Genomic DNA, 230,686 nt, shown 5'->3' on the forward strand with positions numbered 1-230,686 from the left:
TTGAACGTGTCCAGCAACAGCGAACGCTCCGCCGGCGGCAACAGCTCCAGCGTCTCTACCGGCCGCGCGGGGTCGCACGCCATCTCCAGCAGCAGGCGTTCCAGGCCGCCGAGCCAGCGCTCGATGCTGGAACGCCGATACAGGTCGGCGTCGTAGCTCAGGCCGCCGGCGTAGCCGTCGGCGGTCTCGCTCAGATTCAACACCAGGTCGTGACTGGCGGTGTGCTGCTGCAGCGGGAATTCCTCGATGCGCAACTCGCCCAGGCGCAACGCCGTCGATGGCGTGTTGTTCAGCGACACCAGGGTCTGGAACAAGGGGCCGTGGCCGAGCGCGCGCTGCGGCCGCACCGCATCGACGATGCGGTCGAACGGCACCTCCTGGCGCTCGAAGCAGGCCAGCAGTTCCTGGTGCACGGCGCGAACCAGGGCCTCGGCGGTCATGCCTTCGTCCAATCGCGTCCGCACCGGCAAGGTATCGACGAAGAAGCCGATCAGTTGCTCCAGCTCGGTGCGCGGCCGGTGCGCGACCGGCATGCCGACGACCAGGTCGCGTTGGCCGCTCATCCGCGCCAGCATCAGGTTCCAGGCCGCCAGGATCGCCGCGAAAGGCGTCGTGCCGCAGCGCGCGGCCAACCCGCGCACCGCCGCGCTCACCGCCTGCGGCCAGCGCACCTCGACCCGCGCGCCGCGATGCCGCGCCACCGCCGGCCGGGCGAAGTCGCCGGCCAGGGTCGACAGCAGCGGCGCGCCGTCCAGCGCCTGCTTCCATGCCGACAACGCGGTCTCGAAGGCCGCTCCCTGTTGCCGGCCGCGCTCCCAGGCGGCGAAATCCGGGTATTGCAGCGCCAGCGGCGGCAACGGATCCGGACGCCCCTCCAACTGCGCCGCGTACAAGGCCGCGACTTCGCGCACCAGGATGCCGACCGACCAGCCATCGCTGACGATGTGATGCTGGGTCAGCACCAGCACATGGTCTTCCTCGCCCAACCGGATCAGGCGCGCGCGCACCGGCGGCTCGCGCTGCAGATCGAACGGCAGGCCCGCTTCTTCGCCGCACAGGGCCTGCAGCCGCGATTCGCGCTCGGCGTCCGCGGCGTCCGCCAGGTCGGACCGGGCCAGCGCGAAATCGGCCGGGGCGGCGATCGTCAGCTCCGGCTCGCCGTCGCGGTCGCGGATGCGGCTGCGCAGGATCTCGTGCCGTGCCATCACTCCGCTCAGCGCCGCCTGCAGGGCCTCGCTGCGCAGCGGCCCGAGCAGACGCAGCGCGGCGCAGATCCGGTAGGCATCGCCGGCACCGCCGTCGAGACGGTGCAGGAACCACAGCCGGCGCTGGCCCCAGGACAACGGCAGCGCGCCGTCGCGATCGATCCGCACGATGGCGGCATCGCCCGCTTGCGTCGGCGCTTCGCCGGCGCGCAGGCGCTTGAGCGCGACCGCGCGGCGCAAGGCTTGCAGCCGCTCTTCGGCCTCGTTCGCGGGCAGGCGATCCGCGCCCTGCCCCTGCTGTCCCTTGCCGCTTGCGTCGCTTCGATTCTGCGTCATCGCCTCGATTCCATTACGTCGTCGGTTCCACGTCCATTGCCTGCACCGCCACAGCCGCCGGCGCCTACTCGTCCAGCAGCGCCAGCAGTTCGTCTTCGCTGAGCTCGTCCAGTCCCGCGCTGGCCTGCGCTACCGCCTGGGCGTCGAACCCGGCCAATCCTTTCTCGGTCGCCGCGGCCGCCATCGCCGCCAAGGTGGGATGGGCGAAGATGTCGCGTATCGCCAAGCCGATCCCGAGCCGCTCGCGCACCCGCTGCGCCAGTTGCAGCGCCGACAGCGAGTGTCCGCCGAGCAGGAAGAAGTCGTCGCCGCGACAGACCTCGGCGACGCCGAGCAGTTCGCGCCAAAGCCCGGCGAGGTCGCGCTCGGTCCGGTCGGCCGGCGGCTCGCGGCGCCCGTCGCCGGCGATCCGTCCCGGCGCCGGCAGCGCGGCCGAGTCCAGCTTGCCGTTGGCGGTGGTCGGAATCCGGCCGAGGAACACGTAATGCGCCGGACGCAGGTAGTCGGGCAAGGTCGCGACCTGGTCGCGCAGGGCGCGTTCGAGCACGCCGCGGCCGCTCCAGACCATAGCCTCCTGCGTGCCCGCATCCGCCGCGACCGTCGCCGGCTCGGGCGATGGGGAGCGACGCGTCGCATAAACGTTGTGCAGGGCGGTGCCGGCCAGCGCCGCCTCCTGCTCGCTGGCGACCGCGAAGCCATGCCTCTCCAGCAGGCCGCGTACCCGCGCCAAACGTCCGTCCAGGTCGTGCACCTCCACCACCACCTGACGCAGACGCGGCCAATGCGCATCGTCGATGCCGAGCAATACTTCCAGCTCGGCGCCCTCCACATCCACCTTGAGCAGGTCGATGCGGTCCAGCGCGTGCTCGGCGACGATCTGCGACACGGTCCGCAACGGCCGCCGCACCCGTTCCTCGCGCATGCGCTCGTCCAGCAGCTCGCGCAGCCCCTCGCCGGCCGGCGCTGCGGCCGAAGACGAACTCAGATAAGACTCGACCACGCCGCGCGAGGCGGCGGCATCCAGCACGCTGCTGGAAACGATGCTGTTGTGCGGATAGAACACGAACTCGGCCTCGCCGGGCGCGGCCGCCAGACCGCAATCGTAGACCGTGGCGTCCAGACCGCGCAGTTCGGCGTTCAGGCGCGCGATGCGATGGACTTGCGGGATCGGCTCGAACGCGAAGATCCGCGCGTCGCGGCAGCGTTCGCCGACGTAGAGCGCGAACATGCCGATGTTGGCGCCGACGTCGAACACGCAACAGCCGTCGTCGAGGCGGATGCCGTGGCGACGGTAGGCGTCGCCGGCGAAGATCTCCTCGTGCAGGAACCGGGTCTCGCTGGTGTTGAGGTGGAACACCTCGCCGAGGCCGTCGAGTTCCAGCGTATCGGCGCCCGCTTCCGCCGCCAACGCCGCCAGCGCGCGCGGCACCGCGGCGCGGCGCGCCGACGGCACCGCGTAGGCCAGCAGCCGGCGATCGCCGTCGCCGTCGCCGAAGTCGCGCGCGATTACCCGCACGTCGTCCAGTCCCGGGTGCGCGGCCAGGCAGGCCTCGATTTCGCCCGGCTCGACCCGATAGCCGCGGATCTTCAGCTGGAAGTCGCTGCGCCCCAGGTATTCGAGCGCGCCGTCCTCGCGCCAGCGGCCGAGGTCGCCGGTGCGGTACATCCGCCCTGAGGGCGCGTAGGGATCGGGCAGGAACCGCTGCCCGGTCAGTTCCGGACGATTCCAGTAGCCGCGGCCGACCTGCACGCCGCCGATGTACAGCTCGCCTATCGCGCCCAGGGGCACCGGCCGCTGCGCCGGATCGAGCACGTACATGCGGGTGTTGGCGATGGGCCGGCCGATCGGCACCGTCTCGGGCGCGGCCTCCTCGCAGGCCCACCAGGTCACATCCACCGCCGCTTCGGTCGGTCCGTACAGATTGTGCAGGCGCACCGTCGGCGACCATTGCCGGAAGCGCGCCTGCAAGCGCGGCGGCAAGGCCTCGCCGCTGCACAGCACATGCCGCAATCCCAGGCACTGCGCGGCTTCGGCGCCGTCCAGGAAGGCCTGCAGCATCGACGGCACGAAATGCACCATGGTCACTCCGCGCTCCTGGATCGTGCGCGACAGATAGCCCGGGTCCGCCTGCCCGCCCGGTCGCGCCAGCACCAGGCGCGCGCCGCTCAGCAGAGGCAGGAACAGCTCCCAGACCGACACGTCGAAACCGAACGAGGTCTTCTGCAGCACCACGTCGCGCGCATCCACGCCGAACCGGTCGCGCGCCCACAGCAGGCGATTGACCACCCCATCGTGCTGATTCATCGCCCCCTTCGGCCGGCCGGTCGATCCCGAGGTGTAGATCAGATAGGCCAGGCTCGACTCGCTGAGCTCCGGCACCGGCGCGGCTGCGCTCGGGTAACCGGACCATTCCTCCGCCGCGTCCAGGCGCCAGACCCGGTCGCAAGCCGAGGCCAGTCCGGGCAGGGTCCGCAGCAGCTCGGACTGGACCAGCAGCACGCAGGCGCCGGAATCCTCGAGCATGAAAGCCAAGCGCTCGTGCGGATAATCGGGATCCAACGGCACGTAGGCGGCGCCGGACTTGAGGACGCCGAGCAGTCCCACCGGCAACTGCAGCGAACGCCGGGTGCAGATCGCCACCCGCGCCTCGGGACCGACCCCGCACGCGCGCAGCCGGCTGGCGACCCGGTTGGCCGCCGCGTCCAGTTCGGCGTAGCTCAGCGCCGCGCCTTCGTACTCGACTGCGATCGCATCCGGGGTACGCGCGGCCTGGGCCTCGAACAAGCCGTGCACGGTCGTGCCGCGCGGATAGGCGACCGCAGTGTCGTTGAACTGCTCCAGCATCAGCCGGCGCTGCGGCTCGGGCAGCACCTCCAGTTCGCAGACGCCGGTCGCGGCGTCGCGCTCCAGCGCCTCGGCCAGGCCGGCCAGCGCGCGCTCGAGCAAGCCGATGCAGCGCATCGGATCGATCGATCGCGCGCAATGCACGACCAGGGTATAGCCCTCGCCCTCGTCGTTGACCGACATCGACAGCGGGTAGTTGGTGCGTTCTTCCATGAACAACACCCGGATGCGGTCCCAATCGGCGCCGCCGGGGCCCGGTTCGGCCAGCGCGACGCTGTGGCGGTAATTGAGCAGCGTGGTGAACAACGGCTGCGGCGCCGGCACCGCGCTGCAGCGTTGCGCCAGCGCCAGCGGCGCGTGCTCGTGCTGCAGCAGCGCCGCCAGTTGCGCGGCGGCCGCCTCCACCGCGGTCGCGGCGCTGCGCCGGTCGACCTGCAAGCGGAACGGCAGGGTGTTGATGAACACCCCCATCATCCGTTCGGCGTCGTCGCCGCCCATCCGCCCGGACAGCACGGTGCCGAACACCACGTCGTCGCGCCCGCTACAGCGCGCCACGACCTGCGCCCAGGCGACATGGAACAGGGCCGCCGGCGCGACCCCAAGCGCCCGCGCGCAGGCGCGGATCGCCGCCGCGAGCGGCGCGGGCAAGGCGCGCCGCGCTTCGTGCACGCCGGCTGCGCCGCCATGCAAGGCGTCGACTCCGAACGCGACGGTCGGCGCGTCGACGTCGCCGAGCAACCCGCTGAAATACGCCTCGTGCGCCTGAGCCGGCTGCGCCGCGATCGCGGCCAGGTGGCGGCCGAACGGCACCGGCGTCGGCAACTGTTCCGCGCGGCCGTCGAGCAGTACCGCGACCTCGCTCAGGATCAGCTCCAGGGTGACGTGGTCGCTGATCAGGTGGTGATTGACCAGGGCCAGGCGCCACTGCGCGCCGTCGGCATCGGCGGCGGCGTGCAGCGCGATCAGCGGCGCCCGGTCCAGGGCGATGCGGGTCGTGGCCGGATCGGCGATCCGCGACAGCCAGGCGGTCGGGTCCGCGCCCGCCGGCACCGCCGCCTCCTGCAACGGCAGCTCGACCCGGCGGTGTACGACCTGCACCGGCCGCGCCAGTCCCTGCCAGTGCACCGAGCTGCGCAGGATGTCGTGGCGCGCCACCACCGTGCGCAGCGCCTCGACGAAGCGATCCAGCCCGCTGCGGTCGGCGAAACCGAGCACGAAGGTGGACAGGTAGGGGTCCCCCGTCTCTTCGGCCAGGTGATGGAACAAGATGCCTTCCTGCAGCGGCGCCAGCGGATAAACGTCCTGCACGTTGGCCGCGCCGCCGGGGATGCGCGCGGCCAGGAGGTCCAGCTCGGCCTGCGACAGGCCCGCCAGCGGCACCAGGTCCGGCCGCAATGCGGTGGCATGCTCCGGCACCCCGGCGGCGACCGGCGCGGCCGGGCGGACGCCGCCGGCGTCGAGCTGGGCGCAGAACGCGCGCAGCACCGGTGCGGCGAACAGCATGCGCACGTCGACCGTATCGCCGTGCTCGCGCAACCGGGCCACGATGCGGATCGCCAGCATCGAATGTCCGCCCAGTTCGAAGAAGCCGTCGTCGCGCCCCACCTGCTCCAGCCCCAGCAACTCGCGCCACAGCGCCGCGACCCGGCGTTCGGTCGGGGTCGACGGCGGCAGGAAATCGCGCGCGGCCATCGCCCCGCGCTCCGGCGCCGGCAGCGCGTTGCGGTCCAGCTTGCCGTTCGGCGTCAACGGCAGCGCGGCGAGCCGGACGATCGCGGCGGGCACCATGTATTCGGGCAGGACCGCGGCCAAGGCGGCGCGCAACCGCGCCGGCGCCGGATCGGCGCCGTCGTGCGCGACCACGTACGCCGCCAGCCTGGGATCGCCCGGCTCGTCCTCGCGCGCGACCACCACCGCCTCGCGCACGCCCGGCTCGGCCAGCAACTGCGCCTCGATCTCGCCCAGCTCGATGCGGAAACCGCGGATCTTGACCTGCTGGTCGTTGCGGCCGAGATATTCGACGCTGCCGTCGTCCAGCCAACGGCACAGGTCGCCGGTGCGGTAGACGCGTCCGCCGGCCGGGTCCAGCGGATCGGGCAGGAAACGTTCGTCGGTCAGTTCGGGCCGGTTGAGGTAGCCGCGCGCGACCTGCACCCCGCCGATCAGCAGTTCGCCCGGCGCGCCCACCGGCAGCGGCCGCATCGCCTCGTCGACGATGTAGAAACGGGTGTTGGCGATCGGCCAGCCGATCGGCGCGCGCCCGCCCGGATCGCCGGGCCGGCACGGCGCATAGCAGACGTTGACCGAGGTTTCGGTCGGGCCGTAGTGGTTGAACAGCTCGGTGCCCGGCAACGCCCGGAAGAAGCGCTGCGCGAGCTCGTAGGGCAGCGCTTCGCCGCCGGAGAACACCTGGCGCAGGCAAGTGCACTGGCCGAAGCGCGGATGATCGAGCATGGCCCGCAGCAGGGTCGGCACCAGCTTGAGCCGGGTCGCTCCGCCGCGCAGGATCAGGTCGATCAGATACTCGGCGTCGAAATGGCGTCCCGGCGCGGCGATCAGCAGGCGAGCGCCGCAGATCAGCGCGCTGAAGAAATCCCAGATCGAGGCGTCGAAGCTGAAGGGCGTCTTCTGGATCAGGATGTCGCGGCCGTCCATCGGGTACTGCGCGCGCAGCCAGCACATGTGGTTGGCGATGCCGCGGTGCTGCACCATCACGCCTTTCGGCCGTCCGCTCGAGCCGGAGGTATAGATCACATAGGCCAGGTGCTCGGGGCTCGGCTCCGCCGGCGCCTCGTCCGGCGTCGGCGCCGTCGCCGGATACGCTTCGACCTCGTCCCAGCCGGCATCCAGAGCCAGATCCCGGCGGGTTTCGTCCGCCGGCCACATCGACCGCAGCCGCGCCTGGGTCAGCAGGATCGGCGGGCGGGCGTCGTCGAGCATGTAGCGCAGGCGCTCGATCGGGTAGGACGGATCCAGCGGCAGGAACGCGGCGCCGGCCTTGAGCGTGCCGAGCTGGGCCACGACCATCTCCAGCGAACGCTCCATGCCGATCGCGACCAGCACGTCCGGTCCGCAACCGCGCGCGCGCAGATAGCGCGCCAGGCGGTTGGCGCGTGCGTCCAGTTCGGCATAGGTCAGTTGCGCGTCTTCGAACTCGACCGCCACCGCATCCGGCGTCCGCCGCACCTGCGCCTCGATCAGCCGGTGGATCAGCATCGGTTCGGCGAACACGGTGTCGGTGTCGTTGAACCGCTGCAGCAGGCGGGTGCGTTCGCTCTGCCCGAGCACGTCCAACGCGTCCACGGCGGTGGACGGCGCGGCCTGGGTCAACGATTCGAGGAGGCTGAGCAAATGGCCGGCCCAGCGCTGCGCGGTGGCCGCGTCGAACAGGTCCGTCGCATACTCCAGCCGGCCCTGGATCCGTTCGCCGTCGTCGCTCAACGCCAGGGTCAAGTCGAAGTGGGTCGTCGCCTGCTCCAGGCGCAACGGCTCCACCCGCAGTCCGGCCAGGTCCAGGGCCCCGGCCGGCGTGTTGTCGTAATTCAGCATCGCCTGGAACAGCGGCGCGTGCGCCAGGCTGCGCGCCGGGCGCACGGCGTCGACCACCCGCTCGAACGGCACGTCCTGCGCCGAGTAGGCGAACGCCAGGGTCTCGCGGGTGCGCTGCATCAGCGCCGCCACATCGGGCGCGTCGCGCAGGTCCACGCGCAGCGCCAGGGTGTTGACGAAAAAGCCGATCAAGCCCTCCACGCCGGCCTGGCCGCGATTGGCCGCCGAGGCGCCGATCAGCAGGTCGCGCTGGCCGCTCAGCCGCGACAACAGCACCGCCCACGCCGCCAGCAGCACGTTGAAAGCAGTGGCGTCCCAGCGCAGCGCGAACTCGCGCACCCGTGCGGTCAGCGCGGCGGGCAGCGCCAGTTCGATCGCGGCGCCGGCGAAGCTCTGCTGCGGCGGTCGCGGCCGGTCGCTGGGCAGGGCCAGCAACCCGGGCGCATCGCCGATGCGCGCGCGCCACGCGTCCAGACGCGCCTGCGCCGCATCGCCTTCGACCCGCTCGCGCTGCCATGCGGCGTAGTCGCCGTACTGCACCGGCAGCGGCGGCAGCGGATCGGACCGGCCTTGCGCGTAGGCCGCGTACAACGCGCCCAACTCGCGCACCAGCACGCCCAGCGACCAGCCGTCGGAGACGATGTGGTGCTGGACCAGGATCGCCACATGCTCGCACTCGCCCAGCCGCAGCAGCCTGCAGCGCACCAGCGGCGGACGCGCGAGATCGAAGGCGGTGGCGCATTCTTGCGCGACGATGGCCTGGATCCGCGCCAGCTGGGCCTCGGCCGACAGGTCGCTGAGGTCGTCCTCGCGGATCGGCATGCCGATGTCGGCGGCGGCCGGCTCCGCGCGGCCGGCGCCATCGCGTTCGACGAAGGCGCAGCGCAGCGCTTCGTGGCGGGCGACGATGCGGTCCAGCGCGGCGCGCAAGGCCGCCCGATCCAGGCGACCGCCCAGACGCAAGGCCGCCGGCAGCAGGTAGGCGGTGGCGCTGGCCGGCTCCAGCCGATCCAGGAACCACAGCCTCTGCTGCGAGAACGACAGCGGCAGGCCGCCGTCGCGGTCGACGATCGCGATCGGCGGCGCGGCCGGAGCGGCTTCGCGCATGCGCTGGTCCAGCTTCCGCTGCAGGATCTTGCGCTTGAGTTGTTCCAGGCTGGCGTGGTCGTCGGTCATGGGGCTTGGCGATATCGGATGGGGCGTCGCGTGGTGCGGTGCGCGGCCGGCTCAGGCGCCGGCCGCGTCGAACAGAGAAGTCGACAGGTAGCGTTCGCCGGTGTCGGGCAAGATGGTCAGCACGGCGCTGCCGGCCGGCATCTGCCGGGCGATGGCGCTCGCCGCGGCGAACGCAGCGCCCGAAGAAATGCCGCAGCACAAGCCCTCCCGGCGCGCCAGTTCGCGCGCAGCCTGGCGCGCTTCGGCTTCGTCCACCGCCACGGTGCGGTCGGCCACCTGCGGGGTCAGCACCGCGGGCATGAAGTTGGGCGACCAGCCGGCGATCTCGTGCGCCGCCCACGGCTGGCCGGCGAGCACCCGGGCGCGCGCCGGCTCGGCCGCCGCCACGCGCACATCGCTGCGCGCCGCCTTCAGCGCCGCCCCCACCCCGCTCAAGGTGCCGCCGCTGCCCCAGCCGGACACGAACCAGTCCAGCCGCCGCCCGGCGAAGGCGTCGAGGATCTCGCGCGCGGTGCTGTCGCGATGGCAGGCCGGGTTGGCCGGGTTGGCGTACTGATCGGCGAAGTACGCGCCGTTGCGTTCGGCGTATTCGCGCGCCGCACGGCTGCGGCCGAGCGCGCCCTCGGCCGCCGGGGTCAGCACCACCTCCGCGCCGTAGGCGCGCATCAGGCGCCGACGCTCGACCGAGTAGTTGTCGCTGATGAAGGCGACGAAGCGGTAGCCGCGCACCGCGCAGGCCATCGCCAGCGCGACGCCGGCGTTGCCGGAGGTAGCCTCGACCACGGTCTGGCCGGGGCGCAGCGCGCCGCGCCCGATCGCGTCGTCGAGGATCGAGGCGGCGATGCGGTCCTTGATCGAGCCGCTGGGATTGCGCGCTTCCACCTTGACGTAGATGTCCACCCCCGCCGGCGCCAGCCGGTTGATCTTGACGATCGGGGTGCGCCCGACGGTATCCAGGATCGAGTCGTATAACAAAGCGGTCTCCTTCATGCGTCCATGCCGATCGGGCTCAGCGCTTGGCGTGCGCGCGGCGTTCGATCCCAATCAGGTAGTCGACCGTGGCCAGCAGGGCTTCGGCCGGCGCGCCCTGCTTCGGCGCCACCCGGTACTTGCCGGCGACGAGGACCGTCGGCGTGCTCTCCACGCCTGCGGCGATCGCGTAGGACCGCGCCCAGCGCAGGCGCTCGGCGGTCTTGTCGCTCCGGTAAGCCCGGTCGAATCGCGCCCGGTCCACGCCGAGCCGCGCATAGGCCTCGCCGACCTGCTCGGGACTGTCGCCGGTCAGGGTCTGCTCGACGTGAACGGCGCGATAGATGCCCGCATGGGTCTTGTCGGCGACGCCCAATTCCGTGGCCGCGTAGTACGCCTTGGCCGCCGCGTCGAATGCGCCGCCGAAGGCCGCGGGCACGTACTGGAAGCGCACATCGCGCGGCAGCTTGGCGCGCCAGGCGCTCATCGCCGGGTCGAACTTCGCGCAGGCGCCGCAGGCGTAGCTGAATACCTGCACCACTTCGATGCCGGCCCCTTGCGCAGCGCGCACCGGCTTGGGCAACACCTGGTAGTCGACCCCGGCGACCGGCGCCGCCTGGCGCGCCGGTACGGCGGCCGAAAACGCCAGCAGGGCGAAAGCCGCGATTCCCGCCAGCCCGCCCAGCAGGCGCCGTCGCCCAGCCGCTGCGGCGGTCTGCGCCGGATCGTGGCCTGCGCCATCGGCAGCGCCATCGATGGCGCGGATCTCGCTGTTGACTGCGTGCTTCATGTTGTCGTCCTCGATAGGAAGTGGCGTCGGTACGCGTGTTCTTCGGTCGGCAAGCGTTCGGATCAGGTCACCCCGTCCTCCTCGTCCAGCAAGGCCAGCAGTTCCTCGCGCGACAATCCGTCCAGCTGCTCGGCCAGGGCCTGCGCATCGCTGCCCAGATAGGTCTGGAACTGCGCTTCGACCACCGCCGCGGCCATCGCGCCGAGCGCCGGGTTGCGGATCAGCAGGTCGATGCTCAACTCGACCGCGAAGGTCTCGCGCATCCGCGACGACAACTGCACCAGCAGCAGCGAATGCCCACCGAGGGCGAAGAAATGGTCGTGGCGGCCGATCCGCTCCACCCCCAGCAACTGCGTCCACAGCTGCGCCAGCGCCTGCTCCACCTCGCCCTGCGGCGCTTCGTAGGCCTGGCGCGCATGCGCCTCGCCTTCCGGCGCCGGCAGCGCCGCACGGTCCAGCTTGCCGTTCGGAGTCAGCGGCCAGCGCTCCATGTGCACATAGGCCGACGGCAGCATGTACTCCGGCAGCCGCGACTGCAGTTGGCTGCGCAGCGACGCCGCCTCCACCGCCTCGCCCAGCCAGTACGCCACCAGGCGGCGTTCGCCGCCGGCGTCGCCGTGCGCCGCCACCACCGCCTCGCGCACCCCGGCGCAGGCTTGCAGCGCCGATTCGATCTCGCCCAGCTCGATCCGGTAGCCGCGCACTTTCACCTGGAAATCGCTGCGGCCCAGGAATTCCAGCGTTCCGTCCGCCCAGTAGCGCGCACGGTCGCCGGTGCGGTACATCCGCTCACCGGCCACGAACGGGTCGGCGACGAAACGCTCCGCGGTCAGCTCCGGCCGGTTCCAGTAACCCGCGGCCAGGCACGCGCCGGCGATGTACAGATCGCCCGGCACCCCCACCGGGCTCGGCTCGCCGCGACCGTCGAGCACGTAGTAGCGCGCGTTCCAGATCGGACGCCCGTACGGAATGCTCTTCCAACCCGGATCCACCTGCCCCACCCGGTGATAGTTCGACCACACCGTCGCCTCGGTCGCGCCGCCCAGCGCCACCACTTCGCAGCGCGGGAACGCCCGCCGCAACGCGTCGGGCAGGTCCAGGCCGATCCAGTCGCCGCTGAAGAACGCCAGGCGCAGGTCCGACGATACCTCGCCCTGCAGCGAACCCAGCAGCCCGGCGAACACCGCCGGCGCCGAGTCCCAGAAGGTGATCCCGCTGCGCAGCAGCTCCACCAGCCGCGCCGGGTCGCGCACCTCCTCCGAGCGCGCCACCTGCACGCTGCCTCCGCTCCACAGCATTCCGAACAGGTCGTACACCGACAGGTCGAAGCTCAGCGAGGTGGTGAACAGCACCCGGTCCGACGGGCCCATGCCGAAGCTGGCTTCCACCCACGCGAACAGGTTCGCCGCCGCCGCGTGCCGGACCATCACCCCCTTCGGCCGGCCGGTCGAGCCGGAGGTGTAGATCACGTAGGCCAAGGCCTGCGGATCGGTGCCGATCCCGCTCGCCGACGGATTCGTCTGCGCCTGGCCGTCCCAGCGCTCGGCCTCGTCCACGCACAGCACCGGCACCGCCGACACGCCTTCGTGCCGGGCCAGCGAACGCTGCGACAGCACCCGCGCCGGCGTGCAGTCCTGCAGGGTCTCGCGCAGCCGCTGCGGCGGGTGCGCCGGGTCCAGCGGCACGTAGGCCGCGCCCGCCTTGACCACCGCCAGCACCGCCGCCAGCATCCACGGCCCGCGTTCGAGCAGGATCCCGACCCGGTCGCCGGCGCGCACGCCTTCGGCCAACAGGCCGTGGGCGATCCGGTTCGCGTGCCGGTTGAGCGTCTGGTAGCTCCAGCGCTCCTCGCCGCACAGCACTGCCGGTGCCTGCGGTTGCAACCGCACCTGGCGTTCGAAACCGGCGTGCATCACCTCCTGCGGGTAGTCGCGGGCGGTCGCGTTCCAGTCCAGGGTCAGGCGAGCGCGTTCGGCGGCCGACAGCACCGTCGTGTCCTGCCACGGCGCCTCGGCGTCGGCGGCGATCGCTTCGAGCACGCGCAGGTAGGCATCGGCCATGCGCATCAGCTGGGCGCGGCCGAAACGGCTGCGATCGGCATCGAAGGCCAGGGCCAGACGGTCGCCCGCGCCGGAGAAGGTCGTGGTCAGGCCGAAGCCGGTGGACTCGATCGTATCGACCTCGCCCGCCTCCATCCGCGCCAAGCCCCCGCGCACCGCGTCGTGGATGCCCTGATGGGCGTGGAAGTGCACGTAGTTGAACACCGCGTCCAGGCGGGCGCGATGGCCGTGCTCGGAAACGATGCGGAAATACGGATAACGGCGGTGCTCGGCCAACCGGTTCTCCTCGTCGAACACCGCCAGGATCCGCTGCTTCCAGCTGCCCGGCGCGGCCGTCGCGCGCAGCGGCAAGGTGTTGAGGAACAGGCCGAGACTGCGCTCGCCGCCGGCGGTTTCGGGGCGGGTATTGCAAACCACCCCGGTCATCGGCCTCTGCGTGCCGGCGAACACGCCGATCACCTGCAGGTGCGCGGCCAGCAGCACCGAGCGCAGCGGCACGCCGAGCCCCGCCGCGAGCGCCGCCAGGCGCGCCGCCACCGGCGCCGGCACTTCGACGGTGGGATTGCGCACGTCGCCTTGCGGCCATTCCCCTGGCAGATCGGCCAGGACGGTCGGCTCGGCGTCGGCCAGATAACCCGACCAGAATTCGGCGTGGCGGACGTCGCCGAGCGCCTGGCGTTCGAGCCAGACGCCGGCCTTCGCCGGCACCATCGGCGCCGGCGGCGCCGGCACGTCGATGCCGAGCGCGCGGAAATACTCGCCGAACAGCTCGGTCTGCATCAGCGCCACGCTCCAACCGTCGAGGATCGCGTGATGGAAGGCGATCGTCAGCTGGATCCGGTTCGCCGCGCACCAGTCGACGAAGAACGCCAGCAGCGGCGCCTGCCCCAGGGGCCAGGGCTGTGCGCGCCGCTCGGCGAGGAACTCGAGCACCGCCGCGCGCTGCTGCTGCGCGTCCAGGCTGCGCAGGTCGCGGCATCGCAGGCCGATCCGCGCCGCCGAATGCACGCACTGCCTGACCGTGCCGTCGCCGCGCAGCTCGAAACCGCTGCGCAGGACCGGGTGCCGCGACGCGATCGTGTCGAGCGCGGTCCGCATCGCCGCCTCGTCCCAGCGCGGCAGGTCGATGCGGTAGGAGAACACGTCGTGGTACACGCCGCGTGCGCCGCCGTACTCGCCATGGAAGATCATCCCCTGCTGCAGCAAGGTGGCGTCCCAGGCATCCTCCACGCCCTCCGGCAAGTCCTCCGCGGACTCGGCGCTCAACCAGCGCCCGTCCGGCTCGTCCGACCCGGCGGCGCCGGCGCTCGCCGGCGCGGCGGCGATCGCCTGCGCGAGCGCGTCGACGGTCGGGTGCCGGAACAGGTCGGCTACGGCGAAGTTCAGGCCGCGGCGCCGGCCTTCGGCCACCACCGCGATGCTGCGGATCGAGTCGCCGCCGAGCTCGAAGAAGTTGTCGTCGACGCCGATGCCTTCGACCGGTACCCGCAAGGCCTCGGCCCAGACCTCGGCCAGCACCTGGCGCAAGGCGTCGGCCGGCGCGCGATAGGGCCGGTGAACGGCGGCGTCGGCATCGGGCGCCGGCAGCGCGGCACGGTCGAGCTTGCCGCTCGGCGTCAGCGGCCAGCGCTCGACCCGCACGAACGCGGCCGGCACCAGGTAGGACGGCAGCGCCGCCGCCAGCGCGGCGCGCAGCGACTGTGGCGTGGTTCCGGCCTGGGCGGCCTCGTAGTAAGCCACCAACCGGCGCTCTCCCGTCGCGTCCTCGCGCGCTTCGACCACGGCGCCGCGGACTTCGTCGATGCCGCGCAGCGCGGCCTCGACCTCGCCCAATTCGATGCGGTGGCCGCGGATCTTCACCTGGAAGTCGTTGCGGCCCAGATAGTCCAGGCCGCCGTCGGCGCGCCTGCGGGCCAGATCGCCGGTGCGATACAGACGATCGCCAGCGACGAAGGGATTGGCGAAGAAGCGCTGCGCGGTGAGTTCGGGCCGATGCAGGTAGCCGCGCGCCACGCCGGCGCCACCGACATGCAGTTCGCCCGGCACGCCGACCGGCGCCGGTTCGCCGGCGGCGTCGAGCACGTACAGACTCAGGTGCGGCAGGGCCTCGCCGATCGGACTGCCGTGGCCGCGCTCGATGGCCTCGCGCTGCAGGCGCAGATAGCTCGCGTGCACGGTGATCTCGGTGATGCCGTACATATTGACCAGCGCCACCCGTTCCGGCGGATGGCCTTCAATCCAGGACCGCAGCATGCGCGGATCCAGCGCTTCGCCGCCGAACACGACAGCGCGCAGCGCCGGCAGCGGCGCGGCAGCGGCGCCGGCGGCGATCAGTTGCCGGAACGCGCTCGGGGTCTGGCTGAGCATGCTGACCCGCTCGCGCGCCAGCAGGGCCAGGAAGTCCTCCGGCGAACGCGTGCACTCCCAGGGCACGACGACCGCGCAACCGCCGTACAGCAACGCGCCCCATACCTCCCACACCGAGAAATCGAAGGCGAAGGAGTGGAACACGCTCCAGACGTCGCCGGGGCCGAAGTCGAACGCGGCCTGCGTCGCGGCGAACAGAGCCGCGACCTGGCGATGTTCGACCATCACGCCCTTGGGCCGGCCGGTCGAGCCGGAGGTGTAGATCACGTAGGCGAGATGCTCAGGCCGCAACGCGACGTCGGGCGCATGCGTCTGCGGACTATCGGCGGTGGCTTCGACTTCCAGCACCCGGTAACCGTCGATGCCCAGCCTGGCCGCCGCGCCGCCGGCGCTGACCACCGCGACCGGCGCGGCGTCGTCGAGCATCTGCAGCACCCGTTCGCGCGGGTAGCCCGGGTCCAGCGGCACGTAGGCGCCGCCGGCTTTCAGGATCCCGAGCAGGCCGACGATCAGTTCCACGCCGCGGTCGGCGCACAAGCCGACGCAGGCGTCCGGCACCACGCCCAAACCGATCAGCGCATGCGCGACCCGGTTCGATGCCGCTTCCAGTTGCGCATAGCTCAGCTGCGCCTCGCCGCTGCGCAGCGCGACCGCCTCCGGCGTGCGCGCGACCTGCGCTTCGAACAGCTCCACCAGGGTCCGATCCGACGCCTCCGCCGATGCGCCGGCGCTGGCCTGCAGCAGTTGCCTGCGCTCTTGTTCGTCCAGCAACGGCAGCGAGGCCACCGCCGCCTCCGGCGAATCCGCCATCGCCCCCAGCAGGCGTTCCAGCCAGTGCGACCAGCGCGCCACCGTCGACGCGTCGAACAGGTCGCTGGCGTACTCGATCGCGCCGCTCAGTTCCGCTCCTTCCTCGCGCAGAGTCAGGCTAAGGTCGAACTGGGTCGCGCCGTGCGCCACCGCATAGCCCTCCACTTCCAGGCCCGGCAGCGCCAAGCTCCGCTGCGGCGTGTTGTCCAGGCTCAGCAAGGTCTGGAACACCGGGCTGTGGCTCAGGCTGCGCTGCGGATGCAACGCCTCCACCACCCGCTCGAACGGCACCTCCTGCCGACCCTGGCCCTCCAGCACCCTCGCCCTGGCCTGGGCCAGCAACGCCGCCGTCGTGGCGCCCTCTTCCACCCGCATCCGCAGCGCCAGGGTGTTGACGAAGAAACCGATCAGCCCTTCCAGCTCCACCCGCGGCCGGTTCGCCGCCGGCGAACCGATCACCACGTCGTCCTGTCCGCTCAGCCGCGACAACAGCGCGCTCCAGCCGGCCAGCAGCACCGTGTACAGGGTCGTGCCCTGCGCCTGCGCCAGCTCGCGCAAGCGCCGGGTCAGCGGCGCATCCAGACGCACCGCCAGGCGCCCGCCGCGGTAGCTCTGCACCGGCGGGCGCGGCCGGTCGCTCGGCAGCGCCAGCAACTCGGGCGCACCGCGCAATTGCGCGCACCAGGCCTCCACCTGGTCGGCCTGGTCCGCCTGCGACAGCCGCGCGCGTTGCCAGGCCGCATAGTCGGCGTACTGCAACGGCAACGGCGGCAGCGGATCGGGCCGACCTTGCGCGTAGGCCGCGTACAGCGCGCCCAACTCGCGCACCAGCACGCCCTGCGACCAGCCGTCGGAGACGATGTGGTGCTGGACCAGCACCAGCACGTGCTCATCGGCCTGTAGGCGCAGCAGCCGCGCGCGCACCGGCGGTTGCGCCGCCAGGTCGAACGGCGCCGCGGCCCAGCCGCTGCAAGCCTGCTGCAGCGCCGCCTCGCGCTCCTCTGCCGGCAGCGCTTCCAGATCCTCGCGTTGCAGCGTCCAGCCAGCCTCGTCCCGCACCACCTGCACCGGACCGTCCACGCCGTGCTCGAACACCGTGCGCAGCGATTCGTGCCGCTCGGCGATCCGCTGCAAGGCCCGCGCCAGGGCCGACTCGTCCAGCGCACCGCGCAGGCGCACGCCGGCGGCGATGTGGTAGGCCGCACCGGCCGCCGCGTCCAGTCGGTCCAGGAACCACAGCCGCTGCTGCGACCACGACAGCGGCAGCGGCCGGCGGCGGTCGGCGGCGGGCAACGCGTCCGCTCCCGAGCCCTGCATCGCGCTCAGAACCGCCCGCGCCATGCCCGCCAAGGTCGGCGCGGCCAACAGCGCCTGCAGCGCAGGTTCGACGCCGAAGTCGCGCTGTACCCGCGCGATCAGCTGCAGCGCCATCAGCGAATGGCCGCCGAGGGCGAAGAAATCGGCATCGTCGCCGACCTCGCGCCCGAACAGCGCTTGCCAGACGACCCGCATGCGCGCGACGACGACTTCGAACTCGCTGCCTGCCGACTGCGCGGGCACGGCGTCGACGACGCAGGGCTCGGCAACGGTCCGGGCAGCCCCCGGGGTCAGCAGCATTTGCCGGCCGCCGAATCCCAGCGCCGCATCGAAGGCGTCGGCGATCGCGCGCGCATCCGGCCTGGCTTGGGTCTGCTGCGCGGCCATGCCGATGCCCGGCCACGGCCCCCAATTGATCGAGACGATGCGCCGCCCGGGGCGCGAACGCTTCTGCGCGTACGCGTCCAGATAGGCCGCGGCCGCGCAATAGCCGACCTGTCCGGGCGCCGGACGCAAGGCATTGATCGAAGAGCACAACACGATGCGCGCTGGCGCGGCGCCGAGCGCCTCGTCCAGGGCGCGCAAGCCCGCCGTCTTGGGGCTCAGCACCGGCGCCAGGCGCATGCGGTCGGTCTGGCGGATCAGGCCCTCGCCGGCCGCCCCGGCGGCATGCAAGGCCAACTCGACGGCGCCGTGCGCGGCGACCGCCTCGGCGACGGCGGCGCGCAGGGCGTCCGCATCGGCGATGTCGGCGCCGATCAGGCGCACCGACGCGCCGCATTCGCGCAAACCGGCCAACCGTTCGGCAATATCCTCGCGCGGTTGCTCCCGCGCCGACCGCGCCACCAAAGTCAGGCGCGGGTTCGCCACCCGTGCGGCCAGGTATTCGGCGAACGCCAGACCGATGCCGCCGTTGCCGCCTAGTATCAGGTAGTGGCCGCCGTCGCGCAGCGAGGCCTGATCCATCGCGCCGGCCTGATCCACATCGTCCAACTCCGGCACCCAGGCGTAGGCGCCGCGCAAGGCGACGACCGCCGGCCCCGAGTCCGCGCCGGTCAGCGCGCTGGCCAGCAGCGCCGGATCGGCCGGCGCGCGCGGGTCCTGCGCGCCGCCTTCGGCATCGAGCCAGCGACAGGCGATGCGCGAATGCTCCAACGGGGCGACCCGGCATACGCCGGCGACCAGGGCCTGGACCGGATCGTCGTGCTCGCGCCCGTCGACCGATTGCGCCGCCACGGTCAGCACGTCGATGGCGACATGCCGGGCGGGGCCGGTCTCCAACGCACGCAACAACGCGATCGGCAGATCCAGGCATAGCCGCTGCGCGTCTTCGCCGTCGCCATCGCGCGCCGACATCGGCCAGGCATAAACGATCCGCGACGGCACATCGCCGGCCTGCGCGAGTTCGGCGATCAACTCGGCCAGCGCCTGCGGCTGCGCCGGATCGAGCGCGAACCCGTCCGCCCGCGCCGTCGGCTGCGCGATGCCGGCGACCGCCGAGACCACGCGTACCGGCCAACCGCGCGCGCGCACCTCGGCCAGCGTCGCCGTATCCGCGCCGCCGGGATCGGCGAACCACAGCAGTTCCTGCCTCGGCGCGGCCGGCCATTCGCGAGGCGGCCGCGGCAGCCGGCGCCAACCGGGAACCCGGGCCTTCGCCGCCGCGGTTTCGATCGGCGCGAGCGCGTCGGCCGCGCGGGGCGAAGCGGCCGCCGCCTGCGGCGCGACCTCGATCCAGTGCCGCTCCTCGGCGAAGGGATGGCCGGGCGCCGGCGCGCGCTGTCGCGGCGCCTCGGGCACTGCGCGGCGCCAGTCGATGCGATGGCCGCGCGCCCACAACGCGGCCAGGGTCGCGCGCAGCGGCGCCAGCGGGTCGCCGTCGCCGGGCGCGGCCAGGGTGCGAAAACTCTGCAGTGCGACCCCGGCGGCCTGGGCGAACGCGCCCAGCGCCGCGCCGGGGCCGACTTCGACCGTCACCAGTTCGCCCAGCGTGGCCAGGGTGCGCAGGCCCGCATCGAAGCGCACGGCCTGGCGCATGTGCGCGACCCAGTAATCGACGCTGGTCGCCTGCTCGGCGCCGATCCAGCCGCCGTCGAGATTGGAAATGTAAGGACGCTGCGGCGCCGACAACGGCGTGTTCGCGACGCCCTCGGCGAAGCGCTGCAGGATCGGTTCGAGCATGGCGCTGTGGAACGCGTGCGACACCGGCAGGCGGCGACAGGCGATGCCGGCTGCCTCCAGCGCGGCCGCCTGCGCCGCCACCGCTTCGGGCGGACCGGCCAAAGTGCATTGCCGCGCGCCGTTGACGGCGGCGATCTCGACCTGCGGCAGCAAGCGCTCGCGCAGGCCGGCCTCGTCCGCCATCGCCGCGAGCATGGCCCCGGCCGGCAACTGCGCGACCAGCCGGCCGCGCAGCGCCACCAGGCGCAACGCGTCGTCGCGCGCGATCACTCCGGCCAGGCAGGCCGCGACGTACTCGCCCAGGCTGTGGCCGAGCATCGCCCGCGGGCGCAGGCCGAACGACTCCAGCAAACGCGCCAGCGCGTAGCCGGCTACGAACAGCGCCGGCTGAGCCAGTTCGGTGGCGTCCAGTCGCGCGGCCTGCGCCGGCTCCAGCAACAACGGACGCAGGTCGAAGCCGAGCTGCGGCTCGAGCGTGCGCGCGCAGGCGTCCACGTCTTCGCGGAAACCCGGGTAGGCCGCGTACAGCGCCGCCGCCATCGCCGGCGCCTGGCTGCCCTGACCGGGAAACAGGAACGCCAGCGCCGGCGCGTTCTCGGCATCGTGGACCGCGGCGCCGTCCAGTTGCGCGCTAGCGCCGAGGGCATCGACGGCGGCCAGCGCGCTGCGGTAGCGGAACGCCTTGCGGCCGGCGCGGGTGGTGTGGGCGATCGCGGCATAGGCCGCGCCGGCATCGGCCAGGCGGCGGCGCATCGCCTGGCTCAGCGACGCGAGCGCGGTCGGCGTGCGCGCGGACAGCAGCAGCGGCTGCGCCCATTGCGGCGCGACGGCCGGCGCCGGCGCCGGCGGCGACTCCAGCACCACGTGGGCGTTGGTGCCGCCGATGCCGAACGAACTGACCCCGGCCCGGCGCACGCCCTGGCGCAGCGGCCAGGGCTCGCGCGCCAGCGGAAAACGGAACGGGCTGCCGGCCGCGTCGATGTGCGGATTGAGTCGGCGCAGATGCGGATTCGGCGGCAGTTCGCCGCGCGACACCGCCAGCGCCGCCTTGACCAGGCCGGCGATGCCGGCCGCTGCGTCGAGATGGCCGATATTCGCCTTCAACGCGCCTAACGCGCAGTAAGCGGCGTCCGCATCGCCGAACGCCGACCTCAGCGCAGCGAACTCGATCGGATCGCCGAGCGCGGTGCCGGTGCCGTGGGCCTCGACGTAGCCGATCGTCTCCGCCTCGACGCCGGCCACCGCCAGGGCCTCGCGCACCACCGCGGCCTGCCCTTCCACGCTGGGCGCGGTGAACCCGGTCTTGTCGTGGCCGTCGTTGTTGACCGCGCTGCCGATGATCACGGCGTGGACGCAGTCGCCGTCGGCCAGCGCCTGCGCCAGCGGCTTCAACACCACCGCGGCGACGCCGTCGCCGGACACGGTGCCGCTGGCGTCGGCGTCGAACGGCCGGCAACGACCGTCCGCCGACAGGATGCCGCCATCGACATGGCGATAGCCGCGCGGCTCCAGGCTCCGCACCGACACGCCGCCGGCCAGGGCCATGTCGCATTCGCCCGCCAACAAAGCCTGGCAGGCCAGGTGCACGGCGACCAGCGAACTCGAACACGCGGTCTGCACCGTCACCGCCGGCCCCTGCAGCCCGAGCTTGTAGGCGGTGCGCGTCGCCAGGTAGTCCTTCTCGTTGCCGATCGCCAACGCCATCGGCCCGACGGCCTCCATCAGTTCCGGCTGCCGCGACAGTCGCTCGAGGAAATAGGCGTTCGACGAAGCGCTGGCGTAGACGCCCACCGTGCCCGCCGGCGCCGCGCAGCCCGGGGCGTAACCGGCGTGCTCCAGCGCGGCCCAGGCGGTCTGCAGGAACAGGCGCTGCTGCGGGTCGGTGCTGCGCGCCTCGAGCGCGGTCATGGCGAAAAAGCCGGCGTCGAAAGCTTCGATTCCGTCCAGCGCCGCGCCGCGGCGGACGTAGCGCGGGTCGTCCAGGTCCGATGTCGGCACCCCGGCTTCGCGCAGGCTGGCCTCGTCGAAATCGCGCACCGACTCGATCCCGCCGATCAGGTTCGCCCAGAACGCCTCCAGATCGGCGGCGCCGGGAAACCGGCCGGCCATGCCGACGATGGCGATCGCCGCCTCGTGGGCGTCGGACGCCGGAGACGGTTTGCGGTTGCCTTGCTGTTCGCTCATTGCATAGTCCTTGCGATGCGCCGGGTCGCGGCGCGCTCAGCCCGCGGCCGCGTCGGCGGCGACCTGGCCGTATTCCAGCCGGACCACCCGATCGGCCACGCCGAAGTAGCGGTCGTCGTGAGTGATCACCACCAACGTCTTGCCGGCGGCCTTCAGTTCGGGCAGCAGCTCCTGGTAGAAGCAGCGGCGGAACTCCACGTCCTGGTCCGCAGCCCACTCGTCGAACAGATAGACGTCGCTGTCTTCCACATACCCCTGGGTCAGGGCCAGGCGCTTGCGTTGCCCCTGCGACAGCTCCAGCGTGCTCAGCCGGCCGCCGCTGGCGCTGACTTTGCGGTCCAGCCCCAGCTTGCGCAGCAAGGCGTCGACCTGCGCCTGCGGCGGGCTGTGGCCGCGGCGGTCGAGCAGATCGTCGAACAGCCAGTAGTCGGCGAACACCGCGGTGAACAACTGGCGGAAATCGCCGAGTTCCTCGCTCGCCAGCGCGCGCCCGTCCACCCGCACCTCGCCGCCGCTCGGCGCCAGCATGCCGGTCAGCAGCAGGGACAGCGTCGACTTGCCGCTGCCGTTGCCGCCGGTCACGAACACCATTTCGCCGCGCTGCAGCTCCAGATCCATCGGCCCGAAGCGGAATTCGCCGGCGTCGCCCGGATAGCGGTACTCGACCTGGCGGAACGAAATGCGCGACCAGCCGTCGAAGCGCGCGGGATCGACCGCCGCGATCGCGGTCGCGCCGGAGAACGTCGGGCCGAGCGCGCGCAGATGGCGGACGCTGGCCATCCCCGCCACCAGTTGGCGGATCGCGGCGATGAGGCCGCTGACCGGACCGATCAGGAACAGCGAGGCGATCACGAACCTGGCCACCAGCGCCGCGTCCTGGCCCAGGTGGGCGCGGCCGATATACGCCACCGACAGGATCGCCGCGTAGACGATCGCCATGTTCCACACTTCGGTGTAGCCCAGCCAGCGGTTCGCCGCGCGCAGCGAGGCCTCGTTGTCGCGGATCGCCCGCCCCAGCACACGATCGGAAAAGTGCGCGGCGCGCGCGGCGTTCATGGTCAGCTCTTTCTTCGCTTCGGCGATCGCGCGGAAGTGGCGGAACAACTGGTCTTCTTCGTCGCGGATGCGGGCGAAGAAATCCTCGGTGCGGCGCAGGATCGCCAGGGCGCAAGCGATGCTGGCCAGGACGAATCCCGCCAGCACCAGCAGCAAGGGCCAGGACAGCCAGGCCAGATAGGACAGGCAGAACACCGCCACCAGGGCGTTGAAGAACGCCTGCGGCAGCACCAGCAGCATCTGCGCGATGCGGGTCACGTCGACCACCAGCGCACCGGCGATGCGTTCGCGATTGCTCATCAGGCGCGCGTAGTCCAGCGCCATGAACCGCGCGCACAGCTGCGAACGCAACTCGGAGATGACCGCGGCGCCGAAGTGGGCCTGGAAAGTCTGCGCCGCCCCCGACAGGGCGAGCATCGCGACCAGCGCGGCCGCGGCCGGCCACAACGCGGCCTGCACCGTGCCGGCGACAGCGCCGCCGGCGATCGCACCGATCTGGGTGATCAGCGCGATCGAAGCCAGCGCGCTGCCGGCGGCCAACGCGCTGGCGGTGGCCAGCGCAACCCGGTGACGGCGGACGGTTTCGCCGATCACGGCGTCGCCCGGCCTGCCGCCGCGGTCAGGCCGATGCGCGCCACGGCGACGCTGGCATCGGAGTAAGGATGGGTCTGCCGCATCAATCCCGCCGGGCGCGGCGGCAAGGCCAGCCCAGCCGGCAGGCGGTGATCGATCGTCACCGCCAGCAGCGCCTGCGGCAGCGGGCCCGGGCCCAGGTCGAGCGCGATCTCGAGCTCGCCGGCCGGCACGGCGAAACCGCGGATGCGCGCCGGCCACTGCTCGAAGCCCTCGGCCGCCGGAGCCTGGATCGAGCGGCCCTGCACGCTTGCGCTGCGCACATCGGCGCCCTTGGGCAGATACAGGTCGAGCACGTCGTGGCCCTGGTCCAGGCTCAGCGCCAGGCGCATCCGGCGCAGTTCGCCCGCACGCTCGACGCCGAGCACGCGGATCCGCGCGGGCGCGGCGGTCGCCGCGGCGCGATCGCCGAGCGGCCGGCAACGGGTTTCGCGCCAGACCTCCGGCGCATACAGGTTTTGCGGCAGGGCACGCGCCGCATCGCCCAGCAGGCCGCGCTTCCAGGCATCGTCGTTGGCGTCAATGGTCGCCAGGCAACGCAGGCCCTGCACCCGATCGTCGAGCGCGAACACGCTGCTCGGCTGCGGATGACGGCCATCGAAGGGATGGACGAACACCAGCGCGACCGTCGCCGCCAGGCCGGCCAGGGTCAGCGCCGCGCCTGCGCGTGCCGCACCGGCGCCTATCCAGGCCGGCAGGCACAGCACGCACAGCAACAGCACCGGCACGACGCCGATCACCGGCACGCCGACGCCCAGGGCCTGGTCCAGGCCCAGCGCCAGTTGCCCCAGGACGACCCCGCCGACCAGCAGCGCCGGCACCATCGGCGGCCACGAGGACCCAGCCGACCCCGGCGACGCGCGCAGCACCGCGAAAACACGCCCGATGGCGACGGCGAGCAGCGGCCAGACCAGGATATTGGCCGCGCCGGGCAGGGCCAGCACCAACAGCCAGGCCAGCGCGAGCAGCAAGACCTCGCCGCCGCGCGCCAGCGCCGCCTCGCTCAACGGCTTGAACAACAGCGCGCCGGCCAGCGCGGCCGCGATCAGGCCGGGCACGAACACCGATCCCGCCCGCAGCATCGGCAGGCCCGCCAGCAAGGCCAGCGCCAAGGCCCACCACCAGCGCAGACCGCCGCGCGCGGCGCCGAGCATCGCCACCAGCACGCCGACCGCCAGCACGGCCCAGGCCAGGAACCATTCGCCCTGCAGCGCGGCGACCGCGCGCTGCATCGCCCCCGGCCAGAAGTCCTGGCGCAGACCGGCCGATACCGCCAGCACCACCGACGCCGCCGTGGCGACCGCCGCCAGCACGGCCAGGGCAGCGCGCGCCGCGGCCAGGACGCCGACCGCTTCGCTACGGCCGCGCCATGCGGCGAAGCCGAACAGCAGCGTGGCCAGGACCAGCGCCGCCGGATCCAACCAGCGCGGATACTGCAGGAACAGCTTGCCGGTGAAGTTGGTGTACGCCGGCTCGGCGCCCGCGGCAGGCGCCAGCGAAGCGGCCGACAACGCCGCGCGCATCGACGCCAGCGCCTGGTCGCCCATGTGCTGCAGCGTCGCCGGCGCCAGGTTGGCAGGCGTGTCGGTCGGCGAATGGTAGTCGGAATAGCCGCCGATGAAGGCGAAGTTCAGTCCCGGCAGGCCGCGCTCCAGCGCCACGCTGAAGTCGGTATGGTTGGGCATCCGCTTGTAGATTTCTTCGGTGTACGAGCCCGCCACCGGCGCGGCGCCGTGCAGCGCGCGCAGCAACGGCGCGCTGCCGGGACCGGACTGGAACATCAGCACCGGCCCGCTGCTGCCGCGCGCTTCGAAGTTCAGCACCGTACCGACCCGCGTCGCCAGCGGATGACGGTCGAAGAAGGCGCGCGCGCCGTACATGCCCATTTCCTCGCCGTCGCTGAGCAGGACGATGAGATCGCGCTTGCGCGCGCCGGGCTGCGACGCCGCCGCGACGCGCGCGGCCTCGAGAACGGTGGCAACGCCGGCGCCGGCATCCGCCGCGCCCGGCGCCCATGGGATGGAGTCGTAATGCGACATCAACAGCAGCCCGTTGCCCGGCTTTCCCACTTGGGCGGCGTCCTGCGCCGGCAGGACGCCGACGATGTTCTCGACCCAGGCGTAGCCGCCCTGGCCGGGCGAAAGTTCGCGCTGCACCTGCACCTGCAGGCCGCTGGCGCGCAACTGCGCCAGCAGGTAGTCGCGCACTCGCGCATTGGCCTGCGATCCGGTGGGATGCGGCGTCTGCGCGACCTGGCGCACGTGCGCCATCGCCCGCTCGACCGAGAACGCGCGCGCATCGCCTTCGCCCGAGCGCAGCGGCGGCGGCGACGACAGCGACCAGACCGCAGCGATCACCGCCGCGATCGCCGCCAGCCCGACCACCGTGCGCCACAGCCCCTTCGGCTGCGCCTGCGGCTTGCCGTCGCCGCCCGCTACTGCTTGGTTCTCGTCCATCCGCCCCTCTCCAGTGGATTGCCGCAGCGACCGCAGGCGGTCGCCGGTGCGTAGTCAGTCTTCCAGTTCGATTTCGTGCTCGGCCGCCGCATCCTCGGCCGCCGCGCGTCGGCCGCGGCGGCGGCGCAAGGCATCGCGCCGCTGTTCGCCGCGCCGGTCGCTGTCGGCCAGCCGCCCCGCATCGCGTTCGCCGTCGCGGACGAACGCCGCCAGTTGGGCGACGCTGGTATGGGTGAACAACTCCACCATGCTCAGGCGACGCTGCAGGCGGCGTTCGATCATGGCCTGCAGCCGCACCAGCAGCAGCGAGTGCCCGCCGAGGGCGAAGAAATGGTCGTGGCGGCCGATCCGCTCCACCCCCAGCAGCTGCGTCCACAGCTGCGCCAGCGCCTGCTCCACTTCGCCCTGCGGCGCTTCGTAGGCCTGGCGCGCATGCGCCTCGCCTTCCGGCGCCGGCAGCGCCGCACGGTCCAGCTTGCCGTTCGGAGTCAGCGGCCAGCGCTCCATGTGCACATAGGCCGACGGCAGCATGTACTCCGGCAGCCGCGACTGCAGTTGGCTGCGCAGCGACGCCGCGTCCGCCGCCTCGCCCAGCCAGTACGCCACCAGGCGGCGTTCGCCGCCGGCGTCGCCGTGCGCCGCCACCACCGCCTCGCGCACCCCAACGCAGGCCTGCAGCGCCGATTCGATCTCGCCCAGCTCGATCCGGTAGCCGCGCAGCTTCACCTGGAAATCGTTGCGCCCCAGGTAATCCAGGCCGCCGTCGCGGCGGCGCCGGACCAGGTCGCCGGTACGGTAGATCCGGCCGCCGTCGGCGAACGGATCCTCGATGAAGCGTTCGGCCGTCAGTCCGGGGCGATGCAGATAGCCGCGCGCCACGCCGGCGCCGCCCAGCCACAACTCGCCGACCACGCCCGGCGGCACCAATTCGCCGCGCTCGTCCACCACATAGGCGCGGGTGTTCGCCACCGGCACGCCGATCCCGGAGACGAACCCGGCGTCGCGCGGCATCGACACCCAGGTCGAGTAGGTCGTGGTCTCGGTCGGGCCGTACAGGTTCGCCACCCAGGCCGCCTGGGTCTGCGCGAACGCCTGCTCGACCAGCTCGCGCTTGAGCGGTTCGCCGGCCAGGTTGATTCCGCGCACGCTGGCCGGCAAGCCGCCGGCGTCCAACACCGCCTTGAGCACCGACGGCACCGTGTTGACCAGGGTCGCGCCCTCCAGCTCGGCACCGGCGCGCAGCAGGTCCTGCACCAGCACCACGCTGCCGCCTTGAGTGAGCGGCACGAACAACTCGAACACCGCCAGGTCGAAATTGACCGAGGTCGAGCACACGGTCCGCGCCAGGTCCTGAGGTTGGAACGCGCCCTGCGCCCAAGCCAGCAGGTTGGCGGTATTGCGGTGCTCGATCGCCACGCCCTTGGGCCGGCCGGTCGAACCGGAGGTGTAGATCACATAGGCCAGGTGCTCAGGCCGCAGCGCGACTTCGGGCGCATGCGTCTGCGGACTATCGACGGTGGCTTCGACTTCCAGCACCCGGTAACCGTCGATGCCCAGTCTGGCCGCCGCGCCGCCGGCGCTGACCACCGCGACCGGCGCGGCGTCGTCGAGCATCTGCAGCACCCGTTCGCGCGGGTAGCCCGGGTCCAGCGGCACGTAGGCGCCGCCGGCTTTCAGGATCCCGAGCAGGCCGACGATCAGTTCCACGCCGCGGTCGGCGCACAAGCCGACGCAGGCGTCCGGCGCCACGCCCAAGCCGATCAGCGCATGCGCGACCCGGTTCGATGCCGCCTCCAACTGCGCATAGCTCAGCTGCGCCTCGCCGCTGCGCAGCGCGACCGCCTCCGGCGTGCGCGCGACCTGCGCTTCGAACAGCTCCACCAGGGTCCGATCCGACGCCTCCACCGACACGCCGGCGCTGGCCTGCAGCAGCTGCCTGCGCTCTTGTTCGTCCAGCAACGGCAACGAGGCCACCGCCGCCTCCGGCGAATCCGCCATCGCTTCCAGCAGGCGTTCCAGCCAGCGCGACCAGCGCGCCACCGTCGACGCGTCGAACAGGTCGCTGGCGTACTCGATCGCGCCGCTCAGGCCGTCCTCGGTTTCGCTGAGCGACAACGAGATATCGAACTGGGTGGTCGCATGCGGAATCGACAAGGCCTCGACCCGCAGGCCGGCCAGCGTCGCCGCAGGCCCGCCCGCGGCGTTGTCCAGCACCAGCAGGCTCTGGAAGATCGGCGCATGGCCCAGGGTGCGCGAGGGCTGCACGGCGTCGACCACGCGGTCGAACGGCAGGTCCTGATGCTCGTAGGCGGCCAGGGTGGTCTCGCGGACCGACGCCAGCAACGCCGCCACGCTGGCCGAGTCCTCGACCCGCGTCCGCAACGCCAAGGTGTTGACGAAGAAGCCGATCAGGCCTTCCAGTTCCACTCGCGGCCGGTTCGCCATCGGCGAACCCACCACCACCTCGCCCTGCCCGCTCAGCCGCGACAGCAACGCGCTCCAACCCGCCAGCAGCACCATGTACAGGGTCGCGCCGTTGGCCTGCGCCAACTCGCGCAGGCGTTGAGTCAGCCCCGCGTCCAGACGCAACGCGTGCATCCGCCCCGCATAGCTCTGCACCGGCGGCCGCAGCCGGTCGCTCGGCAAGGCCAGCAGCTCCGGGGCGCCGCGCAACTGCTCGCGCCAATAATCCGACTGCGTTTCCCAGCGCGCTCCGCTCAACCAGCCGCGCTGCCACAGCGCATAGTCCGCATACTGCACCGGCAACGGCGGCAGCGGATCGTCCAGACCCTGCGCATAGGCGCCGTACAGCGCGCGCAATTCCTCCACCAGTACGCCCAGCGACCAGCCGTCGGAGACGATGTGGTGCTGGGTCACCAGCAGCGCGTGCTCATCCGTGGCCAGCTTCAACAATCGGCCGCGGATCAGCGGGCCGCGCGCCAGGTCGAAGCGCGCCTGCGCTTCCTCGTGCAGCTGCACCTGCAGCGCCGCATCACGCGCGGCCGGCGCCAGCATCGACAGGTCCACGCGCCGCAGCGCGAAGCCCGCGGCCGGCTCGATCCTCTGCTCCGGTTCGCCGTCCACGTCCTCGAAACGGGTACGCAGGGCTTCGTGGCGTTCCACGATCCGCGCCAGGGCGCGTTCCAGCGCGGCCTCGTCCAAGGCGCCGTGCAGGCGCAGGCCCGCGGCGACGTGGTAGGCCGCACCGGCCGCCGCATCCAGGCGATCCAGGAACCACAGCCGCTGCTGCGACCACGACAGCGGCAGCCGCTGTCCGCGCGGCACCGGCACGATCGCCGGCAATCCGGCGCTGCCGGCCGCCTGCACGCGTCGCGCCTGGCCGGCCAGGGTCGGTTCGGCGAACACCTCGCGCAACGGCAATTCCACCCCCAGGCGTTCCTGCACCCGCGCCTGCAGCCGCACCGCCAGCAGCGAATGCCCGCCGAGGGCGAAGAAATGGTCGTGGCGGCCGATCCGCTCCACCCCCAGCAGCTGCGTCCACAACTGCGCCAGCGCCTGCTCCACTTCGCCCTGCGGCGCTTCGTAGGCCTGGCGCGCATGCGCCTCGCCTTCCGGCGCCGGCAGCGTCGCACGGTCCAGCTTGCCGTTCGGGGTCAGCGGCCAGCGCTCCATGTGCACATAGGCCGACGGCAGCATGTACTCCGGCAGCCGCGACTGCAGTTGGCTGCGCAGCGACGCCGCCTCCACCGCCTCGCCCAGCCAGTACGCCACCAGGCGGCGTTCGCCTCCAACTTCGCCGTGCGCCGCCACCACCGCCTCGCGCACCCCGGCGCAGGCCTGCAGCGCCGATTCGATTTCGCCCAGCTCGATCCGGTAGCCGCGCACTTTCACCTGGAAATCGCTGCGGCCCAGGAATTCCAGCGTTCCGTCCGCCCAGTAGCGCGCACGGTCGCCGGTACGGTACATCCGCTCACCGGCCACGAACGGGTCGGCGACGAAACGCTCCGCGGTCAGCTCCGGCCGGTTCCAGTAACCCGCGGCCAGGCACGCGCCGGCGATGTACAGATCGCCCGGCACCCCCACCGGGCTCGGCTCGCCGCGACCGTCGAGCACGTAGTAGCGCGCGTTCCAGATCGGACGCCCGTACGGAATGCTCTTCCAACCCGGATCCACCTGCCCCACCCGGTGATAGTTCGACCACACCGTCGCCTCGGTCGCGCCGCCCAGCGCCACCACTTCGCAGCGCGGGAACGCCCGCCGCAACGCGTCGGGCAGGTCCAGGCCGATCCAGTCGCCGCTGAAGAACGCCAGGCGCAGGTCCGACGATACCTCGCCCTGCAGCGAACCCAGCAGCCCGGCGAACACCGCCGGCGCCGAGTCCCAGAAGGTGATCCCGCTGCGCAGCAGCTCCACCAGCCGCGCCGGGTCGCGCACCTCCTCCGAGCGCGCCACCTGCACGCTGCCTCCGCTCCACAGCATTCCGAACAGGTCGTACACCGACAGGTCGAAGCTCAGCGAGGTGGTGAACAGCACCCGGTCCGACGGGCCCATGCCGAAGCTGGCTTCCACCCACGCGAACAGGTTCGCCGCCGCCGCGTGCCGGACCATCACCCCCTTCGGCCGGCCGGTCGAGCCGGAGGTGTAGATCACGTAGGCCAAGGCCTGCGGATCGGTGCCGATCCCGCTCGCCGACGGATTCGTCTGCGCCTGGCCGTCCCAGCGCTCGGCCTCGTCCACGCACAGCACCGGCACCGCCGACACGCCTTCGTGCCGGGCCAGCGAACGCTGCGACAGCACCCGCGCCGGCGTGCAGTCCTGCAGGGTCTCGCGCAAGCGCTGCGGCGGATGCGCCGGGTCCAGCGGCACGTAGGCCGCGCCCGCCTTGACCACCGCCAGCACCGCCGCCAGCATCCACGGCCCGCGTTCGAGCAGGATCCCGACCCGGTCGCCGGCGCGCACGCCTTCGGCCAACAGGCCGTGGGCGATCCGGTTCGCGTGCCGGTTGAGCGTCTGGTAGCTCCAGCGCTCCTCGCCGCACAGCACTGCCGGTGCCTGCGGTTGCAACCGCACCTGGCGTTCGAAACCGGCGTGCATCACCTCCTGCGGGTAGTCGCGGGCAGTCGCGTTCCAGTCCAGGGTCAGGCGAGCGCGTTCGGCGGCCGACACGCAGGGCAGAGCGGACGGCATAGCGACCGGTCCGCCGCGAACTTCGTCCTCCAGCGCTCCGATCAAGCTCCGCAAGGCATGCTCGACCCGGTCCAGCGCCGCATCCGGCTCGATGCCCTTGGCGCAGTGCGCCTTCAACGCGAATCCCGCGCCGTAGTCGTCGACCGACAACGCCAGCGGATAGTGGGTGTGCTCGTCGCTCGCCAACAGGCGCATGCCGAAGGCTTGATCCGCCGCGCCGGTCCCGCCCGCGTCTTCGATGCCCGCCAGCAAGCCCGCGCTGTGACGGTAGTTGATCAGGGCCGCGAACGGCGCCAGACCCGCGCCCAGGCCGGAACAACGCTGGGCGAGCGAGAGCGAGGCGTGCTCGTGTTCGAGCAAGGCGCCCATCTGCGCGTGCACGGCGCGCAAAGCGGCGCGCGACGACTCCGCGTCCAGATCGACCCGCATCGGCAAGGTATTGATGAACACGCCCGGCGTGGCGGCCAAGGCCGGATTCTGCAGGCGCCCGCTCAGCACCGTGCCGAACACCACGTCGCTGCGTCCGCTGCTGGCGCCCAGCGCCAGGGCCCAGGCCAGGTGGAACACCGCCGCGGCGCTGACGCCGGCTTCGCGCGCGCATTCGCGCAGGCGCAGCGCCAGCTCGGCCTCGACCCGGCGCACCGCGTTGCTCGCGCCGGTGACGCCGTCGGCCACCGTCGCCACGCCGAACGGCGCGGTGATCTCGTCGACCGTGGCCAACAGACGGGAAAAATATTCCGCGTGAGCCGCATCCGGCGTCGCGGCCACCGACTCGATGAACTCGCGGTAAGGCGCCGCCTCGTGATTCGCGTCGGGCTCGCCGCGCACGCGCGCGGCGACCTGGGCCAGGATCAGCTCGAGGCTGACGTGATCGCTGACGATATGGTGATTGAGCAACGCCAGCAGCCAGGCGCCGGATCCCTCGTCGTACGCACTCCACGCGCGCAGCAGCGGCGGCCGGGTCAGGTCCAGGCGCAGCCGCGCCGGATCGCTGGCCTCCAGCAGCGCCTGCGTCGCCGTCGCGCCCGGCGCCGGCGCCACCGGTTCGACCCGCAACCGGGCGCTGCGATGCACCAGTTGCAGCGGCTCTTCCAGCCCTTGCCAATGCACCGAAGTGCGCAGGATGCCGTGACGGTCGATCATCGCCTGCAGTCCGTCGGCGAAGGCCTGCAGATCTTCGCGCCGGTCGAACTGGAGCAGGGTCCGGATCAGATAGGCGTCCGGGCCTTCGTCGCGCAAGTGATGGAACAGCATGCCCTGCTGCAAGGGCGACAACGGGTAAGCGTCCTCCAGATCGTCGATACGCCCGCGCGCCGCGGCCAGAGCCGCGCCTACCCCGGCCAGCTCCAGTTGCGGCAGGCGCGCCGGACCGGCCGGCGCCGACGGCGGCTCCGCATCGGCCGCAAGGGCGGCCAGATCGCACAGCACCGGCGCGGAAAACACGCTGCGCACGTCCAGGCGCAGGCCACGGCGGGCGAGCCGCTCGATCAGCGCCACCACCATCAGCGAATGACCGCCGAGGTGGAAGAAATGATCGTGACGGCCGACCCGGGGCAGATCGAACAGCTGCGCCCATGTCTCGGCGATCAACGCTTCGGTCCGGCCCTGCGGCGGCTGGTAGGCGAGCGCGCCGACCGCGTCGCGATCCGGAGCCGGCAGGCGTTCGCTGTCGAGCTTGCCGTTGCGGGTCAGCGGCAGCGCCGCCATCGGCACGAACGCGGACGGAATCATGTAATCGGCCAGCGTCGCCGACAGCGCGGCGCGCAGCCCTGCCACGTCCAGCTGCGCCCCGCGCGCCGGCACCAGGTAGGCGACCAGGCGCAGGTCGCCGCTAAGGTCGGCGCGCGCCGTCACCGCCGCTTCTTCGATCGCCGGCAGGCGCAGCAGGGCCGCTTCGATCTCGCCCGGCTCGATCCGGAAACCGCGCAACTGGACCTGCTGGTCGATCCGGCCCAGGTGCTGGATGTCGCCGTTCTCGAGCAAACGGCCGAGGTCGCCGGAGCGGTACAGGACCCCGCCCGGCTGGAACGGATCGGCGACGAAGCGCTCGGCGGTCAAGGCCTCGCGGTTGAGGTAGCCGCGGGCGAGGCCCAGCCCGCCGACGTAGATCTCCCCGACCGCGCCGTACGGCAGCAGTTGCCGGTCCGGGCCCAGGATGTAGACCGAGGTGGTCGGAATCGGTCGGCCGACGTTGTTGTCGGCGCTGGCCAGCTCGGCCGCGCCCAAGCGCTTGAAGGTCACGTGCACGCAGGTTTCGGTGATGCCGTACATGTTCACCAGCGCCACCTGCGGATGGCGCTGCTGGAACGGCGCCAGCTTGGCGGGGTTGAGCGATTCGCCGCCGAACACCACATAGCGCAGGGCCGACAGATCGGCCGCCTCCGGCAGCATTCGCGCCAGCGCCTGGAACGCCGACGGGGTCTGGCTCAGTACGCTGACCCGCTGCTGCGCCAGCCAATCGGCGAATCCGCGCGGATCGAGCCGCAGCGCCGCCGGCACGATCGCGGCGCTGGCGCCGTGGACCCAGGCCCCGAACAGTTCCCAGACCGAGAAGTCGAACGCGAACGAGTGGAACACCGACCAGACATCGTCGCCGTCGAAGTCGAACGGCAGGGCCTCGTTGACCAGCAGGCGGACCACGTTGCGGTGGCTGATCGGAACGCCCTTGGGCTGTCCGGTCGAACCGGAGGTGTAGATCACGTAAGCGTCGGCATCGGCTTGCACGTCGATGCCGATCGCCGCGTCCGACAGCCGCGCCGCGGCCGGGTCGTCGCTGCTCAGCGCCTGGCAGCCTGCAGGCAGGGGCGGCAGCGCCGCACCGCCGGCGACTGCCGCCAGCCGCACGCCGGCATCGGCCAGGGCGAAGGCGATGCGTTCGCCGGGCGCGTCGGGATCCAGCGGCACGTAGGCGCAGCCGGCCTTGAGGATGGCCAGGATCGCCACCCCCGCTTCGACCGAGCGGGCGGCAAGCAGACCGATCCGGTCGCCAGGCGCCGCGCCGCGCGCCAGCAGCAACCGCGCCAGGCGGTTGGAGCGCGCGTCCAGCGTCGCGTAGTCCAGGCTCGCGTCCTGGTCGAGGATGGCGATCCGCTGCGGCGCCCGTTCGGCTTGCAGGCCGATCAGGCCGTGCAGGGTCTGCGCGCGCGGATAGTCGGCCTGCGCGCCGTGCGCCAGTTTGCGCTGGCGATCGATCTCGGTCGCGGACAGCAAGGGCAGCCGATCGACGGTTTGCGCGCCGTCGCCGGCGGCCGCAGCAAGCAGCGCGGCGTAGTGGCCGGCGATCTGCCCGGCCAGCCACGGGTCGAAGAAGTCGGCGTTGTAGACCAGGTGGCAGGCGTAGCCGTCGTCGTCCTCGGCGACCAGCAGGTGCAGGTCGTTCTTGCCGTAGCCCAGATTGGTCTCGACGATGCGCCAGCCCAAGTCCGCGCTCTGGCGCAGGCTCGCCGCGGGCTCGAACTGGAACAGCAGGTCGAACAGCGCGGTCCGGCTCATGTCCTTTTCCGGCGCCAGCCACTGCACCAGCCGATCGAACGGAACCTGCGCATGCGCCGCGGCCTCCGCGCGCAGGCGCGCGCTGTCGGCGAGCAGCGCGTCGAGCCGGGTGTCGGCGCCGATGCGCTGGCGGATCGTCTGCAGATTGGCGAACGCGCCGACGACGCCGGTCGTGGAGGCGGCGGCGCTGGTGCCGAACACGATGTCCTCGTGCCCGGCGTAGCGGCGGATCAGGGCCGCGAAAGCCGCGCCGGCAACGGCCGCTTGATCGGCGCCGATGCGCGCGGCGGTCGCCCGCACCGACGCCGCGACCGCGGCGTCGATGCGGAACGCCAGCCGCGCGGCGGTGTAGGTGTGGATGGTCGGTCGGGCGCGATTGAGCGGCAGTTCGACCGCCTGCAGCGGCGCTCGCAGCTGGCGGCGCCAGTACAGCGCATCGGGCTGGAACGTCAGTCGCGCGTCCTGGCCGCGGTGCAGCCGCGACAGGTACTCGCCGGGTTCGGTCGCGGCGGGCTCGACGCCGTCGTAGGCCTGCGCGATCGCCTCGGCGATCTGCGCCAGTGCGGCGCGGTCGGCGACGATATGGTGCACGGCGAGCGCGAGCAGCCCGCTGTCCGCTGCGCTGCGGTACAGGCGCGCACGCAACAGCGCGCCCTCGGCCAAGGGCATGGGCTCGGCGATCCAGGCCAGCGCCGCCGGCACCGGATCGGCTTCGGCTTCGAGCTCGGACCAGGGAACCTCGGCTTCATCGGCGAAACGCTGCCCCAGACGTCCCTCGCCGGCGACGATGCGCGTGCGCAGCGCCGGCTGCGCGGCGACGACCCGGGTCAGCGCGGCGCGCAGGCGGTCGGCGTCGACCGCGCCGCTCAGGCGCATCAGCAAGGGCAGGTTGTGGTAGGTCGGGCTGGACGGGTACAGGCTGCCGGCTTCGAAGGTCTCGATGAACCACAGTCGCTCCTGGTGCGGCGACAAGGCGAAGCAGTCGCCGTCCGCGGCAGCGACGCTAGTGGTGGCGGCGGCGACGCCGGCCAGCGGCGCCGCCACGATCGCCGTCGCGGGCGCCTGGGTCATGGTCCGCAGCAGGGCCTCGAAATGGTTTGCGCAGCGTTCGATGCTGGCGCGGTCGAACAGGTCGGCCGCGTATTCGTAGCGCAGCTCGATCCGGCCCCGTTCCTCGCTGAGGTACAGGGTCAGGTCGCACTTGGCGCCGATCTGCAGCGGCTCCAGCGCGGTCGCCTCGATGCCCGGCAAGTCCAGTTCGCTGCGCGGCATGTTCTGGCACAGCAGCATGGTCTGGAACAGCGGCGCGTGGCTGGCCCGGCCGTGTTCGGGCCGCACCGCTTCGACGATCCGCTCGAACGGCAGGTCCTGGTGCCGGTAGGCGTCCAGCGCCACCGCCTTGGCCTGCCGCGCCAAGCCTTCGAACGTCTCCGCCGCGTCCAGGCGCAGCCGCAGCGGCAGACTGTTGATGAAGAAGCCGATCAGCGGCTCCAGTTCGGCGCGGACCCGGTTGGCCACCGGCGCGCCGACGACGATGTCGTCCTGGCCGCTCAGCCGCGCCATCAGCGCGGTCCATGCGGTCAACGCGGTCATGAACAGCGTCATGCCGCGGCCCGCGCCGAACGCACGCAGGGCGTCGCACAACGGCGCATCCAGATGGCGGATCAGCTCGCCGCCGCGGGTGCTCGGCGCAGCCGGCCGCGGGAAGTCGGTCGGCAACTCGAGCCGGTCGGGCGCGCCGCGCAGATGCGCGCGCCAGAACGCCAGGTGCTGGTCCAGCAACGGCGCCGGCAGGCTTTCGCGCTGCCAGGCCGCGTAATCGGCGTACTGCACCGCCAACGGCGGCAACGGATCGGCCCGGCCGGCGGCGAAGGCGGCGTACAGCGCCGACACTTCCTGGGCCAGGATCGCGACCGACCAGCCGTCCGAAGCGATGTGATGCTGCAGCACCAGCAGGGCGTGGCAGCGCGGACCGATCCGCGCCAACAGGCCGCGGATCGGCGTATCCAAGGCCAGGTCGAAGCCTGCCTGCAGTTGCTCCAGGCAGGCTGCGCGCGCCGCGGCCCAGGCCGCGTCTTCGGCCAGGTGCGACAGGTCGATCTGTTCCAGGGCGAAGCCCGATTCGGCCGGCAACACCTCTTGGCGCGCGGTTCCGTCCAGCTCGGGAAAACGGGTGCGCAAGGTTTCGTGCCGGGCCACCACGGCATCCAGGGCGCGGCGCAGCGCGGCCGCGTCCAGCTCGCCCTCGAGCCGGAACCAACCGGGCATGCGATATGCCGCTGCGCCTTCTGGGTCCATCCGGTCGAGGAACCACAAGCGCTGCTGGGCCCACGACAGCGGCAAGTCGCGATCGCGCGCGGTCGCCGCCACCGGCGGCAGTCGCCCGGCCCGGGCGCGGCCGGCCTGCGCGGCCATCGCCTCCAGGGTGGGATGCTCGAACACCTCGCGCAGCGGCAACTGCACGCCCAGGGCTTCCTCGATGCGCGCCACCAGCCGCACCGCCATCAACGAATGCCCGCCGAGCTCGAAGAAATGGTCGTGTCGGCCGACCCGCTCGATCCCGAGCAGGTCGCGCCATAGCCCGGCCAACGCGGCTTCGGCGCCGTCGGCGGGCGCGACGAATGCGCGCCGCGCCAGCGCGCCTTCGTCCGGCGGCGGCAGCGCCGCGCGGTCGAGCTTGCCGCCCGCGGTCAGCGGCCAGCGCGCCATCGGCACGAACGCCGAAGGCAGCATGTAATCGGGCAGTTCGCGCGCCAATGCGGCGCGCAGGCGCATCGGCAGATCGGCGCAAGCGGCGGCCAACAACGGCCAACTGTGCAACGACGACGGCGGCGGCGCGCTCGGAAACGACGCGCCGGTCAGCGCCTGCAGCTGCGCTTCGGCGCCGATCGCCGCATCGTAGCGTCCGTCGCCGCCGCTGTCGGCCCAGCTCAGGCGTAAGGACAAGCCGCGCCGCGCGCACATCGCCGCCAGTTCGGCCGGGGTGACGCCCAGGCTGGGCCCGTCGGTTTCGGCCTGCGGCCGGTACGGCAGGGACTTGGGCGCTACGCAACGCTGTTCCAGCATGCGCGCGAACGGCGCCACCCAGGGATGGGCGATGCCGCGCAGGCCGACGATCGAGGAGGGATCGGCCGCGGCCGCGTCGAGCGCGGCCTCGAGTGCGGCGGCGTCGCGCCAGTCGCGCCAGTCGGGACGCGGCACCGGCGCCGGTTCGGCCGTCTCGCCGCGAGTGCGCACGACGACGTCGTAGCGGAACGCCGTCATCTCGGTATGCAGTTCGCCGAGCTTGGGCAGAATGCGGATGTCGCAGATCTGCGGATAGCGATCGCGCAGGGCCAGGAACCAGCTCGGGTCGACCAGCAGCTCGCGGTCGGCCAACGCGCGCCGCCGGGCCTGTTCGAGCAATTGCGCGTCGCCGGCGCCGGCCGTGGCCTGGTGCAAGGCCACCGACAGATGGAAGGCTTCGCCCAGCCCCCAGTGACGGATGTCGCCGACGAACAGGCAGCCGCCCGGCTCCAGCCGCGCGAGCATCGCGGCGAGGGTGCGTTCCAGGTAGTCGGCATCGGGGAAATACTGCGCGACCGAATTGAGGATGGCGGTGTCGAACCGTCCCTCGACCGCGGCCAGGTCGTGCGCCGGCGCTGCGGCCACCTGGGCGACCGCGGCGATCGCCGGATCGCGGGCGATGCGCCGCGCCAGCTTGGCTACGGTGCGCGCCGACAGATCGGTGCCGACGTAGCGACGGCTGCCCGCGGCCAGGTTCTGCAGCAACAGGCCGGTACCGCAGCCGACTTCCAGCACCTTGCGCGGACTCAGCGAGCGGATCCGGTCCAAGGTCGCGTCGAGCCATTCGCGCATGCTCTCGGCCGGGATCGCCTCGCGGGTGTAGCTGCTGTTCCAGCCGATCGTGTCGAAGCGATCCGAACCGTCGCCGCCGTCCTCGTCGGCCTGCTCGTCGAACACGCCCGACCACTGCTCCACCTGCGCGTCCGCCGCGGAAGCGTCCGCGGCCGCCGGATCGGGGACGATGTAAGCGGCGATGCGCGGTTCGCCGTCGCGATCGCGGACCAGGGTCACCAATGCGTCGCGCACGCCCTCGCTCGCGCGCAGGCGGGCCTGGATCTCGCCGAGCTCGATCCGGTAGCCGCGGATCTTGACCTGATCGTCGTTGCGGCCGAGGTATTCCAGGGTGCCGTCGGCGTGGCGGCGCACCAGGTCGCCGCTGCGGTACAGGCGGCCGTCGCCGAACGGATTGTCGATGAAGCGTTCGGCGTTCAGCTCGGGCCGGCGCAGATAGCCGCGCGCCACGCCGTGGCCGCCCAGCCACAGTTCGCCGACCACGCCCGGCGCGGCCAGGCGGCCGTCGGCTTCGACCACATAGGCCTGCACGCCCGGCAGCGGTTCGCCCAGGTGCGGGCCGCGCTCGGCGCCGACCCGCGCCAGCGTGCTGTTGACCGTGCACTCGCTCGGACCGTAGGCGTTGTAGCAGGCCACCGGCGCGGCGGCCGCGCGCTTCCAGGCCGCGGCCGGAAAGGCTTCGCCGCCGACCAGGATCGCGCGCAGCTGCGGCAGCGGCGTTTCGAACAGGCCGCCTTGAATCAGCAGGTCCAACTGCGCCGGAGTGCAGTCGAACACCGCCACAGCTTCGGCCTGGAGGAATTGCAGCATGCGCCCGGCGTCGGCGCGCACCGCCGCCGGCACCACGCACAGGGCGTGGCCCGAGGCCAGCTGCACCAGCGCCTGCAGCGAGGCGTCGAAGGACACGCTGGCATTGAGCGCCACCCGCAGTGCGCAGGGCAGCGCGTCGAACACGCGCTCGCGCATGCCTTGCCACAGGTGCAGCAGTTGCCGGTGCTCGACCATCACGCCCTTGGGGCGGCCGGTCGAGCCGGAGGTGTAGATCACATAGGCCAGGTGCTCGGGCCGCAGCGCGACTTCGGGCGCGTGCGTCTGCTCGCTGTCGGCGGTGGCTTCGACTTCGAGCACCCGGTAACCGTCGATGCCCAGCCTGGCGGCCGAGCCTCCGGCGCTGACCACCGCCACCGGCGTGGCGTCGTCGAGCATGTGCAGCACGCGTTCGCGCGGGTAGCCCGGGTCCAGCGGCACGTAGGCGCCGCCGGCCTTGAGGATGCCGAGCAGGCCGACGATCAGTTCCAGGCCGCGTTCGGCGCACAAGCCGACGCAGGCGTCCGGCACCACGCCCAAGCCGATCAGCGCATGCGCGACCCGGTTCGACGCCGCTTCCAGTTGCGCATAGCTCAGCTGCGCCTCGCCGCTGCGCAGCGCGATCGCCTCCGGCGTGCGCGCCGCCTGCGCCTGGAACCGTTCGACCCAGGTCCGATCCGCCGGCGCCGCCGATGCGCCGGCGCTGCGGTGCAGCAGTTGCGTACGCTCCTGCGCGTCCAGCAGCTCCAACGACGCCACCGGCGCCTGCGGCGTCTGCGCCATGCCCTGCAGCAGGCGTTCCAGCCAGCAAGCCCAACGCGCCACGGTCGAGGCATCGAACAGGTCGCTGGCGTACTCGATCGTGCCGCTGAGCCCGTCGCCGGTTTCGCTGAGCGACAGCGACAGGTCGAACTGGGTGGTGGTGTGCGGCATCGCGATCTGCTCCACGCCCAGCCCGCGCAGCGACGGATCGCCTCCGCGCGGCGCGTTCTGCAGCACGAACATCGCCTGCACCAACGGGTTGTGGCCCAGATTGCGCTGCGGCGCCACCGATTCGACCACCTGCGCGAATGGCACGTCCTGGTGCACGAAGGCGTCCAACGCGACCCGCTTCACCGAATCCAGCCATTGCGTCGTGCTGGCTTCGCGCGGCAGTTCCAGCCGCAATGCCAGGGTGTTGACGAAGAAGCCGATCAAGCCCTCCAGCCGGTTGTCGCGACGGTTGGCGACCGCCGTCCCCACCACCACCTCGCCCTGCCCGCTCAGCCGCGACAGCAACGCGCTCCAGCCCGCCAACAACACCATGTACAGGGTCGCGCCGTGGGCCTGCGCCAACTCGCGCAGGCGTTGAGTCAGCCCCGCATCCAGACGCAGCGCGTGCATCCGCCCCGCATAGCTCTGCACCGGCGGCCGCGGCCGATCGCTCGGCAAGGCCAGCAGCTCCGGGGCGCCGCGCAACTGCTCGCGCCAATAATCCGACTGCGTTTCCCAGCGCGCTCCGCTCAACCAGCCGCGCTGCCACAACGCATAGTCCGCATACTGCACCGGCAACGGCGGCAGCGGATCGTCCAGGCCCTGCGCATAGGCGCCGTACAGCGCGCGCAATTCCTCCACCAGTACGCCCAGCGACCAGCCGTCGGAGACGATGTGGTGCTGGGTCACCAGCAGCGCGTTCTCATCCGCGGCCAGCTTCAGCAACCGGCCGCGGATCAGCGGGCCGCGCGCCAGGTCGAAGCGCGCCTGCGCTTCCTCGTGCAGCTGCGCCTGCAGCGCCGCATCGCGCGCGGCCGGCGCCAGCATCGACAGGTCCACGCGCCGCAGCGCGAAGCCCGCGGCCGGCTCGATCCTCTGCTCCGGTTCGCCGTCCACATCCTCGAAACGGGTACGCAGGGCTTCGTGGCGTTCCACGATCCGCGCCAGGGCGCGTTCCAGCGCGGCCTCGTCCAAGGCGCCGTGCAGGCGCAGGCCCGCGGCGACGTGGTAGGCCGCGCCGGCCGCCGCATCCAGGCGATCCAGGAACCACAGCCGCTGCTGCGACCACGACAGCGGCAGCCGCTGCCCGCGCAGTGCCGGCACGATCGCCGGCAATCCGGCGCTGCCGGCCGCCTGCACGCGTCGCGCCTGGCCGGCCAGGGTCGGCTCGGCGAACACCTCGCGCAACGGCAGTTCCACCCCCAGGCGTTCCTGCACCCGCGCCTGCAGCCGCACCGCTAGCAGCGAATGCCCGCCGAGGGCGAAGAAATGGTCGTGGCGGCCGATCCGCTCCACCCCCAGCAACTGCGTCCACAACTGCGCCAGCGCCTGCTCCACTTCGCCCTGCGGCGCTTCGTAGGCCTGGCGCGCATGCGCCTCGCCTTCCGGCGCCGGCAGCGCCGCACGGTCCAGCTTGCCGTTCGGAGTCAGCGGCCAGCGCTCCATGTGCACATAGGTCGACGGCAGCATGTACTCCGGCAGCCGCGACTGCAGTTGGCTGCGCAGCGACGCCGCCTCCACCGCCTCGCCCAGCCAGTACGCCACCAGGCGGCGTTCGCCGCCGGCGTCGCCGTGCGCCACCACTACCGCCTCGCGCACCCCCGCACAGGCCTGCAGCGCCGATTCGATCTCGCCCAGCTCGATCCGGTAGCCGCGCAGCTTCACCTGGAAATCGTTGCGCCCCAGGTAATCCAGGCCGCCGTCGCGGCGGCGCCGGACCAGGTCGCCGGTACGGTAGATCCGGCCGCCCTCGGCGAACGGATCGTCGATGAAGCGTTCGGCCGTCAGTTCGGGGCGATGCAGATAGCCGCGCGCTACGCCGGCGCCGCCCAGCCACAACTCGCCGACCACGCCCGGCGGCACCAATTCGCCGCGCTCGTCCACCACATAGGCGCGGGTGTTCGCCACCGGCACGCCGATCCCGGAGACGAACCCGGCGTCGCGCGGCATCGACACCCAGGTCGAGTAGGTCGTGGTCTCGGTCGGGCCGTACAGGTTCGCCACCCAGGCCGTCTGGGTCTGCGCGAACGCCTGCTCGACCAGCTCGCGCTTGAGCGGTTCGCCGGCCAGGTTGATTCCGCGCACGCTGGCCGGCAAGCCGCCGGCGTCCAACACCGCCTTGAGCACCGACGGCACCGTGTTGACCAGGGTCGCGCCCTCCAGCTCGGCACCGGCGCGCAGCAGGTCCTGCACCAGCACCACGCTGCCGCCCTGAGTGAGCGGCACGAACAACTCGAACACCGCCAGGTCGAAATTGACCGAGGTCGAGCACACGGTCCGCGCCAGGTCCTGAGGTTGGAACGCGCCCTGCGCCCAAGCCAGCAGGTTGGCGGTATTGCGGTGCTCGATCGCCACGCCCTTGGGCCGGCCGGTCGAACCGGAGGTGTAGATCACGTAGGCCAGGTGCTCAGGCCGCAACGCGACTTCGGGCGCATGCGTCTGCGGACTATCGGCGGTGGCTTCGACTTCCAGCACCCGATAGCCGTCGATGCCCAGCCTGGCCGCCGCGCCGCCGGCGCTGACCACCGCGACCGGCGCGGCGTCGTCGAGCATCTGCAGCACCCGTTCGCGCGGGTAGCCCGGGTCCAGCGGCACGTAGGCGCCGCCGGCTTTCAGGATCCCGAGCAGGCCGACGATCAGTTCCACGCCGCGGTCGGCGCACAAGCCGACGCAGGCGTCCGGCACCACGCCCAAACCGATCAGCGCATGCGCGACCCGGTTCGATGCCGCTTCCAGTTGCGCATAGCTCAGCTGCGCCTCGCCGCTGCGCAGCGCGACCGCCTCCGGCGTGCGCGCGACCTGCGCTTCGAACAGCTCCACCAGGGTCCGATCCGACGCCTCCGCCGATGCGCCGGCGCTGGCCTGCAGCAGTTGCCTGCGCTCTTGTTCGTCCAGCAACGGCAGCGAGGCCACCGCCGCCTCCGGCGAATCCGCCATCGCCCCCAGCAGGCGTTCCAGCCAGTGCGACCAGCGCGCCACCGTCGACGCGTCGAACAGGTCGCTGGCGTACTCGATCGCGCCGCTCAGTTCCGCTCCTTCCTCGCGCAGAGTCAGGCTAAGGTCGAACTGGGTCGCGCCGTGCGCCACCGCATAGCCCTCCACTTCCAGGCCCGGCAGCGCCAAGCTCCGCTGCGGCGTGTTGTCCAGGCTCAGCAAGGTCTGGAACACCGGGCTGTGGCTCAGGCTGCGCTGCGGATGCAACGCCTCCACCACCCGCTCGAACGGCACCTCCTGCCGACCCTGGCCCTCCAGCACCCTCGCCCTGGCCTGGGCCAGCAACGCCGCCGTCGTGGCGCCCTCTTCCACCCGCATCCGCAGCGCCAGGGTGTTGACGAAGAAACCGATCAGCCCTTCCAGCTCCACCCGCGGCCGGTTCGCCGCCGGCGAACCGATCACCACGTCGTCCTGTCCGCTCAGCCGCGACAACAGCGCGCTCCAGCCGGCCAGCAGCACCGTGTACAGGGTCGTGCCCTGCGCCTGCGCCAGCTCGCGCAAGCGCCGGGTCAGCGGCGCATCCAGACGCACCGCCAGGCGCCCGCCGCGGTAGCTCTGCACCGGCGGGCGCGGCCGGTCGCTCGGCAGCGCCAGCAACTCGGGCGCACCGCGCAATTGCGCGCACCAGGCCTCCACCTGGTCGGCCTGGTCCGCCTGCGACAGCCGCGCGCGTTGCCAGGCCGCATAGTCGGCGTACTGCAACGGCAACGGCGGCAGCGGATCGGGCCGACCTTGCGCGTAGGCCGCGTACAGCGCGCCCAACTCGCGCACCAGCACGCCCTGCGACCAGCCGTCGGAGACGATGTGGTGCTGGACCAGCACCAGCACGTGCTCATCGGCCTGTAGGCGCAGCAGCCGCGCGCGCACCGGCGGTTGCGCCGCCAGGTCGAACGGCGCCGCGGCCCAGCCGCTGCAAGCCTGCTGCAGCGCCGCCTCGCGCTCCTCTGCCGGCAGCGCTTCCAGATCCTCGCGTTGCAGCGTCCAGCCGGCCTCGTCCCGCACCACCTGCACCGGACCGTCCGCGCCGTGCTCGAACACCGTGCGCAGCGATTCGTGCCGCTCGCCGATCCGCTGCAAGGCCCGCGCCAGGGCCGACTCGTCCAGCGCACCGCGCAGGCGCACGCCGGCGGCGATGTGGTAGGCCGCACCGGCCGCCGCGTCCAGTCGGTCCAGGAACCACAGCCGCTGCTGCGACCACGACAGCGGCAGCGGCCGGCGGCGGTCGGCGGCGGGCAAGATCTCGACATCGCTGCGCCGCGCCGAGCGCAGGCTGTGGGCCAGGCCGGCGAGCGTCGGCGACGCGAACAGGTCCGCCGGCGCCAACTCCACCGCGAAGCTTTCGCGCAGGCGCGCGATCAGCATGCTGGCCCGCAACGAATCCAGGCCCAATGCGAACAGATCCTGGTGCGGGTCCTGCGGCACCGCGCCGATCGCCTCGCCGACGATCCGCGCCAACCGCTCGGCGACGCCATCGTCCGGCTGCGGCGGTGCCGCCGCGTCGGCGCCGGCTTGCTCGACCGACCATTGCCACAACGCGGCGAACTCGCCGGCGCGCAAAAGCTCGCGGCAACGGCCGCGCTGCACCTTGCCGCTGGAAGTGCGCGGCAGATGCCCGGCGCGCACCAGCACGATGGCGGAGACCTCATAGATATCGTGGGTTTCGGCCAGCGCAGCACGGATCCTGGCCGCCAGCCCGGCGGTGTCCGACGGCGCCGCGCCGGATACTTCCTGGACGACGGCCAAGGCGCCGGAATCCTCGTCGTCGAGCGCGAACACCGCGCAGCCGTCGGCGCTGAAGGCCGGATCCGCCGTGGCCACGGTTTGCTCGATGTCCTGCGGATACAGGTTGCGTCCGCCCAGGATCAGCAGTTCTTTCGAACGGCCGGCGATATAGAGCTCGCCGGCGTGCAGGAAACCCAGATCGCCGGTGCGCAGCCAGGTCTCGCCGTCGCGTTCGACCAGGCTCTCTCGCGTGCGTTCCGGCTGCCGCCAATAACCGGTCGTCACCGAAGCGCCGCTGACCAGGATTTCGCCGATCGCTCCGTGCTGGGCCGGGCCGTCGCCGACCGGATCGGCGATCGACACGCGTACGCCGGCCGGGGCGCCGACGCTGGCCAGTTCGATGCCGTCGTGGCCCGTCGCGGCGACCGCCCATCCCTGCGCCAACGCGGCGCGGTCCAGCAGCATCGTACGCAGCGGTTCGCCGGCGCCGCGCACATGCGCGGCGACCAGCAAGGTGGCTTCGGCCAGACCGTAGGCCGGTGTCAGCGCACCTGCCGCGAACCCGCGGTCGGCATAGGCCTGGGCGAAGCGGCGCAAGGTGTCCGGGCGGATCCGCTCGGCGCCGTTCACCGCTACCCGCACGCTGTCCAGCGCCAGCCCCCGCAACTGCGGATCGTCCGCGCGTTCGGCCAGCAAGGCGTAGGCGAAATTCGGCGCCACCGTCAGGGTCGCGCGATAGCGCGACAGCGCCTGCAGCCAACGCTGCGGCCGGCGCATGAACGCCGCCGGCGAGAACTGCACGCAACTGGCGCCGGCGAACAGCGGATAGGCGATCGCGCCGACCAGGCCCATGTCGTGGAACGGCGGCAACCACGACACCACGACGTCGTCCTGGCCCATGCCGTACCGGGCCACGGCAGCGGCGCAGTTGGCGACCAGATTGCCGTGGGTGACGATCACGCCCTTGGGGGCGGAAGTCGAGCCAGAGGTGTACTGCAGCACCGCAGGCGTGGAATCCGCCACCGCGCGCGCTTCGCGCCCGGTCCGGTCGGCGCTTGCTGGCGCTTGCTGGCGCGGATCGAACCAGGTCGCGCCCGCGGCGATCGCGCCGAACTCGCGCGTGCAGCGTTCGCGCACCCCGTCCAGGGCGATGCAGACCGCCGGACGGCAATCCTCGAAGATCGCGCGCAAGCGTGGCAGGGCGCGCCGGCTACCCGGCGGATACGCCGGCACCGCTATCAACCCGGCGCGCAGACAGGCCAGGAAAGCGACGATGTAGTCCAGCGACGGCGGCAACAGCAGCAGCACGCGCTCGCCGCTCGCGGCCAGGTCTTCCAGCGCGTCCGCCATGCGCGCGACTTCGCGCTCCAGGCCGGCGTAGTCCAAAGCGGCACCGTCGCCCTCGCCGTCCTCCAGGAAGCGGAACGCGACGCGCCCGCGCTGTTGCGTATCCCCGGCGCGGCGGGACAGCACCTGCGCGAGCGAAAAACACGTCGAAGACACGACCACGGCTGACTCCATTCTGGACCACGGGCAAAGAAAACCGGTATTCCTCGCGCTGCCGCATCCGCACGGCAGCGATATCCTGTACTAGGCTTGCGGCACGACGGCGTGGCTGCGAAGGCGCCGGTTGATCCAGAAATAAGCCGAAGGGCTGCGCCGGATCGCGTCCTCTAGGATGCGATTGACCCGCGCCGCGTCGGCGGCCGCGTCTTCGCCGAAGCCTTCCAGCGGCGGCGACAGCGCGATGCGGCTGCCGCCGCGCTCGCGGTGGTGGGTGAAGGCGACCACCGCCGCCCCGCTCAGCTTGACCAGGCGAGTGGCGGACGACAGCGTATGCAGCAGCATGCCGAAGAAAGGCGCCGGCACCTGGTTACGGTCGCGATACTCCTGGTCCGGCGCGAACCACAGCACCGCGCCCTCGCGCAGCATGGACAGCACGCCGCGCACGTCGCTGCGCTCGATCATGGTGATCTGCCGCCGGCCGCGCGACTTGCGCGACACCGCGTCGACCAGCGGATTCGGACGGCGCAGGTACATCGCGCACAGCGGAATGCGTTCGTTCAACAGCAACACCGCGTTTTCCATGTCGCTGAAGTGGAAGCCCAACAGCAGCACGCCGCGGCCCCGCGACGCCAGCTCCTGCAGATGCTCGAGCCCCTCGACCACGCAGGGCTGCGAGGACGCGTCGCCGAACCACCAACGCCCCTTCTCCAGATAGCCCAGCACCGCCTGGGCCAGGCTGCTGCGGCCGATGCCGGCCCGTTCGCGTTCGCTCAGTTCGGGAAAACACAGCGCCAGGTTGTCGAGCACGATCCGGCGCGAATCGGCCGAGCCCCACCAGTAGACCGCGCCGGCAACGTTGGAGATCGGCGCCAGCAGCCGCAACGGCAGCACGCTCGCCAAACGCAGAATCGACAGTTCCAGACCCGCCGCAATCCATTGTCGAACTGTCATTCCCGACATCAACCAGACTCCATGTTCGCTGGGAAAACCCCGCCCGGCGCGCCCCCGACGCGCCACGGCGGTTCGATGCATGCAAGCGGCGCAGCGACCGGCCCGATCATCCGCTGGGATGCGGGGACAGGTACGCGCTTTGCGGGCGCCGCCGCAGCGCGGGCCGAACTTCGCCGCGTGCGGCTGGGTCGAAACCGGCCGCCGGGCGGCGGTCGCGGCGATTTCGATCGACCGTCTGCGTGAGCGACGGCCGCTGGCTCGCCAGACCTAGTATCGACGGTTCGTCGTCTACTGCAATCCATTGCCGAACTGTCATTTCTGACACTACGCCGACTCCCTGCCTACCGAAACGACGACACTCGACGCGTCCCCAACGCCCCGAGGTACTCCATGCACGCAAGCGGCGCGCCGATCGCCCCATTCATCCGGCGCACGATCCGGCCAAGTCCGTTCTTGCTGATGCCACCGCAGTATATTGAAGCCGTCATCGCGCACAACCTGTCGGACGAACGCGCGCATACGACGGCGATTCCAAATTCGCAGTAGCAACCTGACATGGACTCGTCGTAAGGTTATGCGCCGCATTGCCCGGAATTTTTCCGCAATGCAACAGGACCCCGTCGCTGCAAGGATTCGTGGCATGACCCGTCTTTCCTCCGCTTCCGTCCCGGACCGGGCGTCGCCGCCGACCTCGTTCGTCGAGGCATTGCAGGCGCAGGCGGCGCGCACGCCGGAGGCGGTCGCGCTGCGCAGCGGCGAGGCGCAGCTGAGCTATGCGCAACTGGAAGCGGCGTCGAACCGGGTCGCGCATGCGCTGATCGGCTTGGGCGTCGCGCCGGACGCCTGCGTCGGCTTGTGCGCCGAACGCGGCCTGGAACTGATCGTCGGCCTGCTCGGCATCCTCAAGGCCGGCGGCGCCTACGTGCCGCTGGACCCGGGCTACCCGCGCGAACGCGTGCTGCACATGCTCGACGACGCCACGCCGGTGGCGGTGGTCAGCGCCGGAGGCTCGGCCGCCAGGCTGGGCATCGACGGTTACCGGGTGCTCGAAGTCGAAGCCACCGCCGACAGCGAGCAGACGCACGCGCCCGAAGTCGCGCTGCGGCCCGAGCACCTGGCCTATGTGATCTACACCTCCGGCTCGACCGGCCGCCCCAAGGGCGTGATGGTCGAGCACCGGCAACTGCTGCACCTGTGGCAAGGCATGCGCGAGCGCGTGTTCGACGCGCTGCCCTGCGCACTGCGGGTGGCGCTCAATGCCAGCGTGTCCTTCGACGCCTCGCTGCAGGCGCTGGTGCAGCTGGCCTCGGGCCACGCCCTGTGCGTGGTGCCGGCGGCGGTGCGCGCCGACGCCGGGCGCATGCTGCAATTCCTCCAGGCCGAAGCTGTGGCGGTGTTCGACTGCACTCCGGCGCAGTTGGACCTGCTGATTCAAGGCGGCCTGTTCGAAACGCCGCTGCCGCAGCTGCGCGCGATCCTGGTCGGCGGCGAAGCCTTTCCGGCCGCGGCCTGGAAGCGCGCGGCCGCCGCGCCGGTGGCCTGCTACAACGCCTACGGTCCGAGCGAGTGCACGGTCAACAGCACGCTGGCGCGGGTCGGCGCCGAGCGCGGCCCGCACCTGGGCGAACCGCTGCCGGGCGTGCAGGCCTATGTGGTCGAAGCCGACGGCCGCCTGGCCGCGCCGGGCGTGGTCGGCGAACTGTGGCTGGGCGGCCACGGCGTGGCGCGCGGCTATCTGCGCCGGCCCGAGCTGAACGCCGAACGCTTCATCGACAATCCGTTCGGCGACGGCCGCCTGTACCGCAGCGGCGACCTGGTGCGCCGTCACGCCGACGGCACCCTGGAATACCTCGGCCGCAACGACGATCAGGTCAAGATCCGCGGCTACCGGATCGAGCCGGGCGAAATCGCCGCGGTCCTCGCCGAGCATCCGCAGGTGCGCGATGCGGCGGTCGTGCCGCTGCGCTCGGAAGACGGCGATGTCCGCCTTGCGGCCTATCTGATTCCGGCCCAGGCGACGCCGGCGCCGAGCGAGCTGCGCGCCTTCCTCGCCCAACGCCTGCCGGAGTACATGCTGCCCTATGCCTATGCGGCGGTGGCGTCGTTCCCGATCGGCGCCAACGGCAAGCTCGACCGCGGCGCGCTGCGTCCGCCGGCTTCGGCCGACATCGCCGGCCGACCGTTCCTGCCGGCGCAGGGCGAAATCGAATCCGCGGTGGCGCTGTTGTGGACGCAGTTGCTGCGCGTCGACCGGGTCGGCCGCGACGACAACTTCTTCGAACTCGGCGGGCATTCGCTGCACGCGATGCAGCTGATCGAACGCATGCGCCGGATCGGCCTGGAAGCGGACATGCACAGCCTGTTCGTGCAGTCGACCCTGGCCGACTTCGCCGCCAGCGTCCGCCGCAGCGCGCGTCCGCAAGCGCAATCCAGCGACGCCGCCGAGGCGGGGCCGGGATGGATCGACTCGCCGGCTTCGCAAAAACAATGCTGCGACTGGGTTTTCAACCAGGTCACCCTCGCCCAGGGTCGCCCCTCGCTGTGCGTGCAACAACGGGTCGACGTCGACGCGGTCGATCCCGAGTTGCTGCGCCAGGCTTTCGAGGCCGCCGTCGCTCGCCATGAGGCCTTGCGCACCACCCTGCACGTGGTCGACGACCGCCTGGTCCAGCGCGTCCACGATGCCTGCGCGTTGGACCCGATCGTGCCGGCGGACCTGCGCGGCGAAGCCGATACGCCGGCCGCGCTGGATGCGCTGGCCGCGCGGGTGCGCGCGCGCACCTTCGATTTCGCCCGGCTGCCGTTGTTCACCGTCGATCTGGCGCGTCTGCCCGGGCGCGACACGGTGATCTTCACCTTCGACCACGTGTGCATGGACCAGGCTTTCCTCGGCCGTTTCGTCGCCGAAGTCGCCGACGACTACGCCGCCCGCGCGCAAGGCCGGCGGCTCGAGATCCCCGCGCCGACCGGCAGCTACCGGCAGTACGCGCAATGGGAGCGCACCGAGATGGCCGGCGAGAGCGGCCGCCGCCATATCGGCTATTGGACCGACCTGATCCGCCGCATCGGCGCCGAGCGCTACACCGACCGATTCGCCGACTATCCGCAGCCTTGGTTCGCGTCCCACCGGCAGTACATCGCGCACGCCCTGTCGGGCCTGCCGGCGGGCATGGACCCGCATCTGGCCGCCCACGCCCATCGCTACGTCGGCAACCTGTTCCACGAACCGGTACCGATGGCCCGCTTCAGCACCTATGTCGGGCCGGAGATCTTCCACGCCCTGGCGGCGCGGGCGATGCGGGCCAAGCTGCCGCTCAGCGCGCTGGCCATCGCCGCGGCCAACGTATTGCTCCAGCGTCTGACCGGGCTGGACGCGACCCTGGTGTCGGTGCTCACCGAAACCCGGCCGTTCGGCGCCTGGCAGGATTCGGGCGGCAGCTTCGTCAACGACGCCCTGTACGCGCTCGAGTACGACGCCGGCACCGGCGTCGACGAGGCCATCGCCCAGATCGCGGCGCAGATGCCGGCGGCGAGCGAGCATAAGGTCTGCCTGCTGCCGGCCGCGCTCAGCGCCGCGGACGTCTCGCTGGAAGCGCTCGGCACCCTGTGCCTGAACTACATCAGCGCCGAAAGCGACAAGCCGCTGCCGCCGTTCGCGCCCCGCCACCAGGACGGCGGGTTCGCTTCGATGGAGTTCAACCTGACCGTGGTCCAGCATCTGGACGGACTCTATATCGACTGCGAGTACCGCAAGGCGCGGTTCTCGCCGCGCACCATCGAACACACCGTGGCCGGCGGATTCGTCGACGTGCTGCGCGCCTTCGCCGACAGCGGCAATACCCCGATAGCGCAGATCGCGCTGGCGTTTCCGCCGCCGGCGCCGGCGCGCGCGCTCCAGGCCGAGCCTGCCGCGCTGAGCCCGGTCGGAGCCTGACCGCGATGGATGCCTTGCCGCGGCCGGATCGGCGTGCGTTGAACGTGCTGATGCTGGGCTGGGAACTGCCGCCGGCGATCACCGGCGGCCTGGGCGTGGCCTGCGAAGGCCTGTTGCGCGGCATCGGCGCGCTCGGCGGCATCGGGGTCGATTTCCTGCTGCCCGCGGCACCGGGCCTGGGCAGGGATTATCCGGCGGCGGTGCGGATCGTCGAACTGGACGGATGCGAAGAGCCGAGCGCCCCCGCCCGCTCCCAGGGCGCCTATATCGCCTATCGCGAGAAAGCCAGCCGCTACGCCGCCGCCGCCCTGCGCGCCCTGCCCGGCCTGAACGACTTCGACCTGATCCATGCCCACGACTGGCTCAGCTTCGAGGCCGCTCTGGCGATCAAGCGGGCCAGCGGCAAACCGCTGATCGTGCACGTGCATTCGACCGAGCACGATCGCGCCGGCGACTTGTGCGTCAATCCGGCCATCGCCGAACTCGAACGCCTCGGCCTGCACGCAGCCGATCGCATCGTCGCGGTCAGCCGCTACACCGCTCAGGGCCTGGCGCGCCACTACGGCCAGTCCGCCGATCGGATCGAGGTGGTTTACAACGCCGGCCGCCCGCGTCCGGCCGATTTCCCGCCTGCGCCGCTGCCCGCACCCGCGCCCGCGCCCGCGGACGGCTGCATCAGCTTCATCGGCCGGATCACCGAACAGAAAGGGCCGGAAGCCTTCGTCGAAGCCGCCGCGCGGATCCGCGAACGCGTCGCCGACGCGCGCTTCGTGATGGCCGGCGACGGCAACCTGCTGCCGCTGATGCGCTCGCTGGTGCGCGCGCTGGGCCTGGCCGATGCGTTCTCGTTTCCGGGCTTCGTCGGCCGCGAAGACGTGGCCCGCCTGCTCGCGCGCAGCCGGGTGCTGATCATGCCCTCGCTGTCGGAGCCGTTCGGATTGGTCGCCCTGGAGGCGATCGAGGCCGGCGTGCCGGTGGTGCTGTCGCGGCACTGCGGCCTGGTCGAACGGGTGCCGAGCGCGATCTGCGTCGACCCGGACGATATCCACGCGATGGCGGACGCGGCCATCGGCCTGCTCGCCGATCCGGCGCAAGCGCGCGCGCGCGCCGTGGCGGCCGCGGGCGAAGCGGCGGAACTGGACTGGATCCGTTCCGCGTCCGCGTTGCGGCGCGTCTACGAGCGCGCGCTGGGCGCGACGAAGACCGAGCGCGCAGCCGCCGAGGTTTGCTGAGGCCGGCGCAGCCTTAGCGCAAGAACACCGCCACCGAGGGCCCCTGGCCCGAGGCGAACAGCAGGGTTTCGCCGTCGCCGCCCGCCTGCGCCGCACTGCCGTCGCGAGCCACGCAAAAGCAGGCCGTGCGCGGCTGCGTGCCGTCGTCCAGTCGGCGCAGGATGCGCAGACGATCCCGATCGCCCGCGAACTCCAGCGTCGCGCCATCCCAGTCCGCCAACAGCCGATGGCGCTTCACCACCGCCAGCAACTCGGCGAACACCGGCCCGGGCCCGTCGGGATCGCGGCACAGGGGGCCGGCCATCGCCTTGCGCGCATGCTGCTCGGAGTAGTCGAAATAACGATCCAGATCGGCCGGCGCCGCGCGTCGGTCGTCGTAGCCGCAGTAGACGCTGGGACCGTTGGCGCTCATCGCCAGGGCCAGCGCCAGCCCGGCCACCACGATGTCGCGCGTGTGCGCGCTGCCGTTGTAGATCGGCCGGAAACTGGGATCGTGGTCGATCACGATCGGCACCAGGCAGCAGGCCGGCACCTGCCATCGGTCGCGCTGCTCGGCGATCGCCGGCAGCGACTGCGACCAGTCGCCGTCGGCGAGCAGCGCCTGTTGCAGCGCCTGCGCCAGCGGGAAGTCGTACAAATACAGCCCTTGAACCGAAGGCCCGACCGCGGACAGGGCGAAGCGCAGCTCGCGGTAGTGCAGGCTCCAATACTCCAGCACCGCAAAGAACGGCCCGGCGCCGGCGTCGCGCGCCGCCTCGCGCAGCGCGTCCAGGGATGCGCGCAGCGGCCCCAGGCCCAGATGCTTGGCCATGTCGATCCGGAACGCGGACACCCCGGCTGCGCGGATCTGCCAACGCGCGCGCGCCAGGACCTGCGCGCGCACTTCCGGATCGAACAGATTGGGTCGCGGCAATTGGTAGTACTCGCCCAAATGCGTGCGCGTCGCCGCCTCGACGTACTGCGCCAGCGCCAGGCCATCGGGCGACGGGATCGCGTCGCAGCTCTCCAGTCCGCTCAAAAACACGCCCGGTCCGTCCAGCGGCGCCGGCGCGTCGGCCAGGGCCAGGGCCAGCGGCGTGCATCGCGAGCCCGCGGCCGCCAGGCGCGGCAATTGCGGCGGGTAGCCCAGCGTACCGAGCACCGAGTCCTGGATCAGGGCGATGCCGCCCGCGGCGGCGGCGCGACTGAGGGCGATGTAGTCGTCGACCGCGCCCAGGGCCGGGTCGACCCCGCATTCGCCGCTGCTCCAGTAACCGTGATTGTTGAGATAGGGCTGCAGTGCTCCGTCGTCGCCTTCGACGTAGTACAGATCGGCGCTCTGGCGATCGACCACGCCCAACAGCAGCGCGTCGTAGCCGGCGGCCGCGACCTGCTGCAACTGCCCGGTCAACGCGTCGAGTACCGAGCGCGAGTCCGCCGGGCGCTGCAGGCGCGGCAGCACGTGCAGGGCCGCGCCCAGCAGCGGGTGGCTCGCCCGGCCCAGATCCGGCAGCGGCCGGCCGCGACGGATCCGTTCGCCGTCCTCCGGCTCGAATTCGAAAGCCTGGGCGCAGGCCTGGGCGACGCGTTCGCGGTCCTCGCACGCAGCGGCGAACCACGACGGCCGGACGCCGTCGCGCTGCGGCCGCGCGGCCTGCTGCTGCGCCCGGCGCCAGGCGTAGAACGCGTCGAGTTCGCCCGGCTCCAGCGCATGTGGGGCGAGCGGCGCGCCCAGTTCCTGCAGCGCCCGCTCGATCCTGACCGGTCCGCGGTGGACGACGATGCAGGCCTCCTGCGAATGCACTGCGAACGCCCCCTGCGCCAACGCCGGCGATTCCTGCGCCAGCGGCCAGGGCGCCAACCGCACCAGGGTCTTCATCAGCCCCTCCTCGGCCTCGCGCGCGACGCGATGGGCGATCAGGACCGGCCGGCCGCGCGGGTCCGTCCGCAGCACGCAATCGGCGTATAGCTCATCGCCGCTGTCCAGCAGGAACAGCAGATGGCGCAGGAACAGCCGCAGCCGGCGCGCGGAGGGCTCGGACGCCTCGTCCAGGGTCTGCCGCAGCGCTTCCAGCAGGTCCGGCAAGCTGCAGTCGCCGGCGCTGGCCAGCGCGGCGATGCGCGAGCGCAAGCCGGCCGGCGCCGCATCGGCGGTTCGCAAGGACGGCTCGCTCATCGCTCGGCCGCAGCTGCGGCAGGCTTCGGGTCGAACCGGATCCAATCCATCTGCCGACCGCGGCCTTCCGAGCACAGCAGCCAGCGATCGCTATCGCTGAACTCGCGCAATTCGACCAACCGCGACAGGTCCCGCGCAGCCGTGGTCATCTCGCTGACGGCGTGGGTCGCGGCCGCGTTGCGCCGCAGAGTCTGCATGCGCTGCGCGCCGTCCTGGAAGAACCAGTCGTGCAGCTCGACGAAAATCACCGCCTTGGCGAAAGCCTGGAACGCCGCCTGGTCGAGCAGTTCGAATTCCGCGCCCTCGATGTCGACGAACAGCACGCAGTCGTCGACCACCTCCGCGGGAAGCTCGAGGTAGAAACCGGGTTCGGCCTTGGCGCGGATCTCGACCCGATCGCGCACCCCGTTCAGGCGCGCGGTGTCGCCGATGATCCGGCGCCCCTTCTCGCCCATTTCGTAGCAATACGAGCGTTGGCACAGCCCTGCGACCAGCGCGCCGACCCCGTAATAGCCGTCGCCCGCACCGAGGTTGACGAAGGCCCGGCGCGCGCCGGCCCGGGCCAGCGACTCCAGCACTTCCTGCTCGTACAGGCCGAGCAGCATCGGCGCCCGGTCGGCGACGCTCCAGGCCGTATCCGGCCCCAGCCGCAGGCCGCGGAACGGCCCGTAACGGACCGTGGCGGCGAGTTCGCGGTCGAGCTGTCGCGCCAATTCGATCCGCCGCCGTTCGACGTAGGCGGCCGTGTCGGCGCGCCATCCCGGCAACAACGCATACAGCATTCTGTTGAGCATTCCCTTCCCTTTGGCTGGACGCCCTGCATCGAACCCTACCTGCGCCGCGCGCGTCACGCCGCGACGGCGGCGTCGCTGCGCAAATGGGCGAGGAAGGCGCGCAGCGCGGGCTGCGCCTGCGCCGGCACCAGGGCGGCGAACTCCGCCACCCGCACCGTCTCGCCGCCTTGCACGCGCGCCAGCAACGCCGACGCCTGCTGCGCATGCGCCTGGAACGCGAACACCCGGCCGTGCGCGCAGGCCAGCAGCTTGTCGCCGATCGCGGTCCAGTCCAGCGCCCGGTGCGGTGCGCCGACGAGGCCGTCTTCATCGTCGCAGACCGGCTCGCCGGCCGGGTCCGGCAGCGGACCGAAACCCGCCGAAGTCCTGATGCCCAGTGCGTGCGCGGCGAACGCCAGCTCGGCGGCATGCGGCGCCTCCATCGCTTCGCGCAGTTCGTCCCACATGTGTCGCAAACGCTCTGGCGAGGCGGTGCCGGCGCCGGCCGCCGACGCGGCGGACAAGCCATCCAGGTCCAGCGCGTCCAGCGCGCGGTGATCCGAATTGGCCGCAGGCGCGGGCGGCAAGGCCACCGCCTTCCTGAGAATCTCGACCGTATCGCCCTTGTGGTAGATGCCGATGCTCAGCGACGCGCAAAACTGCCCGCTGTCGTTGACCGCCACGTGCCATTCGCCGGCCGGCCAGTACAGCAGGTCGTGCGGTCCGACCTCCAGGATCGTCGCCTCGGCCAGCAGCGCCGCCAATGGCTCGCCCGCGTGCGCCGGCGAGCCGGCACGGACCAGCTCGGCGCGATGCTCGAAATGCGCGCGCGGCCAGAACGCCATCTGCTTGCTGCCGATGCCGGTAGCCATCAGCACATGGCAATCGTCCATGTGGATGCCGAACGGCGTGCTGCTGTAAGTGCCGGCGTAGATGCACGAGTGGATCCCGCGGGCCGGATAGCCCACCCGGTCGAACAGGCCATGCAGGGCCGGGGTGAGCTTGCGCCTGATCGACGGCAGGGCGACGTCGACCTTGTCCAGGATGACCGAGAACTCCGCGCCGGGAAAAGCGCGCCCGACCTGCGCCTGGTACTGCTCGAAGCTGCGCACGTCCGGCGCGGGGAAGAACGCCATCAGTTCGTGGATGGCCGGCGAACGCCCGGCGAGATTGGCGCGGCCGAAAGGCTCCTTGCGCCCCTCGGCCATGGCCTGGGCGGTGGTCGACAAGGCCTGGATGAACTCGGCGGGAGTGAACAGGGGCGCGGCCAATGCGTTCTTGAGCAACCGCGGCGGCCCGCCCCACGCGGCCGCGATCTGCTCGGCCAGCGATCGTTCGTCGTCGAGAGGCATCGTATCAACGTCCGTTTGATAGAGAACGCTTAATCTAGCGGGATCTTCTCCAAGTCACCACTGCGCCCGCCGCCTCCGCTGCGTTGCGGACGCGGCCTCGGCGGCTGCAACGATCCCTCGCGGCGTCCGCCTGCGGACAACGTGGCGACGCGACCACAACCAGACCGGCTACGCGAGATTTTCCGCGCGTCCGTCCTGCTCCACTGCGCGCCCGGCCGCCGGCTCGTCGGTCGGCGACGCCTCGGCCACGCATCGGCCAGCGCGCAACGCGCGTCTGCCTCGTCCCGGCGGCGGGGTTGCGCGCCGCTATCACGATGGCAAGCGGACGATCCCGATCCCCGAAGGACGCCTGTCGTCGGCCGCGTCCCGACCTCAACCCGATCCGACTGATCGATCCGATCGGGCCGCTTCCACGGTTGCGGCGCATCCGGGTCGCACGCTCCGAACTCAGGGTTCGTCTCGCAAAAAAACGAGACGAACGGCACGCCGTCGCATCCGCCAGCGGCGCGGTCCAAACGCGAATCAAACACGCAAGATCCGGCCACGCCGCGAGGTAGAACCCGCCACATTCCTGCCGTTACCCTGGCGTCCGGCGCTACGTCCCCCACGCGCCCGCAAGCGATGGAACGGACTGCCATTGCCCGGTCGAAGCGATGGCGTAAGCGCGTCAGGGGTAGAACATGGAGTTGTTCCGACGTACCGGCTTGGCCGGCCTGGTGGCCGCGTTTTCCTTTCTGGCCGGTCTGGCGACCCCGTATCCGACGGCTTATGCCGGGGCCTCCGTTCACGATATCGCTACGGCGGCGCCGCAAACCGGCGACCCGCCCGCGACCATGGGCGAGCGTCGGCTCGACGGCGCCGCCCAGCACCTGGAACGCCTGACCCGCGAATTGCGCGGTCGCAGCGAAGCCGGCGGCGCCGCATCCGCCGGCAGTTCCCTGGCCTTGGCGCAGCGGCTGCGCCCGCACCTCAACGGCCTGCGCAGCCTGGATACCGTGCTGGGGCAAAGCGCGCAGGAAGAGCGCGCCGGCCTGCAACGCTTGCGCGTTCCGGCGCAGTTGCGCCAACGCTTCGAATCCGACCAGTCGCGCATCCGCCAGGACGCCGCGCCGTTGCGCGCCGCCCTCGCCCGGGTCGAGCAGGCCGTGGCGGCCCATAGCGAAGGCGAAGCCGACGCCGCACTGGACGCCCTGGCCGCATTGCTGGCCAAGACCGACGTCACCCAGCGCCTGCGGTTCGATCCGGCGACCTTGCGGGCGCAGCGCATCGAACGCGAGACCCGGCAGCCGGCCGCTACCGCCGCGCAACTGCAGGCCTTCCTGGCCGCTCCGGCCCGATCGGGTTCCGCGTCCGCCAAGACGGCCGCGGCCTTGGCCGGCACCAACCTCGCCGTCGCGGCCGCGCCGGAGCTCAGCGAGAACGAAGAGACCCAGATCACCCCGCGCATCCGCAGCCTGGCCGATCAACTGGGCCGCAACCCGGTCGCGATCTTCAACTGGGTGCGCAACAACATCGATTACGTGCCCACCCACGGCGCCATCCAGGGCGCCGACCTGACCCTGGTCAACCGCCGCGGCAACGCCGGCGATACCAGTTCGCTGCTGGTCGCCTTGCTGCGCGCTTCCGACATTCCGGCGCGTTTCGTCTACGGCACGGTCAACGTGCCGATCGAGCAGGCGGTGAACTGGCTCAAGGCCGACGACGCCGACGGCGCGATCGGGATGCTGCAGTTCGGCGGCATTCCCTCGACCCTGCTGACCAGCAACGGCCGCGCCGTGGCGGTTCGGATCCAGCACCTGTGGGTCGAGGCGCATGTCGACTTCACGCCCTCGCGCGGCGCGATCAATCGCGAACCCGACGCGTGGGTTCCGATGGACGCGAGCTTCAAGCAATACACCCGCACGCCGACCATCGACGTGCTCGGCATCGGCGGCTGGAACCCGACCAACGCGGCCGAGGCCATGTTGCGCGACGCGCAGATCGGCAGCGACGGTTCGATCACCAAGCTCAACACCTATGCCTACCAGGGCCAGGTCGACAGCGCGATCGGCCAGGTCATGCAGGCCCCCGGCCAGGGCGAGATCCGCGATCCGCAGGTGTGGATGGGCGGGTACGCGATCCTCGCCAGCCAGTTACCGGTGCTCTCCGGCACCCTGCCGTTCGCGGTCAGCGCCGCGACCTCGCGCTTCGCCGCGATGCCGGACAGCCTGAAGTACTACCTCGACATCCAGCTGTTCGCCAACCAGCGCGACATCGCCTACGAGAATCCGGAATTGAGCCTGCGGGTGGCGACCGTGCGCCTGGGCGGGCGCTCGGTGTTCGTCGACTACGCGCCGGCCACCGCCGAGGACGCGTTCGCGCTGAAGTCCTACGAAACCAGCAATGCCGCCTCGCTGCCGCTGGGTTCGTTCCGGGTGATTCCGCGGCTGAAGCTCGGCGAGGAAGTGCTGGCCGAAGGCAACGTGGTCGCGATGGGCACCCAGCAGTTCTGGGTGGCCGGGGTGGTCGACCTGCAACGGCACATGTCCGGAACCTTCGAGCCGTACCAGTTCGCGGCCGGCTCGCACATCAGTTTCACTTCCGACCTGGGCAGCGTCAGCGAGGAACTGCTCGGCGCCCATTTCAACGGCCTGCCCGACTCGTCGCGGCGGCCGATCGCCGAGGCGCTGCACCTGGCCGGCGTGCAGTACTGGTACCTCAACGACAGCCGCGCCTCGCTGTACGCGCGCGGCTGGGGCGGCCGCTTCCTGCGCATGCCCTCGGTCGGCGTGTTCGCCGCGCCGCTGCAGGTGCGCTACTTCTTCGGCATCCCGCGCAGCGGCTCGTACGCGGGCTTCGCCACCGACATCAAGGGCGATCGCGTCGCCCTGTACCACCGCGACCCGGCCAAGGCGGTGAAGATGGCCTACCAGGTCGGCAGCAACGGTTCGCTGTCGGAAAGCACCACCTGGGACCTGCTGCTCAACAACCGCGCCGGCAATTCGTTGTCGGCCTCCAGCATCATCGCCTGGGCCAATCGCGTCGGCGTGCCGATCTACACCGTCACCGCCGACAACGTCGAGCAGATCCTGCCCAAGCTGCAGACCACCGCCGACGTCAAGGACGAGATCCGCAACGCCGCCCTGGCCGGCCTGCAGGTCGTGGTGCCGCAGAAGGAATTCGCCCAAGGGCGGATCCAGGCCGCCGGCTACGTGATGATCGACTCCGATCGCGGCGACGGCATCTACCGCGTCGACGGCGGCCTCAACGGCGCGCTCAACGTCGGCTGCATCGCCAAGGCGGTGTTGTTGAAGGCGATCTGCGAAAGCAAGTTCGCCCGGCTGATGGCCGCCCGGCTGGCGCAACTGGCGGCGCGTTTCGCGGTGCGCATCGGCCTGGCCGCGGTGATGGCCGCGGTGGCGCCGCCGCTGGCGATCATCCTGCCGGTGGTGTCGGCGGTGTTGCTGGCGGTCACCATCATCCAGGTCACCTACGAGGTGCTGACCTGGGTGCGCGAGGTGATGAACGGCACGATTTCGCTGGCCCCGGAGGAGATGGCCGAAGCCGGCATCCGCGCGGTCAACGAATACGCCTGCAATTACCTGCCGAACTGCTTCAACAATCCGATGGGGCAGTTGGGCAATTCCGGCTTCGGCGGACCGGACCTGGGCGATGCCGGCCCGGGCGGCCCGCTGGTCGGCAATCCGGTCAGCGTCGCCACCGGCGTCAAGACCGAGGTCGAAGTCGATTACCAGGGCGAAGGCCCGTTCCCGCTGTCGTTCGTCCGCACCTATTCCAGCTATCTGCCCAACGGCTCGCCGATCGGCCACAAGTGGAGCAGCAACTACCACCAGAGCCTGCGCCTGCCCGACGGCGCGACCGCGATGGAAGCGCCCGAGGCGGTGCTGGCCCAGCGCAGCGACGGCGGCTGGCAGCAGTACGTGCTGCGCGCCGGCAGCTATGTCGCCAACGCCGACATGCCCGAACGGATGGAGCGCATCACCGACGGCCTGGGCCGGACCACCCAGTGGCGCCTGCACACCGGCGACGACACGGTCGAGACCTACACCGCCGAAGGCCGCCTGATCGAGCTGACCGACCGCAGCGGCTTGCGCCAGGTCCTGACTTACAACGGCGAAGGCCTGCTCGAGCGGGTCAGCGACCCCTACGGCCGCAGCCTGCAGTTCGAATACGACCCCACCACCCGTCAGGTCGTCGCCCTGATCGACCCGGCCCAGCGCCGCACGGTCTACGGCTACGACGCCGGCACTCTGGTCACGGTCGACTACCCCGACCGGACCCGCCGCCAGTACCACTACGAAACCCCGGGCTGGCCGACCCTGCTGACCGGCATCACCGACGGCCGCGGCGTGCGCTACGCCAGTTGGAAATACGACGACGAGAACCGCGTGGTCGAAGCCAGCCACGCCGGCGGCGCCGACCGCGTCACCTTGTCCTACGGCGACAAGCAGACCACCGTGGTCGACGCGCGCAACACCCGCCGCACCTACACCTTCACCCGCGTCTTCGACACCTTGCGCATGACCGAGGTGACCGAACCCTGCGCCAGTTGCGGCACCGGCAGCGCGGCCAAGATCGGCTACGACGGCGCCGGCTACCCCTCGCTGCTGACCGACCAGAACGGCAACCAGACCCAGGTCCGGATCAACGCCCGCGGCCTGCCGGAGCAATGGACGCGCGCGCTCGGCAAGCCGGAAGCGCAGACCGTCAACGTGCGCTGGCACGCGACCTGGCGCCTGCCCGAGCTGATCAGCGAAACCGGCGCCACCGGCACCGCCAAGCAGACCCTGCTGGAGTACGACAGCCGCGGCAATCCGCGCAAGCGCACGGTCACCGTCGACGGCCAGAGCCGGGTCTGGAACTACGTCTACAACGCCGCCGGCCAGATCGAAAGCGAGGACGGTCCGCGCAGCGACGTGGCCGATGTCACGGTGTACGAATACGACACGGCGACGGGAAACCGCAGCCTGGTGCGCGACGCCAACGGTTGGGTCACCCGCTATCCGCTGTACGACGAACACGGCCGCGTGTTGAGGATGATCGACGCCAATGGCCTCGTGTCCGATTACCGATACGACGGACGCGATCGCCTGATCGAATCCAAATTGACCGCTCCCGGCGGCGCGGCGCCCGAGGTGACCGTCTATGCCTACACCAAGTTCGGCGCTCTGGAACGCCTGACGCTCCCGGACGGAAGCTGGATCGAATACGCCTACGACGCCGCCCAACGCCAAGCCGGGGTACTCGACTCCCTGGGCAACAAGATCGTTTACACCCTCAATCCGGCCGGAGACCTGGAGCAAGAGAGCGTCTACGATCCGAGCGATCGCCTGGTGCGCGCTTCGAACCAGGTTTTCGATGCGCTGGGCCGCCTGTCCAAGGCCTACGGCACCAATCCCAACCAAGCCACCACCTTCGGCTACGACGGCAATGGCAATCTGCGCACGACCTTGGAACCGTTGCGTCAGAACCCACAGGAACAGCGCTACGACGCCCTGGACCGGCTGAGAGCGACGATCGACCCGAAGGGCGGGAAGTCCGACTACGACTACGATACCCAGGACAATCTGCGCAAAGTCGTCGATCCGCGCGGACTGGCTACGGTCTACGATTACAACGGCTTCAACGAGTTGTCCAAGCAGGTCAGCCCTGACACCGGAACCACGAGCTTCGGGTACGACAGCGCTGGCAACCTGGCGCGCAAGCTGGACGCGCGAAACGCCGAGACGACCTATCGCTACGACGCGGCCAATCGTCTGCTGTCGATGACTTATCCGGACGAGACGGTGTCGTACGGCTACGACGAAGCCGGCGGAGGCGCCGGCGGCAAAGGCCGCCTGACCAGCCTGGGCGACGGCAGCGGCCGGGTGCGCTATGTCTACGATGCGATGGGGCGCTTGCTGCAGAAGAGCCAACAGCTCGGCGCCGACAGCAACTCCGCGGCGCGCAAAGTCCTCGAATACAGCTATCAGCTCGGCCGGGTCAGCGAAACCAAGCTGCCCTCCGGCGCACGCTTGCGCTACGTCTACGGCGCCGACGGACGCGTCGCCGAGATCAGCGTCAACGGCCAGACCGTGGCGGGACAGATCGAGCATTTCCCCTACGGCGAACCCAAGGCCTGGAGCGACGCGGCCGGCCGCTATGAGCGGAGTTTCGACGCCGATGGCCGCATCGACAGGTACACCATCGGAGCCGGCGAGACCCGGCTGCGCTACGACGACGCCGGGCGCATCGCCGAACAGACGGACATTTCGCCTGGACGGCCGGCGTGGCGCTTCGGCTACGACGAGCTGGACCGACTGCAGGATGCGACCAACCTCGACGGCAGCGGTCCGCTGGCGAACCTGGGATTGGCCTGGACGTTCGACGCCAACGGCAACCGGACGTCGCAGCAGCGCAGCGGCAACAATCCCGCGACCGTCGCTTATACGATCGATCCGGCGAGCAACCGCCTGACCGGACTGGCCGGACAGAGCCGTGTCCACGATGCAGCGGGCAATACCACGCTCGCCGATGGCCAGACCTTCGTCTACTCGGCCCGCGGCCGGCCGGTCGAGGCGCGGCAGGGCACGGCGGTGCTGGCTCGATATGCCTATAACGCCAAGGGCGAACGCGTGTGCTCCGCGCCTGCGGCCGGCGCTTGTCCCACCGCCGGCTCGGCGGGCAGCGGCTACCAACAGTTCGTCTACGATCTGGACGGACGCCTGATCGGCGAGTACGACGGCAACGGCAACCTGCTTGCCGAGCATGTATGGCTGGGCGACACGCCCATCGCGGTGCTCAAGCCGGCCGCCACTGCGGCGCAGTTCGGCGGCCTGCCCGCAGGGGGCGATATCGCCGTCTACTTCGTGCGGCCGGACCAACAGAACACGCCGCGCCTGGTGGTCAACGCCGCCGGCGCGCCGCTATGGCGCTGGGACAGCGCGCCCTTCGGCGATGCCGAGGCCGACCAGGATCCCTCCGGCAAGGGCGCTTTCGCCTATAGGCTGCGATTGCCGGGCCAGCAGTTCGATGCGGCCACAGGCAAGCATTACAACTACTTCCGCAGCTACGACCCGCAGATCGGCCGCTACCTGGAGAGCGACCCGCTGGGCCTGGACGACGGAGTGAACACCTACGGTTACGTCGGTTCCGACCCGCTCAACGACATCGACCCCGACGGCCTCAAGCGTGGAGGAAAGGCCAAGACCCCGCCCCCGCACGGCAATTGCCGCGACTTCAAGGGCGACTGCCATGTCTACATGGTGCTGGGGCCGGGCGGCTACATCTACAAGATCGGCGAGAGCTGCGCCGGCTATAACGATCAAGGCATGTCCAAGCGATGCCAGCGTCAGGCCAACAAGTTGACCGCAGAGAAAGGCCGGAAGTACCGCTGCGAGATCGTCTATCGCGCCAAGACCAAGGGTGCGGTCAGGGACGAAGAGGAACGCCGCATCAAGAATGCGCGAAAGTGCGGCTGTAAACTGCCTGGCAACAAAGGCAACCACTGACATGACCCTACGAATCTTCATTCCGCTGCATACCGACCGGACCTTGTTCGATGGACGGCCGACCCATTCGCCCCGACTGGAAAACATCGTCGACGGCGCAGCCGATGCCCTGGCCGACGAATTGAGCGCGGTGGCCGCGGCGCACTGGCCCCAGCTTCGGCAGATATGCGTCAACTGCTGGCTGATCGATCGCGACGCTGCACTGGACAAGGATTCGCGTTTCGACAAGAAGAACGGCCAGTGGTCGCTCGGCCTTTCGCTGGACGCCGGCGGCTTGGCGGCAATGGGCGATCCCGACGGCGCGCTGTGGATCTTGATGAAAGTCGCGGCGGTCATGGACGCGGGATTGGAGCGCCAGTCGCAGCAGGAGCTGCGTTCGGCCCTGCAATCGGCGATCGGCGCCTGGTCCGGGGAGCGGCTCGCTGAATTCGGCGAGAGTTTCGCCGACGAGTTCGAGGACGACGACGCGGCGCCTGCGTCCCTCGCCTTGACTGCGGAGGCCGACGGACGGATCCGTCATCTGGGCGCGCTGCCGGCCAAGCGCGGCGAGCTGTGGATCATGCTGGGCACCCAGGCCGGGTACGACGAGCGCGCGGCCAACACGGTGCTCGACCGGATCGAAACCTGCATCCGCGAGGCCGCTCAAGGAAAGCAGGACGGCCGCTCTTTCGGTCCGGCGGTCTTCGACGCTTCGTTCCGGGTCAAGAACGTCAAACAGGCCGGCGACATTCTGGATGCCTTCATGCGCCAACAGCTGCCGAAGGCCGATTACGTCATCAGCGACGATTTCGAAGTGGTATTCGACGCCCAGGACGAGCGCAGAACGGCGCCTTCGGAATTCGGCGGCGCTTGACCGCCTCCGGATCGGGACGGACGAAGAAGGAAAGCAGTACCCGCCAGGCGGGAATCGCAGGAGCGGTCGCGGCACACCGGGAACGGAACTTCGCATGCATCCGCATGCCGACGGTCAGGGGAAGGACATGAAAGGAATCAAGGCTTACATCGCGATCGGCCTGGCGCTGCTGGCGCTGCTCAGCGGCATGCGCGATGGCCTGGCCGAGGATGCGCAGCTAGACCGTGGCCTGGATTGGCTGCAGGGTCAGGTGCAGTCCAACGGCAGCCTGTCTTCCGAGCGCGATTCGGTGGCCGTGGTCGAGCAGGTCCGCACCGAAGCCGCGCACACCCTGGCCCAGGCCGGACGCACCAGCGCCCTGCCGGATCTTTCGCCGAGCGAACTGAGCGATCTGTCGACCGAACTGCTGGCGCGGCGGGTGATGGGGCTGGGCGCGGTCGGCCGGGTGCAGGACGCCGCCGAGACGCTCAACAGCCTGGTCGGCCGGGCCAACCGCGACGGCGGCTTCGGCGGTGCCAGCGCGCAGCCCAGCAACGCCCTGGACACCTCGCTGGCGCTGTTGGCGATGCGCTCGGGCGGCATGACCCGCAGCGCGCGGGTCGAGGCGGCGCTCGGTTATCTGGTGGCCAACGCCAACGCCGACGGCAGCTACCACCTCGCCCACGCGACCTATACCACCGCCTACGCCCTGCAGGCCTTCGTGCGCTATCGCAACGACTACAGCCTGAACCCGGCGATCGCGCGCACCCGCGCGGCCCTGGTCGCGCAGCAGAGCGACGGCGCCTACGGCGACAGCGTGTCCAACGCGGTGGCGACGATCGCGCTGGCCCAGTCCGGGCCGCTGATCGACACCGCGGCGGCGGTGGCCGCGCTGCGCGCCGCGCAGGGCGGCGACGGCAGTTGGGCCGGCGACCCCTATGTCACCGCGTTGGCGCTGCGCGCCCTGCTGGTCGCCAGCGACGCGCCGTCGATGCAGGCCGGGCAGATCGCCGGCGCTGTGTTCGACGCCGACTCCGGCCTGCCGGTGGCGCAGGCGCAGATCGCCCTGGCCGGCGCCGCGAACGCCGGCGTCAGCGGCGCCGACGGCGGTTTCGTGCTCGAGAACGTCGCCGCGGGCACCTACACCGTTACCGTCGCCCACGTCGGCTACGCCGATCACGTCGGCCAGGTGGTGGTGGAAGGCGGCAGCACCTCGCAGCTCGGCCGCATCCTGCTGCGCCTGGCCGACCAGACCGCCGCCTTGCGCGGCACCGTCAGCGATTCGCGCAGCGCGCAGCCGCTGGCCGGCGCCAGCGTGCAGCTCAGCGGCCCGCTCGACACCCAGACCCAGACCGACGCCCAGGGCCGCTACGAACTGATCGGCCTGCCCGCCGGCCAATACACCATCCAGGTCGGCCGCAGCGGCTATCAGTCGCTGAGCCAGAGCGCGCAGTTGCCCGCGCGCACCGCGGTATCGTTCTCGCCCGCGCTGACGCCCGACGGCGATACGCCGCCGACCACCGCCCTGGCCCGCGGCATCGTGGTCAAGGCCGACGACGGCACGCCGATCGCCGGGGCGCGGGTCGAGCTGGCCGGCCAGAGCGCGCTGACCGGCGCCGACGGCCGCTTCTCGATCGAACCGCTCGCCGCCGGCGCATTCACCGGCAGCGCCCAGGCCGGCGGCTACGACAGCGTCAGTTTCAGCGGCGTGCTGGTCAACGGCAGCAACGACCTCGGACGCATTCCGCTGGCCGCGGCGCAAACCCGCCGCAGCCTGATCGGCACGGTGACCTCCAGCGCCACCGGCGCGCCGCTGGCCGGCGTCTCGCTGACCCTCAACGGCGCCGCCGCGGGCCAGACCGACGCCGCCGGCCAGTACCGGATCGAGGACACCGGCAGCGCCCAGGTCGAACTGCGTTTCGACGCGGTCGGGTACCAATCGCGCACGGCCACCACGCGCCTGGAGAATCCGGGCGTCTACCGCATCGACGCCCAGCTCGACGACCTGCGCGAAGGCAGCTTCCAGGTGCTGAACCTGCGCGCCGCGCCGGCCGCATTGAAGCCGGGCGAAACGATGCGGATCAGCGCCGACATCGCCAACCTCAACGACGAAGCCAAGCCGGCCCTGGTGCTGGTGCGCTTGCTCGACAGCGCCGGCGCCAAGGTCGCGCAGTTGTGCGGCGCCGAAAGCCCCGGCCTGCCGCCGCAATGCGAGTACGCCTTCGACCCGCGCCAGACCAAGTCCTTCGTGCTCGACTGGACCGCCACCAACCTGCCGGCCGGACGCTACACCCTGGCCCTGCACGTGGTCGCGCCGGGCAGCGTCATCGAAACCACCCCGCTGGGGCTGATCTACGGCATGGACAGCCGCGAGATCGAGATCGCCGCCCTGCTCGGCCTGCAGGGTTCGGTAACGCCGTCGCCGCCGGTGATGATCCCCAATTCGCCGTCCGGCGTGGACTTCAGCGCGACCCTGCAGAACAAGGGCAACGCCTTGATCGAAGCCGGCGAAGCGCGCCTGACCGTGACCCGGCGCAGCGACGGCACGCTCGCCCACAGCGCCACCGTGGCCCTGCCGGAGTTGCTGCCCAACGCCATCGCCGAACTCGGCTTCGGCCGTTGGCAGCCGCCGGCCACGGGCGCCGAGTACGACTTGCGCGTGGTCTCCACCGATCCCCGGGTCGGCGGCGCGGCACTCGGCGAGTTCTTCGTCGGCGACGCCGCCACCGCCGAGTTCCAGGTCACCCCGACCCAAACCGGCGACGGCAATCAGCGCGTGGAAGCGGTGCTGACGGTCAAGGGCGTCGACAACCGCACCGGCCAGGGCAGCGACCCGCTGTTCGCCCTGGTGCGCGCGGCGGTCCAGCGCGGCGGCGGCTACACCTCGGTCAACGCTTTGAACTGGCAACGCAGCAACCAGTGCCTGGGCTGCCATATCCAGACCCAGAGCCTGTACGGCCTGGGCAGCTCGATCGACAAGGCCGACGTCGACAAGGCCGCGGCTTTGTATCTGCAGAACTCGCAGAGCGCGACCGTGCAGAGCGATCGCTCGATCCACAACGCCCACCCGGGTTTCCGCAATACCTCCTCGATGCTCGGCCTGTGGAGCATGGCCGCATGGCCGGACCGCCGCGCCACGTTCAACGCGCGCTACCGCGTCGCCGACTATCTGCTCGACCGCACCGTCCGCGTGGCCAATGGCGCGTACTGGAATCGCGACCACGACACCGGCTGGCTGGTGGAGGGCCCGGCCGCGAGCGCGACCGTGGTCGAAGGCATGGTCAGCGTGTTGAGCGACGCCGAGCGCTTCGGCATCGCCCAGATGCGCGAGTACCGCCCGGTGCAGCACAACGGCCCGTCGGAGTTCGTCGATCTGGCCGGCGCGCCGGACGGCCGCGTGTTCGCCCTGCAGCGCAGCGGTGCGGTGCTGGTCTACGATCCGGCCGCCAATACGGTCGTTCCGTTCTTCCGCACCGCCGTGGGCGCCGTGTATACCGGCATCGCGGTCGGCGGCGACGGCGCGGTCTACGTGTCCTCGCGCCCGCAAGCCGGCAAGGCGCCGGTGATCGAGAGGATCAGCCCCGACGCCGCCTCCAGCGCGACGGTGGCGACCCTGCCGGTGCCTGCCGATGCGATCGACTTCACCCCGGACGGAAAGATCGCCGCGCTGAACTACGGCGAACGATCGCTGTACCTGGCCGATCTCGCCGCAGGCACCCAGCAGCGCATCTCGATCGGCGGGCTGATCGTTTCGCCCTCGAACGTGACCGCCGCGGCCGACGGCGCCTTGATGGTGACCAGCGACAGCGCGTTCGGCGCAGTGCGGGTCGCGCGCGACGGCACTCAGAGCCGCGCTTACGAAGGCAGCATGGCGGCACTGCGCGACCTGGCCTACGCCGGCGACGGCCGCGCCTACGCCGGCGGCGCTTACGCGATCACCGAAATCAGCGCCGACGGCCTGATGGAAAGCCATGCCGTCGCCGGCGGCCGATACCGCATGGCGGTCGCCGCGGGCAAGGTCTACGGCCTGAGCAGCACCGGCAACTGGACGATCTACGAGCACGAGCCGGTGTTTACTCAGATCGCGCCGCGGCTGGCGCAGATGCGCGAGGCGGTCGAACAATCGGCCAAGTACTTCGAGACCTACGCCAACAACGGCGTGTCCTCGCAGGCGTTCCGGTTGATGATCCTGGCCGAGGCGCGCCCCTACATCGCCGACGCGGCGCTGGCCGGGAAAGTCGACGCGCGCGTGGCCGAGCTGGTGCAGGAGTTGCGCAGCGCACAGCGCGCCGACGGCGGCTGGAGCCGCTACGCCGGCGCCGGCCAACCCAGCGATCCGCTGGTCACCGCGATCGTCGGCACCGCGCTGGATTACAACAACCCGCTGCCGACCGATCCGGTGCTGCGCAAGACCGTCCAGTACCTGCTGACCAAGCAGAACCCCGACGGCTCCTGGTACGGCCAGTACTTCTCCACCCACCTGGGCGCGACCAGCTACGTCATGGCCTACCTGCCCAAGGCGGTCGCGCGGCTGGGCGGCATCGACGTCGGCCTGGGCCTGGAATTCGGACCCGACGTGCGCCTGCTCGGCTCGTCGGTGACCCCGGACAGCAGCACCGTCCATCCCGACGGTTCCTCGGCTTACGGCTTCACTCTGGGCCGGATCGACTCGTCCGGCGCGCGCTTCGTGTTCAGCCTGGAACTGGTGGCGATGCGCATCGACGAATGGCGGCGCATCGCCCAGCGTGCGTTCCTGCGCTTCGTCAACAGCTTCAACGGCGAGACCGTGGAAGCGCCGATCGCGATCCCGAGCGTGCACGCCGCCAGCAAGTACCAGCTCAGCCTGGCCCTCAACGCGGCGCTGTTCCGCGCCAACGAGGACGTGCTGGTGCAGCCCACGGTGCGCAACGGCGGCTCCAGCCACACCAGCGGCAGCCTGCGCTACTTCATCGAAACCGCCGAAGGCGCGCCGGTCGCGGAACTGCCGGTGGTGGGCTTCACCGATCTGGCGATCGGCGACCAGCGCACCCTGCCCCAGCCTTGGAACACCGGAGTTTCGCGCGCCGGCGACTACCGCGCGCGGGTGCTGCTGCTGAGCCCGGACGGACAGACGCTGGGCGAGGCGGTGCAGCCGTTCTCGATCCAGACCACCTCGACCGGGCCGCAGCTGAGCTCGGCCGTGGCCACCGACAAGCCGGTCTACGATCCGTTCGAGGTCGTGCAGGTGCTCGGCAAGGTCCGCAACCTGACTCTCAACAGCCGCTATGAGCAGCTGACCGTCAGCGAGACCGTGACCACGCCGGCCGGAACCACGTTGTGGACCGGCTCGCTGGCGATCGAGACGCTCAATCCCAGCACCACCCTGCCGGCCCACTTCCAGTTCAACCTGGTAGCGGCCCCGGCCGGCGCCTACACCGTGACCCAGGTGGTCTCGGCCGCCGACGGCACGGTGCTCGACACCCGTACCGCCGGCTTCCAGGTGCGCTCCAGCTCGGTCGGCGGCGCCGGCTTGTCGGGCACGATCGCGGCGATACCGGAGGAAGTCGAAGCCGGCTCGACCAGCAGCCTCACCGTGGGCCTGCGCAATCAGGGCAATGCCGACTTCTCCGGTCTGCCGGTGATCGTCAGCGTGATCGACCCGCAAAGCGAGAACGTGTTGGCGAGCTGGACCGAGCACCGCGAGCTGGCGGTCGGCGCCCAGTTGTCCTATGCGCAGCCCTGGAATACGGCCGGCGTCGCGCCGGGCCAGTACCAGGCGGTGTTGCAGGCGCGCGTCGGCGACCGCTTGGTCACTCTGGCGCACGCGCCGGTGCGGGTGATCGAGCTGCCGGTCAAGGCTGAGATGAGCCAGGCGATCGTCGCCACCGGCCGGGTGCTGGTGCTGGTCAGCTGCAAGGACAGCGGCGGCTGCCACGGCTACGACGCCTATCACGATCACGCTCTGGACCACGCAGGCGAGGCGCAACCGGCCCTGCAGTCGCCGGCGCCGGAGTCGACCGCGATCGTCGCCAGCGGCGGCGGCCATGGCGGCGGCCACGACCAGTGCGCGCGCGACCGCGCCGCCTTCATCGACGCCCTGCTCACCCAGATGGGCATCGAGCACAAGGTGGTCACCGAGGGCACGGCCTTCGCCCGCGAATACGCCACCGGCCGCTACGACACCTACTGGATCAGCGGCGGCGCCGAGAAGCTGGCCAACCGCTTCGCCCAGGAACTGCGCGAAGCGGTGCAGCAGGGCGACGGCCTGTTCGTCGAAGGCAGCCACGACTCGCGCAACCAGATCGTCAACGACGCCCTGGGAGTGAAGTTCCAGGGCCAGCTGTCGGGCAACCGGCATGCGGCGGTGATGAGCGGCGAATTCGACGTCGGCCGCTTCGACGCCGGCGGCGACGCCTTGCGCTACGTCGCCATCGGCGCGCAGGTGAAGGGGCGCTACGACAGCGCCACCGGCACCCCGGCGTTCTTCGTCAACGCCTACGGCACCGGCCGCTCCGCCCTGGCCGGCTTCGACTTCGTGCAGGCCCTGATCGACGCCGATTCCGCCGCCCAGGCGCGCGAACTGCTGCGGCGCACGCTGGCCCATGTGATGCCGCAGACGCCGGCTTACGGCCTGGCCGGCGGCTATCTGTCGGTGCGCACCCAGGTGCGCAACCTGGCCAAGCCGGTCGAGCTGGAATTGCTCAACCAGGCGCTGGCGCCGTTGCGGGTCGAAGATGGAACGCCGCAACCGCAGACCCTGTCGTCCGCGCTGGCGCTGTGGCGCTTCCCGCTGGCGCTGGCGCAGACCCGCGAGTTCCGCGTCAGCCTGCGCCTGCCTGCGGCCTCGGGCAGCTATACGCTCGATTCGCTGCTGCGCACCGCCGGCGGCCAGCAGGCGCTGGCCAGCAACCGGCTCGGCATCGTGGTCGCGCGCCCGGCCGACCTGGTCGCGCTGCTGCAGCGCGATCTGGATGCCCTGCCGCTGACCAGCCCGCCGGACCGCAATGCGCGCAACCGGGTGAAGTCGTACCTGAGCCAGGCAGGGAGCGACTTGCAGGCCGGACGGCGCGACAGCGCGGTGGACGCCCTGCTCAAGGCGATCGGCGAGTTGGCGAAGATCCGCTCGGTCTCCACCGCCGACTGCCGCGTGCAACTGGCGACGCTGGTCAAGGCCGCGCGGGTCGCGGCGCTGCCGTGAACGCTCGCGGGCCCGGCGCCGCCGGGCTCGCGAGGCCGCCGGCGATGCTGGCATGATCGAACCGGCCGTCGCCGCAGGCGCGGCCGACGGACGCGGCGAACGGTTCGCCGGCGCAAGCACAAAGGACTCCAGGCGCATGTTGAGGAAACTGTTGGCGGAAGGCGTGGGCACGATGTGGCTGGTGCTCGGCGGCTGCGGCAGCGCGGTGCTGGCGCTGGGCTTTCCCGACGTGGGCATCGGCCTGCTCGGCGTGTCGCTGGCGTTCGGCTTGAGCGTGCTCACCGCCGCCTACGCGCTGGGCCCGATCTCCGGCGCCCACTTCAACCCGGCGGTCACCGTCGGCCTGACGGTCGCCGGACGCTTCCCGGCCAGACAGGCGCCGCTGTACGTACTGGCGCAGCTGCTCGGCGCCGTCGCCGGCGCGGCGCTGCTGTACCTGATCGCCAGCGGCAAGGTCGGCTTCGAGCTGGCCAACGGACTGGCGTCGAACGGTTATGCGGAACGTTCGCCGGGCGGCTATTCGATGCTCGCGGCGCTGGTGTGCGAGACGGCGATGACGGCGATGTTCCTGCTGATCATCCTCGGCGCCACCTCGGCGCGCGCGCCGGCCGGCTTCGCCCCGATCGCGATCGGCCTGGCCCTGACCCTGATCCACCTGGTCAGCATTCCGGTCACCAACACCTCGGTCAATCCGGCCCGCAGCACCGGCCCGGCCTTGCTGGTCGGCGGCTGGGCCCTGTCGCAGCTGTGGCTGTTCTGGCTCGCGCCCTCGCTGGGCGCGGTTCTGGCCGGCGGGTTGTGGCGCTATCTGGGCGCGGAAAACCGGTCCGCCGATCCGGCCTGAGGCCCGGGCCACGCCGCCGGCGCGGCCGATGGCGGCCAACAAAAAGCCCTCCATGCGGAGGGCTTTGTTTTGTTCCGAAGACCCGGCTGGCCGGGCTTTAGAACGGAATATCGTCGTCGGCGAAATCGTCGCCGAAGTCGTTCGACTTGGCCGGGGGCGCTTCGCGGCGCGGAGCGGATTCCTGACGGCCGCCGCCGTAGCCGCCACCACCACCACCACCACCACCGCCGCCGTACTGGCGCGCCGGGCGGTCGCCGCCGCCACCGCCACCACCGCCGCCGCCGCGGAACTCGCCGCGACCGCCGCCTTCGGAACGGCCGCCACCGCCGCCACCGCCTTCGCCGCCGCCGAGCATCTGCATCTCATCGGCGATGATGTCGGTGAAGTACTTCTCGACTCCGTCCTGGCCGGTGAACTTGTCGTAGCGGATCGAGCCTTCGATGTAGACCTGGCGGCCCTTGCGCAGATACTCGCCGGCGATCTCGCCGAGCTTGCCGAACAGCTTGACCCGGTGCCATTCGGTGCGTTCCTGGTTGTTGCCGTCGCGATCCTTGCGGACGCTGGTCGTCGCCAGGCTGATCGTGGTCACGGCCATGCCGCCCTGGGTGTATTTGGTCTCAGGATCGTTGCCGAGGTTGCCGACCAGGATGACCTTGTTGATGCCGCGTGCCATGGATTGCGTGTCCTTCTAGGTGCCGTGGGTACGGCTAGACGATGGATTATAGCCGCGGCCCAGTCCACCGGCGGCCGCCGCGCCCGGGGGTAGGACAGGTCCGAAACCGCCGTCGGGGCTTGCCGCGGGGGCCCGGCCAGCGTCCGGGACCGGCACGGCACCCGCCCGGCCCCCAACGGAGGCCCGCCCGGACCCCGATCGGCAGACCAGGGCGGGACCGGCCCGGCCCTGCGAACGGACCGCTGCCGCACTTTGCCGCAACCGGCCTGTCAAACGTGACGCAACCCTTATAATTTCGTTTCCTACGAGCCGACCTGCCCATGCCCTCCAGCGCCACGACCTTGTCCGCCGCCGACCTGGCGAGCATCCAATCCCTGGCCCGCGACGACATGGCCGCGGTCGATGCGCTGATCCGGCGCCGCCTGGCTTCCGATGTGGTGCTGATCAACCAGGTCGCCGAGTACATCGTCGGCGCCGGCGGCAAGCGCCTGCGGCCGATGCTGTTGCTGCTGGCGGCCGGCGCGCTGAACCACCGCGGCCCCGACGCCCACCAGCTGGCCGCGGTGGTCGAATTCATCCATACCGCGACCCTGCTCCACGACGACGTGGTCGACGAGTCCGACCTGCGCCGCGGGCGCAAGACCGCCAACGCCGTATGGGGCAACGCCGCCAGCGTGCTGGTCGGCGACTTCCTGTATTCGCGCAGTTTCCAGCTGATGGTCGAACTGGACCGGCTGGAGGTGATGAAGATCCTCGCCGACACCACCAACCAGATCGCCGAGGGCGAGGTGCTGCAGCTGCTGCACGTGCGCAACCCGGACACCGACGAGACCGCCTACCTGCGGGTGATCGAGCGCAAGACCGCGGTGCTGTTCGCCGCCGCGACCCGCCTGGGCGCGGTCCTGGCCGGCGCCCCGCCGAGCGTCCAGCAGCGCCTGCACGACTACGGCCTGGCCCTGGGCTATGCCTTCCAGATCGCCGACGACGTGCTCGACTACGCCTCGGACGCGCAGACCCTGGGCAAGAACCTCGGCGACGACCTGGCCGAGGGCAAGGCCACCCTGCCGCTGATCCACGCCATCGCCCACAGCGACGACGCCACCCGCGCGCGCCTGCGCGCCGCGGTCGAGCACGGCGACACCGACGCCATGCCCGAGGTGCTGGCCGCGATCCACGCCACCGGCGGCCTGGACTACAGCCGCAAGCGCGCCCGCGATTACGCCGATGCCGCCGAGGCGGCGCTGGACGCGATCGAGGACAACGACTACACCGCGGCGCTGCGCGGCCTGGCGCGGTACGCGGTGAGCCGGGATCACTGATCGGCGCAGACTGCTGCGCATCGATTCCTGTAGGAGCGGCGTCCCACGGGGATTTCCTGCGGTCATGAGCCGAGACAGCCGCAGCGGTGCGATACCACGCCGGTTTCCGAAGCCGATCTCACGTTCGGCGATCTGCGCGACGAACGGGTATCCGGGTTTTTGTGCGCCCGCTTGCGTGCACCGCTTCTGTGGTCGCGGCTCACGCCGCTCCTACAAGGGCGGCGCATCGCTTCTTGTAGGAGCGGCGTAAGCCGCGACAACCGCAGCGGTGCGATACCACGCCGGTTTCCGAAGCCGAGTTCGCGCTCGGCGCTCTGCACCGCGAACGGGTATTCGGGCTTTTTGTCAGTCCGCTTGCGTGCACCGCTTCTGTGGTCGCGGCTTACGCCGCTCCTACAAGGGCGGCGCATCGATTCCTGTAGGAGCGGCGTAAGCCGCGACCACAGAAGCGGTGCACGCAAGCGGACTGACAAAAAGCCCGAATACCCGTTCGTCGTGCAGATCACCGAGCGTGAGATCGGCTTCGGAAACCGGCGTGGTATTGCACCGCTGCGGCTGTCGCGGCTCACGCCGCTCCTACAGGAATCGATGCGCCGCCCTTGTAGGAGCGGCGTAAGCCGCGACCACAGAAGCGGTGCACGCAAGCGGGCGCACAAAAACCCGGATACCCGTTCGTCGCGCAGATCGCCGAACGTGAGATCGGCTTCGGAAACCGGCGTGGTATTGCACCGCTGCGGTTGTCGCGGCTTACGCCGCTCCTACAGGCGTTGCAGGCGGCTGCGCCGCGAGGGTGAGGCTTCGCGGTCGCGGCTCGCGCCGCTCCCACAGGCGTTGCAGGCGGCTGCGCCGCGAGGGTGTGGCTTCGCGGTCGCGGCTCGCGCCGCTCCTACCCTTTGGGGACGGAGCGGCGCCGAGCGGCTCAGCGCTTGCCGAAACGCTCGCCGAAGAAGGCGCGCATGGCGGCGAAGGAACGCTTGGCGGCGCGTTCGTCGTAGCGGCAGTTGTCGCCGGCCGGGTTGGCCGCGTCTTCGATCTGCGAGAAGCAGTGCACCGCGCCGCCGTAGTTGACCAACTGCCAGTCGGCGCCGGCCTCGTTCATTTCCTGCTCGAAGGCGACGATGTCGGCCTGCGGCACCGACTTGTCGGCAGCGCCGTTGAGCACCAGCACCGGGGTGTTCACCTTGACTCCGTTGCCGGGCAGATGCGATTTCAAGCCTCCATGGAAGCTGACCGCGCCGGCCAGGTTGGCGCCGGTGCGCGCCAGTTCCAGCACCGCCGAGCCGCCGAAGCAGAAGCCCAGCGCGCCGATCCGCTGCGCGTCCAGCGGCGCGGTCTTGGCCTGGCCTTCCAGGGCCGCGACCGCCGCGGCGACGCGCTTGCGCAGGGTGGTGCCGCCGTCGCTATAGACCTTGCCGACCGCCGCCTTGGCCTCGGTCTTGTCCTTGGGCCGTACGTCCTGGCCGTACACGTCGGCGATCAGGACCACGTAGTCGTCGCCGGCGATCTCGCCGGCCAGGCGGGTGGCATGGTCGGTCACGCCCATCCAGTTCGGCACCATTACCAGGCCGGGCCGCTTGATCGCGTTGACGTCGTCGTAGACCAGCGTCCCGCGAAAGCGCTCCTCGCCGACGCTCCATTCCACCGGCTGGGTCTTGATCGCCGCGAACGCGGGCGAGGCGCACAGCAGTAGCGACACAGCAGCGGCGAGACGGCGCATGGCGGAGCTCCGGCGGTTGGGATCGCGAGACTATCGCGTTTGGCGGACGGACGCTGTGATGGTTTTGGAGCGGGAACGAGCCATGGAAACAAGGGCCGCCGGCGCGGCGGACTGGCGCGGTCGTCCGTCGCCGTGTTCGCTCTCGGACCGATGCATGACTCGCCACTGCTCCGCGGATCGGGCGCACGGGCCGGGACGCGGGCCAGAGCCGGGCAGCTTCCTGCCCGTTGCTTGGTTCAGGCGATTCCCAGCCCCGCGATCGCGCTGATCGCTTCCGGGTCGAACCCGGCCAGTTCGGCGAAGTGGCGGCCGCGTGCGACGTAGTCCTTGTACGGGCCGTAGCTGGGCGCGCCCGGCGACAGCAGGATCACCCCGCCCTCGACACCGAGCGCGGCGCGGGCTTGCTGCATCGCCTCGCCCAGGTCGCGCGCCGCCGACAGGCGAACGTCGGACTGGGCCGCGATCGGCGCCAGCAGTTGGTGGATGCGCGGGCCGTTCTGGCCCATGGTCACGATCGCCACCGGCGCCTGCCGGCGCATCGCGTCGGCGAAAGCCTGCCAGTCCAGGCCGCGGTCGTGGCCGCCGACCAGCACCGCGATGCGGCGGCCGGCATAGACGTCGAGCGCGGCCAGGGTGGCGTGCGGGGTGGTGCTGATCGAATCGTTGACGTAATCGATGCCGTCCTTGCGCCCGATCGGCTGCAGCCGGTTCGGCAGCGGACGGAAGCTCGCCGCCGCCGGCGCCAACGGCGCGGCGTCCAGGCCCAGCGCCTCGATCGCGGTCAGCACCGCGCACAGGTTGCCGCGGTTGTGCCGGCCCGGCAGCGGCAGGCCGGCGGTGTCCATGATTTCGCGCTCGCCGCGCCACAGCGCGTCGCCGCGCAGGTGCCAGCCGCGCTCATCGCCGAACCAGCGCACTTCGCTGTCGGGCAGATGCAACCCGGCCAGCACCGCGTCGTTGGCGTTGAGCACGGCGATGCGCGGCTTGCCTTCGGTCAGCAGGCGCAGCTTGTCCTCGACGTAGCGCGCCTGCGAACCGTGCCAGTCCAGGTGTTCGGGGTACAGGTTCAAGGCCACCGCGACCTCCGGCCGGGCGCCGCTGACGCCGACGTCGCCGGTCTGGTAGCTGGACAGCTCGATCGCCCAGAACTCGGGCATCGGCTGCGGGTCCAGCGCCTCCAGCAGCGGCAGACCGATGTTGCCGGCCAGCGCGGTTCGGTGGCCGCCGGCGCGCAGCAGGTGCGCCAGCAGCGAGGTGGTGGTGCTCTTGCCCTTGGTGCCGGTCACGCAGACCGTGCGCAGGTCCGGATGCTCGCCGAACCACAGCGCGGTGCCGCCGAGAAAGCGCGTGCCCTGTTCGGCCGCGGCCTGGGCCTCGGCGCGATACGGGCTGATCCCCGGCGACTTGATCACGTACTCGAACGCCGCCAGGCGCTCGGCGCTGGCGGCGGTCTCGATCGCCAGCAGCGGGTCGCCGAGGCCGCGCGCTTCGGCGGCTTCCTCGACGCTGCAGAACAGGGTCAGCGCCAGCCGCGGCAGACGCGAGCGGATCGCCTGGTAGGCGGCACGGCCTTCGCGCCCCCAGCCCCACAGCGCGACCCGGCGGCCGTCAAGCTGCGAAATGCGCACGCAGGCGTTCCCACAGCGCGGCCGGGATGCGGTGCTGGACGTCGAGCGCCAGCAGCGACTCGATGCTCAGATCCTCGTCCTGCAACTGCGGCCGGATCTCGCGCGCGAAGCGCTCGACCAGGGCGTCCTCGCGCCACTGCGCCTGCTCGCTCAGCGCGGCCATCGCCGCGCGCGACTCGCGGCCTTCGCCGACGCATTCGAACGGCTTGTGGTCGCGGTACTCGAGCAGCGCGTCGTAGCCGCCGGTCTGGGCCGGGTCGTCGAGCAGATTGCGGCCGAAGATGCCGACCAGGCGCGGCTTGGTCATGAACGGCGCCAGCGCCAGGAACACGAAGTGGCATTTCGGGCACACGCCGCACCAGCGGCTGGCCGGACGCTCGCCGAGGATGTGGAAGTTGCGGTTGCAGCTGCTGAAATGGGCGTCGTAGCGGTCGCTGCGGGCGAACTGGCGCGCCACCGCGAGTTCGCTGAGCGGGCGCAGCAGCGAGTAATAGCGCAGGTCCGCGGCGACGTGGCGCTGCAGGTAGTCGCCGAAGGCCTGCTCGCAGGCCCAGCCCTTGGACCACTGGTGGTTCACTTCGCCGGTGCCCTCGATCAGGCTGCCGTAGCTGGCCGAGCGCTCGTTGGAGAACACCACCTGGTCGGCGCCGTGCAGCAGCGCGGCCAGGGCCATGATCGCCGAGTTCACCACGGTGACCGGGATATGGCCGTTGTAGGCGCCCTGGCGGTTGAGTTCGAACAGCTGCGGCGCCAGCGCGCGGCCGAGATTGAGGGTCGGCAGTTCGGTGCGCTGGGCGCAGGCGGCGATCAGCTGCGAGCCGCCGACCCAGGTCACGGTCTGCTCGACGCCGAGCCGGCGCAGGGCTTCGATGCTGACCAGCGAATCCTTGCCGCCGCCGATCGCGACCAGGGCGTGCTCGCGCAGGCCCAGCGCCGGCGCCTGCGGCTGCGCGTCGGCGCCGACCGGGAAGCGGATCTTGCCGTGCAGGTCCAGGCCGTTGCGGTAGGCGAACTCGCCCAAGCCGTTGACGTAGATCAGCTCCAGCAATTGCGCGGTGTCCGAGTCGATGGCGTAGCCGTCGATGCGGATCTCCGGCGGCACCGCCGCCTTGTAGTAGCTCACGCCGGCGATCAGGTGCAGCAGGCGCAGCATGCGCTCCACCGCCGTGCGGCGCGCATCGTCGAGGACGAAGGGCGCGCCGGGGACGGTGATGGTTTCGACCAGCTCCGCGCCGTCGTCGAAGGCGTAGACCAGTTCGGCCACGCCGGTGGCCGCGTCCAGGCCGCAGCGGACGAAACGGAAGGCGCGCACGGCGTCGCGTTGGAATTGATCGCTCACGGGTTCACTCTCGAATCGTATCGGACGCGCGCTGCGGTTTTTTCTTCGGCCTGGAGGTCATTCGACGACCTCCTCGACCGGCAGCGCGCGCAGGTTGTAGGTGTTGGCCATCGCCATGCCGTAGGCGCCGGCGTCGGCGACCAGGATCGTGTCGCCCTCGGCGGTCGCCGCCGGCAACAACCGGGCGCGGCCGAGCACGTCGCTGCTCTCGCACACCGGGCCGACCACGTCGAAGGTCGCGGTGTCGGCGTCGTCGTAGCGGCTGAGGTTGTGGATGCCGTGGTAGGCCTCGTACATCGCCGGCCGCATCAGCGCGTTCATGCCGGCGTCGCAGCCGACCCGGCGCACGCCGTCCTTCTCCACCACCTGGGTCGCGTGCAGCAGCAGCACGCCGCTTTCGGCGACCAGGTAGCGGCCCGGCTCGACGATCAGGCCGTAGCGCGGGTACGCGGCCTTGATCTCGGCCAGACCGGCGCGCCACTGGCCGAGGTCGAACTGCGGCGCTTCCGGGGTGTAGGCGACCGGCAGGCCGCCGCCGATGTCGATGGTCTCGACGGTGCCGACGCTGTCGGCCAGCCCGGCCAGGCTGGCGTAGACGCCGCGCCAGTGCTGCGGGTCGTCGATGCCGCTGCCCAGGTGCGCGTGCAGGCCGCTGATCCGCACGCCGAGCTTGCGCGCCTCCTCGACGAAGGCGTCGAAGCGCGCCAGCGGCAGGCCGAACTTGGCCGCGACGCCGCCGGTGCGGACCTTCTCGTGATGGCCCTCGCCGTGGCCCAGGTCCAGGCGCAGCCACAGGGTGCGGCCGCGGAAGGTCTCCGGCCAGCGCTGCAGGGCCTCGATGTTGTCCAGGGTGACGATCACCCCTCGCCGCAAGGCCTCTTCGTACTCGCGCCGCGGCGCGAAGCTGGGGGTGAACAGCACCCGCTCGGGCGCCATGTGCGGCAACGCCTCGAACACGCGCTCGATCTCGGCCAGCGACACGCACTCCAGGCCGAAGCCCTCGCCGACGATGGCCTTGAGCACCGCCGGATGCGAATTGGCCTTCATCGCGTAGAAGCAGCGGTCGATCGACTCGGTGCCGATCAGCGAACGCGCGCGTTCGCGCACCGTGGCCAGGTCGTAGACGTAGCGCGGCGTGCCGGCCTGGGCCAGCGCCAGCAGCCGCTCGCGCTTGCCCTGCCACCAGGCCGGCGCGCGCTGCGGCTTGCCGTGCGCGATCTCGCCCCAGCTCGGCCCGAACACGCTGTCGTCGCGCACCGGCATGGCGCCGCCGCGGATCAGTTCGTGGTGCAGATGCGGCAGCAGGCCGTCGGCGTCGGCTTCGTCGATGACGAAGGTCAGATTGAGGTCGTTCGACGACTGCGAGATCAGGTGCACGCGCTCGCGGCCGAACGCGGCCCAGATGTCGGACAGCCGGTGCAGCAGCGAACGCATGCCGCGGCCGACCAGGGTGATCGCCGCGCAGGGCGCGATCACCTTGACCCGGCAGACCTCGGCCAGGTCGGCCGACAGCGCTTCGAGCACGTTGCTGTTGACCAGGTTCTCGCTCGGGTCGAGCGAGACGGTGACGTTGGTTTCCGACGAGCCGATCAGGTCGATCGACAGGCCGTGGCGCTTGAAGCGCTCGAACACGTCGGCGAGGAAGCCGACCTGCTGCCACATGCCGATGCTTTCCATCGACACCAGGACGATGCCGTTGCGGCGGCTGATCGCCTTGACCCCCGGCACCGTCGCCGCGCTGGCGTCGATGCGGGTGCCCGGCAGGTCGAAGCGTTCGGTGTCGAGGATCGCCATCGGCACGCCGGCGTCGCGGCACGGCGCGATCGAACGCGGGTGCAGCACCTTGGCGCCGGTGGTGGCGATTTCCTGCGCTTCGGCGTAGTCCAGGCGCGCCAGCAGGCGCGCTTCCGGCACTTCGCGCGGGTTGGCGCTGAACATGCCCGGCACGTCGGTCCAGATCTCGACCCGCTGCGCCTTGAGCAGGGCGCCGAAATACGCCGCCGACGTGTCCGAACCGCCGCGGCCGAGGATCGCGGTGCCGCCGTCGCCGTGGCGGGCGATGAAGCCCTGGGTGATCAGCATCGCGGTCGGCTGGGCGCTGAAGCGCTCGACGAAACCGGGCTCGGCCTGGTGCCGGCAGTTCACCGACAACCGCTGCGCCCACTCGCTGGCGTTCGGCAGCGACACCGCATCCAGCCAGTCGCGCGCGTCGCTCCAGCCGAAATCGTGGCCCTGCGAGCGCAGGTAGGCCGCGCCCAGGGTCGACGACAGCAGCTCGCCCTGTCCCAGCACTTCGGCCTGCCAGTCCAGCGCGCGGCCGGCCGCGCGCGGATCGGTTTCCAGCGCAACCAGTTTCGTCAGGCGCTCGCCGAGCACCGCGTCCGGATCCAGGTCGAGTTCGGCGCAGAAGCTGCGATGGCGCTCGACCAGGCCGGCGAAACGCGCCGCCAGGCCCTCGTCGCTGCCGACCGGAGCGTAGGCGATCGCCTGCAGCTCGTTGGTGACGCCCGACAGCGCCGAGACCACCACCAAGACCCGGCGGCCGTCCTCGTGCAAGCGTTTCGAGGCCAGGCGTCCGATCGTGTCCCAACGGTTGCGGCGAGATACCGAAGTACCGCCGAACTTGAGCACCACCCAGCCTGTCTGTTGCGCCACCACTGTTTCCTCGGTTGTCGTTCCACTGATTCGGGCCCGGCACGCGCCGGGGCAGGTCGATCCGCCCGCCGCGGGCCATCGATGGCCGCGACGGGATTGCACACTTGCCGCTCGTGCGCGCCGGGCGTGCACCCGTCGGCGAGCGCCCTTAGAATCACGCGCTCGCCCGGGGGCCCGGGCACGAAGCGACGATTCTAGTCCAAACCTGCCCGCTCCCGAGCGCCGCCCCGCCCTCACCGACGCTGTTTTTTCCCCAGGCCCCGCCTTTCGCACACCCCCTGTGTACCGCCACCTGCACGGGCCCTACGGATCCCCTTTCGAAATGACGCAACGCCGCTATCTGCAACTGGACGTGTTCGCCGACCGGCCCGGCGCCGGCAACCCGCTGGCCGTGGTCCTCGACGCCGAGGGCCTGGACGACCGCGACATGCAGGCCATCGCCCGCTGGACCCGCCTGCCCGAGACCACCTTCGTGTTCCCGCCGACCCAGCCGGGCGCCAGCTACCGCATCCGCATGTTCAGCCCGCGCCGCGAAGTGCCGTTCGCCGGCCATCCCAGCGTCGGCACCGCCTGCGTGGTGCTGGAGGCCGGACTGGCCGCGCCGGTCGACGGCCGCCTGGTCCAGGAAGGCGTGGCCGGCCTGCTGCCGCTGGCGGTGAACGGCGACGGCGACGCCCGCACGATCGCGGTGCGCACGCCGCGCGCGCGGGTGGTCGAAGTCGCCGACGCGGCCGATCCGCGCCTGGCCGACACCTTGCGCGAGCTGCCGCTGGGCGCGCTGCCGCCGGCGCTGATGGACGGCGGCCGCCGCTGGTGGCTGGCCGAACTGCGCGACGAGGCCGCGCTGCGCGCCGCGACCCCGGACTGGACCGCGATCGGCCGCCTGGCCGAAGCCACCGAGAGCATGGGCCTGTGCGCCTTCGCCCGCGCCGACGCCGGCCGCGACTACGACCTGGTGGTGCGCGCCTTCGTCGGCGCCCCGGCGCAGTTCGAGGACGCCGCCTCCGGTGCCGCCAACGCCACCCTCGCCGCCTGGCTCAACCACAACGGCGCCCTGCCCGGCCGCGACGGCCGCTACACGGTCAGCCAGGGCCGCGAAGTCGGCTTCGACGCGCGCCTGCAATTGCGCGTGGACGGCGACGGCGAAGTCTGGTCCGGCGGCCGGGTCAGCAACGTGGTGCGCGGCCACATCGACTGGCGCTGAGCGGCGCGCGGGCCTCGACGCCAGGCCCGCGGCGCGCGCCAAAGTTACAAATAGAAACGCTACGAATAGAGACGCTACGAATAGAACGCTACGAATAGAAACGCCGGAACCTCGCGGTCCCGGCGTTCCACCGGCCCGGCATCGCTGCCGGGGTGGGCGGCGCCCCCGTTCCGCGCGCCGCCCCGGTCCGCAGGTTCAGTCCGGACGCACGTCCACCCGCACCCGCATGCGGTCGCCGGGGTGATGGTTGGTGCGGGTGTGGTAGGTCTTGCCGGCGTATTCGTAGGTCACGTCGTAGGCGCTGACCGAACGCTCGCCGCCGGAGTAGTAATTGCCGCCGGCCGGCTCCGGATCGCAGACCCGCACCGAGCCGGTGCGCGGCGCCTGGGTGCGCTTGCTCTGCTCGTAGATGCTGCGGCCGGCCATGCCGCCGACCATCGAGCCGATCGCCGACGTCGCGTAGCGCGCGCTGCCGCCGCCGACCTTGCTGCCGAGCACCGCGCCGACGATGCCGCCGACCACGGTCGCGGCGGTGCGTCCGCCCTCGGTGCCGGCGCTGCGGCGCTGGTTGCCGTAGGGGTCGTAGTACTCGTCGCGGCGGGTGTAGTCGTCGCCGTAGTAGGAATCGCCCTCGACATAGGTCGGGCGCTCGTAGCAACGCGTGCCGCTGGCCGGCTGCGAGCGGTAGTTGTCGAACACCGGATCGACCCGGATCACCCGCGCGTAATCGACCTGCGAAGCGTAGCCGGCGTTGTAGCCGTTGTTGTTGTCGGAATAGCCGTACGACTGCGCCGAGGCGACGCCGGTGGCGGCGGCCAAGGCCAGGCCCAGGACGGTGACGAGCGAGCGGTTCATGTGGACTCCCAGGCGCCGACAGGGCGCGCTGTGGATCGTCGGGCCCGGGCGGTCAACACCGGCTGAATGCGAGCGCCCGCCGGAGCCTGGCGACGGCGATATTTACCTCGCCGTTAGCCAGTCTGCGACTTCGGTCGCGATCGCGGCGGCGCCGCGGCCGAGCAAGGGGCCGACGTGCTCGGCCGAGGCCACGGTCCGATGCAGTGCCCCGACCGCAGCGGCGAACTCGGCCGACAGCGCCGGCGGCAGATCCTCGTCGGCGCTCGAACTCAGGCACAGCACCGGGCAGGCCGGCGCCGGCGCCTCGATGCCGGCGTGGGCGGCGCGCAGCACCGCGCCGGATTCGTCGCGCCAATGGCGGAAGGCATACAGCGCCGCGGCTTCGTCGGCTTCGCCCAGCGCGCGCCGGGTCGAGGACAGCCGCGCCTGGCCATGCCAGGCCACCCGCTCCGGCCAGTCGCGCGCCGGCAACCGCCGCGCCCACGGCGCCGGCGGCAGCGGGTTCACCAGCACCGCGGCATCGGCGCGCTCGGCCGCGGCCCAGGCCAGCAGGCCGCCGAGGCTGGCGCCGACCACCGCGCGCGGCCGCGGCAAGGCGTCCAGGGCCGCGCGCACCTGGCCCAGGTAGTCGGCCCATCCGGTGCCCTCCAGCCCGGCCGGCGCCGGCTGCAGGTCCGGCGCGGCGACGGCGAAGCCGCGCGCCTGGAGGACCGGCGCCCACAGGTTCCATTCCCAGCCGCCGCCGCCCGCGCCATGGATCAGCAGGACGTGGGTCAGCGGGACGTGGCGTGGCGGCGAGTGCGGAACGGTCGGCGGCATGGCGCCATTGTCGCCGCCTGTTGCGGCTCGGCCCAACGGCTCAGCTCAGCTGCGCTTCCAGGCTGATCGGCACCGCGCTCAGCGCCTTGGACACCGGGCAGTTGGCCTTGGCGTCCTCGGCGATGGCCTGGAACTTGGCCGCGTCGATGCCCGGCACGTCGGCGCTGACCTTGAGCCGGATCTGCGACAGGCTCGGCCCGCCTTCCATCGACAGGTCGACTTCGGCGCGGGTGTCCAGCCGCGCCGGCGGATGCCCGGCCTCGGTCAGCTTGGCCGACAGGGCCATGGTGAAGCAGCCGGCGTGGGCGGCGGCGATCAGCTCCTCCGGGTTGGTGCCCTTCTCCTCGCCGAAGCGGCTGTTGAAGGCGTAGCGGGTATCGCTCAGCACTCCGCTCTGCGGCGTGCTCAACCGACCCTGGCCGCTCTTGAGGTCGCCTTCCCAGTGCGCGGTGGCGTGACGCGAAATGCCCATGGTGCCGCTCCTTCGTTGAGGGGCGGACAGGGTAGCGGGTGGAACGTTACAAGCGAGCAAAGAGTGGAGAGAAGTGAGGAGTGAGCAGCGCCGCTTGCAGCGCTCGCCCCTCGCTTCTCCTCGCTCGTTCCTCTCCGCTCGTTCCTAGCCTTGCCGCGATGCAGCACGCCCAATCGCGACTCCGGGCGCCGTTCCGGGCTTGACCCGCCCTGCCACCTGCGGGAGTCTGTGATCCCGGCGCGCGCGCCGGCACCCGCCATGACCGCCCGCCGAGCGCCCACGCTCGGGCGCGCAGCGCGGACAGCCATGACGGCCTTCCCACCCTTGCCTCAGGGAGAAGTCCGCTCATGTCCTACAGCACAGAATCGATCCGCAACGTGGCCTTGGCAGGCCACCCCGGCGCCGGCAAAACCACCCTGTTCGAAGCCCTGCTGCAGGCCGGCGGCGCAGTCCAGACGGCAGGCAGCATCGAACGCGGCAGCACGGTGTCCGATTTCGACCCGATCGAAAAACAACGCGGCCATTCCATCGACGCGGCGATCGCCGGCATCGACCATTCGGACGCTTCCGGACGGCTTGTCCACGTCAACCTGATCGACACCCCCGGCTATCCCGATTTCCGCGGCCCCACCCTGTCGGCGCTGGCCGCGGTCGAAACCGCGGTGGTGATCGTCGACGCCGACCGCGGGGTCGAGTACGGCACCCGGCGGATGATGGAGCACGCCAAGACCCGGCGCCTGTGCCGGGCGATCGTGGTCAACAAGATCGACCACGAGAACGCCAGCGCCGCGCGCGTGCTCGACGACATCCGCGACAGCTTCGGCCCCGAATGCCTGCCGCTGAACCTGCCGGCCGACGGCGGCAGCCGGGTGGTCGACTGCTTCGGCAGCGCCGAGGGCGACAGCGACCTCGGCGCGGTCGCCGACTGGCACCAGAAGATCATCGACCAGGTTGTCGAGGTCAACGAAACGGTGATGGAGCATTACCTCGACCTCGGCGAGGGCGGCCTGTCCGGCGCCGAGCTGCACGACGCCTTCGAGCAATGCCTGCGCGAGGGCCACCTGGTGCCGGTGCTGTTCTGCTCGGCGCGCAGCGGGGTCGGGATCAAGGAACTGCTCGACGTCGCCGAGCGCCTGTTCCCGCATCCGGGCGAGGCCAACCCGCCGCCGTTCGTCAAAGGCGCCGGCGAGGACGCCCTGGCCATCGAGGCCCAGCCCGATCCCAAGGCGCACGTGATCGCCGACGTGTTCAAGATCGTCAACGACCCCTTCGTCGGCAAGCTCGGCGTGTTCCGGGTCTACCAGGGCACGGTGCGCAAGGACACCCAGTTGTTCGTCGACGACGGCAAGAAGCCGTTCAAGGTCGGCCATCTGTTCAAGCTCAAGGGCAAGGACCACGTCGAGGTCGAGCAGGCCATTCCCGGCGACATCGCCGCGGTGGCCAAGGTCGACGAGCTGCATTTCGACGCGGTGCTGCACGACAGCCACGACGAAGACCAGATCCACCTGGCGCCGCTGAATTTCCCCCGGCCGATGTTCGGCCTGGCGGTCGACGCGGCCAGCAAGGGCCAGGAGCAGAAGCTCGCCACCGCCCTGCACAAGCTGGCCGAGGAGGATCCCTGCTTCCAGGTCGAACGCGAGACCGAAACCAACGAGACCGTGATCCGCGGCCTGTCGGATCTGCACCTGCGGATCAACCTGGACCGGCTCAAGGACCGTTACGGGGTCGAAGTCAACTCGCGGCCGCCGCGCATCGCCTACCGCGAGACCGTCGCGGCCAAGGCCGAAGGCCACCACCGGCACAAGAAGCAGACCGGCGGCGCCGGCCAGTTCGGCGAGGTGTTCCTGCGCATCGAACCGTTGCCGCGCGGCGGCGGCTTCGAGTTCGTCGACGAGGTCAAGGGCGGCACCATTCCCGGCCAGTTCCTGCCGGCGGTGGAGAAAGGCGTGCGCCAGGTGCTGCACGACGGCGCGCTCGCCGGCTACCCGATCCAGGACGTGCGGGTGATCGTCTACGACGGCAAGTACCACAGCGTCGACAGCAAGGAAGTCGCCTTCATCGCCGCCGGCAAGAAAGCCTTCCTGGATGCGATCGGCAAGGCCCGGCCGCAGGTGCTGGAGCCGATCGTCGACCTGGAGGTCGCCGCGCCCGAGCAGCACATGGGCGACATCAGCGGCGGCCTGGCCAGCAAGCGCGCGCGGATCAACGGCACCGACAGCGTGCGCGGCGGCGAGATCGTGGTCCGTGCCCAGGTGCCGCTGTCGGAGCTGGAAGGCTACGCCGCCGAACTCAAGTCGGTGACCGCCGGCCGCGGCCGTTATTCGCTGGACTTCAGCCACTACGAGCCGGTGCCCGGCAACGTGCAGCAGAAGCTGGTCGAGGCCTACAAGCCGCGGCACGAAGAAGACTGAGCCGCGCCGGTCCGTTCGGCTGCGGTCCACGGCACCGCCGGCGCGCGCTGCGCCGGCGGTGCGCTGCGCAGGTCCGCCAAACCGGCCCGCATCGGCGCATTCGCCTGCCGTCGGGCGATGCGGTCGAGCGCGTCGGCGTGCGGCCCGGATTATGATGGCCGATCGGTTCACACCGAGCGCAAGCATGCGTTGTTCCATCTGCCGGGCCGGATCGCCCAGGAGTCGCCGATGCCTTCGTTTCGCATCCCATCGCTGTCGGTCGCGGCCGTGCTGGCCGCGCTCGCCTTGGCGCCGCCGCACCCGGCCGATGCGCGCAAGCCGGCGGCGTCCAAGCCGGCGGTGCAGAACCGCTGCGGCTGGTTCATCAATCCGACCCCGGGCAACGCCTGGCTGTACGACCGCGACGCCGAGTGGACCATCGGCCTGCAGGGCGGCCACCAGGCCGAAGGCGACTGGCCGGCGATCGCGCAGGACCAGTGGGTCGAAACCAACCGCCATTACGGTTATGGCTGCGCCTGCATGCGGGTGATCGCCGACGACCGGACCAAGGACGTGCAGCGCATCGTGTCCGCGCGCGGGCTCAAGCTCGAGCAGTGCCGGCGCGATCCGGCCCTGACCGAGCCGCTGCAAGAGTTGCGCGGCGAATGATGTCCGCCGCCCCGCCCACCGACCCGGAGCTGCACGAGATCGTCTCCGACGCCATGACCGCGGTGTCGAGCCCGACCGACCTGATCGTGGCGCTGATCGCGGTCGCCGCCGCGCTGACCGCCGGAGTGCTGGCCACGCGCTGGCTGCATCGCCGGCTCGGCCACCATCGCCGGGTGGCGTCGACCCTGACCGACTATCTGTGCACGCCGCTGCTGGCCACCCTGGCGCTGGCGGCGCTGCAGGGCATCGACAACCCCTTGATCGGCCTCAGCGCGACCTTGCTGGTGCTGTTCCTGGCGATCCGCGCGCTGGCCGCGTTGCTGGAACTGCTGTTCCGCCCGACCCTGCCGCTGCGGCTGATGCTGCGCCTGATCACCGTGGTCTCATGGCTGGCGGCGGTGTTCGCCCTGTTCGCCGACCGCAGCGCCACCATCGCCAAGATCTACGGCGCCAACGTCAAGTTCGGCGGCATCTCGCTGTCCAGCCAGGGCGTCCTCAGCGGCCTGGTGGTCGGCGTGGTGGTGGCGATCGTCGCCCTGTGGGGCGACAAGACCGTGGCCGCGCTGCTGCGCCGCAGCCGCACCCTGCAGCCGAATTTCGTCCTGGCGCTGTCGCGGATCTTCAGCGTCGCGATCTGGGTCGTCGCCACCGCGGTGATCTTCAGCGCCAGCGGCATCAACCTGACCGCGCTGGCGGCGTTCAGCGGCGCGCTCGGCATCGGCCTGGGCCTGGGCCTGCAGAAGCTGGCCGCCAGCTACATCAGCGGCCTGATCGTGCTGTTCGAGCAGTCGGTGCGGGTCGGCGACAACATCGCCAGCAACGGCGTCGTCGGCCGGGTCACCCGGATGACCGTGCGCTACACCATGATCCGCACCCGCGACGGAGTCGAGGCGATCGTGCCCAACGACAGCCTGACCGGCAACGTGATCGTCAACCAGTCCTGGTCCGACCGCAATCTGCGCCTGGTCTGCGGCGTGCTGGTCAAGGGCGATACCGACATCGGCCTGGCCCGCAACCTGTTCGTCGAGGCGATGCGGGCCCAGGAACGGGTGCTGGAACAGCCGCCGCCGCATATGTACATCACCGCGATCAACGACAAGGGCATCCAGCTCGACGGCCATTTCTGGATCAACGATCCCGAGAACGGCCAGCACAACGTCGCCTCGGACGTCTACGACGCGATGCTGGCCGGGTTCCGCCGCAACGGGGTGCAACTGGTCGCGCAGTGACGGCGACGAACGGCGCGCCGCGGCGCGTCCGCGGCGCTAGGATGGCGGCGTGACCGAGACCGCCCACCCGCGCTTTTTCTGGCAATTCCCGATGCGGCTGGTGCGCGAGGCGCGGCTGGCCGAGTTCCTGCCCGACGACGGCCGGCTGCGGATCCTGTTCCTGTGGGGCAAGGACTGCCCGAACTGCGACATCGCCAAGGGCCAGATGCTGCTGGCCCAGGACCGCTTCAGCTGGCCCGACGTGGAGTGGCTGCACGACAACGTCTACGAAGACCCGGGCATGGCCACGCGCTTCGGCCTGCACGGCATCCCGGCCTTCTTCGTGTTCCGCGGCGGCAAGAAACTCGGCCGTATCGGCCAATGGCCCGGCACCGAGGCCTTCGTCGCCGCGATCGAGAAACTGCGCCTGCCCGCGCCCAGCGCGGCCTGAACGCGGCCGCCGCAACAGTCCATCGCGCCGCGGCGCTTGGCGGCGGCGCGCGGCCGGGCGCAGACTGGCCCTCCGCTCGCAACCCCGCCGCCGCCATGTTCGACGCCGCCACCCTCGCCGCCTATCTGGTCGCCGCCGCCGTGCTGGTGTTGATCCCGGGGCCGGGCACGGCCTGGATCGTCGCCCAGAGCGCCGCCGGCGGCACCGCGCGCGGGGTGCAGGCCGCATTCGGCCTGGAGACGGCGACCCTGATCCATGCCCTGGCCGCCGGCCTGGGCCTGTCGGCCGTGCTGGCGACCTCGGCGCTGGCCTTCGAGGTGCTCAAGTACGCCGGCGCCACCTACCTGATCTGGCTCGGCATCAAGGCCTGGCGCAGCGGCGCGGCGAGCGCCGCCGAGCCGGCCGCCGCCGCGGCGCCGGTGTCGGCGCGCGGGGTGTATCTGCGCTCGGTCCTGACCGGAGTGCTGAACCCGAAGGTGGCGCTGTTCTTCCTCGCCTTCCTGCCCCAGTTCGTGCATCCCGAGCGCGGCATGGTCTGGCTGCAGTTCCTGATCCTGGGCGCGCTGCTGTCGATGATCGGCCTGCTCAACAGCCTGTTCCTCAGCTTCGCCGTCGGCCGCTTCGGCCGCCGTTTCGCCGGCCGCGGCGGGCGTTGGAAGGAGCGCCTGACCGGCAGCGTGTTCATCCTGCTCGGCCTGCGCCTGGCCGCGCAGCAGCGCGGCTGAGCCGCCGCGCGGCGCCGGCGCCGCGCAACCGCGCCTGTACGCCGGACGCGTCCGGCTTGAAGCGCGCCTTCGCGCCCATAGGTCGAGTAGTCACGACCTCAGTCACGGAGCGCCGCGCATGAAAACCCAGGGCTTTCTCGATCAGTTGCTCAAGACCGCGCAGAACAGCCTCGGCGGCGCCGGCGGCCTCGACGGCCTGCTCGGCGGCGGCAAGCCGCCGGCGCGCTACGAACAACGCAGCGAAGCCCGCGAAGACAAGCGCGGCCTGCTCAACACCGATTTCGGCAAGGGCGCCCTGACCGGCGGCGCGCTCGGCCTGCTGCTGGGACACAAGAAGCTGCGCAAGCACGCCGGCAAGATCGCCCTGTACGGCGGCGTCGCCGCGCTCGGCGTGCTGGCCTACAAGGCCTACGGCGACTACAAGCGCCAACAGGGCGAGACCGGGGTCGAGCCGCAGACCGTCGACCGCCTGCCGCCGCCGCTGGCCGAACAGCACAGCCAGGCCATCCTCAAGGCGCTGGTCGCCGCGTCCAAGGCCGACGGCCATATCGATGCGCGCGAACGCGAAGTCATCGAAGGCGAGTTCGTGCGCATCGACGGCGATCCGGAACTGCGCCGCTGGCTGCACGAGGAACTGGAAAAGCCGCTCGACCCGGCCGAAGTCGCGCGCGCCGCGAACGGGCCGGAAGTCGCCGCGGAAATGTACCTGGCCAGCCTGCTCGCCGCCGATGAGCAGAGCTTCATGGAACGCGCCTATCTCGACGAACTCGCGCGCCAGCTCAAGATCGACGATGCGCTGAAGGCGCGGCTGGAACAGCAGTTGCGCGACGCGCAGGGCTGAGGCGGGGCGGCGCCGGCTCGCAGGCTTGGCGTTACCGGCACGGGGTCATTCCGGCCCGGGCTCGTTTGACCCGGGTCACATCCTGGCGCGACATCGCCGCGTCCATACCGCCGATCGCGCCGCCGGTCGGCGTTCGCGCCCGGCCCGGCCGCGCAGCCGCTAGCATCGCTGCGCCGCCGGCCGGGCGGTTCGCTGCCGTGGAGTCTCGCCGATGCGTTTGCCGATGGGTTTGCCGATGGGTTTGCCGAAACGTTCGCTCGTCCCCGTCCTGCTCGCGCTGTGCTTCGTCGGCTGCTCCTGCCAACGCCAGGCCGACGACCGCGCCGCCGCGACCGCGACCGCGCCGGCCCAGCCGCGCGACGACGCTGCGGCGCGCGCGGCCGCCGAAGCGGCGCGGCGCGCGCAGGCGCAGAACCAGCAACGCGTCGACGCCATGACCGAGGCGGTCAACACCTTGCACCTGTACCTGCAGCAGCTCAGCAGCGGCAAGCGCGAGCTGGCCGAAAAGCACTGGGCTTACGAACGCCAGCCGCGCGGCAACGAGGAGGCCGGGCTGCGCCAGATCGAGCAGTTCAGCGCGATGCGGATCCAGAACGAAACGCCCGAGCCGCTGGACGAGGAAATCGTCCCCGAATCGCTGCAGATTCCGGTCGAGCTGCGGGTCAGCCTGCCCGGCGGCGAGAACCGCCGCTACACCGGCTGGTACCGGATGCGGCGCGATCCGGTCGACCGCAGCTGGAAACTCACAGCGACCTCGCTGAGCCTGGCCTTGCGCTGATCGGCCCGGGTTCGGCGCCGCGCGGCGGGCGCAGCGCCGCGGCTTTCGGCACAGCCCGTGCACGCAGGCGGGCTTATACACTGGTGGCCCTCGCGACGGCACGGCAATGGCCGTCGCTCCGCCTCCTGGACCCCGTCATGCGCCGTCATCGTTCCCGCGTTTCCGCTCTCGCCCTCGGCCTGGCCCTGGCCGGCGCCGTCCTGACCAGCGCCTGCGGCGACAAGACCGCCGCCGACGGCAGCGGCAGCGCGGACGGCTCGGCGGAGGCATTGCCGGCACCGGAAGGCGCCGGACGCGGCGGCGTGACCGGCATGCCGGCCACGCCGGGCCCGGGCCAGGTCGGGCCGCCGGCCGACGCCGCGGCGACGCCGCTGTACGACGAGAACGGCAATCCCCTGCCCGGCATCGAGGCGCCGGCCGAAGGCGTCGACGGCACCCTGCCGCTGCCGCCCGGCGGCAGCGCGGTCGCGGCCGAACCGGGCCCCGAAGACGCGCTCGCGGTGGTGCGCGACTACTACGCCGCGATCAACCAGGGCCAGTTCGACCAGGCCTATGCCTTGTGGTCCGACGGCGGCCGCGCCAGCGGCCAGAGCGCGCAGCAGTTCGCTGCCGGCTTCGCCGACACCACCGGCGTATCGGTGGAACTGCTGGCGCCCGGCCCGGTCGACGCCGGCGCCGGCCAGCGCCATATCGAGGTGCCGGTAGCGATCACCGCGACCCAGCGCGACGGCAGCCAGCGCAAGTACGTCGGCGCCTACGTCCTGCGCCGGACCGTGGTCGACGGCGCCAGCGACGAACAGCGCGCCTGGCGCATCGGCAGCGCCGACATCCGCGAGGTGCGCCCGTGATGCGGCGTTGGCTGGTGCCGTCGGTGGTGGCGGCCTTCGCGCTGGCGGCGATCGTCCTGCTGCTGGTCGCCTGCGGCCGCAACGATCCGCCGAACGCCGCGCCGGCCACGACGGCGACCGTGCCGGCGCCGATCGCCGCGCCGCCGACCGCCTCGCCGCCGACCGCCTCGGCCGAGCCGGCCGGAATCGACTACGTCCTGCCCGGCGCGCTGGCGCCCGACGTCGGCCCCGAACAGCTGCGCCGGTTGTTCGGCGCCGCCAACGTCAAGATCGACGACACGCTGCCCGGGCCGGAAGACGAATCCTTCCGCGGAGTGGTCCTGTTCGACGGCGATCCGACCCGGCGCGCAGTGCTGCATTACCAGGACGAAAAGAAGTTGCGCGGCCTGGCCGTGGTCGAAGTGCGCGAGCCGACCACCCGCTGGCGCCTGGACAACGGCGTCGCCATCGGCCAGTCGCTGGCCGAACTGGTGCGCCGCAACGGCAAGCCGATCCGCTTCAGCGGCCTGGACTGGGACTACGGCGGCACCGTCACCGACTGGAACGGCGGCAAGCTCGGCTCGGGCGAAGGCGATGCGGTGATGCGCCACGCGCGTCTGGATGTGCAACCGCAGCCTGGCCGCGACGACGGCGTCGGCGCGGTACCGACCGGCGACAGCGAATACGCCAGCGACGATCCCAAGTACCCGCGCCAGGGCGAGCTGCTGCGCGTGAGCGAAATCGGCGTGTCCTTCCCCGGCGAAGACGATCTGTGATCCGCCGCCGCGGCCTGCGCGCATGAGCGGTACCGCGCCGCGCATCGTCCTCGACAGCAACGTCTGCCTGGACCTGTTCGCGTTCAAGGACCCGGCCGTCGCGCCGCTGTTGCAGGCGCTGCGCGAGGGCACGATCCAGGCGGTCGCCGACCCGGCCTGCCGCGACGAATGGCTGCGGGTGATCGAGTACCCCAAGCTCGGTCTCGACGCCGCCGTGCGCGAGGCCTGCCGGCGCGATTACGACGCCTTGTTCGAGCCGTACACGGCCGATGCCGCGACACCCGCGGTCGCGCTGCCGCGCTGCGCCGATCCCGACGACCAGAAGTTCCTCGAACTGGCCCAGGCCGCGCAGGCGCGCTGGCTGCTCAGCCGCGACCACGCCCTGTTGGTGCTGGGCCGGCGCACCGCCCGCGCCGGCCTGTTCGAGATCCTGACTCCGCGCGCCTGGGTCGCCCTGCAGGCGCTGCGCGCCGCCGCGCCCTGAAGCTCGCGTCGGCTGCCCTCGCGGCCCGTGCCATACTCGGCCCATGCAAGGCGTGCCCGCCCACTTCGTCGACGCCCAGGACGCGGCCGAATTCCGCCAGCCGGCGCACCGTGCCGGAATCGAGCTGTATCGCGCCCACATCGTCCGCCACGCGTTCGAGCCGCACACCCACGAAGCCTACGGCCTGGGCGCGATCGAATCCGGAGTCGAACGCTTCCGCTACCGCGGCAGCGACCACCTGGCGCCGCCGGATTCGCTGGTGCTGATGAATCCCGACGTGCTGCACACCGGCCGCGCCGAGACCGAAGGCGGCTGGCGTTACCGCATGGTCTATGTCGACCCGGAGGTCGCCGAGGAGATCACCGGCGAACGCGGCTGGTGGTTCGAGCAGGCGGTGCGCCACGATCCGGCGCGCGCGCAACGCATCACCGCGCGCCTGGACGCGCTGTGGCTGACGCGCGACGAGCTGGATTTCGACAGCCAGTTGTTCGCCCTGCTGGCCGAGTTCCGCGACCACGCCCGCGTCGTCCGGCCGCTGCGCGAACAGGCGCCGGTGCGCTTCGCGCCGGTGATCGAGTATCTGCACGCGCATCTGGCCGAGCGCATCGGCCTGGAACAGCTGGCCGCGGTCGCCGGGCTGAGCCCGTTCCATTTCCTGCGCCAGTTCCGCCGCCAGTACCACGTCACCCCGCAGCAGATGCTGATGGCCTTGCGCCTGTACCGGGCCAAGCGCCTGCTCGCCGCGGGCGCGGCGCCGGCCCAGGTCGCGCTCGACAGCGGCCTGGCCGACCAGGCCCACCTGACCCGCGCCTTCTCGCGCCGCTACGGCATCACCCCGGCGCGCTACCAGCGCCAGATCCTCGCCGGCCGCCGCCCCGGCTGAGCCGCACCGGGGCGGGCGCAATCTGAGACAAGACCGGCGCCGGCCGCCTCGGCCAGGCTGGGCGCATGTTGCTCGGAACCCTCTACGCGCTCGCCGCTGGCCTGATCTGGGGCCTGGTCTTCGTCGGACCGCTGTTGCTGCCGGAGTATTCGCCGGCGCTGCAGTCCTTCGGCCGCTACCTCGCCTTCGGCCTGATCGCCCTGCCGCTGGCCTGGATGGACCGCGGCGCGCTGCGCCAGTTGCGCCGCCAAGACTGGCTCGAGGCGCTCAAGCTGGTCGCGATCGGCAACCTGCTCTATTACCTGTTCCTGGCCAGCGCGATCCAGCGCGCCGGCGGCCCCTTGCCGACCATGATCATCGGCACCTTGCCGGTGGTGATCGCGGTCTGCGCCAACCTGCGCAACGCGCGCCGCGACGGCCGCCTGCCCTGGCTGCGCCTGCTGCCCTCGCTGTCGCTGATCGCGCTCGGCATCGCCTGCGTCAACCGCGCCGAGCTGCAGGCCTTGCGCGCCGATCCGCAGGCCGACCTGCACCGCTATGCCTTGGGCGGCCTGCTCGCGGTGGGCGCGGTGGTGTGCTGGACCTGGTACCCGCTGCGCAACGCCGACTGGTTGCGCGCGCATCCCGATCGCAGCCCGCGCAGTTGGGCCACCGCCCAGGGCGTGGCGACCCTGCCGCTGGCGTTGTGCGGCTACGCCGCGCTATGGCTGTGGATGAGCGCGCGCGGCGACGATTTCGCCATGCCGTTCGGGCCGCGGCCGCTGTTCTTCGTCGGCCTGATGGCGGCGATCGGTCTGCTCGCGTCCTGGGTCGGCACCCTGTGCTGGAACGAAGCCAGCCAACGCCTGCCGACCGCGCTCGCCGGCCAGTTGATCGTGTTCGAGACCCTGGCCGCGCTGAGCTATGCCTTCGCGCTGCGCCAGCAATGGCCGCCGCCGCTGACCCTGTTCGGCATCGCCCTGCTGATCGCCGGCGTGGTCTGGGCGTTGCGGATCAAGCCGGTCGCCGCGACTCAGACCGCCGTCGCGAACTGAGCGCGACCGGCGCCGGAGATACGCTCAAGCGCGGCATTCCTGCGGCGTTATGCCGCAGCCGAGCCGCGGCGGGCGCTGCCTAAGCTGGCCGCCCCGCGTCTGTCGGAATGCGCTCATGCGCCAGCGTTCGTTGCGTTCGCCCCTGCTCGCCATCGCGATCGCGTTCGCATTCGACGCGGCCGCGCAAACCCAGGATGCGCCCGGCGGCGAGCCCGCTACGCTGGAGACGGTGCGCGTACGCGGCCCGGATCGGCCGCGCACCGTCGACAGCCTCGAAGCCGCGCGCGCGCGCCTGGACCAACGCGCCGGCGCCACCGCGCTGGTCGACGGCGAGTCCTACCGCGACCGCCGCGTCGGCACGCTCGCCGATGCGCTGGGTTATGCGCCCGGCGTGTTCGTGCAGCCGCGCTTCGGCGCCGAAGAAGCGCGCCTGTCGATCCGCGGCTCCGGCCTTCAACGCACCTTCCACGGCCGCGGCCTGGAACTGCTGCAGGACGGCAGCCCGCTCAACCTCGCCGACGGCGGCTTCGATTTCCAATCGGTGGATCCGCTGGCGGCGCGCTACATCGAGGTCTATCGCGGCGCTAACGCGCTGGAGTACGGCGCCGCTACGCTCGGCGGCGCGATCGACTTCGTTTCGCCGACCGGCTACGACACCGCGCCGCTGACCCTGCGCGCGGAAGCCGGCGCGTTCGGCCATCGCCGCGGCCAGCTCGCCCTGGCCGGCGTGTCCGGCCGCGCCGACGCTTATCTGAGCCTGGGCGGTTCGCGCCAGGACGGTTTCCGCGATCACGCCGCGCAAGAGAACTACCGCTGGTTCGGCAACGCCGGCTATCGCTTCGGCGAGCGCCTCGACGGCCGCGTCTACCTGACCCATGTCGACACCCGCTCGGCCCTGCCCGGCAGCCTGACCCTGGCCGAGGCGCGGCGCGATCCGGCCCTGGCCGCGCCGGCCGCGCTGAGCCAGAACCAGCGTCGCGACTACCGCCTCGACCGTCTCGCCGCGCGCCTGAGCTGGACGCCGTCCGCCACCGGCACGTTGAATCTGTCGGCCTACTACGCCGACAAATCGCTCGATCATCCGATCTTCCAGGTGCTGCGCCAGGACAGCCGCGATCTCGGCCTCGACCTGCGCTGGCGCGGCGAGGGCCGCTGGTTCGGCCGTCGCAACCTGCTCGTCGCCGGGCTGGCCTGGGCGCAGGGCGAGATCGACGACCGGCGCTACTTCAACCTCGCCGGCCAAGCCGGTGCGCCGAGCAACCGCTTCGACCAGCGCGCGGTCAACCGCAAGCTGTACCTCGAAAACCAGACCTGGCTGACGCCGGCCTGGGTCGTGTCGCTGGGCGCGCAGGCGCTGGACGCGAAACGCCGTTCGCGCGACCGGCTGATCGTCGGCGGCCGCGACGAAAGCTTCGCTGCCGATTACTCCGGCATCAGCCCCAAGCTCGGCCTGCGCTACCTCATCGACGACCGCGCCCAGCTCTACGCCAACCTCAGCCGCAGCCTGGAACCGCCCAGCTTCGGCGAACTCAGCGGCGGCCCCGGGATCAGCCCGGTCGGCAAGCAACGCGCCGACAGCGCCGAACTGGGCCTGCGCCTCGACCGCGCCGCGCTGTCGCTGGACCTGGCCCTGTACCGGGCCCGCCTGCGCGGCGAACTGCTGTCGCTCAGCGACGGCCAGGGCAACCCGCTGGGCACGATCAACGCCGGGCGCACCCTGCACCAGGGCGTCGAGCTCGGCCTGGGCTGGCGCATCGGCGAGGCCTGGACCGTGTCGGCGAACTATCTCTACAACGACTTCCGCTTCCACGGCGACCGCGTCTACGGCGACAACGACCTTGCCGGCGTCGCCCCGCAACTGCTGCGCGCCGAACTGCGCTGGTCGCCGGACCCGCGCTTGTACATCGCGCCGAACCTGGAATGGACCCCGCAGGACACCTGGATCGATCACGCCAACAGCTATCGCGCCCCGGGCTATCGCATCGTCGGCCTGCGCCTCGGCGGACGGGCGGCGCCGCACTGGTCCTGGTTCGCCGACGCACGCAACCTCGGCGACCGCCGCTGGATCGCCAGCAGCAACGTGATCGCCGACGCCCGCGGCCAGGACGGGCGCAATTTCCTGCCGGGCGATGGCCGGGCGGTGTATGTGGGGGTGGAGTGGCGGGATTGAGGGTCGGGAGTCGGGAGTCGGGAGTCGGGAATGGGGAATGGGGAATGGGGAATGGGGAATCGCAAAAGCAGTTTGCGCCCGCTCTGGTAGGAGCGGCGTCCCACTGGGATTTCCTTCGGTCATAAGCCGCGACCGTCGAAGCGGTGGAACACCACGCCGGTGCCTGACGCCCGACCGCGCGTGATTGGCTGGCTTCGGTCGCAGCGCTCGCATGCATCGCTTCGGCAATCGCAGCTTGTGGCTGGAGGAAGTCCCCGTGGGACGCCGCACCAACAGCAGCGACACGATGCCTGCTGCCGTTGCTGTTGCTGTTGCTGTTGCTGTTGCTGTTGCTGTTGCTGTTGCTGTGAAGAGCTTGGCGCAGTTTCGATCTCGCGAGAACACCCTGAAGCCCCGAAGGGCGGGCCGCATGGATGCGGCCCGTGCGCAGCCAGGCCAGGGATGGCCTGTGCGGAGCAGCCCCGCGCAAACCTCGTCCCATAGTGGCTTTTGATTCGAAACAGCCATGGCGTTTTCTTTGGTTACTTTCTTTGTCGCCTTGGACAAAGAAAGTGACCCGGCCGCTTGCGGACGGAAGCTTTGCTTTAGAGCTTTTGAAGCTTTAGAAGCCATCGAACGACAGACGGCGCGAGACCGTAAGAACGCGGTCGCGGCTTGCGCCGCTCCTACCCTTTGCGATGGTTTCGGGCTCTTCGATCGATGGCGTCGGCCTTGGATCTTCTGCGCGTCCCGTGGTCGCGGCTTGCGCCGCTCCTACAGGCGATGGCCTTCGGCTTCGATCTATGGCCTTGGGTCTTCTGCGCGTCCCGTGGTCGCGGCTCACGCCGCTCCTACAGGAGGCGGGGCGAAGCGAGGACGAAACATGGCGCTGGATTGTCGTATCTGCGACTGCGGCCGCGCCCGAACCAAGACCGCCGTCGTTGCGGCCGCGCCGGCCGGCGCCGATGATCGGGGCATTCCGGGCGATGGATGCCGCCATGAACGCCGAGATTCCGCAACGCAACCGTTCGCCGCACGGCTGGTGGGTCGCCACCTACCTCGAACGCGCGGCCTGGGACGACGAACCGGCGCCGGTCGACGACACCCGTTGCCTGGTCTGGGAGAACACCTTGCTGATCCGCGCCGGCGACCGCGAGGACGCCTACGCCAAGGCCCTGGCCTACGGCCGCGGCAAGGGCAACGAGTTCGCCGACGCCGAAGACGGCCGCCGCGGCCGCTGGGTGTTCGAGGGCCTGTCGCGCCTGTTGCCGGTGTACGACGAACTGCGCGACGGCGCCGAACTGATGTGGACCGAACACCGCGGTCAGCCCTATGCGGCGCTGCGCGCCAGGCTGCGCCGCAAGCACGAGCTGGAAGCCTTCGACGACCTGGACGACGGCGAACCGCCGCTGGCCTCGTAAACGCCCGGCCATCGCCTCCGCCGCCCGGCGCGACCGGGCGACGGCCGCGGTCAGATCTCGAACCGGTACGACAGTTTGACCAGGAACTGTTCGTCGTCGCGCAGCTCGAACGCATCGGAGAACTCGCGTCCGACCCGGGTCGAACGCGGGCCTTCCTCGAACAGCTCGCCGCCGCGCACGTAAGCCAGGTACAGGTAGGACAGCGGCGCCAGCTCGTAGCGATAGCGGATCTGGAAGCCCAGATTGCTCAGGCTGAAATCCGGAATCTCCTCGTCTACCGCCAGCGGCCGCCCGCGCGGATCGACCCGGTAGGCTTGCTTGAGCCTGGCGTCCATGCCGATCGCTTCCAGGCGCACGCGCAGCTCCTGCTTGTCGTCGATGAACCACTGCAGGCCGGCATTGAGATTGAGCGCATCGGAGCGGAACGCGCCGAGCCGGTTGCCGCCGCGCCACAGCAGCCAGTCGGGGTTGTGGCTGTACTCCATGCCGGCGAACAGCAGCAGCCGGTCGCTGACCTGGTAGTTCGGTTCCAGGTAGATCCGGGTCTGGCCCTCGTCGATGCCGCCCAGGCTCTCGGCGCTGTAGTTCAGCTCGGCGCTCAGCGACCAGGGGCTGTCGCCGCGGCGCGGACGCAGGCGCTCGTAGCTGAAGTACAACCGCTCGGGCAGGCGCAGCACGCCGTTGCCGCGGGTGATCAGATCGTCGTAACCGGAGCTCCACAGCCCCAGCTCGACGAACTCGTTGCCGCCATCGCGCAGTTCGCTGCGGCGGTTGACCGCGACCGCGTCGGCGATGTGCACGCCGTCGTCGCTGTAGCGGCGCGAGGCGGCGTAGTGCCAGTCGTGCGAGGCATAGGACGAAGTCGCCGGCAAGTCGGTCACCCGCCGGCCGAGGTCGTAGCGCAGGTAGTTGAAGTTGTTGCGCTCCAGATAGCCGAAGTCGTTGAGCTGCAGGCGCTTGCCCAGGTGCAGGCCGTACAGCTGCTGGCGCCAGCCGCCGCCCATGTCGTAGTCGATGCGGATCTGGCCGCCGCTGTCGCGCGCGTTGCGGCCGTTGTGCTCGACGTCGGAAGCGACCACCGCGCTGCGGATCGCCCATCGCGAATTCGGGCTCCAGCGCTGGTCGAACTCGTAGACGTTGGCGCTGCGGTCCTGGAACGGCCGCACCACCCGGGTCGCCATCGCGCCGAAGCCGAAGCGCTCGAAGTCGCGGGTCGCGCGCAGGGCGTAGAAGTCGCGCCCGACCTCGTCGCCCTCGCTGGCCGCGAACAGGCCGTAGTTGAAGCCGCCGGCGCTGCCGTTGAGCTTGATCGCCGCGGTCACGTCGCCCGAGCCGTTGCCGTCGTCGGCGCGCGCGCCGACCCGGCGGGTGTAGATCAGCCGGCTATTGGAGTTGTAGGAGCCGAATTGGACGTCGAAGAAGCTCTGGTTCTCGGTGAAGAACGGCCGCTTGTCGCTGAAGAAGGTCTCGGTGGCGCTGAAGTTGACCGTCAGCTCGTCGCTTTCGACCTGGCCGAAATCCGGGTTCAGGGTGGCGCTGAGCTGGAACTTGCCGCTCGGCTTCCAGAACAGGTCGGCGCCGGCGTCGAAATCGCTGTCGCGGCCGACGAAATCGCCGACCCCGACCACGTAGGGCGTGATCGCCAGCAGCGATTGCTTGTACGCCGGCACCTCGACCCGGTTGAACGTGGACAGGAAGCGCGCCTCGTTGTAGTGCACCGCCGGCCAGGAAGCGCGCTCGCCGGTCGAGGCGATGACCCGGTCGAGCTGGATGCCGAGGTTGCGGGTGCCGTCGCCGGCCTCGCGCATCGGCGCGATATGCCAGGGAATCAGCATCTCCGCCGACCAGCCGTCGGCGTCCTCGCTGGTGGCGTGGCGCCAGTCGCCGTCCCAGTCGTCGTTGAACTGGTTTTCGCTGGTGATGGTGGCGTCGACGATGCTGTTGGCCAGGCTCACGGTGAAGTTGTAGCCGGCGCGGCCGTCGCCGTCGAAGTCCACGTACAGGTTGACCCGGTCGACGGTGCCGTTGCCGTCGCGCTGGGTGCGCTGGCGCAGGCGCGGCACGCCGGCCGGCTGGTGGTTGCGAAAACCGATCGCCAGGCCTTCGGGGGTGGCCAGCAGCCAGGCTTCGGTGGCCTGCGAGGCCGGCTGGCGCGACAACGGCTGGGTCAGGCGGAAGTCGTCGATGCGCTGGGCGCCGCGCCATTCCTCCGGATCGATGCGGCCGTCGACTTCGACGGCGCAGGCGGCGGGCGCAGCGAACGCCGCAGCGGTCGCAAGCAGGCAGGGCAACAGAGGAATACGCATGGGACGGCACCGGAAAGCGGACTGACCGCCTCGCTGCGCGCTTTTTGCCGGCGCCGGCGATGGCGGACCGCGACGGGGTCCGTCGCGATGCCGCGCAGACTAGCCGTGCCGCGCCTTTGCGCCGCATGGCGTAAGTCATGGCAACCTTTGCCCGCACCGCTGCATCTGTGCCTGCAGCGGCGCCCGGATCAGGGTGCGGTGGCGTCGTGGGTGACGAAGGCCGCCTCGCCCGCCGGCAGTTCCATCCAGTCCGGATGGGCCAGGGCGCGGGCGATGTCGCCCTGCCCCGACAGCCAGTGCTCGCGCATCGCCACCCGGCCAAACTGGTAGTCCTTGAAGTGGCCGATCCGGGCGCGGTCGCGGTAGATCAGGTGGATCACGCTGTAGCGGCGGTCGCAGGCCAGTTCGGCGGCGTGCTGCGCCCAGGGATTGCTCGCGCGCACGTCCTCGGGGATCTCCTCCAGCAGCTCGCGCAGCAGCCGGCGGTAATGCTGGAACACGCGCTGGGTGTCGGTGATCAGGCGGGTGCGGCTGGAGTACTGGATTTCCTTCTGCCGCTCGGCCACGTCGAGCAGGTTCTGCGGCAGCTCGCCGCGCGCGTTCCACAGGTCGACCTGGAACACCAGGGTGTGGCGCCGCGGCGACGAGGCCAGCACGTGCGACAGCGGCGTGTTCGAGACCAGGCCGCCGTCCCAGTAGAACTCGCCGTCGATCTCGACCGCCGGAAACGCCGGCGGCAGCGCGCCGGAGGCGAGGATGTGGCGGGCGTCGATGCGGGTCCGGCTGCTGTCGAAGTACTCCAGGTTGCCGGTGCGCACGTTGACCGCGCCGACCGAGACCCGGATGCCGTCGTGGTTGAGGCGGTCGAAATCGACCAGCCGCTCGAGGGTGGCGATCATCGGCGAGGTGTCGTACCAGCTCGGCTGGCCGGCCCCGGAGGCGGCGCCGAACAGGCCGGTCGGGTCTTCGCCGAGCCAGGCGCGCGGCCGATAGAAACCGCGCTGTCCCTCGACCAGGGCGCGCCAGGCTTCCCAGGTGTCGAGCCAGGCGCGGGTATCGGCGTCGAGGTCGGCGAAGCGCGCCTCCTGGCCCAGGGTGGTGGCCGGGAACAGGTTGGGCTGCGAGATCGTGTCCCAGAACTCGCGCAGGGCCTGCAGGCGCTTCTCGGGCGGATTGCCGGCGATGATCGCGGTGTTGAAGGCGCCGATGGAGATGCCGGCGATCCAGTTCGGGGCGATGCCGGCCTCGTGCAGGCCCTGGTAGACCCCGGCCTGGTAAGCGCCGAGGGCGCCGCCGCCCTGCAGCACCAGGGCGATGTTTTCCGGCAGCGAGGGCTTGGGTTCGCGCCGTGGGCGCGCGGCCGGCGCCGCGGGGTCGCGCTGGGGCGGCTCGCCCGCAGAGGCGCGCGTAGCGCGGGAGACGGGGCGGCCGGTGGAGCGCTTGCTGGGCATTGCGGGTGTCTCTTGGCAGCGTCGTTGCGGTTGGCGCCTATCTTGCGGTGCGCTCGCGGCGGCGCCGTGAAGACTCGCATTGGGGCTAGGGCAAATCCCCCCTGCCCCCCTTTTTTCAAAGGGGGGAACTGCACGGTACTTGGAGGGGGCGCCGGTGGCGGCTTACTGCGGGTGGCGGTTTACTGCATGTACCAGCCGTGGCTGACCACGATGCTCTGCCCGGTCAGCGCCGCGCTGGGGAATTCGGCCAGGAAGCGCACCGTCTTGGCCACGTCCTCGACGGTGGTGAATACGCCGTCGACGGTGTTGCCGAGCATGACCTTCTTGATCACCTCGTCCTCGCTGATCCCCAGCTCCTTGGCCTGTTCGGGGATCTGCTTGTCGACCAGCGGCGTGCGCACGAAGCCCGGGCAGACCACGTGGCTGCGCACGCCGTGCTTGGCGCCTTCCTTGGCCAGCACCCGCGACAGGCCGAGCAGGCCGTGCTTGGCGGTGACGTAGGCCGACTTCAGCGGCGAGGCCTCGTGCGAGTGCACCGAGCCCATGTAGATCACGGTGCCGCCGCGGCTCTGGCCCGAACCGTTGTCTTTGTACATGTGCGGCAGCGCCGCCTTGGTGGTCAGGAAGGCGCCGTCGAGGTGGATCGCCAGCATCTTCTTCCAGTCGCCGAAGGCGTAGTTCTCGATCGGGTTGACGATCTGGATGCCGGCGTTGGAGACCAGGATGTCGATGCCGCCGAGTTCGGCGGCCACGCGCGCGATGCCGGCGTTGACCGCGGCCTCGTCGGTGACGTTCATGGCCACGCCGATCGCCCGCCCGCCCTGGGCGACGATCTCGTCGGCGGTCGCCTGGGCGCCGGCCTGATTGAGGTCGGCGATCGCGACCGCTGCGCCGCCGCGCGCCAGTTCGAAGGCGATTTCCTTGCCGATGCCGCTGGCGGCTCCGGTGACGACGGCGACTTTGCCTTGGATCGAGCTCATGGGGACTCCTGGTCGAGACGGAAGGGAGAGGTCGGCGCAGCGCCGGCGCAACCGGGCCATTGTCGCCGCCGCAAGTGATCGCGGCGTTGCGGCCTATGCAGCGCAGTGTTCCGTCGACGCGCCACGGTGACCATCGGACCTTCGTACCCGCCCCGGCTTTGCCGGGTCTGTCGGATCTGCCGGGAACGCCGACATTCAACCCACCCCAGCCGCGGCCGTTGCCTTTGCCAGTGCCTTTGCCGTGAAGAGCTTGGCGCGGGACCGAACTCGCGAGAACGCCCTGAAGCCCCGGAGGGCGGCCCGCAGGGATGCGGGCCGTGCGCAGCCAGGCCAGGGATGGCCTGTGCGGAGCAGCCCGGCGCGAGCCTCGTCCCATAGTGGCTTTTGATTCGAAACAGCCATGGCGTTTTCTTTGGTTACTTTCTTTGTCGCCTTGGACAAAGAAAGTGACCCGGCCGCTTGCGGACGGAAGCTTTGCTTTTGAGGCCTTCGAATACAGGCGCCGCGAGACCGCAGTAGCGCGGTCGCGGCTTACGCCGCTCCTACAGGGGCTTAGGACAAAGACGCGGCGAACGGGCGCGATGGCGGCGCGGCTTGTGACCGAAGGACATCCCTGCGGGGCGTCGCTCCTACCCCGCGACGGTTCGGGCCTCGATGAGCGAAGCCCGGTGCGGCACCGCGCCGGGAAAGCCTCAATCCTTCTTCTCAATCCTTCTTCTTGCCCTTCTTGTCCTTCTTCTTTTTCTTGTCCTTCTTCTTGTCCTTGTCTTTCTTCTTTTTCTTGTCCTTCTTCGGCTGCAGCATCGTGCCGGTGCAGTCCGGCGAACCGCAGCGGCACTCCCAGATCTTCTTCAGTTCCTTGGTGTGCTTTTCGGCCAGGGTAATGCCGTAGTTGTAGGCCAGTTCCTCGCCCGGGGCGATGTCGCGGACCGCCTCGATGAACACCTTGTCCTGGCGGCGGTCGTCGCCGTCGTCCTCTTCCAGCACCGCCTCGCAATTGGGCGAACAGCTGTGGTTGATCCAGCGCGCCGTATTGCCCTCGTAGTTGGCGTCGATCACGTACTCGTCGTTGAGCGTGAACAGGAAGGTATGGCCGGAATCGGCATCGCCCGTGTCGCCGGCGTCGGCTTCCTCGTGGGTGCGGCGGCGGCCCTTGTACTCGATGACGCGTTCGCCCTTGGCGATCGGGGCGACGGCGAATACGCCGTTGCCGTGGATGGCGGAACGACGGGCGGCGATCTTGCGCGGCATAGCGAATCCCAGAATGACGAACGGCCATTCTGACCCAGCTCGCCGGGCGGCCGCCATCGCCGCCGACCAGGCTTGCGCGCCAGAGGCCGCATCGGCGGGCCGCCCCACCGCGCCGGCCCAGCGGGCCGGGCCCGTCGGCCAACGGCATGAATCGCGCAAAACCGCCCGCTTGGCCCGGCCGGGATAAAAACGTACAATTTCGGTACGAATTACCCTCCCCGCGCCCAGACCGATGCTCCGCGTCACCAAGCTCACCGATTACGCCACGGTCGTCCTGACCGTGCTCGCGGCCCAGTCCCAGACCGGGCCGGAGCGCGTGCTGAGCGCGGCCGAGCTGGCCGAGCGCTCGGGGCTGGAGGCGCCGACGGTCAGCAAGCTGCTCAAGCCGCTGGCCCAGGCCGGCCTGGTCGAGGGCTTCCGCGGCGCCAACGGCGGGTATCGCCTGGCCCGCGCGGCCGACGAGATCGGCCTGATCGAAATAGTCGAAGCCATGGAAGGACCGCTCGGCATGACCGAGTGCAGCGTGCACGAAGGCAACTGCGGCCTGGAGCGGCAGTGCGGCGTGCGCGCCAACTGGCGGCGCATCAACGACGTGGTCGTCGAGGCGCTGCGCAACGTGACCCTGGCCCAGATGCTGGCCCCGGACGCTTCGTTTTCATCCGCAACCCCCGGCCGGCGCATCGACCTGCGCCTGGCCAGCGCATAGACAGTAGGCAGCCGCATGGCCACCGACATCCGTTCCACGTCCGCTCCGGCGGGCGACATCGCCAATCGTCCGCTTCAGAACGAAGCGATCCACGAGCAGCTCGGCCGTCGCTACGAGGCCGGCTTCGTCACCGACATCGAGTCCGACAGCCTGCCGCCGGGCCTGGACGAGGACACCATCCGCGCCCTGTCGGCGAAGAAGAACGAGCCGGAGTGGATGACCCAGTGGCGCCTGGCCGCCTACCGGCACTGGCTGACCATGCCGATGCCGCATTGGGCCAAGCTCAACATCGCCCCGATCGACTTCCAGGCGCTGAGCTACTACAGCGCGCCCAAGGCCAAGTACAAGTCGCTGGACGAGGTGCCCGAAGAACTGCTCGAGACCTACGACAAGCTCGGCGTGCCGCTGCACGAACGCGCGCGCCTGGCCGGCGTCGCCGTGGACGCGGTGTTCGACTCGGTCTCGGTCGGCACCACCTTCCGCAAGGAGCTGGCCGAGAAAGGCATCGTCTTCTGCTCGATGTCCGAGGCCATCCGCGAGCACCCCGAGCTGGTGCAGAAGTACCTCGGCAGCGTCGTGCCGGTCGGCGACAACTATTTCGCCGCGCTCAATTCGGCGGTGTTCTCCGACGGCAGCTTCGTGTTCATCCCCAAGGGCGTGCGCTGCCCGATGGAGTTGAGCACCTATTTCCGCATCAACGCCGGCCACACCGGCCAGTTCGAGCGCACCCTGATCGTGTGCGAGGACCAGGCCTACGTGTCCTACCTGGAAGGCTGCACCGCGCCGATGCGCGACGAGAACCAGCTGCACGCGGCGGTGGTCGAGCTGGTCGCGCTGGAAGACGCCGAGATCAAGTACTCGACGGTGCAGAACTGGTACCCGGGCGACGAGGAAGGCCGCGGCGGCATCTACAACTTCGTCACCAAGCGCGGCGAATGCCGCGGCGCGCGCAGCAAGATCAGCTGGACCCAGGTCGAGACCGGTTCGGCGATCACCTGGAAGTACCCCAGCTGCGTGCTGCTCGGCGACGACTCGGTGGGCGAGTTCTACTCGGTGGCGCTGACCCACCACCGCCAGCAGGCCGATACCGGCACCAAGATGATCCACATCGGCAAGCGCACCAAGTCGAAGATCATCAGCAAGGGCATCAGCGCCGGGCGCGGCCAGAACACCTACCGCGGCCTGGTGAGAGTGGAGAAGCACGCCGCCGGCGCGCGCAACCACACCCAGTGCGACAGCCTGCTGATCGGCAAGAAGTGCGGCGCGCACACCTTCCCCTACATCGAGGTCAAGCACCCCGACGCCACCGTCGAGCACGAGGCCACCACCTCCAAGATCAGCGAGGACCAGCTGTTCTACTGCCGCTCGCGCGGCATCGGCGAGGAAGACGCGGTGTCGATGATCGTCGACGGCTTCTGCAAGAGCGTGTTCCGCGAGTTGCCGATGGAGTTCGCGGTCGAGGCCAAGAAGCTGCTGGAAGTGTCGCTGGAAGGGTCGGTCGGATGAGCCGCGCCGCCCCGTCCGCGCTGGCGGCCCTGCTGACCGCGGCGCTCGCGGCCTGCGCCCCGGCGCCGGAAGCCGCCGCTCCCGCGGCGAAGCCGGAGCCGGCCCAGCCCTCGGCCCCGCCGAAGCCGGCGCAACCGGCCGCGCCGTCGGCCGACGAGCGAGCGGCCGCCGCGCCCGCCGAGGCGCCGATCGCGCCGCCGGGCTCGATCAAGCATGTCCTGGCCGCGGGCGAGTACCTGCTGCCGTTCACCATCGATCCCAAGCACGAAAACGTCCGCGATCCGCGCGTACTGCAATGGAGCGAGCATCCCTGCGGCGCGACCCCGTACGCGCGGGTGCGCGCGATGCCGCTGAACGACGGATTGCTGCTCGCCGACGACGTGATCGAGTTCGGCGACGGCGGCAAGGAACTGCGCCGCTGGAGCAAGCCGTTCGAGGCCGACGTGGCCGCGATCGACGGCGAGCGCCTGCGCCTGCGCGTGCTCGACGGCAACGGCGCCGAACAGGTGCTGTGGACCGACCCGGCCGGTACCCTTGCCGCGGCGCAGGACGCCGTCGCGGCCGAACCGCGCCTGCTCGATTGCCCGACCTTGAAGGCCTTCGCAGATTCCGACTACCTGCAGTGCTACGAGTACGTCGACGCCGGCGGCGGCAAGCGCAAGCTGGCCTACGAAGGCGTCTGCACCTGAGCGCGGCCCCGCCCGTCACCGCCCCATACCGGCGCCGCAGGCGCCACCCCGATTCCCGGAACCTCTCATGTTGAAGATCCAAGACCTCCACGTCCAAGTCGCCGGCAAGGACATCCTCAAGGGCCTGAGCCTGGAGCTGCAGCCGGGCAAGGTCCACGCCATCATGGGCCCGAACGGCGCCGGCAAGTCGACTCTGGGCAACGTGCTCGCCGGCCGCGAAGGCTACGAGGTCGTGTCCGGCACGGTCGAATTCGAAGGCCGCGACCTGCTGACGCTGGAACCGGAGGAGCGCGCCGCCGCCGGCGTGTTCCTGGCCTTCCAGTACCCGGTCGAAATCCCCGGGGTCAACAACACCTACTTCCTGCGCGCCGCGCTCAACGCCCAGCGCAAGGCGCGCGGCGAGGCCGAGCTGGACTCGATGCAGTTCCTCAAGCTGGTGCGCGAGAAGCTGGCCGTGCTGCACCTGAAGGACGAGCTGCTGCACCGCGGCGTCAACGAGGGTTTCAGCGGCGGCGAGAAGAAGCGCAACGAGATCTTCCAGCTGGCCCTGCTCGAGCCCAAGCTGGCGATCCTGGACGAGACCGACTCCGGCCTGGACATCGACGCGCTCAAGGCGGTCGCCGACGGCGTCAACGCGCTGCGCTCGCCGGAGCGCGCGTTCCTGGTCATCACCCACTACCAGCGCCTGCTCGACTACATCAAGCCCGACGTGGTCCATGTGCTGGCCGACGGCCGCATCGTCGAGACCGGCGGCGCCGAGCTGGCGCTGGAACTGGAAGCCCACGGCTACGCCTGGCTGAAGGACCGCGTGGCGCCGGAGAGCGCGGCGTGAGCGCGCTGCTCGACGCCTTCGCGTCGGCCTTCGACGCCCTGCCCGCGCGCGACGCCGCCGGGCTGGGCGCGACCCGCCGCGCCGCCCTCGACGCGGCGCTGCGCGACGGCCTGCCGGGCCCGCGCACCGAGGCCTGGAAGTACACCCCGTTGCGCGCGCTGGAGCGGCGCAGCTTCGTGCCCGCCGCCAGCGTCGCCCCGGCCGCCGACGGCGCCGCGCTCGACGCCGCCATCGCCGGCATCCCGGCGCCGCGCGCGGTGTTCCACAACGGCCGCTACGACGCCGCCCGCTCCGACCTGGCCGGCCTGCCCGCCGGCGTGTCGCTGCAGCCGCTGTCGCAGGTGCTGGCCGGCGGCGACGTGCGCGAGGCCAACTTCCTCGCCCGCCGCTACGAGCGCGCCGACGAAGTGTTCGCCCGCCTCAACGCCGCCCTCGCCGACGACGGCGCGGTGCTGCGGGTGGAGGCCGGCGTGCAGGCGCAGGGCTCGGTGCACCTGGTCTGCGTCGCCAGCCCGAGCGAGAACCACGATTCCGACGCCAAGGGCGGGCCGGACCTGGCCTGGCACCTGCGCCACCTGGTCGAACTGCGCGAGGGCGCGGCGCTGACCCTGGTCGAGCACCAGCTCGCCGTCGACAGCCACAGCCATTTCTCCAACGCCCTGATCCACGTCCACCTGGCCCCCGAGGCCAACCTGGTGCACGCGCGGGTCCAGGACGAATCGCTCGGCGCGACCGCGATCGCCCGCACCGACGCGGTGCTGGCGCGCTCGGCGCAGTACCGACGGATCGACCTCGAGCTCGGCGCGGCGCTGTCGCGCCACGAGCTCAACGCCGCCCTGCACGGCGAGGGCGCGCAGGTGCTGGCCAACGGCGTGCTGCTCGCCAGCGGCCGCCGCCACCTCGACACCCGCCTGGGGATCGACCACGCCGGCCGCGACAGCCGCTGCGAGCTGACCTGGCGCGGCCTCGGAGCCGGCCGCTCGCGCGCCGCCTTCCACGGCGGAATCCTGATCCGCGAGGGCGCCGACGGCAGCAACGCCGCGTTGTCGAACAAGAACCTGCTGCTCAGCGAAGGCGCCGAGATCGACACCCAGCCGGTGCTGGAGATCCACGCCGACGAAGTCCAGGCCGCGCACGGCGCCACGGTCGGCCAGATCGATGCCAACTCCCTGTTCTATCTGCGTTCGCGCGGCGTGCCGGCCGAACAGGCCCGCGCCCTGCTGACCGCCGCGTTCTGTCGCGAGACCCTGGCGGTGATCGAAGACCAGGACGTGCGCGCGATGCTGGAAGTGCGGCTGAACCTGGCGCTGGAACGCTTGCAGATCGTTTGAACCGCGGAACGAGTGCAGAGGCAGGAGTAACGGGCAGTCCTCGGCGCCAGCGTTCTTTTCTCCAGACCCGTTCCTCTCCGCTCGTTTCTGGCCCCACCGGAATACAACGAATGACCGCCGCCCTCCCTGCCGCTCCCGACTGGACCGCCGTCCGCGCCGACTTCCCGGTGCTGACCCGCCAGGTCCACGGCAAGCCGCTGATCTATTTCGACTCGGCCAACACCGGCCAGAAGCCGGCCGCGGTGATCGAGGCGGTGGACGATTTCTATCGCCGCCACAACGCCAACGTCAGCCGCGCCGTGCATGCGCTCGGCACCGAGGCCACCGAGGCCTACGAAGGCGTGCGGGCCAAGCTGGCGCGCTTCCTCAACGTGCGCGCCGACGAGTTGGTGCTGTGCAGCGGCACCACCTTCGCGATCAACCTGGTCGCCTACTCCTGGGCCCTGCCGCGGCTGCAGCCGGGCGACGCGATCGTGCTGACCCGGATGGAGCACCACGCCAACATCGTGCCCTGGCAGTTGGTCGCCCAGCGCACCGGCGCGACGATCAAGGTCGCCGAACTCGACGAGTTGGGCCAGCTCGACCTGGCCCAGCTCTACGGCCTGCTCACCCCCGAGGTGAAGCTGCTGGCCCTGACCCATGTCTCCAACGTGCTCGGCACAGTCAACCCGGTGCGCGAGATCTGCCGCGAGGCGCGCAAGCGCGGCATCGTCACGCTGGTGGACGGCTCGCAGGCGGCGCCGCACCGCGCCCTCGACGTGAGCGCGATCGGCTGCGATTTCTACGCCGTCACCGGCCACAAGATGAGCGGCCCGACCGGCACCGGCGCGCTGTGGGCGCGGCGCGAACATCTCGACGCGATGCCGCCGTTCGTCGGCGGCGGCGAGATGATCAAGGAAGTGCGATTCGAAGGCACCGTGTTCGCCGAGGGTCCGCGCAAGTTCGAGGCCGGCACGCCCAACATCGCCGGCTTCGTCGGCCTGGGCGCGGCGGTGGATTACCTCTCGGCGCTGGGCATGGCCCAGGTCGACGCGCGCGAACAGGAGCTGCTGGCCCACTTCAACGCCGCCCTGGCCGAAGTACCGGGGCTGCGCGTGTTCGGCCGGGCGCAGGAGAAGGCGGCGGTGGTGAGCTTCCTGATCGAAGGCGCGCACGCCCACGACCTGGCCACCCTGCTCGACCTGGAGGGCGTGGCGATCCGCTCCGGCCACCACTGCGCGCATCCGCTGATGCAGCACTTCGGCGTGCCGGCGACCTGCCGCGCCTCGCTCGCCTACTACAACACCCACGACGAGATCGACGCCTTCGTCGCCGCCCTCCACAAAGTCCGCAAGCTGCTCGCATGACCGCCCCCGACTCCCTGCGCTTCCGCCACGCCACCGTGGCCGACACCGACGCCATCGTCGCCCTGGTCGAATCGGCCTACCGCGGCGATTCCAGCCGGGTCGGCTGGACCACCGAGGCCGACTTCCTCGACGGCCGCCGCACCGGTCCGGACGAAATCCACGCCTTCCTGGCCAAGCCCGACAGCGTGATCCTGCTCGGCGAGCGCGGCGCCGCCGACGGCCAGGTCGAGCTGCTGGCCTGCGCCCATGTCGCGATCGAGGACGGCGCCGGCTATTTCGGCATGTTCTCGGTCAAGCCGACCCTGCAGGGCGGCGGCATCGGCAAGCGCATGATCGAAGAATCCGAACGCATCGCGCGCGAGGACTGGCGGCTGCCGTCGATCCGCATGACCGTGATCAACGTGCGCGAGGAACTGATCCAGTTCTACCTGCGCCGCGGTTACGTGCGCACCGGCACGATCAAGCCCTTCCCCTACGGCGACGCGCGTTTCGGCCTGCCCAAGCGCGACGACCTCAGCTTCGAAGTGCTCGAGAAGACGTTCTGAGGAGCGGGGATTGGGGGGTTGGGATTCGGGATGGGGCAAGCAACAGCAGGTGCTGCGCTTGGCCGACGAATCGCGGCTCCCGACCCCGGCTTCGGCACAAAGGATCGGGATCGAGGAGCGATACGGTCTTGCTCCGACCAATCCCGAATCCCAAATCCAAAATCCCGTTCCAAAGGAAACAACGCCATGGGCGACTGGGTATTCGTCTGCGCCACCTCGCAACTGCTGCCCGGCGAATCCACCGTCGCCTGGGACGGGGACACTCCGATCTTCGTCTGCAACTACGACGGCGACTACTACGCGCTGGAAGACCGCTGCTCGCACGAGGACTTCGAGCTGTCTTCGGGCACCTTCGACGGCGAGCAAGCCAGCATCGAATGCGTGCTGCACGGCGCCCGCTTCGACGTCCGCGACGGCCGCCCCCTGTGTGCGCCGGCCTACGAACCGGTAGCCAAGTTCCCGGTCAAGGTCGAAGACGGCGGGGTCTGGACTCGCGACGACCGCGACTGAGCGCCCCGACGCGGCCCTCCGGCCGCCTCTCGCAACCGCGCCACAGATCGCGCGGGTAGTTCCAGCAGCCGACACTCCGCCTTGGCTGTTCCCCCCTTTGAAAAAGGGGGCTGGGGGGATTTGTTTTGCCGTTGCGCAAAGCCAAAGCAAATCCCCCGCGCCGCCACATTCGTCGGACTTCACACTAACGCCGGGCGCTCGCCCCCTTTTTCAAAGGGGGCCATCGATCGCGCTCGCGCCCTCAGCACCCACGCCCCCTTTTGCTGTTCCCCCCTTTGAAAAAGGGGGGCCAGGGGGGATTTGCTGTTGCCGTTGCGCAAAGCCAAAGCCCAAGCAAATCCCCCGCGCCGCCACGCTCGTCGGACTTCGCACTCGCGCCGGGCGCTCGCCCCCTTTGTCAAAGGGGGCTGCCGATCGCGCTCGCGACGCCGGCACCCACGACTCCTTTGGCCGCGGCCGCGCGGTCGCGGCTGGCGCCGCTCCTACCCCGAAGGCCGGCCCGTCGCGAGCGTCCCTGCCCCATCCGAGCCCCCTCCGAACCGCCCGGTTGCGCACGGGCGTACACCGGAAACGGTTACAGGACCCTCGAATTGTTCACAATTCGTTGCAAATGAGAATTCATCTCATTAAGATCGCGCCCTGACGCGGCCCCCGCGCCGTCAACCCGCAATCCCAGAGATTCCCATGACTTCGAAGTTCGTCGTGTCGCCGCTCGCGGCTGCGCTCGCCCTCGCTTTCACCCTGCCGGCCGTGGCCGCCCCCGCGCCCGAACCGCAGGCCAAGGACCTCGACGGCGTCGCCGTCCACGGCCATCGCGTGGAGAAGGCCAGCAGCGGCAAGTACACGGCGAACCTGCGCGACACCCCGCAGACGATCACGGTGATCGACCGCAACACCATCGACGGCCAGAACCTGCTGTCGCTGACCGACATCCTCAGCACCCTGCCGGGCATCACCTTCGGCGCCGGCGAAGGCGGCGGCGGCTTCGGCGACAAGATCAACCTGCGCGGCTTCGACGCCAGCAACGACATCACCGTCGACGGCGTGCGCGACAGCGGTCTCTACAGCCGCACCGATCCGTTCAACCTGGAAGCGGTCGAAGTCGTCAACGGCGCCAACTCGGTCTACTCCGGCGCCGGCTCGGTCGGCGGCACGGTCAACCTGGTGACCAAGAGCGCCAGCCTCAACGAGTTCCACAAAGCCTCGATCGCCGCCGGCACCGACAGCTACGGGCGCGTCACCACCGACAGCAACTTCGTCCTCGGCGAAGGCAGCGCGCTGCGCCTGAACGCGATGGCGCACCAGAACGACGTGCCGGGCCGCGACGTCGAGCAGAACGAGCGCTGGGGCGTGGCCGCCTCGCTGGCCTTCGGCCTCGGCAGCGACACCACCTGGACCCTGAACTACATCCATCAGGAAGACCAGAACACCCCGCAATACGGCCTGCCGTTCTTCAACGGCGACGTGCTGCCCGGCATCGATCGCGGCAACTACTACGGCTACAGCAACATCGACAAGCAGGACATCGATCTCGACTCGCTGACCTCGATCGTCGAGCACAACTTCAGCGACGCGTTCAAGATCCGCAACCTGACCCGCTGGCAGCAGGTCGACCAGTTCTCCCTGGTCGACGCCGTGCAGGGCACCTGGTGCCTGGCCAACAACCGCACTCCGCTCGGTGCCGCCTGCGGCAGCACCCGTCCCGGCAACTACAGCCCGAGCGGCCCGCGCGGCTACGGCCGCGACACCCGCAACACCTCGCTGTACAACCAGACCGACCTGACCGTGCAGTTCAACACCGGCGCGATCGAGCACGACCTGGTGGCCGGCTTCTCGGTGCTGCACGAAGAATTCGACCTCGACGTCACCAGCGACTTCCGCAACCCCAACGGCACCAACCCGTTCCTCGCCGGCCTGCCGCAGATGGACATCGCCCGTCCGGACCACATCTACCGCGGCCCGCTCAACCGCACCCTGACCGGCCGCACCGAAGGCGAGCTCGACAACCGCGCGATCTACGTGTTCGACACGCTGAAGTTCAACGAACAGTGGCAGCTGAGCCTGGGCGCGCGCTACGAGCGCAACGAAGGCAAGACCACCAACGCGGTGGTGGTGCAGGCCCCGACCGCGGCCAACCAGCCGCTGCCGGCGCTGCCGATCGGCACCGTCACCGGCTACGGCGTGCCGTTCAAGAGCAACGACGACCTGTTCTCCTACCGCGCCGGCCTGGTCTACAAGCCGGTCGAGAACGGCAGCATCTACGTCGCCTACGGCAACTCCAAGACCCCGTCCAAGGCCTCGGTCAACGGCTCGTGCACCGCGCAGACCTGCTCGGTCGATCCGGAAACCGCGGTCAATTACGAAATCGGCACCAAGTGGGACTTCCTCGACGGCCGCCTGGCGCTGACCGGCTCGGTGTTCCGCAACGACCGCAAGAACTATAAGGTCGCCGACCTGGACAACCCGGCCAACCTGACCGGCCTGCAGCAGCTCGACGGCCGCGCCCGCGTCGACGGCGTGATGCTCGGCCTGTCCGGCCTGCTGACCGACCAGTGGGCGGTGTACGCCAACTACGCCTTCCTCGACAGCGAAGTGCTGCAGGGCGTGTCCGACCGCCAGGCCAACCTGGGCCTGGACTACACCCGCGGCGACCGCCTGACCCAGGTGCCGGAGCACGCCTTCAGCCTGTGGACCACCTACGACATCAGCCCGCGCTGGCAGGTCGGCTACGGCGCGACCTACCAGGGCAAGATCTGGCTGACTCAGCACAGCGCGACCAACGTCAACGGCCCGCTGACCACCTACGGCAGCTACTGGACCCACCGTGCGATGGTCAACTACAAGATCAACCGCCAGGCCTCGCTGCAGCTCAACGTCAACAACCTGACCGACGAGGAATACTTCACCCGTATCCGCAACAACGGTTGGGCGACCCCGGGCGACGGCCGCCAGGTGGTGCTGAGCGCGAACTTCTCGTTCTGAGCTTAGGGCCCGCTACCGGCTCGCGCCGGTAGCGAGGCGGCCCGGCTGGCGCCCGCCGCCGGGTTCACGCTCTAATCGGACCTCCACGGTCCAGCGCGCCGCCCGGGACCTCCCGGGCGCGCGCATTGAGGAAAACCATGCTGCTGCACGTTCCCAAGGTGCTCACCGCCGAACAGGTCGCCCATTGCCGGGCGCGCCTGGACCAGGCCGGCTGGGCCGACGGCCGCATCACCGCCGGCCATCAGTCGGCCAAGGCCAAGGACAACGCGCAGCTGCCCGAAACCGATCCGGCCGCGCGCGAACTCGGCGCGCTGATCCTCGACGCGCTGTCGAAGAACCCGACCTTCTTCTCCGCCGCGCTGCCGCAGCGGGTGTATCCGCCGCTGTTCAACCGCTATGCCGGCGGCCAGTCGTTCGGCTTCCACGTCGACAACGCGATCCGCTACGACCGCAGCCGCGGCGGCATGGACGCGGTGCGCACCGACCTGTCGGCGACCTTGTTCCTGAGCGCGCCGGAGGAATACGACGGCGGCGAACTGGTGATCGAAGACACCTACGGCAGCCACAGCATCAAGCTGGCGGCCGGCGACCTGGTGCTCTACCCCGGCACCAGCCTGCATAAGGTCACCCCGGTCACCCGCGGCGCGCGGGTGGCTTCGTTCTTCTGGATCCAGAGCCTGTTGCCGGAAGACGCGCAGCGGCGGCTGATGTTCGAACTCGACGTCTCGATCCGGCGCCTGAGCGCCGACGTGCCCGAGCATCCGGCCCTGGTCCAGCTGACCGGCGTCTACCACAACCTGCTGCGACGCTGGAGCCAGACGTGAGTGCGGCCAGCAGCGACGACCGCGCGATCAGGACCGGCTCGATCAAAGCCGGCCCAATCAAGGCCACTTCGGGCACGATCGATCCCAACCGTCGCGCCTATTGGCTCAAGACCCTGCACCGCTGGCACTGGATCAGCGCCGCGGTCAGCCTGATCGCGTTGCTGCTGTTCGCCGCCACCGGCATCACTCTCAACCACGCCGCGCAGATCGAATCCGAACCGGTGGTGGTCAATCTCAAGGAAACCCTGCCGGCCAGCCTGCTGCGCAGCCTGAAAGCCGAGCGCGCCGAAGACGCGCCGTTGCCGGGCGCGGTCAACGACTGGCTCGCCGATGCGTTGGACGTGCGCACCGAAGGACGCAAGGGCGAGTGGTCCGATGCCGACGTCTACGTGTCGCTGCCGCGTCCGGGCGGCGACGCCTGGCTCAGCATCGACCGCGAGAGCGGCGCGATCGAATACGAACGCACCGACCGCGGCTGGATCGCCTGGCTCAACGATCTGCACAAAGGCCGCAACACCGGCACCGCCTGGCGCTGGTTCATCGACCTGTTCGCGGTGGCCTGCCTGCTGTTCGCCCTGACCGGGCTGTGGCTGCTGCAGTTGCACGCGCGCCAGCGCGGCAAGACCTGGCCGCTGGTCGCGCTGGGCCTGGCCGTGCCGCTGCTGATCGTCGTCCTGTTCATGCACTGACATCCGAATCCGTATTACCGCTAGGAGCCGATCCATGAAGCTGTCGTCGTTCAAAGTCCTGATTCCGGCGCTGGCGCTGCCGATGCCGGCGTTCGCGGCCGATCTGGAACTCAACATCGAGATCCCGCGCATCAACGCCGCCGAGTACCACCGCCCCTACGTCGCGGCCTGGATCGAAAAGGCCGACAACACCGTCGCCAGCAACCTGGCGGTCTGGTACGACGTCGACATGAAGAACGGCGAAGGCACCAAGTGGCTGAAGGACATGCGCCAGTGGTGGCGGCGCAGCGGCCGCAGCCTGAGCATGCCGGTCGACGGCGTCAGCGGCGCGACCCGCCCGGTCGGCCAGCACGCGCTCTCGTTCAAGGGCAACGGCAAGCAGCTCGCCGCCCTCGCGCCGGGCAACTACATCCTGGTGGTCGAAGCCGCGCGCGAAGTCGGCGGCCGCGAGATGGTCAGCATTCCCTTCCAGTGGCCCGGCAAGGCGCAGAACCTGTCCGCGCAGGGCAAGACCGAACTGGGCAAGGTGAAGGTGGCGGTGAAGCCTTGAGAGCCGGGAATGGGGAATAGGGAATGGGGAATGGTTCGAGCCATTCCGCCCCCGTCTCCGCCCGTCCCGCCGCTCCTGCTTTAACGATTCCCCATTCCCCATCCTCCATTCCCGGACCCAAAGCCATGAAACTCAAACTCCTCGCCGCAGCCGCCGTCGCTACGTTCGCTTTCGCCGGCGCCGCGCAGGCGCACAAGGCCTGGCTGCAGCCGTCGCAGACCGTGTTCTCGACCAAGGGCGCCTGGCTCACCGTCGACGCGGCGGTGTCCAACGACCTGTTCTATTTCAACCACGTGCCGCTGCCGCTGGAGCGGCTGCAGATCACCGCTCCGGACGGCAGCGCCGTGCAGCCGCAGAACCCCGCGACCGGCAAGCTGCGCAGCGTGTTCGACGTCGAGCTGAGCCAGGAAGGCACCTATAAGATCGCGATGAACAACGAAGGCATGTTCGCCAGCTACAAGCTCGGCGGCGAAGCCAAGCGCTGGCGCGGCAAGGCCAGCGAGTTCAAGGCCGGCATCCCGGCCGGCGCGACCGAAGTCAGCGCCTCGGAAAGCCTGGGCCGGGTCGAGACCTTCGCCACCGTCGGCCAGCCGAGCACCGGCGCGTTCAAGACCACCGGCAAGGGCATCGAGCTGGTGCCGGTGACCCATCCCAACGACCTGTTCGCCGGCGAAAGCGCGAGCTTCCAGTTGCTGGTCGACGGCAAGCCGGCCGCGGGCCTGAAGGTCGAGATCGTGCCGGGCGCGACCCGCTACCGCGATCAGCAGAACGAGATCCACCTCACCACCGGCGCCGACGGCAAGTTCGAAGTGAAGTGGCCGGCGGCCGGCATGTACTGGCTGGAAACCGCCAGCGAAGACGCCAAGACCACGCTCGTCGAAGCCAAGCAGCGCCGGCTGAGCTACGTCGCCGTGTTCGAAGTGCTGCCGCAGTAAGCGCCGATGACCTCGTCGACGCCGCGCTGGAGCTGGTCGGGTGCCGTCGCCGGCATCGCGCACGCTCCTGCCGGCGCGCCGGCGACGGCGAAGCTGCGTTTCGCCGCGGCCCCGGCCGCGGCGTTGCATACCCTGAGCGGCGCGACCATGGGCACGACCTGGTCGGTCAAGCTGGTCGCCGCGGCATCGGCGCTGCCGGCGCTGGAACGCGGCGTCCAGGCCCGGCTCGACCAGGTGGTCGCGCAGATGAGCACCTGGGAAAGCGGCTCGGACATCAGCCGCTACAACCGCGCCGAGGCCGGCAGCCGCCACGTATTGCCGGCCGAGTTCGGCGAGGTGCTGCGGGCCGCCTTGGCCCTGGCCGCGGACAGCGACGGCGCGTACGACCCCACGGTCGGCCCGCTGGTCGACCTGTGGGGCTTCGGTCCCGCCGGCGCGCGCGCGCAGGCGCCCGCCGCCGATGCGCTGGCCGCCGCGCGCGCACGGGTCGACTGGCGCCGGCTCGGCTACGACGCCGCCGCGCGCGAGCTGAGCCAACCCGGCGGCGCTTATCTGGATTTGTCCTCGATCGCCAAGGGCTACGGCGTCGACCGCGTCGCCGACTGGCTGCTGGCGCAGGGCGTCGAGCATTGCCTGGTCGAAGTCGGCGGCGAACTGCGCGGTCACGGCCGCCGCCCCGACGGCGGCGCCTGGCGGGTGGCGATCGAACAGCCCGGCGGCAGCGCCGGCGACGCCGCCGCGGTGATCGCGCTCGACGGCGATGCGATCGCCACCTCGGGCGACTACCGGCGCTACTTCGACGCCGACGGCCGCCGCTACGCGCACACCCTGGACCCGCGCAGCGGTGCGCCGATCGATAGCGAGTTGGCTTCGGTCACCGTGCTGCATGCGCAGTGCATGCACGCCGACGGCCTGGCCACCGCGCTCGGCGTGCTCGGCGCGCGCGCGGGCCTGGCTTACGCCAATCGCCGCGGCCTGGCCGCGTTGTTCGTAGTGCGCGAAGGCGAACGCTTCGTCGCCCGCAGCACGCCCGCCTTCCTCGCCCGGCAGCGCGCCGCATGAGCGTCGTCGCACCGCGCCGCCGTCTCGAGTTGGGGACGATCGGCAACGCCCTGGTCCTGCTCGCGCTGATCGCATTGGCCTACGGGCTGGCGCAGTGGCAGGCCGAACCCTGGCAGTGGATTTCGCCCGGGCGCGGCCGCTGGTGGCTGGCCGCCGCCCTGCTCGCCGCCTATGCCGGCTTCGTCGCGACGGTCGCGGTGTCGCGGGCGCGACGCGCGCGGCGCGACGCCTTGCCGGCGGCCTCGCCCGATGCGCCCGGCGACTGGCTGATCGCCTTCGCCAGCCAGACCGGTTTCGCCGAACAACTGGCGCGGCGCAGCCATGCGGCGCTGAGCGAGGCCGGACTGCGCGCCGATCTGGCCGTGCTCGGCAGCCTCGACGCCGAGCGTCTGGCGCGTTACCGGCGCGCCCTGTTCGTGGTCAGCACCACCGGCGAAGGCGACGCGCCCGACAGCGCCGCCGCGTACGTGCGCCGGGTCATGGGCGCGGCCGCGGCGCTGCCGCAGCTGGGCTACGGCGTGCTCGCCCTCGGCGACCGCGAGTACCGCGAGTACTGCGCCTTCGGCCATCGCCTCGATCACTGGCTGCGCCATGCCGGCGCCCAGCCGCTGTTCGACCTGGTCGAGGTCGACAACGGCGAGGCCGGCGCCCTGCGCCATTGGCAGCACCATCTGGGCCTGCTCGCCGGCCGCACCGACCTGCCCGACTGGAGCGCGCCGACCTACACCGCCTGGCGCCTGCAGCAACGCCGCCAATCCAATCCCGGCAGCGCCGGCGCGCCGGCCTTCCATATCGCCCTGACCCCGGCCGACGGCAGCGCCGCCGACTGGCGCGCCGGCGATATCGCCGAAATCGGCCCGCGCAACGCCGATGCCGAGGTCGCCCACTGGCTGGCCCAGGCCGGGCTGGACGGCGCCCAGGCGGTGCGGCGCGGCGAGGCTTCGCAGCCGCTGGCCGAGGCCCTGGCCGGCTCGCGCCTGCCCGATCCGGCCGGCTGCGTCGGCCAGGGCGCACAGGCGGTCGCCGACGCCCTGCAGCCGCTGCCGCATCGCGAGTACTCGATCGCCTCGCTGCCGGCGGACGGTTCGCTGCAATTGCTGGTGCGGCAGATGCGCCGCGACGACGGCCGGCTCGGCCTCGGCAGCGGTTGGCTGACCGAGCATGCCTTGCCCGGCGGCGAGATCGACCTGCGCATCCGCAGCAATCCCTCCTTCCACGCGCCCGACGATGCGCGGCCGATGCTGCTGATCGGCAACGGCACCGGCCTGGCCGGGCTGCGCGCCCTGCTCAAGACCCGCATCGCAGCCGGCCATCGCCGCAACTGGCTGCTGTTCGGCGAACGCAACGCCGCCTGCGACCTGCACTACCGCGACGAGCTCGAGGCCTGGCTGGCGGCCGGCGCGATCGAGCGCGCCGACTACGCGTTCTCGCGCGATGGCGAAGCCCGGGTCTATGTCCAGGACCGTTTGCGCGAGCAATTGCCGCGGCTGCGCGAATGGGTCGCCGCCGGCGCGGCGATCTACGTCTGCGGCAGCCTGGAAGGCATGGCGCCGGCGGTCGAAGCGGCGCTGCACGAAGCGATCGGCGTCGAGGCGCTGGAAGACCTGGCGGCGCAGGGCCGCTATCGGCGCGACGTGTACTGAGCCGCCGCACGCGCTCAGTCGAGCGCGGCCACCCGCACCAGCAGCACTTCGCCGCCGCCGTCGAGCACGCCGCGCAGGCGTTCGCTGCCGGCGGCGAGGAAGGCGGTGTCGCCCATTTGCAGCGGCGGCAGCGACGAGTCGTCGGCGAAGCGCGCTTGGCCGGCGAGCAGGTGCACGGCCCAGGTCTGGCCCGGCTCGGCGAACAACACCATCGGCCCGACCAGCGGCCGGTGCCAGAGCTCGGCGCGGACCCGGTCGCGGCGCCACATCAGGTTGAAGTCGTGGGTCGGGCCGTCGAGCAGTTCGCCCTGCACCGTGCGTTCGCCGGCGAAACGCAGCTTATCGTGCGGCGGCAGCAGTTCGTGGCTCTCGCCGTCGTCGAAGCGCAGGCGCAGGCCGTTGCCGCTGAGCAGGACCAGTTCGCGGTCGATGCCGGGAAACGCGGAGAACGGCGCATCGCGCTCGATCTCCGCGATCGACAGGCGCCAGTCCCAGTCTTCGCCTTCGTCCTCGCAAGGGCGGTCCAGCCCGGCGGCATCGCGGCGCATGCGCACGATCTCGCGGGTCCAGCCGAACTGGTTGCGCCAGCGTTCGCGCCGGTACTCGTTGGCGGGGATGGACCAGGACAGGCTGTCGGACATGGGCGCGCAGGCGGAGGGCGATGGCGCAGTTTAGGCGCTGCGGCGGGGCGGCCCAAGCGCGAGGCGAGCGGACGGTGCGATCGGGGTAGGCAGCGGTGCGGCGGCGGGCGGGGCGAAAGCGCTGGGCAACCGCGAAACGCCAAGAGGTGCGGTGCGGGCGAGGCGGTGCTTCGTTGGGGGCGCGGGGGGTTGGGTTTTCTACGCGTCCCGGGGTCGCGGCTTGTGACCGAAGGAAATCCCTGTGGGGCGTCGCTCCTACCCCTGAGCAACGGGGCTTCGATGGATGACGATGCGGTCGGGGCGTTCTGCGCGTCCCTTGTCGCGGCTTACGCCGCTCCTACAAGAGCGCGCCGGGCCACGGCCCCCGCCATTCCCGGTTCCCGATTCCCCAATCCCGAATCCCGATTCCCGATTCCCGATTCCCGAAAAAGGGTGTGCCCCACCGCGGATCCGTCCGCGGCGGGGCAGCGTACTTCCGTGTCCAGGGACCTCCCCCCGAATCCTTCGAGCATCCTTGCCCGATCAGCTGCCGGTACCGCGTCCTTACGGCGCCGGCAGACTCATTCAACGCTTGCTGGCGGCACGCGGGGCGGCGATCGCGCCCGCAGTGTTGATCGGGCGGCCCTGGGTGGCGCCGCCGACCACGATCCGGTCCCGGTTCTTTTCGACCGTCTTCAGACCGATCCCCTTCACCAAGGCCAACTGCTCGGCGCTGCGGAAGGCCCCATTGGCCTTGCGGTAGGCGACGATGGCTTCGGCCTTGGACGCGCCGACGTTGAGCAACACGCGATCCAGCGTGGCCGCGTCGGCGCTGTTGATGTTGACCTTCTCCGAGGCGATGGCACTGCCGGCAAGCAGCAGCGACAGGACCAGCGACTGGGCAATGAGGGCAAACGACTTCATGGTTGTGCTCCTGAGATTGGATTCCATTCCGGGCCGGCGGCCGTACGTCCTTGAGTCCTTGTGTTCCGCCGGTGGAGACAGTCTCCATGTCTCGACCCGCACAGGTTATCGCCGGCCCGGCCCCCATGAAGTCGGGCGGAGCCGCAGCGCAGGGTAGGAAAAGTCCTACACGGCCCGGGAGGCGTAAACTGCCCCCCTTCCCCGCTCAAGAGGCTCCTCGATGGACGCCAGCCAGGTCGACCGCTACGTCGGCCAGAAGTGGGACGACGAGATCGTCCCGCAACTGGTCGAATACATCCGCATTCCCAACAAGTCGCCGATGTTCGACGCCGATTGGGTCCAGCACGGGTATATGGACGATGCCGTCCGGCTGATGGAGACCTGGGCCAAGGCGCAGCCGATCCCGGGCATGCAGGTCGAGGTGGTCCGCCTGGAAGGCCGTACCCCGCTGATCTTCATCGACATCCCGGCCGCCCACGGCGGCAGCGACTCCGATTGCGTGCTGCTGTACGGGCACCTGGACAAGCAGCCGGAAATGACCGGCTGGGACGACGGCCTGGGCCCGTGGACCCCGGTGCTGAAGGGCGACAAGCTGTTCGGCCGCGGCGGCGCCGACGACGGCTACGCGATCTTCGGCTCGCTGGCGGCGATCCTGGCCCTACAGGACCAGAAAGTCCCGCATGCGCGCTGCGTGATCCTGATCGAGGCCTGCGAGGAGTCCGGCAGCTACGACCTGCCGGCCTACGTCGACCACCTGGCCGACCGGATCGGCAAGCCCTCGCTGGTGGTCTGCCTGGATTCGGGCTGCGGCAACTACGACCAGCTGTGGTGCACCACCTCGCTGCGCGGCCTGGCCGGCGGCAACTTCACGGTCAAGGTGCTCAGCGAAGGCGTGCACTCCGGCGACGCCTCCGGCGTGGTGCCGTCGAGCTTCCGCCTGCTGCGCCTGCTGCTGTCGCGGCTGGAAGACGAGACCAACGGCAAGATCCTGGTCGAAGGCCTGTACGTGGACGTGCCGGAAGAACGCGTCGCACAGGCGCGCCAGGCGGCCAAGGTGCTGGGCACGGCGGTCTACGACAAGTTCCCGTTCCTGCCCGGCATGAAGCCGATGGCCGAGGATCTGACCGAGCTGGTGCTCAACCGCACCTGGCGCCCGGCGCTGTCGGTGACCGGCGTCGACGGCATGCCGCCGCTGGCCTCGGCCGGCAACGTGCTGCGCCCGCACACCTCGGTCAAGCTGTCGCTGCGCCTGCCGCCGACCCTGGACGGCAAGCGCGCCGGCGAACTGCTCAAGGAAGTGCTGCTGCGCGATCCGCCGAACGGCGCCCAGGTCTCGCTGGAACTGGAAAAGTCGTCCAGCGGCTGGAACGCGCCGGCGATGTCGTCGTGGCTGTCGCAGGCCATCGACGCCTCCAGCCGCGAGTTCTTCGGCCAGCCGGCGATGTACATGGGCGAAGGCGGCTCGATCCCGTTCATGGGCATGCTCGGCGAGAAGTTCCCGGGCGCGCAGTTCATGATCACCGGCGTGCTCGGCCCGCACTCCAACGCGCACGGCCCGAACGAGTTCCTGCACATCCCGATGGGCAAGCGGGTCACCGCCTGCGTCGCGCGCGTGGTCGCCGAGCACCACCTGGCCGGCCAGCGCGGCGAAACCACCGGCGTGGCCGCGGTCGCCGACAGCGGCGATCGGCATGGCGATCACGGTTGTTGCTGAGGGGCGGGAATCGGGAATGGGGAATCGGGAATCGTAGAAGCGGGAGCGCGGCGATCGGATCGCCCGCAGCTTTGTTTCGATGACCCTTCCTGCGAGTAAAAAGCGGGCCCTCTTGGGCCCGCTTTTTTTTTGCCCTTGGACCCAGCAAGCAGGTGAATCTCCCAGCCCGAAACTCTAACGATTCCCGATTCCCGATTCCCGACTCCCGACTCCCGATTCCCGATTCCCGATTCCCGATTCCCGATTCCCCATTCCCCATTCCCCATTCCCGCCCCCCCGGCATCACGCGCCGGCGACAGCCGCCGCCACATGATCCAGCCGCGTCAGCCACCCATCCGAAGGAGGCAAGCCATGCTCGGCGGCATCGTGTACACCATCATCATCGGCGCGGTCATCGGCGTGCTCGCACGCTTCTTCAAACCCGGCGCCGATCCGATGGGCTGGATCCTGACCATCCTGCTCGGCATCGCCGGCGCCTATATCGGCAGCCTGCTCTACGCCGGCGGCGGGCTGATCGGCCTGATCGTGTCGGTGATCTGCGCGATCGTGCTGTTGTTCCTGTACGAGATCATTCGGGCCAAGGCTTCGTCCAAGTAAGGCCGGGAATGGGGAATCGGGAATAGGGAATAGGGAATCGTCAAAGCCTCGGGCGGGAGGATTTATCTGTTTGCCGAACCCAAAAAAGAACGGGCCCTCGCGGGCCCGTTCTTTTTAGTTGTCGCTGAGTTTCACCGAAGCGAAATCCGATCCGGTCGTCGCGCCGCTGCTCTTACGATTCCCTATTCCCTATTCCCGATTCCCCATTCCCGGCTCCCGGCTCCCTGCCTCACCGCAGATAGTCGATCACACGCTGCGCCAGCGCCTGCGCGTCCTGCTCCAGGGTCGGCAGGCGCAGTTCGGGGGCTTCGGGGATCTCGTAGGGCGAATCGATGCCGGTGAAGTTGGGAATGCGGCCGGCGCGGGCCTTGGCGTACAGGCCCTTGACGTCGCGGCGCTCGGCTTCCTGCAGCGGGGTGTCGACGAACACCTCGACGAATTCGCCGTCCTCGAACAGGTCGCGCGCCAGCCGGCGCTCGGCGCGGAACGGCGAGATGAAGCTGACCAGCACGATCAGGCCGGCGTCGGTCATCAGCTTGGCGACTTCGGCGACGCGGCGGATGTTCTCGACCCGGTCCTCGTCGGTGAAGCCCAGGTCCTTGTTGAGGCCGTGGCGGACGTTGTCGCCGTCGAGCACGAAGGTGTGATGGCCGAGCGCGTGCAGTTGCTTGTCGACCAGGTTGGCGATGGTCGATTTGCCCGAGCCGGACAGGCCGGTGAACCAGACGCAGCGCGGTTTCTGGTGCTTGCTGCGGGCGCGCGCGGCCTTGTCGACGTCGACCGGGTGCCAGTGCAGGTTGCCGGCGCGGCGCAGGGCGAAATCCAGGGTGCCGGCGGCGACGGTGGCGTTGCTCTGGCGATCGATCAGGATGAAGCTGCCGAGCTCGCGGTTGTCGCGGTAGGCCTCGAACGCGATCGGCTGGTCCAGGCCCAGGTTGACCGCCGCGACCTCGTTGAGCTCCAGGTGCTTGGCGGCGAGCTGGGCCTGGCTGTTGACGTCGATCTTGTGCTTGATCTCGGTGACGCTGGCGCCGACCGTGCGCGCGCCGATCTTCAGCCAATAGGAACGACCGGGCAGCAAGGCGTTGCCGTCCATCCACAGCAGGTGCGCGGCGAACTGGTCGGCCACTTCCGCCGGCCGGTCGCCGGCGGCGATGACGTCGCCGCGGCTGATGTCGAGTTCGTCTTCCAGGGTCAGGGTGACCGCCTGGCCGGCGCGGGCGTAGTACAGGTCGCCGTCGGCGGTGACGATGCGCTGCACCCGCGAGCGGCGGCCCGACGGCAGGGCCACGATCTCATCGCCCGGACGCACCTCGCCGGCGGCGATGGTGCCGGCGAAGCCGCGGAAATCCTGGTGCGGGCGGTTGACCCACTGCACCGGCAGGCGCAGGCCGAGTTCGGCTTCGGTGCGCGCGGTGTCGACGGTTTCCAGATGTTCGAGCACGCTCGGGCCGTCGTACCACGGCGTGGCCGGCGAGCGCTGGATCAGGTTGTCGCCCTCCAGCGCCGACAGCGGCACCGCCTGCACGTGCTCGATGCCGAGCTGGGCGGCGAGCTCGCGGTATTCGCCGGCGATGCGTTCGAACACCTCGCGGTCGAAATCGACCAGGTCCATCTTGTTGACCGCCAGCAGCACGTGGCGGATCCCGAGCAGGGACACGATGTAGCTGTGCCGGCGGGTCTGGGTCAGCAGGCCCTTGCGCGCGTCGACCAGGACCACGGCCAGGTCGGCGGTGGAGGCGCCGGTGGCCATGTTGCGGGTGTACTGCTCGTGTCCGGGGCAGTCGGCGACGATGAACTTGCGCCGCGCGCTATCGAAGAAGCGGTAGGCCACGTCGATGGTGATGCCCTGCTCGCGCTCGGCGGCGAGGCCGTCGACCAGCAGGGCGAAGTCGATCTCGCCGTTGCGGGTGCCGTGGCGCCGGCTGTCGGCGCTGAGCGCGGCCAGTTGGTCGTCGAACAGGCGCTTGGTGTCGTGCAGCAGGCGCCCGATCAGGGTGCTCTTGCCGTCGTCGACGCTGCCGCAGGTGATGAAGCGCAGCAGGCTCTTGCGCTCGTGCTGGCGCAGGTAGTCGGCGACTTCGTCGGCGACGGGATCGGCGATTCGGGATTCGGGATCGGCGAAAGCCAGAACCTCCCCGCCTACCGATTCCGCTTCCACGTCGCCGCGCTCCGCCTCGACCAATCCCGAATCCCCAATCCCGAATCCCGGCTTCATCAGAAATACCCTTCCTGTTTCTTGCGCTCCATCGACGCCGACGGATCGTGGTCGATGACCCGGCCCTGGCGTTCGGAGGTGGTCGCGACCAGCATCTCGGCGATGATCGCCTCCAGCGTGTCGGCCTCGGATTCGATCGCGCCGGTCAGCGGATAGCAGCCCAGGGTGCGGAAACGCACCTTGCGTTGCTGCGGCACTTCGCCCTCGCGCAACGGCAGGCGCTCGTCGTCGACCAGGATCAGGCTGCCGTCGCGCTCCACCACCGGGCGCTGCGCGGCGAAGTACAGCGACGGTACCGGAATGCGCTCGCGGTAGATGTACAGCCACACGTCGAGCTCGGTCCAGTTCGAGATCGGAAACACGCGCACGCTTTCGCCGCCGTGGATGCGGGTGTTGTACAGGCTCCACAGCTCCGGTCGCTGGTTCTTCGGGTCCCAGCGGTGCTGCGGATTGCGGAACGAGAAGATCCGCTCCTTGGCCCGCGACTTCTCTTCGTCGCGGCGCGCGCCGCCGATCGCGGCGTCGAAGCGGTTCCAGTCCAGCGCCTGCTTCAGGCCCTGGGTCTTCATCACGTCGGTATGCACGGCGGCGCCGTGGCTGATCGGGCCGACGCCCTGGGCCAGGCCGTCGGGGTTGACGTGCACGCGCAGGTCGACCCCGGTTTCGGCGGCGCGGCGGTCGCGGAACGCGATCATCTCGCCGAACTTCCAGCCGGTGTCGACGTGCAGCAGGGGGATCGGCGGGCGCGCCGGATAGAACGCCTTGAGCAGCAGGTGCAGCAGCACCGAACTGTCCTTGCCGACCGAGTACAGCATCACCGGATTGCGGAACTCCGCGGCGACCTCGCGCAGGATGTGGATGCTTTCGGCCTCGAGCCGGTCGAGATGGCTCAGCGTGCGCGCCGCCAGTCGCGGCGGCGCGGCCGGGTCGGCGGCGATGTCGAACAGCGGGCTCGGTTCGGGTAACGCACTCATGCAAGCGGACTCGTGGTGCTCGGCGGCGGCTGCCGGCGGAGATTGTGCGGGTTGCCGGCGACGGCGGTCGCAGGCGCGGCCTTACGGGTGCCGGGCAGGCCGGCGGGGCCGGAGCGGGCCGGCCCGGCACGGCCGGTCCGGAGCCTCGGCCCCGGAGGCCATTAGAAATCCCCCCGGAATCGGGGAGAAATGAGCGCAGGTCATGAACGCATAACCGAGCATCCTTTCCGCCGCCCCGGGGCCGGCTCGTAGCCTGCTGACTCCCAAAGCCAGAAGCCGACCGCCGTGCCCGCCGCCGCCCTGTCCGCTCCCGCCCTGCTCGCCACTCCGCTGCCCGCGGACCGGCTCGACTCGCTCGCCCGTCTCACCGACGGTTTGGACAAAGACAGCCTGTGGTGGCTGTCCGGCTATGCCGCCGGCCTGGCCCGCGCCGGCGGCGGCCTCGCCGCCGCGGCGCAGGCGCCGCTGGCCGAAACCCGCAGCGGCGAGCGCCTGAGCATCGTCTACGGCAGCCAGACCGGCAACGCCAAGCGTCTGGCCGAGCAGCTCGCCGGCCAGGCCGAGGCGGCCGGGCTCAACGTGCGCCTGCTGCGCGCCGACGCCTACCCGACCCGCGAACTCAAGAACGAGCGCCTGCTGTACCTCGTCGTCAGCACCCAGGGCGACGGCGATCCGCCCGACGACGCCCGCGGCCTGGTCGAGTTCATCGCCGGCAAGCGCGCGCCCGAACTCAAGCAGCTCGGCTACGCCGTGCTCGGCCTGGGCGATTCCAGCTATCCGCAGTTCTGCGCGATCGGGCTCAAGCTCGACGCGCGCCTGGCCGAACTCGGCGCCAACCGGCTGTTCGCCCGCGGCGACGCCGACCTGGACATCGAGACCGTGGCCGCGCCGTGGTTGCAGCAGGCCCTGGCCCAGGCCAAGGAAACCCTCAAGCCGGCCGCCGCGCACCTGGCCACTGTGACCCCGCTGCGGCCGCTGCCGAGCGCGCCGACGCACCATCGCGACGCGCCGTTCGCGGCCGAGCTGATCGGCAACCAGCGCCTGACCCAGGCGGTCGCCGGCCGCTACCGTTCCGACAAGGACGTGCGCCATATCGAACTGTCGCTGGAGGGCTCCGGCCTGCATTACCAGCCCGGCGACGCGCTCGGTCTGTGGCCGCGCAACCCGGCGCCGTTGGTCGAGGCGGTGCTGCAGACCCTCGACCTGGACGGCGACGCCGCGGTCGTCCACGCCGGCCAGGAACTGCCGCTGCGCCAGTGGCTGAGCGAGAAGCGCGAGCTGACCAAGCTGGCGCGGCCGTTCGTCGCCAGCCACGCCGCGCATGCGCGCAGCGACGAACTCAATCGCCTGCTCGCTCCCGACCAATCCGCCGCGCTGGCCGAATTGCTGGCGGGCAGCCAGGTGATCGACCTGCTGCAGCGCTACGACGGCCACTGGAGCGCCGACGAGTTGGTCGCCGCGCTGCGGCCGTTGACCCCGCGGCTGTACTCGATCGCCTCCAGCCAGAAGCTGGTCGGCGACGAAGTCCACCTCACTGTCGCTCACCTGCAGTACGAAACCGCCGCCGGCACCCGCTGGGGCGCGGCCTCGCACCAACTGGCCAGCGCCGCCGAGGGCGAGCGCCTGCCGGTGTTCGTCGAGCACAACGAGCGCTTCCGCCTGCCTGCCGACGGCGCGCGCGACGTGATCATGATCGGTCCCGGCACCGGCGTCGCCCCGTTCCGCGGCTTCGTCCAGGAACGCGCCGCCGACGGCGCCGGCGGCCGCAACTGGCTGCTGTTCGGCAATCCGCATTTCCGCACCGACTTCCTCTACCAGACCGAGTGGCAGGCGGCGCTGAAGTCGGGCCAACTGCACCGCCTGGACCTGGCCTTCTCGCGCGACCAGAGCCACAAGGTCTACGTCCAGCACCGCCTGCGCGAACGCAGCCGCGAACTTTACGACTGGCTGCAGAACGGCGCCCACCTGTACGTGTGCGGCGACGCCACGCGGATGGCCAAGGACGTGCACGCGGCGCTGCTGGCGGCGATCGCCGAGCACGGCGGCAAGAGCGCGGAAGACGCCGAAGACTATCTCAACCAATTGCAACAACAGGGCCGCTACGCCCGGGACGTGTACTGATGCGCGCTGTCGGCCATCGCCAATCGATCGAATCGGGCCGCACGTCGCAGGCCGCCGGGTTCGGCTTCGTGTCTACTGATCGCAACGGATCGCAGGTTGCCCCGGCGGCCCGGATGGAACGCGGGAGCATCACCGACACGGTCGAGCGCGCCGGCAAGAGCGCGCCGGCGCTCGCGGGTCGCGTTCCGTTCGGGCTGCATCTGTCCGGCCTGCGTTCGCCAGGCAGGCAGCCGTTCGCGGCGCGCGCCGCCGGAGCCGCGGCATGAGCGCGCACTCGGTCGAGGACATCAAGCGCGCCAGCGCGCGGCTGCGCGGCAGCCTGCTGGAAAGCCTGGCCAACCCGGTCACCGGCGCGCTCGCCGACGACGATCAGACCCTGATCAAGTACCACGGCAGCTACCAGCAGGACGATCGCGACCTGCGCGAGGAGCGCCGCCAGGCGCGCCTGGAACCGGCCTACAGCTTCATGATCCGCACCCGCACCCCGGGCGGCGTGGTCTCGCCGGAGCAGTGGCTCAAGCTCGACGCCATCGCCACCACCTACGCCGAGCGCGGCCTGCGCGTGACCACCCGCCAGGCGTTCCAGTTCCACGGCGTGATCAAGACCGAACTCAAGCCGACCATGCAGGCGATCAACGCCGCGCTGATCGACACCCTGGCCGCCTGCGGCGACGTCAACCGCAACGTCGCGGTGGCCGCCAACCCGCAGCTGTCGGCCAGCCACGCCGAGGTGTTCGCCCAGGCCGCGGCGCTGTCCGAACATCTGCTGCCGAACACTCGCGCCTACTACGAGATCTGGCTCGACGAAGAACGCGTCGGCGGCAGCGGCCAGGAGGACGAGCCGATCTACGGCGAGGTCTACCTGCCGCGCAAGTTCAAGATCGGCTTCGCGATTCCGCCCTACAACGACGTCGACGTGTTCGCCCAGGACCTGGGCTACATCGCGGTGATCGAGAACGGCCGGTTGCAGGGCTACAACGTCACCGTCGGCGGCGGCATGGGCGCCACCCACGGCGACCCGGAAACCTATCCGCGCCTGGGCGACGTGATCGGTTTCGTGACCCCCGAGCAGGTGATCGCGGTCGGCGTGGCGGTGGTCACCGCCCAGCGCGACTTCGGCAACCGCGCCGTGCGCAAGCGCGCGCGGTTGAAGTACACCATCGACGATCGCGGTCTGGACTGGTTCAAGGCGGAAGTCGAACGGCGCGCCGGTTTTCCTCTCCTTCCGGCGCGCCCGTTCGCCTTCCGCCATAACGGCGACCGCTTCGGCTGGGTCGAGGGCGACGACGGCCGCGGCCACCTGACCCTGCGCATCCCGGCCGGACGCATCGTCGACGGCGCGCTGGACGGGCGCGGCGAGCAGGTGACCCACCTCAGCGGCCTGCGCGAGATCGCGCGCCTGCTGCTGGCCCACGACGGCGCGCAGTTCCGCATGACCCCGAACCAGAACCTGGTGGTCGCCGGGGTGCCGTCGGCGCTGCGCAACGAGATCGACGCGCTGGTCGCCGCGCACGGCCTGGACGGCTACCGCGCCGCCAGCGCCCTGCGCCGCAACGCCATCGCCTGCGTGGCGCTGCCGACCTGCGCCCTGGCGATGGCCGAGGCCGAACGCTACCTGGCGGACTTCGTGACCCAGGTCGAGGCCTTGCTCGATCGCCACGGCATTCCCCAGGCCGCGATCAACCTGCGCATCAGCGGCTGCCCGAACGGTTGCTCGCGTCCCTACCTGGGCGAGATCGCCCTGGTCGGCAAGGCGCCCGGCCGCTACAACCTGATGCTCGGCGCCGACCATCGCGGCCAGCGCTTGAACACCCTGTACCGCGAAAACATCGCCGAGGCCGAGATCCTCGCCGCACTGGATCCGCTGCTGGCCGGCTACGCCCGCGAAGGCGGCGCCGGCGAAGGCTTCGGCGACTATCTGGTGCGCAGCGGCGCGGTCGCGATTCCCTATCCCACACCCACCGGCATTCCCGTCGCCCTGATTGCAGAGGCCGCCGCATGAGCGCTCCAATCGATCCCGTCACCGCCGCCGAATCGCCGCGCGCGTTGGCCGAACTCAACGCCTGGCTGGGCAGCCGCAGCGCCGAGCAGCGCGTCGCCTGGGCGTTGGAGAACACCGCCGGCGAACATGCGCTGTCGTCGAGCTTCGGCGCGCAGTCGGCGGTGTCGCTGCACATGGTCACCCGGCAGGCGCCGGACATCCCGGTGATCGTGGTCGACACCGGCTACCTGTTCCCGGAAACCTACCGCTTCATCGACGAACTCGGCGAGCGCCTGCGGCTCAACCTCAAGGTCTACCGGCCGCAGATCGGCGTGGCCTGGATGGAGGCACGCTTCGGCCGGTTGTGGGAACAGGGCGTGGAGGGAATCGAGCGCTACAACCGCATGCGCAAGGTCGAGCCGATGCAGCGCGCGCTGTCCGAACTGGGCGTGCGCACCTGGATCGCCGGCCTGCGCCGCAGCCAGTCCGGCAGCCGCGCCGGGATCGAGTTCCTGCAGTTGCGCGACGGCCGCTGGAAGCTGCATCCGCTGGCCGACTGGAGCGACCGCGACATCTGGGATTACCTGCACGCGCACGAGTTGCCTTACCACCCGCTGTGGCACCAGGGCTACGTCTCGATCGGCGACATCCACACCACCCGGCCGCTGGAGCCGGGGATGCGCGAAGAAGACACCCGCTTCTTCGGCCTCAAGCGCGAGTGCGGCCTGCATTTCGACAGCGAGCCGGCGGAGCCGCAGGCGGCCTGATCCGAGCTTCGGCTTGAAGCTGCGATACGGACGGAAGCGCTAGCAAAAAGCAGAAGCAAATCCCCCCTGCCCCCCTTTTTCAAAGGGGGGAACGACACGGGCCTCAAGAAGAAGACAACGATGCGATGCATCGGCCGCAACGGTGTGCCCGCGTCGGCCGCAACGGTGCGCCCGCGTCAGCGGCGTACCGGCACGAGTGGCACGTCGAAGCGGTGCAGACACCCACACATCAACGCCCCCACCCGAAGCATTCCCCCCTTTGAAAAAGGGGGGCCAGGGGGGATTTGCTGTTGCCGTTGTCGTTACCGCCCCATCAAGTCCCGATCGACTGGGTCAGCTCAGTCCAGGTCGGCGCCACCGGCCACTGCGGTTCCAGATTCCCTTCCAGCACCCGGCGCAGATCGCGGCGGTCGACCTGCGGCGCCAGGCCGTGGATCAGCTCCAGCGCGTAGTCGCGCAACACCCGCGCGCGCGGGATCACCGCCCAGGTCACGCACTCGGGCAGCGCATCCGGCGCGGCCAGCGCGCGCAGGTCTTCGTCGCGCGCGGTGACCGCCATTTCCGCCAGCAGGCCGACGCCGAGGCCGGCGCGCACATAGGTCTTGATCAGATCCGCGTCGCGCGCGGTCATCGCCAGCAGCGGTTCGTGTCCGCCGGCGACGAAGGCGCGGCGCAGCGACGACTCCGGCCGGGTCGAGGATTCGTAGCTGATCAGCGGCTCGGCCGCGAGCTCGGCCAGGGTCGGAGGCCGCCCTAGCTTGGCCAGGCCGTGCGCGCGCGGCACCAGCACCACCCGGCGCCAGCGGAACAGCGGCACCGCCAGCCCGCCCTCGGGCGCGGCGCCGGCGGTGCTGATCACCGCCAGATCGGCGTTGCCGTGCGACAGGTTCGACAGCACTTCGCCGTCCGAGGCCGCCTGCAGGTGCACGCTGACCTGGGGAAAGTTGCGCTTGACCTGGGCGATCACCGGCGGCAGCACGAAGCGCGCCTGGGTGTGGGTGGTCGACAGCACCAGCCGGCCGGCGTGCTGGCCGCGCTCGTTGGCCGCGTAGGCGCGGATGTTGGCGGCTTCTTCCAGGATCCGCCGGGCGTGCTCCAGCACCCGCTCGCCGGCCGGGGCGATCGCCTCCAGGCTGCGGCCCTTGCGCACGAACAACAGGAAACCCAGCTCGTCCTCGAGCTGCTTGAGCTGCTTGGACAAACCGGGCTGGGTCGCGTGGACGCGTTCGGCAGCCAGGGTGATGTTCAAGCCCGAATCGGCGATCGCGACCAGATAGCGCAGTTGGGTCAGGGTCATGGCGTGGCGGTCCGTAAGAGGGAGGGATCGGCGGCGCGGCGGCGCAGGCGGCGACAACAGCCGGTCCCGGAACGGGTGGGACGGTGCGGTCGTAGGCTGCTCGGGCGGATCGCGTCCACGTGATCTATCGCTCTATTCGGATGGAAGGATTTCTAGATTAGCCAGCGCGGCAACAGCTTGTCCAGTTTTGGTTTCTGAACGCAAGTAATGGGTAGCGCGGCTCATTACGCCGCGGCATGTGCAAAGGCGGCGCCGTCATTTCCCGTCGCCGCCGCGGGGCCGTAGCGTCGTATCGTCCTCTTACCCCCGCTACCCGGTCGCCGCCATGACCCGCGCTCTGTTTCCCCTGTTCGCCGATCTGAACGGACGCGAGGTACTCGTGGTCGGCGGCGGCGCAGTGGCGCTGCGCAAGGCCGGCGCCCTGCTCGAGGCCGGCGCGCGGGTCCGCCTGGGCGCTCCCGAACTGATCCCGGCCCTGGCCGCCTGGGCCGCCGAGGGCCGCATCGAACACCGCCCCGGCCGCTTCGTCGACGAGTGGCTGGACGGGGTGTGGCTGGCGATCGCCGCTACCGACGACGCCGCGGTCAACCGCGCCGTGGCCGAGGCCGGCGCAGCGCGGCGGATCTGGGTCAACGTGGTCGACGACGTCGAGGCCTCCAGCTTCCACGTGCCGGCGCGGGTCGAACGCGGCCCGGTGCAGATCGCCATCTCCAGCGGCGGCGGCGCGCCGATGCTCGCCCGCCACCTGCGCGAAACCCTGGAAACCCGCTACGACGAATCGCTGGGCGCGCTGGCAGAACTGCTCGCCGCGCAGCGCGAACGCATCCGCGCGCGCCTGCCCGAACTCGGCGCGCGCCGTCGCTTCTTCGACCGCCTGCTCGCCGGGCCGCTGCAGGCGCTGCTGCGCCAGGGCCGCCAGGCCGAAGCGCAGCAGGCCTTCGACGCCGCGCTGGCCGACGACGCCGGGCGCGGCGAAGGCCGCGGCTCGGTCGCCCTGGTCGGCGCCGGTCCCGGCGATCCCGGCCTGCTGACCCTGCGCGGCCTGCGCGTGCTCAACGAGGCCGACGTGATCCTGCACGACCGCCTGGTCAGCGCCGAGGTGCTCAAGCTCGCGCGCCGCGACGCCGAACTGATCGACGTCGGCAAGCAGGCCGCTTGCGCCGCGATCGAACTCACCCACCCCACCGATCACCAGTCCACCCAGCAGCGCATCCACGCGCTGATGCTCGAGCACGCCCGCGCCGGCAAGCGCGTGGTCCGGCTCAAGGGCGGCGATCCGTTCGTGTTCGGCCGCGGCGGCGAAGAACTGGAAGCGCTGCGCGAACACGGCATCGATTTCGAAGTCGTGCCCGGCGTCACCGCGGCCCTGGCCTGCGCCGCCTATGCCGGCATTCCGCTGACCCATCGCGAACACGCGCAGTCGCTACGCCTGGTCACCGCTCACCTCAAGGACTCGGCCGAACCGCTGGACTGGCGCGCGCTGGCGCTGGAACGGCAGACCCTGGCGGTGTACATGGGCGTGTCCGGCCTCGACGTGCTGCGCGACAAGCTGATCGAACACGGCCGCGCCGCCGACACGCCGTTCGCGCTGATCGAAAACGGCTCGCGCCCGAACCAGCGCGTGGTCGCCGGCACCCTGGCCAACCTCGCCGAGCGCGCCGCGCAGCACCAGGTGCGCTCGCCGGCGCTGCTGATCATCGGCGAAGTCGCCGCCCTGTCCGAACGCCTGCACTGGTTCGGCCGCGCCCCGCTAGGCGACGGCGCCACGGAGCCGGCAGGCGCGAACTACGCCGCGGCCGCCTGAGCCCTTCACCGCATCCGAACCCACGCCACGGGAGCCCCTCATGCCTTTGTACGACAGCATCCTCGACACCGTCGGCAACACGCCGATCGTCAAGCTCCACCGCATCGCGCCCAAGCACGTATCGCTGTACGCCAAGGTCGAATCGTTCAATCCCGGCGGCTCGGTCAAGGACCGCCTGGCGCTGGCGATCGTGCTCGACGCCGAACGCAGCGGCGCGCTCAAGCCCGGCCAGACGATCGTCGAAGCGACCTCGGGCAACACCGGCATCGCCCTGGCCATGGTCGCCGCCGCGCGCGGCTATCCCTTCGTCGCGGTGATGACCGAAACCTTCTCGGTCGAGCGGCGCAAGCTGATGCGCGCCTACGGCGCCAAGGTGATCCTGACCCCGGCCGCCGAACGCGGCAGCGGCATGGTGCGCAAGGCCGCCGAACTGGCCGAGCAGCACGGCTGGTTCCTGGCCCGCCAGTTCGACAACCCGGCCAACCCGGCCTATCACCGCAGCACCACCGGCCCGGAAATCCTGCGCGATTTCGCCGGCAAGCGGCTGGACTATTTCGTCACCGGCTGGGGCACCGGCGGCACCCTCAGCGGCGCCGGCCAGGTGCTCAAGTTGGCGCGTCCCGACTTGAAGATCGTCACCTCCGAACCGGCCGGCGCCTCGCTGCTCAGCGGCAAGGACTGGCAGCCGCACAAGATCCAGGGCTGGACCCCGGACTTCGTGCCCGGCGTGCTCGATCGCGGCGTCGCCGACGAGATCCGTCCGGTCGACGACCTCAGCGCGCGCGACACCGCGCGCCGCCTCGCCGCCGAGGAGGGCCTGTTCGTCGGCATCTCCGCCGGCGCCACCGTCGCCGCTGCCTTGCAGGTCGCCGAACAGGCGCCGGAAGGCTCGGTGCTGCTGGCGATGCTGCCCGACACCGGCGAGCGCTACCTGTCCACGTTCCTGTTCGAAGGCGTTGCCGAAGGCTCCGACGACGAGTGGTTGGCGTCGCTGGAAGCGCGCGAGACGGCCGCCGCCTGACCTCGTTCGACCCGCGGGATGGGGCCGGGCGCGGTTCGATGCGCACGTGCCGCCGCAACGGACCGGCGCCGCGCCGGCTCCATCCCGCAACTGCGCAGGCCGCGGCCTGCACACCGGGCACCCGTAGGGCGGGGCCCACGGCGTCCTAGGCCGGAAGCAGCGGTGGCGACTGCATCCGGACGACGGCGACGTGGGCTTCGCCCTACACCTTTTGCGGCGATGGATTGCCGCGCCGTTTCATGAAGACGGCGAACCGACGCCTGCGCCGGCGCTGCGCTCCGACCGCGGTGCCGGCGCCGATGGACGCGCGGTCGCGGCTCGCGCCGCTGCTGCCCCTGAACGCGTGAGGTTGCCAACGCGGCGCGGGCGGCTACCCTGTGCGCCTGCGGCCTTCGCCGCATGGAGCCTGCATGACCCAGCCGTCCCCTTCCGACCGCGACACCGCCCGCCTGGCCTGGGCCCGCGCCGCGACCGGCGACGACCGCCTCGATCTGGTCCGCGCCTCGTTCGACGCCGGTTTCCGCAGCTATTGGCGCGGCAGTACCGGCGACGGCGCCAGCGTGATCGTGATGGACTCGCCGCCCGAGCTGGAAGATCCGCGTCCCTGGCTGCGCCTGCACGAAGTGCTGGCCGCCGGCGGGGTGCGCGTGCCGCAGGTGTTCCGGGCCGATCCGCAGCTTGGCTTCCTGCTGCTGGAAGACCTGGGCCAGCGCACCTTCCTGCAGGCGGTCGAGGCCGGCGAAGCCGATCCCGACGCGCTGTTCGAGCAGGCCTTCGATCAGTTGCTGAAGATCCAGGCCCTGCCCTGCCCGGACGACCTGCCGCCCTACGACGAGGCCTTCCTCAGCCGCGAGCTGCGCCTGTTCGACGAGTGGTTCCTCGGCCGCCACCTCGGCCTGACCTTGGACTGCGGCGATCTGGAGCGGCTGGACCTGGCCTACCGGCGCATTCTCGACAACGTGCTGGCGCAGCCGCAGGCGTTCATCCACCGCGACTTCATGCCGCGCAATCTGATGCCGGTGGCGGAAGGCCTGGCGGTGATCGACTTCCAGGGCGCCTTGCGCGGCCCGATCGCCTACGACCCGATCAGCCTGTTCCGCGACGCCTTCGTCAGCTGGCCGGAGCAGCGCGTCGAAGCCTGGCTGGCGCGCTACCACGCGCGCGCCGTCGCCGCCGGCATCGCCCTGCCCGACTATGCGCGCTTCCGCCGCGACGCCGACTTCGCCGGCCTGCAGCGCCACATCAAGATCCTCGGCCTGTTCGCGCGCCTGCACCATCGCGACGGCAAGCCCAAGTACCTGGCCGACGCGCCGCGTTTCCTGGCCTATCTCGATGTCGTGCTGCCGCGCTATCCGGAGTTGGCGCCGCTGGCCGAGATCGTCGAACGCTACGTGCGTCCGGCCCTGGCCCGGAACGCTGCGCTCGACGGCGCGCCGGCATGAAGGCACTGATCTTCGCCGCCGGCCTGGGCGAGCGCATGCGCCCGCTGACCCTGCACACGCCCAAGCCCTTGCTGAGCGTGGGCGGCAAGCGCCTGATCGAATGGCACCTGGACAAGCTCGCCGCGCTCGGCGTCGAGGAGGTGGTGGTCAATACCTCCTGGCTGGCCGAACAGTTTCCGGCCACGCTCGGCGACGGCGCGCGCTGGGGCTTGCGGCTGCGCTACTCCTACGAAGGCGCGACGCCGCTGGAAACCGGCGGCGGCATGCTGCATGCGCTGTCGCTGCTGCAAGAGGGCGTCGCCGCCGACGCGCCGTTCCTGGTCGCCAACGGCGACATCTGGACCGACTACGACTTCGCCGCGTTGCCGCGCGCGTTCGACGGCGATGCGCACCTGCTGCTGGTCGACAATCCGGCCCAGCATCCGCACGGCGATTTCCATCTCGGCAACGACGGCCGCATCGGCAACGAAGGCGCGGCAAAACTGACCTATTCCGGCATCGGCCTGTATCGCGCCTCGCTGTTCGAGCGTTGGCGCGAGATCCTCGGCGACGCCGCCGGCGCCGGGCTGGACCCGCCGCGCTTCAGCACCGTGCCGTTGCTGCGCGCCGCCGCCGATGCCGGCCGCTTGAGCGGCTCGCACCATGGCGGCCGCTGGACCGACGTCGGCACGCCCGAGCGCCTGCAGCGACTCGACGCCGCGCTGATCGCGGCAGCGCACGGCTGAATGCAACCAACGAATCGATATCGCGCGGTCTGAACCACCGCAGCCTCTCCTCCCTGCGAACCGGAATCCCATGACCGCCGTCAACCTCACCAAGACCAGCAAGTTCCTCAGCCTGGTGCTGCGCCACGAACCCGAAGCGATCGGCCTGAGCCTCGACGGCAACGGCTGGGCCGACCTCGACGAACTGATCCGCCTGGCCAATGCCGACGGCAAGCCGGTGACGCGCGCGTTGATCGAGCAAGTGGTGCGCGACAACGACAAGCAGCGCTTCGCGATCAGCGCCGACGGCACCCGCATCCGCGCCAACCAGGGCCACTCGATCGAGATCGACCTGGCGCTGACCGCGCTGGCGCCGCCGGCCGTGCTCTACCACGGCACCGCGACCCGCTTCGCCAAGTCGATCCGCAACCTCGGCCTGATCAAGCAGAGCCGCCAGCACGTGCACCTGTCGGCCGATGCGGACACCGCGATCAAGGTCGGCAGCCGCCACGGCAAGGCCCTGGTGCTGTCGGTTCGCGCCGGCGACATGCACGCGCGCGGCCTGAGCTTCTTCCGATCCGAAAACGGCGTCTGGCTGACCGACGCGGTGGCGCCGGAATTCATCGACTGGCCGGCGCGAGACTGAGCATGCGGCTGCACGCGATCCGCGCCGACATCGCCACGCTGGGCGTGGACGCGATCGTCAACGCCGCCAATTCGTCCCTGCTCGGCGGCGGCGGCGTCGACGGCGCGATCCATCGCGCCGCCGGCCCGGACTTGGTCGCCGAATGCCGCCTGCTCGGCGGTTGCAAGACCGGCCAGGCCAAGCTCACCCGCGGTTATCGTTTGCCCGCGGCCTACGTCATCCATACCGTCGGCCCGGTCTGGCGCGGCGGCGACCAGGGCGAACCCGAGCTGCTCGCCGATTGCTATCGCAACGCGCTGGCCCTGGCCGAACGCCACGGTCTGCGTCGCATCGCCTTTCCCTGCATCAGCACCGGAATCTACGGCTATCCGCTGCAGGCCGCGGCGCGGATCGCGATCGACACGGCGCGCGCGCATGCCGGCGGCGGGGTCGAGGAAGTCGTGTTCTGTTGCTACTCCGAGGCCGATCGGGCCGCGTACGCCGCCCTGCTGGATTGAACCGAGTGCCCGCATGAGCGCCGACCACCGCTTCTCCGACGACGAACGCCGCGGCCTGTACCGGGCGATCTTCGAACGCCGCGATGTGCGTTCGCAGTTCCGTCCGGATCCGATTCCGGCCGAGGTGCTGGCGCGCCTGCTGCGCGCCGCGCACCACGCGCCGTCGGTGGGGTTCATGCAGCCCTGGGACTTCGTTCTGGTCGACGATCCGGCGCTCAAGCGGCGGATCAAGGCGCTGTACGACGACGCCAACGCCGAGGCGGCGGCGAACTACCGCGACGAACGCGCGACGCTGTACCGGCGGCTGAAGCTGGAAGGCATCGTCGACAGTCCGGTCAACCTGTGCATCACCTGCGACCGCCAGCGCGGCGGGCCGCACGTGCTGGGCCGCAACACCCTGCTCGACGCGGATCTGTTCAGCGCCTGCCTGGCGGTGCAGAACCTGTGGCTGGCCGCGCGCGCCGAAGGCATCGGCGTGGGCTGGGTCAGCATCCTCGAACCGGCCGAACTGGCGCGCGCGCTGAACCTGCCCGAAGGCGTGTTCCCGCTGGCCTATCTGTGCCTGGGCTATGTCAGCGAGTTCCTGCCGCGTCCCGAACTGGAAGCGCAGGGCTGGCGTTCGCGCCTGCCGCTGCACGAGCTGATCCACGGCAACGGCTGGGGCGGCGCGATCGAGGACGAGGCCTTGCGCGCGGCGGTCGCGCCAGGCGACGCGCAGGCCTGAGCGCCACAACTTCCTGTAGGAGCGGCGTGAGCCGCGACCAACCGAAGCGGCGCGATACCACGCGGCGACCCGAAGCCCGCGACGCCACGCACCAACGCGTCCTTGGATAGCGCGGCTTTAGATCCGATCTTCGGCCGCAACGCTCGCGAACACCGCTGCGGCTGTCGCGGCTGACGCCGCTCCTACAGGCGATGGCCCGGGGCTTCGATCGACGGCATCGGGCCCTGTTTCTGCTGCGCGTCCCGCGGTCGCGGCTTGTGACCGAAGGAAATCCCTGTGGGGCGCCGCTCCTACCCTTTAGAAGCCGCCAGAAGCGCGCTCAATCCGCGCCCAGGGTCTGGCGCAGGAACGGGACGGTGATGCGGCGTTGCGCGGCCAGCGAAGCGCGGTCGAGCTTGTCCAGAGTCTGGGTGAGCCCGCCCAGGTCGCGGTCGGTACGCTTGAGCAGCCACTCCAGCGCCGCCTCTTCCAACGCCAGGCCGCGCCGCTGCGCGCGCTGGCGCAGCACCTGCGCCCGGCCCTCGTCGTTGAGCGGCGTCAGCACCATGCGCGTGCATTGCGACAGGCGCGAGCGCAGGTCCGGCAGGGTCAGGGCGAGCTCGTCGGGGTTTTCGCGCGCGGCGTAGATCAGGGCGATGCCGGCCTGGCGGGCGCGGTTGTGGGTATCGAACAGGGCGATCTCGTCCTCGCGCCGGCCGGCGATGGCCTCGATCCCGTCCAGCGCCAGCAGGTCGTTGCCTTCCAGGGCGTGCAAGGCCTCGCGCAGGCGGCCGACCGCGGCGGCCAGCGGCAGGTAGGCGGCGCGACGCCCGGCGGCGTCGGCCTCGGCGCAGGCGCCGAGCAGCAGATGGGTCTTGCCGACCCCGGACGGACCGGCCAGATAAACCCAGTCGGCGCCGCTGGGATCGACGTAACCGGCGGTCTCGTGGGTATGCGTGGCCAGCGCGCGCAGTTGCGCGATCGCTCCCTCCGGCGCGTCCACATAGGTTTCCAAACGCTGATCCGGCGGATATCGCAGGGTCAGCGGCAACTGCGGAACACTCACTCGACTTCGCGCTCCGTACGACCGGCGTCGTCCGCCTTGGGCACGACCGGCGCACGCGCCGGATCGATCAGGATGGTGGGGTGCTCGCCTGCGTACAGGCGGCTGTGGGTGTAGCGCTCCTGCGCATAGCGCAGCAGCACGTTGGCGACCGCGGCCACCGGCAGCGCCAGCAGCATGCCGAGGAAGCCGAACAACTGGCCGCCGGCGAGCACGGCGAAGATCACCGCGACCGGATGCAGGCCGATCCGGTCGCCGACCAGCTTCGGGGTCAGCCAATAGCTTTCCACCACCTGGCCGACGCCGAACACCGCCAGCACGCCGAGCACGTGCTTCCAGTCGCCGTACTGCACCAGGGCGGCGATCACGCCGAGAATGATGCCGCTGGCCGGGCCCAGGTAGGGCACGAAGGTCAGCAGGCCGGCGACGATGCCGATCAGGATGCCCAGGTCCAGGCCCACGCCCCACAGGCCGACGCCGTACATCACGCCCAGCACCAGCATGACCAGGAACTGGCCGCGCAGGAACGCGCCGAGCACCTCGTCGGACTCCTTGGCCAGGCGGCTGATCGTGGCCAGGTAATCGCGCGGGATCAACGAGGCGACGCGGTCGACCAGCACGTCCCAGTCGCGCAGGAAGAAGAAGGTCAGCACCGGCAGCAGGGCGATGTTGGCGACCAGGCCGATCAGGGCGAAGCCCGAGCGCGACAGGTAGCCGAGCAGGGTCGTGGCGAAGCCGCCGGCGCGCTCCCAGTTGCTGCGCACCAGCTCGATCAGGTGGTTGAGATCCAGCCAGTCGCTGATTTCCAGGCGGGTGCGCTGCTCCAGCCACGGAATCGCGGTGGCGGTGAACCATTCGCGGTAGCGCGGCAGCGACACGATCAGGGTGCTGATCTGGCGTTCGATCAGCGGCACCAGGATCACCAGCACCAGCACCACCAGCAGCGCCATGAAGGTGAACACCAGGGTCACCGAGGTGTTGCGCGAGCGGCCGGTGCGTTCGATCCGGTCGACCAGCGGATCGCCGAGCCAGCCGAGCATGGCCGCGATCACGAACGGAGTCAGCACCGGGGCCAGCACCCACAGCAACCAGCAGGCGCCCACGCCGAGCGCCGCCCATTGCAGGCGGCGCAGGAACAGGGCGATGTCGTCGACAGGCGCGCGCTGCATCGGTCAGCGCAGCCGGTAGACGGTCGGCTGGCCTTCGAGGCCTTCCAGGGCCTCGATCGTGCCGCCGGTATCGGCCATGCGCTTCAGGCCGGGCAGGCCGGACAGCAGCTCGAGATCGAACTCGACGCTGTCGGGCGTGGCCCGCACCGGGGTCATCTTGCGCACCACCGGCAGGCCCTGCAGATAGCCGGACAGGCGGATATAGCCTTCGGCGCTGTGCACGCCGCTGAACACCACCCGGTAGGTGCCCGGCGGGCCGGCCACGCTGCGCTTGGCGTAGCGCTTCATCAGCGCGTCGGCCGCGCCGTCGGCGCCGCCGGCCATGACCCGGCGCGCATCGGCGTCGGTGGTCGACCAGCTGTTGAGGGTCTTGCCGCCGTCGACGAACACCCAGTCGCCCTTCCAGCCGCCGGTCTTGACCCGGTAGACCTTGCCGATCAGCTGCATCGGCGGGCTGTAGCGGGCCGAGGCGCGGGCCACGGCGGCGCTGTCGCCGCGCCAGATCGCGCCGACGGTGGCCTGTTCGGCGGCGCTGCCGCTGGGCAGGCCGAGGCGGTAGCCGCGGTCGACCGCGCGGTTCAGCGCCGAACGCGCGGCGTTGGCCTGCGCCAGGCCGACCAGGCGCGGGCCGCTGCCGTCGTCGATCGCCATCCACAGCACCGGCTTGGGCCGCGGCTGCGGCCAGACCGGCAGGCCCAGGGTCGAGGCCAGGGCTTCGACCTTGGCCTGATCGAAATTCACCACCAGGGTGGTCTGGAAAGTCGGCGCGCCGGTGACCGCGGAAACGCCTTCGTCCTGGCGGTAGTCGTAGCCGGTGACGTAGTCCTTGGCCCGGCGCAGTTCCTGGCCGACGCCGGGGCGGCCGGCCGCGCCGCGGTCGCCGGACATCTTGCCCAGCACCTGGGCCAGGGCCCGCGCCATCGCGCCGTTGCGCTCGGCTTCGCCCTGGCCGTTGACCTGGACCTCGGCCGAGAACGCGCCTTCGGCCTGGGCGCGATCGCCCTCGACCCGCTGCGCGCCGGCGGCGAAGCTCGCCAGCAGCAGCGCTGCGATCGTCCAACCCCGGATTGCCTTACCCATCGACCAGCCCATCGCTGTCCCTATCTGTCTGTGGAGCGGGCTTCCCGCCCGCGTTGCGAGCCGCCGGCCCGGCCCGAAGACCGCTCGCCGGAACCGGTCCGGACGACGGCGCTCAAGGTTCGAAATGGTGCCGCAGGCGGGGCGGGGAGTCCATTGCGGGGCTGAATGGGGTGCGGAGCGGGATATAGCCCATGGGCGCCGGCAGATAGCGAAAAGCCCGGCCGGCTTGGCTTTCGCTATCTGCCGACGCCTATCCGCTCACTCCTGCCCCGCCCCAGCCTGCTAAAATCGTCGGCTTCCCTCCGCGACCACCCCGGGGCCGCCGTGACCGCTTCCTCCTCCGACACCTCTCCCAAGCCGCTGACCTACCGCGACGCGGGCGTCGACATCGACGCCGGCAACGAGGTCGTCGAACGCATCAAGCCCTTGGTCAAGCGCAGCTTCCGTCCCGAGGTGATGGGCGGGCTGGGCGGCTTCGGCGCCCTGTTCGACCTGTCGGGCAAATACCGCGAGCCGGTGCTGGTGTCCGGCACCGACGGCGTCGGTACCAAGCTCAAGCTGGCCCAGCAACTCAACCGCCACGACACCATCGGCATCGACCTGGTCGGCATGTGCGTCAACGACGTGCTGGTGCAGGGCGCCGAGCCGCTGTTCTTCCTCGACTACTTCGCCACCGGCAAGCTCGACGTCGACACCACCGTGGCCGTGGTCGGCGGCATCGCCAAGGGCTGCGAACTGGCCGGTTGCGCGCTGATCGGCGGCGAGACCGCGGAAATGCCCGACATGTACCCGCCCGGCGAGTACGACCTGGCCGGCTTCACCGTCGGCGCGGTGGAGAAGTCGCAGTTGCTCGACGGCGCGCGCGTGCGCAAGGGCGACGTGCTGATCGGCATCGCCTCCAGCGGCCCGCACTCCAACGGCTATTCGCTGATCCGCCGGATCTTCGACCGCGCCGGCCGGCCGGGCGACGTCGCCGTCGGCGGCGTGCGCCTGATCGACGCGCTGATGGCGCCGACCGCGCTGTACGTGAAGCCGGTGCTGGAGCTGCTGCGCGCCAACGGCGGCGAGCATTCGATCCATGGCATGGCCCACATCACCGGCGGCGGCCTGACCGAGAACATCATCCGGGTGATTCCGGACGGCCTCGGCCTGGACATCCGCACCGCCACCTGGGCCCTGCCGCCGGTGTTCGACTGGCTGCAGCGCGAAGGCGCGGTGCCGCGCGAGGAAATGTGGCGCACCTTCAACTGCGGCATCGGCTTCGTGCTGGTGGTGCCGGACGAAGCGGTCGCGGCGACCGAGGCCGATCTGGCGCGGCTGGGCCTGGCCCACTGGCGCATCGGCGAAGTCGTCGCCCACGCCGGCGGCGAGCGCGTGCATATCGGTTGATCGGCGCCGGCCATCGATCGCCACAAACGGCGGGCTTCGGCCCGCCGTTTTCGTTTGCGCCTACTGCTGCGAAGGGCCTGTTCTACGAAGGGACGGAGGGCATTAAGCGCATGCGCTTAACGCCCTGCGTCCCTAGCCTGCACCGACAGCCCGTTCGTACAGCGCCCCCAAACGCGACGCGGGGAATTAAGCTCGCTCGATTCCCTTCGCTCCTTCGGTGTGCATGAACCTCGTCAAGAAGTCGGCTTTGGCCGTGGTGTTGCTGGTGTTCGCGCTGACCTGGATCGCGCCGACCAGCCCGTTCGAACAAGGCATGCACAGCGTGCTGACCGTGGTCGGCCTGCTCTGGCTGTGGCGCCACGACCGCCGCTGGCCGCTGCGCGACGGCCACTTCCTGGCGATCTGCGGTTTCATGCTGGCCCACTGCATCGCCGCGCGCTGGCTGTATTCCTACGTGCCCTACGACCGCTGGATCCAATGGCTGACCGGCGGCTGGTCGCTGGACCGCGCGTTCGGCTTCCAGCGCAACCACTTCGACCGGCTGATCCATTTCCTCTACGGGGTCTGCTTCGCCCCGGCGGTGCGCGAGTACCTGCGCCAGCGCTGGCCGGCGCTGAGCGCGCGCCAGGCCTTCGTGCTGGCGGTCGCGGCGATCATGTGCACCAGCCTGATCTACGAATGGGTCGAGTGGGCGATCGCGCTGACCATGTCGCCGGAGGACGCGGAGTCCTACAACGGCCAGCAGGGCGATGTCTGGGATGCGCACGTCGACATGTTCCTGGCCAGCCTGGGCGCGCTGGCGGCCTGGCCGCGCGGCAGCCGCGGCGCGCGCTAGCGGCCTGCGCCACTCGCTGGCGTCGCGTGGCGCCGTCGGGCGCGTCGGCATCGATCGTCCGCGGCATTGCGATCCGCGATCCAGCCGGGCCCGGATCGGACGGGTCCGCGCGGCCCCTGCATCCATCGACGGGCCATGGCGGCGTCGTTCCGCCATGGCCCGCCTTGCCGGTTCCGGTGTCTCCCCGCCGGACCGGCCACTCCCCGCAGCGTCGTCGGACACCTGACCGCAGCAGCTTCCTGCCGTCGCGGCGCGGGTGGTACGTCCCTGTACCTTCGAAGACCGCGGCCCGGCGCCCTGCCGGTGTCCGTGACGGCCCGCAGGCCGCACCGGCCGGCGCACCGACCGCGTTCTTCGTTGTCGTGTTCGTTGCCGGTCGCCGACGGTCGCCGCCCCCCTCTCCCACCGTGAGGCGGGTCCCCTGGTCGCGGCGACCGTCGACTTGGCGGCCGTCCTGGCCGCAGACGATCGAACCCGGCAGCGATTCGATCGCCCTGAAGTCCCGTCGGCGCCCGCCCTCCTGGCAGGCCCGTCCGGCTCCGGTCGGACCGACCTCAGCCGTGGCGTCGGCGTCGTTCGGCCCGGCACATTTCTACCCCCGCCGACCGCCGCTGACGAGGAACGAGCCGGGATCGAATCGGGACGCAGCGGGTATATTTGATCCGTAAGCGATTGGTGCTTAAGCGTTTTTTGGGAATCGGGAATCGGGAATGGGGAATCGGGAATCGGAACAGCAGAACGCTGGCTCTGCCGATTCCCGATTCCCGATTCCCCATTCCCGCCTCAAACCAAGGCGTGCCGCCGCGTATAAGTCAGCACCGCATCGACATGGCGCTGCAGTTCGCTGCGCACCGCCTCTTCCAGCGGGCACTCGGCCAGCACGTAGTAGCCCGAGCGCAGCACGTCGCGCCAGCGCGGCTGGCGCGGCAGCTTGGCCAGGCTCAGGTAGCGCTCCATCGCCCGCGCCCGCAGCCGGCCGTCGTCGACCGTGACCCGCCAGATCCGGCTCTTCTCGGCCAGCTCCAGCCGGCCCTGGCCAGTGCTGCGCTCCCAGGCTTCGACCACCGCCAGCATCAGCTCGACCAGGGCGCGCCGGAACGAGGACCGCATTTCCTCGTCGCCGACCTCGTGTTCGACCTCGACGGGTTCGACAGGGATTGGCGCCGGGCCCGGCACCGGTTCGGCGACGGCGGCCTCGGCGCTCGGCGCCAGCGGATCCAGGCCCAGCACCACCGAGCCCTCGCCCTGCCCGGTCTCGCTGAGCCGCGCCTGCAGCCGCTCGCCGTCGCGCGGCCGGAACTCGAAACGCTGCGGGGTCGAGGATTCTTCCAGCCGGGCCAGGGCCTGCGCCAGCGCACCGGCGGCCGGTTCGTCCAGCAGTTCGCCGAACGAGCGTCCGGGCAGCGTGCTGGCGCCGCCGCCGGTCTCGCCGAGCAAGCGGCCGGCGCTGCGGTTGGCCGCGACCACCTGGCCGCCGGCGTCGAGGATCAGCACCGCGTCCTCGCGGCTGTCCAGCGCCGCCTGCAGCCGGGTGCGGTCGACGCCCAGGTCGGCCGCGGCGCGGCGGTAGTAATCCACTTCTTCGGCCAGGCGCGCCTGCCGCGCCGCCTCGGCCAGCCGCGCGCGCTGCTGGCGGCGCAGGAAGAACACGATCAGGCCCAGCACCACCGCCACCGCCGACACCGCGGTCAGCCACAACGCCAGGGTGCGCTGGCGCAGGCTGGCCGCGCGCAGGCGGTTCTCGGCCGCCAACGCGGCGATGGTGCGGTCGCGCTCGGCGGTTTCGAAGCGCAGCTGCATCCATTTCATTTCGCGGTCGTAGCGCGCCTCGCGCAGGTGGCGCGCGGCGGTTTCCGACTCGCGCAGCGCGGTCAGTGCCTGCGGCCACTCGCCCAGGGCCTCATGGTCGGCGGCCAATTCGGCCAGCAGGGCCGGCCGGTCGCTGTCCTGCGCCGGCAACTGCGCCAGCGCGTCCTTGACCCGGGTCAGCGCGGCGCGCGGCTCGCCCAGCGAACGCGCCGCGCGCGCCGCCTGCAACTGCAGCGGCGCCGGCGGCCGCGTGCCGTCGGCGGCGGCCAGGGCCAGGCCGCGCTCGCTCCAGCGCCGCGCCTTAGCGGCGTCGTCGCCGGCCAGCGCGACCCGCGCCAGTTCGGCGTACAGGCGCAGCTGATAGGTGCGTTCGCCGGCCTCGACATAGCCGGCCAAGGCCTGTTCGAGCAGGCGTTCGGCGCCGGCCGGGTCGCCGGCCTCCAGGGCCAGCGCGCCCTGGCTCTGCAGCACGTGCGCGGCCTCGATCCGGTTGCCGATGCGGCGGAATTCGCCCAGGGCCTGCTGGTAATGGCGCTGGGCGTTGGCGGTGTCGCCGAGGTCGCGGTAGATGTCGGCGATGTTGTTGAGCACCGGCCCCGGCGCCGGCTCGCGCGCGTTGCGCTGCACCTGCAGGCTGCTGAGGAAGGCCTGCAGGGCGCTGCGGTAGTCGCCGAGCCGGCGCAGCGCCGAGCCGACGTTGTTCCAGCTCTTGGCCTCGGCGGCCCGGTCTTCGTGGCGTTGCGCCAGCTGCAGCGCGCGGCGGAACCGGGTCAAGGCCTCGACCGTGCATTCGCGGTAGTAATCGAGCACGCCGCGCCGGCGCACAAGTTCGTAATCGGCCGGCCAGCCGGCATCGGCGCCGGCGACCGCCTCGGCGCAATCCAACGCGTCCGCGGCGCCGTCGAAGTCGCCGCCGCTGCGCTTGGCGTCGGCGGCGCGGTACAGGCTTTGCAGGTCGGACTCGCGCACGCCCTGCAACAGATAGCGGCGCCGGCAGGCCTGCGGATCGGCGCGAACCGTGGGCGCGTCGACCGGCTTGCACGCCGGCGCGCCGTCGACCGCCTGCGCCTGCGCCCAGGCCGGCAGCCCGCCGCCGATCAGAACCGCGATTCGAACCGCGCTCCACACTGCCGCCCGACGCCACGGGCTGCCCCTGTCTTCAGCCACGCTCCGCTCCCTGTCCGCTGGCCGCAGCTTTGCCGATCCGCGGCCGCAGCGAAAGCGACCGCGGCGGACCGGACGGTGTCGCATGCCGTCTTCGGCGACTGCGTCACAGTCGTGCGTTCAGCTTCGCCGGTGCGATCGGGGCCGGGCGGAGGGCGAAGCGCCGGCCGCGAGCCGGCCGGATCGCCTAAAATGCGGCTCCGCTCCCGCCTCGCCGCCGCAATGACCCAGCCGCTTCCCCGGATCGCCGTCCTCGCTTCGGGCCGCGGCAGCAACCTGCAGGCGGTGCTCGACGCGATCGCCGCCGGCCGCCTCGCCGGCGAGGTGGTCGGGGTGTTCTCCGACAGGCCGACCGCGGCCGCGCTGCAACGCGTGCCGCCGCCGCTGCGCTGGTCGGCCGCGGCCAAGACCTACCCCGACCGTGCAGCCTTCGACGCCGACCTGGCCGACGCGGTCGCCGCCGCACGCCCGGACTGGGTGCTGTGCGCGGGCTACATGCGCATCCTCGGCGACGCCTTCGTCGAACGCTTCCGCGGCCGGATGATCAACATCCACCCCTCGCTGCTGCCCAAATACCGCGGCCTGCACACCCATGCGCGCGCGCTCGCCGACGGCGAAGCCGAGCACGGCTGCAGTGTGCATTTCGTCATTCCCGAACTCGACGCCGGCGCGGTGATCGCGCAGGCGGTGGTGCCGGTCCTGCCCGCTGACGATGCCGATGCGCTGGCCGCACGCGTGCTCGCGGTCGAACATCCGCTGTTGCTGGCGGTAATGAGACTGGCGGTGAGCGGCCGCCTGGCTGAACACGGTGCAACCGTCACCCTCGACGGTCATCCGCTATTTACGCCGCTGCGTTTAGATTTCGCCGGCGATCTGACCCATCCGGCCACCGGCATCGCGGCCTGACCCAGCGCCCGGCCGCAGCGCGCGTGTCGCCCGACATGCGCCGCTTGCGCAGCATTCACGAGAGCCCAGGATCTCCGCGTCGTCATGAAGTCGCTACTGCCCTTGTTCGCCGCCGCGTTGTTCGGCGCCGCCTCGCCCGCCGGCGCGGCCGCGCTGGAGCCGTTCGTCGCCCATTACCAGGTGTTCAACGGCGGCAAGGCGCTGGGCGACGCGACCATGCAGGTCAAGCCCGACAGCGGCCATTGGCGCATCGACCTCGACATCCGCGCCGAACACGGCATGATGAGCCTGGCCGGCGCGGCCGCGCAGCAGAGCACGCGGTTCGACACCGTCGGCGATGTGTATCGGCCGCTGAGCCAGACCCTGGTGCGCAAGCTGCTGTTCTCCAAGCGCGTCGTCAACGGCGTGTACGACTGGAACAAACGCAGCGCGCAGTGGAGCGGCGACGTCAAGGACCACCGGCGCAAGCCCATCGCGCTGCAGGACGGCGACATGAGCGGCCTGCTGATCAACCTGGCGGTGGTGCGCGATGCCCAACCCGGCAGGACGCTGAGTTACCGCTTCGTCGATTCCGGCCGCGCCCGTCCGCACCAATATGTGGTGGCGCAGGAGCTGGAAGGGGTCAAGGTCGACGACATGAGTTTCAATGCGATGCGCGTGAACCGGGTGCAGAGCGGCAACGAGGAAACCTCGATCTGGGTGGTCGACGGCGTTCCCACGCCGGTGCGCATCCTGCAACGCGAGAACGGCCAGGACACTTACGACCTGCGCCTGGTCGAATACAAAGGAGCCAACGAATGACGATCCGCAACACCACGCTGCGCGGCCTGCTCGCCGCCGTCGCGCTGACCGCGGTCAGCGCCCCCGCGTTGGCGGTCAAGCCGTTCAGCGCCGACTACTCGGCCAGCTACATGGGCATGCAGGGCGCCGGACGCATGACCGTCGCCCCGGCCGACGGCAAGCGCTGGAAGTACGAACTGTCGATTTCCAGCCCGCTGGCCGAACTGCGCCAGTCGACCACCTTCGAAGACAACGCCGGCAAGTTGCGCCCGATCAGCGGCAGCGACTCGAGCAAGGTGCTGACCAAGAAGAAGAACACCGCCGCGAGCTACGACTGGACCCGCGGCGTCGCCACCTGGACCGGCGACGTCAAGGCCGACCGCGCCGGCCCGATCCAGCTGCAGACCGGCGACCTGGACGCGTTGCTGATCAACCTGGCGATCGTGCGCGACGCCGCCGCCGGCAAGCCGATGAGCTACCGCATGGTCGAAGGCGGCCGGGTCAAGCAGCTGACCTACACCGTGGTCGGCAAGGAAGCGATCAACGTCGCCGGCAAGTCGCAGCAGGCGACCAAGGTCTCGAGCAAGAACGGCGACAAGGAAACCATCGCCTGGGTGGTGCCCAGCGTGCCGGTGCCGGTGCGCATCCTGCAACGCGAGAACGGCAGCGACGCGATCGACCTGCGGGTGCAGTCGGTGCGTTGATCCCGCTGCGCCGCCGCAAGCGCGCATGAACGACGCACGCAAACGAAAAGCCCCGCTTCGGCGGGGCTTTTCTTTACCTGGACGCTTCGAGGACGACCATCCGGCCACATGCCGTTGCCGCTGTTGTTCCTCCCTTTGAAAAAGGTAATTCCTAACGTTTCTGGACCAAAAGTGGAGTGATTTGGTCAAGGTCTATGACCCGCAGAGCCTTGTCCAGCAAGGCTTGCAGGTCTTCGGCCCGGTGGTTGTAGCGGTAGCAAACTTCACCCAAATACAGATGGAAGAATTGGCGGGGCACCCCACGGTACGGGGCTAACCAGTTCTTGGCGTAGCTCCAGAAGCCTTCGATGCCGTTGATGTGGTCGCGTCCGACCGGCTTGCCCTTCTCCTTGCGGATCATCACGTGGTCGCCTCGTAGCTTCAGCGTGGCGTACGCCTGCCAGCGGTCGGTGTAGTACAGCGACCCTTCGCGGGTGTGCGCCTCGATCTGCTGCATCACGCTGTCGCGATCGTGCGCCGCGATCGGCATGGCCTTGACCTGGCCGTTGCGCTTGACGATGCCGAACACGATCACCTTGCCGGCGGCGCCCCAACCGGTTTTGCCATGACGTATGCCGCCAAACGTAGTTTCGTCGCATTCCACGACCCCATCGAACGGCCCTCGCCACTGCTCTTCGAAGGCGCAGCAAGCCCGCAGGACGCGGTAGAACTTTTCTGCCGTGGCCGGGCTGCATACGGGCCGGAATCGCTGCCGGTAGACCGGTACGCCCAGAGCGAAACGTTCGATCAGTTGCCGCTTCTGGGAAGCGCTCAATCGGACCGATTCCCAGGCCAAGACGGCCGGACGAAAGCGATGGGCGCACGCCCGGCACTTGAGCCGTCCATCGCTCAATTTCCATGGCCGCGCACGTTGGCAAACAGGACATTTTTGCATCTGGAACCAGCCTAATCTGGTCCAGATTCGTAGGGAATTACCTTGAAAAAGGGGGGCCAGGGGGGATTTGCTTTTGCTCCACCCGATCACCGCGACCTGACCCAGCCCCCCGCGCCAGCCGATCCACCGCAAAACCGATCGACGCAAGGCGCAGCCCCCTTTGCAAAGGGGGCGGATTATCCGAGGGGCGAGTCGTCGAACCGCTGTCGCCGCCGGCTCACACCCGACGGATCTTCGCCCCCAACTTGGACAGCTTGGCCTCGATGTTCTCGTAGCCGCGGTCCAGGTGGTAGATGCGGTCGATGGTGGTCTCGCCCTGCGCCACCAGGCCGGCCAGGATCAACGAAGCCGAGGCGCGCAGGTCGGTCGCCATCACCGGCGCGCCGCTGAGCTTGGGCACGCCGCGCACTACCGCAGTGTGGCCGTCGACGCGGATGTCGGCGCCCAGGCGCAGCAGTTCGTTGACGTGCATGAAGCGGTTTTCGAAGATAGTTTCGTTGATCACCCCGGCGCCCTCGGCGATGCAGTTGAGCGCCATGAACTGCGCCTGCATGTCGGTCGGGAACGCCGGATACGGCGCGGTCACCAGGTCGACCGCGCGCGCGCGGCGGCCGCCCATGTCCAGGGTGATGCGGTCGCCGTCGACTTCGATCGTCGCGCCGGCGTCGCGCAGCTTGTCCAGCACCGCATCCAGGGTATCGGCGCGGCTGCCGGTGACGGTGACGCGGCCGCCGGTCATCGCCGCGGCGACCAGGAAGGTGCCGGTCTCGATCCGGTCCGGCAGCACGTCGTGGCCGCCGCCGTGCAGCTTCTCCACGCCGTGGACCACGATCCGGCCGCTGCCGGCGTTCTCGATCTTGGCGCCGAGCGCGTTGAGGCAGTCGGCCAGGTCGATCACCTCCGGCTCCATCGCCGCGTTCTCGATCACGCTGGTGCCTTCGGCCAGCACCGCCGCCATCAGCACGTTCTCGGTGCCGGTGACGGTGACCACGTCGAACACGAAGCGCGCGCCCTTCAGCCGGCCCTTGCGCTGGGCCTTGATGTAGCCGTTCTCGACCGTGATCTCGGCGCCCAGCGCCTGCAGGCCCTTGATGTGCTGGTCGACCGGACGCGAACCGATCGCGCAACCGCCCGGCAGCGAAACCTCGGCCTGCCCGTACTTGGCCAGCAGCGGCCCCAGCACCAGCACCGAGGCGCGCATGGTCTTGACCAGTTCGTAAGGCGCGACATGACTGTTGACCGTGGTCGGGTCGACGGTGATCGTCGCGCCCTCGCTATGCACGCCGGCGCCGAGCTCGCCGAGCAGCTTGGCAGTGGTCAGCACGTCGTGCAGCCGCGGCACGTTGCGGATCGTCACCGGAGCGTCGGCCAGCAGGGTCGCGCACAGGATCGGCAGGACGGCGTTCTTGGCGCCGGAAATCTGGACTTCGCCGTTGAGCGGCTGGCCGCCTTCGACCACGATTTTTTGCATTTTGGGAGCCGGGAATAGGGAATGGAGAATCGGGAATGGTCTAAAGCAGATTGCCGCAAACGGGTGAGGTCACGATGAAGTGCGAAGAAGCGCTGAAATCGATCGGCGCGTCCGCAGGCTTTGCAGATCGCCGCGCCACCGCTCTCCGACTCCCGATTCCCTATTCCCGATTCCCGGCCTCTTCGGGCGTCAACGTCTTCAGCGCCAAGGCGTGGATCTCGCCGCCCATGCGCTCGCCCAGGGTCGCGTAGACCAGGCGGTGGCGGGCCAGCGGCAGTTTGCCGCGGAAGGCCTCGGCGACCACGGTGGCTTCGAAGTGGACCCCGTCGTCGCCGCGCACCTGCGCTTGCGCGCCGGGCAGGCCTTGTTCGATCAGGGTGCGGATGATGTCGGCGTTCACGGCAGGAACCTCTGGTGGTGGGGACGGCCGGGCGGGCCGCAGCGATACGCGGCCGGGTCGGCTGAATGCGGGGTGGCCGCCGCCCGGCGGCCGCGGCCGCTGGGGCCGGCGCTGGGCGGGCGAACCGCTTAGAATTGACGGATTAGCCTAGCGGAAAGCCCTGCGATCCGGAATGGCGACCACAGAAACGGCCTTTCCCATGACCCCCAACGCCCGCCCCGCGCCCGACCTCCGCCCGCTTCCGCCCGCCGGCGTCGCCGACGCCAGCCTGGCCGCCAGCGGCCGGCGGGTGTTCGAGATCGAGGGACGGGCGCTGGACGCGGTGGCGGCGCGCATCGACGGCGATTTCGCCGCCGCCTGCCAGCTAATCCTGGCCGCGCACGGCCGGGTGGTCTGCACCGGGATGGGCAAATCCGGCCATATCGCGCGCAAGATCGCCGCGACCCTGGCCTCGACCGGCACCCCGGCCTTCTACGTCCATCCGGGCGAAGCCGGCCACGGCGACCTGGGCATGATCACCGACGCCGACGTGGTCCTGGCCCTGTCCTACTCGGGCGAGAGCGACGAGGTGCTGATGCTGCTGCCGGTGCTCAAGCGCCAGGGCAACCGCCTGATCGCGATGACCGGCCGGCCGCAGTCGACCCTGGCGCGCGAATCCGACGTGCACCTGGACGTCAGCGTGCCGGTCGAAGCCTGCCCGCTGGACCTGGCGCCGACCTCCAGCACCACCGCCTCGCTGGCGATGGGCGATGCGATCGCGGTCGCCCTGCTCGACGCGCGCGGCTTCACCGCCGACGACTTCGCCCGCTCGCATCCGGCCGGCGCGCTCGGCCGGCGCCTGCTGCTGCACATCACCGACATCATGCACGCCGGCGAAGACGTGCCGCGGGTGTCCGCCGACGCCAGCGTCAGCGAGGCCTTGGTCGAGATGAGCCACAAGCGCCTGGGCATGACCGCGGTGGTCGACGCCGAGGACCGCCTGATCGGCCTCTACACCGACGGCGACCTGCGCCGCACCCTGGACGACGCCGGCGTCGACCTGCGTTCGACCCGGATCGCCGAAGTCATGACCCGCTCGCCCAAGACCATCGGCGCCGACGCGCTCGCGGTCGAAGCCGCGCAGCTGATGGAAACCCACAAGATCAGCGGCCTGCTGGTCGTCGACACTGAACGCCGCGTGGTCGGCGCCTTGAATATTCACGACCTGTTGCGCGCTCGGGTGGTTTAACAGCCGGGAATGGGGAATCGGGAATAGGGAATCGGACAGCGGTTCTCGGCGCTTCAATCCCCGGCATTTGATTCTCCGATTCCCGATTCCCAATTCCCGACTCCCCATTCCCCATTCCCGGCTCCATGCCCTACAGCCACCTCAACGACTACCCCGCCGAAATCCGCGAACGCGCCGCGCGCGTGCGCCTGGCCTGTTTCGACGTGGACGGCACCCTGACCGACGGCCGGCTGATCTACGACAGCGAAGGGCGCGAGTCGAAGTGCTTCCACGTCCAGGACGGCCAGGGCCTGGCCTTGCTGCGCCGGTTCGGCATCGCGGTGCACTTCGTCACCGCGCGCGGCGGCGCGATCGCCGCCCAGCGCGCGGCCGAGCTCGGCGCGACCGCGCACGGCGACGTCGCCGACAAGCTGGCCTGCGTGAGCGAGATCGCCGCCGGCCTGGGCCTGGGCCTGGACCAGGTCGCCTTCATGGGCGACGACCTCGCCGATCTGCGCGTGCTGCCGCACGTCGGCCTGTCGGTGGCGCCGGCCAACGCCCACCCCTGGGTGCGCGAACGGGTGCACTGGCGCACGGTCGCCCGCGGCGGCGAAGGCGCCGCGCGCGAGCTGTGCGATCTGCTGCTGGGCGCGCAGGGCCACGCCGAGCAGGCGTTGGCGGGGGCGCTGGGATGAGCTGGCGCGGGATGCTGATCCTGATCCTGATGGCGGCCGCCGCGCTCAGCGGCTGGGCGCTGTGGTCGCAACGCGACAAGCCCGGCAGCGCCGGCGGCGAAGTGCGCCCGGACTACGTGCTCAACGACTTCGAAGTGGTGGTGCTGGACAAGCAGGGCAAGGAATCGTTCACCATGCGAGCGCCCAAGCTGGAGCGCGACCCGAACCAGAAGACCATGGACATCGCCACCCCGGTGTTCCTGGTGCCGCCGCGCGCCGGCGGCAACGGCGGGCCCTGGGAAGTGCATTCGCAGCGCGGCTGGGTCAGCGCCGAAGGCGACGAGCTGCGCCTGCGCGGCCAGGTCAAGGCCGACAGCACCAACGCCGACGGCAAGCCGATCAACATCGCCACCGAGGAACTGAACGTGTTCCCCGACGCCAACAAGGCCACTTCGGCGGTTCCGGTCAGGTTGATTCAGCCGGGCACTATAATGACCGGCTCGGGACTGCAGGCCGATCTCGAAACCAAGAACATCACCATCCCCAACGTCAAGGTCCGCTATGAAGCGAAAGCCCGCTAACTGGCCCGCGCTGTGCCTGGCCGCCGCCCTCGCGCTGGCGCCGGCGGCCGCGTTCGCACGCTCGTCGGACCGCAGCCAGCCGATGGACGCCGGCGCCAACAGCAGCAATTGCTCGATCAGCAACGATTCCGGCCCCTGCGTGCTCACCGGCGACGTCAAGATCACCCAAGGCACATTGATCATCAATGCCGCCAAGGCCGACATCAAGCGCGCCGGCGGCGAACCCAGCTTCGTCACCCTGACCGGCTCGCAGGCGACGCTGAAGCAGGAGCTCGACGACGGCTCGCCGTTCAACGGCCGCGCCAACAAGATCGAGTACGACATACCCAAGGACACCATCGTCCTGACCGGCAACGCCTACGTCGACAAGAACGGCGACACCATCAAGAGCGAGCGCATCGTCTACAACTCCAAGACCGGCCAGGTCGAGAGCGGCGGCACCGGCGGCCGCGTCAACATCCGCATGCTGCCCAAGAACAAGACCGCCGAGCCGGCCAAGGGAGGCGGCTGATGCTGGTCGCACAGGGCCTGCGCAAGGCCTATCGCGCGCGTGAGGTCGTGCGCGACTTCGGCCTGACCCTGGACGCCGGCGAAGTGGTCGGCCTGCTCGGCCCCAACGGCGCCGGCAAGACCACCTGCTTCTACATGATCGTCGGCCTGGTCCCGGCCGATGCCGGCCAGATCGTGCTCGACGGCAAGGACATCACCGCCGAGCCGATGTACGCCCGGGCCAAGTACGGCGTCGGCTACCTGCCGCAGGAGCCGTCGGTATTCCGCAAGCTCAGCGTGGCCGACAACCTGCGCCTGGTGCTGGAGCTGCGCGAGGACCTGGACAAGGCCGGGATCGAACGCGAGCTGGCCAGCCTGATGGACGAGCTGCAGGTCACCCACGTCGCCGACCAGCTCGGCGCCAGCCTGTCCGGTGGCGAGCGGCGCCGGGTCGAGATCGCCCGCGCCCTGGCCGCGCGCCCGCGCCTGATGCTGCTCGACGAACCCTTCGCCGGCGTCGACCCGATTTCGGTCGGCGAGATCCAGCGAATCGTGCGCCACCTCAAGAATCGCGGCATCGGCGTGCTGATCACCGACCACAACGTCCGCGAAACCTTGGGCATTTGCGACCGGGCGTATATCCTGAACGACGGCGGCGTGCTCGCGCAGGGGGCTCCGGACGCGCTGCTGGCCAATCCGGACGTACGCCGGGTCTACCTGGGCGAGACTTTCCGTCTGTAACCTAGCGGTTGCCGGGCGCGAAACGACGCCCGAGGCGTGCGACTCGGCCGATCGCCATCGCACCAGCCCAAGATCATGAAGCCCCGCCTCCAAGCCGCACTCGGACAACAGCTGGTAATGACGCCGCAACTGCGGCAGGCGATCCGCCTGCTGCAATTGTCGGCTATGGAGCTGGAAGCCGAGCTGGCGACGGCGGTGGAGAGCAATCCCCTGCTCGACTGGACCGAGCCCTCCGCCGGCGGCGAGGACGAACCGCGCCCGACGGCCGGCGCCGAGGACGGCCCCGAGGCGCCGACGCCCGAGCCGGAATGGACCATGGACGACGGCGAGACCTGGTACGAGCGGGTCGGGCCGGCCGACCACGACGACGAAACGCCCGCCGCCGAGCAGGTCGCCAACGCCGAAACCCTGCAGGACCACCTGCTGTGGCAGTTGCACCTGAGTCCGCTGTCGGCGCGCGACCGCAGCATCGGCGTGGCCCTGATCGAGGCCATCGACGACGACGGCTACCTGCGCGAGCCGATGAATTCGATCGTCGCCTCGCTGGCTGCGGAGCTGAATCCGGCTCCGGGCGAAGAAGAAGTGATCACCGTGTTACACCAGGTGCAGCGCTTCGACCCGGTCGGCGCCGGCGCGCGCTCGCTGGCCGAATGCCTGAATCTGCAGCTGGGCACCTTGTCCGACGACACCCCGGGCAAGGCCCTGGCCCAGCAGATCGCCAACGGCCCGCTGGAGCGCCTGCCGCGGATCGGCCCGGCCGGGATCGCCGCCGAACTGAAGCTCGACGTCGCCGATGTCGAAGTCGCGGTGCAGTTGCTGCGCTCGCTGGACCCCCGCCCGGGCTCGCAGATGGGCGCCGTCTCCAGCGACACCTATGTGACCCCGGACGTGGTGATCTGGCGCCAGAACGGCCTGTGGCGGGTCGCCCTGGCCGAATCGATGCGGCCGCGGATCAGCATCCACCGCGGCTACGAGAGCATGATCCGCCACGCCAGCGCCTCCGACGCCAGCTACCTGCGCGGCCACCTGCAGGAGGCGCGCTGGCTGCTCAAGAGCCTGGAAGCGCGCGGCGACACCTTGCTCAAGGTCGCCCGCTGCCTGCTCAAGCAGCAGGCCGGTTTCCTCGAATTCGGCGACAGCGCGCTGCGCCCGCTGACCCTGCGCGAGGTCGCCAACGAAGTCGGCCTGCACGAATCCACGGTCTCGCGCGCGATCGCGCGCAAGTACGCGCGCACCCCGCGCGGAACCCTGCCGCTGCGCGCGTTCTTCGCCTCCGGCATCGACACCGGCGCCGGCGGCGAGGCCTCCAGCACCGCGATCCAGGCCATGATCCGGCGCCTGATCGAAGCCGAGAATCCGCGCAAACCCTTGTCCGACGCGCGTCTGGCCGAAACCCTCAAGGCCACCGGCGTGCCGGTGGCGCGGCGCACGGTGGCCAAGTACCGCGAAGCAATGAGCATCCCGTCCTCGCAGGACCGGGTCCGCATCGGCTAGGCCGCCACACCCGGCAAATTCCACCCGCCGGGAAAAATCCTTGCGAATCAATGCCCGGCGCCCGGCCTACGACCAAGGTGCTAGGCCGGGCCCTTGCGCCTGCGGCCCAGAGTGAGATGCTGGACATCCTGGCTCCGGCCAGGGCGTGAGCCAGGCTCCGGAGCGATCGCTCCGCGATCCGATCCTGAGCCTGTCTGCATTCATCCGCGACGTGAAGGAGGTCCCCGATGCGTATCGAAACCTACGGCCAGCAGATCGAAGTCACCAACGCCCTGCGCGACTACGTGGAAAGCAAGCTGGCCCGTCTGCAACGCCATTACGACCAACCCTTCGACGTGCGTACCCAGCTCAGTCTGGACAAGCCCGACCATCGGGCCGAGGCCACCGTTTCGCTCGCCGGCCGCACCCTGCACTGCGACGCCGCCGCGATCGACATGTATGCCGCGATCGATCTGCTCGCCGACAAGCTCGACCGCCTGCTGATGAAGCACAAGAGCAAGCTGGTCGATCATCACCGCGGCGAAAGCCTGGCCCGCAACGGCGAAATCGCCTGAGCCCATAACGCTTCCAGACAGGCAACGCCCACCGCGTCACCCATCCACGCCGTCATGCCGCTTTACGATTTGCTGAGCGCGCATCGGGTCGCGATCCTCGACCAGCCCGGCGATCGCGATACCGTGCTCGACTCGGCCGCCCGCCTGCTCGCCGACGGCCACTCTCCCGCCGCGCTCGCCCTGCGCACCCGCCTGGGCGAGCGCGAGCGGCTCGCCAGCACCGCGATCGGCCACGGCGTGGCCATTCCGCACGCGCGCACCGACTTGGTCGAAACCAGCCGCGCCGCCTTCCTGCGCTTGAACGCGCCGGTCGATTTCGCCGCCGCCGACGGCCAGCCGATCGACCTGGTGCTGGCGATGGCCATCCCGGAACACCACATCCAACAGCATCTGCAGCTGTTGGCCGAGCTCGCCGAGCGCTTCGCCGACGCCGGCTTCCGCGAACGCCTGCGCAGTGCGCCGGACCGCGCCGAACTCGCCGACCGCCTGCTCGATCACTGCCGGCGCAGCGCGGCCTGAGTCCGGTTCGCGCGGTTGCGGCGCCGGTCGCGACACATTCGTGACAGCGGTCGGGCTGCGACACGGCGGCGCTTTGCTCGTACACTGCGGCCCCATGAGCAAGAGCATCCGCGCAGGCGACCTGTTCGAACAACAGCGCGACCGACTCGACCTGCGCTGGATCGCCGGCCAGCGCGGCGACGGCCGGGTGGTCGAGGCGGTCAACACGGTGGCCCGGCGGCCTTCGCTGGCCGGTTATCTCAATGCAATCTATCCGAACAAGGTGCAGATCCTCGGCACCGAGGAACTGACCTGGCTCGACGGCCTGGACTCGCGCCTGCGCTGGGAAACCATCGAGAAGATCATCCAGTTCCGCCCGCTGGCGCTGGTGATCAGCAAGGACCAGCCCTGCCCCGAAGACCTGCGCCTGGCCGCCGAGGAAAGCGACACCCCGCTGTGGGTCTCGCCGCGGCGCGGCCATGAGCTGCTCAATCACCTGCAATACCATCTGGCCCGCGCGCTGGCGCCGCAGATCACCCTGCACGGGGTGTTCATGGAGATCTATTCGATCGGCGTGCTGATCACCGGCGAATCCGGCTCGGGCAAGAGCGAGCTGGCGCTGGAGCTGGTCACCCGCGGCCATCGCCTGGTCGCCGACGACGCGCCGGAGTTCACCCAGATCGCGCCCGACGTGCTCGACGGCACCTGCCCCGACATGCTGCAGGACCTGCTGGAAGTGCGCGGCCTGGGCGTGCTCAACATCCGCCAGATGTTCGGCGACACCGCGGTCAAGAACAACAAGTACCTGCGCCTGATCGTGCACCTGACCCGGCCGATGAGCGAACCGCAGCCGTCGGGCATCGAACGCCTGACCGGCGACACCGGCATCCGCCGCGTGCTCGACCTCGACGTGCCGATGATCACCCTGCCGGTCATGCCCGGCCGCAACCTCGCCGTGCTGACCGAAGCGGCGACGCGCTTGCACAGCCTGCGCATGAAGGGCCTGGACCCGGCCGCGGCGTTCATCGCCCGGCACAGCAACTTCCTGGAGCGTGGCGAATCGTGAGCCCCGAGGCCGAATCCAACCCCGTCGCCGGCGCGCCTGAGCCGAGTCTGTTCACCCTGGTCATCGTCAGCGGCATGTCCGGCTCGGGCAAGTCGGTGGCCCTGCACACGCTCGAGGACCTGGGCTTCTACTGCGTCGACAACCTGCCGGCCGAGCTGCTGCCGCAGTTCGTGCAGAACGTGATCCGCGCCGAAGACGACATGCCGACCAAGCTCGCGGTCAGCATCGACGTGCGCAACCGCCACAGCGACCTGGCCAACATCCCCGAGTGGCTGTCGGCGGTCGGCGCGCTCGGCGCCGACCCGCGCCTGGTGTTCTTCGAATCCGGCGACTCGGTCCTGCTCAAGCGCTATGCCGACACCCGCCGGCGCCACCCGCTGAGCCAGTTCGGCCTGGCCCTGGCCGATGCGATCTCGCTCGAGCGCCAGGTGCTCAAGCCGCTGCGCCAGATCGCCGACACGGTGATCGACACCAGCGAGTTCAACATCCACCAGTTGCGCCGCCACGTCATCACCGAGTTCGGCCTCGGCAGCGACGCCGGCATGTCGCTGCTGTTCGAATCCTTCGCCTACCGGCGCGGCGTGCCGGCCGACGCCGACTTCGTGTTCGACGCCCGCGGCCTGCCCAACCCGCACTGGAATCCGGCCCTGCGGCCGCTGTCCGGGCGCGACGGCGGCGTGCGCGAGTACCTGGAGGCGCAGGAGGACGTGAACCTCTACGTCACCCAGATCAGCCAGTTCCTCGACACCTGGCTGCCGCGGCTGCAGGCCGACAGCACCCGCAGCTACGCCACCATCGCCTTCGGTTGCACCGGCGGCCGCCATCGCTCGGTGTACCTGGCCGAACGCATGGCCGAGCACGCGCGCTTGCGCGGCTGGAACGAAGTGGCCGTGCATCACCGCGAGCTCGACTGAACCGCGGCCGGCGCCGCGTTGCGCCGGACTGAACGCGTTCTGAGCCAGAGCCCGGAACGGCGTCGCGCGCTCACGAAATTTTCGCGTCTTTGTGGCGCAGCGCTTGCACGCGCGCACGTAGCGTCGAGTCGTGCCGGAGCACCGCGCCGGCGCATCCGTCCCGCTACGGAGCCGCGACATGAACGCCCTTCTTACGATCCGCCGCTGCGCGCCGCTGCTGCTCAGCCTGAGCGCGCTGATCCTGGCCCCGGCCGCCGTCGCCCAGGAGCGCACGCCGCCGGCGCACGAAATGCAACGCACCGAACCGCCGGTCAACGACCAGCGCGGCGACGCGCGCCGACCGCCGCCGGCCGACACCACCGTGCCGCCGGCCTTCGCCGACCTCGACGGCAACGGCGACGGCAAGATCAGCCGCGACGAAGCCGCGCTGGACGCGCGCCTGGCGGCGAACTTCGCCAGCCGCGACCTCGACGGCGACGGCAGTCTGTCGATCGCCGAATTCCAGGCCGGCCACGGCCAGCGCAGCGGCGACAAGTAAGCGCAGCCGCGCGCGCCGATCGCAGCCGCGCGCCCGATCCGGCCGCGCGGCGTCTTCACCGAGCTCGCCAGGGCTCACCCTCGCCAGGAGCCACCGATGACCTCGATCCCGTTCGCCAACCCACACCGTCTCGGCGTCGCGCTGGGCGCGCTGCTGGCCGTCGCCGGCCTGAGCGCCTGCCAGCGTCCCGAGCCCGAGCCTCCGGCGGTCTCGGCGGAGACCGCGCCGGCGACCACCGAACCGGTCGCGACGCCGACCGCACCGGCCGACGCGGCGGCGACCTCGGGTGACGCCGCCGCACCGGCGCAACTGCCGCCGCCGGCCGACATGCCGCCCAGCGACGCGCCGCCCAGCGATACCCCGCCGGCCGTGCCGACTCCGGCCGACCCGGCCGCGCCGCCACCGCCGGCGCAAGATCCGTCCGCGCCGCCCAACGCCTGAGCGGCTTTTCCGACGCGCCGCGAGACGGCCGAAGACCGCCTCGCGGCCCGCGCTGCGTCGCCTGCCGGCGCCGCGTACCCGGGCCGGCCGCGCGCCGACCCGGCCACGGCCCGGCGGGCTTGGCCGAGGTTCGGCGCAACTCGGCGCAGCTCGCCGCATTTGGCGCTTCCGGCCTGTCACCCCGCTCTGCTAAGTTGACGCCATGTCCGTAGGCGTCCTTCTCATCACTCACACCGGCATCGGCAGCGCGCTCGTCGCGGTGGCCAACCGTCTGCTCAATCCGCTGCCGCTGCGCACCGAGGCCTTCGAAGTGCCGTTCGACGCCGACCTGGACGCGCTGCTGCCGCAAGCCAGCGCCGCCCTGCGCCGGGTCGACGACGGCGACGGCGTGCTGGTGCTGACCGATCTGTACGGCGCGTCGCCGAGCAACCTCGCCGCGCGCGTGGCCCATCTGGGCACGCCGGTGCGGCGGGTCGCGGCGCTGAACCTGCCGATGCTGCTGCGGGTGATGAACTACGCCGAACTCGAACTCGACCAACTGCCGGTGGTCGCCGCCGCCGGCGCCCGCAACGGGGTCATCCAGGACGACGCTTGAACGCATGACGCCATCGCACTCCGCTTCTCCCATCCAGGTGTTACCGGCCGCAGCCGCAGCCGCCGCTTCCCGAATCGCGTTGACCATTGCCTGAGGACCCCGACATGATCGAACGCGAACTCACCGTTTCCAATCGCCTCGGTCTGCACGCCCGAGCCACCGCCAAGCTGGTGCAGGTGCTGTCGGCCTTCCGCAGCAACGCCACGCTCACCGCCAAGGGCCGCGAGGTCAACGCCAAGAGCATCATGGGCGTGATGCTGCTGGCCGCCGGCCAGGGCACCGCGGTCAAGCTGCGGGTCGAAGGCGAGGACGAAAGCAACGCGGCCGACGCCGTGATCGCCCTGTTCGAACGCCGTTTCGACGAAGACAGCTGAGGAGGCGCGGGATGCGGCAGGAATTCCAGGGACACGGCGCCTCGCGAGGCAGCGCGCTCGGTCGCGCCCGGGTCCGCCTGCCGCATGCGCTGGAGGTCGCCGAGGAGCGCATCGCCCACGATCAGGTCGAGGCCGAGCTGCGCCGGCTGCACACCGCGATCGACAGCGTGCGCCAGGAGATGCACGCCCTGCGCGAGCGCCTGCACGGCGCCCTGGCCCACGAAGTCGGCGAATTCCTCGACCTGCACACCCTGCTGCTGGACGATCCCGAACTGCTGCAGGGCCTGGACGAACTGATCCGCACCGGCCATTACGCCGCCGACTACGCCCTGCGCCTGCAGCGCGACCGCATCGCCTCGGTGTTCGAGGCGATGGACGACGCTTACTTCCGCAGCCGCGTCGACGACATCGACCAGGTGATCGGGCGCATCCACGCCGCCCTGCACCGGCGCGACCACGACACCCTCGGCGTGGCCGGGGAGATCCTGGTCACCGACAACGTCGCCCCGGCCGAACTGGCCCAGTTGCAGGCGCAAGGGGTGATGGCGATCGTGACCGCGGCCGGCAGCGCGCTGTCGCACAGCGCGATCCTGGCCCGCAGCCTGCACCTGCCGCTGGTGGTCGGCGCGGCCCAGGCGCTGCTCAAGATCAACGACGGCGATGCGCTGGTGGTCGACGGCGGCACCGGCGCGGTGATCCTGGAGCCCGACGCCGCCGACCTGCGCGCGCACCGCGCGCGGACCCGCGAGCTGGCGCGCGAGCGCAAGCAACTGCACCGGCTGCGCCGCGAGCCTACCCGCACCACCGACGGGGTCGACATCAAGCTCTACGCCAACGCCGAATCGCGCGACGACGTCGCCGAGGCGCATGCGCTGGGCGCGGCCGGGGTCGGCCTGTACCGCACCGAATTCCTGTTCCTGCAGCGCAACGAGCTGCCCGACGAAGACGAACAGTTCCGCGCCTATCGCGATGTCGTGCTGGGCATGACCGGCCGCACCGTCACCATCCGCACCCTCGACCTGGGCGCGGACAAGGCCGACAAGACCGGCCTGGCCCTGCGCGACGAGCCCAACCCGGCCCTGGGCGTGCGCGGCGTGCGCCTGTCGATGGCGCGCGAGGGCCTGCTCGAGACCCAGCTGCGCGCGATCCTGCGCGCCTCCGGCTACGGCCCGACCCGGGTGCTGGTGCCGATGGTCAGCTGCGCCGAGGAAATGCGCACCGTGCGCCGGCTGATGCAGAAGGTCGCCGCCGACCTGCGCAAGCAGGGCCACGAGGTCGCCGAGCAGATTCCGCTCGGCGCGATGATCGAAGTGCCGGCCGCGGCGATCGCCCTGCCCGGCTTCATCGGCAACGTCGACTTCCTGTCGATCGGCACCAACGACCTGGTCCAGTACCTGCTCGCGGTCGATCGCAACAACGAGGCGCTCGGCAACCTGTACACCCCGCTGCATCCGGCGGTGCTGCGGGTGATCCGCGACGTGATCCGGCTGGCCCGTTCGCGCGGCAAGCCGGTCGCGGTATGCGGCGAAATGGCCGGCGACGCGGCCTTCGCGCCGCTGCTGCTGGCGCTGGGGCTGGAAGAGTTCAGCCTGCATCCGGCGACCCTGCTGGAAGTGCGCCGCGCGATCCGCGGCCTGGACCTGGCCGGCCTGCGCAAGCGCGCGCCGGCGCTGATGCGCGCGCGCGACCGCGCCGGCATCGAGGCCTGGCTGAACGCCTGAGCGCGTTCGCCGGCCGGCTGCGCGAACGCGAGCTCCGGGCCGGCTTCAAGGCTGGGCTTTATCGGCACGAGGGGCGATAATCCGCGCATGAACGTTTGACTTTCGCCGGCTTCGTGGCCGCGTCCGTCACCTGCGAGGAAGTACCGCATGGCCGAAGCCGTCCGCCACGACAAGACCGCGCGTCAGCTGCGCCTGCTGTCCGATGCGCTCGACAGCGGCCGCCTCGGCCCGGTCCGGCGCCTGGTCAACACCCTCTCGCCGGCCGAGATCGGCAACCTGCTCGAGTCGCTGCCGCCCGGCAAGCGCGTGGTGGTGTGGGGACTGGTCGACCCCGAGGACGACGGCGAGGTGCTGGTCCACGTCGGCGACGAGGTGCGCGAAAGCCTGCTCGCGGACATGGACACCGACGAGATCGTCGCCGCGGTCGAAGACCTCGACATCGACGACCTCGCCGACCTGGTCGAGGATCTGCCCGACACGGTCATCGACGAAGTGCTCAAGTCGATGGACCGCGAGAACCGCGAGCGCCTGGAGCAGGTGCTGTCCTATCCCGAGGACACCGCCGGCCGCCTGATGAACCCCGACGTGGTGACGGTGCGCGCCGACACCACCATCGAAGTCGTGCTGCGCTACCTGCGCCTGCGCGGCGAGCTGCCCGAGCACACCGATCACCTGTACGTGGTCAGCCGCCGCCACCAGTACCTGGGCCGGATCGCCCTGGCCGCGCTGCTGACCCACGAGCCCGGCACCGCGATCAACAAGCTGGTCGACGACGAGCAGCCGGCGATCGACGTCGGCGAGACCGCCGGCGAGGTCGCGCGGCAGTTCTCCGACCACGACTGGATCAGCGCGCCGGTGGTCGACGACAACAACATCCTGCTCGGCCGCATCACCATCGACGACGTGGTCGACATCATCCGCGAAGAGGCCGAGCACCAGGCCCTGAGCGCGGCGGGCCTGGACGAGGACGAGGATCTGTTCAGCCCGGTGCGGCGCGCATTCCGGCGCCGCCTGATCTGGCTGTCGGTGAACCTGTGCACCGCCTTCCTCGCCGCCAGCGTGGTCGGCCAGTTCGAGGACTCCATCGCCAAGCTGGTCGCCCTGGCCGCACTGATGCCGATCGTCGCCGGCATGGGCGGCAACGCCGGCACCCAGGTGCTGGCGCTGATGATCCGCGGCCTGGCCCTGGGCCAGATCGGCGCGTCCAACGTCTGGACCCTGCTGCGCAAGGAACTGTCGGTCGCGCTGATCAACGGCCTCTGCCTCGGCGTCGGCCTGGGCCTGATCGTGCTGCTGTGGTTCCGCCAGCCCGGCCTGTCGCTGGTGATCGGCACCGCCCTGACCATCAACCTGCTGACCGCCGCCGCCGGCGGCGTGCTGGTGCCGCTGACCCTCAAGCGGCTGGGCTTCGACCCGGCCCTGGCCGGCGGCGTGATCCTGACCACCCTGACCGACGTCATGGGCTTCCTCAGCTTCCTCGGGCTGGCGACGCTGATTCTGTTGCGTTGATGCGGCAGCGTTGGATGCGGTCGCGGTCGATGCGGCAGCGCTGAGGCTGTCGCATCGTTGTCGGGTGGACGGTGCCGCGCCGATCCGGCCCTGCCGAAGCGCCTGCACTGGCCTGCCTTCGTACGTTCGAGACCGACGCTCGCGCACACCGCTTCGGCGGTCGCGGCTAACGCCGCTCCTACAAGAAGCCGCGCCGCCCTTGTAGGAGCGGCGTAAGCCGCGACCCACCAAATGGCTGGTCTTGGTGCCGCGCTTGCGTACATCGCTGCGATGGGTCGCGGCTTGCGCCGCTCCTACCCCAAGGCCACGTACCAGGGTAGGAGCGACGCAAGTCGCGACCGCGCCACCGCGCCCCCCGGCGCCGTCGGATCGACCGGCGTCGTCGCAACCCTGGGCTCCAGCCCGGACAGTCGCCGGACACGGGCCGCGACGCAGGTCCTGGATTGGCCGGCCGCTCGCGCCGATGATGCTCGCAGCCCGCATCCCGCCGCGGCGGCGAACCCACGCGCTCGGCGCCGCCGCCCACGAGTCCGCCGCCATGCCCGATCTTCGCGAACACGGCTGTTTCCTCGAACGCGAACTGCTGCTCGCCGACGGCGCGCTGCATCGGTATCAGGTGTTCGTCCCCTCGCGCCGCGCCGGCGGCGAGCGGCCGCCGCTGATCCTGTTCCTGCACGGCTCCGGCGAGCGCGGCGACGACAACCGGCGCCAGCTCGAGGTCGGCCTGGGTCCGGTGATCCGCGCGCGCATGGACAGTTTCCCGGCGCTCGTGGTGTTTCCGCAGATGCATGCCGACCGCGACGACCCCGGCCATTACGCGTTCACCGCGCTGGCGATCCTCGACCATGCCCAGGCCGAGTTCGATCCCGATCCGCAGCGCATCCTGCTGACCGGCCTGTCGATGGGCGGGTTCCTGAGCTACGAGCTGGCGCTGATGCGGCCCGAGCGGTTCGCGGCGGTCGCCCCGATCTGCGGCGGCTTCGACCCGCCGCACGGCTGGAATCCGCGCCGCATCGCCGCGCTCGGCGGGGTGACGACGCTGGACGAAGCGGCGCGGCGGCTGGCCTCGACGCCGCTGTGGATCTTCCACGGCGCCCGCGACGACATCGTGCGGCCGGAACGCTCGCGCGAGATGGTCGAAGCGCTGCATCGCGCAGGCTCCAGCGCCCGCTACACCGAATTCGCCGACGCCGACCACAACGCCTGGGACCCCGCCTACGCCACGCCCGAGTTCTGGGACTGGCTGTGGTTGCAGCGACGGGATTAGAGATTAGGGATTGGCAAAAAGCAGATCCGGCGGATCGCATGCGACGCAACGCCACCACTCGGCGCTAGTGCTCAACCAATCCCAAATCCCCAATCCCGGCCCCTAGGGATTCGGGATTGGCAAAAGCGGATTCGACAGATCGTATTCCGCGCAACGCCACCACTCGGCGCTGACGCTCGACCAATCCCCAATCCCCAATCCCCAATCCCGAATCCCCAATCCCGGCCCTTCAGGCCTTCTTGACGAACTCGGTGCGCAGCACGAGGCCCTTGACCTTGTCGACGTTGCACTCGATCAGTTCTTCGTCGTCGGTCAGGCGGATGTTCTTGCACAGGGTGCCGCGCTTGAGCGTCACCGAGGTGCCCTTGACCTTGAGGTCCTTGATCACCAGCACCGAGTCGCCGTCGGCCAGTGCGGTACCGTTGCTGTCTTTCACGATCATTGCGTTCTCCTTCGGGCAAAAACGCCGCGGCCGCGCCAAGGCGCGGCCGCGACGGAAATCCTGTGCCGCGGCTCAGCCCTTGAGCAGGGCTTCGAGCACAGCCATGCGCACGGCGACGCCGTTGGCGACCTGGGTCAGGATCAGCGACTGCGGGCCGTCGGCGACCTCGTCGGTGATCTCCACGCCGCGGTTCATCGGGCCGGGATGCATGACCACCGCGTCGGCGGCGGCGCGCTTGAGCCGGGCCGCGGTCAGGCCGTAGTCGCGGTGGTAGTCCTCGAGCGAGGACACCAGCCCTTCTTCCATCCGCTCGCGCTGCAGGCGCAGCATCATCGCCGCGTCGACGCCGTCCAGCGCCGCGTCGAGGTCGTCGGTGACGATGCAGCCGTCCAGGCTGCCGTCGTCGGGCAGCAGCGAAGCCGGGCCGCAGACCCGGATTTCGCCGGCGCCGAGCGCGCGCAAGGCCTGCAGGTCGGAGCGGGCGACGCGCGAATGCTTGACGTCGCCGACCATCGCCACGCGCAGGCGGGAGAAATCGCGGCCCTTGGCCTGGCGCAGGGTCAGCATGTCGAGCAGGCCCTGGGTCGGGTGCGCGCTGCGGCCGTCGCCGGCGTTGACCAGGCAGCTGCCCGCGCGCGCCTGCCGCGCCAGCGCGGCGACCGCGCCGTCCTCGCGATGGCGGACCACGAAGCCGCGCACGCCCATCGCCTCGATGTTCTTGAGCGTGTCGAGCGCGGTTTCGCCCTTGCTGGTCGACGAAGTCGATGCGTCGAAGTTGAGCACGTGCGCGCCGAGCTGCTGGGCCGCCAACTGGAAGCTCAGCCGGGTCCTGGTCGAGGGCTCGAAGAACAGGGTGCAGACCGCGATGCCGGCCAGGGCGCGGCTGTCGTAGTGGCCTTCGGCGAAGGCCTGGGCGCGGATCAGCAGCGCCTCCAGCGATTCGCGCGTGGCGTCGGCCAGGCTCAGCAGGTGGCGCGAGCCGGGGGAATCGTGAGCGGTCGTATTCATGCGTTGGAAACGTGTTCGATATCGGTGGCGTCGTCGGGAGCGGCCAGCCAGCGTTCGACGATGACCGCGGCGGCCACCGCGTCCAGCGCCTCGGCGTCGCGGCGGCGCTTGCGGCCCTCGGCGCGGTCGGCGGCGAAGCGGTGCGCGGCTTCGATCGAGCTGGAGCGTTCGTCGACCAGCACCACCGGCAGGCGGTAGCGGGCGCGCAGCTGGCGGGCGAAGGCGTGGGCGCGGGCGCGGGCCGGCTGGTCGCCGCCCTCCAGGGTCATCGGGTCGCCGACGATCAGGCCGTCGGGGCGCCATTCCTTGTGCAGGCGGTCGATCGCGTTCCAGTCCGGACCGACGCCGTGCACGTCGATCACCGCCAGCGCGCGCGCGCCGTGGCCGAACGCACTGGCCACCGCGACGCCGATGCGTCGCGCGCCAACATCGAAACCCAGGACGGTGCCGTCGCGTCGAATCGCCGCCGAACTCATGCGTGCCCGGCGTAGTCGGCCAGGTGGGCGAAATCGACGCCGATGCGGCCGGCGGCGGCATGCCAGCGCGCGTCCAGCGGCAGCCGGAACAGCAGTTCGGCGTCGGCCGGCGCGGTCAACCAGTCGTTCTCGGTGATTTCGTGTTCGAGCTGGCCCGAACCCCAGCCGGCGCAGCCCAGGGCGACGATCGCGTTGGACGGGCCCTCGCCCTTGGCCATCGCTTCGAGGATGTCGCGCGAGGTGGTCAGGAACAGGTCGCTGCCGATCACCAGGGTCGAATCCCAGCGGGTGCCGCCGTCGTGGAGGACGAAGCCGCGCTCCGGATGCACCGGGCCGCCGGCCAGGACGATCTGCGCGCGCAGCTTCTCGTCGCCGCCGTCCACGCCCATCTGGCCGAACACCTCGCCCAGGGTGTACTCGGACGGACGGTTGACGACGATGCCCATGGCGCCGTCGGTGTCGTGCTGGCAGATCAGGGCCACGCTGCGCGAGAAATTGGTGTCGGCCAGCGCGGGCAGCGCGATCAGGACCTGGTTCGCGAGGGGTGTGGGCATGGCGGACATGGCTCGCATTCTAGCCTGCCCGGCGTGAATTCGGCGCTGGCCGGCGCACGTTTCGGCGATCCAGCGCCCGCGGCGGACCGCGGGCCGCCCGCCGCGCCGACCCGGCCGCCGCCCCGCGCGGACCCCGCCGTACGGCCCTGGATTCCGCCTGCGCGGCACACCACAATCCAGGCCCGAGCTCCCACGAGGTCTCCATGTCGGGCTATTGCGACATCGCCCCGGGCCATCCGGTCCACGGCCACTACCACGATCACGAGTACGGCTTCCCGCAGCGCGACGAAGCCGAGCTGTTCGAACGCCTGATCCTGGAGATCAACCAGGCCGGGCTGAGCTGGGAAACCATCCTGCGCAAGCGCGAGGGCTTCCGCCGCGCCTACCACGGTTTCGACGTCGACCGCGTCGCCGGCTACGGCGAAGCCGACCGCCTGCGCCTGCTCGACGACCCCGGCATCATCCGCAACCGGCTCAAAGTCGACGCGGCGATCCACAACGCCGGGGTGGTGCAGGGCCTGCGCGCCAGCCACGGCGGCTTCGCCCAGTGGCTGGACGCGCACCAGTTGCTCGACGGCCGGCCGCGCGACAAGGCCGGCTGGGTCAAGCTGTTCAAGCGCAGCTTCCGCTTCACCGGCGGCGAGATCACCGGCGAATTCCTGATGAGCCTGAGCTATCTGCCCGGCGCGCACCGCGACAGCTGCCCCGCTTATCGCCGCATCGAAGCCATCGGCCCGTATTGGCGCCGCGCCGAGCGCCTGGCCGGCGGCGCCACCGTCGCCTCGGCCAAGACCCCGCGCCGGACCGCAGCCGAATGAGCCGCGGCCCGCGCATGCGCGCCGCTGCGCTGATCGCCGCCGGGGCGGCCGCAGCCGCCGTCGCCGGCCCGACACTCGCCGCCCCGCCGGCCGATGCGCGCGGCCTGCTCGAACGCCTGGCCGGGCAGATCGCCGCCCTGCCCGCCGACGAGCCGATGCCGATCGATCGCGCGCTGGAGCGCTACGCCGACCGCAGCGGGATCGAACTGCGGGTCGAACAGGACGACGAGGCCGGCGCGCTGGAACGCAAGCGCCCGCTGGGACTGTCCGATGCGGAGTGGCGTGCGTTCCTCGCCGCCTGGAAGACCGGCGCGATCGCGATCGAATCGGAGAACGGCGGCGCCGGCCTGACCTTTCTGGACCTGGACCAGGACGGCCATCGCGACCTGATCGTCGATCAGTACGTCGGCGGCACCGGCTTGTATAGCTATGTTTCGACCCTGCGCAACGATCCCGCGACGGGCTACGCCGACCGCGGCGCGAGCTTTTCGATCAACGGCCGCGGCGGCGACCAGGCCCTGTACTGGCTGCGCATCGACGGCCGCAGCTATGCCGCCTACCGCGACGGTGTGTACGGGCGCGATACGCTGACCCTGCAACGCGCCATGTCGCCGGCGCCGCCCGCGGGCGCGACCGTTCCGGCCCTGGTGCTGCGCTACCGCTACCGCCACCGGGTGCTGCCGGCCGGCGCAGAGGCGCGCGGCGACGATGCCGAACAGGCGGCGCTCGACGCCGATGCGGATTTCGCCGCCGCCGCCGACCGCGCCCTGGCCGAGGTGCGCCTGAATCGCGACGGCAGCCAGCGCCTGCCCGCCGCCGAGGCGCGCTGCCCGGCGCCGCCGGGCACGCCCGCCGAAGACGACGTCTGGCCCTGGCACGGCGCCGGCCACTACAGCTTCGACTTCGCCGCGACCGCCCGCGTGCGCACGCCGCGCGCCTGCTACGCGGCGACGGTGATCGCGTTCCGCAGCAGCTACCTGAAGTCCTATGCCGGCTGCTGCATGCTGTGGGTGCAGACCCGCCCCGGCGACGCCGTCGCCGAGCGGCCGCTGGACACCCAGCGCTGGCGCGAGAACCTGGCGATCGAACAGGTCGATGCGGGCGGCGGGGAATAGGAACCCGGCCAGGCCCCCTCCCGCTTCGCGCCAGCCGATCCCAGCCCGATCGCGATCGACCAACGCCGCCCGCCGCAGCCCCCCTTCCCTCCAGAGACCACACGCCGTTCCCCCCTTTGAAAAAGGGGGGCCAGGGGGGATTTGCTCTTGCTCCAGCTTCCACCCCAACCCATCCGCCCCCACACAACAAGGATCGCAGCCCGAACTGATCTACCATGGCCGCGCACGTCATGGACGACATCGCGACCGGCCGCCAGGCCGGCGCACCGGTGCGTCGTCCGCGCCACCGCCAGGATCCAGGATGCATCCGTCTCCCGCAGCACTGCCCCGCTCCACCCGCTGGTTCATCGTCGCCGTCGCCGTGCTGCAAGGCCTGGCCTTGTACCTCACCGGCCGCTACGCCGCCGCGCTCGGCGGCAGCGGCCTGCCGATCGCCCTGTACGCATTGCTGCTGGCGGTGCCCGCGGCGATGCTGCTGAGCGTGCAAGGCCTGCGCGATGCGCGCTTCTGGCAGCAGACCGTCGGCCTGGGCCTGCTGGTCGGCGCGCTGGGGGCCTGGGCCGCCTGGAGCGCCACCGGCGCGCCGCAAATCGAGACCGAATCGGTGCTGGCGCCGTTCGCGGTCAGCCTGGCCATCGCCTGGTTCATCGCCCTGCCTTATCTGCAATGCCGGATCGAACACCAGCGCTGGTGCGCGCCGTACCAGGCGCTGTTCGAGCACGGCTGGCAGAACGCGCTGACCCTGGCCCTGACCGGGGTCTTCGTCGCCATCTGCTGGGGCGTGCTCGGCCTGTGCGCGGTGTTGTTCAAGCTGATCGGCATCGGCGTGTTCGCCGAGCTGTTCGTGCAACCGGGCTTCGCCTGGCCGGTCAGCGGCTTGATGGCCGGCCTCGGCCTGCTGGTCGGCCGCACCCAGCAAAAGCCGGTGCAGATCGCGCGCCAGGTGCTGTTCGCGATCTTCAAGGGCCTGCTGCCGCTGCTGGCCCTGGTCGCGGTGCTGTTCGTGCTGAGCCTGCCGTTCACCGGCCTGGAGGCGCTGTGGCGCACGCGCGCGGCGACGCTGATCCTGATGTGCGTGATCGCCCTGCTGGTGCTGTTCGTCAACGCCGTGTTCCAGGACGGCAGCGGCGAGCCGCCCTATCCGCGCGCGCTGCGCCGGGTGGTCGACGCCGCGTTGCTGAGCCTGCCGGTCTACGCCGGACTGGGCCTGTATGCGCTCGGCCTGCGCATCGTCCAGTACGGCTGGACCGGCGACCGCTTCTGGGCCCTGCTGGCCTCGGTGCTGCTGGCCGCCTACGCCTGCGGCTACGCCTGGGCCGTGCTGCGCCCGCGACGCGGCTGGCTGCACGGCATCGCCCGGGTCAACGTGATCGTTTCGCTGATCGCGCTGGCGCTGGCGGTCGCGGCCAATTCGTTGCTGCTGGACCCGCACCGGCTCAGCGTCGGCGACCAGCTCGCGCGCCTGCGCGACGGCCGCGCCACGGTCGCCGATTTCGACCTCAAGCATCTGCGCTTCCACAGCGGCCGCCGCGGCTACCAGGCCTTGCTCGCGCTGCGTCGCGAGCCGAAGTTCGCGACCCCGGCCGCGCGCGATGCGCTCGCCGAGGCGATCGCGACGGACAGCCCCTGGTACAGCCCCGCGGACCGGCGCGAACAGGCGCCGCGCACCGCCGCCAACGCCTTGCAGCGGATCGCGCGCGCGCCCGGCCTCGACCCGGTCGAACCGGTCTGGCTGCAAGCGGTGCTGGAGCGCGAGCTGTCCGCGCCCGATTGCCTGCGCGAGGACGCGCGCTGCGTGCTGATGGCGCCGGACCTGGACCGCGACGGCATGCGCGAATACCTGCTGTGCGAAATCGAGGAATACGGCTCGACCTGCACCCTCTACGCCCTCGACGGCGGGCGCTGGGGCGTGGCCGCGCGCAGCTTCATCGGCACCCGCGAGCGCGGGACCGAGGCGCTGGAGGCGGCGATGCGGGCCGGCAAGGTCGAGGCGGTGCCGCCGCGCTGGCCGGAACTGCGCTTCGGCGACGGCAAGCCTTTCTCGCTGAACGAAGACACCTCGCCCCAGCGCAGCGAACCGGTCGATCCGGCCGCGCTGCAGCGTTTGCGGGACGCTCCGCGCCGCTGAACCCGCGGCGCGATCACAACCGCATCCGCACCTCGCGCGGCGCCGCCGGCGGCGCCGCGCCGTCGTTCCAGAACGCTTCGACCCAGGGCCGCACCAGGTCGAGTTCGGTCGAGGCGCCGCGCACGCCGGGAAAGCGGCGCAGATTGGCCGACTGCAAACCGAGCATGCGCGCGTCCTGGTCGTTGACCCGTTTCAGCAACGGCCACACCAGCCGCCGCACCAGCCAGGCCGGCGCCCAGCGGTTCTCGACGTGCAGGCTGGCGAACACCGCCGTGGACGCCGCGCTTTCCGGGCTGAAATGCAGGCTGATCCGCACCGTGCCGCCGTTGCGGTAGCGGTATTCGATCTGCGCGCTGCCGGGCGCGTCGAAGCGGGCGCGTTCGCTGTCGCGCGGCGACTCGAACAGCCGGTACAACAGGCCCGATTGCTGCGCCTGCCCGCGATAGCTCACCTCGAACCCGTCCGCGTTCGGTGCGAACCGCGCCAGCACCTCGCTGCGCGCGCCGCCGCGCCGGACCAGGCCGGGATGGATCCAATGCGTATGCAACGGGTCGAGGAAGTTTTCGACCGCATCGACCACGTGCGCCGGCCAGCGGGTCTGCCACAGGAAGCGCCGCGAACCCGGGCCGAACTCGCGCACCAACGGCGCCAGCTCGCCCTCGTCGCGGCCGTCCAGGCGCAGCCAGATCAGGCCGTCGTGCTCGCGCACGGCGATGCGGCGCACGCGCACCGACGGCAACGCGGCATCGGGCGACAGGCCGGGGATCTCGCACAGGCGGCCGTCGCGGTCGAAGCGCCAGCCGTGGTACGGGCAGACCAGCCCGTCGCCGGTCGCGCAACCGGCCGACAACGGCGCGTGCCGGTGCGGGCAGCGGTCTTCCAGGGCGAAGGCCTGGCCATCGCCGGTGCGCGCCAGCACCACCGGCCGGTCGAGCAAGCGCACCGCGACCGGCGTGCGCCGCAACCGCTCGGCGCACAGCGCGGCGAACCAGCGCGAGGCATGGCTGGGGTGCCAGTCGCTCATCGCGCGCCCTCGCCGCTCACAGCGCGAACCGACGCATGATCGGCACGCCGACGTGCTGCGTCGCCGCGGCCAGGAAGGCGATCGCGCGCCGGGTCGCGCGCGGCAGGTGCCGCGCATACACCGCGCTGTATTCGATCGCCGGCTCGCCGCCGCGCAGGCGCTTGAAGTGCGCCGCGCCGGCGCTGAAGTTGATCGTCTCGCCGCTGCGCAGCGCGTGCTCGAAGGTGCAGGCGGTGGCCAGCCGATACAGCCCCTCGCGCTGCGGCCGGCCGGTGTCGTAGCCGACGATGGGGGTGGTCAGGCAGCCGCCGAGGCGGAACTGCCCGGCCACGCACAGCAGTTGCCCGTCCCGGTCGCGGAAGCCGTCGAAATGCAGCAGTCCCTGGCGGTGCCATTGGCGCATGAACTCGGCGCGATAGTGCGGATTGCAGGCCGAATACTTGTCCAGGTACAGGCGCCGGTACAAGTAGGCGATGCGTTCGTAGTCGGCCTCGCCGATCTCGCCGTTGCCGGCGCGTCCCGGATGCTTGGCCGCCAGGCGCAAGTCCATCGCCAGGTTGTGGCGCCGCCGCGCCAGGCTAGCGACGTCGCGGTACAGATACACCTGGCGGCTGCCGATCAGTTCGAAGCCCAGCGCTTGCAGTTGCGCCAGCCAGTCGCCGTGCTCGCACTCGTTGAGCGAGCGCAGCCACAGCGCATGCTGCGGCCAGCGCTGGCGCGCGACGTCGAGCAGTTGTCGCAGCGGCGTCGCCGCCAGCGGCGGATACAGATTGGTCGACAGCAGCCAGTTGTTGATCGCGACCGCGCGGTCGATCCGCGCCCGCTGCAGCCGACCCGCGCCGAACCGCCCCAGGGCGCGCAGCAGCGGCGCGGCCCACGGCGGCGCGTAACGGATCGCCTCCTCGGCGGCGTAATCGGCGTAAGCGGTGCGCGGCGAACAGACCCAGGCATTGTCCGGTTCGTCTTCGTTGATCGTCACCGGCAGGCTCAGTTCGCCTGCATCCAGCATCTCGACCCGAGTGGCGAGGTTGGCGACATAGCGCTGCGGATCGCGGCCGACATGCAGTCGGGCGAACGCCGCCGACGCGCGGTTGAACGCCTCGATCGCCGTCGCCGTCGTCGTCGCCCCGTTCATAGCTCGGGCAGATCCTCGCCGTCCCATTCGATATCGCGCGTCGCCGCCTCGCGCAGGCTGCAGCCTCGGCGCAGCGCGACGCCGGCATAGGCCGCCACGTCGACCAGCGCGCCCCAGGTCGGCGCGCGATCGCCCGACGGCGACAGCACGTCCTCGGCGCGCGCCCAGTCGCACCGCCATTGCGCGCCGCGGCCGTCGCGCAGGGCCTGGACCAGGCCCGGGCCGAGCATGATCGGCGCGATCATCCGCGCCCGACCCGCGCCCGCGTCGATGCAGGCCATGTCCGCGCCCATCAGGGCCGCCGGCAAGGGCGCGTCGGGCGCGAACAGGTGCACGCCGCTGATCGCGCGCGGATTGCATTCCAGCACGGTCGGCACGCCGTCCTCGCCGAGGATCCAATCGAAGGAAATCTGACCGCTGAAACCGAGCCTGGCGACGAAGCGCGCGACGAACTCGCGGATCGCCGGGGTCGGCTGCGGATCGAAATAGAAGCTGGAACTGCGCGCCAGCCGGTAGGCCGGCCGGTACACCGCGTGCGCCAGCAACCGGCCGCGATCGGCGATGCCGTAAGAACACAGCTCGGTGCCGGCGTGGAAACGCTGCGCGACCCAGGTCTGGCCCAGCCCCAGCGGCGCGGCATCGGCCGGCAACCCATCCGGGTGCAGACGCACATGCACGCCGAAGCGCGAATACTCCGGCTTGAGCACCAGCGGCCGGTCGCCGGCCCACTCGCGCGCCTGCTCCAGGCTCGTCACCGCGACGCTGTCCGGCACGCGCGCGCCGCAGTCCCGCGCCAGCTCGAGAAACCGCCGTTTGCTGTGCAAGGCGCGCAGGGTTTCGAAGTCCTCGGCGAGCACCCGCACCGAGCGCGGCAACGCCTGACGGTAACGCGAGACGGTGAACACCTCCTCGCAGGTCGGCACGATCAGGTCGATGCGTTCGGCCGCGGCGATGCGCGACAGCGCGGCGACGAAACCGGCCGCGTCCGTGCGCGGCGACGGCAACCGGTGCGCCCGGAACACCGCGCTCGACCACGCCCCGAGCCGGCACGACACGCTGTCGGCGACATGCACCGTCCACGCCGCATGGGCGAAGCTGCGCGCCAGTTCCAGAGCCGCCGGAGCGCGCGGCCCCAGGATCAATACATTCGCCATCGTCCATCCCGGCCGGCACGGCGCCGGTGGTTCGCTATCGCCTCATCGCCGGCATCCCGCGCGGCAGGTGCATTAGGCAACAGGGCGACGGAAATGGGAACGCGGGTGCGGACTGCGGCCCGGTGCGGATGCGGCCGCGACCGCCGTGGCGAAACCGGACCGACGCCCCGCTCCGTCCGCGACGGCTCGCTCGGCATGGCCGGATTGGCCCGCTGCGCCTAGGGTCGGCCCCAGATACCCGCTGCCCCCTTCAGAGCGTAGTCTGAAAATCGACTAAAAACGTTTTCATACGAGGCAAGGCCGGCGCAAAGCCGGACTCATCCAGGGAGGAACCGCTCATGGCAGACGCAAGTTCCGGCGTATCGGGCGCTTCATCGCGAGACTCGGCCAGCTCGGCAAGTTCGGCGCAACACAGCCAGGCCGCCAACGAAGTCGCCGAGTCGCAGCTGGCCGAGGCCATCTCCGCGCTCGGCGGGGTCCCCACGCCCTCGCTGGTCGAAGCCGCACCGGTCGACCTCAGCATCGCAGTCAGTGCGCTGTCGCAGCTCAACGCCATGACCGTCGACGCACCCGCCCTGGATTTCTCGTCCTTGAACGCGCTGGGCGGCGTGGTATCGACCCCGGCCAACTACGCCGAAGTCGCGCAGAGCCTGCCGGCCGCGCCGGCGGTCGAAGAATTCAACGCCTTCTCGCCGAGCTTCGCCATCACCGGTTTCGACCCGGCCGACATCGCCAACGCCGACATCAACGCCATCGGCCTGGAAGTCGGCCTGACCTACGACGGCAACATCACCGGCGCCCTGTCCGCGACCTACGCCCCGGCCCCGGGCACGGCGACCGTGCAAGGCCACATCGGCATCGCCGACGCCTTCGACTCGGCGCGCTTCGGCTTCACCGCCGGCCCCTTCGGCAACGGCGCCACGCCCGGCCTGGGCCTCAACGCCGCCGCCCACTTCGACCTGGGCACGGTCAACGCCTTCGACCTCAGCGCCGCGGTCAACTTCGACCCCAACGGCCTGCGCAACGCCAACGTCAACGCCACGCTGACCCACGAAGTCGACGACGCCCTCGACGCCTACGCCCAGGGCAGCCTCAACTTCGACCACGACGGACTACAGAGCGTCAACGGCGGCACCGGCCTGCGCTTCGACCAGGGCGGCGTGTCCTGGAGCCTGGGCGGATTCGGGCGGATGGATGCGCGGACCGGGGATGCGACGGGGGGAGTCCGGTTTGATGCGCGGATCAGGTTCTGATCGAAGCTGAAGATAGTTCGCTAAGGCACGAGTCTGCGCTGGCTACAATGCCCGCATGAATACCGGAACCGATCCAAGCAAACAGGCGTGGAGTAAGTACAGAATCGTACGGATCTTCTACTGGACCTGCTTTCTCTGCTTCGGCGCAATTTGCTTTACCCGCAGTCCGGCTTGGATCTTGATCAGTGCAGTCGCCCTGCACCTGATAGGCATGCTATGCGCCATGGCGCGCTGCCCTCATTGCGACCAGCATGTCGGCCACTACAAGAAGAGCTTCATAGGCCGTCCGTGGCCTCTGGGCGGGTGGTGCGTCAACTGCAAGCGGAGGCTCTTCCTCCCGGCACGCAAGCTCGCTTGAACGACGTCGCTGGTTGGCTGCGCGGATCGGGCGCTGAGCATCCTGGGCCAGCGGGATACCGACTGAAAAGCAAACACTGCCATATCAACCACGCGGCACTTGAACCAATCCTACCGCGCGCCCGAAATGTCCATCCCGCGCTGCTCTCCGAGCAATGTCTAACTACGGTAGAAGCTTCGCTCGAGAGTCGATATGAGTTGCTGCTCATCGAGAACCATGTGAGCCACATCTTCTTCTCTTACAAAAAAAAGAGGCTCATCCTCTGCACTGAGCTCATTGAACAGCGCTACCACCCCTTGTCCCGAAGCCTCTTTCTTCTCCAGATACCGCAAAGTTTGAACGACTGGAACCGTCATTTCCGCGTCAACAAATGTTACAAGGAAATAGATACAGCCGACCTTCAACGAGGCACGACCAAAAGCATGGATCGCTTCATTCATGAGAATCAGCTCGCAAAACCAAGTGCAGATAATCCAATAAGGATGAGCAGACCACAAGCGGCAGCCCCCGCCTTCCCTATGTTGTTCCACACATCTTCGCTTCCCGCATTGACATCAACCGGGCACGCCCCCCCACTACATGGTTCTTCACAGTTGCAACTCAACTCCTTATTAACCCAGCCCTTAACGGGAGTTCCGCCGACAATACTTGTTGCCTTAATGGCCCTAACGCGACATGAAATTAACTTGCGTGGCGCGCAGCGACGCTGGCATTGCAACTCCTGCTCTGCAGAACAATATGACCAACGCATTTCGGTCTTGTCCTTAGCAAGACCCAGCGAATCAACCCAGGCCAGCGGATTTCCCCCGACGTATACAAATGTACTGACGCCCCCCAACAATCCAACCGGGTCGCTCTGAACATATCTCCCCAATGCCGCATCGTAATCCCGAAAATAGTTGTAATTTAGTGCAGCAGCGGCATCATATTTTTGCCCCGGAAAGCGCAGATCGAACGCAAACATAGCGCCATCTTGATCCGGATCTTGATTCGGAGTGTCATTACCGAACGCCTCCCCTTTGGCGCCCCAAGACCAAATGACAACATTGCGATTCGCATCGATTACCGCACGTGGAGTACCAAGATGATCGGATTGGACGTAATCCAGATTTTGAGCGGTGCCTGCACTGATAATAATGCCGACGAGTGATCCGCTGAACCACACAGCCTGCTGATTGGGCATTCCATCGGAAGCGTAGTCGCCCACCCAATGTCCGGCTTCGTCGTACAGCGTGTAGACCGCAACCGAGCCGCCGACACCATTGGTCGCTGCGACACGTTCGCCCTTGGCGTTGTAGCGATAGCTACGGCTCACCACGCCACCCAACTTGACCTGACTCATGCGGTCGTTGGCGTTGTAGACGAACTCCTTAGCCGCACCACCAATACTGGTGGTGTTGCCGACCGCGTCGTAGCCGCGGGCGATGCCGCCCACATCGGTCAGGCGATGGCTGGTGGCCGGGTAGCTGTAGGTCGTCGCCGTGCCCGCGCGTAGCAAGCTGGTCCGATTGCCGGTGGCGTCGTAGCCGTAGGTCTCCAGCGGCGTGCCGGTGGGGCCGTCGCGGGTGATCTTCAGCCGCCCCAAGGCGTCGTAGTCGTACTTGGCCAGGAAGGCGCTCTGCAGGCCGTCCTTAAGCTCGGTTAGCTCCCCTACTTCGTTGTAGCCATAAGCCAACGACAGGCCGCCGGCGGCAGGATCGAAGATAGTCTTGGCGCGGTAGTCGAGGTCGTAAGTCCGGCTCAGGCTGCGGCCGTTGCCGTAGGTCCAGCCGGTGGCCGGGCCGAACGGCAGGTAACCGACGTTGTTCAGCAGCACGCTGCGCACGCCGCCGGCCGCGGTCACGCCGATCTCGACGATGCGGCCCTGGGCGTCGCGCACGTAGTCGGCGACCGCGCCATCCGGGTAGGTCAGCGCGCTCAGTTCGCCGGCCAGGGTGTAGGCATAGCGCAGGGTGAAGGACTGGGCGTCGACCGACTGGACCTTGCGCACCACCCGGCCGAAGCGGTCGTAGCAGTACTTCAGCTCGGTGCCTTCGGTGCGCATCGCGGTGACCCGGCCGACGGCGAAGGTTTCGCCGGTCGTGCAGGCCGCGTTGACCGTGTCGTAGTCGTACTCGACGTCGTTCGCACCGCTGCCATAGGACACGGTCTTCGGCCGGCCCAGCGCATCGTAGGTATAGGTGTGCGGATTAGCGTCGTTGGCGTCCTGCTTGGTCGCCACCTGGCCGGCGGCATTGAAGGTGCGGGTAGTGACGCCGGTGTCCGGGCTCGACAGCTGGACCTGGTCGCCGAAGCCGTTGTAACCGTAGGTCGTATTCAGGCCCTTCGGGTCGTTGACCTGGGTCAGGCGATCGAGGGCGTCGTACTGGTACTCGATCTTGGCGTTGATGCCGCCGACGTCCTGCAGGGTCTTGGCTAGGCGGTTCAGCGGGTCGTAGTCGTTGTCGGTCTTGCGGTTCAGCGCGTCGGTAGTCAGATCGCCGTTGCCGGCCGCGTCGTAGGTGAACGCGGTCGGGTGTCCGTCCGCGGTCTTGGCGGTCTTGAGCTGACCGAGCTGGTTGTAGATCCGCGACAGGGTGCGCTTGAGCGCGCCGTTGGCGTCGCGTGTATCTTCCTGAGTGCGGTTGCCGGCGGCATCGACGGTGTAATGGATGCGGTTGCCGGCGTTGTCGTAGACGTCGCTCAGCCGGTGCGCCGCGTCGTAGTCGTAGCGGACGAAGGCGCCGTCGGGCTGGACCACCTTCTTGACCTGGCCGATCAGGTCGTACTCGTAGCGGGTGATGACGTCATCGGTTTCGGATGCCGCATTGGCGCCGCGCACCTTGCTGGCCTTGAGCCAGCCGCGCGGGTAGTACTCCAGGTCGGTGACCACGCCGTTGGCGTCTTTGCTCGACAGCAGTCGACCGGCGGTGTCGTAGCGCAGGTACTCAGTCGTATGGCCGAGCGCGTCGACGACCTTCCACAGGTCGCCCTTGCGGTAGGCGCAGGTCGCCGGCACCGTGGCGCAGACCGGATCGTCGCTGGCGTAGTAGGTATAGCTGACAACATCGGCCACGTCGCTGCGCGGGCCGTCGACCGACTTGAGCAGGCCGACGATGGGGCAGGTCCCCGCAGTTACGTCCGCTGCCTCGCAGTAGCTGGTCGTGGTGGTGCGCTCGGCATTGGTGGCCGGGTCGATCTGGGTCGAGGTCAGGCGCTGGCCGCGGGTGTTGTAGCTCCACTTGGACTTGGCGACCAGGGCGTTGGCGTTGTCGAAGGTGCGGCGCTCGATGGGTTTTGACACAAACTGTGGGTGCCAATCGATTTCGACCAAACGGCGAGTGCCACTCGCATCATTGGCCGCATCAATGCGCCTTACCAGTTGTCCGCGAGAGCTATAGTCGTAGTCGGCTTGCACCCCGGCCGTCGTGACTACATCGGGACGCCCATCCGCGGCGTAGGTGTACTGCTTCGGCGTCGGAACACAGTCCGAACAAGTCGTGGTTCGCGACATCGGCAGCGCGACGCCACCGCGCACTTCGATGCCCATCGTGTAGGTACTACCACCAGGCATGCCCATGACCGCCTGTTGAACGACATCGCCGTTCAAGCCGTAAGCCACCGTATGCAGGTCAGCACCGCTTCCCAGGTATGTGCTAGTGGCCCTGGATTTCGCGTCGTAAGTGGTGGAGGCGTATCGGCTCTGCGCCTCGTCCACGACGCCCGTCAGCAAGCCCGGCGCCGCTCCGCTCGCCACCAAACCCGCCTCGTTGTACAGGTACCCGACAAAGCTGCCGTCGGCGTACTCGACCCTGCTCAGATCGCCCGCAGGCGAATAGTCGAACGCAAGATAACCATCTGGAAGATTCAACCGCGCGATCAACTTGGCCGTGTTGTAAACGAATTCGATCGTTCGGCCCTGGACGTCGGTCACACGCTCCAACAGCCCAGTACTGGCTGAATAGCTGAGGTCCTGTGCGAACCCCGAAGGATCGACAATGCGAATCAGACGCCCTTGGGCGTCAAAAAAATCGTGCATTCCTTTGCCATCGTCGTACTCCCACCCGGTGGTCGCCCCCGCGACGACCGTTCGCGTCAGCCGTCCATTGACGTCCGCATCGGCGGTCCAGACCCCGTTGATATCGGCAAAACGGACGACCTTTCCGTCGGGACGCGCAACATATGCCATCCCCACGGTCCGATAGTGGACGATCGACGAAGAATAGCTGTGAGTGCGGTTGCGCCCGAGCGTCTTTGCTTCCGTCCGAAGCACGTCGGGAGCGCTGAAGCTGTTGTAGGTCCACTTGAACGTCAGCGGAAACGCGCCCTCGCCGGAGTACTCGGTCCGCGACTCGAACTTGTTTCCCGTGCCGACGTTTATCGGATCGCCATGACACTGATCGGGGCACGCTGGGGGACCCGCGTTCTCTGCAGGCTTTGCTTCGATCACGGGAGGGGAATGGAAACCGCCGTAATACCAGATCCAGCTGCCTTGGGCATCAGTTTCGCTGCTGCGGAACCAGCCCGCGGTGTAATACCCCGACCCCGCCATGCAGCCGGATTGCTGATTCATCGAAGCCAGAAAGCTCAGGCAAGCCTGACGGGCGTCCTCGTAGGTCGCACAGGCTCCGTCTACACGCACGTTCGTGGAGCTCATGTAGCGAGCTCCCAGGCTGCAGCCCGCATACGCCGAACCGCTGACGTACAAGAGAAACAGCCCGAACAGCGCCGGCAAAGCGCCGATTCCGCGACGTCCCAATCCAGCCCACATAGCACCGCTCCATGGCATGGCCGCCGGCCGACATCGCGCCGCGATTGCGTCCTAGCCAAATCCATTGTTGACCATTGCAGTCGCTATCGACCGCAGCCTGAGTCCGCGCCCCCTGTGCGGAGGCCGCTGCGATGATGCCTGACATGCATCTCGTTTTTTAATGATTTATATCGCAATTTAAGCTTGTCACATTACTCAGGCAGTCTCTCGCAAAACGCAACAACGTAAACAAAAACCCGGCCGAAGCCGGGTTGTTCGTATTCGCATCCTAAGCGCGGGGCTCAACGCACCTCCGCCACCTCGACCCCGTCCAGCCCCTGCGACAAGGTCCGCGCATCGCCGCCCTGGGCCAGCTTGATGCGCAGGCGCACTTCGTTCTGCGAGTCGGCGTAGCGCAGCGCGTCTTCGTAGCTGATCTCGCCGGCCTGGTACAGCTCGAACAGGCTCTGGTCGAAGGTCTTCATGCCCAGCTGCACCGAGTCCTTCATCAGCTCCTTGAGCTTGTGGATCTCGCCGTCGCGGATGTAGTCCTGGGCCAGCGGGGTGCCGAGCAGGATCTCCATCGCCACCCGCCGGCCCTTGCCGTCTGGGGTCGGGATCAGCTGCTGCGCGACCACGCCCTTGAGGTTCAGCGACAAGTCCATCAGCAGCTGGCCGCGGCGGTCTTCGGGGAAGAAGTTGATGATGCGGTCCATCGCCTGGTTGGCGTTGTTGGCGTGCAGGGTGCACAGCACCAGGTGGCCGGTTTCGGCGAAGGCGATGGCGTGGTCCATGCCCTCGCGGGTACGCACCTCGCCGATCATGATCACGTCCGGCGCCTGGCGCAGGGTGTTCTTCAGCGCGGCGTCCCAGCTGTCGGTGTCGATGCCGACTTCGCGCTGAGTGATGATGCAGCCCTCGTGGCGGTGCACGAACTCGATCGGATCTTCGATGGTGATGATGTGGCCGGTCGAGTTCTGGTTGCGGTAGCCGATCATCGCCGCCAGCGAGGTCGACTTGCCGGTGCCGGTGGCGCCGACGAAGATGATGATGCCGCGCTTGGTCATCGCCAGCGTCTTGATGATCGGCGGCAGGTTCAGCTCTTCGACGCTGGGGATCTTGGTCTCGATCCGACGCAGCACCATGCCGACCTGGTTGCGCTGGTAGAAGCAGCTGACGCGGAACCGGCCGACGCCGGTCACGCCGATGGCGAAGTTGCACTCGTGGGTCTTTTCGAACTCTTCGCGCTGCTGCGGGCTCATCACGTTGAGGACGAGGTCGCGGCTCTGCTGCGGGGTCAGCGGGTTCTGGGTGATCGGGCTGATCTTGCCGTGCACCTTCATCGACGGCGGCATGCCGGCGGTGATGAACAAGTCCGAGGCGCGCTGGTGCGCCATCAGCTTGAGGAAGGAGGTGAAGTCGATGGCGCCGGTCGCAGGGCTGGCCGGGGCGTTGGGAGTGGGATTGTTCATCTGACGACCTCCTTTGGAGGTGTAAAGCGGCAAAGAGAATTCGTGGGTGCCGGCCGTGGCCTGTTGCGTCCTGGCCGATCGCATCGGCCGGCGGCGCCGACGGCGCCGCCGACGCGCGCGGTCAATCGAACAACCGCTTGTCCTTGGCGTACTCGCGCGCCTGCGGACGCAGGATCATGCCGCGCTTGACCAGGTCCTGCAGGTGCTGGTCCAGGGTCATCATGCCGTAGGACTGGCCGGTCTGGATCGCCGAGTACATCTGCGCGACCTTGTCCTCGCGGATCAGGTTGCGGATCGCCGGGATGCCGACCATGATTTCCCAGGCCGCGGTACGGCCGCCGCCGACCTTCTTCAGCAGCGCCTGCGAAATCACCGCACGCAGCGACTCCGACAGCATCGAGCGCACCATCGGCTTTTCGCCGGAGGGGAACACGTCGATGATGCGGTCGACGGTCTTGGCCGCCGAGGAGGTGTGCAGGGTGCCGAACACCAGGTGGCCGGTTTCCGCGGCGGTCAACGCCAGGCGGATGGTCTCCAGGTCGCGCAACTCGCCGACCAGGATGTAGTCGGGGTCTTCGCGCAGCGCCGAGCGCAGGGCCTCGTTGAAGCCGTGGGTGTCGCGATGGACCTCGCGCTGGTTGATCAGGCACTTCTGCGAGGTATGGACGAATTCGATCGGATCCTCGACCGAGAGGATGTGCGCGTATTCGTTCTTGTTGATGTGGTCGATCATCGCCGCGAGCGTGGTCGACTTGCCCGAGCCGGTCGGCCCGGTGACCAGGATCAGGCCCTGCGGCTGCTCGATCAGCTGGCGGAAGATCGGCGGGCAGCCCAGGTCTTCCAGGCTCAGCACTTCCGAGGGAATGGTACGGAACACCGCGCCGGCGCCGCGGTTCTGGTTGAAGGCGTTGACGCGGAAGCGCGCCAGGCCGGGGATTTCGAACGAGAAGTCGACCTCGAGGAATTCTTCGAAGTCGCGGCGCTGCTTGTCCGACATGATGTCGTAGACCAGCGCATGGACCTGCTTGTGGTCCAGGGCCGGGATGTTGATCCGGCGCACGTCGCCGTCGACCCGGATCATCGGCGGCAGGCCCGCCGACAGATGCAAGTCGGATGCTTTGTTCTTGACCGAAAACGCCAGAAGTTCGGCGATATCCATGAGTGCTCCCCGCACTGCAGCGACCCGTCAACGGATCGGTAAAAAGCCAGCCCCAGGGGCCCGATTGCAACTTCAAGCTGGAACCCGACCACCCCCGAGAGGCAGTATAGCCCTCCAACGGCGCCATCGATCCAGCCCTTTCGAACAGGAACCCCACGTGCACGAGCACGTACTGCACGACATCTTGCAACAGTTGGCGCGAGCGGCGCATGACGCGGGACGGCCGGTACCTCGATTGCTTGCGGTCAGTAAGACCCAGGGTGAGACGGCGGTCGCGAATCTGGCCCGGCAGGGACAGGCCGCGTTCGGCGAGAACTACGTCCAGGAGGCCCTGGCCAAGCAGGACGCGCTGGCCGCCGCGGCCCCCGACCTGCGCCTGGAATGGCATCTGATCGGGCACCTGCAGTCGAACAAGGCGGCCGACGCCGCCGCTCGCTTCGACTGGGTGCAGACGGTGGACCGGGCGAAGCTGGCGACGGCGTTGGCGCGCCATCGCAGTGTCGAATTGCCGCCGCTTAACGTACTGATCCAGGTCAATATCGACGACGAAGCCAGCAAGCACGGTTGCCGGCCCGAGGACGTGCCGGCGCTGGCGCAGGCGATCGCGGCGCAACCGAGCTTGCGACTGCGCGGGCTGATGGTGATCCCGACGCCGCACCCGGACCCGGAACTGCGCCGTCCGGCGTTCCGCCGCAGCAAGGTGCTGTTCGACTCGCTCACCCAGGCTCACGCCGGCGTCGACACCTTGTCGATGGGGATGAGCGACGACTTCGCGGTCGCCATCGCCGAGGGCGCGACCCTGGTCCGGATCGGCACCGCGCTGTTCGGCGCGCGCTCGCGGCCGGCCTGAGCGAGGCCGGCGCCGGCGGTGCGCCGGCCGGTTTCGTTGCGTAAATGCAACCCGCCGCGACGCCCTCGCGCAGTCCGCCGGCGGCGCTGCCGGCGGGCGGCGGCGGTTGCTATCCTGCCGGCGGTTTCCCGCATGGTTCGCTCATGACCCAGTCTTCTCCCCTCCCCGGCCCGGTCGCCTTCATCGGCGGCGGCAACATGGCGCGCAGCCTGATCGGCGGCCTGGTCGCCCGCGGCGTTCCCGCCGCGCAGATCCGCGTCGCCGAGCCGGTGGCCGCGCTGCGCGAAGCGCTGCAGCGCGACTTCGGCGTCCAGGTCCACGAGAACGCCGCAGCCGCCGCCGACGGCGCCGCGGTCTGGCTGTTGGCGGTCAAGCCGCAGGTGATGCGCGAGGTCTGCACCGGCCTGGCCGGCCTGGCCGGCGCGCAGGCGCCGCTGGCGGTATCGATCGCCGCCGGCATCACCGCCGGCCAGCTCGACCGCTGGCTCGGTGGCGGCGCCGCGGTGGTGCGCGCCATGCCCAACACCCCGGCCCTGCTCGGCGCCGGCATCACCGGCCTGTACGCCAACGCCGCCGCGGTCGCGCGCCTGGACCAGGCCGCCGATCTGCTGGCGGCGGTCGGGCCGACCGTGCGCATCGCCGACGAGGCGCAGATGGACGCGGTCACCGCGGTCTCCGGCAGCGGCCCGGCCTACGTGTTCCTGCTCGCCGAGGCGATGCAGCAGGCCGGCCAGGCGCAGGGCCTCAGCGCCGAGGCGGCGCGCGCCCTGGTCGGCCAGACCCTGCTCGGCGCGGCGACCATGCTGACCCGCAGCGAGGAGCCGGCCGAAGTGTTGCGCGCGCGGGTGACCTCGCCAGGCGGCACCACCCAGGCGGCGATCGAGACCTTCGAAGCCGGAGGTTTCCGCTCCCTGGTCGACCGGGCCATCGCCGCGGCGACCGAGCGCGGCCGGCAGTTGTCGGCGGCGAACGAATGAAGCGTCGCGCCGGCGCGTTGGCCCTGGCGCTGATCCCGACGCTGGTCCTGACCGGACTGGCCGGCTGCGGCCGGGAACCGTCTTCGCGCGTCGCGCCCGATCCGAACGCGGCGCGCAGCGACGAGGTGGCGCGCGACGGCGACATCGCCCTGCGCGCCAGCGCGATCCAGACCCGGCTGCTGTCGCCGGCGATCGCGCAGCGCTACGGCGCCGCCCACGACGAACGCACGGTGCTGGTGGTGGTCTCGCTGCGCCAGGGCGACGACGCCACCGCGGTCGCCCTGCCGGCGCGGGTGACGGTCGTCGCCAGCGACCTGCTCGGCCGCGACCAGGCACTGGCGATGCGCGAAATGCGCGACGGCGAGTTGCTGGACTACGTCGGCGTGGCGACGGTGTCGCCGCCGGAGACCCTGCGCTTCGAAGTGGTCGCGATCCGCGCCGACGGCAAGCGGCAGACGCTGCGCTTCCATCGCGATTTTTTCTGAGCGGCGTCCCACCGCCTCCTGTAGGAGCGGCGTGAGCCGCGACAGCCGAAGCGACGATCGAAAGCGCTCCGGCTGCAGTCCGTCCGCGGCCCGTATCCGGCCTTTTGCGGAGAACGCTCGCACACCGCTTCGGCTGTCGCGACATGACCGGAGGAAATCCCCGTGGGCCGCCGCTCCTACCGAAGCGGCGGAGCGGCGCTCCGCGGCGAATGGCGGATAATGAGCCACGCCTCGCCATCGGACCGCCCATGGGCCCGCAACGCATCGTCTGCCTGACCGAAGAACCGACCGAGACCCTGTACCTGCTCGGCGAGCAGGACCGCATCGTCGGCATCAGCGGCTTCACCGTGCGTCCGCCCGAGGCGCGCAAACACAAGCCCAAGGTCAGCGCCTTCACCAGCGCCAAGATCGGCGAGATCCTCAAGCTGCGTCCGGATTTCGTGATCGGCTTTTCCGACATCCAGGCCGAGATCGCCGCCGAGCTGATCAAGCACGGGGTCGAGGTCTGGATCAGCAATCACCGCAGCGTCGAGGGCATCCTCGATTACATCCGCCGCCTGGGCGCCCTGGTCGGCGCCGGCGACCGCGCCCAGGCGCTGGCGGCGGGCTACGAACAGGCCATCGCCGCCGCGCGCGAGCGCGCCCGGGCGCTGCCGCGTCGGCCGAAGGTGTATTTCGAGGAATGGGATACGCCGCAGATCACCGGCATCTGCTGGGTCTCCGAACTGGTCGCCATCGCCGGCGGCGACGACGTGTTTCCCGAGCACGCGGCGATGCCGCTGGCGCGCGACCGCATCCTCGCCGACCCGCTGGAAGTGGTGCGGCGCGCGCCCGACCTGATTCTCGGCAGTTGGTGCGGCAAGAAATTCCGCCCCGAGCAAGTCGCGGCGCGGCCAGGCTGGGACGCAGTGCCGGCGGTGCGCGACGGCGAACTGCACGAGATCAAGTCGCCGATCATCCTGCAACCGGGGCCGGCGGCCTTGAGCGCGGGACTGGACGCGCTGACCGCGCTGATCCACGGCTGGGCCGCAAGGCGCGGTTGAACGCGGCGGCACCGCTTGCGGGAGCGAAGCAAGCCCGGACAACGGGGCGCGCCGAAAAAACAACGCCGCTGCGGCGGCGGCGAAGTCGCGGCGCCAGCGCCATTTCGACAGACGCGAACCATCGCGCCCTTTTTTTGAACATAGCCCCCTTTACATAGCCCCCTTTGAAAAAAGGGGCGAGCGCCCGGCGTGGTGTCGGCCGCCGGGCAATGTTCGCAGCGCGGGGGATTTGCTTTGGCTTTGGGCAACAGCAAAAGCAAGAGCAAATCCCCCCTGCCCCCTTTTTCAAAGGGGGGGGAGCTGCGGCGATGGTGCCGTGACCATGGCCGTAGCCGTGGCGGAGCTTCAGCGCGATCCATGGCCCCCTTTGAAAAAGGGGGCGAGCGCCCGGCGCGGCGTCGGCGGCCGAGCAATGTTCGCAGCGCGGGGGATTTGCTTTGGCTTTGGGCAACAGCTAGAGCAAGAGCAAATCCCCCCTAGCCCCCTTTTTCAAAGGGGGGAACTGCGGCGATGATGAAAACCGTGACCGTGACGGAGCTTCAGCGCGATCCACGACCCCCTTTGAAAAAGGGGGCGAGCGCCCGGCGTGACGTCGGCGGCCGAGCAATGTTCGCAGCGCGGGGGATTTGCTTTGGCTTTGGGCGACAGCTAGAGCAAGAGCAAATTCCCCTAGCCCCCCTTTTTCAAAGGGGGGAACACTTGCGGGGTTACGAGGCGATTGCCGCTAGTCCGCCAGGCGCTTGCGGAAGTACACCACGCGCTCGGTTTCGGCGAAGCCGCAGGCGGCGTGGGCGGCGTGGCTGTCGCGATTGTCGAGTTCGGCATCGGAAGCCAGTTCGCTGCAGCCTTGCGCGCGAGTCCAGGCTTCGACCGCGTCGATCAGGGCGCGCCCGTAGCCCTGGCCGCGTCGCTCGGGGGCGACGTACCAGCCTTCCAGGAAACCGACCGGCGAGGATTCGGTGCCGTTGACGTAGTCGTGGCGCAGGCTGGCCTCGGCGAAACCCTGCACGCGGCCGTCGCCGTCCTCGATCAGGAACGCGCTCAGGCGTTGCGGTTGCGCCAACAGCTCGGGCAGTTCGGCGGCATGCTCCTGCGCCGTGGCCTGCGGCCATAAGGCATGGCGCAGCAATGCCCAGGCGGCGAAGTCGGCCGCGGTCGCGGCGCGCACCCGCCGCGCCGCGCTCACGGATACAGCATCCGCTTGCTCCAGCCGCCGGCGCGGTCGGCCTCGTAGTACCAGCGTTCGTGCAGGCGGAAATCGGCGCCGTACCAGAATTCGATCTTCTCCGGCCGCACCCGCAGCCCGGTCCAGCGCGGCGGCCGCGCCACCTCGCGGCCTTCGAACTGCGCCTCGACCTGGTCCAGGCGCTGTTCGAAGGTGTCGCGGTCGGGCAAGGTTTCCGACTGCTTCGAGGCCCAGGCGCCGAGTTGGCTGCCGCGCGGGCGGCTGGCGAAGTAGGCGTCGGCTTCGGCGTCGGCGACGATCTCCACCGCGCCCTCGATCCTCACCTGCACGCCGTGACGCACGCGCGGCCAATGGAACAGCAGGGCCGCGTGCGGGTTGTCCTGCAGTTCGCGGCCCTTGCGCCCGTCGAGGTGGGTGTAGAACACGAAGCCGCGCGCGTCGTGGGCCTTCAGCAACACCGTGCGCGCCGACGGGCGGGCATCGAGGGTGGCGGTGGCGACGGTCATCGCGGTCGGATCGGGCTCGCCGGCGGTATGCGCTTCGGCGAACAGCGCATCGAAGGTGGCGAGGGCTTCGGTCAGCAGGGCGTCGGTCGGGTTCATTGCGCTATTGTGAGCCCATGTCGTCGCGCCTGCATCCGCCTGGGTCAATCGGTCCGGGGTCAATCGGTCCATCAGCGCCGGCCGCGGACGGCGCGAAGCGAACCGGCCCCGCAGCGTCCGGCTTCGATCAGGCTTTCGTCGCCGCCGCGCTCGACGATGCGCTCGCCGCCGAGGCCCGCGTCTACGCGATCTGCGGCCTGCAAGGCAGCGGCAAATCGACCCTTGCGGCGCAGATCGCCGGCCTCGCGCGGCAACGCGGGCTGCGCTGTGCGGTGCTGTCGATCGACGATTTCTACCTCGGCCGGCGCGAACGCCTGCGCCTGGCGCGCGAGGTGCACCCGCTGCTGGCCAGCCGCGGCCCGCCGGGCACCCACGATGCGGCCCTTGCCTGCTCGGTCCTGGACCGTCTGCGCGAGGGTGCGCCGGCGCGCTGGCCGCGCTTCGACAAGTTGCGCGACACGCGCCTGCCGCCGTCGCGCTGGGCGCGCGCCGACGCGGTCGACCTGGTGCTGTTCGAAGGCTGGTTCCTCAAGACCCCGGCGCAGGACGCCGCTGCGCTCGCCGCGCCGGTCAACGCGCTGGAACGCGAACACGACCCGCACGGCGTCTGGCGCGACTACTGCAACCGCGCCCTCGCCGGCGACTATCCGCCGTTGTGGGCGCGCCTGGATCGGTTGCTGTTCCTGCAGCCGCCGGGGTTCGAAGTGGTCGCGCAGTGGCGCTGGCAGCAGGAGCAAGCCATGCAGCGGCGCCGGCCGCAGTGCCGGGCGATGGACCGGGCCCAGCTCGAACGCTTCGTCGCGCTGTTCGAACGGGTCAGCCGGCAGGCGTTGGCGCACCTGCCCGGCCTGGCCGAACGCTGCGTGCGGTTGGACGCGGCGCGACGGCCGCTGGCCGAATCCGCGCCGCGCGCCGGATCCGCCGTCACTGGACGACGAAGGTCACCTTCAGATTGACCCGCCACTCGGTGACGTTGCCGGCGCCGTCGGTCACCACCTTGATGTCGTTGATCCAGGCGCCCTGGATGTTCTTCACCGACTCGGCACACTTCGCCAGGCCAGTCTTGACCGCATCCTCGATGCCGTTCTTGGAAGAGCTGTTGAGTTCGATGACTTTGGCGACCGCCATGATCGTATCTCCTTGGGAATGGGCCGGCGCCGCGACGCCGGACCCCGAGCCTAGGCCGGCCGCCGTTAAGAGCGCGCAAGCGCGCCGCCCCACCTGGCCTACAATCGCGCCATGAACCCTGCCAGCAATCTGATCCTGATCGGCCCGATGGGCGCAGGCAAAACCTGCATCGGCCGGCGCCTGGCCGAACGCTTCGGCCTGCGCCTGGTCGACGCCGATCGCGAGATCGAGCAGCGCGCCGGCGCCAGCGTCGCGACCCTGTTCGAGCTGGAAGGCGAAGCCGGCTTCCGCGCCCGCGAGAGCGCGGTGCTGGCCGACCTGCTGCAGCACGACGGCCTGCTGCTGGCCACCGGCGGCGGCGCGGTGCTGGCCGAAGCCAACCGTCGCCTGTTGCGCGAACGCGGCTTCGTGGTCCAGTTGCTGGTCACGGTCGAACAACAGCTCGAACGCCTGGCCCAGGACCGCAGCCGGCCGCTGCTGGCGCGCGGCGACCGCGAGCAGGTGCTGCGCGAGTTGGCGCAGCGGCGCGCGCCGCTGTACGCCGAGATCGCCGACCTGCGCTACGACACCGGTTCGCTGGGCTCGGCCGAGGCCACCGCCGGGCTGGTCCTGGCGCTGAGCCGCCACTGGCAGCGCCCCACCGGCGCGCCATCCGCTTCCCCCCATTCCGGAGCCGACGCATGAACGCCGTACGCAAGGTCGAAGTCGGCGGCGAAGCCGCCTATGCCATCGAGATCGGCCCCGGCCTGCTCGACGACGGCGCCCGCCTGAGCCGCCCGCTGCGCGGCCGCCACGCCCTGATCGTCAGCGACGGCAACGTCGCCCCGCTGTACCTGGAGCGGGTCGAGGGCAGCCTGCGCGCGGCGCGGCCGGAACTGGCGCTGGGCCGGTTCGTGATCCCACCCGGCGAACACGAGAAGACCCTGGCCCGCTTCAGCCAGTGCCTGGACGCCCTGGCCGCGCTGGGCGCGACCCGCGACGCCTGCGTGATCGCGCTCGGCGGCGGCGTGGTCGGCGACCTGGCCGGCTTCGCCTCGGCCTGCTGGATGCGCGGCATCGACTGCGTGCAGGTGCCGACCACGCTGCTGGCGATGGTCGATTCCTCAGTCGGCGGCAAGACCGCGGTCGACCTGCCCAGCGGCAAGAACCTGGTCGGCGCCTTCCATCCGCCGCGCGCGGTGATCGCCGATACCGCCGCCCTGCGCAGCCTGCCCGACCGCGAGCTGCGCGCCGGCCTGGCCGAAGTGGTCAAGTACGGGGCGATCTTCGACGCGACCTTCCTCGATTGGCTGGAAGCGCACGCCGACGCCCTGCTCGCCCGCAACGACGAGGCCCTGGCCGAGGCGATCGCGCGCAGTTGCCGCTACAAGGCCGAAGTGGTCGCGCGCGATCCGTTCGAGCGCGGCGACCGCGCCATGCTCAATTTCGGCCACACCTTCGGCCATGCGATCGAAACCGAGCAGGGCTACGCCGGCACCACCGGCGACGGCCTCAACCACGGCGAGGCGGTCGCGGTCGGGATGGTGCTGGCGGCGCGCCTGTCGAGCGCGCTGGGCCGCGCCCCGGCCGCCGACGCCGAGCGCCTGCAGCGCCTGCTCGAACGTTTCGGCCTGCCGACCGCGATTCCGCCCGGCCTGGATCCGCAAGCGCTGCTGACGCGCATGCGCCTGGACAAGAAGGCCGACGCGGCGGGCCTGCGCTTCATCCTGTGGGACAAGGCCGGCGCGGCGCGGATCGTGTCCGGCATCGCCGACGATGCGGTACTGGCGACGCTAGTCGCCTGATCGATCGCCCGGCGCCCGGCTTCGGCAGGCGCCGTTCGGGCGCCCCGGACGCGGCGGGCGCGGCCGCTGCGCGCCGCACCCGCCGCGTCGCAGCGCCACGGCTCAGGGCCAGCCGGCGGCGTGGCGCAGATATTCGATGTGGCCGTCCAGCAGGCCGGTGATGTAGACCGTGGTCAGGATCGGGTGGTGGCCCCAGACCTGCGCCGAGCGGGTATTGACCGGATTGACCCCGGCGTCGCGCTGCACGTACTGCACCGCGGCATTGCCCGGCGCGCCGACGTTGTTGGCCAGTCCCAGCGCCCAATGCTCCCAGGTGCGATAGCCGTCCGAAGCCATGACGATGGAGTAACGCGTCGGGGTGGTGCCGTTGTTGTTCGACAGGGTCAGCCCGGCGAGGGTCATGCATAGGCGCGCGAGCGCGCCGGTGATCGCTCGCTTGGCCATGGCGCTGCCGGGCGCGGCGTCGTTCGCGGCGGTGACGGCGTTGTCCGCGACCACCTGCGCCTGGGCGGTGGCGGCCGGGTTGGCGAAGGTGTCGCGCACCCAGGCGACGAAGCCTGGGTTGTAGACGAACTCCTCTTCTTCGGCGTCGTAGACCCAGGCTTGGTCGTAGATCGACGGCGGCGTGTTGGCGGCATGGCCGCCCGGGCCGCCGAACAGGGCGAAGCCCCAGCACGGCGCATCGGGATAGGGATCGGGCCAGGCCGGGTTGAGTTCGGTGCCGGCGCCGAGATTGGCGCTGGCGAGCCCCTGCAGTTGGGCATCGGTGAGTTGCGGCATGGACCGGCTCCTGGTCGGTGTGGCGATGGCGGCGCGCCCTTCCCCTTGAAGGACATCGCCCGTCGCCGACAACAACGTTACGCAGGCACCGCCGTGAAACGGCCGCGGCCGGCTTCACGTGCGGTCCGCCGCGGCGTTCTCTGCCTTGTACTCGCGCAGAGAACCGGCCCGCATGGCCCTCAACACGCTCGAACTGCTGCTGTTGCTGCTCGGCCTGTCGCGTCCGTCGCCTTCGGCGCCGCGCCCAGGCGCCGACCCCACCGCCACCACGCCGCCCGCCGCCAAGTCCCAGGAGCCGCCCATGCCCAACCAATTCGAATTCCTCGACAAGCACTACGACCCGACCGACATCCCCGAGGTGGCCGCGCAGGCCGCGTACGAGCGCTTCGGCAATTACCCCAACGCCCACACCAGCACGGTGATCTTCAACGTCACCTGGTCGGCGCTGACCGATGCGATCAGCCGCGCGGTGCTGACCTACGTCAACGGCGGCGTCGCCGGCGGCTCGGCGGCGGCGACCCTGAGCGCCGACGGCCGGCAGTGGAACATCGTCCTCACCGGCCTGCAGTACGTGAACGCCACCCGCACCGTGGTCCAGGGCCGTTCGGAGTACTCGATCGCCGAGTACAACAACGGCTGCGTATTCGTGAACGCCGAAGCGATCGGCGGCCAGTTGCTCGGCGAGGTCGTGCATCTGAGCAACGGCTTCGGCACCTGGGTGCAGGACGTGAAACTGAAGAATCCGCCGTCGTTCTGAGCCGGACGCGAGGCAGCCCCGCCGGAGCGGGGCTGCGCTGGTCGGGCCGGACGCGCTGTTCCGGCTCGCAGCGCCTGCGCACGGTCCAAGCGCGCAGGGCGGTCGCTGCGCTCAGGCCGCTTGCCGGCGGGCGCGGGCGCGCTGGTTGGACGCGTGCGGGTTGTCGATCGGCAGGCTGCGGCCTTGCCGGACCGCGTCGATCCACTCGTCGGTGCCGGTCACCGCGGCGAAGCGGCTCTGGAACACCACGCTGAACACCCGGTGGATCTCCTCGGCGCTGGCATGGCCGGCGCTGTTCTCGTACGACAGCGAACCGCTGGCGTCGTGCAGGAACTCGACGTGGTAGCCCAGGTGCGCGGCCTCGAACACGGTCGAGGCGTCGCAGTTGTGGGTCATGTAGCCGATCACGCTGAGGGTGTCGATGCCGCGCGCCTGCAGCCAGGCCTGGAAGTCGGTGCCGGCGAACACGCTCGGCAGTTCCTTCTCGATGTAGTGATCGCGCGGCCGGCCGGCGACGGCTTCGTTGAGCTCCCAGCCCGGCGTGCCCTTGTCGAACACCGGCGTGCCGGCCGGCGCGGTGTTCTGCACCACCACCACCGGCACCCCGGCGGCGCGGGCGGCGTCCATGGCGCGGCCGATGTTGGGCAGGGTGCGCGCGACCGGCGGGTACTCGATCGGCAAGCCGTCGGCGAAGTAGTCGTTCTGGACATCGATGACGACCAGGGCGCGCTTGCGGGTTTCGTGGTTCATGTCCGGCTCCAAGAGGTGGCGGGGGAAGTGGCGCTCATTCTCGGCCCGGCCCGGACCCGGCGTGAGTGGCCCGATTGCCAATATTCGATAGAATCGGGCCATGACTGCCGCCCTTGCCTCCGCCCCGCCCGGTGCCACCGCGTCCGACCCGCTGGCCCGCATCGCCGTGGTCGCGTTCGAAGACGTCAGCCCGTTCCACCTGTCGGTGCCCTGCCTGGTGTTCGAACCGCGCCCCCAGCCGGGGCTGTCGGACTCCGAACTGTCGGACTTCCAGCTGCCGGACTTCCAGCTGCGTGTATGCGCGGCCGAGCCCGGCCCGCTGCGCAGCCGCGCCGGTTTCGACATCGGCACCCGCCACGGCCTGAAGGCGCTGGATTGGGCCGACACGGTGATCGTCCCGTCCTGGCGCGATGCCGACGAAACCCCGCCGCAGCCCTTGCTGAAAGCGCTGCGCCGCGCCCACCGGCGCGGCGCGCGCATCGTCGGCCTGTGCCTGGGCGCGTATGTGGTCGCCGCCGCCGGCCTGCTCGACGGCCGCCGCGCCACCACCCACTGGCATTGGAGCGAGCATTTCGCCGCGCGCTTCCCGCAGGTGGCCCTGCTGCCGGACGTGCTGTACGTCGACGACGGCCGCATCACCACCTCGGCCGGCACCGCGGCGGCGCTGGACTGCTGCCTGCACCTGCTGCGCCGGGTTCACGGCGCCGAGGCCGCCAACCGCATCGCCCGCCGCCTGGTGCTGGCGCCGCACCGCCAGGGCGGTCAGGCCCAGTACATCGAACACCCGCTGCCGGCCTCGCCACAGGACGACCGCCTGGCCGGCGTGCTGGACTGGGCCCTGGGCCATCTGGACCGGCCGCTGGGCCTGGACGCGCTGGCCGAACGCGCGCTGATGAGCCGGCGCACCTTCACCCGCCGCTTCCGCGACAGCACCGGCACCACCGTCGGCCAATGGCTGGCGGGGCAACGCCTGGCCCGCGCCCAGCGCCTGCTGGAAACCACCGAACTGGGCCTGGACGCGGTCGCCGCGCAGACCGGCTTCGGCAGCGCGGTCTCGCTGCGCCAGCACTTCGCCGCCCAGCTGGGGATCTCGCCGTCGGCGTATCGGCGGGGGTTTCGTGGCTAGGAACGAGTGCACAGGAACTGGAAACGAGTCCCCGTACCGCCACCGCAGGTCGCTCGCGCTTCTCCCCTCTTCTCCCCGCCGGCCGTCCTTCCCGGACTGGTTCCTCGTTTCTCCGCACTCGTTCCTGGTCCGCCCCCCGCTGCCGCTACAATCCCCCCGTGCGCCTACTCCTCCAACAACGTCCGGACGGCCGCGAAGCCCCGCGCTTCGTGCAACTGATGCTCGAAGCGGATCTGCTCGGCGGCTGGACCCTGGTCCGCGAGACCGGCCAGATCGGCGGCCGCAGCACGGTCCGGCGCGAGCAATTCCTCGACCGCGACGCCGCCTTCGCCGCGCTGGAACAAGCGCGCGACCAGCAGCTCAAGCGCGGCTTCCAGCTGATGTTCACCCAGGGCGCCGAAGCGCCGCGCTGAAACGCGCCGCGGCCGCGTCCGGGCCCGCGCGCAGGACGCCGCGCGCCGCCGCGACAAACCGCCGCAGCGCGAGCGCGCGCCGACGCCGCACACTTCGCCTCTTTCCTTAGCCCTCGCCACGACGCCTTCATGTCTCAGCCCAGCTCGTCCCAGCCCAGCCTCGTCAACGACCGTTTCCTGCGCGCCCTGCGCCGCCAGCCCGTCGACCGCACTCCGGTGTGGCTGATGCGCCAGGCCGGCCGTTACCTGCCCGAGTACCGCGCCACCCGCGCCCAGGCCGGCAGCTTCCTCAACCTGGCCAAGAACCCGGAGCTGGCCTGCGAAGTCACCCTGCAGCCGCTGCGCCGGTTCCCGCTGGACGCGGCGATCCTGTTCTCCGACATCCTCACCGTGCCCGACGCGATGGGCCTGGGCCTGTACTTCGCCGACGGCGAAGGCCCGAAGTTCGAGCGCCCGGTACGCAGCGTCGCCGACATCGAGCGCCTGGCGGTTCCGGACATGGAAACCGAGCTGCGCTACGTGATGGACGCGGTGCGCACCATCCGCCGCGAGTTGAACGGCTCGGTGCCGCTGATCGGTTTCTCCGGCAGCCCCTGGACCATCGCCTGCTACATGGTCGAAGGCGGCGGCAGCGACAACTACTCGCGGATCAAGGCGCTGGCGCTCAACGAGCCGGCGGCGATGCACAAGCTGCTGAGCGTGGTCACCGACGCGGTGATCGAGTACCTGAAGGCCCAGCGCGCCGCCGGCGCGCAGGCGCTGCAGGTGTTCGACACCTGGGGCGGGGTGCTGTCGCCGCGCATGTACCGCGAGTTCTCGCTGCGCTATCTGCAGCGCATCGCCGCCGAACTGGAGCGCGGCGACGGCGACCAGCGCACCCCGCTGATCCTGTTCGGCAAGGGCAACGACCCCTACCTGGAAGACCTGGCCGGCAGCGGCGCCGAAGCGGTCGGGGTCGACTGGACCGTCGGCCTGGACGAGGCCGCGCGCCGGATCGGCGGCCGGGTCGCGGTGCAGGGCAATCTCGACCCGGTGACCTTGTACGCCTCGCCGGAGGCGATCCGCGCCGAGGTCGGCCTGGCCCTGGACGCCTACCGCGACGGCAACGGCGGTTCGCGCGAAGGCCACGTGTTCAATCTCGGCCACGGCCTGTCGCCGGACATGTCGCCGGACCACGTCGCCGCGCTGGTCGCGGCGGTGCACGAGCTCAGCGCGCGCTGAGTCCGGCGGTCGCGCGCCGCGCGGCCGCTACGCCCCACATCGAAGCATCGGCGGCGTTCGCGCCGCCGCGCCCGCTCAGGCGCGCGGCGGCGCGCACAACTGCGCGATCGCGTCGCCGAGCATGCCGCCGGTCACCGGCTTGCGCAGGAATCGATCGAAGCCGGCCGCGATCGCCTGCGGTTCGGCCTCGGCGTCGGCGCGCGCGGTCACCGCGACCAGCGGCTGGACGAAGCCCTGCGCGCGCAGTTGCCGGGCCAGGTCCAGGCCGTTGATGCCGGGCAGGTCCAGGTCCAGCAAGGCCATGTCGAAGCGCGCGATCGCCGCCTCGGCCAGCGCCGCCAGGCCGTTGGGCACGTGAGTCACCCGGTGCCCCTGCACCCGCAGCAGACCGGCGATGACCTCGGCGACGGTGGCGTCGTCCTCGACCAGCAACAGCGAACGCGGTCCGATCGGCGCCTCGGGCGCCGCCGGCGCGCGGCCGCGCGCGGACGGCGTCTCGGCCTCGGCCAAGGGCAGGTCGAAGACGAAGCGCGCGCCGCGCCCCGGCTCGCTGTCGACCCGGATGTGGCCGTCCATCGCCGCCGCCAGTTCCTGGCTGATCGCCAGGCCCAGGCCGCTGCCGCCGTAGCGGGCGCTGGTGCGCGCGCCCTCGGCCTGCTCGAAGCGGCGGAACAGGCGCGCCTTCTGTTCTTCGCTGAGGCCCGGGCCGGTGTCGACGACCTCGAAGCGCACGCCTTGCGGCCGCAGCGGCTCGACCCGCAATCCGACCCGGCCGACCTCGGTGAACTTGATCGCGTTGCCGAGCAGATTGAGCAGGATCTGGCACACCCGGCTGGAATCGCCGCGCAGCCCGGCCGGCGCCGACGGATCGATCTCGACCTGGAATTCCAGCCCGCGCTGCCGCGCCAGCGGCGCCATCAGGTCGCTGGCCTCGGCGACCAGGGCGCGCAGGTCGAAGGGCTCGTCGGCCAGTTCCAGCTTGCCCGATTCGATCCGCGCCAGATCCAACGCGTCGTTGACCAGGCGCAGCAGGTGCTCGCCGGCGCGCCGTATCGACTGGGTGTACTCGCGCTGCCGTTGATCCAGCGGCGTGTCCAGCAGCAGTTCGCTCATCCCCAACACGCCGGTCATCGGCGTGCGCACCTCGTGGCCGAGGGTGGCCAGGAACCGGGTCTTGGCCAGCGAGGCCTGCTTGGCCACCTCGCGCTCGTGCTCGGCGCGCTGCCAGGCCAGCCGGCGCTGCAGCCGGCGCCGGTGCGCGGCCAGCACCCAGCCCAGCAGCAACAGCGCCAGGGCGACGAAACCGAGCAAGGCCCAGCCGCTCCACCACCACGGCGCATCGACGTGCAGCTCCACCGTCTGCATCGGCGACCAGACGTTGTCGGCGGTCTTGGCCTTGACCTGCAGCCGGTAATCGCCCGGCGGCAGTTGCGAAAAGATCCGCTCGCCGCTGCTGCCGCCATCGACCCAACCCGGGTCGTAGCCGTCCAGGCGGAAACGGTAACGGTTGCTCTGCGCGTTGTTGAACGACAGCAGGCGGGCGACGATGCGCAAGTCGCGATCGCCGTCGGCCAGGCGGATGCCCGGCATCGGCCGCGCCGTGCCGCCGGCGGCGACCTGGCCGGCGGCGTCGGTGGCGAAGGCCAGGCGTTCGTTGCCGCGCCGCACTTCGATGGTTTCCACGATCAGCGGCGGCGCCTGCTCGACCGGCCGCACCACCGCCGGGTCGAACAGCACCAGGCCTTCCGGGCTGCCGACCAGGATCCGGCCGTCGGCCGGACGCGGCACCGGGCGGCCGGAGAATTCCTGGCTCGGCAGACCGTCCTTGACCCCGTAGACGCGCGCCGAGCGGGTGTTCGGATCGACCCGCACCAGGCCGCGGGTGGTGGTCATCCAGACCCGGCCGGCGCTGTCCACGGTCAGGCCCTGGGCCTCGCTCATCGGCAATCCGGCGCGCGCGCCGAGTTCGAACTCGGGCTGCAGGCGCAGGCCGTCCCAGCGATACGCGGCCAGGCTGCCGAACCCGCCCAGCCAGACACGGCCGTCGCTGCCGGCCGCGAACGAGTTCACCGGCTGCGCCGGCGATCCGTCGACCCGGGCGAAACGCTGCGCACCGGGCAGCCAGCGCCACAGGCCCTGGGCGCCGGCCAGCCACAGCGAGCCGTCCGGGCCCTTGTGCGCGTATTCCAGCGACATGTGCTTGGGCAGGCCGCGCTCGCCGAACGCGAACGCATCGATCACCCGGCCTTGCGGATCGCGCCGTTGCAGATCGCCGTCGCTGCCGAGCACCCAGACCGCGCCGTCGCTTTCGACCAGTTCGGCGGTGCCGGAGAAGGCCGCGTCGCGGCCGTCGTCCATGTTCCAGTGCCGGCGCGCGCCGCTGGCCGGATCGATCCGGGTCAGGCCGCCGTAGTTGCTGACCCAGACCACGCCGCGGCTGTCTTCCAGCACCCGGTCCAGGCCGATGCCGTCGCTGAAGTCGCGGGCGACATGGGCGACCCGGCCGGTCTCCGGGTCCAGCCGGTCGAGCACGCCGCCGGTGCCGACCAGCCACATGTCGCCGTCGCGCGCCGGAGCGATGCCGAGCACGCCGGCGTTGGACAGGCTGCTGTCGTCGCCAAGCCGGCGCATCAGCACCGAAAACTGGCGCCAGTTCGGCGGCAGGTACCACAGGCCGTAACCGGTGCTGGCGAACCACAGCCCGCCTTCGCGGTCTTCGTAGGCGTGCGACCAGCTCGGCCGCACCAGGCCCTGGCTGGTGCTGCTGAACAAGGGCACGACCTCGATCCCGTCGCCGCTGCCGATGCCCAGGCCCTGCGGCAGGTCGAACCAGTACTGGCCGGAGCGGTCGCGGCGCAGCACATCGACGACCTTCAGCTCGGGCGCGATCGCCGCCCAGGGATGGGCCTCGTAGCGGCCGTCCGGACGGCGCACGCCGACCCCGTGCGGGTTGCCGAACCAGCCGGTGCCGTCGGCCTCGAAGGTGACCGCATTGACGATGGTCGAACTCAGCGCCTTGTCCGGCACGCGTTCGAAATCGTGCCCGGTCCAGCGCGCAGCGCCGGCCAGGGTACTGATCCACAAGGTGCCGTCCGGCGACACCGACAGATTGGCCACACCCTCACTGGGCAGGCTGCGCGGATCGCCCTCGCGCGGCAGGAATCGGCTGACCCGGCCGTCCGGGTCGAGCCGGTGCAGGCCGCCGTGGGCGGTGCCGAACCACAGCGCGCCGTCGGGCGTGGAGGCGATCGACCAGACGTTGTCGTCGCCCATCTGCGGGGTGTTGGCGCGGTTGTAGTAGCGGAAAGTCTTGCGGTCGGCGTCGAGCATCGCCAGGCCGGACTGGCCGGTGCCCATCCAGATCCGGTTGCGGGCGTCGACGTGGACCGTCCACAGATAGTTGTCGCGCAGGCCCTGCTCGCGCCGCCAGACCCGGTAGCCCAGGCCGTCGTAGCGCGCCAGGCCCTCGCTGGTGGCGATCCACAGATAGCCGTGGCGGTCTTCGACCACCCGGTTGACGGTGTTGGAGGGCAGCCCGTCGGCGACGGTGAGCTGGCGCGGCCGCGGCGTCTCGGGCAGGCCGGCCATGGCGGCGGTCGCGGCGGCCAGGCACATCGCTGCGGCGCTCAGCGCGAACAGCCGTCGAATTGTGCGCCGCATTGCCGCTCCCGCGCCGCGAAACGCGCGGCGACGGGGAATCGTCGCAATGTGTGCCGGGCAGCGCAAGCTGGGGCGCGGCCTATCGCCCGGCTATGCGACCGCGGGCCGCTCGGCCCGCGACGCTCAGCCTTCGTCCAACTGGGTCAACACGCTGTCGATCGCCTCGGCCAGCATCGCCCCGGTCACCGGCTTGCGCAGGAAGCGGTCGAAGCCGGCGGCGCTGGCCTGCGGTTCGGCGTCGGCGTCGGCGCGCGCGGTCACCGCGATCATCGGCCGGGTGCAGCCCTGCGCGCGCAGTTGCCGGGCCAGGTCGAGGCCGTTGATGCCGGGCAGGTCGAGGTCGAGCAGCAGCAGGTCGAACTGCGCGGTCGCCACTTCCGCCAGCGCGGCCAGGCCGTTGGCGACGTGGGTGACGCGGTGGCCCTGCGCGCGCAGCAGGCCGGCGATGACTTCGGCCACGGTCGGGTCGTCTTCGACCAGCAGCACCGCGCGCGGGCCGCTGCGCGCCGGCGGCCGCGCCGGTTCGGCGGCACCGCGGCCGGCCGGCGGCGGCTCGGCCGCCGGCAGCGGCAGTTCGAACACGAAGCGCGCGCCCTGCCCCGGCTCGCTGTGCACGGCGATATGCCCTTCCATCGCCACCGCCAGTTCCTGGCAGATCGCCAGGCCCAGGCCGCTGCCGCCGTAGCGCGCCGCGGTGCGCGCGCCTTCGGCCTGCTCGAAGCGGCGGAACAAACGGGTTTTCTGTTCTTCGTTGAGGCCCGGGCCGGTGTCGGAGACTTCGAAGCGCACGCCCTGCGGCGCCAGCGCATCGACCCGCAGCTCGACCCGGCCGGCCTCGGTGAACTTGATCGCGTTGCCGAGCAGGTTGAGCAGGATCTGGCAGACCCGGCTGTAGTCGCCGCGCAGGCCGGCCGGCGCCGAGGCCGCGACCTCGACCCGGAACTCCAGGCCGCGCTGGCGCGCCAGCGGCTGCATCAGCCCGCTGACCTGGTCGACCAGGGCGCGCAGGTCGAACGGTTCGTCGGCCAGTTCCAGCCGCCCGGATTCGATCCGGGCCAGGTCCAGGGCGTCGTTGACCAGCCGCAGCAGATGCTGGCCGGCGCGCCGGATCGACTCGGTGTAGCCGCGCTGGCGCTCGTCGAGCGGCGTATCGAGCAGCAGCTCGCTCATGCCCAGCACGCCGGTCATCGGCGTGCGCACTTCGTGGCCGAGCGTGGCCAGGAACCGGGTCTTGGCCTCGGAGGCCTGTTCGGCCAATTCGCGCTTGTGCACCGCCAGCTGCCAGGCGTTGCGCCGGCCGAGCCGGCGCCGGTAGGCGACCGCGCCGATCGCCAGCGCCGCGACCGCGGCCAGGGCGAAGCCGAGCTGGGCCCAGACCGTGCGCCACCACGGCGGCCTGACGTGCAGGGTGAACGCGGCGGCGTCCGACCAGATGCCGTCGGCGCCGGCGGCCTTGACCCGCAAGCGGTACTCGCCCGGCTCCAGGCGCGAGAACACCCGCTCGCCGTTGGCGCGCTGCTCGATCCAGTCGGGGTCGTAGTCTTCCAGCTTGAAGCGGTAGACGTGGGCGCGCGGATCGAGGAACGACAGCAGGCGCGCGACCACGCGGAAATCGCGGTCGCCGGATTCCAGCTGCACCGGCCCGTAGCCGGTTTCCAGGGTCTGCTCGTCTTCGCCGCGGCGCACGCTGAGGCTTTCCAGCGACAACCGCGGCGGGCGCGTGCTCGGGAACGGCATGTCCATGTCGAACAGCACCGGCCCGTCGACCGACAAGGCCGCGGCGATGCCGCCGTGGCCGCTGCGCTGCGGCGCGGTGCGCGCCAGCTCGACGTTGGGAATGCCGTCGCCGAAACCGAACAGGCGTAGGCGCGCGTCGCGCGGCGAGATCATCAGCAGGCCGCGCGTGGTCGCGGCCCAGACCGTGCCGCGGTCGCTGACGATCAGGCCGGCGACATTGGTGTCGGGATAGCCGGCGGCGTTGTCGATGCGTTGCTGCAGGGTCAGCCGCTCGCCGTTCCAGCGGTACGACTCGAGCACGCCCTTGCGCGCCAGCCACAGCCGCTCGCGGCCGGCGAAGGCCATCGCATCGATGTCGCCGAAGCCGCCGCCGGGCACCGGCAGGAAGCGCGCGCCGTCCCAGCGCTGCAGGCCGTCGTTGCCGGCGAACCAGGGCTGGCCGTCGGGGCCGGCGACGAAGGTCGACGCGCCGGTCGGGAAACCGGTGTTGGCCAGCACCCGCTCGATCTCGCCGCTGGGCAGGCGTTCGCCGCCGGCGCCGTAGCGGCGCATGCTGGCGTCGGAAAACCACAGCCACAGACTGCCGTCGGGCAGTTCGTGCAGGAACCACACCGCGCCGAGGTCGCTCTTGCCGCGCGGCCAGGACTGGGCCCGGCCGCTGGCCGGGTCGAACAGGCTCAGGCCGTTGGAGTGGCCGATCCACAGCCGCCCGTCCGGACGCAGGAACAGGGTGTGCAGCCACTTCAGGCCGAGCTTGCGGTTGTCGGCGACCGGCTCCAGCGCGCGCGCGCCGCGGCGCAGCCGGTACAGATCGGTCGCCGACAGCACCCAGAAGCCGCCGTCGCCGTCCGGCGCGAGGTCGCGCACGTCGAGCCGGTCGAGCGGGCTGCTGCCGACCGCGGCGATCGAGGCAAAGCGGTCCCAGTCCGGCGGCAGATACACCAGGCCCTGCGAATAGGTCACGAACCACAGCCCGCCTTCGCCGTCGCGCAGCATCTGCATCACGCCGCTGCGGCGGTCCCAGACGCCGTCGCCGGCCTCGTCCTGCATCAGCCGCACTTCGCCGTCGCGGCCGACCCGGTACAGGCCGGCGGTGGTGCCGATCCAGCGTCCGCCGGAGCGCTCGCCGACCACGATCGCGTTGGTCGCATCGTCGCCCAGCGCCCACGGCGCCGGGCTCAGCCGGTCGTCGGCGCCGAGCCGGAACAGGCCGCGCTCGGTGCCGATCCAGATCGTGCCGTCGCTGTCGCGCGACAGGTCGCCGATCCGCTCGCCGGCGGTGGCGTCTTCGCCGACCGGGTGGAAGCGCTCGTTCTCGAACCGCGCCAGGCCGTGCAGGGTGCCGACCAGCAGGCGTCCGCGTTCGTCGACCAGCAAGGCGGTGACCGGCCCCGCCGGCAGGCGCTCGCCGGCGCCGACGCCGGGCTCGTAGCGGCTGACCTTGCCGTCGGCGGCCAGCCGGCACATCTCGCCGGCATAGGTCGCGGTCCAGATCGCGCCGTCCGGGGTGCCGGTCAGATACATCACGTCGTCGCTGCAGCGCGCGTTATCGCCTTCGAACGCGATGCGGACGAATTCCTTGCGGTCGCGGCCGAGCCAGCTCAGGCCTTCGCGGCTGGCGACCCAGACCCGGTCGCGGGCGTCGACGTGCACGTCCGCGATCATGTTGTCGGGCAGCGAACCCGACAGGCCGATGGTGTGGCGCCAGCGCGCGAACTCGACCCCGTCGTAGCGGGCCAGGCCGTCCTCGGTGGCGATCCACAGATAGCCCTGATGGTCCAGGTCCATGCTGACCACCGACTTGGGCAGGCCCTGTTCCTGGCCGAAACGGCGGAAACGCGGGGTTTCCGGCAGGCGCGCCTGCACCTGCATCGTCCACAGCGCCAGCAGCAGACACACCAGGCCTCGCACCACCCGCTCCCCTCCTTGTCGCCGCGACTGCGGCGCTGCGCCGCCCGCGACGCCGGTCGCCGCCCCCACGCCAGGGTACGCCGCACCGCGCCGCCGGTCGCGCCAGCGCCCATGTGCGGACCCGTACCGGCCGATCATGCCTCACCCGCCACGGCGGCGAGCGCCTCGGCCAGCAGGGCCCCGGTGACCGGCTTACGCAGGAAGCGGTCGAAGCCGGCCGCGATCGCCTGAGGCTCGGCCTCGGCGTCGGCGCGCGCGGTCACCGCGATCAGCGGCCCGGCGAAGTTCTGCAGGCGCAGTTGCCGGGCCAGATCCAGGCCGTTGATGCCGGGCAGGTCGAGGTCGAGCAAGGCCAGGTCGAAGCGCGCGGTCGCGGCCTCGGCCAAGGCCGCCAGGCCGTTGGCGACATGGGCCACGCGATGGCCCTGGGCGCGCAGCAAGCCGGCCACCACCTCGGCCACGGTCGGGTCGTCTTCGGCCAGCAGCACCGACAGGGCCGGCGTCGGCGCGGCCCGCTCCGGCGCGCCGGGCGCGACCGCGGGCGGCGGCTCGGCCGCGGGCAGGGGCAGGTCGAACACGAAGCGCGCGCCCTCGCCGGGTTCGCTGAACACCGCGATGTGGCCCTCCATCGCCGCCGCCAGTTCCTGGCAGATCGCCAGGCCCAGGCCGCTGCCGCCGTAGCGCGCCGCGGTGCGTGCGCCGTCGGCCTGCTCGAAACGGCGGAACAGGCGCGCTTTCTGCTCGGCATTCAGCCCCGGCCCGGTATCGGCGACTTCGAACCGCACCCCGCGCGGCTGCAACGCCGCCACGCTCAGCCGCACCTGGCCGGCCTCGGTGAACTTGATCGCGTTGCCGAGCAGGTTGAGCAGCACCTGGCACACCCGGCTGGCGTCGCCGCGCAGGCCGCAGGGCGCATCGGCGGCGATCGCGATCTCGAACTCCAGCCCGCGCTGCCGCGCCAACGGCCGCATCAGGCTCGCCGCCTGCTCGACCAGGGCGCGCAGATCGAAGGCCTCGTCGGCCAGCTCCAGCTTGCCCGACTCGATCCGGGCCAGGTCCAGCGCGTCGTTGACCAGGCGCAGCAGGTGTTCGCCGGCGCGGCGGATCGACTGGGTGTATTCGCGCTGCTTTTGATCCAGCGGCGTATCCAGCAGCAGCTCGCTCATCCCCAGCACGCCGGTCATCGGCGTGCGCACCTCGTGGCCGAGGGTGGCCAGGAAGCGGGTCTTGGCCAACGAGGCCTGCTTGGCTACTTCGCGCTCGTGCTCGGCGCGCTGCCACGACAGCCGGCGCTGCAGCCGGCGCTGGTAGGCCGCCGCGCCCCACCAGCCCAGCAGCATCAGCGCGCAGCCCAGCGCCGCCAGCGCCGGCGGCGTGCGCCACCACGGCGGCAGCACCTTGAACGCCAGGGTGCGCTGGGCCGAGGGATTGCCGTTGGCGTCGACGGCGCGCGCGTGCAGCAGATAGCTGCCCGAGCCCAGGCCGGCGAACACGCGCTCGCCGCTGTCGCCGACCGCGACCCAGTCGGTGTCGTAGCCGTCCAGGCGGGTGTAGTAGCGATTGGCCTGCGGGTCGTCGAACGACAGCAGGCGCAGTTGCACGCGCAGTTCGCGATCGTCCGGCGACAGGGTCGGCAAGTCGCGGTACTGCGCCGGGCGCGCGGCGCCGGCGGTATCCGGGCCGTCCTGCAGCGGCAAGGGCATCCAGCGCCCGTGTCGGCGCACCGCGAACTGGTGCCATTGCAGGTTGGAGCGGCGCGGCGGCGGATCCGGCAACGCGGTATCGACCAGCACCACGCTGCCGTCCGACAACGACGCGGCCAGCACGCCCTGGTCGCTGAGCGCGGCGGTGCGGCGGACGAATTCCTGGTTGCTCATCCCGTCCTGCACGCCGAAGCGGCGCAGGTGGCGGCGCTGCGGATCCCAGCGGAACAGGCCGCGCGCGGTGGTCAGCCACAAGCGCCCGCCGCGATCGCGGAACAAGCCGGTGCTTTCGGCGGCGGGAATGCCGACCTCGACCCCGGCGCGTTCCTGCAGCCGCCATTGCGCGCCGTCGCGGCGATAGCGCTCCAGGCCGTTCAGGCGATGCAGCCACAGGCTGTCGGCGGACTCGAAGACGAAACCGAACACCCGATCGGCGGCGATGCCCTGCACCGCATCCATCCGGTTGCGCGCCGCGTCGTAGCGCAGCAGGCCCTGCCCGGTCGCGGCCCACAGCACGCCGTCGGGGGCGAAGCGCAGGCCGTCGATGTCGCCGCTGCCGATGCCCTGGCCGGGTCCGACCCGGATCGAAGCCAGCACCTTGCCGCTGTCCGGGTCGCGCCGTTGCAGGCCGGCGGCGAGATAGGAAATCCACAGGCTGCCGTCGGGCGCGATCAGCATCCGGTCCGGCTTGCCGTCGAGCACCGCATCGGCCATGTCCGCGGTCCACTCGCGCGCCCTGCCGTCGGGCTCGATCCGGACCACGCTGTTGCGGCTGGTGGCGACCCACAGGCGGCCGCGCCGGTCCTCGACCGCGGCGTAGACCACGCCCTTGGCGAGCGCGGGATGCGGACCGTCGCCGAAGGCCTCGATGCGGCCGTCGCGATGCAGGCGCTCGATCTCGCCGCGCGAACCGACCAGCCACCAGCCGCCCTGCGCCGAGGGCGCCAGCGCCGAGTACAACTCGGCGGAAAGGTCGTGGCGTTCGCGCGAGTACTGGGCGATGCGGCGCCAGTCCGCGCGCAGATAGCCCACGCCGGTGCCGGCCAGCGGAAACCAGAACGCGCCGTCGCCCTGGCCGAGGATCTGCTGCACCGGCCGGGCCGGCCGGGTCGGCCCCAGCGCCACCGGCACCGGCACCTGGCCCGGCGCGGCGCGCCAGATGCTGCGCTGGGTGCCGAGCCAGTAATGGCCGCCGCGATCCGGCGCCAGGCTCAGCACCGCGTTGAGCTGGCCGAACATCGGCGCGAACTCGGGCACCGTCCAGCGCCCGTCGGCTTCGCGCCGGTACAGGCCGGTGCGGGTGCCGACCCACAGCCGCTCGCCGTCGGCGACGATCGAATACACCCACGGCAGCGGATCCTCGCCGGGCAGGACCACGGTTTCGAAATCGCGCCCGGTCCAGCGCGCCAGGCCCTTGAAGGTGCCGATCCACAACTCGCCGCGCGCGTCGTAAGTCAGCGCGAACACCGTCTCCGACGGCAGGCTGCGGGCGTCGCCGGGGCGCGGCGCGAAGCGCTCGATGCGCTCGCCGCGCATGCGGTGCAGGCCGCCGCCGTAGGTGCCGAACCAGACTTCGCCGTTGCGGCTGGCGACGGCGAAGGTGTCGTCGCTGCCGATCTGCGGATGCTGTTGGCGGCGGTAGTGGACGAAGCCGTCGCGCTGCGGTCCCATCATGCTCAGGCCGCGGCCTTCGGCGGCGACCCAGATCCGGTCGCGATCGTCGACGACCACGATCGCCAGGTCGTTGCCGGGCAGCGAACGCTCGTCGCCGGGGACATGCCGCCACACCTGCACGCCGATGCCGTCGTAGCGGGCCAGGCCGTCGGTGGTCGCCAGCCACAGGTAGCCGGCGCGGTCGAAGGCCATGCCGTTGACCTTGCTCGACGGCAGCCCGTCGGCGACGCCGATCAGGCGCGCGCGCGGCGCCTCCGGCACCGCCGCGGCGGCATCGCGCGGCGCCGCGATCGCGGACACGAGCGCGGCCGCGCACAGGCATAGCAAGGATCGCAGCATTCGGTTCCCTCCCCTGGTGGAACGTGGCGTCCCAACCTCGGTCCATCGATGTGTCCTCGCCCATTAGGCTGGGCGATAGCGGCGGCAGCGGCAAGGGGGGCGCGGCCGGGCGGCCGCCGGACAGGACGCCGAAACGGATCGTTGCGCGCGTTTAGCGCCGGCTTCGCGACACTGTGCCTAGAATTCCCCGAACCTTGCCGGAGCTGTCATGTCTCTCATTCGCCGTTGCGTCGCCGTCGCGCTGATCCTGCCGTCGCTGGCGGCGGTCGCGCCCGCGCGGGCGGCCGGGCCGGAGACCTACGGCCTGGACCCGGTCCACACCCGGGTGATGTTCGCGGTGTCCCACGCCGGCTTCTCGCAGGCGATCGGCACGGTGTCCGGCAGCCGCGGCCGGTTGAGTTTCGACCGCGCCGACTGGCGCAGCGCCCGGCTCGAAGTCGAGGTGCCGCTGACCCGGCTCGACCTGGGCGACGCGAAATGGAACCGGGCCGCGCTGGCCGCCAAGCTGCTCGACGGCAAGCGCCATCCGCTGGCGCGGTTCGTCTCCGAACGGGTCGAGCCCGACCCGGCCGACCCCGACCGCGCCCAGGTCTGCGGCCGGCTCAGCCTGCACGGCGCGAACCGGCCGCTGTGCCTGGACGTGCGCCTCAACGCGCTCAAGCGCCACCCGCTGCCGCCGTTCCGCCGCACCGCCGGCTTCTCCGCCAGCGCGCGCCTGAGCCGCGCCGACTACGGCATCGACGCCTGGAAGTCGGCGATCGGCGACGAAGTCGAGCTGCGCATCGAGGCCGAAGCGGTGCGCGGCGCCTACCTCGAACCATCCGCGGCCGAGGCGGTCGAAACCCCGGCGTTCGATCCGCCCGCCGACGAGCCGGCCGACCCCGTCCCCGCTTCCCAACCCAGCGCCGCCACGACCGAACCGGAGCCACGCCGATGACCCTGAAGAACACCGCCGACCGCTGGGGCCCGATCAGCCAGTTGCTGCACTGGGCGGTCGTGCTGCTGATCGCGGCGATCGCGATCATCGGCCTGACCATGGTCGACATGAACAACGGCCCGTCCAAGATCAAGATCTACGCCCTGCACAAATCGCTCGGCCTGACCCTGCTGGGCCTGGTCGCGCTGCGCCTGCTGTGGCGCCTGTACGCCGGCACGCCAAGCCCGGTCGCGGGCACGCCGCACTGGCAGGAGCGGATCGCCTCGCTGACCCATTGGGCGCTGTACGCGCTGATGTTCGCCCTGCCGATCTCGGGCTGGGTGTTCAACTCGTCCTCGGGTTATCCGCTGCAGTACTTCGGCCTGTTCAACCTGCCCAAGATCGCCCAACGCAGCGAAGAACTGTCCCAGCTCAGCCGCAATCTGCACGAGTACGGCTTCTGGCTGTTGCTGGCGCTGGTGCTGGCGCACGCCGGCGCGGCCTTCTACCACCATCTGTTCCAGAACGACGCCACCCTGGTCCGCATGCTGCCGGGCCGCCGCCGCGTCGCCGCCCCCGCTTCCCATTCCCTTCCGGAGACCCCCGATGCGCCTTAAGTCCCTGGCCCTGGCCAGCCTGCTGTCCGCCGCCGCCGCGCCCGCCCTCGCCGCCGATTACGTCTCGCAGCCGGGCTCGACCCTGATCTTCGCCACCCAGTACCAGGGCGAGACCTTCGCCGGCAGCTTCCCCGGCTTCACCGCGCGGCTGAGCTTCGACCCGGCCCAACTGGCCGCGTCCAAGCTCGACGTGGTGATCCCGCTGGCCGGCGCCAACTCCAAGAACGCCGAGCGCGACGACACCCTCAAGGGCGCGGACTTCTTCAACATCGCCAAGTTCCCGCAGGCGCGCTTCACTGCGACCAAATTCCGCAGCCTGGGCGGCAACAACTACGCCGCCGACGGCAGCCTGAGCCTGCGCGGCGCGACCAAGCCGGTGACCCTGACCTTCACCTGGACCGCCGGCGCCAAACCGGTACTGGCCGGCAAGGCCACGGTCAAGCGCCTGGACTACAACGTCGGCGGCGGCGACTGGGCCGACACCTCGATCATCCCCAACGAAGTCGCGGTCAGCACCAAGGTGACGTTCGCGCCGGCGAAGTAAACCCAGTTGGCACGCCACCGGCAGCCGTTGCCGTTGCCGTTGCCGTTGCCGTTGCCGTTGCCGTAATGAGCTTGGCGCAGCAGCGAACTCGCGAGAACGCCCTGAAGCCCCGAAGGGCGGCCCGCAGGGATGCGGGCCGTGCGCAGCCAGGCCAGGGATGGCCTGTGCGGAGCAGCCCTGCGTCGGCTCCGTCCCATAGTGGCTTTTGATTCGAAACAGGAATGGCGTTTTCTTTGGTTACTTTCTTTGTCGCCTTGGACAAAGAAAGTGACCCGGCCGCTTGCGGACGGAAGCTTTGCTTTAAGAGCTTTGGCGCTTTAGAAGCCTTCGAACGACAGACGGCGCGAGACCGCAGCAGCGCGGTCGCGGCTTACGCCGCTCCTACAGGGGCATAGGACAAAGACGCGGCTAGATTGAACGATGGCGGTCGCGGCTTGCGCCGCTCCTACCCCCCCGCCCCGAAGCTGCGGGAGCGGACCTAGGCGCCCGCCAACCAGGCCGACAACGTCGCCGCATCGAACGGCCAGTCCAACTCGCGCCCGCGCCCCGGGTCGCGCAACACCGGCACCCGCACTCCATAGCGCGACTCCAGCGCCTCGTCCTCGTCGATGAAGACGCTGTCGAACTCCGGCGCCCGCGCCTGCGCCAGCACCTCCAGCGCCAGATCGCACAGGTGGCAGTCGTCGCGCTGGAACAGGATCAGCGCAGCAGGGGCGGTCTCGGGCATCGTCAATTCGCTGTGGTATGGCGGAAAACGCGGTCGTCGCAGGGCACGCGCGCAACGGCGCCCGCGTAGAATAAGCGTCCTTCCCGCCCTTGCGCGGCCCGGGCGCGCTGGCGTCCGCCCGCCCAGGACGCCAGCCCCGTCCGACACCCTACGTTGGAGCAGCCAACCCGTGGCAGTCAGCAGTTTCGACCTGTTCAAGATCGGCATCGGTCCGAGTTCCTCGCACACCGTCGGCCCGATGCGCGCCGCCGCGCGTTTCATCGAGCGCTGGCTGATCGAAGGCTGCGGCACCGGCGAAGCCGGCGCCGACCTGGCCCGCACCGCGCGCGTGCGCGCCGAGGTGTTCGGCTCGCTGGCCCTGACCGGCCGCGGCCACGGCACCGACAAGGCGGTGCTGATGGGGCTGGAAGGCCACTGGCCGAACCAGATCGACCCGGACATCATCCCGGCCGCGCTGGAACGCATCCGCACCACCAAGCGCATCCGTTTGTTCGGGCGCCACGAGATCGGCTTCGACGAAAAGCACGACCTCATCATGAACAAGCGCCAGAAGCTGCCGTTCCACACCAACGGCATGCGCTTCACCGCCTACGACGCCGACGGCGGCGTCATCGCCACCCGCGACTACTACTCGGTCGGCGGCGGCTTCGTGGTCAACCAGGACGAAGCGGCCGAAGACCGCATCGTCGCCGACACCACCGACCTGCCCTATCCGTTCCATTCCGGCGACGAGCTGCTGGCGCAGTGCCAGCGCAGCGGCCTGTCGATCGCCGAACTGATGATGGCCAACGAACGGGTCTGGCGCAGCGACGAAGCGATCAACGCCGGCCTGGACGAGATCTGGAACGCGATGCAGTCCTGCGTCAGCCGCGGCATCCGCGAGACCGGCACCCTGCCCGGCGGTCTGCACGTCTCGCGCCGCGCGCCGGCTCTGCACGCCGAACTGTCGGCCAAGCCCGAGGCGGCGATGCGCGACCCGCTGACCGTGCTCGACTGGGTCAACCTGTACGCGCTGGCGGTGAACGAAGAGAACGCCGCCGGCGGCCGCGTGGTCACCGCGCCGACCAACGGCGCGGCCGGGATCATCCCGGCGGTGCTGCACTACTACGACCGTTTCTGCCCCGGCGCCAACCTGCAGGGCGTGCGCAACTTCCTCCTGACCGCGGCCGCGGTCGGCATCCTGTATAAGGAAAACGCCTCGATCAGCGGCGCCGAAGTCGGCTGCCAGGGCGAAGTCGGCGTGGCCTGCTCGATGGCCGCCGCCGGCCTGGTCGGCGCGCTCGGCGGCACCCCGAGCCAGGTCGAGAACGCGGCCGAGATCGGCATGGAGCACAACCTCGGCCTGACCTGCGACCCGATCGGCGGCCTGGTCCAGATCCCCTGCATCGAGCGCAACGCGATGGGCGCGGTCAAGGCGATCAACGCCTACCGCATGGCCATGCGCGGCGACGGCAAGCACAAGGTCAGCCTGGACAAGGTGATCAAGACCATGCGCGACACCGGCCGCGACATGCAGGACAAGTACAAGGAAACCTCGCGCGGCGGCCTGGCGGTCAACGTCATCGAGTGCTGAGCCGCCGATGACGCCGCGGCGCCATGCCAGGATGCGGCCCGACGCCGTCCGGGCCCGCGGGTGAATCCGTTGCGCTGCCTGGTCCTGCCCGGCATGGACGGCAGCGGCGCCTGGCTGGACGAATTCGCCGCGGCGATGGCGCCGCGGCTGCCGGTGGAGATCCTGGCCTACCCGCCGCAGCGCGCGCTCGGCTACGACGAACTGGTCGACTTCGTGCGACCGCACTTGCCGCAGGCTGAGCCCTATCTGCTGCTCGGCGAGTCCTTTTCCGGCCCGATCGCGATCCGTCTCGCCGCGCAACGCCCGCCCGGGCTCGCCGGACTGGTGCTGTGCGCCAGCTTCGCCAGCGCGCCGAGCTTGCCCGGGTCGCCGTTGTCGACGCGAACCCTGGCTCGCCTCGCCACCGCCTTGCCGCTGCAGTACCTGCCGGCCGCGCTCGCGGCGCCGCTGCTGCTCGGCCGCTGGCGCACGCCGGAGCGGATCGAGCGCCTGCAGGGCTTGCTGCACTCGGTCGCCCCGGCGGTGCTGCACCATCGCCTGCGCGAGGCCAGCCGCGTCGATGCCGAAGCGGCTCTCGCCGCGATCGCTGGCCCGCTGCTGTACCTGCGCGCCGAGCGCGACCGGCTGGTGTCCGCCGACAGCCTGGCCCGGATTCGCACCCGCGTCCCTTCCCTGAGCGAGGTCGCGCTCGACGCTCCGCATTTCCTGTTGCAGGTGCGGGCGGCCGCCGCCGCGCAGGCGATCTGCGCCTGGGCCGCGGCGCTGCCGACGCGAGCCTGATCCGGCCGGGCGACCCGGCCGCTGCGTCCCCGAACCGCCTCGCTCTCGCAACTTCACCGCATTTTGCTCCGCAGCATGTGCCTACTATCGGCACAGCCAGCCGGAGCCCGCCCATGCCCGCTCGCCTGAGTCGTCGCGACTTCCTCAAGTCCAGCCTGGTCGCCGGCATCGCCGTGTACGTCGCCGCCCCCGGCAGCGACGCCCTCGCCGCCCTGTTCGAACGCGAACGCATCCGTCCGCCGCCGTGGGACCCCGCGCGCGGCCGCTTGCGCTACCGCACCGACGCCACCGCCAAGGTCACCGGCGAGAAGCTTTTCAGCTACGACATGCGCGGCCGCGACCTGCCCGGCTGGCCGAGCCAGCAGGCGCACGCGATGCTGCTGCGCGCGACCCGCGCCGATCGCGTCTACGCGGGTTTCGACCTGTCCGCGCTCGGCGCCGGCCTGCAGCCCGACCGGATCGCGACCGCCGCCGACCTGGCCCGCGACGGCGTCGCCCTGCCGCCGTTCTACGGCGAAGACATGCTGCTGCCGCAGGGCAAGACCCCGGCCTACCTGGGCCAGGCCGTGGCCCTGCTGGTCTGGCACGACTTCGCCCGCTTCCGCGCGGCCAAGAGCCGGCTCAAGTTCCGCGACGAGGTCATCCGCTGGGGCGCGCAGACCGGGCCGCTGGAACGCGAACCCTGGGCCAGCTTCCGCTACGTGCGCGTCGGCGGCGCCACGCCCTTCGACGACGACGCCTATTCCAGCCTCAAGGACACGCCGCTGTTCCCGGCCGGCTACCGCAAGCAAGTGCCGCAGTGGCCGGCGGCCGACGCGGCCGGCAAGCTCGACGCCCAGGGCATGGCCCATGCCGAGGCGATCGAGGCCGAACTGGGCGCGGCCGGCGCCGGCAAGCAGGTGTTCGAGCGCGAGTACTTCTCGCAGTCGATCGACACCGCGGCGATGGAACTGGACAACGGCAACGGCTGGTTCGACACCGCCACCGGCACCCTGCACGCGGTGTCGGCGACCCAGTCGCCGAACGAAGTCGCCGAGGACGGCGCGCGCATGCTCGCCGCCAGCCGGTTCGGAGTGAAGGCGCTGGTGCTGCACCCCTGCTACACCGTCGGCTACGGCTCCAAGGACCACAACCCGTTTCCGTTCTATGCGCTGATGGCGGCGCTGTACGGCGACGGCCGGCCGGTGCGGCTGGCCAACGACCGTTACGAGCAGTTCCAGTCCAGCCTCAAGCGGCACAGCTTCCGCATCCATTACCGGCTCAAGCTCGATCGGGCCACGGGGCGTTTCGAAGTCTTCCAGGGCCGCATGCAGGGCGACGGCGGCGGCCGGCGCAACTTCTCGCCTTCGGTATGCCTGGTCGCGGCGACCGCGGCGCAATCGATCTATTACTTCCCGCGCAGCGACCTGGCCAGCACGGTGATCGCTTCGCGCGCGCTCGACGCCGGCTCGGCGCGCGGCTACGGCACTTTGCAGAGCATGGGCGCGACCGAGATGCTGGTCGACGAGATCGCCAGCGAACTGGGCCTGGATCCGATCGAACTGCGCCTGCGCAACGTGTTCGACACCGGCATGAAGAACACCCAGGGCGCGATTCCCGGCGGCGTGCAGCGCGCCGGCGAGGTGCTGCGCAAGGCGCGCATGCACCCGCTGTGGACCCAGCGCGCCGCGCGCAAGCGCGAGTACGAAGCGGCCCATCCCGGCCATCGCTACGGGGTCGGGTTCGGCTGCGTGCAGAAGGACTACGGCACCGGCGCCGAAGCCGCGTTCGCCGAAGTCGCGCTGGGCCGCGACGGCCGCATCGCGCTGCGCCATATCGGCATCGAGATGGGCACCGGCATGGCCACCAGCCAGGCCGCGCTGTGCGCGCCGTGGCTGGGCCGCCCCGCCGACGAGGTCCGCACCGGCGAGACCGCCTGGCCGGAACTGCCGATGGTCGCCACCGACGACCCCTGGCTGATGTCGCAGGCGACCCAGGACGCGCACGTCGGCGATCCGCGCTGGACGCCGAACTACGCCAGCCCCAGCAGCGCCAGCAATTCGGCGTATTTCTTCGGCCACGCCACCCGCGAGGCGGCGCGGCAGGTGTTCGTGCAAGGCCTGTGGCCGGCGGCGCTGGCGCTATGGAGCCGCGGCTACGGCGGCGGCCAGCTCGCGCCGCTGGCGGTGCGGCGCGAGGACGCGCGCTGGGTCGAAGGCCGCCTGACCGCGGGCAGCCTGCAGCCGCTGGCCCTGCCCGAACTCGCCGCCGCGGCCTACGAGCTGGGCCTGGCCACCGGCGCGGTGGTGCACACCTTCAACCGCTGGCAATGGGCGCAAGCCGAGTTTCCCCTGCCCCGCGACGAAGCGCGGCTGCCGCTGGACGGCCTGGCGCTGCGCTGGGGCGACGGCGACGGTGCCGGCCTCGGCACGCCGACCGCGAACGGCTATCGGATGCTGGAACGGCGCCGGGTGGACTACCCGCCGGCCCAGCGCAACAACGCCGGCGTGGTCTATTACAGCGTGGTCGGCACCCTGGCCGAAGTCGCGGTCGATACCGCGACCGGCCGGATCGAATTGCTGAACCACCACTCGATCATGGAATGCGGCACGCCGATCGTGCCCGAACTGGTGTCCGGCCAGTTGCAGGGCGGCCTGGCGATGGGCATCGGCCATGCCCTGCACGAGTACCTGCCGCTGTACGAGGACGGCCCCGGCAACGGCACCTGGAATTTCAACCGCTACACCCTGCCGCGGGCGCGCGACGTCGCAGTGTGGAAACAGACCGGCGAAGTGCTGCCGCCGCTGTCGGACAGCGACCCGCCCAAGGGCATCGCCGAGGTGACGATGATCGCGGTGGTGCCGGCGATCGCCAACGCCTTCGCCCACGCCACCGGCCGCCGCGTGCGCGAGCTGCCGATCACTCCGGACAAGGTCCTGGCCGCGCTGGCGCAGGACGACGCCCACGCCGAGGAGGCCCGCGCATGAGCGCCGACGCCGATCGCAGCGGCCTGCGCACCCGCCCGCTGCGCCTGACCGTCAACGGCCGCGCCTACGGCCCGGTCGAGGTGCCCGAGGACATGATGCTGGTCGATGTGCTGCACGAGTACCTCGGCCTGACCGGCACCCGCTTCGGCTGCGGCCAGGGCGTGTGCCGCGCCTGCACCGTGATCGTCGACGACGAGCGCGGCCCGCGCGAGCTGCGCAGCTGCATCACCGGCGCGCACTACTTCCAGGGCAAGCGCATCCGCACCGTCGAAGGCCATGCGCGCCGCGACGAGAGCGGCCGCATCGTCGAACTCTCGCCGGTGCAGCAGGCCTTTCTCGACCACTTCAGTTTCCAGTGCGGCTATTGCACGCCGGGCTTCGTCAACGCCGCCACCGTGCTGCTGGAACGGCTGCGCAAGCAACCGGTGGCGCGCGCCGACCTGGAGCGAACCATCACCGAAGCCCTGGATCCGCACCTGTGCCGCTGCACCGGCTACGTGCGCTATTACCAGGCGGTGCGGCAACTGGCCCTGGACACGCCGGGCCTGGTCCGCGACGGCGACGCACGGGAGCAAGACCGATGAAACGGCACCGCTGGAAACGCTGGTTGCTGTGGCTGGCGCTGGCCGTCGCGCTGGCGTGGCTGATCGGCTGGCTGTGGTCGTGGTGGGCGCAGCGCGGTCCGGTGCAGACGGTCCGGGCCAGCGCCGAGCAGATCGAGCGCGGCCGCTACCTGGCCGCCGCCGCCGACTGCGCCGCCTGCCATACCGCCGAGGGCGGCGCGCCGTTCGCCGGCGGCGTACCGCTGGCCTCGCCGTTCGGGGTCATCCACGGCACCAACATCACCCCCGATCCGGACACCGGCATCGGCCGCTACACCGCCGACGACTTCCACCACGCCCTGACCCGCGGCGAAGCGCGCGACGGCCATCAGCTGTATCCGGCGATGCCCTACGTGTCCTATCGCCGCATCGTCCGCGCCGACAGCGATGCCATCTATGCCTATCTGATGACCCGAGCGCCGGTGAAACAGGCCAACCGGCGCAACGGAGTCGGCTTTCCGTTCAACATCCGCAGCGGCATCCACGCCTGGAACTGGCTGTTCGCCGGTGCGCGACCGACGCCGGCCTCGCAGGGACAGTCGGCGCAGTGGAAACGCGGCGAGTACCTGGTCGAAACCCTCGGCCATTGCGGCGAATGCCACAGCCCGCGCGGCCTGTTGGGCGAGATCGAGCGCGACCGCCCCTTGCAGGGCAATGCCGAACTGGGCCGTTTCGCCGCGCCCGACCTGACCCCGCAAGGCCTGGCCGAACGCGGTTGGGACCGCGCCGCGTTGCGCGCCTACCTGGCCACCGGCAGCGCCGCGCCGGCGGTGGCCTCGGATGAGATGCTCAAGGTGGTCGACCTGTCCACCAGCCGTCTGCGCGGCGCGGACCTGGATGCGATCGCGACTTATCTGACCGGCGACCGCGCCGCGCCCGCCGTCGCCTTGCCCGCACCGGCCGTACCGGCGCCGCCCGCGCCGGCCCACGAGCGCTACCTGGCCTTGTGCGCCGGCTGCCACGGCCGCGACGGCGAGGGCGTGCCGCACGTCGCCCCGGCGCTGCGCGGCAATAGCGGCCTGCGCGATCCGCAGCCGCACAACCTGATCGTCGCCCTGCTCGACGGCCTGCCCGAACACGATCTGCCCGGGCTGGAACGGATGCAGGACATGCCCGGTTTCGGCGACGAACTCGACGACGCGCAGTTGGCCGAGCTGGCGCAATGGCTGCGCAGCCGTTACGGCGGCCGCAGCGAAGCGGTCGCGGCGCAGCAAGTGCGCGCCCTGCGCGAGAGCCGGCCGCCGCCGCACCGCTGACGCGCGCGGTGCCGGACGTTGGGGCTGGAGCTGCGTTGGGCCGGCTTGCCGCCGGCGAGATGGCGCCGACAGGAAGTGCAGAGCAACGAGTAAACAGGAACGAGTGCAGCGGAACCGGCGCGGGACGACGAGTCCGGCTTTCGCTCGTTACTCGTTGCTCCGCATTCGCTGCGTTGCCGATCCAGGCGCTCAATCCTCGCCGTAGGCGTGGTCCGAGGTGGTGTCGACGATGCGCTCGCTCTTGCCGCTGGTCGCGTAGGCGCGCGGGTCGGACAGCTCCAGAGTGCAGCTTTGCGGGTCTTCGAGCAGGATCGCCGCGCCGCCCAGTTGCACGTGCACCGCTTCGGGCGTGCGCCGTCCGGCGCGGGTGTAATAGGTCGCCCGATGCTTGCGCAGGATCACCGCGTTGGCGCCTTGCTGCGCCGCCGCATCGGCGAGACGGGCGAACGCACGCGGGTAGTGGACCGGGGTCGGATCGCGGTCGAACGAATTCTCTTTCACCCGAGTGCCGGCCTCGATCGCGACCGTACCGAGCCGGCGATAGCGGCAACCGGGATCGGCTTCGATCACCGGCGGCGCGGCCGAGGCCGCCCAGGCGCAGGTGCACCACAACGCACCGCCGATCCACGCCTTCGCATTCATGATCGCGCCCCCGCAACACCGGCCAGCGGCGGCCGGACGCGCGGACTATAGCCAGGGCGGCGCGCGCCGAAAATGTGTGCCCGCACGCGCACTGCGAAGGCCGCGCCCTGCGTTCCCCCGGCCCCGTTCCGAGTGTGGCGAGCAGCGGCATCCGGCTGCGTCGTCGCGCACGATTGCGCAACGCAACATGAAGCCGCTGACCAAGACGAGAAGTGCGTCGCGCTTGTCTCGACATGACAAGTAATGTCCAACGGACATGGACTTATCTCACTGTTTTTCAGACGCTTTTCGCGCATCATTTCGTTGCGGCGCAGCAAACGGCCATTCACGAAACCAACGTTGTCAGGGGATTCTGTGAACTGCAGCGCAAAGGCCTAGCAAGCGCGTTGACAACGTTGTCACGCATCGCCAGCGTGCACAGCGAACCGATCGGACGCGTCCAGCGCGCCGTCCAGGTCGAGCCAGGCGCGCCAGGCACAGGAGGAAGCCGCTCTCTCCACAGGGGATCGCGACAACGCGTACGACCGGCCCATCGCACCGGTCGCGCCGCTGCGGCGGCAGTACGCGGCAGGACAAGCAGCAGCACCCGACGGCGCGCCGCGCCGATCACTCGAGGGGGCCCGAGCTCCCCGGCAATGCGGAGGGCCAGCGGCCCTTCTTCTAAACACGGCGGGGATCTGCCGTCGGCCGTTCGCGGCCGGCGAAGTCTTGACTACGCACGGGAGAGGAAGCACTCATGAGACACGCACGGTCCGCAAACCTGCTGTTGTTGTCGGCGTTGGCCGCCACGTCGTCGCTGTCGACGGCGTACGCGCAGGCCTCCTGCAACGGCGTTCCGGCTTGGAGCCCGACCACGATCTACGCCGCCGGCGACAAACTGACCTACCAAAATCACCTGTATCAGGCCAACGGCCCGATCTGGAACACCCCGCCCACCCATTGTCCGAGCTGCAACTACTACACCGACCTGGGCGTGTGCGGCACCGGCCCCGTCAACCAGCCGCCGAGCGTCGCGCTGACCTCGCCCAGCAACGGCGCCAGCTACAACGTCGGCGCCAACATCGCCGTCAGCGCCAATGCCAGCGACAGCGACGGCAGCATCGCCAGCGTCGAATTCTTCCGCGGCGCCACTTCGCTCGGCGTCGACACCAGCGCGCCGTACGGCGTGACCTGGAGCAACGCCAGCGCCGGCAGCCACAGCTTCACCGCGGTGGCCAAGGACAACCAGAACGCCACCACCACCTCGTCCGCGGTCAGCGTCAGCGTCAGCTCCGGCCCGGCCGACACCACCCCGCCGAGCGTCCCCGCCGGCCTGGCCTCGACCGCGCAGACCTCCAGCAGCGTTTCGCTGAGCTGGAACGCCTCCACCGACAACAGCGGCGGCAGCGGCGTGGGCGGCTACGACGTCTACCGCAACGGCAGCCTCGCCGGCTCGCCGACCGGCACCAGCCACGTGGTCAACAATCTCGCCGCGAGCACCAGCTACAACTTCACCGTGCGCGCCCGCGACAACGCCGGCAACGCCTCGGCGCAGAGCGCCTCGATCAGCGCCACCACCAAGCCGGCCACGCCGGGCGGCAACAAGAAGGTGATCGGCTACTTCGCCCAGTGGGGCATCTACGGCCGCGGTTACCGGGTCAAGAACATCGACACCAGCGGTTCGGCGTCCAAGCTCACCCACATCAACTACGCCTTCGGCAACGTGCGCAACAACCGTTGCGAAGTCGGCCTGACCGTGCCGTCGGATCCGAACACCGGCGTCGGCGGCGATGCCTTCGCCGACTACACCAAGTCGTTCCAGGCCGGCGAAAGCGTCAGCGGCGTCGGCGACACCTGGGACCAGAAGCTGCGCGGCAACTGGAACCAGCTCAAGCAGCTCAAGGCCAAGCACCCGAACATCAAGGTGCTGATCTCGCTCGGCGGCTGGACCTGGTCGCGCGGCTTCTCCAGCGCGGCGCGCGCCGAAAACCGCCAGGCCTTCGTCGCCTCGTGCGTCGACGCCTACATCAAGGGCAACCTCCCGGTCACCGACGGCGCCGGCGGCGCGGGCGCGGCGGCCGGCGTGTTCGACGGCATCGACATCGATTGGGAATATCCCGTCGCCTGCGGCCTGACCTGCGGCACGCCGGAGGACAAGGCCAACTTCAACGCGCTGATGGCCGAGTTCCGCAAGCAGCTCGATGCGGTGCGCCCGGGCCTGTTGCTGACCGTCGCCGTCGGCGCCGGCATCGACAAGATCCGCGTCACCGACCCGGCCGCGTACCACCAGTACCTGGACTTCATCAACGTGATGACCTACGACTTCCACGGCGCGTGGGATCCGAAGACCAATCATCACTCGGCCCTGTTCGCCTCGCCCAACGATCCGTCCACCGGCGACCAGAAGTTCTACAACTCCAACGACGCGATCGAGGCCTTCCTGAGCCGCGGCGTTCCGGCCTCGAAGATCAACCTCGGCATCGGCTTCTACGGCCGCGGCTGGACCAACGTGGCCAACGTCAACAACGGCCTGTACCAGAGCGGCAGCGCCGCCCAGGGCACTTACGAGGCCGGCATCGAGGACTACAAGGTGCTCAAGGGCAAGCCGGGCACGATCCACACCGACGCCAACGCCCGCGCCACCTGGAAGTACGACGGCAACACCTTCTGGAGCTACGACACGCCGGCGCTGATCGGCGAGAAGATGCAATACGTCAAGACCCAGAACCTCGGCGGCGCGTTCTTCTGGGAGTTCAGCGGCGACGACGCCCAGGGCGAGCTGGTCAACGCGATCAGCAACGGCCTGAAGTAAGCCATTCGCGCACCACCCCTCTCCCGTGCGCGGGAGAGGGGCCGGGACGGAACTCTCTCTCCGTCCCGTCCTCGGATTTCCTGCATCGCGAGGCCGGCTGCGCTAGCCCCTCGGTCCAGTTTTGCAAAGCCGCGGCGAGCGATACGCCGCGGTGATCTGCAACGGAGCGCCGATCACCCCCCCGATCGGCGCTCCGATTTCGTTTTTGTCGTAGCCGGCACATCAGCTGCAGTAGTTGCGTTAGCTGTTGCTATCGCAGTTGTTGCTGTTGCTGTTGCTGTTGCTGCCGTTGCTGTTGCTGTTGCCGTTGCCGTTGCCGTTGCCGTAAAGAGTTGGCGCCGCACCGATCTCGCGAGAACGCCCTGCAGCCCCGGAGGGCGGCCCGCAGGGATGCGGGCCGTGCGCAGCCAGGCCAGGGATGGCCTGTGCGGAGCAGCCCCGCGCCAACCTCGTCCCATAGTGGCTTTTGATTCGAAACAGTTATGGCGTTTTCTTTGGTTACTTTCTTTGTCGCCTTGGACAAAGAAAGTGACCCGGCCGCTTGCGGACGGAAGCTTTGCTTTTGAAGCTTTTGAAGCTTTAGATGCCTTCGAACACAGACGGCGCGAGACCGTAAGAACGCGGTCGCGGCTTACGCCGCTCCTACAGGGGCATAGGACAAAGACGCGGCGACCGGGCGAGATGGCGGTCGCGGCTTGTGCCCGAAGGAAATCCCTGTGGGACGCCGCTCCTACAGGCGATGGCTTTGGGCTTCGATCGATGGCGTCAGCCTTGGATTTTCTACGCGTCCCGTGGTCGCGGCTTGTGACCGAAGGAAATCCCTGTGGGACGCCGCTCCTACAAGGGAACAGGACAAAGACGCGGAAGGACGGCGCTCAGCCGACCAGGCGCAGCACGTCGTCGAGCAGGCCCGCCGCGGTGACGCCGGCGCCGGCGCCAGGCCCCTGGATCACCAGCGGCTGGTCGCGGTAACGGTCGGACCAGATCGCGACCTTGTTGTCGGTGCCTGCGCCGCCGGCCAGCGGATGATCGCCGGGCAACGATTCCAGGCCGACCCGGGCGGTATGGCGGCCGTCTTCGCCGCAGTCCAGGCGGGCGATGAAACGCAGCTTCTCGCCGTTCTTGTAGGCCGCCGCGTAACGATCGCGCAGCGGCGTATCCAACGCCGGCAACGCCGCGTCCACGCCGTCCCTGGACAGGATCGCCAGTTCCGGCGGCACCAGCGAGGCCACGTCGACCTCGCCCGCTTCCAGCGCCACCCCGGCCGCGCGCGCCAGGATCAACAGCTTGCGCCGCACGTCCTCGCCGGACAGATCGTCGCGCGGATCGGGCTCGGTGTAGCCGGCGTCGCGCGCCTGCCGCACCAGGGCCGAGAACGGGCGCATGCCGTCGTAATGATTGAACAACCAGGCCAGCGAACCCGACAGCACGCCGGCGATGGCGTGGATGCGGTCGCCGCCGGCCTGCAGTTCGCGCAGGCTGCGCAGCAGCGGCAAGCCGGCGCCGACCGTGGCGCTGTCGCCGTAGCCGCTGCCGCCGTGCGCGCAGGCCTCGCGGATCGCGCGCCAGCGCGCCAGCGAGGTGCCCTGGCCGATCTTGCACGCGGTGACCACGTGGATGCCCTGCGCCAGCCATTCGGCATGGCGCTCGGCGACCGCTTCGCTGGCGGTGGCGTCGACCACCACCCGCGCGCCTTCGCCGGCCAGCCCCTCCCAGGACAGGGCCGCGGCGACCTCGTCGAGCGAGCTCGGCCGGTCGCTGGCGGTCAGCGCGGTGGCGGCGCGCTCGGGCGCGAGCCCGGCGCGGTCGACCGCGGCGCGGCGCGAGTTGGCCACATGCACCAGCGCCAGGCGCTCGCCCAGGCGCGTGCCGTGCCAAGCCTTGAGCCGCGCCAGCACCGCGCCGCCGACCGTACCGGTGCCGAGCAGCGCGACCCGCGCCGGCAGCGCCGGCGCGTTGGCGGCGGCGATGCGCGCGGCGGACGCCGGCGCCGACAGAGCGCTGGCCGCCGCGCTCATCGTTTGACGCGCGCCGCGGTGGCCACCGCCGCCGAAGCGCGCTCCAGCGCGGCTTCCAGATCGGCGATCAGGTCGTCGACATGCTCGATGCCGACCGACAGGCGCAACAGGCCGTCGCCGATGCCGGCGGCGGCGCGCGCTTCCGGCGACATCGCCGCATGGGTCATGGTCGCCGGATGCGCGACCAGGCTTTCGACGCCGCCCAGCGATTCGGCCAGGGTGAAACAGTTCAGGCCGTCGACGAAGGCGCGCACCGCGTCCTCGCCGCCTTCGATCTCGACGCTGAGCATGGCGCCGAAACCCTTCTGCTGGCGCGCCGCCAGGGCATGCCCCGGGTGCGAAGCCAGGCCCGGGTAATGCACCACCCGCACCGCCGGATGGGCGTCGAGCAGTTGGGCGATGGCCTGGGTGTTCTCCTGGTGCACGCGCAGGCGCGCGTCCAGGGTGCGCAGGCCACGCAGGGTCAGGAACGCGTCGAACGGCGAACCGGTCAGGCCCAGCGCATTGGCCCACCACACCAGTTGCTGGTGGTGCTCGGCGCTCTTGGCCACCACCGCGCCGCCGACCACGTCGCTGTGGCCGTTGATGTACTTGGTGGTCGAATGCACGACCAGGTCGGCGCCGAACGCGATCGGACGCTGCAGCGCCGGCGACAGGAAGGTGTTGTCGACCACGGTCAGCGCGCCCTGGGCGTGCGCGGCCTCGATCACGAAGCGCAGGTCGGTGATGCGCAGCAGCGGGTTGGACGGGGTTTCGATCCACACCACCGCCGGCTTGCTCGCCAGCGCTTCGGTCAGCGAACGCGGGTCGGTGAGATCGGCGGTGATCAGCTCGAACGCGCCCTTCGCCGCCAGCGCGTTGAACAGGCGCCAGCTGCCGCCGTAGCCGTCGTGCGGCACCACGATGCGGTCGCCCGGCTTGAGGAAGGCGTGCAGCACCAGGGTGATCGCCGACATGCCGGTCGAGGTGACCACGCCGCCGGCGCCGCCTTCCAGTTCCGCCAGCGCTTCGCCGAGCAGGTCGCGGGTCGGGTTGCCGCTGCGGGTGTAGTCGTACTGGCGCTTGTCGTTGAAGCCGGCGAAGCTGAAGTTCGACGACAGCACGATCGGCGGGGTCACCGCGCCGTAGGCGGCGTCGCGATCGATGCCGGCGCGGACCGCGGCGGTACAGGCGTTGCGGGTGGGGGCGTTGGAAGCCTGGGTCGAGGTCTGGGTCACGTGGGCCGCTCCGTTGATGTCAATGCTCATGCGGCCACCTGGCTACAGTCGGCCAGCGCTT

154 protein-coding genes and 2 pseudogenes (1 of these 156 cut by a window edge) are annotated in these 230,686 nt (G+C 70.6%); 96 read left to right on the forward strand and 60 right to left on the reverse strand.

All coding sequences use genetic code 11. The annotated features are described in order from the left end of the window. The 9 genes from K4L06_RS00005 to K4L06_RS00045 all read right to left on the reverse strand — a co-directional run. A partial coding sequence (locus tag K4L06_RS00005) for a condensation domain-containing protein (protein WP_255594864.1) occupies positions 1–1,541 on the reverse strand: 1,541 nt, incomplete at its 3' end. A 64-nt stretch (positions 1,542–1,605) separates the two neighbouring features. Beyond that, positions 1,606–9,111: a non-ribosomal peptide synthetase gene (locus tag K4L06_RS00010; protein WP_221669433.1), complete on the reverse strand. Its 7,506-nt coding sequence runs from the start codon at positions 9,109–9,111 to the stop codon at positions 1,606–1,608. A 51-nt stretch (positions 9,112–9,162) separates the two neighbouring features. Next, on the reverse strand, positions 9,163–10,086 hold the full coding sequence (locus K4L06_RS00015; protein WP_221673467.1) for a cysteine synthase: 924 nt from the start codon (positions 10,084–10,086) through the stop codon (positions 9,163–9,165). Between the two features lie 34 nt (positions 10,087–10,120). Next, on the reverse strand, positions 10,121–10,870 hold the full coding sequence (locus tag K4L06_RS00020; RefSeq protein WP_221669434.1) for a thiol:disulfide interchange protein DsbA/DsbL: 750 nt from the start codon (positions 10,868–10,870) through the stop codon (positions 10,121–10,123). Positions 10,871–10,932: 62 nt separating this feature from the next. Next, positions 10,933–21,789, reverse strand: coding sequence for a non-ribosomal peptide synthetase/type I polyketide synthase (locus K4L06_RS00025; RefSeq protein ID WP_221669435.1), 10,857 nt, complete (start codon positions 21,787–21,789; stop codon positions 10,933–10,935). Positions 21,790–21,825: 36 nt separating this feature from the next. Continuing rightward, the gene (locus tag K4L06_RS00030; protein WP_221669436.1) at positions 21,826–23,439 is read right to left on the reverse strand and encodes a cyclic peptide export ABC transporter; all 1,614 of its coding nucleotides are present in this window, start codon (positions 23,437–23,439) and stop codon (positions 21,826–21,828) included. Next, complete coding sequence (locus K4L06_RS00035; RefSeq protein ID WP_221669437.1) at positions 23,436–25,934, reverse strand: M28 family peptidase; 2,499 nt, start codon at positions 25,932–25,934, stop codon at positions 23,436–23,438. The genes K4L06_RS00030 and K4L06_RS00035 overlap by 4 nt, the downstream gene beginning before the upstream one ends. Before the next feature lie 54 nt (positions 25,935–25,988). Beyond that, the gene (locus tag K4L06_RS00040) at positions 25,989–46,436 is read right to left on the reverse strand and encodes a non-ribosomal peptide synthase/polyketide synthase (protein ID WP_221669438.1); all 20,448 of its coding nucleotides are present in this window, start codon (positions 46,434–46,436) and stop codon (positions 25,989–25,991) included. A gap of 81 nt (positions 46,437–46,517) precedes the next feature. Then, positions 46,518–47,384, reverse strand: coding sequence for a hypothetical protein (locus K4L06_RS00045; RefSeq protein ID WP_221669439.1), 867 nt, complete (start codon positions 47,382–47,384; stop codon positions 46,518–46,520). Positions 47,385–48,024: 640 nt separating this feature from the next. On the opposite strand from K4L06_RS00045, the gene K4L06_RS00050 reads away from it, so the two are divergent. Next, positions 48,025–51,318 carry a non-ribosomal peptide synthetase gene (locus K4L06_RS00050; protein WP_221669440.1) on the forward strand — a complete coding sequence of 1,098 codons (3,294 nt, stop codon included), beginning with the start codon at positions 48,025–48,027 and terminating at the stop codon, positions 51,316–51,318. 44 nt (positions 51,319–51,362) lie between these two features. Continuing rightward, complete coding sequence (locus tag K4L06_RS00055) at positions 51,363–52,550, forward strand: glycosyltransferase family 4 protein (RefSeq protein ID WP_343225806.1); 1,188 nt, start codon at positions 51,363–51,365, stop codon at positions 52,548–52,550. A 13-nt stretch (positions 52,551–52,563) separates the two neighbouring features. On the opposite strand, the gene K4L06_RS00060 is transcribed toward K4L06_RS00055, so the two are convergent. The 3 genes from K4L06_RS00060 to K4L06_RS00070 are packed head-to-tail and all read right to left on the reverse strand — an operon-like array spanning position 52,564 to position 56,830. Beyond that, on the reverse strand, positions 52,564–54,705 hold the full coding sequence (locus K4L06_RS00060; RefSeq protein ID WP_221669442.1) for a hypothetical protein: 2,142 nt from the start codon (positions 54,703–54,705) through the stop codon (positions 52,564–52,566). Beyond that, positions 54,702–55,499 carry a hypothetical protein gene (locus K4L06_RS00065; protein WP_221669443.1) on the reverse strand — a complete coding sequence of 266 codons (798 nt, stop codon included), beginning with the start codon at positions 55,497–55,499 and terminating at the stop codon, positions 54,702–54,704. Before K4L06_RS00065 ends, K4L06_RS00060 begins: the two co-directional genes overlap by 4 nt. Before the next feature lie 53 nt (positions 55,500–55,552). After that, entirely contained in the window at positions 55,553–56,830 is a 1,278-nt protein-coding gene (locus tag K4L06_RS00070) for a cupin domain-containing protein (protein ID WP_221669444.1), read from the reverse strand. Between the two features lie 680 nt (positions 56,831–57,510). On the opposite strand from K4L06_RS00070, the gene K4L06_RS00075 reads away from it, so the two are divergent. The 4 genes from K4L06_RS00075 (at position 57,511) to aqpZ (ending at position 73,173) form a co-directional block, all read left to right on the forward strand. Then, complete coding sequence (locus K4L06_RS00075) at positions 57,511–64,320, forward strand: RHS repeat-associated core domain-containing protein (RefSeq protein ID WP_221669445.1); 6,810 nt, start codon at positions 57,511–57,513, stop codon at positions 64,318–64,320. Further along, positions 64,271–65,173, forward strand: a complete 903-nt coding sequence (locus K4L06_RS00080) for a hypothetical protein (protein ID WP_221669446.1) — start codon at positions 64,271–64,273, stop codon at positions 65,171–65,173. The genes K4L06_RS00075 and K4L06_RS00080 overlap by 50 nt, the downstream gene beginning before the upstream one ends. A 127-nt stretch (positions 65,174–65,300) precedes the next feature. Continuing rightward, entirely contained in the window at positions 65,301–72,329 is a 7,029-nt protein-coding gene (locus tag K4L06_RS00085) for a carboxypeptidase regulatory-like domain-containing protein (RefSeq protein WP_221669447.1), read from the forward strand. A 136-nt stretch (positions 72,330–72,465) separates the two neighbouring features. Continuing rightward, entirely contained in the window at positions 72,466–73,173 is a 708-nt protein-coding gene (gene aqpZ / locus K4L06_RS00090; RefSeq protein ID WP_221669448.1) for an aquaporin Z, read from the forward strand. Positions 73,174–73,270: 97 nt separating this feature from the next. Here the strand turns inward: aqpZ and ssb are convergent, their stop codons facing one another. Beyond that, positions 73,271–73,846: a single-stranded DNA-binding protein gene (ssb, locus tag K4L06_RS00095; RefSeq protein ID WP_221669449.1), complete on the reverse strand. Its 576-nt coding sequence runs from the start codon at positions 73,844–73,846 to the stop codon at positions 73,271–73,273. A 320-nt stretch (positions 73,847–74,166) separates the two neighbouring features. Here ssb and K4L06_RS00100 point away from each other — a divergent pair, with 320 nt between their 5' ends. Further along, positions 74,167–75,165 carry a polyprenyl synthetase family protein gene (locus tag K4L06_RS00100; protein WP_221669450.1) on the forward strand — a complete coding sequence of 333 codons (999 nt, stop codon included), beginning with the start codon at positions 74,167–74,169 and terminating at the stop codon, positions 75,163–75,165. Between the two features lie 919 nt (positions 75,166–76,084). Here K4L06_RS00100 and K4L06_RS00105 read toward each other — a convergent pair. The 4 genes from K4L06_RS00105 to K4L06_RS00120 form a co-directional block, all read right to left on the reverse strand. Beyond that, positions 76,085–76,882 carry a dienelactone hydrolase family protein gene (locus tag K4L06_RS00105; protein WP_221669451.1) on the reverse strand — a complete coding sequence of 266 codons (798 nt, stop codon included), beginning with the start codon at positions 76,880–76,882 and terminating at the stop codon, positions 76,085–76,087. A 236-nt stretch (positions 76,883–77,118) separates the two neighbouring features. After that, positions 77,119–78,510 (reverse strand): UDP-N-acetylmuramoyl-L-alanine--D-glutamate ligase, encoded by a 1,392-nt coding sequence (murD, locus tag K4L06_RS00110; RefSeq protein WP_221669452.1) that lies wholly within the window; start codon positions 78,508–78,510, stop codon positions 77,119–77,121. Continuing rightward, positions 78,491–79,822 carry a UDP-N-acetyl-alpha-D-muramoyl-L-alanyl-L-glutamate epimerase gene (gene murL, locus K4L06_RS00115; RefSeq protein WP_221673468.1) on the reverse strand — a complete coding sequence of 444 codons (1,332 nt, stop codon included), beginning with the start codon at positions 79,820–79,822 and terminating at the stop codon, positions 78,491–78,493. The genes murD and murL overlap by 20 nt, the downstream gene beginning before the upstream one ends. A gap of 84 nt (positions 79,823–79,906) precedes the next feature. Then, on the reverse strand, positions 79,907–82,504 hold the full coding sequence (locus K4L06_RS00120) for a bifunctional aspartate kinase/diaminopimelate decarboxylase (protein ID WP_343225707.1): 2,598 nt from the start codon (positions 82,502–82,504) through the stop codon (positions 79,907–79,909). Between the two features lie 322 nt (positions 82,505–82,826). Here K4L06_RS00120 and K4L06_RS00125 point away from each other — a divergent pair, with 322 nt between their 5' ends. Further along, positions 82,827–83,708, forward strand: a complete 882-nt coding sequence (locus tag K4L06_RS00125) for a PhzF family phenazine biosynthesis protein (RefSeq protein WP_221669454.1) — start codon at positions 82,827–82,829, stop codon at positions 83,706–83,708. Positions 83,709–83,903: 195 nt separating this feature from the next. Here K4L06_RS00125 and K4L06_RS00130 read toward each other — a convergent pair whose 3' ends face one another. From K4L06_RS00130 to K4L06_RS00140, 3 genes are all read right to left on the reverse strand, one after another. After that, positions 83,904–84,563, reverse strand: a complete 660-nt coding sequence (locus K4L06_RS00130) for a hypothetical protein (RefSeq protein ID WP_221669455.1) — start codon at positions 84,561–84,563, stop codon at positions 83,904–83,906. 102 nt (positions 84,564–84,665) lie between these two features. Then, entirely contained in the window at positions 84,666–85,382 is a 717-nt protein-coding gene (locus K4L06_RS00135) for an alpha/beta fold hydrolase (protein WP_221669456.1), read from the reverse strand. 40 nt (positions 85,383–85,422) lie between these two features. Continuing rightward, positions 85,423–85,854 (reverse strand): OsmC family protein, encoded by a 432-nt coding sequence (locus K4L06_RS00140; protein ID WP_221669457.1) that lies wholly within the window; start codon positions 85,852–85,854, stop codon positions 85,423–85,425. A gap of 347 nt (positions 85,855–86,201) precedes the next feature. Here K4L06_RS00140 and fusA point away from each other — a divergent pair, with 347 nt between their 5' ends. The 14 genes from fusA to K4L06_RS00210 all read left to right on the forward strand — a co-directional run bounded on the left by fusA (position 86,202) and on the right by K4L06_RS00210 (position 100,490). After that, positions 86,202–88,265: an elongation factor G gene (gene fusA, locus K4L06_RS00145; protein WP_221669458.1), complete on the forward strand. Its 2,064-nt coding sequence runs from the start codon at positions 86,202–86,204 to the stop codon at positions 88,263–88,265. 228 nt (positions 88,266–88,493) lie between these two features. Next, the gene (locus tag K4L06_RS00150; protein WP_221669459.1) at positions 88,494–88,913 is read left to right on the forward strand and encodes a DUF4087 domain-containing protein; all 420 of its coding nucleotides are present in this window, start codon (positions 88,494–88,496) and stop codon (positions 88,911–88,913) included. Then, complete coding sequence (locus tag K4L06_RS00155) at positions 88,910–90,142, forward strand: mechanosensitive ion channel domain-containing protein (protein WP_221669460.1); 1,233 nt, start codon at positions 88,910–88,912, stop codon at positions 90,140–90,142. Before K4L06_RS00150 ends, K4L06_RS00155 begins: the two co-directional genes overlap by 4 nt. A gap of 49 nt (positions 90,143–90,191) precedes the next feature. Further along, a complete protein-coding gene (locus K4L06_RS00160) occupies positions 90,192–90,572 on the forward strand; it encodes a thioredoxin family protein (protein WP_221669461.1) in 381 nt (126 codons plus the stop codon). A gap of 95 nt (positions 90,573–90,667) precedes the next feature. After that, complete coding sequence (locus tag K4L06_RS00165; RefSeq protein ID WP_221669462.1) at positions 90,668–91,297, forward strand: LysE family translocator; 630 nt, start codon at positions 90,668–90,670, stop codon at positions 91,295–91,297. 118 nt (positions 91,298–91,415) lie between these two features. After that, positions 91,416–92,138 carry a tellurite resistance TerB family protein gene (locus tag K4L06_RS00170; protein ID WP_221669463.1) on the forward strand — a complete coding sequence of 241 codons (723 nt, stop codon included), beginning with the start codon at positions 91,416–91,418 and terminating at the stop codon, positions 92,136–92,138. A 235-nt stretch (positions 92,139–92,373) separates the two neighbouring features. Then, positions 92,374–92,916, forward strand: a complete 543-nt coding sequence (locus tag K4L06_RS00175; RefSeq protein ID WP_221669464.1) for a hypothetical protein — start codon at positions 92,374–92,376, stop codon at positions 92,914–92,916. A 137-nt stretch (positions 92,917–93,053) separates the two neighbouring features. Next, positions 93,054–93,764 carry a hypothetical protein gene (locus tag K4L06_RS00180; protein ID WP_221669465.1) on the forward strand — a complete coding sequence of 237 codons (711 nt, stop codon included), beginning with the start codon at positions 93,054–93,056 and terminating at the stop codon, positions 93,762–93,764. Next, positions 93,764–94,519: a hypothetical protein gene (locus K4L06_RS00185; protein ID WP_221669466.1), complete on the forward strand. Its 756-nt coding sequence runs from the start codon at positions 93,764–93,766 to the stop codon at positions 94,517–94,519. Before K4L06_RS00180 ends, K4L06_RS00185 begins: the two co-directional genes overlap by 1 nt. A 22-nt stretch (positions 94,520–94,541) precedes the next feature. Further along, complete coding sequence (locus K4L06_RS00190; RefSeq protein WP_221669467.1) at positions 94,542–95,003, forward strand: putative toxin-antitoxin system toxin component, PIN family; 462 nt, start codon at positions 94,542–94,544, stop codon at positions 95,001–95,003. Between the two features lie 43 nt (positions 95,004–95,046). Further along, complete coding sequence (locus K4L06_RS00195; protein ID WP_221669468.1) at positions 95,047–95,886, forward strand: AraC family transcriptional regulator; 840 nt, start codon at positions 95,047–95,049, stop codon at positions 95,884–95,886. A 65-nt stretch (positions 95,887–95,951) separates the two neighbouring features. Then, positions 95,952–96,920 carry a DMT family transporter gene (locus tag K4L06_RS00200; RefSeq protein ID WP_221669469.1) on the forward strand — a complete coding sequence of 323 codons (969 nt, stop codon included), beginning with the start codon at positions 95,952–95,954 and terminating at the stop codon, positions 96,918–96,920. A gap of 115 nt (positions 96,921–97,035) precedes the next feature. After that, on the forward strand, positions 97,036–99,090 hold the full coding sequence (locus tag K4L06_RS00205; protein WP_221669470.1) for a TonB-dependent receptor: 2,055 nt from the start codon (positions 97,036–97,038) through the stop codon (positions 99,088–99,090). A gap of 977 nt (positions 99,091–100,067) precedes the next feature. Further along, positions 100,068–100,490, forward strand: coding sequence for a DUF4288 domain-containing protein (locus tag K4L06_RS00210; RefSeq protein ID WP_221669471.1), 423 nt, complete (start codon positions 100,068–100,070; stop codon positions 100,488–100,490). Positions 100,491–100,540: 50 nt separating this feature from the next. On the opposite strand, the gene K4L06_RS00215 is transcribed toward K4L06_RS00210, so the two are convergent. The 4 genes and pseudogenes from K4L06_RS00215 to K4L06_RS00230 all read right to left on the reverse strand — a co-directional run. After that, complete coding sequence (locus K4L06_RS00215) at positions 100,541–102,796, reverse strand: DUF5916 domain-containing protein (RefSeq protein WP_221669472.1); 2,256 nt, start codon at positions 102,794–102,796, stop codon at positions 100,541–100,543. 188 nt (positions 102,797–102,984) lie between these two features. Continuing rightward, positions 102,985–104,247, reverse strand: coding sequence for a patatin-like phospholipase family protein (locus K4L06_RS00220; RefSeq protein WP_221669473.1), 1,263 nt, complete (start codon positions 104,245–104,247; stop codon positions 102,985–102,987). Positions 104,248–104,426: 179 nt separating this feature from the next. Then, positions 104,427–105,227 (reverse strand): 3-hydroxybutyrate dehydrogenase, encoded by an 801-nt coding sequence (locus K4L06_RS00225; RefSeq protein WP_221669474.1) that lies wholly within the window; start codon positions 105,225–105,227, stop codon positions 104,427–104,429. A 786-nt stretch (positions 105,228–106,013) separates the two neighbouring features. Next, positions 106,014–106,478: pseudogene (locus K4L06_RS00230) on the reverse strand (SET domain-containing protein-lysine N-methyltransferase); the annotation flags it as partial. A gap of 232 nt (positions 106,479–106,710) precedes the next feature. On the opposite strand from K4L06_RS00230, the gene K4L06_RS00235 reads away from it, so the two are divergent. The 15 genes from K4L06_RS00235 to K4L06_RS00305 all read left to right on the forward strand — a co-directional run bounded on the left by K4L06_RS00235 (position 106,711) and on the right by K4L06_RS00305 (position 122,628). Beyond that, positions 106,711–107,184 carry an SUF system Fe-S cluster assembly regulator gene (locus K4L06_RS00235; protein ID WP_221669476.1) on the forward strand — a complete coding sequence of 158 codons (474 nt, stop codon included), beginning with the start codon at positions 106,711–106,713 and terminating at the stop codon, positions 107,182–107,184. A 15-nt stretch (positions 107,185–107,199) separates the two neighbouring features. Next, positions 107,200–108,690: a Fe-S cluster assembly protein SufB gene (gene sufB, locus K4L06_RS00240; protein WP_221669477.1), complete on the forward strand. Its 1,491-nt coding sequence runs from the start codon at positions 107,200–107,202 to the stop codon at positions 108,688–108,690. Next, entirely contained in the window at positions 108,687–109,379 is a 693-nt protein-coding gene (locus K4L06_RS00245; protein WP_221669478.1) for a hypothetical protein, read from the forward strand. The genes sufB and K4L06_RS00245 overlap by 4 nt, the downstream gene beginning before the upstream one ends. 67 nt (positions 109,380–109,446) lie before the next feature. Beyond that, complete coding sequence (sufC, locus tag K4L06_RS00250) at positions 109,447–110,211, forward strand: Fe-S cluster assembly ATPase SufC (protein ID WP_221669479.1); 765 nt, start codon at positions 109,447–109,449, stop codon at positions 110,209–110,211. Next, positions 110,208–111,542 (forward strand): Fe-S cluster assembly protein SufD, encoded by a 1,335-nt coding sequence (gene sufD / locus K4L06_RS00255; RefSeq protein WP_221669480.1) that lies wholly within the window; start codon positions 110,208–110,210, stop codon positions 111,540–111,542. Before sufC ends, sufD begins: the two co-directional genes overlap by 4 nt. A gap of 110 nt (positions 111,543–111,652) precedes the next feature. After that, positions 111,653–112,888: a cysteine desulfurase gene (locus K4L06_RS00260; RefSeq protein ID WP_221669481.1), complete on the forward strand. Its 1,236-nt coding sequence runs from the start codon at positions 111,653–111,655 to the stop codon at positions 112,886–112,888. Beyond that, entirely contained in the window at positions 112,885–113,433 is a 549-nt protein-coding gene (locus tag K4L06_RS00265) for a GNAT family N-acetyltransferase (protein WP_221669482.1), read from the forward strand. Before K4L06_RS00260 ends, K4L06_RS00265 begins: the two co-directional genes overlap by 4 nt. Positions 113,434–113,619: 186 nt before the next feature. Continuing rightward, positions 113,620–113,943 carry a non-heme iron oxygenase ferredoxin subunit gene (locus K4L06_RS00270; RefSeq protein ID WP_221669483.1) on the forward strand — a complete coding sequence of 108 codons (324 nt, stop codon included), beginning with the start codon at positions 113,620–113,622 and terminating at the stop codon, positions 113,941–113,943. A 684-nt stretch (positions 113,944–114,627) separates the two neighbouring features. After that, positions 114,628–116,925: a TonB-dependent receptor gene (locus K4L06_RS00275; protein ID WP_221669484.1), complete on the forward strand. Its 2,298-nt coding sequence runs from the start codon at positions 114,628–114,630 to the stop codon at positions 116,923–116,925. A 137-nt stretch (positions 116,926–117,062) separates the two neighbouring features. Further along, the gene (locus K4L06_RS00280) at positions 117,063–117,749 is read left to right on the forward strand and encodes a Fe2+-dependent dioxygenase (RefSeq protein ID WP_221669485.1); all 687 of its coding nucleotides are present in this window, start codon (positions 117,063–117,065) and stop codon (positions 117,747–117,749) included. A 56-nt stretch (positions 117,750–117,805) separates the two neighbouring features. Beyond that, the gene (locus K4L06_RS00285; protein WP_221673469.1) at positions 117,806–118,438 is read left to right on the forward strand and encodes a PepSY-associated TM helix domain-containing protein; all 633 of its coding nucleotides are present in this window, start codon (positions 117,806–117,808) and stop codon (positions 118,436–118,438) included. Between the two features lie 34 nt (positions 118,439–118,472). Further along, on the forward strand, positions 118,473–118,988 hold the full coding sequence (locus tag K4L06_RS00290; protein ID WP_221669486.1) for a DUF2271 domain-containing protein: 516 nt from the start codon (positions 118,473–118,475) through the stop codon (positions 118,986–118,988). A 125-nt stretch (positions 118,989–119,113) separates the two neighbouring features. Then, complete coding sequence (locus K4L06_RS00295) at positions 119,114–119,923, forward strand: DUF4198 domain-containing protein (RefSeq protein WP_221669487.1); 810 nt, start codon at positions 119,114–119,116, stop codon at positions 119,921–119,923. Between the two features lie 6 nt (positions 119,924–119,929). Further along, entirely contained in the window at positions 119,930–120,985 is a 1,056-nt protein-coding gene (locus K4L06_RS00300; protein WP_221669488.1) for an FAD:protein FMN transferase, read from the forward strand. Next, the gene (locus K4L06_RS00305) at positions 120,982–122,628 is read left to right on the forward strand and encodes a sulfite reductase subunit alpha (protein ID WP_221669489.1); all 1,647 of its coding nucleotides are present in this window, start codon (positions 120,982–120,984) and stop codon (positions 122,626–122,628) included. The genes K4L06_RS00300 and K4L06_RS00305 overlap by 4 nt, the downstream gene beginning before the upstream one ends. A 14-nt stretch (positions 122,629–122,642) precedes the next feature. Here K4L06_RS00305 and K4L06_RS00310 read toward each other — a convergent pair whose 3' ends face one another. Further along, positions 122,643–123,269: a HutD family protein gene (locus K4L06_RS00310; RefSeq protein WP_221669490.1), complete on the reverse strand. Its 627-nt coding sequence runs from the start codon at positions 123,267–123,269 to the stop codon at positions 122,643–122,645. A 564-nt stretch (positions 123,270–123,833) separates the two neighbouring features. Continuing rightward, complete coding sequence (locus K4L06_RS00315; RefSeq protein ID WP_064749266.1) at positions 123,834–124,172, reverse strand: helix-hairpin-helix domain-containing protein; 339 nt, start codon at positions 124,170–124,172, stop codon at positions 123,834–123,836. Positions 124,173–124,392: 220 nt separating this feature from the next. Between K4L06_RS00315 and K4L06_RS00320 the strand changes: the two genes are divergently transcribed. Further along, positions 124,393–125,886 (forward strand): M20 family metallopeptidase, encoded by a 1,494-nt coding sequence (locus K4L06_RS00320; protein ID WP_221669491.1) that lies wholly within the window; start codon positions 124,393–124,395, stop codon positions 125,884–125,886. A 351-nt stretch (positions 125,887–126,237) separates the two neighbouring features. Beyond that, positions 126,238–126,483 (forward strand): GlsB/YeaQ/YmgE family stress response membrane protein, encoded by a 246-nt coding sequence (locus K4L06_RS00325; RefSeq protein ID WP_221669492.1) that lies wholly within the window; start codon positions 126,238–126,240, stop codon positions 126,481–126,483. Between the two features lie 229 nt (positions 126,484–126,712). Here K4L06_RS00325 and cysN read toward each other — a convergent pair whose 3' ends face one another. Both cysN and cysD read right to left on the reverse strand, forming a co-directional pair. Then, entirely contained in the window at positions 126,713–128,701 is a 1,989-nt protein-coding gene (gene cysN, locus K4L06_RS00330; protein WP_221669493.1) for a sulfate adenylyltransferase subunit CysN, read from the reverse strand. After that, positions 128,701–129,609 (reverse strand): sulfate adenylyltransferase subunit CysD, encoded by a 909-nt coding sequence (gene cysD, locus K4L06_RS00335; protein WP_255595434.1) that lies wholly within the window; start codon positions 129,607–129,609, stop codon positions 128,701–128,703. Before cysD ends, cysN begins: the two co-directional genes overlap by 1 nt. Positions 129,610–129,975: 366 nt before the next feature. Between cysD and K4L06_RS00340 the strand changes: the two genes are divergently transcribed. Genes K4L06_RS00340 through K4L06_RS00355 form a run of 4 tightly spaced genes read left to right on the forward strand, consistent with a single transcriptional unit; the run spans position 129,976 to position 134,544 of the window. Beyond that, complete coding sequence (locus K4L06_RS00340) at positions 129,976–131,796, forward strand: assimilatory sulfite reductase (NADPH) flavoprotein subunit (protein WP_221673470.1); 1,821 nt, start codon at positions 129,976–129,978, stop codon at positions 131,794–131,796. Continuing rightward, entirely contained in the window at positions 131,796–132,062 is a 267-nt protein-coding gene (locus K4L06_RS00345) for a hypothetical protein (RefSeq protein ID WP_221669495.1), read from the forward strand. Before K4L06_RS00340 ends, K4L06_RS00345 begins: the two co-directional genes overlap by 1 nt. After that, positions 132,059–133,798 (forward strand): assimilatory sulfite reductase (NADPH) hemoprotein subunit, encoded by a 1,740-nt coding sequence (gene cysI / locus K4L06_RS00350; protein ID WP_221669496.1) that lies wholly within the window; start codon positions 132,059–132,061, stop codon positions 133,796–133,798. The genes K4L06_RS00345 and cysI overlap by 4 nt, the downstream gene beginning before the upstream one ends. Continuing rightward, entirely contained in the window at positions 133,795–134,544 is a 750-nt protein-coding gene (locus tag K4L06_RS00355; protein WP_221669497.1) for a phosphoadenylyl-sulfate reductase, read from the forward strand. The genes cysI and K4L06_RS00355 overlap by 4 nt, the downstream gene beginning before the upstream one ends. Before the next feature lie 313 nt (positions 134,545–134,857). Here the strand turns inward: K4L06_RS00355 and K4L06_RS00360 are convergent, their stop codons facing one another. Continuing rightward, a complete protein-coding gene (locus K4L06_RS00360; RefSeq protein WP_221669498.1) occupies positions 134,858–135,841 on the reverse strand; it encodes a LysR family transcriptional regulator in 984 nt (327 codons plus the stop codon). 325 nt (positions 135,842–136,166) lie between these two features. Here K4L06_RS00360 and cysG point away from each other — a divergent pair, with 325 nt between their 5' ends. The 7 genes from cysG to bluB all read left to right on the forward strand — a co-directional run bounded on the left by cysG (position 136,167) and on the right by bluB (position 142,679). Beyond that, positions 136,167–137,645: a siroheme synthase CysG gene (gene cysG / locus K4L06_RS00365; protein WP_221669499.1), complete on the forward strand. Its 1,479-nt coding sequence runs from the start codon at positions 136,167–136,169 to the stop codon at positions 137,643–137,645. A 40-nt stretch (positions 137,646–137,685) separates the two neighbouring features. Then, a complete protein-coding gene (cysK, locus tag K4L06_RS00370) occupies positions 137,686–138,666 on the forward strand; it encodes a cysteine synthase A (RefSeq protein WP_221669500.1) in 981 nt (326 codons plus the stop codon). 410 nt (positions 138,667–139,076) lie between these two features. Beyond that, positions 139,077–140,108 (forward strand): phosphotransferase, encoded by a 1,032-nt coding sequence (locus K4L06_RS00375; RefSeq protein ID WP_221669501.1) that lies wholly within the window; start codon positions 139,077–139,079, stop codon positions 140,106–140,108. After that, positions 140,105–140,833, forward strand: coding sequence for an N-acetylmuramate alpha-1-phosphate uridylyltransferase MurU (gene murU / locus K4L06_RS00380; protein ID WP_221669502.1), 729 nt, complete (start codon positions 140,105–140,107; stop codon positions 140,831–140,833). The genes K4L06_RS00375 and murU overlap by 4 nt, the downstream gene beginning before the upstream one ends. A 70-nt stretch (positions 140,834–140,903) precedes the next feature. After that, on the forward strand, positions 140,904–141,458 hold the full coding sequence (locus tag K4L06_RS00385) for an RNA 2'-phosphotransferase (protein ID WP_221669503.1): 555 nt from the start codon (positions 140,904–140,906) through the stop codon (positions 141,456–141,458). Between the two features lie 2 nt (positions 141,459–141,460). After that, a complete protein-coding gene (locus K4L06_RS00390; RefSeq protein WP_221669504.1) occupies positions 141,461–141,955 on the forward strand; it encodes an O-acetyl-ADP-ribose deacetylase in 495 nt (164 codons plus the stop codon). Between the two features lie 13 nt (positions 141,956–141,968). Continuing rightward, on the forward strand, positions 141,969–142,679 hold the full coding sequence (bluB, locus tag K4L06_RS00395) for a 5,6-dimethylbenzimidazole synthase (RefSeq protein ID WP_221669505.1): 711 nt from the start codon (positions 141,969–141,971) through the stop codon (positions 142,677–142,679). A 319-nt stretch (positions 142,680–142,998) separates the two neighbouring features. On the opposite strand, the gene hda is transcribed toward bluB, so the two are convergent. Genes hda through K4L06_RS00410 form a run of 3 tightly spaced genes read right to left on the reverse strand, consistent with a single transcriptional unit; the run spans position 142,999 to position 145,970 of the window. Further along, positions 142,999–143,724 carry a DnaA regulatory inactivator Hda gene (gene hda / locus K4L06_RS00400; protein ID WP_221669506.1) on the reverse strand — a complete coding sequence of 242 codons (726 nt, stop codon included), beginning with the start codon at positions 143,722–143,724 and terminating at the stop codon, positions 142,999–143,001. Beyond that, positions 143,721–144,890 (reverse strand): AI-2E family transporter, encoded by a 1,170-nt coding sequence (locus tag K4L06_RS00405; RefSeq protein WP_221669507.1) that lies wholly within the window; start codon positions 144,888–144,890, stop codon positions 143,721–143,723. Before K4L06_RS00405 ends, hda begins: the two co-directional genes overlap by 4 nt. Positions 144,891–144,893: 3 nt before the next feature. Beyond that, complete coding sequence (locus K4L06_RS00410; protein WP_343225708.1) at positions 144,894–145,970, reverse strand: DUF2066 domain-containing protein; 1,077 nt, start codon at positions 145,968–145,970, stop codon at positions 144,894–144,896. A 324-nt stretch (positions 145,971–146,294) separates the two neighbouring features. Between K4L06_RS00410 and purM the strand changes: the two genes are divergently transcribed. After that, complete coding sequence (gene purM, locus K4L06_RS00415) at positions 146,295–147,359, forward strand: phosphoribosylformylglycinamidine cyclo-ligase (RefSeq protein WP_343225709.1); 1,065 nt, start codon at positions 146,295–146,297, stop codon at positions 147,357–147,359. 223 nt (positions 147,360–147,582) lie between these two features. Next, positions 147,583–148,194, forward strand: a complete 612-nt coding sequence (locus tag K4L06_RS00420; protein WP_221669510.1) for a DUF2238 domain-containing protein — start codon at positions 147,583–147,585, stop codon at positions 148,192–148,194. A gap of 783 nt (positions 148,195–148,977) precedes the next feature. On the opposite strand, the gene K4L06_RS00425 is transcribed toward K4L06_RS00420, so the two are convergent. Continuing rightward, on the reverse strand, positions 148,978–151,170 hold the full coding sequence (locus K4L06_RS00425; protein ID WP_221669511.1) for a tetratricopeptide repeat protein: 2,193 nt from the start codon (positions 151,168–151,170) through the stop codon (positions 148,978–148,980). Positions 151,171–151,389: 219 nt separating this feature from the next. Between K4L06_RS00425 and purN the strand changes: the two genes are divergently transcribed. The 3 genes from purN (at position 151,390) to K4L06_RS00440 (ending at position 153,557) form a co-directional block, all read left to right on the forward strand. After that, on the forward strand, positions 151,390–152,073 hold the full coding sequence (gene purN, locus K4L06_RS00430; protein WP_221673471.1) for a phosphoribosylglycinamide formyltransferase: 684 nt from the start codon (positions 151,390–151,392) through the stop codon (positions 152,071–152,073). A gap of 84 nt (positions 152,074–152,157) precedes the next feature. Further along, positions 152,158–152,874 (forward strand): DUF3108 domain-containing protein, encoded by a 717-nt coding sequence (locus K4L06_RS00435; protein WP_221669512.1) that lies wholly within the window; start codon positions 152,158–152,160, stop codon positions 152,872–152,874. Next, positions 152,871–153,557 (forward strand): DUF3108 domain-containing protein, encoded by a 687-nt coding sequence (locus K4L06_RS00440; protein WP_221669513.1) that lies wholly within the window; start codon positions 152,871–152,873, stop codon positions 153,555–153,557. The genes K4L06_RS00435 and K4L06_RS00440 overlap by 4 nt, the downstream gene beginning before the upstream one ends. Positions 153,558–153,708: 151 nt before the next feature. Here the strand turns inward: K4L06_RS00440 and K4L06_RS00445 are convergent, their stop codons facing one another. From K4L06_RS00445 to K4L06_RS00455, 3 genes are all read right to left on the reverse strand, one after another. Continuing rightward, positions 153,709–154,371 carry an IS1595 family transposase gene (locus K4L06_RS00445; protein WP_221669514.1) on the reverse strand — a complete coding sequence of 221 codons (663 nt, stop codon included), beginning with the start codon at positions 154,369–154,371 and terminating at the stop codon, positions 153,709–153,711. A gap of 337 nt (positions 154,372–154,708) precedes the next feature. Beyond that, positions 154,709–155,962, reverse strand: coding sequence for a UDP-N-acetylglucosamine 1-carboxyvinyltransferase (murA, locus tag K4L06_RS00450; RefSeq protein WP_221669515.1), 1,254 nt, complete (start codon positions 155,960–155,962; stop codon positions 154,709–154,711). A 160-nt stretch (positions 155,963–156,122) separates the two neighbouring features. Next, positions 156,123–156,362: a BolA/IbaG family iron-sulfur metabolism protein gene (locus K4L06_RS00455; RefSeq protein WP_221669516.1), complete on the reverse strand. Its 240-nt coding sequence runs from the start codon at positions 156,360–156,362 to the stop codon at positions 156,123–156,125. A gap of 199 nt (positions 156,363–156,561) precedes the next feature. Here K4L06_RS00455 and K4L06_RS00460 point away from each other — a divergent pair, with 199 nt between their 5' ends. From K4L06_RS00460 to K4L06_RS00540, 17 genes are all read left to right on the forward strand, one after another. Continuing rightward, positions 156,562–157,590, forward strand: coding sequence for a KpsF/GutQ family sugar-phosphate isomerase (locus K4L06_RS00460; RefSeq protein ID WP_221669517.1), 1,029 nt, complete (start codon positions 156,562–156,564; stop codon positions 157,588–157,590). Positions 157,591–157,715: 125 nt separating this feature from the next. Further along, the gene (locus tag K4L06_RS00465) at positions 157,716–158,264 is read left to right on the forward strand and encodes an HAD hydrolase family protein (protein ID WP_221669518.1); all 549 of its coding nucleotides are present in this window, start codon (positions 157,716–157,718) and stop codon (positions 158,262–158,264) included. 11 nt (positions 158,265–158,275) lie between these two features. Further along, a complete protein-coding gene (lptC, locus tag K4L06_RS00470) occupies positions 158,276–158,824 on the forward strand; it encodes an LPS export ABC transporter periplasmic protein LptC (RefSeq protein WP_221669519.1) in 549 nt (182 codons plus the stop codon). Then, positions 158,805–159,335, forward strand: a complete 531-nt coding sequence (gene lptA, locus K4L06_RS00475; RefSeq protein ID WP_221669520.1) for a lipopolysaccharide transport periplasmic protein LptA — start codon at positions 158,805–158,807, stop codon at positions 159,333–159,335. The genes lptC and lptA overlap by 20 nt, the downstream gene beginning before the upstream one ends. After that, positions 159,335–160,054: an LPS export ABC transporter ATP-binding protein gene (gene lptB, locus K4L06_RS00480; protein WP_221669521.1), complete on the forward strand. Its 720-nt coding sequence runs from the start codon at positions 159,335–159,337 to the stop codon at positions 160,052–160,054. Before lptA ends, lptB begins: the two co-directional genes overlap by 1 nt. Positions 160,055–160,129: 75 nt before the next feature. Beyond that, positions 160,130–161,548: an RNA polymerase factor sigma-54 gene (locus K4L06_RS00485; protein WP_221669522.1), complete on the forward strand. Its 1,419-nt coding sequence runs from the start codon at positions 160,130–160,132 to the stop codon at positions 161,546–161,548. A gap of 227 nt (positions 161,549–161,775) precedes the next feature. Then, positions 161,776–162,102: a ribosome-associated translation inhibitor RaiA gene (gene raiA / locus K4L06_RS00490; RefSeq protein ID WP_221669523.1), complete on the forward strand. Its 327-nt coding sequence runs from the start codon at positions 161,776–161,778 to the stop codon at positions 162,100–162,102. Between the two features lie 54 nt (positions 162,103–162,156). Then, a complete protein-coding gene (locus tag K4L06_RS00495; RefSeq protein WP_221669524.1) occupies positions 162,157–162,621 on the forward strand; it encodes a PTS sugar transporter subunit IIA in 465 nt (154 codons plus the stop codon). A 94-nt stretch (positions 162,622–162,715) separates the two neighbouring features. Beyond that, a complete protein-coding gene (gene hprK / locus K4L06_RS00500; protein WP_221669525.1) occupies positions 162,716–163,666 on the forward strand; it encodes an HPr(Ser) kinase/phosphatase in 951 nt (316 codons plus the stop codon). 47 nt (positions 163,667–163,713) lie between these two features. After that, positions 163,714–164,580: an RNase adapter RapZ gene (gene rapZ, locus K4L06_RS00505; RefSeq protein WP_255595442.1), complete on the forward strand. Its 867-nt coding sequence runs from the start codon at positions 163,714–163,716 to the stop codon at positions 164,578–164,580. Between the two features lie 178 nt (positions 164,581–164,758). Next, positions 164,759–165,118 (forward strand): EF-hand domain-containing protein, encoded by a 360-nt coding sequence (locus tag K4L06_RS00510; RefSeq protein ID WP_255594883.1) that lies wholly within the window; start codon positions 164,759–164,761, stop codon positions 165,116–165,118. Positions 165,119–165,214: 96 nt separating this feature from the next. After that, entirely contained in the window at positions 165,215–165,559 is a 345-nt protein-coding gene (locus K4L06_RS00515) for a hypothetical protein (protein ID WP_221669526.1), read from the forward strand. Between the two features lie 202 nt (positions 165,560–165,761). After that, positions 165,762–166,154 carry a PTS sugar transporter subunit IIA gene (locus K4L06_RS00520; RefSeq protein ID WP_221669527.1) on the forward strand — a complete coding sequence of 131 codons (393 nt, stop codon included), beginning with the start codon at positions 165,762–165,764 and terminating at the stop codon, positions 166,152–166,154. A gap of 104 nt (positions 166,155–166,258) precedes the next feature. Next, positions 166,259–166,528: an HPr family phosphocarrier protein gene (locus K4L06_RS00525; RefSeq protein ID WP_221669528.1), complete on the forward strand. Its 270-nt coding sequence runs from the start codon at positions 166,259–166,261 to the stop codon at positions 166,526–166,528. 11 nt (positions 166,529–166,539) lie between these two features. Further along, positions 166,540–168,249: a phosphoenolpyruvate--protein phosphotransferase gene (ptsP, locus tag K4L06_RS00530; RefSeq protein ID WP_221669529.1), complete on the forward strand. Its 1,710-nt coding sequence runs from the start codon at positions 166,540–166,542 to the stop codon at positions 168,247–168,249. A 147-nt stretch (positions 168,250–168,396) separates the two neighbouring features. Beyond that, the gene (mgtE, locus tag K4L06_RS00535; RefSeq protein WP_221669530.1) at positions 168,397–169,758 is read left to right on the forward strand and encodes a magnesium transporter; all 1,362 of its coding nucleotides are present in this window, start codon (positions 168,397–168,399) and stop codon (positions 169,756–169,758) included. A gap of 538 nt (positions 169,759–170,296) precedes the next feature. Then, the gene (locus tag K4L06_RS00540; protein WP_221669531.1) at positions 170,297–171,025 is read left to right on the forward strand and encodes an alpha/beta hydrolase-fold protein; all 729 of its coding nucleotides are present in this window, start codon (positions 170,297–170,299) and stop codon (positions 171,023–171,025) included. Positions 171,026–171,254: 229 nt separating this feature from the next. Here the strand turns inward: K4L06_RS00540 and K4L06_RS00545 are convergent. The 4 genes and pseudogenes from K4L06_RS00545 to K4L06_RS00560 all read right to left on the reverse strand — a co-directional run. Continuing rightward, positions 171,255–171,464: pseudogene (locus tag K4L06_RS00545) on the reverse strand (alkylphosphonate utilization protein); the annotation flags it as partial. 75 nt (positions 171,465–171,539) lie between these two features. Next, a complete protein-coding gene (locus tag K4L06_RS00550) occupies positions 171,540–172,475 on the reverse strand; it encodes an aspartate carbamoyltransferase catalytic subunit (RefSeq protein ID WP_221669532.1) in 936 nt (311 codons plus the stop codon). After that, complete coding sequence (gene ruvX / locus K4L06_RS00555) at positions 172,472–172,951, reverse strand: Holliday junction resolvase RuvX (RefSeq protein WP_221669533.1); 480 nt, start codon at positions 172,949–172,951, stop codon at positions 172,472–172,474. The genes K4L06_RS00550 and ruvX overlap by 4 nt, the downstream gene beginning before the upstream one ends. Continuing rightward, a complete protein-coding gene (locus tag K4L06_RS00560; protein ID WP_221669534.1) occupies positions 172,948–173,514 on the reverse strand; it encodes a YqgE/AlgH family protein in 567 nt (188 codons plus the stop codon). Before K4L06_RS00560 ends, ruvX begins: the two co-directional genes overlap by 4 nt. A gap of 194 nt (positions 173,515–173,708) precedes the next feature. Here K4L06_RS00560 and K4L06_RS00565 point away from each other — a divergent pair, with 194 nt between their 5' ends. The 3 genes from K4L06_RS00565 to K4L06_RS00575 all read left to right on the forward strand — a co-directional run bounded on the left by K4L06_RS00565 (position 173,709) and on the right by K4L06_RS00575 (position 177,566). Next, on the forward strand, positions 173,709–174,323 hold the full coding sequence (locus K4L06_RS00565) for a DNA-3-methyladenine glycosylase I (RefSeq protein WP_221669535.1): 615 nt from the start codon (positions 173,709–173,711) through the stop codon (positions 174,321–174,323). Next, a complete protein-coding gene (locus tag K4L06_RS00570) occupies positions 174,320–175,438 on the forward strand; it encodes a hypothetical protein (RefSeq protein ID WP_221669536.1) in 1,119 nt (372 codons plus the stop codon). The genes K4L06_RS00565 and K4L06_RS00570 overlap by 4 nt, the downstream gene beginning before the upstream one ends. A gap of 301 nt (positions 175,439–175,739) precedes the next feature. Further along, positions 175,740–177,566, forward strand: a complete 1,827-nt coding sequence (locus tag K4L06_RS00575; protein WP_221669537.1) for a DUF4153 domain-containing protein — start codon at positions 175,740–175,742, stop codon at positions 177,564–177,566. Positions 177,567–177,579: 13 nt separating this feature from the next. Here K4L06_RS00575 and K4L06_RS00580 read toward each other — a convergent pair whose 3' ends face one another. Genes K4L06_RS00580 through K4L06_RS00590 form a run of 3 tightly spaced genes read right to left on the reverse strand, consistent with a single transcriptional unit; the run spans position 177,580 to position 180,879 of the window. Beyond that, a complete protein-coding gene (locus K4L06_RS00580) occupies positions 177,580–178,590 on the reverse strand; it encodes a Rieske 2Fe-2S domain-containing protein (RefSeq protein WP_221669538.1) in 1,011 nt (336 codons plus the stop codon). Between the two features lie 16 nt (positions 178,591–178,606). After that, the gene (locus tag K4L06_RS00585) at positions 178,607–179,725 is read right to left on the reverse strand and encodes a hypothetical protein (protein ID WP_221669539.1); all 1,119 of its coding nucleotides are present in this window, start codon (positions 179,723–179,725) and stop codon (positions 178,607–178,609) included. Next, positions 179,722–180,879: an ATP-grasp domain-containing protein gene (locus tag K4L06_RS00590; protein WP_221669540.1), complete on the reverse strand. Its 1,158-nt coding sequence runs from the start codon at positions 180,877–180,879 to the stop codon at positions 179,722–179,724. The genes K4L06_RS00585 and K4L06_RS00590 overlap by 4 nt, the downstream gene beginning before the upstream one ends. A 338-nt stretch (positions 180,880–181,217) precedes the next feature. Here K4L06_RS00590 and K4L06_RS00595 point away from each other — a divergent pair, with 338 nt between their 5' ends. After that, positions 181,218–182,132, forward strand: a complete 915-nt coding sequence (locus tag K4L06_RS00595; protein WP_221669541.1) for a hypothetical protein — start codon at positions 181,218–181,220, stop codon at positions 182,130–182,132. A gap of 516 nt (positions 182,133–182,648) precedes the next feature. Here the strand turns inward: K4L06_RS00595 and K4L06_RS00600 are convergent. The 4 genes from K4L06_RS00600 to K4L06_RS00615 all read right to left on the reverse strand — a co-directional run bounded on the left by K4L06_RS00600 (position 182,649) and on the right by K4L06_RS00615 (position 189,850). Then, positions 182,649–182,930 (reverse strand): hypothetical protein, encoded by a 282-nt coding sequence (locus K4L06_RS00600; protein WP_221669542.1) that lies wholly within the window; start codon positions 182,928–182,930, stop codon positions 182,649–182,651. A 5-nt stretch (positions 182,931–182,935) separates the two neighbouring features. Continuing rightward, a complete protein-coding gene (locus K4L06_RS00605; RefSeq protein WP_221669543.1) occupies positions 182,936–187,126 on the reverse strand; it encodes an RHS repeat-associated core domain-containing protein in 4,191 nt (1,396 codons plus the stop codon). A gap of 395 nt (positions 187,127–187,521) precedes the next feature. Then, a complete protein-coding gene (locus K4L06_RS00610; protein WP_221669544.1) occupies positions 187,522–188,691 on the reverse strand; it encodes a PilT/PilU family type 4a pilus ATPase in 1,170 nt (389 codons plus the stop codon). A 121-nt stretch (positions 188,692–188,812) separates the two neighbouring features. Next, positions 188,813–189,850, reverse strand: a complete 1,038-nt coding sequence (locus K4L06_RS00615; protein WP_221669545.1) for a type IV pilus twitching motility protein PilT — start codon at positions 189,848–189,850, stop codon at positions 188,813–188,815. 172 nt (positions 189,851–190,022) lie between these two features. Between K4L06_RS00615 and K4L06_RS00620 the strand changes: the two genes are divergently transcribed. The 4 genes from K4L06_RS00620 (at position 190,023) to K4L06_RS00635 (ending at position 193,205) form a co-directional block, all read left to right on the forward strand. After that, positions 190,023–190,700, forward strand: coding sequence for a YggS family pyridoxal phosphate-dependent enzyme (locus tag K4L06_RS00620; protein ID WP_255595443.1), 678 nt, complete (start codon positions 190,023–190,025; stop codon positions 190,698–190,700). A gap of 143 nt (positions 190,701–190,843) precedes the next feature. After that, positions 190,844–191,677, forward strand: coding sequence for a pyrroline-5-carboxylate reductase (proC, locus tag K4L06_RS00625; protein ID WP_221669547.1), 834 nt, complete (start codon positions 190,844–190,846; stop codon positions 191,675–191,677). Continuing rightward, positions 191,674–192,162 (forward strand): DUF4426 domain-containing protein, encoded by a 489-nt coding sequence (locus tag K4L06_RS00630; protein ID WP_221669548.1) that lies wholly within the window; start codon positions 191,674–191,676, stop codon positions 192,160–192,162. Before proC ends, K4L06_RS00630 begins: the two co-directional genes overlap by 4 nt. A gap of 248 nt (positions 192,163–192,410) precedes the next feature. Beyond that, positions 192,411–193,205 carry a cobalamin-binding protein gene (locus tag K4L06_RS00635; RefSeq protein WP_221669549.1) on the forward strand — a complete coding sequence of 265 codons (795 nt, stop codon included), beginning with the start codon at positions 192,411–192,413 and terminating at the stop codon, positions 193,203–193,205. 724 nt (positions 193,206–193,929) lie between these two features. Here K4L06_RS00635 and aac(6') read toward each other — a convergent pair. Together aac(6') and pdxH are read right to left on the reverse strand one after the other, a co-directional pair. Then, positions 193,930–194,391: an aminoglycoside 6'-N-acetyltransferase gene (gene aac(6'), locus K4L06_RS00640; protein WP_221669550.1), complete on the reverse strand. Its 462-nt coding sequence runs from the start codon at positions 194,389–194,391 to the stop codon at positions 193,930–193,932. Continuing rightward, positions 194,388–194,993, reverse strand: a complete 606-nt coding sequence (gene pdxH / locus K4L06_RS00645) for a pyridoxamine 5'-phosphate oxidase (RefSeq protein ID WP_221669551.1) — start codon at positions 194,991–194,993, stop codon at positions 194,388–194,390. The genes aac(6') and pdxH overlap by 4 nt, the downstream gene beginning before the upstream one ends. 17 nt (positions 194,994–195,010) lie before the next feature. Between pdxH and K4L06_RS00650 the strand changes: the two genes are divergently transcribed. Further along, on the forward strand, positions 195,011–195,949 hold the full coding sequence (locus tag K4L06_RS00650; protein ID WP_255594886.1) for a kinase: 939 nt from the start codon (positions 195,011–195,013) through the stop codon (positions 195,947–195,949). On the opposite strand, the gene K4L06_RS00655 is transcribed toward K4L06_RS00650, so the two are convergent. Further along, positions 195,918–196,121: a dodecin family protein gene (locus K4L06_RS00655; RefSeq protein ID WP_221669552.1), complete on the reverse strand. Its 204-nt coding sequence runs from the start codon at positions 196,119–196,121 to the stop codon at positions 195,918–195,920. The genes K4L06_RS00650 and K4L06_RS00655 overlap by 32 nt on opposite strands. A gap of 111 nt (positions 196,122–196,232) precedes the next feature. Here K4L06_RS00655 and K4L06_RS00660 point away from each other — a divergent pair, with 111 nt between their 5' ends. Then, entirely contained in the window at positions 196,233–196,805 is a 573-nt protein-coding gene (locus K4L06_RS00660; RefSeq protein WP_221669553.1) for a shikimate kinase, read from the forward strand. Next, positions 196,802–197,905, forward strand: coding sequence for a 3-dehydroquinate synthase (aroB, locus tag K4L06_RS00665; RefSeq protein WP_221669554.1), 1,104 nt, complete (start codon positions 196,802–196,804; stop codon positions 197,903–197,905). Before K4L06_RS00660 ends, aroB begins: the two co-directional genes overlap by 4 nt. Before the next feature lie 102 nt (positions 197,906–198,007). On the opposite strand, the gene K4L06_RS00670 is transcribed toward aroB, so the two are convergent. Then, entirely contained in the window at positions 198,008–198,685 is a 678-nt protein-coding gene (locus K4L06_RS00670; protein ID WP_221669555.1) for a hypothetical protein, read from the reverse strand. A gap of 172 nt (positions 198,686–198,857) precedes the next feature. On the opposite strand from K4L06_RS00670, the gene K4L06_RS00675 reads away from it, so the two are divergent. Then, positions 198,858–199,442 carry a hypothetical protein gene (locus K4L06_RS00675; protein WP_221669556.1) on the forward strand — a complete coding sequence of 195 codons (585 nt, stop codon included), beginning with the start codon at positions 198,858–198,860 and terminating at the stop codon, positions 199,440–199,442. A gap of 111 nt (positions 199,443–199,553) precedes the next feature. On the opposite strand, the gene K4L06_RS00680 is transcribed toward K4L06_RS00675, so the two are convergent. Further along, a complete protein-coding gene (locus tag K4L06_RS00680) occupies positions 199,554–200,192 on the reverse strand; it encodes a cysteine hydrolase family protein (protein ID WP_221669557.1) in 639 nt (212 codons plus the stop codon). Between the two features lie 100 nt (positions 200,193–200,292). Between K4L06_RS00680 and K4L06_RS00685 the strand changes: the two genes are divergently transcribed. The 3 genes from K4L06_RS00685 to hemE all read left to right on the forward strand — a co-directional run bounded on the left by K4L06_RS00685 (position 200,293) and on the right by hemE (position 202,952). Beyond that, positions 200,293–201,318, forward strand: a complete 1,026-nt coding sequence (locus K4L06_RS00685) for a helix-turn-helix domain-containing protein (RefSeq protein ID WP_221669558.1) — start codon at positions 200,293–200,295, stop codon at positions 201,316–201,318. A 158-nt stretch (positions 201,319–201,476) separates the two neighbouring features. Beyond that, complete coding sequence (locus tag K4L06_RS00690) at positions 201,477–201,731, forward strand: WGR domain-containing protein (RefSeq protein ID WP_221669559.1); 255 nt, start codon at positions 201,477–201,479, stop codon at positions 201,729–201,731. 129 nt (positions 201,732–201,860) lie between these two features. Then, positions 201,861–202,952 carry a uroporphyrinogen decarboxylase gene (gene hemE, locus K4L06_RS00695; protein WP_221669560.1) on the forward strand — a complete coding sequence of 364 codons (1,092 nt, stop codon included), beginning with the start codon at positions 201,861–201,863 and terminating at the stop codon, positions 202,950–202,952. A gap of 75 nt (positions 202,953–203,027) precedes the next feature. Here hemE and K4L06_RS00700 read toward each other — a convergent pair whose 3' ends face one another. The 3 genes from K4L06_RS00700 to K4L06_RS22745 all read right to left on the reverse strand — a co-directional run bounded on the left by K4L06_RS00700 (position 203,028) and on the right by K4L06_RS22745 (position 213,937). Further along, positions 203,028–206,612, reverse strand: a complete 3,585-nt coding sequence (locus K4L06_RS00700; RefSeq protein ID WP_255594888.1) for an ATP-binding protein — start codon at positions 206,610–206,612, stop codon at positions 203,028–203,030. Between the two features lie 123 nt (positions 206,613–206,735). Next, complete coding sequence (locus K4L06_RS00705) at positions 206,736–210,263, reverse strand: hybrid sensor histidine kinase/response regulator (RefSeq protein ID WP_221669561.1); 3,528 nt, start codon at positions 210,261–210,263, stop codon at positions 206,736–206,738. 131 nt (positions 210,264–210,394) lie between these two features. After that, positions 210,395–213,937: an ATP-binding protein gene (locus tag K4L06_RS22745; RefSeq protein WP_343225710.1), complete on the reverse strand. Its 3,543-nt coding sequence runs from the start codon at positions 213,935–213,937 to the stop codon at positions 210,395–210,397. A 247-nt stretch (positions 213,938–214,184) separates the two neighbouring features. Between K4L06_RS22745 and K4L06_RS00715 the strand changes: the two genes are divergently transcribed. From K4L06_RS00715 to K4L06_RS00725, 3 genes are read left to right on the forward strand one after another with little or no spacing between them, the layout of a single operon-like run. Then, a complete protein-coding gene (locus K4L06_RS00715; protein WP_221669563.1) occupies positions 214,185–214,913 on the forward strand; it encodes a YceI family protein in 729 nt (242 codons plus the stop codon). Next, positions 214,910–215,509, forward strand: coding sequence for a cytochrome b (locus K4L06_RS00720; protein ID WP_221669564.1), 600 nt, complete (start codon positions 214,910–214,912; stop codon positions 215,507–215,509). Before K4L06_RS00715 ends, K4L06_RS00720 begins: the two co-directional genes overlap by 4 nt. Then, complete coding sequence (locus tag K4L06_RS00725; protein ID WP_221669565.1) at positions 215,499–216,053, forward strand: YceI family protein; 555 nt, start codon at positions 215,499–215,501, stop codon at positions 216,051–216,053. Before K4L06_RS00720 ends, K4L06_RS00725 begins: the two co-directional genes overlap by 11 nt. A 478-nt stretch (positions 216,054–216,531) precedes the next feature. On the opposite strand, the gene K4L06_RS00730 is transcribed toward K4L06_RS00725, so the two are convergent. Next, on the reverse strand, positions 216,532–216,780 hold the full coding sequence (locus tag K4L06_RS00730) for a glutaredoxin family protein (RefSeq protein ID WP_221669566.1): 249 nt from the start codon (positions 216,778–216,780) through the stop codon (positions 216,532–216,534). Between the two features lie 169 nt (positions 216,781–216,949). On the opposite strand from K4L06_RS00730, the gene K4L06_RS00735 reads away from it, so the two are divergent. The 5 genes from K4L06_RS00735 (at position 216,950) to K4L06_RS00755 (ending at position 223,957) form a co-directional block, all read left to right on the forward strand. Continuing rightward, positions 216,950–218,353 carry an L-serine ammonia-lyase gene (locus K4L06_RS00735; RefSeq protein ID WP_221669567.1) on the forward strand — a complete coding sequence of 468 codons (1,404 nt, stop codon included), beginning with the start codon at positions 216,950–216,952 and terminating at the stop codon, positions 218,351–218,353. A gap of 60 nt (positions 218,354–218,413) precedes the next feature. After that, entirely contained in the window at positions 218,414–219,133 is a 720-nt protein-coding gene (locus K4L06_RS00740; RefSeq protein WP_221669568.1) for an alpha/beta fold hydrolase, read from the forward strand. A gap of 113 nt (positions 219,134–219,246) precedes the next feature. Continuing rightward, complete coding sequence (locus K4L06_RS00745; protein WP_221669569.1) at positions 219,247–222,099, forward strand: molybdopterin cofactor-binding domain-containing protein; 2,853 nt, start codon at positions 219,247–219,249, stop codon at positions 222,097–222,099. Continuing rightward, positions 222,096–222,683 (forward strand): (2Fe-2S)-binding protein, encoded by a 588-nt coding sequence (locus K4L06_RS00750; RefSeq protein WP_221669570.1) that lies wholly within the window; start codon positions 222,096–222,098, stop codon positions 222,681–222,683. Before K4L06_RS00745 ends, K4L06_RS00750 begins: the two co-directional genes overlap by 4 nt. Then, positions 222,680–223,957, forward strand: coding sequence for a cytochrome c (locus K4L06_RS00755; RefSeq protein ID WP_221669571.1), 1,278 nt, complete (start codon positions 222,680–222,682; stop codon positions 223,955–223,957). The genes K4L06_RS00750 and K4L06_RS00755 overlap by 4 nt, the downstream gene beginning before the upstream one ends. A gap of 189 nt (positions 223,958–224,146) precedes the next feature. Here K4L06_RS00755 and K4L06_RS00760 read toward each other — a convergent pair whose 3' ends face one another. Beyond that, a complete protein-coding gene (locus K4L06_RS00760; RefSeq protein ID WP_221669572.1) occupies positions 224,147–224,599 on the reverse strand; it encodes a hypothetical protein in 453 nt (150 codons plus the stop codon). A gap of 736 nt (positions 224,600–225,335) precedes the next feature. On the opposite strand from K4L06_RS00760, the gene K4L06_RS22750 reads away from it, so the two are divergent. Then, on the forward strand, positions 225,336–227,390 hold the full coding sequence (locus K4L06_RS22750; RefSeq protein ID WP_221669573.1) for a glycosyl hydrolase family 18 protein: 2,055 nt from the start codon (positions 225,336–225,338) through the stop codon (positions 227,388–227,390). 875 nt (positions 227,391–228,265) lie between these two features. On the opposite strand, the gene K4L06_RS00770 is transcribed toward K4L06_RS22750, so the two are convergent. The 3 genes in view from K4L06_RS00770 to K4L06_RS00780 are tightly spaced (each overlapping or abutting the next) and all read right to left on the reverse strand, a layout consistent with a single transcriptional unit that may run on beyond the window. Beyond that, complete coding sequence (locus K4L06_RS00770) at positions 228,266–229,408, reverse strand: homoserine dehydrogenase (protein ID WP_221669574.1); 1,143 nt, start codon at positions 229,406–229,408, stop codon at positions 228,266–228,268. After that, a complete protein-coding gene (locus tag K4L06_RS00775) occupies positions 229,405–230,655 on the reverse strand; it encodes an O-succinylhomoserine (thiol)-lyase (protein WP_221669575.1) in 1,251 nt (416 codons plus the stop codon). The genes K4L06_RS00770 and K4L06_RS00775 overlap by 4 nt, the downstream gene beginning before the upstream one ends. Further along, positions 230,652–230,686 carry the final stretch of a homoserine O-succinyltransferase gene (locus K4L06_RS00780; protein WP_255594891.1) on the reverse strand. Its footprint extends 1,036 nt past the window's final position, so the window shows 35 of its 1,071 coding nt (coding positions 1,037–1,071); the start codon falls outside the window, past its right edge; its stop codon occupies positions 230,652–230,654. The genes K4L06_RS00775 and K4L06_RS00780 overlap by 4 nt, the downstream gene beginning before the upstream one ends.

The organism is Lysobacter sp. BMK333-48F3 (genome assembly GCF_019733395.1).
GTDB lineage: Bacteria > Pseudomonadota > Gammaproteobacteria > Xanthomonadales > Xanthomonadaceae > Lysobacter.

Excerpts from the sequence above, each read along its gene's own strand:
- K4L06_RS00725 (WP_221669565.1), top strand. The coding sequence starts at position 215,499 with ATGCGCCTTAAGTCCCTGGCCCTGGCCAGCCTGCTGTCCGCCGCCGCC.
- K4L06_RS00775 (WP_221669575.1), bottom strand. The coding sequence starts at position 230,655 with ATGAGCATTGACATCAACGGAGCGGCCCACGTGACCCAGACCTCGACC.
- K4L06_RS00660 (WP_221669553.1), top strand. The coding sequence starts at position 196,233 with ATGAACCCTGCCAGCAATCTGATCCTGATCGGCCCGATGGGCGCAGGC.
- K4L06_RS00700 (WP_255594888.1), bottom strand. The coding sequence starts at position 206,612 with ATGCGGCGCACAATTCGACGGCTGTTCGCGCTGAGCGCCGCAGCGATG.
- K4L06_RS00605 (WP_221669543.1), bottom strand. The coding sequence starts at position 187,126 with ATGAGCTCCACGAACGTGCGTGTAGACGGAGCCTGTGCGACCTACGAG.
- mgtE (WP_221669530.1), top strand. The coding sequence starts at position 168,397 with ATGGCCGAAGCCGTCCGCCACGACAAGACCGCGCGTCAGCTGCGCCTG.
- K4L06_RS00325 (WP_221669492.1), top strand. The coding sequence starts at position 126,238 with ATGCTCGGCGGCATCGTGTACACCATCATCATCGGCGCGGTCATCGGC.
- cysK (WP_221669500.1), top strand. The coding sequence starts at position 137,686 with ATGCCTTTGTACGACAGCATCCTCGACACCGTCGGCAACACGCCGATC.
- K4L06_RS00140 (WP_221669457.1), bottom strand. The coding sequence starts at position 85,854 with ATGGGCATTTCGCGTCACGCCACCGCGCACTGGGAAGGCGACCTCAAG.
- K4L06_RS00200 (WP_221669469.1), top strand. The coding sequence starts at position 95,952 with ATGTTGCTCGGAACCCTCTACGCGCTCGCCGCTGGCCTGATCTGGGGC.
- K4L06_RS00020 (WP_221669434.1), bottom strand. The coding sequence starts at position 10,870 with ATGAAGCACGCAGTCAACAGCGAGATCCGCGCCATCGATGGCGCTGCC.
- K4L06_RS00630 (WP_221669548.1), top strand. The coding sequence starts at position 191,674 with ATGAAGCGTCGCGCCGGCGCGTTGGCCCTGGCGCTGATCCCGACGCTG.
- K4L06_RS00440 (WP_221669513.1), top strand. The coding sequence starts at position 152,871 with ATGACGATCCGCAACACCACGCTGCGCGGCCTGCTCGCCGCCGTCGCG.
- K4L06_RS00540 (WP_221669531.1), top strand. The coding sequence starts at position 170,297 with ATGCCCGATCTTCGCGAACACGGCTGTTTCCTCGAACGCGAACTGCTG.
- K4L06_RS00590 (WP_221669540.1), bottom strand. The coding sequence starts at position 180,879 with ATGGCGAATGTATTGATCCTGGGGCCGCGCGCTCCGGCGGCTCTGGAA.
- K4L06_RS00345 (WP_221669495.1), top strand. The coding sequence starts at position 131,796 with ATGCGCGCTGTCGGCCATCGCCAATCGATCGAATCGGGCCGCACGTCG.
- K4L06_RS00745 (WP_221669569.1), top strand. The coding sequence starts at position 219,247 with ATGCCCGCTCGCCTGAGTCGTCGCGACTTCCTCAAGTCCAGCCTGGTC.
- K4L06_RS00355 (WP_221669497.1), top strand. The coding sequence starts at position 133,795 with ATGAGCGCTCCAATCGATCCCGTCACCGCCGCCGAATCGCCGCGCGCG.
- K4L06_RS00515 (WP_221669526.1), top strand. The coding sequence starts at position 165,215 with ATGACCTCGATCCCGTTCGCCAACCCACACCGTCTCGGCGTCGCGCTG.
- K4L06_RS00295 (WP_221669487.1), top strand. The coding sequence starts at position 119,114 with ATGAAACTCAAACTCCTCGCCGCAGCCGCCGTCGCTACGTTCGCTTTC.
- K4L06_RS00485 (WP_221669522.1), top strand. The coding sequence starts at position 160,130 with ATGAAGCCCCGCCTCCAAGCCGCACTCGGACAACAGCTGGTAATGACG.
- K4L06_RS00105 (WP_221669451.1), bottom strand. The coding sequence starts at position 76,882 with ATGCGCCGTCTCGCCGCTGCTGTGTCGCTACTGCTGTGCGCCTCGCCC.
- K4L06_RS00410 (WP_343225708.1), bottom strand. The coding sequence starts at position 145,970 with ATGGGTAAGGCAATCCGGGGTTGGACGATCGCAGCGCTGCTGCTGGCG.
- lptA (WP_221669520.1), top strand. The coding sequence starts at position 158,805 with ATGAAGCGAAAGCCCGCTAACTGGCCCGCGCTGTGCCTGGCCGCCGCC.
- K4L06_RS00210 (WP_221669471.1), top strand. The coding sequence starts at position 100,068 with ATGAACGCCGAGATTCCGCAACGCAACCGTTCGCCGCACGGCTGGTGG.
- K4L06_RS00100 (WP_221669450.1), top strand. The coding sequence starts at position 74,167 with ATGCCCTCCAGCGCCACGACCTTGTCCGCCGCCGACCTGGCGAGCATC.
- aroB (WP_221669554.1), top strand. The coding sequence starts at position 196,802 with ATGAACGCCGTACGCAAGGTCGAAGTCGGCGGCGAAGCCGCCTATGCC.
- K4L06_RS00150 (WP_221669459.1), top strand. The coding sequence starts at position 88,494 with ATGCCTTCGTTTCGCATCCCATCGCTGTCGGTCGCGGCCGTGCTGGCC.
- K4L06_RS00600 (WP_221669542.1), bottom strand. The coding sequence starts at position 182,930 with ATGAATGAAGCGATCCATGCTTTTGGTCGTGCCTCGTTGAAGGTCGGC.
- K4L06_RS00390 (WP_221669504.1), top strand. The coding sequence starts at position 141,461 with ATGCGGCTGCACGCGATCCGCGCCGACATCGCCACGCTGGGCGTGGAC.
- ptsP (WP_221669529.1), top strand. The coding sequence starts at position 166,540 with ATGCGGCAGGAATTCCAGGGACACGGCGCCTCGCGAGGCAGCGCGCTC.
- K4L06_RS00675 (WP_221669556.1), top strand. The coding sequence starts at position 198,858 with ATGGCCCTCAACACGCTCGAACTGCTGCTGTTGCTGCTCGGCCTGTCG.
- K4L06_RS00560 (WP_221669534.1), bottom strand. The coding sequence starts at position 173,514 with ATGTCCGCCATGCCCACACCCCTCGCGAACCAGGTCCTGATCGCGCTG.
- K4L06_RS00750 (WP_221669570.1), top strand. The coding sequence starts at position 222,096 with ATGAGCGCCGACGCCGATCGCAGCGGCCTGCGCACCCGCCCGCTGCGC.
- K4L06_RS00360 (WP_221669498.1), bottom strand. The coding sequence starts at position 135,841 with ATGACCCTGACCCAACTGCGCTATCTGGTCGCGATCGCCGATTCGGGC.
- K4L06_RS00405 (WP_221669507.1), bottom strand. The coding sequence starts at position 144,890 with ATGCAGCGCGCGCCTGTCGACGACATCGCCCTGTTCCTGCGCCGCCTG.
- K4L06_RS00170 (WP_221669463.1), top strand. The coding sequence starts at position 91,416 with ATGAAAACCCAGGGCTTTCTCGATCAGTTGCTCAAGACCGCGCAGAAC.
- K4L06_RS00070 (WP_221669444.1), bottom strand. The coding sequence starts at position 56,830 with ATGCCTCTCGACGACGAACGATCGCTGGCCGAGCAGATCGCGGCCGCG.
- murA (WP_221669515.1), bottom strand. The coding sequence starts at position 155,962 with ATGCAAAAAATCGTGGTCGAAGGCGGCCAGCCGCTCAACGGCGAAGTC.
- cysN (WP_221669493.1), bottom strand. The coding sequence starts at position 128,701 with ATGAAGCCGGGATTCGGGATTGGGGATTCGGGATTGGTCGAGGCGGAG.
- K4L06_RS00510 (WP_255594883.1), top strand. The coding sequence starts at position 164,759 with ATGAACGCCCTTCTTACGATCCGCCGCTGCGCGCCGCTGCTGCTCAGC.
- K4L06_RS00260 (WP_221669481.1), top strand. The coding sequence starts at position 111,653 with ATGACCGCCGCCCTCCCTGCCGCTCCCGACTGGACCGCCGTCCGCGCC.
- K4L06_RS00460 (WP_221669517.1), top strand. The coding sequence starts at position 156,562 with ATGACCCCCAACGCCCGCCCCGCGCCCGACCTCCGCCCGCTTCCGCCC.
- K4L06_RS00570 (WP_221669536.1), top strand. The coding sequence starts at position 174,320 with ATGAGCCGCGGCCCGCGCATGCGCGCCGCTGCGCTGATCGCCGCCGGG.
- purN (WP_221673471.1), top strand. The coding sequence starts at position 151,390 with ATGACCCAGCCGCTTCCCCGGATCGCCGTCCTCGCTTCGGGCCGCGGC.
- K4L06_RS00315 (WP_064749266.1), bottom strand. The coding sequence starts at position 124,172 with ATGAAGTCGTTTGCCCTCATTGCCCAGTCGCTGGTCCTGTCGCTGCTG.
- K4L06_RS00080 (WP_221669446.1), top strand. The coding sequence starts at position 64,271 with ATGCGCGAAAGTGCGGCTGTAAACTGCCTGGCAACAAAGGCAACCACT.
- K4L06_RS00655 (WP_221669552.1), bottom strand. The coding sequence starts at position 196,121 with ATGGCGGTCGCCAAAGTCATCGAACTCAACAGCTCTTCCAAGAACGGC.
- K4L06_RS00290 (WP_221669486.1), top strand. The coding sequence starts at position 118,473 with ATGAAGCTGTCGTCGTTCAAAGTCCTGATTCCGGCGCTGGCGCTGCCG.
- K4L06_RS00270 (WP_221669483.1), top strand. The coding sequence starts at position 113,620 with ATGGGCGACTGGGTATTCGTCTGCGCCACCTCGCAACTGCTGCCCGGC.
- K4L06_RS00025 (WP_221669435.1), bottom strand. The coding sequence starts at position 21,789 with ATGAGCGAACAGCAAGGCAACCGCAAACCGTCTCCGGCGTCCGACGCC.
- K4L06_RS00520 (WP_221669527.1), top strand. The coding sequence starts at position 165,762 with ATGTCCGTAGGCGTCCTTCTCATCACTCACACCGGCATCGGCAGCGCG.
- K4L06_RS00635 (WP_221669549.1), top strand. The coding sequence starts at position 192,411 with ATGGGCCCGCAACGCATCGTCTGCCTGACCGAAGAACCGACCGAGACC.
- K4L06_RS00755 (WP_221669571.1), top strand. The coding sequence starts at position 222,680 with ATGAAACGGCACCGCTGGAAACGCTGGTTGCTGTGGCTGGCGCTGGCC.
- K4L06_RS00585 (WP_221669539.1), bottom strand. The coding sequence starts at position 179,725 with ATGAACGGGGCGACGACGACGGCGACGGCGATCGAGGCGTTCAACCGC.
- hemE (WP_221669560.1), top strand. The coding sequence starts at position 201,861 with ATGTCTCAGCCCAGCTCGTCCCAGCCCAGCCTCGTCAACGACCGTTTC.
- K4L06_RS00135 (WP_221669456.1), bottom strand. The coding sequence starts at position 85,382 with ATGCCGCCGACCGTTCCGCACTCGCCGCCACGCCACGTCCCGCTGACC.
- sufC (WP_221669479.1), top strand. The coding sequence starts at position 109,447 with ATGTTGAAGATCCAAGACCTCCACGTCCAAGTCGCCGGCAAGGACATC.
- K4L06_RS00770 (WP_221669574.1), bottom strand. The coding sequence starts at position 229,408 with ATGAGCGCGGCGGCCAGCGCTCTGTCGGCGCCGGCGTCCGCCGCGCGC.
- K4L06_RS00375 (WP_221669501.1), top strand. The coding sequence starts at position 139,077 with ATGACCCAGCCGTCCCCTTCCGACCGCGACACCGCCCGCCTGGCCTGG.
- K4L06_RS00175 (WP_221669464.1), top strand. The coding sequence starts at position 92,374 with ATGGGTTTGCCGAAACGTTCGCTCGTCCCCGTCCTGCTCGCGCTGTGC.
- cysI (WP_221669496.1), top strand. The coding sequence starts at position 132,059 with ATGAGCGCGCACTCGGTCGAGGACATCAAGCGCGCCAGCGCGCGGCTG.
- K4L06_RS00085 (WP_221669447.1), top strand. The coding sequence starts at position 65,301 with ATGAAAGGAATCAAGGCTTACATCGCGATCGGCCTGGCGCTGCTGGCG.
- K4L06_RS00265 (WP_221669482.1), top strand. The coding sequence starts at position 112,885 with ATGACCGCCCCCGACTCCCTGCGCTTCCGCCACGCCACCGTGGCCGAC.
- K4L06_RS00650 (WP_255594886.1), top strand. The coding sequence starts at position 195,011 with ATGTCGTCGCGCCTGCATCCGCCTGGGTCAATCGGTCCGGGGTCAATC.
- K4L06_RS00010 (WP_221669433.1), bottom strand. The coding sequence starts at position 9,111 with ATGACCGACGACCACGCCAGCCTGGAACAACTCAAGCGCAAGATCCTG.
- K4L06_RS00385 (WP_221669503.1), top strand. The coding sequence starts at position 140,904 with ATGACCGCCGTCAACCTCACCAAGACCAGCAAGTTCCTCAGCCTGGTG.
- K4L06_RS00195 (WP_221669468.1), top strand. The coding sequence starts at position 95,047 with ATGCAAGGCGTGCCCGCCCACTTCGTCGACGCCCAGGACGCGGCCGAA.
- raiA (WP_221669523.1), top strand. The coding sequence starts at position 161,776 with ATGCGTATCGAAACCTACGGCCAGCAGATCGAAGTCACCAACGCCCTG.
- proC (WP_221669547.1), top strand. The coding sequence starts at position 190,844 with ATGACCCAGTCTTCTCCCCTCCCCGGCCCGGTCGCCTTCATCGGCGGC.
- K4L06_RS00300 (WP_221669488.1), top strand. The coding sequence starts at position 119,930 with ATGACCTCGTCGACGCCGCGCTGGAGCTGGTCGGGTGCCGTCGCCGGC.
- K4L06_RS00165 (WP_221669462.1), top strand. The coding sequence starts at position 90,668 with ATGTTCGACGCCGCCACCCTCGCCGCCTATCTGGTCGCCGCCGCCGTG.
- K4L06_RS00610 (WP_221669544.1), bottom strand. The coding sequence starts at position 188,691 with ATGAACAATCCCACTCCCAACGCCCCGGCCAGCCCTGCGACCGGCGCC.
- murU (WP_221669502.1), top strand. The coding sequence starts at position 140,105 with ATGAAGGCACTGATCTTCGCCGCCGGCCTGGGCGAGCGCATGCGCCCG.
- K4L06_RS00235 (WP_221669476.1), top strand. The coding sequence starts at position 106,711 with ATGCTCCGCGTCACCAAGCTCACCGATTACGCCACGGTCGTCCTGACC.
- K4L06_RS00595 (WP_221669541.1), top strand. The coding sequence starts at position 181,218 with ATGGCAGACGCAAGTTCCGGCGTATCGGGCGCTTCATCGCGAGACTCG.
- K4L06_RS00525 (WP_221669528.1), top strand. The coding sequence starts at position 166,259 with ATGATCGAACGCGAACTCACCGTTTCCAATCGCCTCGGTCTGCACGCC.
- K4L06_RS00685 (WP_221669558.1), top strand. The coding sequence starts at position 200,293 with ATGACTGCCGCCCTTGCCTCCGCCCCGCCCGGTGCCACCGCGTCCGAC.
- K4L06_RS00220 (WP_221669473.1), bottom strand. The coding sequence starts at position 104,247 with ATGCCCAGCAAGCGCTCCACCGGCCGCCCCGTCTCCCGCGCTACGCGC.
- K4L06_RS00435 (WP_221669512.1), top strand. The coding sequence starts at position 152,158 with ATGAAGTCGCTACTGCCCTTGTTCGCCGCCGCGTTGTTCGGCGCCGCC.
- K4L06_RS00205 (WP_221669470.1), top strand. The coding sequence starts at position 97,036 with ATGCGCCAGCGTTCGTTGCGTTCGCCCCTGCTCGCCATCGCGATCGCG.
- K4L06_RS00305 (WP_221669489.1), top strand. The coding sequence starts at position 120,982 with ATGAGCGTCGTCGCACCGCGCCGCCGTCTCGAGTTGGGGACGATCGGC.
- lptC (WP_221669519.1), top strand. The coding sequence starts at position 158,276 with ATGCTGATCCTGATCCTGATGGCGGCCGCCGCGCTCAGCGGCTGGGCG.
- K4L06_RS22750 (WP_221669573.1), top strand. The coding sequence starts at position 225,336 with ATGAGACACGCACGGTCCGCAAACCTGCTGTTGTTGTCGGCGTTGGCC.
- K4L06_RS00275 (WP_221669484.1), top strand. The coding sequence starts at position 114,628 with ATGACTTCGAAGTTCGTCGTGTCGCCGCTCGCGGCTGCGCTCGCCCTC.
- K4L06_RS00075 (WP_221669445.1), top strand. The coding sequence starts at position 57,511 with ATGGAGTTGTTCCGACGTACCGGCTTGGCCGGCCTGGTGGCCGCGTTT.
- K4L06_RS00065 (WP_221669443.1), bottom strand. The coding sequence starts at position 55,499 with ATGCTCAACAGAATGCTGTATGCGTTGTTGCCGGGATGGCGCGCCGAC.
- bluB (WP_221669505.1), top strand. The coding sequence starts at position 141,969 with ATGAGCGCCGACCACCGCTTCTCCGACGACGAACGCCGCGGCCTGTAC.
- K4L06_RS00615 (WP_221669545.1), bottom strand. The coding sequence starts at position 189,850 with ATGGATATCGCCGAACTTCTGGCGTTTTCGGTCAAGAACAAAGCATCC.
- K4L06_RS00050 (WP_221669440.1), top strand. The coding sequence starts at position 48,025 with ATGACCCGTCTTTCCTCCGCTTCCGTCCCGGACCGGGCGTCGCCGCCG.
- K4L06_RS00310 (WP_221669490.1), bottom strand. The coding sequence starts at position 123,269 with ATGTCCGACAGCCTGTCCTGGTCCATCCCCGCCAACGAGTACCGGCGC.
- K4L06_RS00580 (WP_221669538.1), bottom strand. The coding sequence starts at position 178,590 with ATGAGCGACTGGCACCCCAGCCATGCCTCGCGCTGGTTCGCCGCGCTG.
- K4L06_RS00125 (WP_221669454.1), top strand. The coding sequence starts at position 82,827 with ATGACGCAACGCCGCTATCTGCAACTGGACGTGTTCGCCGACCGGCCC.
- K4L06_RS00060 (WP_221669442.1), bottom strand. The coding sequence starts at position 54,705 with ATGAGCGAGCCGTCCTTGCGAACCGCCGATGCGGCGCCGGCCGGCTTG.
- K4L06_RS00680 (WP_221669557.1), bottom strand. The coding sequence starts at position 200,192 with ATGAACCACGAAACCCGCAAGCGCGCCCTGGTCGTCATCGATGTCCAG.
- K4L06_RS00715 (WP_221669563.1), top strand. The coding sequence starts at position 214,185 with ATGTCTCTCATTCGCCGTTGCGTCGCCGTCGCGCTGATCCTGCCGTCG.
- K4L06_RS00565 (WP_221669535.1), top strand. The coding sequence starts at position 173,709 with ATGTCGGGCTATTGCGACATCGCCCCGGGCCATCCGGTCCACGGCCAC.
- cysG (WP_221669499.1), top strand. The coding sequence starts at position 136,167 with ATGACCCGCGCTCTGTTTCCCCTGTTCGCCGATCTGAACGGACGCGAG.
- lptB (WP_221669521.1), top strand. The coding sequence starts at position 159,335 with ATGCTGGTCGCACAGGGCCTGCGCAAGGCCTATCGCGCGCGTGAGGTC.
- K4L06_RS00225 (WP_221669474.1), bottom strand. The coding sequence starts at position 105,227 with ATGAGCTCGATCCAAGGCAAAGTCGCCGTCGTCACCGGAGCCGCCAGC.
- K4L06_RS00670 (WP_221669555.1), bottom strand. The coding sequence starts at position 198,685 with ATGCCGCAACTCACCGATGCCCAACTGCAGGGGCTCGCCAGCGCCAAT.
- ssb (WP_221669449.1), bottom strand. The coding sequence starts at position 73,846 with ATGGCACGCGGCATCAACAAGGTCATCCTGGTCGGCAACCTCGGCAAC.
- K4L06_RS00035 (WP_221669437.1), bottom strand. The coding sequence starts at position 25,934 with ATGGACGAGAACCAAGCAGTAGCGGGCGGCGACGGCAAGCCGCAGGCG.
- pdxH (WP_221669551.1), bottom strand. The coding sequence starts at position 194,993 with ATGAACCCGACCGACGCCCTGCTGACCGAAGCCCTCGCCACCTTCGAT.
- hprK (WP_221669525.1), top strand. The coding sequence starts at position 162,716 with ATGAGCAAGAGCATCCGCGCAGGCGACCTGTTCGAACAACAGCGCGAC.
- K4L06_RS00420 (WP_221669510.1), top strand. The coding sequence starts at position 147,583 with ATGAACCTCGTCAAGAAGTCGGCTTTGGCCGTGGTGTTGCTGGTGTTC.
- sufB (WP_221669477.1), top strand. The coding sequence starts at position 107,200 with ATGGCCACCGACATCCGTTCCACGTCCGCTCCGGCGGGCGACATCGCC.
- K4L06_RS00190 (WP_221669467.1), top strand. The coding sequence starts at position 94,542 with ATGAGCGGTACCGCGCCGCGCATCGTCCTCGACAGCAACGTCTGCCTG.
- aqpZ (WP_221669448.1), top strand. The coding sequence starts at position 72,466 with ATGTTGAGGAAACTGTTGGCGGAAGGCGTGGGCACGATGTGGCTGGTG.
- K4L06_RS00280 (WP_221669485.1), top strand. The coding sequence starts at position 117,063 with ATGCTGCTGCACGTTCCCAAGGTGCTCACCGCCGAACAGGTCGCCCAT.
- K4L06_RS00245 (WP_221669478.1), top strand. The coding sequence starts at position 108,687 with ATGAGCCGCGCCGCCCCGTCCGCGCTGGCGGCCCTGCTGACCGCGGCG.
- fusA (WP_221669458.1), top strand. The coding sequence starts at position 86,202 with ATGTCCTACAGCACAGAATCGATCCGCAACGTGGCCTTGGCAGGCCAC.
- K4L06_RS00180 (WP_221669465.1), top strand. The coding sequence starts at position 93,054 with ATGCGCCGTCATCGTTCCCGCGTTTCCGCTCTCGCCCTCGGCCTGGCC.
- K4L06_RS00045 (WP_221669439.1), bottom strand. The coding sequence starts at position 47,384 with ATGACAGTTCGACAATGGATTGCGGCGGGTCTGGAACTGTCGATTCTG.
- K4L06_RS00720 (WP_221669564.1), top strand. The coding sequence starts at position 214,910 with ATGACCCTGAAGAACACCGCCGACCGCTGGGGCCCGATCAGCCAGTTG.
- K4L06_RS00215 (WP_221669472.1), bottom strand. The coding sequence starts at position 102,796 with ATGCGTATTCCTCTGTTGCCCTGCCTGCTTGCGACCGCTGCGGCGTTC.
- K4L06_RS00155 (WP_221669460.1), top strand. The coding sequence starts at position 88,910 with ATGATGTCCGCCGCCCCGCCCACCGACCCGGAGCTGCACGAGATCGTC.
- K4L06_RS00575 (WP_221669537.1), top strand. The coding sequence starts at position 175,740 with ATGCATCCGTCTCCCGCAGCACTGCCCCGCTCCACCCGCTGGTTCATC.
- K4L06_RS00730 (WP_221669566.1), bottom strand. The coding sequence starts at position 216,780 with ATGCCCGAGACCGCCCCTGCTGCGCTGATCCTGTTCCAGCGCGACGAC.
- K4L06_RS00320 (WP_221669491.1), top strand. The coding sequence starts at position 124,393 with ATGGACGCCAGCCAGGTCGACCGCTACGTCGGCCAGAAGTGGGACGAC.
- K4L06_RS00760 (WP_221669572.1), bottom strand. The coding sequence starts at position 224,599 with ATGAATGCGAAGGCGTGGATCGGCGGTGCGTTGTGGTGCACCTGCGCC.
- K4L06_RS00130 (WP_221669455.1), bottom strand. The coding sequence starts at position 84,563 with ATGAACCGCTCGCTCGTCACCGTCCTGGGCCTGGCCTTGGCCGCCGCC.
- ruvX (WP_221669533.1), bottom strand. The coding sequence starts at position 172,951 with ATGAGTTCGGCGGCGATTCGACGCGACGGCACCGTCCTGGGTTTCGAT.
- K4L06_RS00495 (WP_221669524.1), top strand. The coding sequence starts at position 162,157 with ATGCCGCTTTACGATTTGCTGAGCGCGCATCGGGTCGCGATCCTCGAC.
- K4L06_RS00550 (WP_221669532.1), bottom strand. The coding sequence starts at position 172,475 with ATGAATACGACCGCTCACGATTCCCCCGGCTCGCGCCACCTGCTGAGC.
- K4L06_RS00465 (WP_221669518.1), top strand. The coding sequence starts at position 157,716 with ATGCCCTACAGCCACCTCAACGACTACCCCGCCGAAATCCGCGAACGC.
- K4L06_RS00185 (WP_221669466.1), top strand. The coding sequence starts at position 93,764 with ATGCGGCGTTGGCTGGTGCCGTCGGTGGTGGCGGCCTTCGCGCTGGCG.